A 227,416-nucleotide genomic window follows, 5' to 3' on the forward strand; every position below is an offset into this window, starting at 1 on the left:
GTCTCCCAGTCCTCGGTCGGAGCGCAGCAGCTGACGGCGCCGTTCCAGTTCTCTGCCGATCCGCGCACGCTCGTGCCGACGGATACTCTGCGCTCCGACCGGGGGCTTCTCCTGAACAGCTATCAGGGCGGTCTGCTCGTCCCGTCGACGACCATCCATCAGCTCCCCGCCGACACGTACGGCATCACTCTGCAGTTCGCGCTCCAGGTGTGGGTCGAGGGGACCGCCGACACCGACTCGAGCTTCGCCCAGCAGACCGTCTACCAGGTTCTCCCCGTCGCGATCTTCACTCCCGACGCGCCGACTGGCTAGTCTGACTGCACCCCCTGTCACCCCCACCCCAAGGACCCAGCGTGAACACCCCCTTCGACTCCGGACGGCCCGCGGCCGACCCGCTGCACCCCGCCGCACCCGCGGCCGGGCCGGCGGCAGCGGGCATGCCCCCCGGCGCGGCGGGCATCGGCGGCACCGGCGGTGGGGCGAGACCCTACGCATCCGAGGCCCACGACGCAGCGCTGCAGCCCGTCGAGTTCGGCATCCCCGACTACGACGACTTCTCCTCGGTGCTCGAGCACACGACGGTCCACCGCTCGACCATCGGGTGCGTCGTGCCCGCGTACAACGAGGAGGAGTCGATCGCCGATGTGCTGCGTTCGCTCCTCGGACAGAGCCGCGTGCCCGACGTGATCCACGTCGTCGTCAACAACACGTCGGACGCCACCGTCAAGATCGCCTCGGAGTTCAGCGGTCCGCACGAGATCACGACCGAGCTCGGCGAGCAGTTCACCGAGGTGTTCGTCCACGACATCGGGAAGAACCCCGACAAGAAGGTCGGCGCCCTGAACTACGGCTACGCCCTCGTGGAGGGCTACGACTACCTCCTCGGCGTCGACGGGGACACGATCGCCGAGCGCCGCGCGGTCGAGTTCCTGGAGAGCGAGGCGGTGTCGGACTCGCGCATCGGCGGCATCTCGGCGATCTACTCGATCGACGACAAGCCGATCCAGGGCGTCATCGCCAAGTTCCTCATCGCGGGCCAGCGCACGCAGTTCGCGGCCTTCAACCTGCAGAACCTCCTGCGCGGGCGCAACATGGCCGTCCTCGGCGGGCAGTTCTCCATCTTCTCCACGACGGCGCTGCGAGACGTGATGAAGGCGAACCACCAGAACTCGCCGTGGGTCAAGGACAGCGAGGTCGAGGACTCCCTCTTGTCGCTCCAGATCAAGAGCGCCGGATACCTCACGAAGATCAGCCCGTTCGCCCGTGCCGACGTCGGCGGGATGACGACGCTGAAGGGCTACGACGCCCAGCAGGTGAAGTGGACCTACGGGGCGATCGAGCTCATGTGGCCCGGCCAGCGCGGAGACACGAAGGGTCAGCCCTTCCACCCGAACCTGCGGCTGCGCTGGTTCGAGAACCTGTCGATGCTGACGAACCTGTTCGTGCGCGTCGCATTCCTGACCCTGCTCATCGCCTCGCTGTCGATCGGCGCCTTCGTGTTCTCGGCGTGGTGGCTCATCCCGCCGGCCGTCGCGGTGCTGCTGAACATCCGCGTGGCGCGGGCGATGGAGGCGTGCGACACGCGCGATCTCCTCTTCGCCTGCCTGATGTTCCCCGCGGAGATCTTCATGTGGATCCGGATCAGTCACTTCCTGCGGTCGTGGACGAGATTCCTCTCCCGCAAGAAGGTCGACAACTGGGCCATGCAGGCGAAGGCCGAACGAGGTGGCGGCAGCATCGGGCACTGGGTCCCGTTCATCATGCTCGTCGTGGTCGCCGCCGCGCTCGCTGCGATCTGGACTCTGCTCAGTCCGGTGACGCAGTCGGCAATCCTCTGGGTCGGATGGCCGGTCGTGGGCGTGGTCACCGTGCTGCAGACGGTGTTCATGTCGTTCAAGCTGTTCCAGCGTCACCAGGGGTTCAAGGTCTGACGGCTGGAAAAGGATGGGTCGGGCGGTCGGGGGGCCGTCCGGCCCGCGGGGAGTGGGCGTTGGGGGGACGCTCCACCCGCGGCGGGGCACTGGGGAGCCCCGGCGGGGGGATGGGCACTGGGGGGTGCCCGTTCCGCGAGGGTGGGTGGTCGGGGGGCCACCCACCCCGCAGCGGAGCTGCGGTGGTGGATCCACCCCGCGAAGGCGCGAGCCGTCTCAGGCGGCGTGCTCCGAGGTCAGTCGGTATCTGACGCCGCGGACGGTCTCGATGTAGCGCGGGTTGGTCGGGTTGTCGCCGAGCTTGCGACGCAGGTTCGTCATGTGGGCCTCGATGGCCCGCTTGTCCGCGTCGCCGACGAAGTAGCTCGTCACGTACGACTCGCCGCGGAGGACCAGCGTCAGGTCCGCCTTGCTGCGCACGCGTCGCTTGGACTCCATGAGGGTCGCGAGCAGATCGAACTCCGTGCGGGTGAGCTCGAGCTCGTGGCCCCCGATGACGGCGCTGCGCTGATCGGAGTTCACCGACAGATCCCGGTGGGTCACCCATCCGGGGCCGCCGGCGACCACACCGCCGCCCGTCGCCGGCGCCACGTCGGTCCCGGGGACCTGCGGCCCTGCGCTGGAGGGCACGACGATCGGCACGGCCGCCGGCGCGGGCGCGGCGAAGGCGCGACCGTCGTCGAAGCTGTACGCCAGATCGCTCAGGGGGACCTCGGCTGCCGGCTGCGCGTACGTCGCCGGTGCAGGTTCGGGATAGCCCGGATACGCGGGGTAGCCCGGCATGCCGTACCCGGGCTGTCCCGGCGCGACGGCGGGCGCCATCGCGGGCGCACCCGGCCGCGCACCGGGGAACGAGGGGCCGGCTATGTCCTGGCGGGGAGCCGCCGCGGGTGCCGGGCTCGCCGCTCGAGGGCGACGAAGCAGCGTGTCGATCCTCGCGCGCAGCTCACGCGGGCGGAACGGCTTGACGATGTAGTCGTCCGCGCCGGCGCCCAGGCCCACGACGACGTCGGCCTCCTCCTCGAGGCCGGTGATCATGATGATGAAGGTGTCGCTCTGCGCACGGATCCTGCGTGCGGCCTCGAACCCGTCGATCCCCGGCATGTTCACGTCCAGCGTGGTCACGAGCGGCTGGTACGACGCGACCGCCCGTACGCCGTCGATTCCGTTGCCGACCGACACGGTGGAGAAGCCGGCGGCCTCGAGGACTTCGACGATCAGGTGACGGATGTCGGGATCGTCCTCGATGATGACAGCCGTCTTCAGGGGCAACGCGGAATCGGTCATGGCCCGGTCATCTCCATAGGGGGGTGGGGAGCGAGGTGAGCCACAGTCTAGCCACCGCCGGCCGGGCCCGTCAGCGCACGTCGCGGGTCAGCTCTGCCGCCGCCTCCGGCCACCACAGCCCCGCGGCCGGGCCGCCGTTGCAGGCGCCGTCGCTCTCGCCGGGCGGCTTGATCCACAGATTGGTGTCGACGACGTCGTCCCCGTACGTGCCTCCGGCCGGTCCGACGCGCTGACCCGGGGGATTGCACCACTGCGCTCCCGCCGTGGCCGTGCCGTTGCGCGAGGTGTCGATGAGCGCATGGGTCCCGCCGAGCCGTGACGACAGGGCGTGGGCGTACTCGAACTCCGCGTGCGTGGACTGGTAGTTCGAGACGTTGGTCGCGACGCCGCGCACGCGGTCGATGATGCCCATCTGGCCGATGAGCTGCGCCATCTCGTCCGGGCTGTGCCACGAGCTGTGCCCCCCGTCGACGTAGATCCACGTGCCGGTCGACGACAGGGCGTCCACCGCGGCCGACAGGTAGCCCGCCCGCGAGGCGATGTCACCGCACTCGGAGGCGAGGGCGATGCTGTCGGGCTCCAGCACGACGATCTTCTGCACGTCGGGCGCGGCCCGCAGCGCGTCTCCGATCTCACGCACCCAGACCGGGTAGTCGGCGCCGTCGAGGCCGCCGGCCGAATGGTTCCCGCAGTCCCGGTCGGGAAGCCCGTAGACGACCATCGCGGCGGCGCGGCCCTGATCGCGCGCCTGCGCGACCAGGCTGACGACGGTGCGCCCGGCGGTCCCGATCGGATCCTGCTCCGGGGTCAGCCAGTACGCGGTCGGCTGCGTCGCGAGGTACTCGGTCGCGGCGGTGGCATCCGCATCCATCGTGAGGGTCGCCAGCGCGACGCGCGCCTTCGACTGGTCGGGGGCGACCGTGACGGTCCCGACAGCGGGGGCATCGGCGGTCAGCACGTGGAACCCGCGCACGATCGCGAAGCCGAGCGCCCCCAGGAGGACGAGTACGAGGACGAGCAGGACGGCGCCGCCGACGATGAGGGTGCGCGGCGACAGGCGCCGCAGCAGAGGGGTTGCCACCTGTGCACTGTACCCCGCTGCACCGGGGGACGCGTTCGACGCACGGGGACCGACCGCGCGCTCAGAAGGCGGCGACCGCGTGCTGCCACCGATCCCCGCCGGCCAGCTGTGCATCGTCGGCCGCACCCGACGCGGTGCGGGTGAGCACGTCGAGGTCGTACCCACAGGTCGACACGCTCGCCCATCCGATGCTGGCCGACAGCCGCACGGCGATCGACTGGTGCGCCTCGACCGTCGACACGCGGTCGAGGATGTCCCGAACGACCGGACGCACCGCCGGATCGTGGCGGGGCAGGAGCACGACGAACCGCGTCGCATCGACCTGGTGGATGTCGGCCTCGGCGGGCAGTGCCAGCACGACGTCGTCGGCGAACCGCTCGACGACGCGGCCGAAGGCGAGGGTGTTGGACGCCTCGCGGAGCGCGACGGGGTCGTCGAGCCGGATGTCGAGCAGCGCCCACCACGTGTCTCCGCGTCGTTCGGCGCGGACGAGGCGCTCCTGCGCGACGCGCGCGAAGTCCGTCGTCCCGGCGGATTCGGCGCGCACGGCGGACTCGCGGCCGAGCTGAAGGACCGACACGAGCGCCGAGACGAGGTAGATGACGCTCATCGCGGCCGCGTCCGTCACGACCGTGTCCGGCGCGACGCACGCGAGGGCGGCGGCGCCCACCGGCTGGAGGAGACCGGTGACGATCCACACCCCGGCGAAACCGGCGCACAGCACGCTCGCGAGGGCGAACGGCGCCGTCGCCATGAGCGGCGCGGAGCGCAGGGCGATCGCCTCGATCGCGGTCGTGACGAGGAGCACCACCGCGACGGCGAGCGCCGAGCGCTCGAAGGCCTCCGGCCCGGCCAGCCCGTCGACGACGGCGAGACCCGCGGTGGCGAGGAGGGCGCCGACGACGGAAGGGACCAGGAACACCCTCCGGCGTCCGGCGCGCACCCGGAGGCCGACCCAGAACATGGCGAGCGCTCCGAGCACGAACCCCGCCGCCAGGGCTCTGAGCAGCGGCAGACCGCTCTGGGTCCCCGCCGCGGCGACATAGCTCGCGACCATGGCGCAGGTGAAGGCGATCGACCAGATCGCCGCCTCCCGGCACGGGCGGGGCAGGAAGCCGACACCGATCATGATGACGGTGCACAGCGTCGTGAGGGTGATCAGGATCGGCTGCGTGACGGCCTCGGTCACCGCGCACCCCCTTCGGTGGGATCGTGGTCGTCGGATTCCGGCTGCGCTCGCGCGGTCGCCGTGGATCCCGGTGCGAGCGGGAGCGTGACGGTCGCCGTCGTCCCCTCGCCCAGGGTGCTCGAGAGGGAGATCGAGCCGTGGTTCTGCTCGATGATGGTGCGCACGATCGACATGCCGAGGCCCGTGCCCGGGATGCCGCCCGCGGTCGCGCTGTGTGCGCGGAAGTAAGGGCGGAACACGTTCTCGAGATCGCTCTCGCCGATCCCGATGCCGGTGTCGGCGACGGTGAGCACCGCTCGCCCCGCCTCCGGCGCGGAGCTCACCCGCACGGTGCCTCCGCGCGGCGTGTACTTGATCGCGTTGCTCACGAGGTTGTCGACCACCTGCCGCATCCGGAACGCATCGCCGGGGACGAGGAGCCCGCTGGGGGTGTCGCGGACCAGCCGGATGTCGGCGGCCGCGGCGGCAGGCGCGAAGGCCTCGGTCGCCGCGGTCGTGATCGCGGTCAGGTCGAACCCGTCTCCCGCCTCGACGGGGCGGTTCGCGTCGAGCAGGGAAGCTGTCAGCGCGAGCATCCGCTCCGCCGCGCCCTCGATCAGGTTGACGTGCTCGCGCTGCGACGCGGTCAGGGTCTGGTCGTCGAGCAGGAGGTCGGCATGACCGAGGATCACCGTGAGCGGGTTGCGCAGTTCGTGCGAGACGGCGCTCGTCGCCGCGCGCTGCGCGCGGCGACCGAGTTCGGTCGCCGTGACGTCGTCGAGTTCGATGATCGTCCGGTTCCCGTCGCCGGGCGCGGTCCGCGGCCGGATCGACAGGGAGAGGGCCCGCCACTCGCCGTCCGCGTCGTAGATCCACAGCGGCTCGTGCCGCGCGCGCTCGCCGCGCGCCGCCCGGGCGAGGGTCGTCTCCTCGCGCGGCAGGGCGACGCCGCGGTACGCGGAGTACTCGACGGCGCGCGCCGGATGGCGGTCGTCTCCGTCCGCGTACCCGTAGAGCGAGCGGTAGGCGCTGTTGGTGCGCTCGATGCGCCCCTCCGCGTCGACGATCGCGAGCGCGGTGCCGATCGCGTCGAACAGCCGGGTGGACTGGCGCTCCTGCGTCTTGGCGCGCGTCAGTGCACGGTCGAGCTGGCGCGAGTTGCGCCGCAGCAGGTGGCGATAGGCGCGCGCACGCCGCGACCCCTGGATCGTCGCCACACCGAGGAAGCCGAGCGCGAGCAGCACGATGACGACGTCGAGCGGTGCGGCGCTGTCGGCGCCCGGAACCCACCAGCGGGCGACCTGGAGGGCGAGCACGAGCGCGAGCGCGGCGCCCACGGACGCCGCGGAGTAATAGGTCGCGATCCACGCGATGGGGATGATCCACAAGAAGCCGAGGGCGTGCTGCGTCGTGGACAGCAGCCCGATCGCCACGGTGTTGACGAAGGGGAGCACCAGGGCCCAGCGAGGGGCCCGCGCCCACGGTGTCACCAGCGCGACGGCGGTCGTCGCGGCGGTGAGCACGAGGCCGGCGGTGAGCCATCCTCCGGCGAGGTCGGCGGGCGAGAGCATGGCGACCACGACGCCCACGGTGACGACGCTGAAGGCGACGACCAGCTGCCACTGCCAGACCGAGCGCACGATGGTGCCGAGGAGCTGGGAGTCGTCCCAGCGGCTCCACTCGCCGCCGTCCTCCCGCCCGCTCATCGCCCGCTCTCCCCGTCGTCGCTGCGTCGCAGGAGCAGGGTCGCCTTCGTGCCCTGGCCGGGGCGGGAGACCAGGGTGACCTCTCCGTCGTTGCGGCGTGCCAGCATCCGGGCGATGGCGAGTCCGAGCCCGGTGCCCGGCATGGCGCGCACCTCGGCCTGCTCACCCCGATAGAACGGTTCGAACGCCTGCGCGAGCGTGTCGGGCGCCATCCCCGTGCCGGTGTCGGAGACCGTGATCATGACGTCGCCCCCGACGGCGACGGCGTCGATCCCGATGCGGCCGCTCGGCGGTGTGAACTTCACCGCGTTCGAGAGCAGGCTGCTCAGCGCGCGCTGCGCGTGGGTCAGGTCGGCGCGCACGGTGAGGTCGCGGGTGCGGGCGATGGTCACCGTGATCCCCTTGCGGGCGGCGGCTCCGGCGTGCACGTCCACGGCGCAGGAGACGAGGTGTGCGACGTCGACGTCGACCAGGACGGGCCGTGTCGATCCCGAGCGGGTGAATGCGAGGAGGTCGTCGAGCATGCCCGCCAGTCGGCCGGTGTTCCGGTGGATCGCATCGACCCACGCCCGCGTCTCGTCCGGCAGCTCGGCGTGGTCGCCGAGCAGGTCGGCGTACCCGGCGATGACCGTGACCGGAGTGCGCAGCTCGTGGCTCGTCGTGGACAGGAAGTCCTCCCGCTGGCGGTCGAGGTCGTAGCGGACACGCAGGGTGGCGGCCGTCGCCCGCGCGGCCTCGGCGCGGGACTCCGCGGCATCCAGGGCACGCTGGGCGTTCTCGAGGGACTCGCCGCGTCCGGCGACGATCGCCACCGTGAGGATCGAGATCGCGCACAGGAACGCGACGACGCTGATCGCCATCGCCGAGACGTCGATGTCGGGGACGACGTACTCCGGCCAGTTCGCCGCGACCAGCCCCAGCGCGCCCGCCGCGATAAGCAGCGCCTCGATGTGGGCGATGACGGGGGGAAAGCGCAGCGCCGCCCAGACGAGCGGGAGGAAGACCAGGAAGCCCAGCCGGAAGTCGGCGAGCGGCCCGAATCCGATGATCAGAGCGAGGGCCGCGACGACGATCTGGACGACGAGCTCGCGCCGGTCGACCGTCTGCCGGGGCCGGGGAGCGAGCAGCACGAGCGGCGTCGTGAGCAGGATCGCCGACAGGTGCGACGCCGCCGTGAGCACGGCGGTGCTGATGAAATCCGCCGTTCCGGCCGCCGCCGTGATCCCGCCCGCGGCGAGGCCCAGCGTCACCGACGACACGGTCGCGGCGACGGCGAGGCGGAGGGAGTCGGCCGTCGTGCGCAGCCGCGCGTCGGTCCGTCCGTGCAGCAGCACCCAGAGGAAGAGGGCGATCTCGAGCGCGTTCACCGCACCGAAGGCGAGCGCGAGCACCGGCGGACGCCCCGCGACGAGGTTGCCGAGGGTCGTCGCCGCGAACACGACGAGCAGCACGGCGGGCCGGCTCCGCCGCGGCACGACCAGCGCCAGACACGCCGCGGCCCCCGAGGCGGGCCACCACAGGGCGACCGCCAGAGTGGGCGTCGTGATCGCGATGCTCGCCGCGGCGAGCGCGAAGATGAGAGCGGTCCCGGGCGCCCAGACGGCGAGCCCGCGCCACCGACGCGGTGCTGCGCGGGCGACGCGATCCGGCGCGGAACCCCTCATACGCCTTACGCTAGTGGTTCTGAGGCGGAGGTATCTTCCGACGAAAGCCGCCTCTGTGGAGCGGGATCATGGCGCACGTGCTGGTAGTCGAGGACGACGGTGACGTCGCCGAACTCGTGCGCACGATCCTCGCCAACGCGGGCCACTCCGTGGATATCGCCGTCGACGGCCGCTCCGGCATCGTCGCGGCGGGCGCCGTCCACCCGGACCTCGTCGTCCTCGACTGGATGATGCCGGGCATGACGGGCGTCGAGGTGTGTCGTGTCCTCCGACAGGACGGGGACTTCGCCGACACGCGGATCATGATGCTGACGGCCAAGTCCGCACCGGACGATGTGGCGACCGCGATGGCCGCCGGGGCGGACGACTACGTGGTCAAGCCGTTCTCTCCCCGGGATCTCCGGACGCGGATCGCCGCGCTCCTGTCCTGACGGACTCGACGAGCGCGGCGACGGCCATGCCGGCGCACGCCCCCGCGGTGTTCGCGATGATGTCGAGCGTGCTGGGGGTGCGTGCGTGCAGCGCCACGGCCTGAACCGTCTCGATCGTGACGGTGGCGAGGATGGCGAGCGGCAGCACCAGCCACCGTCGATCGCGCAGCACGAGCGTCGCCAGCAGACCCACGGGCACGAAGAGCAGCACGTTGGCGGCGAACTCGATGCGTGAGTAGGTGAGCAGGGGCACCAGCGCGTGGATGGCGCGCAGCAGCGGACGCGCACCGGCGTCCACCGGGGTCGGCCAGAACGCGATCGCGGCCAGCGCGACCCCGTACGCGAGCAGCCAGGCGCCGGGGCGGCGCAGGACTCCCGTCCGCCGTCGGTCCGTCTCCGGCGACGGCAGGGGAGGCCGCGGGGGGATGTCTGGCTCGTCGGGGTGCATGGCGGCTCCTGCCGGGTGGAGTGGGGTGCGGATGCCGCGCCGCTGCGACGGGGGAGGAGGAGACCTGTCTTCCGGCCCTGCCGCGCGGTGGGGAGGAATGGATAGGCTTGCGACGACTATAGGGGCGTAGGGATGTCGCAGATGCGTCGGCTGGGCCGCGTCGGACAGCGCGCGGGAGACGCGGTGGCCGCCTTCGCGGACGCGGCGGGCAGCGGTCGCTTCTTCACGCTCTGGAGCGCGCTCGCCTCGTTCGCGGTCGCCGTCGTGCTCCTCGTGCCGGTGCTTCCCCGTGGTCTGGACGGGTACGCGCACGGCATGGCGGCCTCCGCCGTGGGGTGGTCCGTGCTGGCGATACCGGTGCTCGCGGTCGCCGCGGCGGAACGCCGCATCCCTCGACGACTCGCGCGCATCGTGATGGTGAGCGCCGCACTCGTCGGCGTCGCGGTCGCGCGCCCCTTCGTCAACGACGCGGTCGTGCTGTCGATGTTCGACATCGAATCCGACGGGCAGCTGGTGTCGCGGGTCGGGACGAACCTGCTGGTGGTCGTGCTCCTCTTCTCGTTCGTCGCGGTGATCACGACGCAGGATCGCACGGCTCGGACGATCTCCGCGCACCTCGCCCTCGCGCTGGCTCGCTCCCATGCCGCGCGGCGCGAGCTCGACGACGAGGAACAGGAGAACGTCCGCCTGGTGCAGGCGACCGTCGACGAGCTGCGCGCCGCTCGCGACCGGCTGCTGGAGGGGCGGATCGACTTCGAGGCGGTCCGGGACTACTCGGCCCTCGTGCGGGCGGCGAGCCATCGGCTCGACCATCTCTCGGAGAAGCCTGCCCCCGTGCCGGTCCTCGACGAGGGCGTCGTCGCCCCGGATCCCCCCAGACCACGCCTGGTCGACGCGCTCGTTCCGACGCCGTTCCTGCTCGTCGGCCTCGTCTTCGCCTTCGTCTGCGCCCCGTTCGCCCTCGCACGGGGCGGCGTCCTCGTCCTGGCCGCCGCACTGGGGTGCATCGTCGTCATCGACCTGCTCGCCGGTTGGCTTCTCCGGGTGCGGCCGGATCGACGCGGCCGACCCGCCGCCCGAGCCTTCGTCCTCGCCTGGACGGGCGGTGGCGCGATCTCCGCGACGGTCGCGGCGGCGCTCCTTCCCGGTTCGGGTCTGCTCCTCGTCGTGCCGATGTGCGCGCTCCCCCTGACCGCCGTCGTGATCGCGGTCGCTCTCGACGCGCGCCGACGGGTGCGGGCGGAGGAGCGCGCGTCGACGGACCGGCTCGCCGGCGCCGCGCGCGATCTGGCGGACCGCATGCGCGCCGCGCGCGAGCCGCTCCGGCACGCCGCGGGCACCCTGCACGGCCGCGTCCAGGGCCGCTGCGTGATCTTCGCCGCCATGGTCGATGAGGCGCCTCCCGCCGAGGCGGCGGTCGACCGATTCCGTGCCGAGACGGACGCCGCACTCGACGAGGTGCTCCGTCCGGCCGCGGACCCGGCCGTCGGCGTGGTCGACGAACTGGGTCGCACCCTCGCGGGGTGGCAGCCGCTCCTGCAGCTCGACACCCGTGTGTCGCCGGAGGCCGTGGGCCTCCTGAGCGAGCACGGGGCGGTGTCCGTCGTCGCCGAACTCGTCAACGAAGGCCTGGTCAACGCGGTGAAGCACTCGGATGCCCGCGCGGCGCGCATCGATGTCACGGTCGAGCCCGGCGGCGTCCGGGTTCGCGTGGCGTCTCCCGGGGAGCTCCCGCGCCCGGTGATGTCGACGCGCCGCTTCGGCGGTCGAGCACTCCTCTACCAGGACGCGGAGGGCGTCGTGCTGGAATCGACCGTCTCGCCGGCCGGAATCCTGACGCCCTCCGCCTGATCGGCCACGGCGGGACGGCGCAACGCCGCCGTCCCGTCCCGGACATGCGCCGGGGGTGCCGCTATGCTCGCCTTGAGTCGGGCCCCCTCGCAGCGAAGAACCTTCCCCCACGCCCCGTCTCGGAGTTAGGAGCACGATGTCTGCGCCGTACAAGGCCGTCATCCCCGCCGCCGGACTCGGCACGCGATTCCTTCCCGCCACCAAGGCGATGCCCAAGGAGATGCTGCCGGTCGTGGACAAGCCGGCGATCCAGTACGTCGTCGAGGAGGCGGTCGAGGCGGGCATCCGCGACGTCCTCATCATCGTCGGACGCAACAAGAACAACATCGCGAACCACTTCGACTCCGTGCCCGAGCTGGAGTCGGCTCTCACCACGAAGGGCGACACCGCCAAGCTCGGCAAGGTCTCGCACTCCTCGCGGCTCGCCGACATCCACCTCACGCGCCAGGGCGACCCCCGGGGTCTCGGGCACGCCGTCTTCCGGGCGAAGTCCTACGTCGGCTCGTCCTCCTTCGTCGTGATGCTCGGCGACGACCTCATCGACGAGCGCGACCCGCTGCTGTCCACGATGCTCGCGGTGCACGAGCGCACCGGGGGAGCGGTCGTGGCGCTGATGGAGGTGGACCCGGCGCAGGTCCACCTCTACGGCGTCGCGACCATCGGGGACACGCATTCCGACGGCTCCGTGCGGATCCTCGATCTCGTGGAGAAGCCGGCCGTCGGGACGGCGCCGTCGAATCTCGCCGTCATCGGGCGCTACGTCCTCCCGCCGACGGTCTTCGACGTCCTCGAGCGGACCGAACCCGGCAAGGGCGGCGAGATCCAGCTCACGGACGCCCTGCGCGAGCTCGCCACCGACCCCGACGGTCCGGGGGTCTACGGCGTCGTCTTCGGCGGTCGCCGCTACGACACCGGCGACCGCGTCGACTACATCAAGGCCATCCTCCAGCTCGCCGTGGACCGCGACGATCTGGGCCCCGAGCTGCGCCCCTGGCTCAAGCAGTTCGCGGCGGGGATCGACCTCTCCGAGGATTCCTCCGGCGCCTCTGCGGTGCAGAACGGCTCCGGCCAGTAGTCTGTATGTAAGAACCACCGTGGGCTCATCGCCCTCATCCCCCCGAACCCCCGGTAGTGTCCCCACACGACCGGTTGACAGTCGCCGACCCCCCGCGTGCGGCTGTCAGGCCGAGGGGCTGGAGCATCCTCCGGCCCCTCGGCGTCTCTCTTCCTGCGGCTTTCCTGTGCTGACGTCGCCGTCCGTTTCGCGTCGGCGTCGTCATGGCGTAGACTCGACCTTTGGTGTCCGGCTCTGCTGAACCGTCCACCGCGAACGTGAGCCCTCCACTGGCGTCTTTCCCGGCCTCGTCCGACGAAAGCACCCCGGAGCGGGATTCACGAACCTCTCCGTTCGATCCAAGAAAGCAGCACTACTGTGACGCGCACCTACACCCCCAAGGCCGGTGAAGTGACCCGTGAGTGGGTCGTCATCGATGCGACCGACGTCGTCCTCGGACGCCTCGCCTCGCACGCCGCGGCGATCCTCCGCGGCAAGCACAAGCCCACCTTCGCGAACCACATCGACACCGGTGACTTCGTGATCGTCATCAACGCCGACAAGGTCGCGCTGACGGGCCAGAAGCTCCAGAAGAAGATGGCGTACCGCCACTCCGGCTACCCGGGCGGCCTCACGGCGACCTCGTACGCCGAGCTCCTCGAGAAGAACCCGATCCGCGCCGTCGAGAAGGCGATCCGCGGCATGCTCCCGAAGAACAGCCTGGGCCGCCAGCAGCTGTCGAAGCTGAAGGTCTACGTGGGCGCCGAGCACCCGCACGCGGCCCAGCAGCCCACCCCGTACACCTTCGGCCAGGTCGCCCAGTAAGCGCGCCGAGAGACATAAGGACAACTCATGGCGAAGATCGCTGACTCCATCGAAGAGAACACCCTCGACAACGCGGAGAGCTACACCACCGAGAGCGTGGCCGTCGAGGCCGCCGCTGCTCCCCGCCCCGTGCTGTCGGTGCCCGGTGCCGCCGTCGGCCGCCGCAAGCAGGCCATCGCCCGCGTGCGCCTGGTCCCCGGCTCGGGCACCATCACGGTGAACGGCCGCACGATCGAGGACTACTTCCCGAACAAGCTGCACCAGCAGCTGATCAACGACCCGTTCACGGTGCTCGACCTCGCGGGTGCGTACGACGTGATCGCCCGCATCTCCGGCGGTGGCCCCTCGGGCCAGGCCGGCGCGCTGCGCCTCGGCATCGCCCGTGCGCTCAACGAGATCGACGCGGAGAACAACCGTCCCACCCTGAAGAAGGCGGGCTTCCTCTCGCGCGACGCGCGCGTCAAGGAGCGCAAGAAGGCCGGTCTCAAGAAGGCCCGTAAGGCTCCGCAGTACTCGAAGCGCTGAGTCTTCATGGCGCTGTTCGGAACGGACGGTGTGCGGGGCCTCGCGAACGGCTCCCTCACCGCCGATCTGGCGCTCACCCTGGCCCAGGCGACCGCTGTCGTCCTGGGCCAGGGCCGTATCGCCACGGCGCGGAAGGCCGCGGGTAAGCGGCTGACCGCCGTGGTCGCGCGCGATCCGCGGATCTCGGGCCAGTTCCTGTCGGCCGCGGTCGAGGCCGGGCTCGCATCCTCCGGCGTCGACGTGCTCGAGGCGGGGACGCTGCCCACGCCGGCCGCAGCCTTCCTCATCGACGACATCGACGCCGACTTCGGCGTGATGATCTCGGCCTCGCACAACCCCGCCCCCGACAACGGCATCAAGATCTTCGCCCGCGGGGGAGTGAAGCTCCCCGACATCGTCGAGGAGCGCATCGAGCAGGCCATGTCCGGCCCGAAGCTGCAGCCCACGGGCGGCGACGTCGGTCGCGTCACGCGGTTCTCTGACGCCGAGGACCGATACGTCCTGCATCTGCTGGCGTCGCTGCCGCATCGCCTGGACGGCCTCCACGTGGTCGTCGACTGCGCGCACGGAGCGGCGTCGGGGGTCTCGCCCGAGACGTTCCGCAACGCCGGCGCGAAGGTCACCGTCATCGGTGCCGATCCCGACGGGCTGAACATCAACGACGGCGTCGGATCCACCCACCTCGACAAGCTCGCGGCCGAGGTCATCCGCGTCGGCGCCGACGTCGGCATCGCCCACGACGGCGACGCGGACCGATGCCTCGCCGTCGACGCCGACGGCACCGTCGTCGACGGCGACCAGATCATGGCGATCCTCGCGGTCTCGATGAAGCAGCGCCGCGTCCTGCGCGCCGACACGCTCGTCGCCACGGTGATGAGCAACCTCGGCCTGCACCGCGCGATGGCCGCCCACGGCATCACCGTCGAGACGACCGCGGTCGGCGACCGGTACGTGCTCGAGCGCATGAACGAGGGTGGCTTCTCCCTCGGCGGCGAGCAGAGCGGCCACGTCATCATGAGCCGGTTCGCGACGACCGGCGACGGGGTGCTGACCGGGCTCCATCTGTGCGCCGAGATGGCCCGCACCGGCAAGACCCTCGCGGAACTGGCATCCGTCATGACGGTGTTCCCTCAGGTGCTCGTCAACGTCCGGGGCGTCGAGCGCACCCGTGCGACGGCACCGGACGTCATGGACGCGGTCCGCGAGGCCGAGGCCGAGCTCGGCGACAGCGGCCGGGTGCTGCTGCGCCCCTCCGGCACCGAGCCGATGGTGCGCGTCATGGTCGAGGCGGCGTCGCAGCCCGACGCCCAGCGCATCGCCGACGGTCTCGCCGACGTCGTCCGCGGCTGAGCCCGCGGATTCATGTCACGATCGGTCGCTTGCCGCGTGCCATGGCGACAGATTGCGCCACGAATCCGCGCGGATGCCGGTCAGGCGCCCGGTTCGGACCAGCTGAGCGACTCGATGTAGCGCAGCAGCACACCCTCGCGCAGCGCCCAGGGGCTGACCTCGAGCTCGTCGACGCCCATCACCGACATCGCGGTGTGCAGCACGACGGCCCCGGCGACGATCTGGAAGGTGCGGTCCGCCGTGATGCCGGGCAGCTCCTGCCGGGCGCTCGCCGGGAGGCGCGACAGTCGCGGGATCCAGGATCCGAGGGATGCCAGGGGCAGACGCCACCGCTCCTGCCCCGACCACCCGGGCGCCGGGTAGCCGGCGAGCTTCGCGAGCGAGCGGATCGCCTTCGAGGATCCGACGACGTGATCGGGACGGGGCTGACCCGCCATGAGCTCGGCCACGGGCGCCAGGGTCTCACGCGCGTGCGCGCGCAGACGGTCGACGGCCTCCTCCCCGGGAGGATCGTGCGGCAGGAACTCGATCGTCATCCGCCCGGCGCCGAGCGGGACGGATGCCGCGACGTCGGGCAGCTCGTCGCTGCCGGCGGCGAGCTCGAGCGAGCCTCCGCCGATGTCGAAGAGCATGATCTGCCCGGCCGACCACCCGAACCAGCGGCGGACGGCGAGGAACGTGAACCGCGCCTCCGACTCGCCGCCGAGCACCTGCAGGTCCTGACCGAGGGCCGCCTCGATCCGCTCGATGACCGCGGGACCGTTGGCGGCCTCGCGGACGGCGCTGGTCGCGGTGGCGAGCAGTTCCGAGACGTTCTCGCGCTCGGCGACGGCCCGCGCCTCGGCGACCGCCGAGACCAGCGCGTCCACGCCCTCGTCGCTGATCGAGCCGTCCTCCTGCAGGTAGCGCATGAGACGCAGGACCGTGCGCTTGCTGGTCGCCGCGAGCGGACGCCCGCCCGGACGCACGTCCGCGACGAGCAGATGGACGGTGTTCGAGCCGATGTCGAGGACTCCGAGGCGCACGGTCCGAATCTAGTGGGTCCCGGAGCAGTCACCGACCGCACCGGACGCGTCGGCCGGGACCGGGGCGGGCGCTAGAGTAAGCCCGATGTCCACCGAAGACGCGACGACCGACGTCGCCTCGCTGTACCGCGAGGTCGACCGGGCCGAGTGGGCGGCGCTCGCCCCCGGCATCCCGAACCCGCTCACCGAGACCGAGGTCGTCCAGCTGCGCGGCATCGGCGACCGCCTCGACCTCACCGAGGTGCGCGAGGTGTACCTGCCGCTCAGCCGGCTGCTGTCGACGTACGCGGAGAACACGAAGCGTCTCGGCGCCGAGACCTCCGCGTTCCTGCGCGAGCCCGACACGACGACGCCGTTCGTCGTCGGCGTCGCCGGATCGGTGGCCGTCGGCAAGTCGACCATCGCCCGCCTGCTGCGGGAGCTCATGAGCCGATGGCCGGGAACGCCCCGCGTCGAGCTGGTGACCACCGACGGCTTCCTGTACTCGAACGACGAGCTCGAGCGCCGCGGCATCATGCACCGCAAGGGCTTCCCCGAGTCCTACGACCGGCGCGCGCTCGTGCGCTTCCTCACGGAGGTGAAGTCGGGGGCCCCCGAGGTGCGCGCGCCGTTCTACTCGCACATGCGGTACGACATCATCCCCGACGCCCTCGTCACCGTGCGCCGCCCCGACGTCGTCATCGTCGAGGGGCTGAACGTGCTCTCCCCGCCCCCGACGCCCAACGACGTGGCGGTCAGCGACCTGTTCGACTTCTCCATCTACGTGGATGCGGACGAGGCCGACATCGCGCAGTGGTACGTCGACCGCTTCCTGGCGCTGCGCCAGGGCGCGTTCTCGAACCCGAGCTCGTTCTTCAGGGTGTTCGCCGAGCTGTCGGATGCCGAGGCCGTCGACACCGCGATGGGGTACTGGAACGACATCAACCTCCCGAACCTGCGCGAGAACGTCGCGCCCACGCGGCACCGCGCCACACTCGTGCTCGAGAAGGCCGCCAACCACACGGTGGAGACCGTCCTGCTGCGCAAGCTCTGACGGCGGCCGGGCGGACGCGCACCGGTCCGTACCGACGGCCCGGGCGGCGATATCGACGGCCCGGGCGTCCATTTGTGAGGAGTCCGCGCAAACCGCGACGCCTACCATGGGGCGCATGTGTGGAATCGTCGGATACGTGGGCCCGAGGGACAGCCAGGCCATCCTCATCTCGGGATTGGCGCGGCTGGAGTACCGGGGATACGACTCCGCCGGAATCGCCGTGATCGACGCCGACGGCGACCTCGACATGCGCAAGCGCGCGGGAAAGCTCCAGGTTCTGCGCGACGATCTCGCGGCCCACCCCATGCCCGACGGGACGACGGGGATCGGTCACACCCGGTGGGCGACGCACGGGGGGCCGACGGATGCCAACGCGCACCCGCACCTCGCCGACGACGACCGGCTCGCGGTCATCCACAACGGGATCATCGAGAACTTCGCCGAGCTCAAGGCGGACCTCGTCAGCCTGGGCTACACGTTCCGCTCCGAGACCGACACCGAGGTGGCCGCCGTGCTGCTCGGGCACGAGTACCGGGCATCCGGCGACCTCGTCGCCGCCTTCCGGTCCGTCGTCGCGCGCCTGGACGGCGCCTTCACCCTGCTCGCGATGCACCAGGACCAGCCCGGCCTCGTCGTCGGCGCCCGGCGCAACTCGCCGCTCGTGATCGGCCTCGGCGAGGGGGAGAACTTCCTCGGATCCGACGTCGCGGCCTTCGTCGAGCACACCCGCAACGCCCTGGCGATCGGCCAGGACGAGATCGTCGCGATCACCCCCGGAGGCGTCGAGGTCACCGACTTCGCGGGGAACGCCGTCGAGACCTCGCCCTTCGAGGTCGTCTGGGACGCCTCTGCCGCGGAGAAGGGCGGATGGTCGTCCTTCATGGCGAAGGAGGTCTCCGAGGAGCCGGAGGCGGTCGCAAACACGATCCGCGGACGCCTGCGCGTCGGCGAGGAGGGCGGCGAGGTCGTGATCCCCGAGCTCGACGGGCTCGACGACCTGTTCACGGACATCCGCCGCATCGTCGTCATCGCCTGCGGGACGGCGGCCTACGCCGGACAGACCGGCAAGTACGCCCTCGAGCTGTGGACGCGCATCCCGGTCGACGTCGAACTCGCCCACGAGTTCCGCTACCGCGATCCGGTCATCGGGCCGGACACGCTGGTCGTCTCGATCAGCCAGTCCGGCGAGACGATGGACACCCTCATGGCGGTCAAGTACGCGCGCGAGCAGGGGGCCAAGACGCTGTCGATCTGCAACACGCAGGGCGCGACCATCCCGCGCGAGTCGGATGCCGTGATCTACACCCACGCCGGGCCGGAGGTCGCCGTGGCGTCCACCAAGGCCTTCGTCGCGCAGATCACCGCCCTGTACCTCCTCGCCCTGCACGTCGGCCGGCTGCGCGGGGTGCTGACGCCCGCCGAGTCGGCCGATCACGTCCGTGAGCTGGAGGCGGTCCCCGCGAAGATCCAGCGCGTGCTCGACGAGGAACAGGCCCACATCGAGCAGTTCTCCCGCTGGATGGCGGACACCCAGTCGGTGCTGTTCCTCGGGCGCCACGTCGGCTACCCGATCGCGCTCGAGGGCGCGCTCAAGCTCAAGGAGATCAGCTACATCCACGCGGAGGGCTTCGCCGCCGGCGAGCTCAAGCACGGACCGATCGCGCTCATCGAGCCGGGCCAGCCCGTGTTCGTCCTGGTGCCCTCGCCGCGGGCATCCGCCGAGCTGCACAAGAAGGTCGTCTCCAACATCCAGGAGATCCGTGCCCGGGGCGCCCGGGTCATCGTGGTCGCCGAGGAGGGGGATGCCGCCGTGCTGCCCTTCGCCGACGAGGTGCTGCGCATCCCGCTCGCCGGACCGCTGTTCGAGCCGCTGCTGGCCGTTGTGCCGCTGCACGTGTTCGCGATGGGCCTGGCGACGGCGAAGGGCCTGGACGTCGACCAGCCGCGCAACCTCGCCAAGTCCGTCACCGTCGAGTAGGCCGCCGCGGCGGACGGCTGCCGCTGCCGCTGCCGTTGCCCTTGCCGTTGCCGGAGGGGAGCGGCCGATAGGCTGAGGCCATGATCGTCGGAATCGGTGTCGACCTCGTCGACATCCCGCGGTTCGAGCGCTCCCTGGCGCGCACGCCACGGCTCGTCGAGCGGCTGTTCGCGCCGCCGGAGCGCACGCTCAAACCGCACTCGCTCGCCGCGCGCTACGCGGCGAAGGAGGCTCTCATCAAGGCGCTCGGCGGGTCCGAGGGCGTCCACTGGACCGACATCGAGATCGCCTCCGAGCCCAGCGGCCGCCCCGTCTTCGCGCTGAGCGGGGAGACCTCCGCGACGGTGGATGCCCGGGGCATCACGGCGCTGCACCTCTCGCTCAGCCACGACGCGGGACTCGCGACCGCCTACGTCATCGCGGAGGCGACGGACGAGGCGGCCGCCGCGCCCGTGTCCGCCGCGCGCGGTCCGATCGAGGAGGGGACGCGATGAGCCGTCTGCCCGCCGGAGTGATGCGCGAGGCCCTCGTGGACACCGCGGCGATCACCGAGAACGTGCGCCACCTGCGCCGCCTGACCGATGCGGAGCTGATCGCCGTGGTCAAGGCCGAGGGCTATGGCCACGGTGCGGTGCGCTCCGCCGTCGCGGCCCTCGCCGGCGGTGCCTCCCGCATCGGCGTCTCCGACATCCCCGAGGCGCTGGCCCTGCGCCGTGCCGGGATCGACGCGCCCGTGATGGCCTGGTTGCACGCCCCGGGAATGTCCTTCGCGGAGGCGGCCGCCGCCGGGATCGAGCTGGGGATCTCGAGTTTCGACCAGCTCCAGGCCGCCGCGGCCGCGGCGTCCGCCGAGCGCGCCGTCGCCGTCCACCTGAAGGTCGAGACCGGGCTCGGGCGCAACGGCATCGCCCCCGCCGACGCGCCGATCGTGTTCGCCGAGGCGGCCCGGCTCGAGCGGATCGGCAAGCTGCGGATCGCCGGCGTCTTCAGCCACCTGTCGAACACCAGCGTCGAGGACGACCGCGCCGCCGTCGCCCGGTTCCGCGACGCCCTCGCGCTCGCCGCGACGTACGGCCTCACCCCGCGCCTGCGGCATCTCGCCGCCTCCCACGCCGCCATCGCCCTCCCGGAGGCGAGGTTCGACGCCGTCCGCGTCGGGGTGGCGATGTACGGGCTTTCACCGTTCGCGGATCGGACGTCGAGCGATCTGGGCCTTCGCCCCGCCATGACCCTCCGTGCCGCCGTGGCCGCCGTGCGTCGCGTGCCCGCCGGGCAGGGGGTGTCCTACGGCTACGCGCACCGCACGCAGGCCGAGACGACGCTCGCGCTCGTGCCCGTCGGATACGCCGACGGGGCCCCTCGCGCCGCGTCCGGCGGGGCGGCGGTCCGCATCGGCGGGCAGGTCTTCCCCGTCGCGGGCCGCATCGCGATGGACCAGTTCGTCGTCGACGTCGGGGACCACCCGGTGGCGGTCGGCGACGAGGCGGTCCTCTTCGGCGACCCGACTCTCGGCGCGCCCCCGGTGGAGGCGTGGGCGGACGCCGCCGCGACCATCAACTACGAGATCGTCACGCGCATCGGGCCGCGCGTTCCGCGGCGCGAGGTCACGCGGTGACACGCGCCCGCCGGTGCGCTGCCCGCGCGGGTGCGGTCACAACTCCGGAGAATCCGTGCGCCTCCGGGCCGGCGGCGGCGTGACCGCGCGGAATGCCGGAGCCGCCCCGACGGTTGTTCCGGAGTCGTGCACGCGGACGCGGAGAGGTGGTGCCTGATGGCCGGACTGGATGCCTTCGTGGGGGAGCGCGAGGTCGACTCGGTCGCCGCGATGGACGAGCTCGGCCGCGCCTTCGGGGCGGCCCTGGCCGCCGGCGACCTGGTGGTGCTCACCGGTCCGCTGGGTGCGGGCAAGACGACCCTCACCCGCGGGATCGCCGCGGCCCTGAACGTGCGCGGGCCGGTGCAGAGCCCCACGTTCGTGATCGCCCGTACGCACCCCTCGCTCGCCGCCGGCCCCGCGCTGGTGCACGTCGACGCGTATCGCCTCGGGACCGACGGAGAGCTCGACGACCTCGACATCGACTTCGACCGCTCGGTGGTGGTCGCCGAATGGGCGGCGCCCTACGCCGCCGCGGTCGCCGACGTCTGGTGGGAGGTCGAGATCGACCGCGGCTGGTCCGGAACAGGGGTCGACACCGCGTGCGGCACCGCGGGCCACCACATCGCCGACATGGAGGACGCCGCTCCGCGCCGCGTCCGCATCTCGCGCCGCTCCCGCGGCTGAGCGGCCCCGGGGGCGCGCCGTGATCCGCGCCGACTACCCTGGAAGCGTGATCCTCGGCATCGACACCTCCCTCGCGACGACGGTCGCCGTCGTCGAGGACGACGGGGTGGTTCGCGCCGAGGCCTCCCACGACGACCCGCTCGGTCACGCCGAGATCATCGGCACGCTCCTGCAGACGGCGCTCGCGGACGCCTCCCACGGTCCGGTCGGAACGACCTCGCCCGCCCGCCCGGTCGAGATCACCGCGGTCGCCGCGGGGATGGGCCCGGGACCCTTCACCGGACTGCGGGTCGGGATCGCCGCCGCCCGGGCCTTCGCCCTCGGCCGCGGCGTGCCGGTGATCCCCGTGCCGAGTCACGACGCCGCCGCTCTCGCCATCCTCGTGGGCGCGGCGCTGGCGGACCCGTTCGCCGACCCCGCCCGTTTCGCCGTGGTCACCGACGCCCGGCGCCGCGAGTTCGCCTACTCCGTCTACGAGGGGCTCGACGACGACGGCATCCCGGTGCGCATCGCCGGCCCCGCGCTGACGCCGCGCGACGACATCGACTCCGCCCTCGCGGCGGCGGGTGCGCGCCGGTACGACGTGACGGCGATCTCCGCGGCGATGCTCGCGACCCTCGCGGGGCGGGCGCGCCTCGCGGGGCGCGAGCTCTCCGGCACCGAGCCGCTGTACCTGCGTGCGCCCGATGTCACCCTCCCCGCCGCGCGGAAGCGGGTGGGCACGTGAGCCTGCGCCCCGCGACCGTCGCCGACGTGCCCGCCATCATGGAGCTCGAGCGGGCGTCCTTCCCGTCGGACGCCTGGAGCGAGGCGATGATGCACGCGGAGGTCGCGTCGGCGCACGGCGGCTACCTCGTCGACGTCGAGACGGGACGCGTGGTCGGGTACGGGGGTGTCCGCGCGGTGCGCGGCAGCTCCGACGCCGACATCCAGACCATCGCGATGGCCGAGGCGTGGCGTGGCCGCGGGCGGGGGCGGGCGCTGCTGCGCGCGCTCGCCGACCTCGCGCGGGAGCGCGGGGCGCGGGAGCTCTTCCTCGAGGTGCGCGCCGACAACCCCGCCGCCGAGGCGCTGTACGCCTCGGAGGGTTTCGTCGAGATCGGTCGCCGCCCCCGGTACTACCAGCCCGACGACGTCGACGCGATCGTGATGACGCTCGACCTCGTGGCGTGGGCCGCCGCCCGGGACGACGGGCTCGATGCGGGGGTCTGCGCATGATCGTGTTCCGACAGCAGGCCGGATCGGCCGCCTGGCCCGCCGCCGGGGCCGACACCCGCGGTCCGGCCTGCCGATGTGACGGAGGACGCCGATGACGGTCGCCCAGACGCCGCGCGAACCCCTCGTGCTCGGCATCGAGACGAGCTGCGACGAGACCGGCATCGGGATCGTCCGCGGTCGGACCCTGCTCAGCAACACGATCGCCAGCTCGATGGACGAGCACGCCCGGTTCGGCGGCGTGGTCCCCGAGGTCGCGGCGCGCGCGCACCTCGAAGCGCTGCAGCCGGCGATCGAGGCGGCCGTCGTCGAGGCCGGCATCGAGCTGGCCGACCTCGACGCCGTCGCCGTGACCAGCGGGCCCGGTCTCGCCGGTGCGCTGATGGTCGGCGTCGGCGCCGCGAAGGCCCTCGCCGTCAGCCTCGGCACGCCCCTGTACGCGGTGAACCACCTCGTCGGCCACATCGCCGCCGATCTGCTCGCCGGCGACGAGGTGGACTACCCGACGGTCGCTCTCCTGGTGAGCGGCGGGCACACCTCGCTGCTGCTCGTGCGCGACCTGGTGTCGGACGTGCAGCTCCTGGGCGAGACGATGGACGATGCCGCCGGGGAGGCGTTCGACAAGATCGCCCGCATCCTCGGGCTTCCCTACCCGGGCGGGCCCGAGATCGACCGTGCCGCGGCGACGGGAGATCCGGACGCGATCCGCTTCCCCCGGGGTCTGTCGCGGGCGTCCGACATGGCGCAGCACCGCTTCGACTTCTCGTTCTCGGGGCTCAAGACCGCGGTCGCGCGCTGGGTCGAGCAGGCCGAGGCGGAGGGCCGCGATGTCTCCGTCCCCGACGTGGCGGCCTCGTTCCGCGAGGCCGTGGTCGACGTGCTCGTGACCAAGGCGCTGGATGCCTGCGCTCGCCATGACGTGCCGCGTCTCCTCCTCGGCGGCGGCGTGATCGCCAACCGGCGCCTGCGCGAGGTCGCCCTCGCCCGTGCCGAGGAGGCCGGCGTCGCCGTGCGGATCCCGCCGCTCAGCCTGTGCACCGACAACGGTGCGATGATCGCGGCTCTCGCCGCACAGCTGATCGTCAACGGGCACAGGCCCTCGACCCTCGCCTTCGGGGCGGACTCGACCCTGCCCGTCACCGAGATCCAGATCGCCGAACGATCCGCCGCCGACGTCGAGGAGGCATCGAGATGACGCCTCCGGACGCGCTGACCCCGTCCGACGCGCCCGGGCAGCCCGCGGCGTCGGCGCCCGCAGCCCCGCCCGCCCCGACATCCCCGGCCGGCCCGCGCGTCGACGTCCCGTCCGAGGACATCGCCGCCGCCGAGACGTCCGCCCTGCCGGGGGAGCACCGCGGCGGCTTCCGGCGCGAGATGACCGAGCCCGTGCCGATCACCGCGTCGGTGCGCACCGACGCCGAGTGGGCGGCGCCCCCTCCGGCCACGGCGGCACTGCCGCGCAGCGCGCCGTGGGCGCTGTTCTTCGGGCTCAGCGCGCTGGCGGTGTCGTTCGTCGTCGGCTGGGGCTTCCCGATCGGCCTCGTCGGCATCGGCTTCGCGATCGTCGCCCTGCGCCGCCCCTGGGAGTCGCGCCAGATGGCGGTCTGGGCGCTGTGCCTGTGCCTCGCCTCGCTCGTCTACAGCGCCGGCTGGCTGTGGTGGGCCTCGACCCAGGGGCCGCTGTTCGGCTGAGTCCGCGCGCCCCCGTCGCCGAGGACTCCGTCGGGTTCAGACCCGATCGGCGAGAAGGGTCAGGCGCCGGTCGCCGACGCGGGTGAGCAGGAGCGTCGCGGATGCCGATCCGCGCAGCTTCAGCGTCGCGCGGAGCTTCGCGGGATCGACGTCGACGCCGCGCTTCTTGATCTCCAGGGTGCCGATGCCGCGTTCGCGGAGCGCCCGCCCGAGCGCCTTCGGATCGTTGGGCAGTCGTTCGCGCACCCGGAAGCTCTGGACGAACGGGTGGGGCGACCCGTCCGGCAGCAGCGCGGGCGCGTCCGAGGTCAGGTAGGCGATCCGCGGGTCCAGCATCCCCGCGTCGATCGAGCGGGCGACCTCGCCGATCAGTCGCGCCCGGATGACCGCTCCCTCGGGCTCGTGGACGTACGGGCCGAGGTCGCGGATGTCCGCGTCGTCCGCATCCGCTGATCCGGTGAGCTCCGCGGCCGCCCCGCCGCGGATCACGAGCGCCGCGCGGCGGACCCCGGGCCGCGCGAGCCGCCCCGTCCAGACGACGAGCTCGATCGTCGACCCGTCGACGCTGATCCATTGGGCCTCGGCGTCGTCCGGGACGAGCGTCCGGTCGAAGGCCGGCCCCAGCTTGACGCCCGCGGGGTGCTGCGCGGCGCGCTCCCACACCCACTCGAGCGGCGGCGACCAGTCGCCGGCGCCCACGCGGGTCGTCTCGGTGTGCCCCGCGGTGCGACGGGCGGGATCGAGCCACACGCCCTCCACGTCGCCGAGGTCGACGTCCTGCGCGCGGGCGTGCAGGACGCGCGCCGTGTCACCGAAGGGCGCCAGGTTGTAGGCGGCGAGAGCGGCGGTCACCTCGTCGGCGTCGACGGCGAGGACGTCCAGGCCGATTCCGGCGAAGGCGAGGGCGTCTCCGCCGATGCCGCAGCCGAGATCGGCGAGCCGGGCGATGCCGGCGTCTCGGAAGCGCCCGGCGTGACGCGCCCCGACCTCGAGGCGGGTCGCCTGTTCGAGACCCGCCCGCGTGAAGAGCATCCGATCGGCGAAGACGCCGAACTTCTGCCGCGCGCGCGTGCGCAGCCGCGCCTGCCCGACGGCCGCGGACACGAGGTCGGGGGAGAGCCCGGCCGCGCGCAGGCGCGAGACGGCGGCGGCGACCTGGTCGGTGCCGTCGATCGTGCCGAGCTCGTCGACGAGTCGGAGTCCCTCCGGCGTGAGCAGGGCGGTGAGCTCAGCGAGGTCCATCCGTCCAGCCTAGGCACGTCGTGACCGGAGCGCGCGTCACGGAGTTGGCACTCGCGTTGCACGAGTGCCAACCGCGCTCTAGACTTGCGTTAGCACTCCACCCCGGTGGGTGCTAATCAGTCTTTACGTGTCAACGGCAGTACGCCCCACGCCAGAAAGAGGTACACCGTGTCGGTTTCCATCAAGCCGCTCGAGGACCGGATCGTCATTCAGCAGGTCGAGGCCGAGCAGGTCACGTCCAGCGGTCTGGTCATCCCGGACACCGCGAAGGAGAAGCCCCAGGAGGGCGAGGTCGTCGCGGTCGGCCCCGGCCGCATCGATGACAACGGCAACCGCGTTCCGCTCGACGTCGCCGTCGGCGACCGCGTGATCTACAGCAAGTACGGCGGCACCGAGGTCAAGTTCGGCGCCGACGAGTACCTCGTGCTCTCGGCCCGCGACGTGCTCGCGGTCGTCGTGCGCTGAGACGCCTCACGATCGAAGGGCCCGGATGCCACGGCATCCGGGCCCTTCGTCGTCTCTCCGGGCTTCGGGATGTTCTCCCGCCGCGCGCGGTCCGACCCGCCCGGCGACGCGCCCTAACATCGGATCATGCCTCGTTTCGACCTGCCCCTGTCCGAACTCGTCGACTTCCGTCCCCCGCTGTCGATCCCGGACGACTTCGACGATTTCTGGCAGCGCACGCTGCGTGACGCGCGCGCCGTCGGGGGCGAGCCGATCGTCACGCGGGTCGACGCGCCGCTCACGTCGGTCGAGGTCTACGACGTCACCTTCCCCGGGTTCGCGGGCGATCCGATCAAGGCCTGGTTCCTCGTCCCGGCGGGCACGTCAGGACGCCTGCCGACGGTGGTCGAGTTCAACGGGTACGGCGGCGGGCGCGGATTCCCCGAGGAGCGTCTCGGCTTCGCCTCGTGCGGGTACGCCTATCTGGTCATGGACACGCGCGGCCAGGGGTCGCACTGGGGCGGCGGTGGCGAGACGGCCGACCCGCACGGCACCGGTGCGTCGGTGTCGGGCTTCATGACGCGCGGAATCGACAGTCCCGACGACTACTACTACCGGCGCGTGTTCACCGATGCGGTGCGGGCCGTCGACGCGGTGCGACGGATGGACCGGGTCGACCCCGAGCGCGTCGCCGTGTGCGGCGGCAGCCAGGGCGGCGGCATCGCGCTCGCGGCCGCGGGGCTGTCGGATGGCCTGGTCGCCGCCATGCCGGACGTCCCGTTCCTGTGCTCCTTCGAGCGGGCGGTCGGGATGACCGACGCCGACCCCTACCAGGAGATCGTGCGCTACCTCGCCGTCCACCGCGGCCGCGAGGAGAGCGTCTTCCGCACGCTCTCGTACTTCGACGGCACCGCGATGGCGACGCGGGCGAGCGCCCCGGCGCTGTTCTCGGTCGCGCTGCTCGATCCCATCTGCTCTCCCTCGACGGTGTTCACGGCGTACAACCACTACGCCGTGGACGACAAGCAGATCGAGGTGTACCCCTTCAACCAGCACGAGGGCGGCCAGGGGTACCAGTGGCGCGCGCAGGTCGCGTTCCTCTCCGAGCGCGTCTGACACCCGGCTCCACGCGGTTGACCGGATTTCGCGCGGGATCGGCAGGATCGCATCCCCCGGACGTGTCCCGCAGTGTCAGGACCGTCCTAGGGTAGGACTCATGACAGGTGACACCGCGCGCAGGGAGGAGACCCTGGGCGGCGTGTACGCCTTCGTCGCCTACTTCCTGTGGGGCTTCATGCCCCTCTACTTCCTGACGCTCGCGCCGACCGGGCCGTGGGAGGTCGTGGCGTGGCGGATCCTGTTTTCGCTGGTGTTCTGCGCGCTGCTGCTGACCGTCACGCGCTCCTGGCCGAAGCTGTTCGCGATCCTCCGTAACCGCCGACTGGTCCTGTGGACCATCGCGGCCGGGGCGCTCATCTACGTCAACTGGCAGGTGTTCCTCATCTCCACGCTGACCGGGCACGTGATCGAGGGGAGCCTCGGCTACTTCATCAACCCGATCGTGACGGTGCTGCTGGGCGTGCTGGTGCTCGGGGAGAGACTGCGCCGGGCGCAGTGGGTCGCGATCGGGATCTCGGCGCTCGCCGTGGGCGTCATCATCGTGGGATACGGAGCCTTCCCCTGGATCGCCCTCACGCTGGCCGCCTCCTTCGGCACGTACGGTCTCGTCAAGAAGCAGATCGGTCCGAGCGTCGATGCCATCAGCGGTCTCACGCTCGAGTCGCTGTGGCTCGCCCCGATCGCCGTCGTCCAGCTCGTCGTCGTCGGGGCCACCACCGGCATCACCCTCGGGAACGCGGGGGCGGGGCACGCCGTCCTGCTGACCCTCGCCGGTGCGGTCACCGCCACTCCGCTCCTCTTCTTCGCCGCCGGTGCGCGGCGCGCGCCGTTGACGGTGATCGGGATGCTGCAGTTCGTCGCTCCGATCATGCAGTTCCTCACCGGCTGGTGGATCATGGGCGAGCCGATGCCGGTCGAGCGCTGGATCGGGTTCGGTCTCGTCTGGCTCGCGCTCGTGGTGCTGACAGTGGACTCCCTCGCCGCGGCCCGGCGCTCGCGCGGGGCATCCGACGTCACCGACCTCGTCTGACGGGACGCCCGGGCGCCGCGATCCGCGGTCCCGCACCGTTATCGCACCGTGACTTTTCTGTTTCACACCGTTAACGCATTGCAACATTCGCGAGACGCCCCGCCGACTAGGTTTGACGCACTGGGTGGGCCTCCCGAGGTCTCCCGTGTTCATTCACAGCAAGGAGCAACATGAGCGTCTTCACACGTTCGCGCGCGGGCAAGGTGATCGGCGCCATCGCCGTGACCGCCGCCAGCGCCGTCATCCTCGCCGGCTGCGCCGGAGGCGGAACCTCGGCCGAGCCCAGCGGTAGCAAGGCTCCTGCCGAGGACCTCACCCTCAAGATCGGCAGCGTGCTGCCCCAGACCGGCAGCCTGGCCTTCCTCGGCCCGCCCGAGGAGGCGGGAGTCCTGCTCGCCGTCAACGAGGTCAACGAGGCCAAGAAGGGCCTGACGATCGACTTCACCCCCGGGGACTCCGGCGACGCCGACAACAAGGCGTTCGAGACGACCGTTCCCAAGCTCCAGAGCGCGGGCGTCTCCGCGATGATCGGCGCCGCGGCGTCCGGCGTCACGAAGCTCTTCCTCGACAGCAACGTCTCGGCGGGCATCATCACCTTCTCGCCGGCCAACACGTCTCCCGACTTCACGACCTGGGACGACAAGGGGCTGTACTTCCGCACCGCTCCCAGCGACCTGCTGCAGGGCGAGGTCCTGGGCAACCTGATCGCGGAGGACGGCCACAAGAACATCGGCATCATCTACCAGAACGACGCCTACGGCACCGGTCTCGAGGGCGTCATCAAGAAGGTGTTCGAATCCACCGGCGGCAAGGTCGTGGCCGAGGCGTCGTACAACGACGGCGACAGCTCCTTCGACGCGCAGGTCGCCACGATCGCGGCGGCCAAGCCCGACGCGGTCGTGCTCGTCACGTTCGACCAGTTCGCGACGATCGCGCCGCTGCTGGTGAACGCGGGGCTCCCGGCCAAGGACTTCTACCTCGTCGACGGAAACCTCAAGCAGTGGGGCACGGATGTGTCGGTCTCGCTCGAGGGTGCGAAGGGCACCACGCCCGGACCGGTGCTCGAGGATGACTTCAAGGAGCGCCTGAACACGGCGTGGACCGCGGCGGGCAACACCGCGCTCGAGGACTACTCCTACGCGGCCGAGTCGTACGATGCCGTCGTCCTGCTCGCCCTCGCCTCGATGGCTGCCGGCTCCACCACGGGTGCCGACATCGCCGCGAAGCTCCAGGAGGTCTCCGGCGGTTCGGGAGACGGCGAGAAGTGCACCTCCTTCTCGGCCTGCGCCGACATCATCCTCGCGGGTGGTGTGCCGGACTACGACGGATACTCCGGCCCCGTCACGTTCGACGAGAACGGCGACCCGACCGAGGCGTCGATCGGGATCTTCCAGTACGGTCCCGACAACATGCACACCCGCATCGAGACTCGCTGAGTCCCGACGCACCCGACGGGCCCCGGAGCGATCCGGGGCCCGTCCGCGTTCCCGCCCCCCGCGCCCGCCCGCCCGCCCCCCCGCCCGCGGCCGCCCGCCACATCCGCCGAGTGTCCACGACGCGCGGGAGGGGGAGCTCCCCAGGCGGCGCGTCGTGGACACTCGCCAGGGCTCGTCCTCCTGCGTGCGGCCGTCGGGGCCGTCCCGCCCCCCGTACGCGAGCGCGTTCCGCGCCGCGCCGCTCCGCGCGGCCCACGGCCGCCGAGTGTCCACGACGCGCGGGGCGCGGCTCTATGCCCGCAGCGTGTCGTGGACACTCGCCGTGATGGGAAACCCACGCGCGGACGCGTGGGAGCGGGCGCGGACGCGCGGGAGGGGGGCGCGGACGCGCGGAGACGGGCGCGGGCGGGCGGGAGCGGGCGGGCCCGCGCGTCAGGCGGCCTCGTCGGTTCCCAGCGTGCCGAGGTAGAGGCCGATCACCTGCGGGTCGTTGAGCAGCTCACGGCCCGTGCCCTGATGGGCGTCGCGCCCCTGGTCGAGGACGTAGCCGCGGTCGCAGATCTGCAGGCAGCGGCGGGCGTTCTGCTCGACCATGATCGTCGTGACGCCGGCCTTGTTGATGTCGGAGACGCGGATGAACGCGTCGTCCTGACGGACCGGCGACAGGCCCGCGGAAGGCTCGTCGAGCAGGAGCACCGAGGGGTCCATCATGAGCGCGCGGCTCATGGCGACCATCTGGCGCTCGCCGCCGGAGAGCGATCCCGCGCGCTGCTTCAGCCGCTTGCCGAGCTCGGCGAAGATGCCGGTCACGAACTCGAGGCGCTCCGCGTAGATCCGGGGGTTCTGATACAGCCCCATCTGCAGGTTCTCCTCGATCGACAGCGAGGGGAAGACATTGTTCGTCTGCGGCACGAAAGCGACGCCGCGCTGGACGAGCTTGTCGGCCTTGAGGCCGACGATCGACTCGCCGTTGACCGTGATGTCGCCGCCGCGCACCTTGACCAGGCCGAAGATCGACTTCAGCAGGGTCGACTTGCCGGCGCCGTTCGGTCCGATGATGCCGATCAGCTCGCCCTTGCGTGCGACGAGGTTGGCGCCGTTGATGATGTTGATGCCCGGAAGGTATCCCGCGGTGAGGTCGGCGACCTCGACGACGATCTCGTCGCTCACTTGTTCTCCTCCTCGGCCTCGGCGACCGCTGCCGCCTCGTCTTCCTTGATCTCCTCGAGCAGCTCCTGCGCCGAGGCGTCGAGCTCACCGGCCACGCGTCCGGTCACGACGCCCAGGTCGACGTCCTGGTGGCTGCCCAGGTAGGCGTCGATGACGGCCTTGTCCTCCATGACGGTGTCGGGCGGGCCCTCCGCGACGACTTTGCCCTCCGCCATCACGACGACCCAGTCGGCGATGTGGCGCACCATGTGCATGTCGTGCTCGACGAAGAGCACGGTGACGCCGAGGTCCTTGAGATCCAGGATGTGATCGAGCAGCGACTGGGTCAGCGCTGGGTTGACGCCAGCCATCGGCTCGTCGAGCATGACGAGACTCGGATCGCTCATGAGCGCGCGCGCCATCTCGAGGAGCTTGCGCTGACCGCCCGACAGCGACGCGGCGAAGTCCTTCTCCTTGGCGTCGAGCTTGAACCGCGCGAGCAGCCCGCGCGCCTTCTCCTCGTTGGCGCTCTCCTGCCCCTTCCACAGCTTCGGCACGAAGGCCTTCCAGAAGTGCTCGCCCTTCTGGTTCGGGGCGCCGAGCTTCATGTTCTCGAGCACGGTGAGCAGCGACAGCGCCTTGGTGAGCTGGAACGTGCGCACCTGGCCCATGCGGGCGACCTTGAACGCCGGGATGCCCGCGAGGTTCGTGCCGTCGTACGACCACGTGCCCGAGTTGGGCTTGTCGAAGCCGCACAGCAGGTTGAACAGGGTCGTCTTGCCGGCGCCGTTGGGGCCGATGAGGGCCGTGATCGCGTTCCGCGGGATCTCCAGATGCTCGACGTCGACGGCGGTCAGGCCGCCGAAGCGCCGCGTGACGCCGTCGACGATCATGATCGGGTCGGTCTTGGCGACGCCCGGCACGGCGGGACCGGTGGCCAGGCCGGTGGCCTTCGGCCGCGGCACGCTGCCGGTCGCGGGGGCACTGCCGGTCGCGGGGGCGCCGGGGGCGCCCGGGGCACCCGTGGGTGACGTCTCGTTACTTGACAAAGGTCATCTCCCTCTTGTCGCCGAGGATGCCCTGCGGCCTGAAGATCACGAGGAGCATGAGCGAGACGCCCACGAGGATGTAGCGCAGCGTGCCCGCCTGGATGTCGGTCATCGGCAGCCACCCCGCCTTGGCCATCTCCGGCAGGAGGTTGCCCAGCAGCGCCATGACCATCCAGAACAGGACGGCGCCCAAGCTCGGCCCGAAGATGGTCGACGCCCCGCCGAGGAGGAGGATCGTCCAGAGGAAGAAGGTGAGCGCCGTCGTGTAGCTCGAGGGGATGACCGCGGACGGCAGCACGTAGACGATGCCGCCCAGCGCTCCGATCACGCCACCGACGACGAGCGCCTGCATCTTGTAGGCGAAGACGTTCTTGCCGAGCGAGCGCACGGCATCCTCGTCCTCACGGATGCCCTTGAGCACCCGGCCCCACGGGCTGCGCATGAGCGCCCACACCACGAAGAGCGACACGGCCAGCAGGATGAGGCCGAACACGACCACCCACAGCTGCTCGGGCGTGAACTGCCACGGGCCGAATCCGTAGCGTCCGCCGCCGGGCAGTGCCGGGAACGGGTTCGCCGACTGGAAGCTCCCGTTGTAGTTGCCCAGGCCGTCGGCCGAGTTGGTCCACTCGTCGAACACCTGCGTCGTGAACAGGAGGCGGACGATCTCGGCCGCCGCGATCGTCACGATCGCGAGGTAGTCCGCGCGCAGCCGCAGGGTCGGGATGCCGAGGATGAATGCGAAGATCGCTGCGAGGACGAGCCCCATCATCATCGCGAGCCACCACGGGAACCCGAAGGTCAGGATCGAGATCGCGTAGCCGTAGGCGCCGAGGGCCATGAAGCCGGCCATGCCGAAGTTGAGCAGGCCCGCGTAGCCGAAGTGCACGGCGAGACCCGTGGCCGCGAGTGCATACGCGATCGTGACCGGGCTCAGCAGGTAGCTGAGCGTGTTGGAGAGGATCGAGCCCCAATCCATGGCCGTCACCCGAGCCTTTCTCTACGACCGAGGAGGCCTTGCGGTCTCACCAGCAGGATGAGGATCAGCACGACGAGCGCGCCGGCGTACTTGAGGTCGGACGGGATCCACAGCGTCGAGGTCTCGACGACGAGTCCGACGATGATCGATCCGAGCAGGGCGCCGAACGCGGTGCCGAGTCCGCCGAGGGTGATGGCCGCGAAGATGAGCAGCAGCATCTGGCTGCCCATGTCCCAGCGCACGCCGGGGCGGAAGTACGCCCAGAGGATGCCCGAGATCGCCGCGAGCGTCCCGGCGAGCACCCACACGATCCGCACCACGCGGTCGACGTTGATGCCGGATGCCGAGGCGAGCTGCGGATTGTCCGAGATGGCGCGGGTCGCCTTGCCGATGCGGGTGCGCAGCAGGAAGAAGGCGACGGCGAGGATGACGACGACGCTGACCCCCATGCTGACCAGGTCGATGTACGACAGCTGGATCGGTCCGAAGTCGATCGGCGTCGGGCTCGCTCCCGGCAGCTGGTAGGTCTTGCCGCCGATGAAGAACTGGTAGGTGTACCGCAGCGCCAGCGAGAGGCCGATGCTGACGATCATGAGCTGGACGACGCCGAGCCCTCGCCTGCGCAGCGGCCGCCACAGCACGACATCCATCGCGAAGCCCAGGACCGCGCCGGCCCCGATCGCGATGATGAGCGCACCCCACAGCGGCAGCGCGAGGGCGGACGAGGCCACCAGCGCCACGAGGGCTCCGAAGGTCACCATCTCGCCGTGGGCGAAGTTCGACAGCCCGGTCGTGCCGTAGATCAGCGCCGCGCCCATCGCCGCCAAGGCCAGGAGGAGACCGAAGTTCAGGCCGTTGACGAGCCGGACGGCCAACTGATCGACGAAGGACTGCGTCGTGCGTTCGCCCGCGCCGAGGAACAGGTTCACGATCTTGGTGTTGGTGAGCCCGAACTCGACCTCGAACTCTCCGGTCGAGCCCTGTTTGGGCTGAAGGCCCTCGGGCAGCTGCGAGGGATCGACGATGACGCCGTCGGGCAGCGTCGTCTCGTCGACGGTGAGCGTGTACGTCGCCTTCTCGGGCACGTACAGGCGCCACTTCCCCTCGGCGTCGGTGATCGTCTCGGCCTCGAAGCCGTTGCCGGAGACCTTCATCGTCACCCCCGCGACGGGCTGCTCGGCATTGGTGATGACGCCTCCGAAGTAGAAGTTCGTCTTCTCCTGATCGCCGCCCGGGGTGTCCGGTGCGGCGGCGAACGCGACGCCGGCACTGCTGAGCAGAAGCGCTGCGGCGGCGAGGAACGCCCCCAGCACGAGGATGAACCACCGCAGCGGATTTCGCGCAGTGACGGTCGTGGGACTCAAAAGATCCTCCAGTCCGGCGCACCAGTCGGGGTGATGCGGTCGCATCGACATTGATCAACGACGGTACGAGCGTAATGTGTCCACTTTGTTTCCGCCTCCCTCTTGCGTGTTTCCGGTTTTCTCCTCTCCGTTCCGGCGACCCGAGAAGGGCGCCGTCCGGAATGAACGCACGCGCGCGCGACTTACACTGGGTGGACGGGTCGGGGCGGCCCGCGAGCGACAGGGCAGGGAGAGTACGTGGAGCACAACGATCCGTTCGGATTCGTCGGATTGACCTATGACGACGTGCTGCTCCTGCCCGGGCACACCGACGTCATCCCCTCCGAGGCGGACACCTCGTCGCGCGTCACCCGTCGCATCACGGTGGCCACGCCTCTGCTCTCCGCCGCCATGGACACCGTCAGCGAATCGCGCATGGCGATCGCGATGGCCCGCGAGGGCGGCCTCGGGATCGTCCACCGGAACCTGTCGATCGCCGACCAGGCGGCCATGGTCGACCGCGTCAAGCGCAGCGAGTCGGGCATGATCACCGACCCCATCACGACCAGCCCCGACGCGACCATCGACGAGGTCGACAAGCTGTGCGGTCAGTACCGCATCTCGGGACTGCCGGTCGTGGACGACGACGGACGCCTGCTCGGCATCATCACCAACCGCGACATGCGGTTCGTGTCGGGCTTCGAGCGCCAGACGACGAAGGTCCGCGACGTGATGACCCGCGAGGGCCTGGTCACGGGCCGGGTCGGCATCGGCGCGAACGAGGTCATCGCGCTGTTTGCGCAGCACCGCGTCGAGAAGCTGCCGCTCATCGACGACGACGGGCGCCTCGCCGGCCTCATCACGATCAAGGACTTCGACAAGAGCGAGAAGTATCCGCTGGCGACCAAGGACGAGCACGGACGGCTGCGCGTCGGTGCGGCGATCGGCTTCTTCGGCGACGCGTGGGAGCGCGCCGAGGCGCTGCGCGACGCCGGCGTGGACGTCATCGTCGTCGACACCGCCAACGGGCAGTCGCAGGGGGTCATCGACATGGTCCGTCGCCTCAAGGCGGACGAGTCCTTCGCCCACATCGACGTCGTCGGCGGCAACGTCGCGACCCGCGAGGGCGCGCAGGCCCTGATCGATGCCGGCGTCGACGCCGTCAAGGTCGGCGTCGGGCCCGGGTCGATCTGCACGACGCGCATCGTCGCCGGCGTCGGCGTCCCCCAGGTGACCGCCATCTGGGAGGCCTATCAGGCCGCGCGCGACGCGGGCATCCCCGTCATCGCCGACGGCGGCCTGCAGTACTCGGGCGACATCGCCAAGGCCCTCGTCGCGGGGGCTGACACGGTCATGCTCGGCTCGCTCCTCGCCGGCACCGACGAGTCGCCGGGCGAGATCGTCTTCCAGGGCGGCAAGCAGTTCAAGCTCTACCGGGGGATGGGATCGCTCGGCGCGATGCAGACCCGCGGAAAGAAGACCTCCTACTCCAAGGACCGGTACTTCCAGGCCGACATCCCCTCGGACGACAAGCTCATCCCCGAGGGCATCGAGGGCCAGGTCGCGTACCGCGGCCCGGTCTCGGCGGTCGCGTACCAGCTGGTCGGCGGCCTGCGGCAGTCGATGTTCTACGTCGGCGCGCGCACGATCGAGGAGCTCAAGGCGCGCGGCAAGTTCGTGCGCATCACGGCCGCCGGACTCAAGGAGAGCCACCCCCACGACGTCCAGATCGTGGTCGAGGCGCCCAACTACAAGAAGTAACCCCCCGCGGCTCGCGCGGGCGGCCCGTCTCGCGGCGTCCGGCCCTGGCGGCTTCCCGCCCTCGCGAACGCCGCAGGATGTGACGAACTCCGCACCCGTCTCCACGATCGGGTGCGGAGTTCGTTGCATCGTGCGGAGTTCATCGGCTCCTCCCCAGGCGACGGATGCCGCGGACTGTCCACGGATGCGGGTGACGCGGCATCCGCGCGGCCGCCGTGCCGTCAGGATGCCGGTATGCACCTCGCCCCCGTCTCGGAACGCCTGCGCGGAACGGCCGCGCACCGCGAACAGCTGCGCGGAGAGGGGTACCGAGACACCCAGATCCGGGCGGCGGTGCGGGCGGGGGAGATCGAGGTGCATCGTCGGGCGTGGTTCGTGTCGCCGGATGCCCCCGAGCATCTGCGCGCCGCGGCGCGGTGGGGAGGGCGGCTGACGTGTACGACGTACGCGCGGTCCCGCGGATAGTGGATGCCGGACGGCGTCGGCGACGAGGTGCACCTGCACTTCCCGCCGGGGTCGACGGGGCCCCGTGCCCCGTGGGACGGGGTGGCCCACTGGACGCGCCCGGTCGGGCCGCTCGGGCGGTCGTTGGTCGCGACCATCGAGGATGCCCTCGCGCACGTCGCGGTCTGCCAGCCGCCCGCCGTCGCGCTCGTGCTGTGGGAGGCGGCCGCCCGCGCGGAGCATCTCGCCCCCGGGGCGCTGCGCGCGATCCGATGGCCCTCGCGCGCCGCGGCCGACCTCGCCGCCGAGGTCACCGGGCTCGCCGATTCGGGGCTCGAGGTGCTCGTGTGCCGTCCGCTGCGGCGGCTGTGCGTGCGGGTGCGGCAGCAGGCGGTCGTCGCGGGCAAAAGGGTCGATGTGCTCGTGGGTGAGTGGCTCGTCGTCCAGATCGACGGGTGGGCGCATCATTCCTCGTCGGCGCAACGCTCGAAGGACATCGCGCACGATGCGGAGCTGCGCCTGCGCGGCTACACGGTGCTGCGGTTCTCCTATGCGCAGGTGGTGCACGACGCGGTGGGCGTCGAACGCACCATCCGCCGTGCGCTGGCGGCGGGCCTCCACGCCGCGCCCACCCGCTGACCCGGGCTCGCCCCGCGGCATCCGCCTCGCCGCATCCGCCTCGCCGCATCCGCCTCGCCCCGCGGCATCCGCCTCGCCCCGAAGTCCGCAGAATGCGACGAACTCCGTACTCCGTGGCCCGGTCGGGTGCGGAGATCGCGCCAATCTGCGGAGTTCGTGCCGGAGCCGGGCGCCCGAGGCCGGAGCGGGCTGCCCCGGGGCGCCCCAGTCCGCCCGGCGCGCGGCGGGGGCCCAAGTTCGATCGGATGCGCGCGAGCGGATAAGCTGGTCGGCTCTGCGCCGCTGTGGCCCGGGGCGGAAGGACCTGCCGTGGGCTACATCGACATCGCCGCCGTCTCGTTCGTCCTGCCGGACGGGCGTCCCCTCCTCGACGAGGTGACGTTCCGCGTCGCGGACGGGAAGACCACCGCGCTGATCGGCCAGAACGGCGCGGGCAAGACCACCCTCCTGCGGATCATCCGCGGCGAGCTCGCCCCGCGGTCGGGAGCGGTCACGATCGACGGCGGGCTCGGCGTCATGGACCAGTTCATCGGTCACGGCGAGGCCGGTCAGACGGTGCACGACCTCCTGATCGCCGTGGCGCCGAATCGCATCGGCGCCGCCGCACGCGAGCTCGAGGATGCCGAGGCCGCGATCATCGAGCGCGACGACCTCGACACGCAGATGCGCTACGCCGCCGCGCTCGCCGACTACGCCGAAGCCGGGGGATACGAGTACGAGACCGTCTGGGACACGTGCACGGTCGCCGCCCTCGGCGTCCCGTTCGCGCGGGCGCGCTTCCGCGATCTCGGCACCCTTTCCGGCGGAGAGCAGAAGCGGCTCGCCCTCGAGGCCCTCCTGCGCGGACCCGACCAGGTGCTGCTCCTCGACGAGCCCGACAACTATCTCGACGTGCCCGGCAAGCGCTGGCTCGAGGAACGGCTGCGCGAGACATCCAAGACCGTTCTCCTCGTCTCGCACGACCGCGAGCTGCTCGCACGGGCCGCCGATCGCATCGTCACGCTCGAGGCGGGCGCCGCCGGAAGCACCGCCTGGGTGCACGGCGGAGGATTCGGCACCTATCACGCCGCGCGCGACGACCGGATGGCGCGCCTCGACGAGCTGCGCCGGAGGTGGGACGAGGAGCACACGGCGCTCCTCCGCTTCGTCGCCGACATGAAGGTGAAGGCCGCCGCGAGCGATGACTTCGCCTCTCGGTATCGTGCGGCCCAGACGCGGCTGCGCCGCTTCGAGGAGGCCGGACCGCCCGAGGAGCGTCCCCCCGTGCAGAACCTCGACGTGCGCCTGCGCGGCGCGCGCACCGGCAAGCGCGCCGTCGTCGCCGAGCGGCTCGAGCTCACCGGGCTCATGCAGTCCTTCGACCTCGAGGTGTGGTTCGGCGACCGCGTCGCGGTGCTCGGATCGAACGGATCGGGCAAGTCGCACTTCCTCCGCCTCCTCGCACGCGGCGGCACCGATCCCGACGGCCTCCTCGGCCACATCACCGAGGTCGGCGCCGCCCTCGACCCGGTGGCGCACACGGGTCGGGCGGTGCTCGGCGCGCGGGTGACGCCCGGCTGGTTCGCGCAGACCCACCGGCATCCGGAGTACGCGGGCCGCTCGCTCCTGGACATCCTGCACCGCGGCGACGATCGCAGGACGGGGATGCCGCGCGATGCGGCGAGCTCCGCCCTCGACCGCTACGGTCTCGTCCGACAGGCCGAGCAGGACTTCGACAGTCTGTCCGGCGGGCAGCAGGCGCGGTTCCAGGTGCTCCTTCTCGAACTCTCCGGGGCGACGCTGCTGCTGCTCGACGAGCCGACCGACAACCTCGACCTCGTCTCGGCCGAGGCGCTGGAGGATGCGCTGCAGCGGTTCGAGGGGACCGTCCTCGCGGTGACCCACGACCGGTGGTTCGCGCGCTCGTTCGACCGCTTCGTCGTGTTCGGGTCCGACGGACGCGTCGTCGAGACCGGCGAGCCCGTGTGGGACGAGAAGCGGGTCGCCCGGGCCCGGTGAGGCCGGGGCGGGCGCGGAACGTCGCAGGACGCGCCACGAACTCCGCAGGATGTGACGAACTCCGCACGAGAGGCGGCCGATGGGTGCGGAGGACGTGAGATTCTGCGGAGTTCGTGACGGGTGACGGGATGCCGGGCCGGGCCCGGGACGGGGCGGTGGCGGGGCTCAGGCGACGGGCAGCCGGAAGGGCGCGGCGGCCCGCGCCGACGGGTCGAGCGCGAGCGCGGCGAGGGTGGCGCCCACGCCCGGGGCGAACTTGAAGCCCTGGCCGGAGAACCCGGCGCCGACCACGATCCGGTCCACGCGGTCGAGGACGAACGCCTCGGTGGGCGTCGACGTGTACGTGCACGAGATCGGCACCGCCGTGTCGGGATCGAGCCCCGGCATCCATTCGCGCACGTAGTCGCGCAGCTCGCGCTGCCGCACGGGGCGGTGCGGGCGTCGGTCGGGGTCGACCTCGTCGCCGATGCCGTGGAAGCCGACCTTGACCCCTTCGCCGGGCGTCGGCATGCCGTACACGTTCGCGGGCTGCGACCCGGGCGCGACGAAGTGGTTGAACGACGGCCAGGTCTCGTCGCCGACGGGGGAGAAGTGCGCCGGCGTCTCCTCCGTGACGCGCAGGGGCGGCAGCGCGATGCCGGGGCCCCCGTCCTCTGCACGGATGCCCGCGAGCAGCCCCGCCGTCCACGCCCCCGCGGTCACGACGGCGACGTCGGCGCGGATCGCCGCGGCATCCGTCACGACGTCGACCCCGCTCGCATCGGGGGAGACGGCGCGCACGCGGGTGTTCCACCGCACCTCGCCGCCGCCCGCGACGATGCGCCGCTCGAGCTCGCGCAGAGCCGCCGCCGCGCGCGCGACTCCCGCGTCGGGGGAGAAGAGCACCGTGTCCTCGAAGCGCATGCCCGGCCAGCGCCGCGCCGCCTCGGAGCCCGAGAGCAGGTCGGCGGGGATCCCGCGCCGCGTCAGCTCTCCGGCGATCGTGGCGAGGGTGACCCTCTCGCCCTCCGCCCCGCTGCCGAGCGCCGCGCCCGCCCCGTGCGAGACCAGCCCGTGCCGCCGCAGCAGCGGCTCGCCGTCGACCTCGCCCAGGGCATCCCACCCCTCCCGGGCGAGCGCGAGGAGGTCGAGGTAGTGCGCCTCGCCGTAGGCGTTGTTGTAGTTGCGCGTCTCGCCGTGCGAGGCCCCCTCGTGGTGGCCCCGCGCGAAACGCTCCAGCACGACCGGGCGTACGCCTCGGCGCACGAGCTGCCACGCCGTCGCGAGCCCCATGACTCCGCCGCCGACGACCACGATGCGTTCCGTCACGCGCCCTCCCTCGTCCGCCTCCATCCTGCCGCCACGCACCGGCCTCGGCGAGAAACATGACCGCGCGTGAGAAACACGGGCGGGGAGGGTTTCTCGTGTCGGGGATGGCTTCTCGCGGGCGCAGGACGGGAGGCGGGGAGGGGGCGGCGGGTAGGCTGGGGGCGTGAGCATGGAGATCGAGCTCGGCCGCGCCAAGCGCGCCCGCCGCGCCTACGCGTTCGACGACATCGCGGTGGTGCCCTCTCGCCGCACCCGCAACCCCGAGGACGTGTCGACGGCCTGGTCGATCGACGCCTTCGGGTTCGAGATCCCGGTGCTCGGAGCGCCCATGGACTCGGTCATGAGCCCCACCACGGCGATCATGCTCGGCCAGCTCGGCGGACTCGGCGTCCTCGACCTCGAGGGCGTGTGGACCCGCTACGACGAGCCCGAGCCGCTCCTGGCCGAGATCGCCTCGCTTCCCGCGGCCGAGGCGACCCGCCGCATGCAGGAGCTCTACGCCGAGCCCATCAAGCCCGAGCTCGTCCGCGACCGTCTCGCGGAGATCCGCTCGGGCGGCGTCACCGTGGCGGGCTCGCTCACGCCGCAGCGCACCCAGGAGCTCTACGAGACCGTCGTCGCCGCGGGCGTCGACCTGTTCGTCATCCGCGGGACCACTGTCTCCGCCGAGCACGTGTCGTCGGATGCCGCGCCGCTGAACCTCAAGAAGTTCATCTACGACCTCGACGTGCCCGTCATCGTCGGCGGGGCGTCCACGTACACCGCGGCCCTGCACCTCATGCGCACGGGCGCCGCGGGCGTCCTCGTCGGCTTCGGCGGGGGCGCGGCGTCGACGACGCGCGCGACCCTCGGCATCCACGCCCCGATGGCGACGGCCGTCGCCGACGTCGCGGGAGCCCGTCGTGACTACCTCGACGAGTCGGGCGGCCGCTACGTGCACGTCATCGCCGACGGGGGCGTGGGCACGTCCGGTGACATCGTCAAGGCGCTCGCGATGGGAGCCGACGCCGTCATGCTCGGCGTCGCCCTCGCCCGCGCGACGGATGCCCCCGGCCGGGGCTTCCACTGGGGGCCGGAGGCGCACCACGCCCGTCTCCCGCGCGGCAAGCGGGTCGAGGTCGGCCAGGTCGGTCCCCTCGAGCAGATCCTGTACGGTCCCGCGCCGGTGGCCGACGGCACGGCGAACCTCATCGGCGCGCTGAAGAAGTCGATGGCCACGACCGGGTATTCCGACCTCAAGGAGTTCCAGCGCGTCGAGGTCGTCGTCGCGCCGTACAACGTCTGATGACGTCCTCGGATCGGACCCCCGCGGAGGTCTTCCCGCCCACCCTGCGCGAGGTCATGCTGCGCCCGTGGTGGATCGGGATGCTCGCGTTCGCCCTGCTGGTGGCCGCCGTCTTCGCCTGGCTCGGCCAGTGGCAACTGGGCCGCGCGATCGACACCGACCCGCCGCCCCCGGGCATCACCGAGCAGGTGACCCCGATCGCCGAGGTCATCCAGCCGGGACGCTACTTGCCCGAGCCCCTCGTCGGGCAGCGGGTCGAGGTCGACGGATCCTTCGTGCCCGGCGACTTCCTCGTGGTGTCGTCGCGCTACAACGACGGCGAGGCGGGCTACTGGGTGACCGGTCAGCTCCGCCTGTCGCCGGATGCCTCCCTGCCCGCCCCCACCTCCCTCGCCGTGGCGATCGGGTGGACGGCGGACCGCGCCGCGGCCGACGCCGCGGCATCCGCCCTCGACGCCGACCCGGGGTCGGCGGTCCGCCTCACCGGGCGCCTCATCTCGGACGAGGGCCCCGCCCTCCCGGGACGCGGCGCCGCCGCGACCGAGATGACCCGGATGTCCCCCGCCGCTCTGCTCGGGTGGTGGCACGACGTCGAGGAGCTCAACGTCTTCCGCCCGTACCTCGTCGCGGACGCCGGGGAGGCCCTGCCCGCCGGTCTCGTCGCCATCGACTCGCCGGCGCCGACCGAGGGCTCGAACGTCAACTGGCTGAACATCTTCTACGCGGTCGAATGGGCCATCTTCGCCGGCTTCGCCTTCTACATGTGGTACCGGCTCGCGCGCGACGCGTGGGAGAAGGAGGTCGAGGCCCTCGACGAGGCGCGCCAGGCCGACGGCTAGACTGGAGCCCATGCCCCAGCCCAAGCTCGCCACCTTCCCGGCGATCCGCGGAGCGCTGCGTTTCTACCAGATCGCGTCGGTGATCACGGGCGTCATGCTCCTGCTCCTGTGCGCCGAGATGCTGATCAAGTACGCCTTCGGGTACGAGCTGTTCCTCGGCGGCACGGGAGGGTTCCTCCACTTCGCGCCCGTCGTCGAGACGGCGACCGGTCACGAGTCGACCGGCGACGGGGTCAACCTGTCCCTCGGCATCCTCATCGCCCACGGCTGGTTCTACGTCGTCTACCTCTTCGCGTGCTTCCGCGTCTGGAGCCTCATGCGCTGGGGCTTCATCCGCTTCGTCACGCTCGCCCTCGGCGGCATCGTGCCGCTCCTGTCGTTCTTCATGGAGGCGCGCGTCGGCCGCGAGGTGAAGGCCTACCTCGCCCAGCGCGAGGCCGCCGAGGCATCCGTTTCCCCTCTCCCCGCCACGGAAGGCACCCGGTGACCACCCAGACCGAGACCGCCCAGCGTCCCGTCCTCGTCGTCGACTTCGGCGCGCAGTACGCCCAGCTGATCGCCCGCCGCGTCCGGGAGGCCGGCGTCTACAGCGAGATCGTCCCGCACACCGCGACCGCCGACGAGGTGGCCGCGAAGAACCCCGTCGCCCTCGTGCTGTCTGGCGGGCCCTCCTCGGTGTACGAGCCGGGCGCGCCGACCCTCGACCCGGGCATCCTGCAGCTCGGGGTGCCGACCCTCGGCATCTGCTACGGCTTCCAGGTGATGGCCCAGCAGCTCGGCGGCACGGTCGCGAACACCGGCCTGCGCGAGTACGGCGCGACGGATGCCACGCTCGCCGGCGACGGCGGCGTGCTGCTGGGCGGCCAGCCCGCCGAGCAGAACGTGTGGATGAGCCACGGCGACCAGGTCTCGCAGGCGCCCGAGGGCTTCGAGGTGCTCGCCTCGACCGCGGCGACGCCGGTCGCCGCCTTCGGCAGCGCCGAGAAGTGCTTCTACGGGGTGCAGTGGCATCCCGAGGTCAAGCACTCCGACTACGGCCAGGACGTGCTCGTGAACTTCCTGCACAAGGCGGCCGGCCTTCCCGCCGACTGGAACAGCGGCAACGTCATCGCCGAGCAGGTCGCCCGCATCCGCGAGCAGGTCGGGACGGGGCGGGTCCTCTCGGCCCTGTCCGGCGGCGTCGACTCCGCCGTCTCGACGGCGCTCGTCCACGAGGCCGTGGGCGACCAGCTCGTCGCGGTCTTCATCGACCACGGGCTCCTCCGCAAGGGCGAGCGCGAGCAGGTCGAGAACGACTACGTGGCATCCACCGGCGTCCGCCTCATCACGGTCGACGCGCGCGAGACGTTCCTGACCGCTCTGGCCGGGGTCAGCGACCCCGAGCAGAAGCGCAAGATCATCGGGCGGGAGTTCATCCGCGCGTTCGAAAAGGTCCAGCAGGACCTCCTCGCCGAGGCGGCGGCCGAGGGCGATCCGATCCGCTTCCTCGTGCAGGGCACGCTCTACCCCGACGTCGTCGAGTCCGGCGGCGGCACGGGGACGGCGAACATCAAGAGCCACCACAACGTGGGGGGTCTGCCGGAGGACCTGCAGTTCGAGCTCGTCGAGCCGCTGCGGACGCTCTTCAAGGACGAGGTGCGCGCGATCGGGCGCGACCTCGGCCTTCCCGAGGCGATCGTGGGGCGCCAGCCCTTTCCGGGCCCCGGCCTCGGCATCCGGATCGTGGGTGAGGTCACCGCTGACCGCCTCGAGATCCTGCGTGACGCCGACGCCATCGCCCGCGAGGAGCTGACGAAGGCCGGCCTCGACGGCGAGATCTGGCAGTGCCCCGTCGTGCTGCTGGCGGATGTGCGTTCGGTCGGCGTGCAGGGAGATGGCCGCACCTACGGGCATCCGATCGTGCTGCGTCCCGTCTCGTCGGAGGACGCCATGACGGCCGACTGGACGCGCCTGCCCTACGACGTGCTGTCGAAGATCTCCAACCGCATCACGAACGAGGTCCGCGAGGTCAACCGGGTCGTGCTCGACGTCACGTCGAAGCCCCCGGGGACCATCGAGTGGGAGTGAGCGCCGGCTGACGGCCGCGCCGAACTCCGCAGAAAGCGACGAACTCCGCATCCCTTCGCGAGGAAGGATGCGGAGTTCGCGTCATTCTGCGGAGTTCGCGGCCCGGACGGCGGCCGCTGCGGACGCGGGCGAGCCGTGCCAGGGCGTGCCGTGGCCGGGCAGCACCCAGGATGCCTCGAGTGCGGCGAGACGGTCGAGCGAGGCGAGGGCCTGCGCCGGGTCGTCGGTGAACGGGGCCGGCTGCGGGCCGCGACGGCCGGTCGTCACGTGTCGCGTGGTGAGGGCGTCGCCGACGAAGACGGCGTCGGCGAGGGCGGAGTGGACGGTGATGCTCCCGGGGGAGTGGCCGGGCATCCCGACGATGAGCGGTGCGCCGGGGAGGTCGAGCCGGTCCCCGTCCCGCACCTCGACGACCTCGTGTACGGGAGGGGTGCGCAGCGCGCCCTTCCGCAGTCCGTAGGCGAAGAACCCCAGCGTCGGTCCGGGGCGCAGGTGCGGCATCGCGACCTTCGGCGGCTTCTGGCCCCGGGCGCGGGCGGCGTCGGACTCGTGGACGTAGACGGGGACGCCGGCCTCCCGGCGCAGACGCTCGGCGAAGCCGATGTGGTCGCTGTCGCCGTGGGTGAGGATGAGACCGCGGACGTCGGAGAGGGGGCGGCCGAGCGCGGCGAGCTCGCGCATGAGATCGCGCCACTGCCCGGGCATCCCCGCGTCGACGACCGTGATCCCGTCGTCCGCAACGATCAGGTACGCGGCGACGATGTCGTTGCCGATGCGGTGCAGGTGCGGCGCGAGTCGCATGAGAGCCCTCCGGATGATTGACTGTGGCTATCGTACGTAGCCATGATGGCTTACGTCAATAGCCATGAAGGAGGGGTCACATGCCCGCACCGGATCGCACCTCGCTCGCCGAGATCGTCGCGGCGGCGCGGGACCTGCTCGAAGCGGCGGGTCCGGCCGGCGTCACGATGCAGGCCGTCGCGGCGCGCGTCGGCGTCCGCGCACCGTCCCTGTACAAGCGGGTGAAGGACCGCGAGGCGCTGCTCGTCCTCGTGGCCGAGGCGAACGCGGACGAACTGACCCGCGCGCTCGCCGCATCCGATCGTTCTCTCGCCGCGCTCGCGGAGGCCTACCGTCGCTTCGCGCACGCGCGACCCGAGGGGTTCCGTCAGCTGATCACGATCGACGCCGACCTCGCGGCGCTCGGGGAGGTGGCTCGACCGGTCCTTGACGCGATGGGCGAGCTCGTCGGGGAAGAGGACGCGCTGGATGCCGCGCGGCTGCTCGTCGCGTGGGCGACGGGCTTCCTCACGATGGAGCTCGGCGGCGCGTTCCGGCTCGGCGGCGACGTCGAGCGCGCCTTCGCGTACGGCGTCACCCGCATCCTCGACGGACTCGCCGCCCCGCGGGGCTGACGCCCACCCACCGCGGGGCTGGCGCACGCCGCTCCGCCTGGCTGACGCCCGCCCCACCGCCTCTCGACGGGACGCCCCCGGGCCACACCGCCTCCGCAGAATGTGACGAACTCCGCATCCGATCGGGGGGACGGATGCGGAGTTCGCGCCATACTGCGGAGTTCGTGAGCCGGACCGGGCGGCGCGGACCGGGCGGACGGGCGTGCCGGGGACGGCGAAGGCCCGCCCGGCGCGAGCCGGACGGGCCTTCAGTGACGCGGGTGCGTCAGTTGTTGCCGCGGAGGATCGCGATGAGGCGCAGGATCTCGACGTACAGCCAGACGACGGTGACCATGATGCCGAAGGCGCCGAGCCACGCGTACGCGCGGGGCGCGCCGTTGCGCACGCCCTGCTGGATCGAGTCGAAGTCGAGCACGAGTGAGTACGCGGCCATGATGACGACGAGCACGCCGATGATGACACCCAGGGGGATGCCCATGATCGAGTAGTGCGACAGCATGCCGAACGGGCCGCCGCTGCCGGCGGGGAAGGCGCCGAACATCATCATGACGACGTTGACGAGCGAGAAGACGAGGTAGCCGATCATCGCGATCATGAAGACCTTCGTCGCCTTCTTGGAGGCGCGCACCTTGCCGCTGGCGAACAGGGCGAGGGTCACACCGACGACCGAGAGGGTGGCGAGGGTGGCCTGGACGACGATGCCCGGCCACATGAACTCGAAGAACGCGGAGATGCCGCCGATGAACAGGCCCTGGAAGGCCGCGTAGGTGAGGATCAGGGCGGGGCGGATCTTCTTGCGCGAGGTGAAGGTGACGACCATCGCCAGGACGAAGCCGCCGAGCGCGCCGATGATCCAGGGGAGGATCGTCGGGGTCGGGTTGGCCGCGGTGACCGGCGACATGGTCCAGATCCAGCCGACGACGGCGGTGACCAGGAGCACGCCGAACAGGGCGACGGTCTTGACGACCGTGTCCTCGACGGTCATCCGGCCCGTCTCGACGGCGCCGGCGGAAGGAGCGGCGAACGCGCCCTCCATCTGCGCCTGCGCGGCGAGGTCGACGGACTGCGCGCTCGATGCGGCGAACTCGGTCTGGGCAGCCGGCGGGGTCAGCCCGGGCCGCCGTGCCGAGGAGTTGTCCTGGAACGCGGGGTTGCTGAATGCGGGATTGCTGCTCGAGGCCATGGTGGTCTCTCTCCAATGCGAACGGTGCCGCGGTGTCTGCCCGCGGGATTCCAGCGTATCGGACGCCCGCCGCACAGGGTGGGGCAGCGCCTGTGAGCAGGCCGAGAACGTGCAGCCCCGGCGGTCGCTAGCCTGGTCCCATGTCGCGTCGCCGTCCCCTCGTGATCGGTCATCGGGGCGCACCCGGCTACCTCCCCGAGCACACGCGCTCGTCGTACGAGCTCGCGCTCCGTCAGGGCGTGGACGCGGTGGAGCCGGACGTCGTGTTCACCGCCGACGGCGTTGCGGTCATCCGCCACGAGAACGAGATCGGCTCGACGACGGATGTCGCGACGCGCCCCGAGTTCGCCGCGCGCCGGACCACGAAGACGATCGACGGGGTCGAGCTCACGGGGTGGTTCACGGAGGACTTCACGTGGGCCGAGCTGGCCACGCTCCGGTGCCGCGAGCGGCTCCCGCGGCTCCGGCCGGGCAGCGCGGCCCACGACGACACCGAGCCGCCGATGCGGCTGCGCGAGCTGCTGGACCTCGTCCGCGACGCGGGGCGGACCCGGGGGCTCGACATCGGTGTCGTCCTGGAGATCAAGCACGCGACCTCGTTCGCCGCCATGGGCATCGACGTCGCGGGGACGGTCGCCGCCGAGCTGCGCGCCGCCGGCTGGGGCGACGGGGGGCTGCCCCTGTACGTCGAGTCGTTCGAGGAGACGGTGCTCGGCGAGCTGCGAGCCCTCGGCATCCGCGCCACCTACGTCTACCTGCTCGAGGCCGAGGGGCGCGCCTACGACCTCGTCGCGCGCGACGGCCGGACGGCCCCCACGTACGCGGACCAGCTCGGGCCGAGCGGGCTCGACCGGCTGGCGGCCTCGGTCGACGGCATCAGCCTCGACAAGAGCATCATCCTCGCCTCGGTGCGGCGGCCGGAGGAGCGCCGCGGGTGGTTCGGGCGGGGGAGTGAGGCCGCGCCCGTGGTCGCGCGGGCGCACGCGAGAGGGCTGCGGGTGTTCACCTGGACATGCCGCCCCGAGAACGCCTTCCTCTCGCCGGAGTTCCGCCGCGGCCGCGACAAGGGGGCCTTCGGGGACTACGAGGGGGAGTGGCGGGCGATCGCCGCCGCGGGCGTCGACGGCGTGTTCGTCGATCATCCCGACCTCGGGGTCGCGGTCTTCGGCTGAAGCCGCGCCTCGGGATGGGCGCCCTCGGGCGAACCCGGGGACGCCACGTAGGCTGGGGTCATGAGCTCCCCCGGCATCGTCGCCGATCGCGTGCGCCGCTCCTTCGGAAGCGTTCACGCCGTCCGCGACGTCACTCTGGAAGCGCGCGCAGGCGCGGTCACGGGTCTGGTGGGCCCCAACGGATCCGGCAAGACGACCCTGCTGCTGATGCTGGCTTCGCTGCTCGCCCCCGATTCCGGCACGCTGCGCATCGCGGGCATCGACCCCGTCGTCGACCCGGCGGCCGTCCGCGCGGCGGTCGGCTGGATGCCCGACACGCTCGGCGCCTGGCCGTCGCTGACGGCGCGCGAGACCCTCGTCATGACCGGTCGTCTGTACGGCATCGACCCGGACGACGCCCGCGCCCGCGCGGCGCGGCTGCTCGTCGAGGTGGGGCTGGAGGAGCTCGCCGATCGACCCGCCCGCGTCTTCTCGCGCGGCCAGAAGCAGCGCCTGGGGCTCGCGCGCGCCCTCGTGCACGACCCGCGCGTCCTGCTGCTGGACGAGCCCGCCTCCGGTCTCGACCCCCAGGCGCGCATCGAGCTGCGCACGCTCCTGCGACGCCTCGCCGCCGAGGGGCGCACCGTGCTCCTGTCCAGCCACGTCCTGTCGGAGCTCGAGGAGGTCGTCGACGACGCGGTGTTCCTCGTCGAGGGGACGACCGTGAGCTCGGAGCGGGTGGCCGCCGCGGCGACCCGCACCCGCACCTGGCGGATCCGCCTCGCCGACCGCGATGCGCGGGCGGCGGCGGCGCCGGTGGCGGAGACGCTCGGGCTCGACGCCGCACTCCTGCCGATCGACCGGAGGGACGTGCTGGTCGCCTTCGACTCGGACGCCTCGGCGGCATCCGCCCTGACCGCGCTCGTGAACGCCGGGCTGCCGGTCGCGGAGTTCGCCGCAGCGACGGGGCTGCTCGAACACACGTTCCTCGACCTGGAAGGGGGGCGCCCGTGAACGCCGTGCGCCTGTGGACGGTCGCCCGCCTCGAACTGCTCCAGCGCGTGCGGACCGCGTCCTGGTACGTGCTGCTGGGCGTGTTCGGACTCGTCCTGCTCGGGGTCACCATCCTCTCCTTCTTCGCCTACGGCGGGTGGGGGACGGGAGGCCCCGGCGTCTACTCCGTCGTCGTCTACGTGACGCTCCTGCTCGTCCTGCTCGTCTCGCCCACCCTGAGCGGGAACAGCATCAACGGCGACCGGGACGCGGCGACGCTCGCGCCCGTGCAGGTGACGCTCGCGACGACCGGCGAGATCCTGTTCGGGAAGTTCCTCGCGGCATGGATCACGGGTCTCGCCTTCGCCGTCGTCGCGGCGCCCTTCCTCGTCGTGGCGACCCTCGGAGGAGGAGTCGACCCGGCGACGGTGATCGTCTCGCTCGCCGTCCTGATCGTAGAGACCGGGGTCATCTCCGGCATCGGCGTGGCCCTGTCGGGCATCCTGGCGCGGCCGCTGTTCTCGGTCGCCGCGACGTACCTCGTCGTGGCCGCACTGACGGTGGGCAGCGTGGTCGGCTTCGGGCTGATCGGCTCCGCCGTCGCGAGCGAGGGCGTCAGCCACTCGCGATCGGCCGCGTACGATCCGGCCACCGGAGACCCGGTGTGCACCGACGGCGCGGGGCCGTGCTACGGCGACGTCGAGCGGATGGTGTGCGGAGAGTGGACCACGACCACGTACTCCGTTCCGCGGTACGACCGCGTGTGGTGGATGCTGCCGGTCAACCCCTTCGTCATCCTCGCCGACGCGCCGCCGACGCGGTTCGACGACCGCGGCAACCCGGATGACATGTTCGGCTGGCTGAAGTACGGCGTCCGCTCCGCGCAGATCGCGCCGCAGCTGGAGTCGAGCTGGGACGAGTGCGATCCGGCGCTGTACAAGAGCGACGGCAGGCAGTCCGACTACCGGACGCCCGAGCAGGTCATCGGTCAGACCGTGCCGAGCTGGTTCGTCGGGCTGGGCCTCCAGATCGTGCTGGCGGGACTGCTGCTGTGGTGGGCGTGGGCGCGCACCCGGACGCCCGCCCGCACCCTGCCGCCCGGGACGCGCATCGCCTGAGCGGCCTGAGCGGCCCGGCGCAGGTCAGTCCCAGTCGAGGTAGTCCTCGATGAACCAGGACGTCTCCCCGGGATGGGTGGCCGGGAACGCATGGCCGGCGCCCTCGACACGCTTCAGGCTCGCGAGGGCCGGCGCCGCGGCCTGGAGGCGCTCGCTCTCCTCGATCGGGGTGACGGCGTCGTCGGTGCCGTGGATGATCAGCACGGGGATGTCCGCGGCGAAGGGGAGGTCGGCCGGTTCGGGAGCGAGCAGAAGCACGCCGTCGACGCGGTCGTGGTGATCGAGCGAGATCGCCCGCGCGATCGTTCCGGCGGCACCGTGCCCGCCGATCCAGGCGTGGTCGATGCCCACCGCGTCCAAGAGCCCGACCAGTGCGGACGCGGCCGCGCGGGCGTCGGCGGACCCGGCGAATCCGGCGGTGCGCACGACGCGGAAGTCCTCCTCGACGAGGATGCTCGCCAGCGTGCCGAGCGACTCGACGCCCTGGTCCGACTCCGGCAGGAGGATGACGGCGGGTCCGGTGCCCTCGTCGATGTAGGCGATGGCCCGGCCATCGTGCTCGAAGGTCGGGAGGGGCGCGGTCGTCATGGCATCCAGTCTTCCAGGGGGCTCCGCGCCGCGCCAATCCGCGCGTCCGCGAGGCGGGCTCACACCGGGTGCTCGGAGCGTTCCGCCGTCGGCCCGTCGACCCCGGGGAGGTCCTTGCGCAGGAAGACCTGCGCCGTGCCGTCTCCCTGCGCCACCCGCTCGCTCTCGCGGTAGCCGAGGCGCTCGTACAGGTCGATGTTCTGCCGGCTCAGGGAACCGGTGAACAGCTCCGCCTGACGGCATCCGCGCGCCGCGCCGCGGGCCTCCAGCGCCTCGAGGAGGCGGGGTCCGACCCCCTCGCCCTGCTCGTCGGGCGCGATCGCGATCCGTCCGACCAGCAGCAGATCGCCGGAAGCGACGGCGCGCGCGGCGCCGACGATGCGCTCGCCGCGCACCGCGACGCAGCCCAGGTTGTCCCGCAGCTCGAAGGCCACCTCGTCCAGGGTCTGGGTGAGCGGCGCCATGTCCGGGTCGCCGTAGATCAGCGCCTCCGCGACGAACGCGGCTCGCTGGATCGTGAGCACCTGCCCCGCGTCGTCCGGCACGATCGGGCGGATCGTCACCTCGGTGTCGTCGGTCATGCGTCAGATCGTCGCGACGGAGCCGGAGTCGACGCGGTAGGTCGACCCGTTGACGAACGAGGCGCGGTCCGAGCACAGGAACGCGATGACAGCGGCCACCTCGGCGGGCTCCCCGCGACGACCGAGTTCCATGTACGGCCGTTCCTCCTCGAGGAACGACGCGATCGCCTCATCGACGCTCTCGCCGCGCTCCTCGGCGCGCTTGTCCATCATCGCGTCCGTCATCGGCGTGCGGATGAACGCGGGCGAGACGGCGTTGACGAGCAGTCCCTCCGCGGCGTAGCTGCGCGACAGGCCCTTCATCAGGGCGAGGATGCCGGCCTTCGCCGCGCAGTAGGGGAGCTCGTCGTCGTAGGGCTGCACGGCGTCCTCCGATGCGAGGAAGACGAGCCGCCCCCAGCCGCCGCTGCGGAGGTCCGCGAGGAACTCGCGCACGACCCGCACGGGGCCGAGCAGATCGGTCTCGATCGTCGAGGTCCATCCCTCGTCGTCGATCTCGTGGAAGAGCCCCTGCGCGCCGGTGATGCCGGCGGACTGGACGAGGATGTCGATCCCCCCGACGGCGGCGCGCACGCGCCGGCCGAGCTCCGCGACCGCGGCGACGTCGGTGATGTCCGCCGCGAACCGGTGGAGCCGGTCGGCCGGTGCCCCCAGCCGGTCGGCCGCCTCGGCGAGGGCCTCCTCGTCGCGATCGGTGAGGAAGACGGTCGCCCCCTCCTCGAGCAGGAGGCGCGCGGTCTCCCAGCCGATGCCCGAGTCTCCGCCGGTGATGAGGGCGGTGCGCCCCGAGAGTCCGAGATCCATGTGCTGTCCTTTCGTTGGACGTCGTGTGCCGACGAGTCGGATGGTCGGGGCTCACCGCCCCGCGAGGTCGCCCGCGGGCACGACGTCGACGATCGTCAGGGCCGCGCTGACGACGGCGAGGTGGCTGAGCGCCTGCGGGAGGTTCCCCCAGAACGCCCCGTCCTCCGCGATCATCTCGCTGTAGAGGCCCACGTCGTTGGCCTGTCCGATCAGCTCGTCGATCGCCGCGACCGCCTCGTCGTGCCGTCCGACGCAGGCGAGCGCGTTCGCGCGCCAGAACGCGGAGGCGACGAAGGTGTGCTCCTCGCCCGGCATACCGCTGTAGCGGTAGAGCAGCGCTCCGCGCCCGAGCTCCGCCGTCAGCGCATCGACCGTGCGCGACATCCGTTCGCCCCGGTCGAACCCGCTCTCGGCGTGCAGCAGCACGGAGCTGTCGAGCGCCCGAGACCCCGGGAACATCGTGTAGGCCCCGGCATCCTCCGACCAGCACTCGCGCTCGATCCACGCGGCGATGCGTTCGCGCTCGGCCGCCCACCGGTCGGCGGGGCTCGGGATCGCCCCGGCCTCGGCGAGGTGGACGGCGTCGCGGAGGGCCTGCCAGCAGCCCATCTTCGACGAGGTGTAGTGCTCGAGGGCCGGCAGCTCCCACATTCCCGAGTCGCGGCTGCGCCACAGGTCGCACACCCGATCGGCGAGGCGGGCGAGCAGGACGCCGGTCTCGACGTCCAGGACGTTCCCGGCGTCGACGTAGGTGCGGCAGATGGCGAAGATGTCGCCGTAGACGCCGAGCTGCAGCTGCCCGTGCGCGGGGTTCCCGGTGACGACGGGGCCGATCCCCGACCAGCCCGGGGCCTCGAACTCGTCGGCCCCCTCGACGAGGTCGCCGCGCAGCGTGTACATCACGTGCGGATCGCCGCCGTGCCGACGGATCGTCTTCAGCAGCCACGACAGGGCGGCGTGGGTCTCTTCGCGCAGCCCGAAGCGCACGAGCGCATGGGCGGTGTAGGCGAGGTCGCGCACCCAGGCGAAGCGATAGTCCCAGTTCTTGCCGCCGGCGGGGTTCTCGGGGAGCGAGGTCGTCGCGGCGGCGGCGATCGCGCCGGTGGGTGCGTAGACGAGGAGCTTCAGCGCGAGCGCGCTGCGCTGGACGGCGTCCGCCCACGGGCCGTCGTAGGAGAATTCGCGCGACCACGCGCGCCACCCCGCGATCGAGCGGTCGACGCTCGCGTCGAGGTGTTCGGGAGCGGGCAGATGCAGCGGCTCGTCGTCGGTCGCGACGACGGCGAGGAGGTGCCGCGACTCCGCCGTGGCGGTCACGACGCCGGTGACGGCGGGGAGCCCGGCGGCGTCCTCCGTCGCGCGGGCGCGGCCGAGGCCGTCGGTCAGGACGGCGAGGGTCGTCCGTCCCACGCGCAGCAGGTGGTGGCCGTCGGTGCGGACGATCCAGGGCGACGCCGTGTGCAGCCGGGTCCCGGGCCGGACGGCCCACCGCAGCCGGACCTCGCCGTCGACGCCCTCCACGCGACGCACGAGCTGTGCCCAGGGGAGGCGTCCCGCGACGCCGGTGACCAGGGCGTCGGTGACGCGCACCGAGCCGGATGCCGTCCGGAACGTCGTCTGGAGCACGTTCGTCCCCGCCAGGTAGCGACGCCGCACCGTGTACTCCGCGTCCGGTGCCAGCTCGATGCATCCGCCGTCGTCGTCGTCGAGCAGGCGGGCGAACACGGGCGTCGAGTCGAGCTGGGGCAACGGCAGCCAGTCGATCCCGCCGTCGCCGGCGACGAGCGCGACCGTGCGCCCGTCGCCGATCGCGGCGTACGTGCGCAGGTCGGGGCGGCCGACGACGGTCACCGGCTGCCTGCCCGCGGCATCCGGTGACCGATCGGCGCGGCGCGTCTCACGTGACGGGCATCCCGCCGGTGACCGCGATCGTCTCGCCCACGACATAGCTCGACTCCTGCGACGCGAGGAACACGTACGCCGGTGCGAGCTCGACGGGCTGGCCCGCGCGGCCGATCGGGGTCTGCTCGCCGAAGTGCTCGATCTTCTCGTTCGGGACGAACGCGGGCTGCAGCGGCGTCCAGATGGGGCCGGGTGCGACGCCGTTGACGCGGATGCCGCGCTCGATCAGCTGCTGCGCCGTGGCCCGCGTCCAGTTGGCGATGCCCGCCTTGGACACCGCGTACTCCGCCAGCGACGGCGAGGGGTCGAAGCCCTGGATGCTCGACGTCGTGATGATCGCGGAGCCCGGCTTCAGGTGCGCGGAGGCGGCCTTGGTGAGCCAGAACAGCGGATAGATGTTGACCTGGACGACGTGGTCGAGGGTCTTCGTCTCGAAGTCGTCGATGCTGTCGACGGTGGGCATCGTGCCCGCGTTGATGACGAGGATGTCGAGGCCGCCGAGCTCCGCGACGGCCTTCTCGACGACGTCGATGTTCGTCTGCTCGTCCTGCAGGTCGCCGGGGAGGAGCACGGCGGTGCGGCCCTCCGCGCGGATGAGTTCGGCGACCTCTTCGGCCTGCTCCTGCTCGACGGGAAGGTACGACAGGGCGACGTCGGCGCCTTCGCGGGCGTAGGCGATCGCGACGGCGCGTCCGATGCCGGAGTCGGCGCCGGTGACGAGGGCCTTGCGCCCCGGGAGGCGTCCGAACCCGATGTACGTCTTCTCGCCGTGATCGGGCGCCGGGTCCATCTCGTGGATGTCGCCGGGGCCCTTCTGCTGCTGAGGGGGGAACGGAGGCCGGGGGTACTGGGTGGTGGGGTCCTGTGCCGTGTACATGTCGGTCATGAGCGCCACGCTACGGATGTCGCGCGGATCGGGTGGCCCCCTTGCCGCCGCCCGGGTGGAGTGTTACCGCAGGGCGCGGCGGACGCGACGGCGGGAGTCGAAACTGCGGTTGCGCTGATCTCGGTGTTGCCGGAGAAGCGCGGAATCACGCGGGATGGTCCGTCGCGCCCTGGTAAATCAAGGAGCGTGAGCTGTGCTCGAGTCTCGTGTCGTTCGGTTCTGATCAGCGGAACCGGTCTGGATGCGCGCGGGCTGTGTCCACATGGTGTCCACGGGAGAGGAGCATCTAGTCGACGCCGTCGGACCACTCGATCAATTCAGGAACGTTTTGCTCGTAGCGCGGGATCTGGATTGGCGTCGCGCCGGGTGCGATCTGCTCAACAGTCGGAGGGTACGCCGACTTTGTGAGCATCGAGGCAAGGGTGTCAACGAACACGGCATCGGAGTCCAGGATCAGGATCGCGTGCTCCATTCCAGCACGCACCGCAGCAGGGGTCGTGCCACTGATCCTGTGAGTCTGAGGCACCGTGATCTCGGTCATGCACTGATCTCGGGGTGTCAGTTGCACTCGGCGCAGACGCCGGTGAGCGGCAGTTGCAGGCCGCATGTCGGACAAGACTGTGAAGCCCGTTGGTGAGCAGATCGCCTGGCTCCACCATCTCGCATCCGGTTCTCCGGGTGACTCAACCCCCAGAGTCCGTGCCGGCTGCTCTTCCAGCGCTCGACATCGCCAGCCGTCTCGAGTATCTCCTCTTCGCTGAGGAACCCGTTCGTGTATCCGGGTGCGATGTGCATTGCGCGGGGACTGTCGGTCCGCGTCGCCTTGATGTAGCCCGCTCTCGAGTAGTAGCCGTCGATGGGGAGCCTGCTCATGACTGTGCGTATGAGCTCTCGATTTTCGAGCGCGATGCTGTGCCCTTCAAAGGCGGCATCAAGCGAGGCGTACGGAGCTTGGCGCCCTGCCGCACTCACCGCTCTGCTCCACCCGTGGGGCCGACCGAGTCGCTTTGGACTGTCAAAAACCTCATAATCTCAACCTAGACGGGTCCGCCGACGCTCCCGAAAATTGCGGGCGGTAGACTTCCAGGATAGTGACGTACAAGGGGAAAGTGTGATCCGGCTGACCACCACCCGTTGTCACGGCAGATCCGCCACGCCGTCCGCTCCGCCATGGCCTCGCCCGCGGCACGGGCTTCGCCGAGCAGGAACCGGTAACCGAACTCCGGATCGTGGCGGTGCGCGTCGAACAACGTATTCGCGCGATACGCCGCGACGAGTTCAGCATCGGTTATGGGGGCAACCAACCACTGGTAGTTAGGCTGGCGAGCGAGCCCCCGCACCCGTCACGTCACCGCGACAGGAACCCCGTCGACGGCGAGCTCGGTCACGAGCTGGCCGAGCCTTTTCCCGGCAGGTTCGCCTGCGACAGATACGTCGCAGCACCTCGACCTCCTGCTCCAGGGGCCGGATCCGCTTCCGAGCCTCCCGCAGCTCCGCGCCCTGTGACCAGGTCACGCCCGGCTTCGCACCCTCCTCGACTGCGGCGCGCCGCCCCACTCCGTGAGGGTCATCGGGTGCACGCCGAAGTCGGTCGCGATCTGCTCAATGGTCGCTCCGGGTTCGCGACCACGCGCGACGCGCACGACGTCGTCACGGAACTCGCTCAGATAAGGCTTGGGCACAATGACATCCGTCCAGGGCGCCCTCCCGGGCAATCCACCTCAGATGTCACCTACCGGTGCGGCAGACCCGCAGAGCGTTGCGCTCGCATGGATTGAGCTCGTGCTCTCCAGCGCCGTACCGGCGGATCGTATCGACACCGACATCATCCCTGGCGAGCGGCGACCTCGGGCGCTCCGATGGGTGCCTCGATCCAGAGTCACCGCGCAGCGGCCCGCCCTCGTTCGATGATGCCGTTGAAATGTGCTGAGCGCGTTCGGATGTCTCGGTCGCGCCGCGAGTGCGAACGCCCCGTCGACAACGGTCGGATGCGTAGCGCGGTTGAGAACACGGCGAGTCTTGCACAGCCTGACTTCGACGGGCGCCTGCTCGTTCTGCCGCTTCGCGCCCGGTGGGTCATGGCCTGCAACCGTCCTAGCCCACGAACGTTGCGGAAGGCAACGTAACCGCTGGTCGAACGACGTATAGCGCCTTCAGGTCCGATCGAGTTGCGACCGTTCGCTGATACCACGCTGGTGGCCTTCCGGTAATTCTGGAGCGCTGCCAACTGACCAGCGATCCCACAAGCGCGCCTGCGACGACTGCGGCAGGAATCACCGCGAGCCCAGCCAGTGCCGATACCTTGCCGCTCGTTCCGACGAACTTCGGGTCCCACGCCCGCGCTACCGCCGTCGCTGTCGTCATGCCCGCAGTCATGCCGGTCGCCGTGAGATTCCTCGCGAACGCGGCTTGAGCTTCCTCCCGCACTGATGAGTCGATTACCTCTTCACAGATGGCCGCTCCGTTGGTATCGCGCGCCGTCGTCAACCAGCGTTGGAAGTTGCTCTCAGCTTGGCCCCCTCCCCACAGAGACTCGTAGACAGCCCGCACCTGCGATGCGGGAAAGTACTTCGGCAAGAGGTCGAGCGCCGCTGTTGTCTTCGTGAGTTGCTCGCGCCAATATCCTGCGATCGCGAGCCTGACGGGATCGAGCGGCGCTCGCTGCTCGCTCCTTCGGGCGTTGGCAGGCCAAGGGACCAACTCCGTCCAAGCATCACTTCGCAGTTCTGTGACCGCGATGGGGAGGGTCGCCGTCAGAAGCAGATTCGGAGAGCCAGACGAGTACTCGACCCCCGCGTTCTCTAGACGAAGGGTGTAGATCGCATCGAACTCCTCGGTCAGAAGCTCGTCCGGTACAGCGCGCGAAAGAAGTTGCCGAGCAAGGCCGACCACATCTGAAGGCTCGGAGACAGCCTCGGATAGCCATCCCGAGTCCAGGCTGAAGTAGGAGAGTGACAGCGCGGGTCGCGTCGGGTCGTCATTGGCGCGCAGTGCCACTGGAACCACCGTCACTCGAAGGGTAGGCATGGGAAGATCTTACCTTGTATCCGGCCCGTCACTCATAATCGAACTAGTTTTACTCATCTGAGTGAAACTATGGTACCTTCGCTACGTCGCCGACCTGCGGTGCACTTCTCACACGAACGGACGGACTGGAACATGTCGAGCCTCGAAATCACACCCATGCTTGATCTTCGACGGGTTGCGGAAACTGCAGTTGTCTGCGGTGTCCTCGGTGCGGCTGGCGCTGTACTGTGGCAGATCCCCGCGTTCAAGAAGTTCGCCACCTCGGTGGACGGGAAGAAGGTAGTTGTGGATGCCTTCAACTGTTTCGTAGACGGACAGGCGGGAGACTGGGGACGGATCTCGCCGGCGTAGTCGACATTGGCGACGTGGCGCGGGTTCCGCTTAGGAGTCGCGAGTGCCATTCGCGAACTCCAGGAGCTCGCATCGCTCGATGGTGACAGGCGCCGCGGCCACGCGACGGGATGTGTGTTGTGGTCGACGTTACCCAAGAAGGAAAGCAGGATCCTCAAGGTGGCTAACATCAGCACTAAGGCCTTTGGTGCCGACATGATCTTTCGCGTCCCGGACGATGCGGACACGAGCGGCTTCGCGTTGAACGGGTTCGGCAGCCGCGCCGCGCCGCAAGCTCAGCTCGACGCCCACCTTGAAGGTCTTGGCTACGACCCCGCCGAGACCTATCTCTGGTGATGTTGCCGGAGGACAGATGGTTCCCACTACCGGCCGCTTGGGTGTTTCGCGAGCCCAGGGTGATCACGCGTCGCGCGTACGACGACGCTTTGGATTGGTTCCCAGTCCCAGATCCGAGCGGCTACGCGGGGATCGGCATGGCGCTGATGGAGAAGCTCGACGGGGCGCGCGAGTTTTGGATGTGGACAGACGAGTCTGAGGACCGGACGGTGCGCATCATCCGACTCGGCCATCGACGAGACGTCGTGGAACTTCATAGCGTGAATGGTTGTGCCGTCATTGAGGACCCAACGCGCTTCGGGGACGAGCGCTTGGTGGCCGACGAGGAACGCGACGTGCTGGGCCATCCCACGATCAGCCCAGCCAGAACGCTTTCCTCTTGGGTCATGACAGAGAGCTGCGCGCGCATGTGGTTGAACCATCGGCGTGTGCACGATCGCTACGTTCTCGGCATGTGGGCGTGCGACGGCGGGTGAGGGACGCGAGCGGACGCGGCGCGGCTACCGCGTACGCCCCAACTTGCCGGTGCCGCCGGGCCCGCGCACGCGACCATCGTCTACGCAGCGGCATACACGGGACTCCGCGGGGGTGAGCTCTCCGCGCTCCGCGTCAGAGACCTCGATCTCGACCGGCGCCGACTCTCCGTCAACCAGAACGCCGTGCGGGTCGGTTCCGAGCTGGATGTCGGAACTCCGAAGACCCACGAGCTTCGCTCCGTTGGCTACCCCAACTTCCTCGCAGAGACGCTTGGCGCGCTCGCCGAAGGCAAGGAACCGGGCGCACTCCTGTTCGGTGAAGGCTACGAGTACATACAGCGGCCACGGTCTTCCGGCACGTTGCGTTGATGGTTCATGCGCGCGCTCGCCGATGCTGGCTGCCCCGGATAACGGTGCACGATCTGAGACACACTGCGGCGTCGCTCGCGATCGCGTCGGGAGCGAACGTGAAGGCGGTCCAGCGGATGCTCGGCCACGCTTCCGCAGCCATGACGGTGGACGTCTACGCAGACCTCTTCGATGACGATGTCGATGCCGTTTCGGCCGCGCTCGACCAGGCTCGTACGACCGCGATTGTGTCCAAACCGCGTCCAGTAGCGCATTCCGGCGCCGACTGAGTGGCCACGATCCCTTGCTATGACTGGGATCGCGGGCTCTCGAGAGTGGACGCGACGGCGGGAGTCGAACCCGCAACGCGACCGGGTATGAGCCGGTGCCCGGGACCACCCGGATCGCCGCGATGTCCGGAGCCGTGGGGCGATCCCGCCCCTCGGACATCCGGAACGCCTCCACGCTAACCCGGTCGACCCCGCGAAGCCAGGCCCGTGTCGCCCCGTGACCGCCCGTGACGCCCCGTGTCGCGCGGCCTCGCGCGGTCTCGCGGGTGCGCGGGGCGGGGCAGGGGGTCAGAAGGGGCTGTCGCGCGTGGAGACGATGTCCTTGCCGAGGGGCATGAGGGAGATCGGGATCAGCTTGAAGTCCGCGATCGCCATCGGGATGCCGATGATCGTGATGCACAGGGCGATCCCGCTCACCAGGTGTCCGAGCGCGAGCCACCAGCCGGCGAGGACGACCCAGACGACGTTGCCGAGGAACGAGCCGATGCCCGCGGTCGGCTTCGCCACGATCGTCCGCCCGAACGGCCAGATGACGTAGCCGGCGGTGCGGAACGACGCGATCGCCCACGGGATCGTGATGATCGGGATGCACAGCAGCACCCCCGCGAGGAGGTAGCCGAGGAACAGCCAGAATCCCGCGAAGACGATCCAGATGATGTTCAGCAGGGTGCGCACGGCACCCATTCTGTCTCAGTCGGTCGTGGAGGCGGTGGCGCGGCGGCGGGCCGCGCGGCGCTGCGCGCCTCGGAGCAGTCCCGCGACCCCCGTGACGAGCGCGAGCGCACCGAGGGTGAGCGGGATCACCGACAGCAGTCCGGTGGGCGTGAGCGTGGGCGCGGCGGCGACGAGCTCGTCGACGCCGCCCGGAGCGCCCGTGAGCCAAAATCCGAACGCCGCCACCGCGGCGAGCGCGAGGCCCCAGACGATGCCGGCCCAGCGCACGCGAGGCCCGGCCGGACCAGGGAGGTCGCCGGTCTCGGTGGTCGCGGATCCGACCGCCGGATCGGCGTCCGGCTCGGCGAGCGGCAGGAGTTCCGCGGTCGGTGCGTCGTCGTCGGTGCTCATCGGTCGCCCTCACTCGTCTGTGTGTCGTCTCGGGGAGCGTCGTCTCCGGGATCGTCGTCCCCGCGCTGGAAGACGACGGATCCGCCGTCCTGCTCGAGGAAGAGGCTCACGCGGGTGCGGGCGTCCTCGTCGCCGAGCGTCCCGGTGTATCGGGTGCGTCCGTCGGGGAGCGTCGTCGCGGTGAGTCCGGCGTCGTCGAGGCGGACGAACTCCTTGGCCCCCGGCCCGGTCCTCCAGTGCTCGACCAGCGCGCCCCGCGTCGTCAGGTCGATCTCGATCGCCACGCCCCGCGCGTAGGCGATCTGGGTGATGTTGCTCGAGCCGGGGATCGCGTTCCGCCTGTCCACGTGCAGGTCGCCGTCGTGCCCGGTGTCCTCGAGTGAGATCCAGAGGTCGCCCCAGGGCTGCACGAACGGATCGGCGGCCGATGCGCGCCCCTGCGGGTGGATGTTGGACAGGCTCTGAGAGCCCACGTGCAGGGCGGTCGCCGTCGGTACGGCGACCGCGATGGCACCGGCTCCGAGGGCGACGGCGGTGACGAAGGCGAGGAAGCCGCTGCGACGACGCAGGGTGCCTGCGACCGCCATCGCGACCGCCAGCACCAGCGCGACGACGAAGAGTCCGCGCGCGAGGGCGAGCGGCCCGTCCTGCTGCACGGCAGCCACCGTGCCCGCGACGAGCGCGACGCCGACCGCCGTCGCGACGAAGGCGAACGGCGTGCGCGGAGAGGTCGCCCGGCGCAGGCGCCGTCGTTCCTCGGCCGCCGCCGTGAAGGCCGCCGCCCGCTCCTGGCGCTCGCGGCGCGCCTGATCGCGCGCGGCGCGGTCGGCGTCCTGCTGTTCGCGCCGCCAGGCGTCCTCCTGCGCCCGCCACGAGGCGTGCTGCTCCCGCCAGGCGGCGTAGGCGGCGTCGTCGGACGCGGGCGGTGCGTCGCCGGGAGGCAGCGGGGCGGGGGGCGACTCCGAGGAGAGGGAGGGGGAGAGGGAGAGGGTGGACGCCGCGAAGCCGGCGGCATCCACCCCCTCCGCGTCCGCGTCCCGGCCCGGTCCCGAACCGGGCCCGACGGCGGACGGAGCCGGCTCCCCGGAGGCAGCGGAAGCCGTGCGCTGCGTGGACGGGGCCGCCGGGTCTACGGCGTACGCGGTGCGGCGAGCCGCGCGCACGATGACGAAGAGGAGCCCGGCGACCAGCACCGCACCGACGAGGGCGGCGACGGCTGACAGCGGCGACCAGCCGCCGAGGCCGGGCGCGGACATCCAGGACGGGATGCCGCCGACGAACAGGAGCGCGGGCATCACCGGGACGAGTCCGAACAGTGCGACCACGAGGATGCCGACCTGCGCCGTCTCGAACCGGCCGTGCAGGGCGTCGCGCAGCGGGATGCGACCGTCGAGGTCGGGGAGGAGCCCCCACGCGAACGCGTAGAGCAACGGCACGGGAAGACCGAACAGCCCGGCGACGACGAGGATGCCCCGCACGATGAGGGGATCGATGCGCAGCCTCGCGCCGATGCCGGCGGCCACCCCGCCGATCCAGCCGTCGCCCCGCACGAGCCCGAGCCCGGCCGTCCAGGCGAAGAAGCGATCGCTCGCGCGGCGGGACGGCGTCGGCGACGCGGAGGGGGGCGACGTCTCCTGGTGGGGCGTGGTCATGACTCGATCCTCGCCCGGCGACGCGCGCCTCGACCATGAGGGGAACCCCTGAGTGGCCCCTGATTCCCGGCACCGGGGGCGGTGCGGGAGCGGGTCCGGGTGGTTGGATGAGCGGCATGACACCCTCCGCCGCGACGCCCGCAGAACGGCTCTTGCACGCGGCCGTCCCCGGGAGGACGGCGCCCGTTGCGTGCCCCGTGCCGCCGCCGCGACCGGCGCTCGCCCGCCCGCGGGAGCGCCTGGTCGCGGGGGTGGCCGAGGGGCTCGCGCGACACCTCGGTGCGCCCGTCGTCGCCGTGCGCGCGCTGTTCGTGGTGCTCGCGTTCTTCGGCGGAGCGGGTGTCCTCCTGTACGCCTGGTGCTGGGCGTTCGCGCCGCGCGACGCCGGCGAGGCCCCGGTCAGTCGCGCCGCGCCGGTCGCATGGCTGCTGATCGCCGCCGCCGTGCTCGCCGGCCTGGGCGCTGCGGGCGCTGCGGTGCGCGCCTTCGGGTCGGTGGGGCCGGTGGGGCAGGCGGTTCCCCTCCTGCTCGCTCCGGCCATCGTGCTCGGCACCGCGGCGGCGACCGCCGCGGGCGTGTGGGCCGCCCTCGTCGATCGACGCGACCCCGCGCGCGGGCCTCGCCACGCGGGCATCGTCCGGATCGTCGCGGCGGTCGTCCTCCTCGCCGTCTTCGCGCTCGTGGTCGTGGCGGCGAGCGGGTCCGGCGTGGGGGTCGCGCTCCTCGCGCTCCTGCCCCTCGCGGGCCTCGCGGTGCTCGCCTCGTCGAACCTCGTCGAACGGTGGCGGGAGCTCTCCGGTGAGCGGATCCGGCGCATCCGCGAGGAGCAGCGCGCGGAGATGGCGGCGCACCTCCACGACTCCGTGCTCCAGACCCTCGCGCTCATCCAGAACCGGGGTGGGGCCTCGAGCGAGGTCGCCCGACTGGCGCGTGCGCAGGAGCGCGAGCTGCGCGCCTGGCTGTACGACGGCGATCAGCCGGCCGACAGCGACCTGCCCACGGATCTGCGCGACTACGCCGCCGCCCTCGAGCTCGACTTCCCGGTGCGCATCGACGTGGTGGCGGCGGGCGCGTCGACCGAGCGGGCCAGCGGTGAGGTGGCCGCCGCGGCGCGCGAGGCGATGCTCAACGCCGCGCGGCATGCCGGCGGCGAGGTCTCGGTGTACCTCGAGGGCCGCGCCGGCGGCGTGGACGTGTACGTCCGCGACCGCGGGGCGGGATTCGACCCCGACGCGGTCCCCGCCGACCGCCTGGGCATCCGGCAGTCGATCGTCGGCCGGATGCGGCGTGCCGGCGGCACGGCGACGGTGTCCTCGGGGCACGCCGGCACGGAGATCCATCTCCGCTACGACGGTGACGGGGGCGAGAGCCGTGGCTGAGGGCGTCCGCGTCGTCATCGTCGACGACCACTCGATCTTCCGATCGGGGCTGCGCAGCGACCTCGACGAGACCGTCCGCGTCGTCGGCGAGGCCTCCGACGTCCCGGGGGCCATCGCCGTCGTCGCCGAGACACGGCCCGACGTCGTACTCCTCGACGTGCACCTCCCCGGCGGAGCGGGACGCGAGGCGACCGGCGGCGAAGAGGTCATCCGCGCGTCGACCGCCGTGCCGACGCGATTCCTCGCGCTGAGCGTCTCGGACGCCGCCGAGGACGTCGTCCGGGTCATCCGTGCCGGAGCCCGGGGCTACATCACGAAGGGCTCCTCCGGCGTCGAAGTGAGCCGGGCCGTGCACGCCGTCGCCGACGGCGACGCCGTGTTCTCGCCGCGCCTGGCCGGATTCGTCCTGGACGCCTTCGGGGCGGTGTCGGGAGAGACCGCGGCCACGGGCGACGAGCTCGACCGTCTGTCGGCACGCGAACAGGAGGTCATGCGCCTCATCGCGCGCGGCTATGCCTACAAAGAGGTGGCGTCGACGCTGTTCATCTCGATCAAGACCGTCGAGACCCATGTCTCGGCGGTGCTGCGCAAGCTCCAGCTCTCCTCGCGCCACGAACTGACGGCGTGGGCGAGCGAGCGTCGCCTGCTCTGACGCGCCGGGACGGTGCGTCGCCGACGGGAGGCGTGTCGCCGGGGCGACCTAGACTTGACGCGTTATGAGCGACCCGATCGAACCCGTCATCGTCCGCCGTCCCGCGGAGCGGAGCGGAGCCGACGACGAGCTGCTGGCCGGACTCAACGAGCCGCAGCGTGAGGCGGTCACCTACCGGGGCCCCGCGCTCCTGATCGTCGCCGGTGCGGGGTCGGGCAAGACCAGCGTCCTCACGCGACGAATCGCCTCGCTGCTGCGCGGTCGTGAGGCGTGGCCCAGCCAGATCCTCGCCATCACCTTCACCAACAAGGCCGCCGGCGAGATGCGCGAGCGCGTGCAGGGTCTCATCGGAGACGTCGCCCAGGGCATGTGGATCTCGACCTTCCACTCCGCGTGCGTGCGGATCCTCCGGCGTGAGGCGGAGCAGTTCGGCTTCACCAAGAACTTCACCATCTACGACTCCGGCGACTCGCGCGCCCTCATCAAGAGACTCGTCAAGGAGCACGAGGCCGATGCCTTCGGACTCACGCCGGCGTCGGTGCAGGGTCGGATCTCCAAGCTCAAGAACGAGCTCGCGGATGCCGAGTCGTTCGCCCGCACCGCGAACCTGAGCGACCCGGCCGAGCGCGTCTTCGCGGAGCTGTTCGCCGACTACCAGCGTTCGCTGCAGCGGGCGAACGCGTTCGACTTCGACGATCTCATCGGCCAGACGGTCTACCTGTTCCGGGCGTTCCCGCACGTGGCGGACGTGTACCGCAAGAGGTTCCGGCACATCCTCGTCGACGAGTACCAGGACACCAACCACGCCCAGTACGCGCTCATCCACGAGCTCACGCGCCCGCCGGGCGCGGACGGGCACGCGCACGACAGCGGGATGATGATCTTCGACGCCCCGACCGAGGAGGCCGCCTCGCTCACCGTCGTCGGCGACTCGGACCAGTCGATCTACGCGTTCCGCGGCGCGGACATCCGCAATATCACCGAGTTCGAGCGCGACTACCCGGGGGCGAAGGTGGTCCTGCTCGAGCAGAACTACCGCTCGACGCAGACCATCCTCAGCGCGGCGAACGCCGTCATCAGCAACAACTTCGACCGCAAGGACAAGAAGCTGTGGACGGATGTCGGGGCCGGCGAACCGATCGTCGGCTACACGGGGTACTCGCAGCACGACGAGGCCCAGTTCGTGGCCGACGAGGTCGAGGCCCTGCGCCGCGCGGGCGTCCCGTACAGCGAGATGGCGGTGTTCTACCGCACGAACTCCCAGTCCCGTGCGCTGGAGGAGATCCTCATCCGCGCCGCCGTGCCGTACAAGATCATGGGCGGCACGAAGTTCTACGACCGCGCCGAGATCAAGGACGCCCTGGCCTACCTCGTCGCCGTCGCGAACCCCGCCGACGAGCTGAGCGTGCGCCGCATCCTGAACCGGCCCCGGCGGGGGATCGGAGACGTCACCGAGACGACGATCGCCCGGTACGCGCAGGAGGAGGGCATCACGTTCCGCGACGCGCTGGCCAACGCGTCGGCGCTGGGGGTGGGTCCCAAGCTCCAACAGGCCATCGCGCAGCTGGACGCCGTGCTGGCCGAGGCGTCCGCCATCCTTCTGCCCGCCTCGGGCGAGGTCGCACCGCCGACCGCGGTCACCGAGGGCCTCACCGTCCTGCTCAACAAGAGCGGGTACCTCGATGCGCTGCGCCGTTCGAAGGACCCTCAGGACGAGGCGCGCGTGGAGAACCTCGACGAACTGGTGGCGGTGACGCGGGAGTTCGCCCGCAACAACCCGGAGGGGACGGTCCTGGACTTCCTCACCGAGGTCGCCCTCGTCTCGGACGCGGACGATCTGGACGACGCGACCGGCACGGTCTCGCTCATGACGATGCACACCGCCAAGGGTCTCGAGTACGACGCGGTGTTCGTCACCGGCGTCGAGGAGGACCTGATCCCGCACCGGATCTCGGCGGGAGAGCCCGGCGGTCCGCAGGAGGAGCGACGCCTCTTCTACGTCGCGCTCACCCGGGCGCGCAAGAGACTGCACCTCTCGCTCGCCATGACCCGCGCCCAGTTCGGGGAGGTGTCGGCGGCGATGCCGAGCCGCTTCCTGCAGGAGATCCCGCACGACCTCATCGACTGGCGTCAATCGCCGGGGGACGTCAACTCCCGTGGCGGGATGCAGTCGCGCGCTCTGAACGCGCGGCGCCCGGGGGGAGGCTTCGGCGGCGCGGGAGGGTCGCGTTACGGCGACGACCTCGTCCCGCTGCCACGCCGGGAGAAGCCGGCGGGCGACCTCTCCAAGTTCGCCAACCGCATCCCCGCCAAGGTCCGGGACAACGGAGACCTCGAGATCGCGCCCGGTGATCGCATCCGCCACGACGACTTCGGCGAGGGCCGCGTCGACCTCGTGACCGGTGAGGGGGCCAAGCGCGTCGCCCACGTGCGGTTCGACGGCGCAGGCGCCAAGAAGCTCCTGATCAAGATCGCTCCGATCGTCAAGCTCTAGCGTCGCCCGCCGAGGGGACGAGGGCGTCGCGCAGCACCGGGTCCGCGGCGACCGCGCGCACGATCCGGCGCGCGCTCTCGAGCGTGACCTCCGCGTGGAGGCCTGCCCCGTCCTCGATCACCAGCCAGACCTCGGGGTCGGTGCGCCGCTGCAGGAGACCGACCTCGGCGATCGTGCGGTGGCCGCGCCCGGCGCGCGAGCGGGTGTGCACCGCGACGCCGAGCCCGGCACTGCGGTGGTCCTCGTCGTCGGGGTGCGAGGTCTCACCGTGCGCCGTCACGCACCACGGTCGGGTGCACGTCGCCGACCCCTTCCGATCCCGGTCCGGGTCGCTCCGCCCCTCGCTCACCGTCATGCCCTTCTCCCCGCTCATCGGACGTTCGACGCCGCGGCGATGAGCTCGCCGCGGGGGAGGCGGGCACGACCTCCGACTCCAGTGAACCGGGGGCGTCCGACATCACCGGCCCGGTGCGATGCCGGAGTCGGCGTCGGGCGGGGGCAGCAGGTCGGCGGGATCGATGCCGAGCACCTGCCCGAGGGCCACCAGCGTGCGCAGGCGCGGGTTGGCCGGCGTGCCGGGGTTCGACTCGCCCTTCTCGAGCTTGCGATAGGTGAACGTCGAGATGCCTGCGGCGTGGGCGACACGCTCCTGCGAGAGCCCGCGCGCGGAGCGCGCCCGCGCGAGGGCGTGGCCGAGGGCGGTCGCGTAGCGCCGCCACTCCTCTTCGGGATCGTGCATACCTCCAGCATGCCTACATGCCTCTCTCCCCATGTATATGTATACATGCGATCCTGACCTGCGGAGCCCGATGCGCAGGACGAGAGGGCCGCGGCGCCGTGTCGGGTCGTCGCCGCCTCGCATAGGCTCGTCCCATGGCCCTGTTCTCACGACGCGACAAGAGCGGATCGGTCCCCGAGCCCGTTCCCGACCAGCCGACCGAGCCCGCGCCCGTCGTCGAGCCGGAGGTCGTGCCGCACGTCGGGATCTCGGTGAGCACGTTCGGTCAGGGAGCCGAATCGGCGCGTTCCCTCCCCGACGCCGAGGCGGCGGACCCGCCGCCCGTCGTGCCGGCCGCCCGCGCGGCCGCAGCCGCACCGGCGGCCACGCAGACGGTGCCGGGCATGATCGACAACACCCTGCTGCAGGCCGCCCTCGCCGCCCTGCCCGAGCAGCCGCAGAGCGGCGACGTCATGAATGTCATGCGCCAGGCCCTGCAGGGACCGCTGTACGTCCGCGCGCAGGGGGACGCGCAGGCGCTTCTCGCCGCCGGGCAGGGGCTGAGCCTCGCGGTGACGACGCACGAGGACAAGCGCTTCCTCCTGGCGTTCACCGGAGGCGCCTCGATGCAGCTGAGCGTCGCGGACGAGCCGGCCGCCGCGACATCCGTCGTGGGTCAGTCCGCCGCGAACATCCTGCGGATGGCGGTCGACTCCGGATACGACGGGATCTACCTGGACCACTCCGTCGTCGGAGCGCGTCTCGTGCTGCCGGTCACCCTCGTGCAGAAGGCGATCGACGAGGGGGCTCCGCCGCCGTTCGAGCTGAAGGCGGCGCTGTCGGGCGAGCGGACGGATGCCACGGCGACGCAGGTGGCGGAGATCCTCGGTCGCGTCCCCGTCTGGGCGGCGGGCGGAACGGACGCGGAGGGGCGGATCGGCCTCGCCGAGGCGCGTACGGCCGACGGAGTCCGGCGTCTGGAGATCTTCTCGCACCCCCTCGAAGTGCTCGCCATGGGCCGCGGTGATCGCCCGCTGTCTCTCGCGCCCGAGCAGCTCGCGGCAGCCCTCGCCTCCGATCCCGCGCTCACCGGCGTCGTCGTCGACGCGGCGGGGCCGTGGATCGAGCTCGACCGGGACGCCCTCGCCCCGCTTCTGGCGCTCGCCGGCTGAGTCGGGCCCTGTCGCACGCCGCGACCCGGCCGTAGGGTCGAGCCATGGCATCCGAGCGCATCCGTCTCACCGTTCCCGGGCCGGACGGCGACCGGGAGGTCTCCCTGTCCAGCCCTAATCGCGTGATCTGGCCCGCGGTCGGCATCACCAAGCACGAGCTGGCCGAGTACGTCGTCTCCGTCGCCGGTCCCTTCCTCCGGGCGAACGGGCACCGCCCCGTGTCGCTCGAACGGTTCCCCGACTCGGTGGCCGGTGAGGCGTTCTTCTCGAAGAATCCGCCGAAGGGTGCACCCGACTTCGTGCACGAGGTCATGTGCACCTACAACAGCGGGAGGCGCCACCCCCAAGTGGTCCTCGACGAGGCCGCGGCGGCCGTCTGGGCCGTGCAGATGAACACCGTCGTCTTCCACCCGTGGGCCTCGCTCGCCGCCGACACCGACGACCCGGTCGAGCTGCGCATCGATCTCGACCCCCAGCCCGGGACGACCTTCGCCGACGCCGCGGCCGTCGCCCCCGCGCTGCGCGAGGTGCTGCGGGAGGCGGGGCTGGAGGCCTGGATCAAGACGAGCGGGAACCGGGGCATCCACGTGTTCTGCCCCATCGAGCCGACGCTCGAGTTCCTCGATGTGCGCCACGCGGTGATCGCCGCCGGCCGCGAGCTCGAGCGGCGCATGCCGGACCGGGTCACGATGAACTGGTGGAAGGAGGAGCGCGGAGAGCGCGTCTTCATCGACTTCAACCAGGCGAACCGCGACCGGACGATGGCGGGCGCGTACAGCCCCCGGGCGCTGCCGGGGGCGACGGTGGCGACGCCGATCGGCTGGGACGAATTGGAAGCGGGCGTCGACCCCGCCTCCTTCACGGTGCGGACGGTACCCGGGCGTCTCGCCGAGGTCGGCGATCCCTGGGCGGACCTGCAGGAGCGCCCCGGTCGGATCGACGTCCTCCTGCAGTGGTGGCAGCGCGACCTCGACGCGGGCCTGGGCGAGCTGCCGTTCCCGCCCGAGTTCCCCAAGATGCCGGGAGAGCCTCCCCGCGTGCAGCCCAGCAGGGCGCGCTCGCCGGAGGAGTGAGCGCCGTCGTCAGCCCGGCAGTGCCCCACCCGTCCGCGCACGCGACGCGGAGACCGGCCGCCGCTTCGGACGCGCCCATCGCGCCGGTGTGTCCGGCCCGTCCCAGACCTGGACGATGCCCCAGGCGACGGCGGTGATCGGCACGGCGAGGACCGCGCCGACGATGCCGCTCAGGACCGTGCCGATCGTCAGCGCCACCAGGACGACGAAGGCGTGGAGCTTCATCGACCGGCCCATCAGCACGGGCTGCAGCAGGTTGCCCTCCAGCTGGTTGACCAGCACCACGACGCCGACGACGAGGAGCGCCACGACCCAGCCGTTCGCGACGAGGGCGACGAGCGCGGCGAGGATCCCCGCGAGCGTCGCGCCCACGATCGGGATGAACGCGAGCAGGAAGACGAGAACCGCGAGGGGGACCGCGAGCGGCACCTGCAGGATGAGCAGCCCGATGAGGATGCCCACGGCGTCCACCGCAGCGACGGTCGCCGTCCCGCGCACGTACGAGCCGAGGGTGGAGACCGTCTTGTCGCCGATGCGCACGGCCCGCTCGTACTTCTCGCCGCGGAACGGTCGCAGCAGGAACGCCCACATCTGCGGGCCGTCCTTGAGGAAGAAGAAGAGCATGACGATCATCAGCACGAAGCCGGTCACGAAGTTCGCCACCGCGCTCACCCCGGCCAGGGCGCCGGAGCCGAACTGGGCGCTCGTGAGGTAGCCGCTGAGCTGGCTCAGCCACTGGTCGATCCGGTCGTGGTCGATGTCGAACGGCAGCGTCCGCGCCCAGGCGAGCAGGTCCTGGAAGCCCTGCGCGGCCTGGGTGGCGAGTTCGTCCCACTGGTCGCGCACCGCCCAGACGATCAGCCAGCCCACCGCGCCGAGGATCACGACGATCGCGAGGAGGGCCAGCAGCGTCGCGGCGAGCGAGGGGACGCCGCGCCCCCGCAGCCACGTCATGACCGGCGCGAAGGCGGACGCGAAGATGAGCGCCAGCACCAGCGGGATCGTGACGACGGTGATCTGCTGGATGCCGAGGATCGCCACGGCCGCGATGGCCGCGACGATCATGATCTGCAGGGCGCGGATGGACAGGACGCCGAGGCCGTCCGCCCAGAGCCGCCACGGGGCCCGGTCGGTGACCGGGTCGATCGTCACATGGCCGGAGACGGGCTGCGCCGGGGGCGGCGTGCGGAGGCTGCGGAAGAGTCCCATCCTCCGACGCTAACCGACCGGTCGCACCGTCGCGACGGCTTGACAGCGGAGGGGTCGTGCCTCGACGGGCCGGCTCAGCGTCGCGGCACCGACCACTCGCGCTCGGTGAGCACGCGGGCGACGGTGAGCCCGATCGCGAGCGCGACGACCACGAACACCGCCGTGAAGCCGTTCTGGATCGCGAGCAGCGTGTCGCCCGCGATGACGCCCGTGATCGCCCGGTAGGCCGCGGCGCCGGGGACCATGATGAGAACGGCCGGGACGGTCAGGGTGACCCGTGCCGCCCGGAGGCGGTCGCCGACGAGGTAGGCGCCCAGCCCCACGAGCAGTGCGGCCCCCGCCGCCGCGATCGGCGGGGTCGAGCCACCGTCGACGAGCGCGAGGCGGCCGGCGTTCGCGACGGCGCCCAGGGCGGCCGCGGTCAGCGCGATGGCCGGGGGCGTGTCGAACAGGACGGCGAAGCCGAGGACGCCGACGAAACCGGCGAGCAGGCGCACGACCGACAGGAGCGGTTCGTCGAACAGCGGCGTCGCGGTCTGCGTGACGACGGCGTGCGAGAGGGTCGCGACACCCCAGACGGCCGTGCCCGTCGCGAGCAGGACGAGAGTCGCGTAGACGACGCGCGCGATCCCCGCGTTGAGGTCGAGCCGCGCGAGGTCGAGCGCGCCCGTCACGAGGGGGAATCCCGGCACGAGGTAGAGCACCGCGCTCGTGATCGCCGCGTCGTGCTGTCCGCCCGGCACGCCGGCGACGGCCAGCAGCTCCGCCACGCCGAGGTAGACGAGCAGTGCGGTCATCGCGGACAGGAAGACCACCAGGAACTCGTTCGTGTGCAGGCGGCCGATCCGCATCCGGACGAACTGCCCGAGGCCCGCCGCGACCCCGACGGCGACGAACTCCTGCCAGCCGCCGTTGTTGAGCAGCGCGAAGGCTGCGCACGCGAGGGCTGCGCCCAGCACGCGGACGATCTCGGGATACCGGCGAGGGCGCGCCTCGACGACGTCGAGGTGGCGCTGCAGCTCGACCGCGGTCGTGCCCGGGGAGAGCTGGTTCGTGAGCCGCTTCAGGGCGGTGAGTCGTTCCGCGTCGACGGCGGGGCGCCGTACCTCGGCCACCCGGGTGCGGAACATCGCGCCCCGGCTCGTCGTCGCGACGATGTCGGTCATCCCGACCCGCATGTGCAGGTCGTCGATGCCCAGGGCACGAGCGGCGCGCGCCATGCTGTCGCGCACGCGGGCGGAGGACGCGCCGGCGCCGAGCATGAGCGATCCGAGCCGCACGACGGCGTCGGTCCGGGCGATGAACTGCACCGGCTCGAGGCGCAGCTCCTCGGTGTAGGTGGGTTCCTGGGTGTACGTGGGCCCGTCGTCGTCGGCCGTGCCGTCCGTACGATCCGTGCCGGGCGGGCGCGGCTCGAGAGAGTCGGACATGCCTCGATCCTGGCATCACGGCGCCCCCGTCCGCACGGTTCGAATAAACCCGGCCGGCTCGCGCGTGTCGCGCGAGCGGGCCCCGGTACGGTCGGTGTCACGAGGGAGCGGCCAGCGGCCCCCTTCGCACCTCGGGCCCGTATGGCCGGCCGCCGGAGTCCGGCGCCGATACGGGCCCGATCTGCGTCGGCGCGTCAGTCGATCACGTCGGCCAGGTCGTACGCGGGGACGCGTTCGAGCTGGGAGAACGTGCAGGAGGCGGCATCGCGATCGGGCCGCCATCGCTCGAACTGGACCGTGTGGCGGAAGCGCTCCCCCTCCAGCTGGTCGTAGCGCACCTCGAGGACGCGTTCGGGCCGCAGACGCACGAAGCTGACGTCGCGGCCCGCCGCGGTGAACCGCGAGCGCTCGCCTTCGCCGTGGACCGCGGAGCCCGAGGCGTCCGTCTCCACCAGTGGCGCCAGCTCATCGACGAGCTGGCGCCGCCGCGCATCGCTGAACGCCGCGACGCCGCCGACCTGCCGCAGCTCGCCCTGAGCGTCGTAGAGGCCGACGAGGAGGGAGCCCACTCCGGTGCCGCTCTTGTGCACGCGGTAGCCCAGGGCGACGACGTCGGCGGTGCGGGCGTGCTTGATCTTGAGCATCGTCCGCCTGCCCGGGGCGTACGGCTGGGCGAGCGGCTTCGCGACGACGCCGTCGAGCCCGGCGCCCTCGAACAGATCCAGCCATCGCTGCGCGCGAGCCGGGTCGGTCGTCGTGCGGGTGAGGTGGATCGGGTGCGGGGCCCCGGCCAGGAGGTCTTCGAGCTGGGCGCGACGGGCGGAGAACGGTTGCGGCTGCAGGTCGCGGTCGCCTCGCGCGAGGAGGTCGAACGCCACGAACTGGGCCGGATCGCTCCGGCTCAGCAGCCTGACCCGCGACTCGGCGGGGTGGATGCGCTGCGACAGCGCCTCCCACGACAGGCGGGCCGGCTCGCCGTGGGCGACCACGATCTCGCCGTCCAGCAGGCACGGCTCCGGCAGCACCTGGCGGCACGCGGAGACCAGCTCGGGGAAGTAGCGGGTGAGCGGTTTCGCACCCCGCGAGCCGATGACGACGTCCTCGCCGTCCCAGGAGATCAGGGCTCGGAAGCCGTCCCACTTCGGCTCGAACGAGAGTCCGCCCGGCGTCGCGGCGGGGTCGGGGATCGCCGCGACCGCTCTGGCGAGCATCGGCGCGGGGATGTCGTAGGCCATGGGGCCCATCCTGTCCTCCCGCCGCCACGCGGTCGAGGGGGTCGCCCGTGTCCGTCCACCGAGGGTCGGCGGTGGCACGTGAGACTACGTGTCACGTATCATGAACCTAAGTCTCAAGCCGGGAGGATGCCCGGTCGTCGCGAGGAGGAGCCCGCATGGCCACCGAGTACCAGCCGCCCGTCGCCGATTACGCCTTCCTGTACGGCGAGGCGTTCGGCCTCGACATCGTCGCGCGCGCCACCGGCGGGGCGCTGACCGCGGAGGACGCGAGCGACGTCATCGCCGGCGCCGGCGAGTTCGCGGCATCGGTGCTCGCGCCGCTCCAGTCGATCGGCGACCGGGAGGGCGCCGCCCTGGTGGACGGCCAGGTGCGCCTCCCCGACGGCTTCGCGGCCGCGTACCGGGCGTTCGTCGACGCCGGGTGGCTCACCGCCGAGGCGCCCGTCTCCGCGGGCGGCGACGGCCTCCCAGGGTCCATCCGAGCGGGTCTCGGCGAGATCTGGAACGCCTCGAACGCGGCGTTCGCCCTGTGCTGGCTGCTGACGGCGAGCCAGATCCACGCCCTCGACGCCGTGGCCTCCGACGAGCTGCGGGCGACCTACCTCTCGAAGCTCGTCTCGGGCGAGTGGACGGGGACGATGAACCTCACCGAGCCGGCTGCGGGCACCGACCTCGGTGCGATCCGCACGCTCGCCACCCCGCGCGGCGACGGCACGTGGTCGGTGCGCGGTCAGAAGATCTTCATCACGTGGGGCGACCACGACATCGCCGAGAACATCGTCCACCTCGTCCTCGCGCGGACGCCCGACGCGCCCGCCGGCGCCGCGGGCCTGTCCCTGTTCGTCGTGCCCAAGCGAGCGGTGCGCGCGGACGGGACCCTCGGCGAGCGCAACGCCGTCGAGGTGACCGCGATCGAGCACAAGCTCGGCATCCACGGGTCGCCCACGTGCGTCCTGTCCTATGAGGACGCGACCGGCTACCTGGTGGGCGAGGTCGGCGGCGGCCTGGCCGGGATGTTCGTCATGATGAACTCCGCCCGCATCGGCATGGGGTTCCAGGCGACCGGCATCGCCGACCGTGCGCTGCAGCGGGCGACCGCATATGCCTCCGACCGCATACAGGGCCGCGTCCTCGGACGCGACGCGGGGGCGCCCATCGCCGAGCATCCCGACGTCCGTCGTCTGCTGATGTCCATGGCGAGCGACGTCTTCGCGATGCGCGCGCTCGGCGTCTACGTGGGCGACCTATTCGACCGCGCCGAAGCCGGGGAGGCGGGAGACGTCGGCGCGCTGGCGGAGTTCTTCGTGCCGATCCTGAAGGGCTGGGCGACGGAGGACGCCGTCCACCTCGCGAGCGACGCGATCCAGGTGCACGGGGGCATGGGCTTCATCGAGGAGACGGGCGTCGCGCAGCACTACCGCGACGCGCGGATCATGACGATCTACGAGGGCACCACGGCCATCCAGTCGAACGATCTCATCGGGCGCAAGGTCATCCGCGACGCGGGCGCGACCGCGGAGACCCTGTTCGCGCGGATGGACGAGACGGCCGCGACGCTGCGCGAGCGCGGCGCGCAGGACGCCCTCGCCGTGCGCCTCGCCGGGCGGCTCGAGCGCGCGGTCGCCGCCGCGCGTCGCGCGACGGCGGACGTCGTCGCGTTCGGCCCCTCGTCGCGCGACGCGCACGCCGTCGGAGTGCCGTATCTGATGCTGCTGGGCGTACTGTCCGGCGGATGGATGCACGCGCTCGCGGTGGCCGCGGTGCTCGCGCACGAGACGCCGACCGAGGCGGACGCGGAGCGTCTCCGTCTCGCGGACGCCTACGGAGCGCATCACCTGTCGCGCGTGCACGCGCTCGCCGAGACCGTGGCCTCCGGCGAGACCGCCTGAGCGGGTCGCCGCGACGCCCGAACGTCAGAGGGAGTCGCGGAGGCGACGGGCGACCTCGGCGGCGGGCATCCGCCGCGGGAAGGTCGCCACGACCACGTCGTCCTCGCGGGCGTCCTCGCCGTCGGGATGGACCCCGAAGCGATGCAGGAGCCGGTCGTAGGCATCCCACAGGACCTGCTCCGAGACGTCCTCCGTCCCGCGCAGCAGCCGGCGCAGGACGTGGTTGTGCACGGCCGTGACCGCCGCGGCGAAGGCGACCGCGTCGATCGGGTCGATGCCCGGCAGCGCGGCGCGCAGGTAGTCGTCGAACAGACGCTCGTACTGGAAGACGGTGACGATCTCGCGCTCGCGCAGCGCCGGCACCTGGCGCACGACGGCGTAGCGGCGCCGGGCGAGCTCGGGCTCGGCGGCGAAGTGACGGAACACCTCGACGGACGCCGCGCACGCCGCGGCCCACGGGTTCTCCAGCCGCTCGCCGCGCGGCGAGCGTCGCGCCTCCGCGAGGAACTCGCGCAGCTGCGCGAGCAGCACGTCGTGGTCGCTGAAGACGACGTCGTCCTTGCCGCCGAACTGCCGGAAGAAGGTCGAGCGCGACACCCCGGCGGCCTGGGCGATCTGCTCGACCGAGGTCGCCTCGAAGCCCTGCGCGACGAAGAGGTCGAGCGCGGCGGCGACGACGGTGTTGCGTGCGGAGGCGGGTGCGGCATCGGACATGCGCCCGAGCCTAGTGCGCGGCGTGGGGCGATTCCGGGGGGTCGGGGGCACCCAGCCGTACGTATTAGGCTGGGGGATCGGTCGATATCTCTCGACATCGAGATTTCTTCGGCACGCACGACCCCCGGGACACCCCTGAAAAACCACAGTCGCCCAGCGAAGGATTGCACGTGGATCTCTACGAGTACCAGGCACGAGACCTGTTCGAGAAGTACGAGGTGCCGGTGCTCCCCGGCATCATCGCCGACACCCCTGAGGAGGCGAAGGCGGCGGCCGAGAAGCTCGGCGGCGTCGTCGTCGTGAAGGCTCAGGTCAAGACCGGAGGCCGCGGCAAGGCCGGCGGCGTGAAGGTCGCCAAGACCCCCGACGAGGCGTACGAGGCGGCCCAGGCCATCCTCGGTCTCGACATCAAGGGGCACGTCGTGAAGCGCGTCATGATCGCCGGCGGCGCGCAGATCGACAAGGAGTACTACTTCTCGGTCCTGCTCGACCGCGCCAACCGCTCCTACCTGAGCCTGTGCTCGGTCGAGGGCGGCATGGAGATCGAGCAGCTCGCCGTCGAGAAGCCCGAGGCGCTCGCCAAGATCGAGGTCGACCCGCTGACCGGGATCGACGAGGCGACCGCGCTGGAGATCGCCAAGGCCGGCGGCTTCGACGACGAGACGGCCGCGAAGGTGGCGCCCGTCTTCGTCAAGCTCTACAACGTCTACACCGGCGAGGGCGCGACCCTCGTCGAGGTGAACCCCCTCATCCAGGACGCCTCGGGCAACATCATCGCCCTCGACGGCAAGGTCTCGCTCGACGACAACGCGAGCGAGGTCCGCCACCCCGAGCACGAGGAGCTCGAGGACAAGGATGCCGCCGACCCGCTCGAGGCGAAGGCGAAGGCGTCCGGCCTCAACTACGTCAAGCTCGACGGCCAGGTCGGCATCATCGGCAACGGCGCGGGCCTGGTCATGTCGACCCTCGACGTCGTCGCCTACGCGGGCGAGAACCACGGCGGCGTGAAGCCCGCCAACTTCCTCGACATCGGCGGCGGCGCCTCGGCGACCGTCATGGCCGCGGGCCTCGACGTCATCCTCGGCGACCCCCAGGTGAAGTCGGTCTTCGTCAACGTCTTCGGCGGGATCACGTCGTGCGTCGCCGTCGCGGAGGGCATCGTCAAGGCGCTCGAGATCCTCGGCGACACCGCGACCAAGCCGCTCGTCGTCCGCCTCGACGGCAACCAGGTCGAGGAGGGCCGTGCGATCCTCGCGGCCGCGAACAACCCGCTCGTCACCCTTGCCGCAGGCATGGACGAGGGCGCCGACAAGGCCGCCGAGCTGGCCGCCGCCTGAACGCCTCCGAGATCAAGGACGAGAGAAATGTCTATCTACCTCAACAAGGACTCCAAGGTCATCGTGCAGGGCATCACCGGCGGTGAGGGAACGAAGCACACCGCCCTGATGCTCAAGGCCGGGACGAACGTCGTCGGCGGCGTGAACGCGCGCAAGGCCGGGACCACGGTCTCGCACGTCGACAAGGACGGCAACCCGGTCGAGCTCCCCGTCTTCGCGTCGGTCGCCGAGGCGATCGCCGCCACGGGCGCCGACGTGTCGATCGCCTTCGTGCCGCCCGCGTTCACGAAGGACGCGATGGTCGAGGCCATCGACACCGAGATCCCGCTGCTGGTCGTCATCACCGAGGGCGTCCCCGTCGGCGACACCGCCGAGGCGTGGGCCTACGCCAAGAGCAAGGGCAACAAGACCCGCATCATCGGGCCGAACTGCCCCGGCGTCATCACCCCCGGCGAGGCGCTCGTCGGAATCACGCCCGCGAATATCACGGGCAAGGGCCCGATCGGTCTCGTCTCGAAGTCGGGCACGCTGACCTACCAGATGATGTTCGAGCTGCGCGACCTCGGCTTCTCGACCGCCATCGGCATCGGCGGCGACCCGATCATCGGCACGACCCACATCGACGCGCTCGAGGCGTTCGAGGCCGACCCCGAGACGAAGGCGATCGTCATGATCGGCGAGATCGGCGGCGACGCCGAGGAGCGTGCGGCCGAGTACATCAAGGCGCACGTGACGAAGCCGGTCGTCGGCTACGTCGCCGGGTTCACGGCGCCCGAGGGCAAGACGATGGGCCACGCCGGCGCCATCGTCTCGGGCTCGGCGGGCACCGCGCAGGCCAAGAAGGAGGCCCTCGAGGCCGCCGGCGTCAAGGTCGGGAAGACCCCGTCCGAGACCGCGGCGCTCATGCGGGAGATCATCGAGACGCTCTGACGCTCACGCAGAAGGGGGTGGATGCCGCGGCATCCACCCCCTTCTGCGTGCCCCCGGGCGCCCGTCCCGTGCGACGAACTCCGCAGAATGTGACGAACTCCGCACCCGATCGTGAGATCGGATGCGGAGTTCGCGACATCCTGCGGAGATGATGCGGCGCTGGCCGCGCGACCGCGGGCGCTCAGCCGCCCAGGAGGGTCTCGATAGGGCCGCGCGCGAAGTAGATCAGGAAGCCGGCGGCGACGACCCACAGCAGCGGGCTCACCTGCCGCGCCTTGCCCGAGAGCGAGCGGACGACCACCCAGCTGACGAACCCGGCGCCGATGCCGTTGGCGATCGAGTAGGTCATCGGCATGACCGACACGGTGAGGAACACCGGCAGCAGCACGCTGAAGTCGGTGAGGTCGATGTGCTTGACCTGCGCCATCATCATCGCGCCCACGATCACGAGCGCGGCGGCGGCGACCTCGGTCGGCACGATCGAGGTCAGCGGGGTGAAGAACATCGCCAGCAGGAACACGACGCCGGTCACGACGTTCGCGAGGCCCGTGCGGGCCCCCTCGCCGATGCCCGCACCGGACTCGATGAAGACGGTCGACGAGGACGACGAGGTCGCCCCTCCGACGATCGCCCCCACGCCCTCGACGACGAGCGCGGACTTGATGCGGGGGAAGTCGCCCTTCGCATCCGCGAGCTCGGCCTCCTTCGCAAGACCGGTCATCGTGCCCATCGCATCGAAGAAGTTCGAGAAGACGAGGGTGAACACCAGCATCACGAGGGCGACGACGCCGACCTTGCCGACGTCGAAGCCGAAGTCGACGGCGCCCAGGAGGCTGAGGTCGGGGATGCCGACGGGAGAGCCGCTCAGCGCCGGGACCGTCAGTCCCCAGCCGCCCGGGTGGTCGACCGCCGAGCCCAGGTGCCAGATCGCCTCGACGATCACGGAGAGGACGGTGCCGCCGACCAGACCGATCAGCATCCCGCCCTTGACCTTGCGCGCCACGAGGACGCCCGTCGCGAGCAGCGTCAGCACGAACATGAGCGTCGGGACGGAGGCGACCGATCCGCCGATGCCGAGCCCGACGGGCGGCGAGTTGGAGCCCGTCGCGGTGACGAAACCGGAGTTCACGAACCCGATGAAGGCGATGAACAGGCCGATCGCCACGGTGATCGCGAGCTTCAGCTGCACGGGGACGGCGTCGAAGATCATCTTCCGGAGCCCGGTCGCGGCCAGCAGCACGATGACGACGCCGTTGATCATCACGAGCGCCATCGCCTCGGGCCAGGTCACCTCCTGGACGACGCTGAAGGCGAGGAACGCGTTGATGCCGAGTCCCGCCGCGAACGCGAAGGGCAGCCGCGTGACGAGCCCGAACAGGATCGTCATCACCCCCGCCGTGAGGGCGGTGGCCGCGCCGACGGCGGAGAAGGCCAGCTCGTTGCCGGCGATGTCCGGTTTGCCGGAGAGGATGATCGGATTCAGGATGACGATGTAGGCCATCGTCACGAAGGTCACGAGCCCGCCGCGGACCTCGGTGCCGATCGTCGAGCCGCGCTTCGAGATGTCGAAGAAGCGGTCGAGGGTCCCGGCGAGTCCCGGCGGAGCGGTCGGGGTGGCGGCGGTCGAGGTGGACGGGCGTGACGGTGACATGGATCCTCCCTGGAGAACGGTAGTGGATGCCGCGCGCCCGATCGGTCGCAGGCCCGACGATGGGTAGGGTCGAACCCGCATGAATCGCCTTCTCGTCGCTCTCCTAGCCGCCGTCGACGCCCTCGTCGCGGCGGCCGTCGGTGTCGCCGTGCTCCTCGCACCCCTCACCGTCCTCTGGGTCGTGAGCCTCGGCGGCAGCGCGGACTGGGGCGCGCTGTGGCCCGCGGCGGCGCGGATGTGGCAGCTCGGTCAGCTCGTGCCGGTGGAGATCTCGCTGCCCGCCGAGTACCTCGCCGCCGTCGGCATCCCGGCCGACGCGGCATCGTTCTGGATCTCGCTCGCGCCGCTCGCGCTCGCCGGCTCCACGGCGGTGTTCGCCGCCCGCTCGGGGGCGCGCTCCGCGCGGGCCGGCGCCTGGCCCGTGGGGGTCGCGGCGGGCGCCGTGGTGACCTTCGCGGTGGCGTGGTTCCTGTGGCGCACCTCGGCCAACCCCGTCGCCGCGGTGTTCGGCTGGCAGGCGCTGCTGCTGCCGACCGCCGTGTTCGCGCTGCCTGCGCTCGCGGGGGCCCTCGTGACCGCCTGGCGGCACGGTGACGACGGGATCGTCGACGTCCTCCGCGATCGACTCGAGCGGGACCCCCGGTGGCGCACCGTGCCCGAGGCCGCGGCGCGCGGGGTCGGGGTCGCTCTGGCCGGCTTCGTCGGCGTGGGCGCGCTCCTCGTCGCGCTCGCGACGATCGTCCGCGGCGGCCAGGTCATCGCGCTCTTCGAAGCGGCGCACGTGGATGCCGTGGGGGCGAGCGTCATCGCCCTCGGTCAGCTGGCCTACCTGCCGACCCTCGTCGTCTGGGGCGGCGCGTTCGCCGCCGGGCCCGGGTTCGCGATCGGCACGGGCACCGCTGTGTCGCCCGCCGGGACGAACCTGGGCGTGCTCCCGGGCATCCCCGCCCTCGGCATCGTCCCCGAGACGACGTCGTCGTGGCTGCTGCTGACGGCGCTGCTGATCGTCGCCACGGGATTAACGGCGGGCGCGGCGGCTCGGGCGCGCATGATCGGGGCGTCCGCGACGGACGGCACCGCCCCCCGCGCGGTCGTGCTCGCCGTCGTCGTCGGGGGAGGTGCCGCGGGCGCCGCCCTCCTGTGCGCCCTCGCGTCCGGATCTCTCGGGCCGGGGCGCCTCGCCGCGGTCGGCCCCGACGCCGGGCCGGTCGCCTTCGCCGTCGGGCTGGAGCTGCTCGTCGGTGCGGCCATCGCGATGTTCGGGCCCGCCCGCGACGCCGGACGATCGCACGCCGTCCCGCAACCGGCGCCGCACTCCTCGGCACCGGCGACACTCGGCGCGCCCGAGCTCGCGGTCGGCGGCCGCTCGACGGCCGTGCCCGCGGACGCCGACACCGAACCGTTCGCGGCATCCGACCTCGATCCCCTCGCGGGGTGGGGCGGGTCCGACGGCGGCAGCCGCACGTAAGCGGCCCCGGCGACCCGCCGATAGACTGGGCCCGTGCTCACGGTCGCCGTCCTCATCTCGGGCACGGGATCCAACCTGCGCGCCCTCCTCGAAGCGGCCGCCGAGCCCGGATTCCCTGCGCGCGTCGTCGTCGTCGGCGCCGACCGCGAGGCCGACGGCTTCGCGCACGCCGAGGCCTTCGGGATCCCGACCGTCCTCGTCCCGTTCCGCGAGTACGACACGCGGGAGCAGTGGGGGGCCGAGCTGCGCACCCAGATCGACGTCTGGACGCCGGACCTCGTCGTCCTGAGCGGACTCATGCGCCTGCTGCCCGCGGACCTCGTGGCCGCGTGGGCGCCCGCCCTCATCAACACCCACCCCGCCTACCTGCCCGAGTTCCCCGGCGCGCACGGCGTGCGCGACGCGCTCGCCGCCGGGGTCACCGAGACGGGGGCGAGCGTCATCGTCGTCGACGGCGGCGTCGACACCGGCCCCGTCCTCGCGCAGGAGCGGGTGCCCGTCCTCGCCGGCGACACCGAGCACACCCTGCACGAACGCATCAAACCGGTCGAGCGGCGGCTGCTGATCGATGTCGTCCGCGGCATCGCCACGGGCGAGATCGACCTCGCCCGCTGGGCGACCCCCGACGTCCGCTGACCACTCCGAATCCCCACCACCCGAACTGGAGCACCGCATGGCCGGCCCGACCATCGATCCCGCCCTCTACCGCGACCGCGACCTCGTGCCCATCCGGCGCGCGCTCGTCTCGGTGAGCGACAAGACCGACCTGCTGCCGCTCGGCCAGGCCCTCGCCGCCGCCGGTGTCGAGATCGTCTCGACGGGTGGCTCGGCCGCGCTGCTGCGCGAGGCCGGACTCGAGGTGAAGGACGTCGCCGAGATCACCGGCTTCCCGGAGTCGCTGGGCGGTCGGGTCAAGACGCTGCACCCGAGCGTCCACGCGGGCCTGCTCGCCGACCTGCGCCTGGAGGACCACGAGAACCAGCTCGGCGAACTGGGCATCCTGCCCTTCGAGCTGGTCGTCGTGAACCTCTACCCGTTCGTCGAGACTGTGGCGTCGGGCGCCGAGGGCGACGCCGTCGTCGAGCAGATCGACATCGGCGGCCCGGCGATGGTGCGGGCCTCCGCGAAGAACTTCGCCAATGTCGCGATCGTGGTCTCGCCCGAGTCCTACGCGGCCGTCATCGAGGCTCTCGGGCAGGGCGGCACGTCGCTCGCGCAGCGCCGCGAGCTCGCTGCCCGTGCGTTCGCGCACACCGCCGCGTACGACCGTGCGGTCGCGACGTGGTTCGCCGAGGAGACGCTCGAGGGCGAGGGCGACCTGCCCCAGCACCTCACCATCAAGGCGGAGCGTCTGGAGACCCTCCGCTACGGCGAGAACTCGCACCAGCGCGCCGCCATCTACTCGCGCGTCGGCGGCCACGGCATCGCGCAGGCGACCCAGCTCCAGGGCAAGGAGATGAGCTACAACAACTACGTGGATGCCGACGCGGCCCTGCGTGCGGCGTTCGACATGGTCAAGCCCGCGGTGGCGATCATCAAGCACGCGAACCCGTGCGGCATCGCCATCGCCGCACCGCAGGCGCTCGACCCGATCGCGTCCGCGCATCTGCGTGCGCACGAGTGCGACCCCGTGTCGGCGTTCGGCGGCGTGATCGCGGCCAACCGCACCGTGACCCTCAAGATGGCCGAGAACCTGCGCGACATCTTCACCGAGGTGATCGTCGCTCCGGACTTCGAGCCCGAGGCGCTCGAGGTGTTCCGCCTCAAGAAGAACCTCCGCGTCCTGCAGCTGCCGAACGACTGGCGGCAGGAGCCGATGGATGTCCGGCTGGTGTCCGGGGGGCTCCTGCTGCAGGACGCCGACCGCTTCCCGCCGGAGGTCGAATCGCTCGTCGAGGGATGGGAGCTCGTGACCGGCGAGATGCCCGCCGACACCGAGAAGAGCAACCTCGCGTTCGCCTGGAAGGCGTGCCGCGCCGTGAAGTCCAACGCCATCGTCCTCGCGCAGGGGTCGGCGACGGTCGGCATCGGCATGGGGCAGGTCAACCGGGTCGACTCGTGCCGTCTGGCCGTCGAGCGGGCGGGCGACCGCGCCGCGGGCTCGGTCGCGGCATCCGACGCGTTCTTCCCGTTCGCGGACGGACCGCAGGTGCTGATCGACGCGGGCATCCGCACGATCGTCCAGCCCGGCGGCTCGGTGCGCGACCAGGAGGTCATCGACGCCGCCCGCGCCGCGGGCGTCACGATGTTCTTCACGGGCGAGCGGCACTTCTTCCACTGAGGTGGCTCGCTCGCGTCGGACCGTCGTGTCCGATTTCCGCGAGCCGAGGCGACGCGAGCGTGTCAGGCTGGGAGCATGACCCCGGCCTCCGCGATGACCTTCGACGAGCGGTATCGCGCCATCGACGCGCGCGACACGCGGTTCGACGGGCAGTTCGTGACGGCCGTCCGCTCCACCGGGATCTACTGCCGGCCCAGCTGCCCCGCCCGCACGCCGAAGCCGGTGAACGTCACGTTCTATCCGACCTCGGCGGCCGCGCACGAGGCGGGGTACCGGGCGTGCAAGCGCTGCCTCCCCGAGGCCGCGCCGGGATCGCCGGAGTGGAACCTGCGCGGTGACGTCGCCGGCCGCGCGATGCGGCTGATCGCCGACGGCGTCGTGGAGCGCGAGGGCGTGACAGGTCTCGCCGCGCGGCTCGGCTACTCGTCGCGCCACCTGACGCGCCTGCTCGCGGCCGAGCTCGGGGCAGGTCCGCTCGCACTCGCGCGGGCGCAGCGCGCCCACACGGCGCGCATGCTGCTCGTGTCCACCGAGATGCCGGCCGCCGACGTCGCCTTCTCGGCCGGCTTCGCGAGCGTGCGCCAGTTCAACGAGACCGTCCGCGAGGTCTTCGGCATGACGCCCCTGGCGCTGCGCGCCCGGCGACCGGTTCCACCCACTCCGCGAGACCGCCCAGATGTCACGCTCCGCGCTCCAAAGGCGGACACTCGAGAGGGCTCGCGAGGCGAGGGGAGCGTGCCGGGGGTGATCGACCTGGCGCTGCCGTACCGGGCGCCGTGGGATGCGCAGGGGCTCTTCACCTGGATGGCCGCCCGCGCGGTCTCCGGCGTCGAGACGGTCACCGCGGACACCTTCGCGCGGACGCTGCGGCTGCCCGGCGGTCCGGCCTGGTTCTCCCTCCGTCTCGACGGAGAGCGGCTCCGCCTGCGGGCCCGGCTCACCCACCTGCGCGACCTTCCGGTGCTCGTCGCCCGCGCGCGCCGTCTGTTCGACCTCGACGCCGATCCCCTCGCGGTCGATGCGGCGCTCGCCGAGCATCCCGCGCTCGCTCCGCTCGTCGCCCGCACCCCCGGCATCCGCGTTCCCGGAGCCGCCGATCCGCACGAGATGCTGATCCGCGCCATGGTCGGCCAGCAGATCACGGTCGCGGCGGCGACGACGGCGCTCAGCGCGCTGACGGAAGAGCTGGGCGAGCGGGTGCCCGACATCGACGGGCTCGACCGGCTGTTCCCGACGATGGCGGCGATCGCCGAGCACGGCGCCGACGTCCTGCGCGGTCCCGGAGCGCGCATCCGCGCGATCACGGGTGCCGCGGCCGCCCTCGCCGACGGGACGCTCACGCTCACGAGCGGCGACGACGGGGCGGAACAGCGCGCCGCCCTGCTCGCTCTGCCCGGCGTCGGGCCGTGGACGGCCGACTACGTGCGGATGCGCGTTCTGGGCGACCCCGACATCACGCTCCCCGGCGATGTCGCCGTGCGGGCCGGCGCGGCGGCGACGGGGCTTCCCCACGACCCCCGCGGCTACGCCGAGTGGGCCGCCCGGACCGCGCCGTGGCGCAGCTACCTCACCGCGCACCTCTGGCGGGCGCCATCCCTTCTCGGCGGGGCCCCTTCCCCGACGAGCACAGGTGCCGGTCGTCGGACCGGTGAGGCGAGTGCGGCCTCCCGTGGCGCCGCAGCACACTCCCGCCCCACTCGTCCGACGACGGGTCCGACGACCGGACCCGCCCACCCCGCCCGCCCGACGCAGGAGCCCCGATGACCGCCCTGATCCAGACCATCGACACCCCCGACGGCCCGTTCACCCTCCTCGTCGAGGAGGGCAGGGTCCTCGCGAGCGGCTGGACGTCCGACGAGGCCGCGATCCTCGGGCGTCTGCGCACGCCCCCGGCCTCGGTGCGAGCGGGGGAGACCGATGCCGCCGACGCCGTGGTGCGCTACTACGAGGGCGAGCTCGGGGCCATCGACGCCGTCGAGGTCTCCCAGCGGGGGACGCCGCTGCAGCTCGCCGGCTGGAGCGCCCTACGGCGCATTCAGCCCGGCGCGCCGCTCACCTACGCGCAGTTCGCCGTCGAGCTGGGCAGCCCCTCGGCCGTGCGCGCAGCCGCCTCCATCTGCGCCCGCAACGCGCCCGCCCTGTTCGTCCCGTGCCACCGCGTGCTGCGGACCGGGGGAGCGCTGGGCGGGTTCGCCTGGGGGCTCGACGTGAAGCGTGCGCTCCTCGAGCGCGAATCGGTCTGATCCGATCACATCTGCGTCCTTGCACACAGCTGACGCTCAGGTCTAGGCTGGAGGGCTGTCGCGTGGTGATCCGACGCGGCGGTCCCCGTTCACCGACACCTGGAGGAAGCCATGTCCACGGCCATCGTCTCAACGAAGCCCGCTGCCCTCCCGCGCCGTCTGCGCCCGTCGGTCGCCGGGGCGCCCCGGGCGTAGTACGCCGGCACTCCCGCGGCGACGCCGCGCTCTCTCCTCGACGGCGACCGCGCCGACATCCGATTCCGCCGACCCTGTCGCGTCGGCATCCGCACCACACCCCTCACAAGGATCATGACCTCTTCCACCGAGAGACACTCCACCGAGGCGGGTTCGAGCCTTTCCACGATGAAGGCCCTCGCCCGTCTGTACCCGTTCGCCAGACCCGTCGTCGGGCGGCTCGTCCTGGGCGCCGTCAGCGCGCTCGTGGCGAGCCTGCTCGCCCTGTCCATCCCGCTCGTGCTCGAGGTCCTCGTCCAGGGACCCATCCAGGGCGGCGACCCCGCCGCACTCGTCTGGGGCGCCGGCCTCATCCTCGTCCTGGGGCTGCTCGAGGCCCTGATGGTGTGGCTGCGCCGCTGGTTCGTGCTGAGCCCCTCCACCCGCGTCGAGTACGACATGCGCACGTCGTTCTACGAGCGGCTGCAGCGCCTGCCCGTCTCGTTCCACGACCGCTGGCAGTCGGGGCAGCTGCTCAGCCGCATGATGCAGGACATCAGCATGCTGCGGCGCTGGCTCGCGTTCGGCGTCGTCCTGCTCGTCGTCAACATCCTCACGATCCTCGTCGGCATGGTGCTGCTGTTCCGGTGGCACTGGGCCCTCGGGATCACCTTCCTCGTCGTGTGCGCCCCGCTGTGGTACGCCGGGTACCGCTTCGAGAAGACGTACGGCACCCTCGCCCGGCAGAGCCAGGACCAGGCGGGAGACCTCGCCACGAGCGTCGAGGAATCCGTGCACGGCATCCGCGTCCTCAAGGCGTTCGGTCGCGGCAAGCACGCCCTGGTCAAGTTCGCCCGCCAGGCCGAGGGGCTGCGCGAGACCGAGCTCAGCAAGGCGCGCGCGGTCGGATGGATCTGGTTCTGGCTCGTCCTCCTGCCCGACATCGCCTTCGCGCTGTGCCTGGGTGTCGGCATCGTGCTGACCCAGACCGGGCAGCTGCAGGTCGCCGAGCTCGTCGCGTTCTTCGCGATGGCGACGGTGCTGCGCTGGCCGATGGAGTCGATCGGGTTCCTGTTCTCGTTCCTGCTCGATGCGCGCACGGCGACCGACCGCGTCTACGAGGTGTTCGACGAGCAGAACCCCATCACCGACCCGGCCGAGCCGCGGACGATCCGCGCCCCGCGCGGCGCGCTCGCCTTCGAGGGCGTCCACTTCCGGTATCAGGACGCCCCGGCGTCCGAGCGCGACCTCATCGACGGCATCGACCTCGTGCTCGAGCCGGGGGAGACAATGGCTCTCGTCGGGCTCACCGGATCGGGCAAGACGACCCTCACGACCCTGCCCGCGCGCCTGTACGACGTGACCGCCGGACGGGTCACGATCGACGGCGTCGACGTGCGCGACCTGACGCTGCACGAGCTGCGCACCCACGTGGGCATGGCCTTCGAGGACGCGACCCTGTTCTCGCAGACGGTGCGGGAGAACGTCCTGCTCGGCCGGGAGGACCTCGAGCCGGGGAGCGCCGAGGCGGAGCGGGTCATGCGCGAAGCGCTCGGCGTCGCGCAGGCGGGCTTCGTCGAGAGCCTTCCCGACGGCGTCGACACCGTCATCGGCGAGGAGGGGCTGTCGCTCTCGGGCGGTCAGCGCCAGCGGCTCGCCCTCGCCCGCGCCGTGGCGGCGCGGCCCGCCGTCCTCGTGCTCGACGACCCGCTGTCGGCGCTCGACGTCGACACGGAGGCGCTCGTGGAGGATGCCCTGCGCGAGGTCATGGCCGACACGACGACCCTCGTCATCGCCCACCGTCCCTCGACGGTCATGCTCGCCGACCGCGTCGCGCTCCTCGAGGACGGCCGCGTCACGGCGGTCGGCCGGCACCGCGACCTGCTGCGTGACAGCGCCCACTACCGGCACGTGATCTCCAGCCTGGAGGACGCCGAACGCGAGGGCGCCGACCGGCGCTCGCCGCGCCCCCATACCGATCTCACCGCAGAGGAGGTGGCCCCGTGAGCTCGACCACCGTCGCCGGCACCGCCGGCGAAGACCGCTCCGACTACACGCGCGACGAGTCCCGCGCGATCCGGAGGCGTTCGCTGCGCCTGCTCGGCTCGCTCGTCGCGCCGCTGCGCTGGCAGCTGGTGCTGGCCGGCGTCGTCCTCGTCATCTCCACGGCGCTGCGCGTCGCGGGTCCCGCGCTGATCGCGTTCGGGATCAACGAGGCGCTGCCGGTCGTGATCGACCAGGGCGACTGGATGCCCACCATCGTGGTCGTGGCCGTCTACCTCGCCGCGGGCGTGGGCGGCGCCGCACTCATCGGCTGGTACGCCGTCGTCGCCGCCCGCCTCACCCAGGCGGTGATGCTCGATCTGCGCAAGCGCATCTTCGTGCACACCCAGCGGCTCAGCCTCGAGTTCCACGAGTCGTACACGTCGGGCCGCATCATCTCGCGCCAGACGAGCGACCTCGACTCGATCCGCGAGCTGCTGGACGGCGGCCTGAACGAGCTCGTCTCCGGCCTGCTGTACGGCGGGTTCACGCTCGCCGCCCTCCTGCTGCTGGACTGGCAGTCGGGCCTGGTGCTGGTGGTCGCGAGCATCCCGCTGTACGCCCTGATGCGCTGGTTCTACCGCCACTCGCAGCGGGCGTACCGCGATTCGCGCATCGTGAGCGCCAAGGTGATCGTCAAGTTCGTGGAGACGATGACGGGCATCCGTGCGGTCAAGGCGTTCCGCAAGGAGGAGCGCAACGATGCCGAGTTCGGCGACCTGTCGGGACAGTACCGCGACGTGAACATGCGCTCGCTGCGCCTGTTCGGCACGTTCGAGCCCGGGATGATGGTCGTGTCGGCGTTCGCGGTCGCGGCGGTGCTCCTGTGGGGCGGCATCCGCGTCGCCGACGGCGCGCTGCTGGTGGGAACCCTGCTGGCCGCAGTCCTGTACGTGCGGAACTTCTTCGCGCCGCTGCAGGAGGTCGCGATGTTCCTCAACTCGTACCAGTCGGCCACGGCGGCGCTGGAGAAGGTGTCGGGCGTCCTCGACGAGGAGCCCACGGTCCCCGACCCCGTCCACCCGGTCGACCTGTGGGAGGCGCACGGGCACGTGGAGTTCCGGGACGTGGTGTTCGGCTACTCCGCGGAGCGCACCATCCTGCCGCACTTCTCCCTCGACATCCCGGCCGGGCAGACGATCGCCCTGGTCGGCACGACGGGGGCGGGCAAGTCGACGCTCGCCAAGCTCGTGTCGCGCTTCTACGATCCGTCGGCGGGCGAGGTCTCGCTCGACGGCGTCGACCTGCGGTCGCTGCATCCGAAGGATCTGCGCCGCGCCATCGTCATGGTGACCCAGGAGGCGTACCTGTTCAGCGGCACGGTCGCGGAGAACATCGCCCTCGGCAAGCCCGACGCCACTCTCGACGAGATCACCGCCGCGGCGCGGGCCGTGGGGGCGGATGACTTCATCCGGCGCCTCCCCGACGGGTACTCCACCGACGTGAACAAGCGCGGCGGGCGGGTGTCGGCGGGGCAGCGTCAGCTGATCTCGTTCGCGCGGGCGTTCCTCGCCAACCCCGCGGTGCTGATCCTCGACGAGGCGACGGCATCGCTCGACATCCCGAGTGAACGGCAGATCCAGGAGGCGCTGCAGACGCTGCTCGGCGGGCGCACGGCGATCATCATCGCGCACCGGCTGTCGACGGTGGCGATCGCCGACCGCGTGCTCGTGATGGAGCACGGCGAGATCATCGAGGACGACACCCCCGAGAACCTGATCGCCGGCACGGGCAAGTTCGCCCAGCTGCACAGCGCCTGGCGGGCCTCGCTCGTCTGACCTCGCCGAGACCGCCGTTGCGCGTCGAGACCCCGCCCGTGGGCGTGGGTCTCGACGCGCGGCGCGGGTCTCGACGGGGAGAGGCGGTCCGACGCGGGGCGCGCGACGCGAGGCGCGCGGGGGTGACCGCTAGAGGCGGATCTCGGCGATGACCTCGCCGAACTCGGTCTCGTCGACCGGGACGAAGCCCACGCGGGTGAAGAACTGCTCGGGGCCGCCCTGGCCGGCCTCGTAGATCACGGCGACGCGGTCGACGCCTCGGTCGCGCGCCTCCTCGAGGAGCTTCTCGACGGCGAACCTGCCGACGCCACGGCCCTGGTCGTCGGCGTCCACATTGATGCGCCACAGCACCGAGCGGAAGTGCTCGTCGGGGGCGTCCGCGTCGAAGTTGGCGCTCACGAATCCGACGACCTCGTCCTCGTCGAGGACGACACGCTGCCACGCGGTGGCGGGATTGACGACGGCGCCGGCGACTGCGTAGCTCGTCGGGGCGAGGAACGCCTCCTGCCCCGGCTTGAGGGAGAGGGCGTTCACCGCGACGATCGTCGCGGCCGACAGTTCCACGAGACGCAGGTCGGTCATGATCCACAGGGTACCCTGCCCGCATCCGTGGTCGGCACCCTCGAAAGGGTGATTAACCCGCCGGTCATCTGCGCCGCGGTGGTCGCGCCCCCGCGCAGATATCTTGACGTCAAGATACTTTCCGTGGGTGCGATAGGCTGGGGACCGACCCGGCGCCGCCCTCGCTGTGCGCCGTCGTGACGCTCGAAGAGTCGCTCGAAGAGGAAGATCAGACGTGCCTGAGTCCACCATCATCTACACCCACACCGATGAGGCGCCGGCTCTGGCCACCGCCTCGTTCCTGCCGATCGTCCAGGCCTTCGCCGGGCAGGCGGGCGTCGAGATCGACACCCGTGACATCTCCCTCGCCGGCCGCATCCTGGCGGCGTTCCCCCAGCGCCTGACGCCCGACCAGCAGGTCGGCGACGCCCTCGCCGAGCTCGGCGGCCTTGCGACGCTCCCCGAGGCGAACATCATCAAGCTGCCCAACATCTCGGCATCCATCCCCCAGCTGAAGGCCGCGATCGCCGAGCTCCAGGGGCAGGGCTACGACATCCCCGACTACCCGGACGACGCGGCGACGGTCGAGGAGAAGGACATCCGGGCGCGGTACGACCGCATCAAGGGATCCGCCGTGAACCCCGTGCTGCGCGAGGGCAACAGCGACCGCCGCGCGCCCCTCGCGGTGAAGAACTACGCGAAGAAGCACCCGCACCGCAACAAGGCGTTCGCCGCAGGCTCGAAGACCCGCGTCGCGACGATGGGTCACGACGACTTCAAGAGCAACGAGAAGAGCTGGATCGCCGCCCACGACGATGTCCTGACGATCCGTCACACGGCATCCGACGGCACCGTGACGGTGCTCAAGGACGGCCTCAAGGTCCTGCCGCGCGAGGTGGTCGACGCCACCTTCCTCTCGGCGAAGGCGCTCGACGCGTTCCTGGCCGACACGATCGCCCAGGCCAAGGCGGAGAACCTCCTGTACTCCGTGCACCTCAAGGCGACCATGATGAAGGTCAGCGACCCGATCATCTTCGGTCACGTCGTGCGCGCCTTCTTCGCGGACGTCTTCGACGCCTACGGTGCTCAGCTCCAGGGCGCGGGCCTCACCGGCAACAACGGCCTCGGCTCGATCCTCTCCGGTCTCGGCGACCTCGCCGACGGCGAGGCGATCTCGGCCCGCATCGCCCAGGACCTCGAGAACGGCCCGCGCCTCAGCTACGTCAACAGCGACAAGGGCATCACGAACCTGCACGTGCCCAGCGACGTGATCGTGGATGCCTCGATGCCGGCCCTGATCCGCAACGGCGGCAAGCTCTGGGGCAAGGACGGCGGCGAGGACGAGACGATCGCCGTCATCCCGGACTCGTCGTACGCCGGCGTCTACCAGGCGGTCATCGAGGACGTCATCGCGAACGGCCCGCTCGACCCCGCGACGATCGGCACCGTGCCCAACGTCGGACTCATGGCGCAGGCGGCCGAGGAGTACGGCAGCCACGACAAGACGTTCGAGATCCCCGCCGACGGAGTCGTCGAGGTTCTCGACTCGGACGGCGTCGTGCTGATCGAGCACCACGTGGAGACGGGCGACATCTGGCGCGCCACGCAGGCCAAGCACATCGCGATCATGGACTGGGTGCGCCTGGCGGTCACCCGTGCCCGCGCGACGGGCGTTCCCGCCGTGTTCTGGCTCGACGTCAACCGCGCCCACGACGCGCAGCTGATCGGCAAGGTGCACCAGGCCCTGGCCACCCTCGAGACCCACGACGTGACGATCGTGATCCTCTCGCCCGAGGAGGCCACGAAGTACACGCTGGCGCGTCTGCGCAAGGGCGAGGACACCATCTCGGTCACGGGCAACGTGCTGCGCGACTACCTCACCGACCTGTTCCCGATCCTCGAGGTCGGCACGTCCGCCAAGATGCTCTCGATCGTGCCCCTGCTCGCGGGCGGTGGTCTGTTCGAGACGGGCGCCGGCGGCTCCGCCCCGAAGCACGTGCAGCAGCTCCTCGAAGAGGACTACCTGCGCTGGGATTCGCTCGGCGAGTTCTTCGCCCTCGCGGCATCCTTCGAGCACCTCGCGGAGTTCACCGGCAACGCGAAGGCGAAGGTGCTCGCCGACACGCTGGATGCGGCGACCGGCACCTTCCTCGAGGAGGACCGCTCGCCCGGCCGTGCGCTCGGCACGATCGACAACCGCGGCAGCCACTTCTACCTCGGCCTCTACTGGGCGCAGGAGCTCGCGCGCCAGACGGCGGACGCCGAACTGGCCGCCGCGTTCGCCCCGATCGCAGCCGCCCTGACGGACGCCGAGGAGACGATCGTCGGCGAGCTGAACGCCGTGCAGGGTCACCCGGTCGACATCGGCGGCTACTACCACCCCGACGCGGCCAAGGTCGTCGAGGTCATGCGTCCCTCGGCCACCCTCAACGCGGTGATCGACGCGCTCTGATCGACCCCGAGAACGGGAAGGGCCCGGATGCCATGGCATCCGGGCCCTTCCCGTTCGTGCGGCGGCTGCTCAGTCGTGCACCCAGACGTCGCCGCCGTCGGGCAGCCAGTTGTAGATGATCTCGGCGCGCCAGTTCGGCATGCCGATGCAGCCGTGGCTGCGCGGGTTGCCGAAGTCGTTGTGCCAGTACACGCCGTGGAGGGCCTCGCCGCCGTCGTAGTACATGATCCACTCGACGTTCGGCACCTCGTAGTTCCAGTAGCTGTCCGTCGCCGAGGTCGAGGACATCGTCTGCACGCGGTGGTGGGACTGCACGGAGTGATGGCCGACGGTGGAGGGCGACTCGGCGATGCCGCTGGAGATCGGCCAGGAGTCGACGACGGCGCCGTTCTCCTTCATGTACAGCATCTGCTCGCTGAGATCGACCTCGACCATGCGCGCCGAAGCCGCCATGACCGCCGGGGTCACCTCCACCGGCAGGGCGTATGCGGCGTTGCCAGAGTCGAGCTGGCGGGCGAAGTCCGCGGCGACGTTGCTGACGTCGCCGAGGACGCGCCCGTCGGCGCCGGGGGTGATCGTCTCGAGCACCGTTCCGGCGGAGTCGGTGACGACGGCGCCGTTGGCCGGAGCGCGGTTCACCGCGGCGGCGAGGCCGTCCACCATGGGCTGGATCTTGGTCGCATCCGCGGTGACGGTGAACGCGCCGGTGGCATCCGGAGCGACGGTCAGCCAGCTCGCGGCGGTTGCGGCGTCCACCGGCACGGTCCGCTCGGTGTCGACGTAGAACCCGATGCCGGCCAGCATGGCGTTCACGCCGTCGGCTGCTGCCTGGGCCTTCTCCGTGGTGGCGGGGGAGTCGACCGTGGTCTCGGCGAGGGTCACGGTGGCCCCCGACTCGCCGGCCGCGAAGGCGTCGTGGAGCTGTGCGGCGACCGCGTCCACGTCGACACCGGTGCCCGACACCTCGGGCGTGACCACGTAGGAGGCGCCGTCGAAGGAGACCTTCGCGGGGATCGGGTCGGTGTATGCGGAGGGCAGGGCCGCGCGCAGCGCCGCGTCCGCCTTGGCCGCATCGAGGGTGATCGGCGCGTCGAGCGGTGCGCCGAACCACTGCGACACGTTCCACATCGGACGCTCGCCGAAGGCCGTGTCGGCCAGGGCCTTCGCGTCGACGGTGGCGCCGAGGTCGGCGCCGGTGACCGTGGGGCCGCCCTCACCGAGGGTGAGGGTCGTCTCGGACAGGCGGGCGTTGATCGCGTCGGACGCGGCGCCGGCCGTCTGGAGCCCGACGGGCACGCCGGCCACCGAGGTGCCGGGGGCGATGAGGACCAGAGACGCGGCCACGGCGCCGGCGGCGACCAGGGCGGCGGGCACGCCGATCCAGAGCCAGAGGCGGCGCGGGCGAGGCTTCGGTTCCGCGGGCGCCCACTGCACGGGCGCGTCGCCCGACGGCGGCACGGCGGAGGCGTCGAGGACGGCGGTCGCGGTCGTGGTCGACCCATCGACGGGGCGTGCGGACGGGTCCGTCGGCCCATCGGCCTCGGACTTTGTGGCCAGGTCGGTCACGGCAATACCCCCGGTCTGCGAGAAGTCGCGCGATTCTATGGTACGCGATCACCCGGTCGGCACGCCGTGTCGTGTCCGGGTCGTGATCTCAGCGGTCTGCGCACAGCGCCGAGAAACGCCCGAAGGCGGACTGGATGTCGCCGGTCGCGCGCTGCAGCGCGGGCAGCTGCGCGAGGTCGCCGGCGGCGAGGCCCCGGACGGCGTCGGCGGCGGCGCCGAATCCGTGCTGCAGGTCGGGGAGGACCGCGCCCAGGTCGGTGTCCTCGACCGCGGAGGCAGCCGCGCCCAGCCGGTCGGCCATGTCGGCGAGGGCGTCCACGGATGCGGCGGGATCGCCCACGTCGACCGCTCCGAGGCGATCGACGGCCCCCGTCACCGTGTCCCGGACCGTGGCGCAGGCCTCGGTGATGCTCTGCGCATCCGGCGAGGTCGACGGCGTCGCGGCGCCGTCGGGCGCGCATCCGACGAGGGCGGCGGCCCCGAGAGCGAGCGCGAGGATCGGGCCGACGGCGCGGATGGGATGGGGGAGGGTCATGGGGGCTCCGGAGGGCGACGGGATGTAACAGTTTTGTAAACACGCCTACCAAATGCGGGGACGCGCTTGCGGATCGTCAGTTCGTAAGGTCTACTAACAAACATGCCAGCCTCGGACACGAGCAGTGACGCCGTCGAGAACCACGCCCCCGCGGGGGCCCGTTCATTCGGTTCCGGCCGCGCCCTGCGTCACGCCGCCAAGGTCCTCCCGGAGCACGCGCGGGCGCACAACCGGTCGCTGGTGCTGCAGACCCTGTTCCACCAGGGTGCCATGAGCCGGGCCGACCTCTCGCGCGAGACGGGCCTGACGCGCGTCACGATCTCCGACCTCGTGGCGGAGCTGATCGACGACGGCTACGTCGCCGAGCGCGGCCTGCGCGAGGTCACCGGTCCGGGCAAGCCCGCCATCCTCGTGGACCTCGACCGCTCCGGGCACCGCATCGTCGGTCTCGACCTGTCCCGCAGCGACCGGTTCCTCGGCGCGGTGCTCACCCTCGACGGGGAGATCGTCGCCCGCCACGACGTCCCGGTGCCGACCGATCCGGCCGACATCCTCGAGACCGTCGTCCGGCTCACCCGCGACCTCGTCGCCGATGCGCACGCCCCCGTCCTCGGCGTCGGCGTCGGCACGCCCGGCATCGTGGACGACCACGGCACGGTGCTCGCCGCCCCCAACTTCGGCTGGACCGGGGTCGACCTCGAGGGCATCCTGCGCGCCGCCGTCTCCCTCCCGGTCCTCGTCGCCAACGACGCCAACGCCGCGGTGCTCGCCGAGTACACCTTCGGTGGGGCGGGGGAGGACGTCATGCTCGTCCGCGTCGGCCGAGGCGTCGGATCCGGTCTGCTGTCGGGTGGCCAGCCGATGCGGGGCAGCCGCTTCGCCGCCGGAGAGATCGGGCACGTGACCGTCGGCACCGACGGGGGGCCGGTCTGCGTCTGCGGGAAGATCGGGTGCCTCGAGGCGTGGCTCTCCGCGCCCTCCCTCGAGCGCGCCCTCGCCGAGGACGACGCCGACGAGGCGAGCGTGCTCCGCGACGCCGGCGAACGGCTCGGCATCGCCCTCGCCCCCATCGTCGGCGCGCTCGACCTGTCGGAGATCGTCCTCTCCGGCCCGCCACGTCTGCTCGACGGGCCCCTCGCCGCCGCGACGGTCGAGACGCTGCGCGCGCGCACGCTCGCCGAGTTCCACGACGGCGTGCAGGTGCGCATGACGGAGCAGGGCGAGGACATCGTCCTCCGCGGTGCCGCCGTCATGGTCCTGTCCGGGCAGCTCGGGGTGTCCTGACACCCGTCCCACCCCCGGTCCGGTCGCCCGACCCCCGGGGTCACACCAAGAAACACCGACAAAAGGAAGACACCATGAACAAGAAGCTCGGAGCACTCGCGCTCCTCGGCGCTTCGGCCGTCGTTCTCGCCGGGTGCTCCGGCGGAACCACCGGCGGATCCGACGGCACGCCCGCCCCCGCAGAGCTGCGGGTCTGGCTCAACGGCACCGACACGCCGCAGGACGCCCGCGACTACCTCGTCACCACCTTCGAGGCGCAGAACCCGGGCAGCACCCTCGTCATCGAGGAGCAGCAGTGGACCGGTCTCGTCGACAAGCTGACGACGAGCCTGTCGTCCAACGACACCCCGGACATCGTGGAGATGGGCAACACGCAGGCCGCCGCCTTCACCTCGAGCGGCGCGCTGCTGGACCTCTCGGACATCAAGGACGCCCTCGGCGGATCCGACCTGCTCCCCGGCTTCGTCGACGCCGGCACGTGGGACGGCAAGCTGTTCGCGGCGCCGTACTACTCGGGGGCGCGCATCGTGTTCTACAACACGGCGCAGTACCAGACGGCCGGGGTCTCGGTCCCGACCACGCTCGACGAGTACGTCTCGAACGGGGAGAAGCTCGCCGCGGCCCTTCCCGGCGTCTCGGGCGTCTACTTCCCCGGCAAGGACTGGTACAACGCGCTTCCCTTCATCTGGGAGAACGGCGGAGAGATCGCCGTCCAGAAGGACGGGAAGTGGGACGCGCAGCTGTCCAGCGACGCGTCGGTGGCGGGCATCGAGCAGGTCCAGACCCTCATGACCAAGGCGTCGCTCGCCGCGAAGGACGGCGACGAGACCGAGGCGTGGGTGCCGTTCCGCACCGAGAAGGCGGCGACCCTGTCGGCGCCGAGCTGGGCGTACTGGTCGATCGTCGCCGATGAGAACAAGGCCGACACCGCGCTGACGAACTCGCTCGGCTACTTCGCGCTGCCGGGCAAGGACGGCGGGGCGGCGAAGGTGTTCGCCGGCGGGTCGAACATCGGCATCGCGGCGAAGTCGGCGCACCCCGACCTCGCCAAGAGCGCGCTGGAGATCATGCTCAGCGACGACTACCAGACGATCCTCGCGAAGGGCGGCCTCGTGCCGGCCAAGAAGTCGCTGGGCAGCCAGGTCGCCGCGGCGACGCCGGAGCTGGCGACGGTCATCGCGGACGCCGCGGCGAACGCGAAGCTGACGCCCACGTCGCCGAAGTGGGCCGACGTGGAGGCGAAGGGCCTGCTGCAGGACTTCTTCGTGCAGGTCGCGAACGGCGGCGACGTCAAGGCCCTCGCCACCGACCTCGACACGCAGATCGAGTCCATCCTCAACGGCTGATCCCCGATCGGCTCCCGGTTCCCCCGGGGCACCCGAAGCCCCGGGGGGACCGCCATCCCCTCATCCCGAAGGAGACGTGGCGATGACCACCGCGACACTCCCGCCCGACCTCGCCGCCGCACCGGCGCCGGCGCCCGCGCGTCGCCGCCGCCGGGACCGGACGCCGCTGATCCTGCTGCTGCCCGCACTCGTGATGCTCGCCGTCTTCATCGGCTGGCCGCTGCTGCAGCTGATCATCATGTCGTTCCAGAAGTACGGCCGCGCCCAGATCTTCGGTGCGCCGCCCGAGTTCGTCGGGTTCGACAACTACCTCCGCGTCCTCACCGACGTCGAGTTCTGGGTGGTCCTCGGGCGCAGCTTCGGCCTCATGGTCGTCTGCGCGAGCGCCACGATGGTGCTCGGTGTGGCGATCGCCCTCATGATGCGCTCCCTCGGCGCCGTCATGCGCACCGTCGTCTCGATCGGCCTCCTGCTCGCGTGGGCGATGCCCGCCCTCACCGGCACCATCGTGTGGGGCTGGATCTTCGACACGTCCTACGGGATCGTCAACTACGTTCTGACCCGCGTCACCGGGCAGGACTGGATCGGGCACAGCTGGCTGTCCGACCCCCTCAGCTTCTTCGGTGTGGCCGCCATCATCATCACGTGGGGAGCGATCCCCTTCGTCGCCTTCTCGACGTACGCGGGTCTCTCCCAGGTCCCGGGCGAGGTCCTGGAGGCCTCCGCGCTCGACGGGGCGGGCGCCTGGCAGCGGTTCCGACTGATCGTGGTCCCCTACATCCGCTCGATCCTCGTGGTGCTGCTGATCCTGCAGGTCATCTGGGACCTCCGTGTGTTCGCGCAGATCTACGCCCTGCAGACGGTGGGCGGCATCCGGGCCGACACGAACACGATCGGCGTCTACATCTACAGCGTCTCGATGGCGACCGGCGACGTCGGCTCGGGCGGCGCGATCTCCGTCATCCTCGTGTTCATCCTGCTGGCCATCTCCGCCTACTACATCCGCACCATGCTGAAGGAGGACGAGTCGTGAGCGCCCGCACCCGGCGGCGCGCGGGTCGTGTCGCCCTCAACGTCGCCGCGGTCGTCGTGTTCGTCTGCTCGGTCTTCCCGGTCTACTGGATGGTCAACACGGCGTTCCTGCCCGGATCGGCCGTCAAGAGCGAGACGCCGCACTTCTGGCCCGACCAGTTCACGCTGCAGAGCTTCCAGTCCGCGTGGAACGGCGGCTTCCTGCCCTCGCTCGGCATCTCGCTGTCGGTGACCGTCCTCACCGTCGTCACGGCCCTGCTGTTCGCCTTCCTCGCCTCCATCGCGGTCTCGCGCTACCGCTTCCGCTCCCGCAAGACGTTCATCGTCGCGATCCTCGTCATCCAGATGATCCCGGCCGAGGCGATGATCATCTCCACGTTCCGGGTGCTCGACGGATGGCACCTGCTCAACACGATCATCGGCCTTTCGGCGGTCTACATCGCGATGGTGCTGCCGTTCACGATCTGGACGCTGCGCGGCTTCGTCAACGGCGTGCCCGCAGACCTCGAGGAGGCGGCGATGATCGACGGATGCAGCCGGAACCAGGCGTTCTGGCGCGTGACCTTCCCGCTGCTCGCGCCGGGGCTCGTCTCCACGGGCATCTTCGCGTTCATCCAGGCGTGGAACGAGTTCGTCTTCGCCCTCGTGATCATGACGCGGCCCGAGTCGCAGACCCTCCCCATCTGGCTGCGCAGCTTCGTGCAGGCGACGAAGGCGACGGACTGGGCCGTCGTCATGGCAGGCTCGACCCTCATGGCCATCCCCGTCATCGTCTTCTTCCTCATCGTGCAGGGCAAGATGACCGGCGGACTCGTCTCGGGAGCGGTGAAGGGCTGATGCGCCTCGGATTCGACGTCGGCGGAACCAAGACCGACGGGGTGGTCGTCGCGCCGGACGGCGAGGTGATCGCGCGGATACGGCGTCCGACGGGATGGGGTGCGCCGGCCGTCGTACGGACGATCACCGACCTCGTGGGCGAGCTCGCCGAGAGCGTCGGCCTGCCCGTGCCCGCCTTCCGCTCCCTCGGCATCGGCATGCCGGGCCAGGTCGCGCCGGAGAGCACCGTGGTCACCCACGCCGTGAACCTCGGCATCGAGGCGCTGGACCTCGCCCCCGCGATCGGTGCCGCCGTCGGCGTCCCGGTCGCGGTGGAGAACGACGTGAAGGCCGCCGCGGTCGGCGCCTACGCTCTGCACGGGGCGGGGCGCGGGACATCCGGCACGATGGCCTACCTCAACCTCGGCACCGGGATCGCCGCGGGCTTCGTGCGCGGCGGCGCCCTGTGGCGGGGTGCGCACGGCACCGCCGGCGAGGTCGGGCACATCTCCGTCGACCCGCGCGGCCCGCTGTGCCGGTGCGGTCAGCGCGGATGCATCGAGGCCTTCAGCGGCGGCGGCGCGATCGCCGAGCGGTGGGGCGGGCCCGGGCCGCTGCCCGTCGTCGACGTCTTCGACGCCGCGGATGCCGGCGACCGTGCCGCGATCGCGCTGCGCGACGGGCTGGCCTACGGCGTCGCCTCGGCGATCCGCATCATCGTCCTCACCGACGACGTCGAGACGGTCGTGATCGGGGGAGGAGTCAGCGCCCTCGGCGATCGTATGCTGAGCCGTGTGGTCGACCGACTCGACGCCGATGCGGCCGCCTCGGCGTTCCTGGGCTCGCTCCGCCTCGCGGAGCGGGTCGTCCTGCTGCCGCCCGGATCTCCCGCGGCGGCCCTCGGTGCCGCCCTCGTCGGCGCCGCCGCACTCGAGCCCCGAACCCCCGAAGGGAAGGCCGTCGTCCATGGCTGAGATCGTCATCGTCCCCACCCCCGCCGATGCGGGAGCCCTCGTCGCCGACGAGATCATCGCCCTCGTCTCCGCGAGACCCGATGCCGTCCTCGGGCTCGCGACCGGCTCGACGCCGCTGCCCGTGTACGAGGCGCTGCGCTCGCGCGTCGGCGGCCTCGACCTCTCCCGTGTGCGCGGCTTCGCCCTCGACGAGTACGTCGGCATCGATCCGACCCATCCGGAGAGCTACCGCTCGGTCATCACCCGCGAGGTGGTCGAACCGCTCGGCCTCGACCCGGCCCTCATCCACACTCCGAACGGCGCGGTGGACACGATCGCCCACGCGGGCGAGGACTACGAGCGCGCGATCTCCGAGGCGGGAGGCATCGATCTGCAGATCCTCGGCATCGGCACGTCGGGGCACATCGGCTTCAACGAGCCGGGGTCCTCGTTCGCCTCCCGCACGCGCGTCAAGACGCTCATCGAACAGACGCGGGCCGACAACGCCCGCTTCTTCGACTCGATCGACGACGTGCCGATGCACTGCATCACGCAGGGACTCGGCACCATCCTGGGCGCCAAGCACCTCTTCCTCCTGGCGTTCGGCGAAGGCAAGGCGGCGGCGGTGGCGGGAGCCGTCGAGGGTCCGCTCACGTCCTCGCTGCCGGGGTCGGCGATCCAGCTGCATCCGCACGTCACGGTCGTGGTCGACGAGGCCGCGGCATCCGTCCTCGCGCACGCGGACTACTACCGCTACGCGTACGCCCACAAGCCGGCCTGGCAGGGGCTCTGATCCCTCGCGTGCGGTGGCTGGGCCCGATGGTCGCGGATGTGGCGGCCGCCTAGGATCGGCGGTATGAGCGATGCCGATGTCCGCCGCCCGGTCGCGGCCTGGGTGTGGGGCGGGGGCCTGCTCGTGCTGGCTGCCGTCCTGCCGGCGATCGGGTCGGGTGGTGGCATGTCCGGCGCCCCGCACACGATCCTGGCGTGGGTGCAGAAGCTGGCGTTCGCCGCGTCGATGGCGGTGTTCGCGTTCGGTCTACGCGGTCGGGGGTCGGTCGTGGCCCGCCGCCCCTCCGGCGTCATCGCGCTCCTGCTCGTCGGGGTCATCCTGCCTCTGCTGGACGCCCTCACCTCCTGGGTGTTCGTCGTGGACCCCGACGCCCCCGGCGCGATTCCGGACTGGATCGGCACCGCCCAGATCGTCACCTACGCGGGTCTCGCACTCTGGGGAGCGGCCGCCCTCGTCGCCACCGCGCAGATCGCCCGGGTCGACGCCGTGGCGTATCCCTGGCGGTGGGCGCCGCTGGCGGGGCTCGGAGTCCTCGCGGTCGTCTTCCTCGGGCTCCAGGTGATCGGCACGACGACCGCGGGCGACGGCGACTCCGGTGCCGCGGCGGTTCTGGTCGGGACGTGGGGCGCGGTGACCGTGCTCGTCCCCCTCGCCCTCGGCGTCCTCGCCCTCGCGCTCGGCGCGCGGGGCGTCTCCGTCCCCGCGCGCCAGGTCTACCCGCCCGTCGCCTGACCCGCCCCGCGGCCGCCGCTCCCGGCCGCGTTCTCCGCACGATCGCACGAACTCCGCACCGGATCGCGGGATTCGTGCGGAGTCCGTGTGATTCTGCGGATTCCGTGACGCGGCGGAGGGCGCGCGGTGCGGGGGAGGGGTGTCAGGGCGCGAAGACCTTGCCGGGGTTCATGATGCCGGTCGGATCGAAGGCGCGGGCCACCGCGCGCTGCAGCTGCCACTGGTCGTCGCCGAGCTCGTCGGCGAGCCAGCGCCGCTTGAGGACTCCGACGCCGTGCTCGCCGGTGAGGGTTCCGCCCAGACGCAGCGCCGCCCGGAACAGGTCGTCGGCGGCGCGCCAGACCACCTCGGGCACCGTGTCGCCGGAGAACACGAAGTTCGGGTGCAGGTTGCCGTCCCCCGCGTGGCAGACGGTGGGGATGGAGAGCCCGTGCTCCCGCTCGATCCGGGCGATCTCGTCGAACATCTCCGGCAGGGCGCTGCGCGGCACGGAGACATCCTCGATGAGCGTGGTGCCCAGGGTCTCCATCGCGGGATGCATCGACCGCCGGATGCGCCAGAGGAGGGCGGCCTCGGCGTCGTCGGCGGCGAGACGCACCGCACCGCCGAGGCCGGTCAGGGTCGCCGTGATCGACTCCGCCTCCGCGGTCGCCGCGGGACCGTCGGTCTGGATGGTCAGCTGCGCGACTCCCGCGGGTGGCTCCGCCAGCCCGAGCAGACGGTGCACGGCGGCGAGGGAGGCGGCATCCATCAGCTCCATGATCGCGGGCTGGACCCCCGACGCGGTGACCGCGGCGGCGGCCGAGGCCGCGGAGCGGACGTCGGGGAACGACGCCGTGAGCGTGCGCGCCCGACCCGCGACGAGGCGCCGGAGCTTGAGCGTCGCGCCCACGACGACGCCGAGCGTGCCCTCCGAGCCGATGACGAGCGACGTCAGGTCGAGTCCCGTCACGCCCTTGACGCTCCGATGGCCGAGGTGCAGCAGTCGTCCGTCGGCGAGGACGAGGTCGACGCCCAGCACCGCGTCGCGCACGACCCCGTACTTGGCGCAGAGCAGACCGCCGGCCCCCGTCGCGATGTTGCCGCCGACGGTGGAGATCTCGCGGCTCGCGGGATCGGGGGCCCACCACAGGCCGTGCGCGGCCAGCGCGCGGTTGAGGTCGGCGTTGAGGATGCCGGGCTCGACGACCGCGAGTAGATCGTCGGCGCGCACCTCCAGGATCCGATCCATGCCCCGCACCGAGAGGGCGATGTCGCCCGGTCCGGCGTTCGCGCCGCCCGCGAGCCCCGTACCGGCGCCCCGCGTGACGACCGGGGTCCCGGTGGCGTGGGCGACGCGCAGCGTCGCCTGGACATCGGCGACGCACGTCGCGTGCACGAGGGCCAGGGGGATGCCGGAGGACGCATGCCCCGACTTGTCGGCCCGGGTCGCCTCGAGGCGACCCGGATCGGTGTCCACGCGGTCGCCCAACTGCTCCCGCAGGAGCGCGACGACGTCGGGGGCGCTCACGCGAGTCGGCGCCGGCCCGACACGAGTCCGACGGTGATGGCCACGACCGCGAACGCGAGTCCGATCCACGGGCTGCCGCTGGACCACCACACGATGGTCGCCGCGGCATACACCAGCAGCTCGACGAGGGCGCGCACGAACGGATGCACGAGGAACACCGCGCGCGGAGAGACGAACAGCGCCCAGAGCGCGAGGGCGACCACGGGCGCCGCGATGCCGATCACGATGTTCCAGGGGAACGGCCACGCGGTGAAGCCCCACACCGCGAGCGTCCCGAACGCGAACAGCTCGCACAGGAAGGCGAGGATGTCGACCGCGTCGAGCGCGGGGCGCGTACCGGCCACTCGCGCGCCGGACGCCGCGGGTGCCTCGGGTGCGGCGGGACGGACGTGCGGCAGTTCGGGCATGCGCCCAGTTTACGCGGGGGCGTCCGCCGCCGCGGCGGCGCCGAAGAGCATCGGGACGGTCGCCGAGGGCCCGCGTTCCTCTCCGCGTACGTAGGTGAACGTCGCGGACCGGAACAGGTCGCCGAAGCGGGGGGCGAAGGCCGCTGTCGCGGTGCCGGTCTCATCGAGCACGACCCGTGTCCGCTCGAACCCGTCGACGGTCACCACGACCGTCGCTCCCGGCGATCCGGTCACGGGGAACTCCGCCACCAGGCCGGCGTGGCCGTCGACGATCACGAGCGACAGCACGCCGGCGCCGACCGTCGGCGGGTCGGTCGGGAACACCGGGGTCGGTGTGGCCGTGGGTGTCGGGGTCGGTGTGGGGGTCGCGGTCGGTGTGGGTGTCGGGGTCGGTGTGGGGGTCGCGGTCGGTGTGGGTGTCGGGGTCGGTGTGGGGGTCGGGGTCGCGGTCGGCGTGGGTGTCGGCGTCGCCGTGGGTGCCGGAGTCGCTGTGGGGGTCGGTGTCGGAGTCGCCGTGGGTGTGGGCGTGGCGGTGGGTGTCGGTGTCGGCGTCGCCGTGGGTGTGGGTGTGGGCGTGGGTGTCGGCGTCGCCGTGGGCGTGGGTGTCGCCGTGGGCGTGGGCGTGGGCGTGGGCGTGGGCGTGGGTGTGGGTGTGGGTGTGGGTGTGGGTGTCGGCGTCGCGGTGGATGTGGTGAACGGCGTGGGCGTCGCGGACGGCGTCGGCGTCGAGAGGGATGACGGCGTCGCCGCCGGCAGCGGCGGTGCGACGCGGGGCGGCCGCGGAGGTCCGGGGGTGGGGGCCCAGGTCGCCCCGGACGGCAGCGCGCTCGGCGACGGGGCGACGAGCGGCACGATCGGCGGGCCGCCGGGCAGGGTGCCCGCCGTCCCCACGCCGCCGTCGCCGCCTGCCGTGTCCGATCTGTTCGCCGCGTCCGCGCCGGTGTTCAGCTGCGGGAGGACGATGCTCGCCGTCACCGCGGCCACGGCGACGACCACCCCCGCCGCGACGAGGGACACCACGGCGCCCGCGGAACCCAGGATGCCGCCGGATGCCGCGGCGCCGGCCGTCCCGATGCCTCCGCCGCCCGCACCGCCGCCCGCGCCCGAACCCGCCGTCCCGCCTGCCCCGGAGCCCGCTCCCGAGCCTGCGCCGGTCACGGCGCCCGGAACGGTTCCGCCCGCGCCGGCGGCCAGAGCGACGATCGGCGCCGATCCGCCCTGCAGCGTGGCGAGGTACGAGGCGGCGGCGCCCGTGCCCAGCGTGAGCGGCAGCAGCACGAGCGCGAGGCGGTGCGACACATCCTTGGCCTCGGCGGCGACGATCGTGCACCGCGCGCAGTCGCCGAGGTGCGTCTCGAGCTTCGTCGTGTCGCGGCGGCCCAGGTTGCCGCGCGCGTACGCCCCCAGGCGCTCGATCGTCCACCGGCAGTCCGAGCCGCTCGGCGCGTCGCGCAGGTGGGCCTGGATCCACGCTTCGCGCAGGCCCTCGCGGGCACGGAAGGCCAGCTGCGCGACGGCGGCGGGGGTGACCCCGAGAAGCGGCGCGACCTCGGCGGGCTTCATCTGCTCGATCTCGGTGTACCAGAGCACCTCCTGCCACCGTGTCGGCAGACTCCGGAACGCCTGGGCGGTGAGGCTGCGATCGAGCGCCTCGTCGGTCGCGTGCGCCTCGGCATCCGGGTCGGGAACGCTCTCCAGCTCGTCGATCGTCGTCTCGCGCCGTGCGCGTCTCCACGCGGCGGCCGTGTTGCGGATGCTGGTGAACAGGTACGCGCGGAACGACCCGGTCGGGCCGCCGCCCTTCGCGATCGCCTGGTAGATGCGCGCGTACGCCTCCTGGACGAGGTCGTCGGCGTCGAACGTCGAGGTGACCGCCCCCGCCACCACGATGCCCGAACGGTAGTGCCTCCGCCACAGCTCGCCGAACGCGTCGGCGTCCCCGGAGCGGGTGCGCGACACGAGGTCGGAGTCGCCGGTCTCGGCGAGGTCTGTGCGCATCGGCGGTGTGTCGTCCACGGGGCATCCTGGTGGCTGGGGGATCACGGTCGATCATGAGACGCCGCCGGAACGCGATCATGACGCGATGTCACCATTCTCCCAGGTTCGCTTCGTCGAGGCGCGGACCGCGGGCGGACAAAACGGCGGAAGAAGATCCGGAAAAACATCGGCGACCCGCGTAATGAACCCGCACCTCGCTCATCTCATGGGTGGACGGGAAAGTGCTCGCACGGGGGGTGCGATGCGCCGTGTCCCTCCCGGGGGGAGAGGGCGCGACCCGGAGCGGAGACATCCGGACCGTCCACCGGTGGCGCCGGTCCGGCCGGGCCGGCGCCACCGGCTGGGGGGGGAGAGCGCGGTGGGGAGCGCAACGGGGTGAGGCGTGGGGACGCCTCACCCCGCTCTCGTCGTCACCGGACGCGCGCGCCGCCGGCCCACACGCCCCGCACGTGGAGCGTGTCGTCGAGGAGGACGGCGTCCGCGGCGGCGCCGGGCACGAGTGCACCGAACCGTCCGGCGAGACCGATGGCCCGGGCGGGCACACCGGTGAGCGCTTCGACCGCCGCGGGGAGCGGCACCCCCGCGGCGACGGCCGTGCGCAGCGCCGCATCCTGCGTGAGGGTCGATCCGGCGATCGCGCCGTTCGCATCGAGGCGCGCCGTGCCGTCCGTCACGGTGACGGCGAGACCACCGAGCTCGTAACGGCCGTCCGCGGCACCCGCGGCGGCCATCGCGTCCGTGATCAGGGCGATCCGCCCCGGGGCGCCCGCGAAGGCGAGGACGATGACATCCGGATGGACGTGGACGCCGTCGGCGATGAGCTCGAGCGTCACCCTGTCGTCGCGCATCGCCGCGACGATCGGCCCCGGGGCGCGGTGGTGGATGCCCGGCATCGCGTTGAACGCATGCGTGAGCAGCGTCGCGCCGGCGTCGAAGGCAGCCCGTGCCTCGTCCGCCGTCGCGTCGGTGTGACCGACCGCGACGGCGACACCCGCCGCCACGAAGCGTGCGGTCGCGTCGAGTCCTCCGGGGAGCTCGGGTGCGAGGGTCACCTGGCGGATCGTCCCCCGCCCCGCGGCGACCAGACGATCGACCGACGCCGGGTCCGGAGCGCGGAGCAGGCCCTCCGTGTGCGCGCCCTTGTGTGCGACATCGAGGAAGGGGCCCTCGAGGTGCGATCCGAGGATCGTGTCGTCTCGTCCGGCCAGGTCCGCGACGACCGCCGCCCGTCGAGCGAGGTCGTCGAGGGAGGCCGTCACGAGCGAGAGCACCGCCCGCGTCGTCCCGTGCGCGAGATGCACGGCCCGGGCGGTGCGGATCGCGTCGACGCCGTCGTCGAAGGATGCCCCGCCGCCGCCGTGCCCGTGGATGTCGACGAAGCCGGGGGTGAGGAATCCGCCCTCCGCGTCGATCGCGTCGCCCGAGGCTCCCGGTCGCAGGGCGCGCCAGGCGTCGCCCGTGCCGGTGCGCAGCACGGCGCCGTCGGCGAAGGCGACCCAGGCGTCCTCCGTCACGGCGCCGGCGTCGACGAGTCGAGCGGAATGGATGACCGTCGTCACGAGTCGGCTCCTTCCGGGCGTGCACCCTCGTGCACCCAGGGGATCTCGGGGAGAGGGGTGAAGCGGATGCCCTGCCGGGTCCAGAGGGGCCCCAGCGCCCCCACCCGGGCGGCGAAATCCTCCCACGTCCGCGCCCGGCTCGCCGCGGGGTGCGGAGACCAGGCGATCTCCGCCGCCGCGGCGATGCGCGGGAAGGCGAGGGCGTCCAGATCGGCCGGCGTCCGCGCCGTCTCGGTCCACAGCGGCGCCTCGACGCCGAGGATCTCGGCGTCGCCGACGCCCTCGATGATCGCTGCGGGGTCCCAGTCGTAGGACCGTCGGGCGCTGGTCACTCCGTGTGCCCAGGTCAGTCCGAGCGGCGAGGCCGCGTCGAACTTCATGTCGAGGTAGACGGCGTCGGCGGGTGACATCACGAGCCGCGATCCCGTCGCGGTGAAGCCGCGCGCCTTGTCGTCCATCCCGTCGGTGGGCGCCACGAACCCCCAGTACTGGCCGACCGTCGTCGGGGCGAGGCCCGTTCCGGTACCCGCCTCGTGCCACGCCATCGGGGTCTTGCCGAGTCCGGCCACGATCCGGCTGACGTGCCCGACGAACGCGTCGTAGTCGGCGCGCGGCGTGCCGAGCGCCTCGTCGCCGCCGATGTGGAGGAAGGGCCCCGGGGTGAGGTCCGCGACCTCGCCCAGCACGTCCCGCACGAACGCCTCGGTCTCCGCCTCTCCGATGCGCAGCGAGGAGAAGCCGACCGCCATCCCCTCGTACGCGGTGCCGGGGGTCGGGACGCCGCCGCCGAAGGTGCGGACGGTGTCGAGCACGTGGTCGCTGAGCACGGGGTCGGCGCACACCTCCGGGTAGGCCAGGGTGACCGCGTGCGTGTGGCCGGGCAGGTCGATCTCGGGGACCACGGTCATGTGGCGACCCGCCGCGTACGCGACGATCTCGCGGTAGTCGTCCTGCGTGTAGAAGCCGCCCGGGGCGCCGCCGATCGCGGTGGACGAGGCCCTCTCGGTGAGGAGCGGGCGCGACCGCAGGTGGAGTCGCCACCCCTGGTCGTCGGTGAGGTGCAGGTGCAGGTGGTTGAACTTCAGGGCCGAGGCGCGGTCGATGTACGCGCAGACGGCCGCGACGTCGAAGAAGTGGCGCGCGACGTCGAGCATCACGCCGCGGTACTCGAACCGTGGGGCGTCGGCGATCCGCACGGCGGGGACGATCCAGCCGTGCCCGTCGCCGTCGGGCGCGATGAGCTGGCCGAGGGTCTGGACGGCGTAGAAGAGCCCGGCCGCGTCGCCGCCCGTGAGGGCGATCCGGTCGTCGGAGGAATCGAGCGTGTAGGACTCGGGTCGCCCGGGGGCGATGCGCAGCTCGATCCCGCCGGACGCGGGCGAGCCGGCCTCGTCGAGGCGGAGGCCGGTGCGTGTCGCGATCAGGTCGCGCGCGACGGCGACGGCATCCGGGCCTCCGGAGAGCGTCGTCGCCGGGCTCAGGACGAACGGGGCCCCACCGGACGACTCGACGGCGGCCGGGACGGGGACAAGCGGCGGCAGGGACACGATCTCTCCATTCTGCGCCGTCGGCGACGGCGCGGCCAGGCCCGTCGGGCGGCGCTCTCCTCGCGCGGCGGAGCGCCCTCGCGGCGGAACCGCCCCGAACCCGCCGTACAGTTCTCGGCGCTATGTAAGGAATCCTTACAAATACCTCTCCTCCCACTCTATCCCCGACGGCGGGTGCAGTGGCGGGGCGGGGGAGGCGTGGCGGGAGGGATGCGGGAGAGCCGGCATCCGATATGCTCGCTGTGTCGCGACTGGCGTTGAGGTGGGTCACCATCGGGGAGCGACGAACACGGCAATCGACCGCACGCCTGGGCCGCCGTGGTTTCGACTCGCCGGCGCGCCGGCACTCAACCACGGATGGCAGGAGCCCGACATGACCGACCCCTACTTCAACGCCCCCCTCTCCGAGGTCGACCCCGAGATCGCCCAGGTCCTCGAGCGCGAGCTCGAGCGTCAGCGCGGCTTCCTCGAGATGATCGCCTCGGAGAACTTCGTCCCGGTCTCGGTGCTGCAGTCCCAGGGCTCGGTGCTCACCAACAAGTACGCCGAGGGCTACCCGGGCCGTCGCTACTACGGCGGCTGCGAAGAGGTCGACGTCGCCGAAGAGCTCGCCATCGAGCGCGCGAAGGCCCTCTTCGGTTCCGAGTTCGCGAACGTCCAGCCGCACTCCGGGGCATCCGCCAACGCCGCGGTCCTCCACGCGATCGCGCGCCCCGGCGACACCCTGCTCGGCCTCTCGCTCGACCAGGGCGGCCACCTGACGCACGGCATGAAGATCAACTTCTCCGGCCGGCTCTACAACATCGTCGCGTACGGCGTCGACCCCGAGACCTCGGTCATCGACATGGACGAGGTCGAGCGCCTCGCCGTCGAGCACTCGCCGAAGGTCATCATCGCCGGCTGGTCGGCCTACCCGCGCCAGCTCGACTTCGCGCGCTTCCGCGAGATCGCCGACAAGGTCGGCGCGCTCCTCTGGGTCGACATGGCGCACTTCGCCGGTCTCGTCGCGGCGGGCCTGCACCCGTCGCCCGTGCCGCACGCCCACGTCGTCTCGTCGACCGTGCACAAGACGATCGGCGGCCCCCGCTCGGGCTTCATCCTCACGAACGACGCCGACCTCGCCAAGAAGATCAACACCGCGGTCTTCCCGGGGCAGCAGGGCGGCCCGCTCATGCACGTGATCGCCGCGAAGGCGACCGCGTTCAAGCTCGCGGCGACCCCCGAGTTCCGCGAGCGCCAGGAGCGCGTCGTCCGCGGCGCCGCGATCCTCGCCGAGCGTCTCTCCCAGCAGGACGTGCAGGACGCCGGGATCGCCGTCCGCTCCGGCGGCACCGACGTCCACCTCGTGCTCGTCGACCTCCGCGATGCCGCGATCGACGGCAAGCAGGCCGAAGACCTGCTGCACGAGATCCACATCACCGTGAACCGCAACGCCGTCCCGAACGACCCGCGCCCGCCGATGGTCACGTCGGGTCTGCGCATCGGCACGCCCGCGCTCGCGACGCGCGGGTTCGGCGACGCCGAGTTCACCGAGGTCGCCGACGTCATCGCACTCGCCCTGCTCCCCGGCGCCGACCTCGAGGCGCTGCGCACGCGCGTGGCCGCCCTGACCGCCGCGTTCCCGCTCTACCCGGGGCTCACGCAGTGACCGCGACCGTCCTGGACGGGCGCGCCACCGCCGCCGCGATCAAGGCGGAGCTCGCCGAGCGCGTCGCGAAGCTGAAGGCCCTCGGCATCACCCCGGGCATCGCGACGGTGCTCGTGGGCGCCGATCCGGCATCCCAGCTCTACGTCGGGATGAAGCACCGCGAGTCCGAGGCGATCGGGATGAACTCGATCCAGGTCGAGCTGCCGGCGGATGCCACGCAGCAGGACGTCGAGGACGAGATCGACAGGCTCAACGCCGATCCGACCTGCCACGGCTACATCGTGCAGCTGCCGCTGCCGCGCCACCTCGACACCGACCGCATCCTCGAGCGGATCGACCCGGCGAAGGATGCCGACGGCCTGCATCCGACGAACCTCGGCAAGCTCGTGCTCAACGTCAACGACGAGATCGCCTCGCCCCTGCCGTGCACGCCGCGGGCCGTCATCGAGCTGCTGGAGCGCAACGGCTTCGCCCTCGCCGGCACGCACGTCGTCGTCGTCGGCCGCGGCGTGACGATCGGGCGCTCGATCGGGCTGCTGCTCACGCGGCGCGCGGTGAACGCGACCGTGACCCTCACGCACACGGGCACGCGCGACCTGCCCTCGTACCTGCGGCAGGCCGACGTCATCGTGGGCGCCGCCGGGGTGAGGCACCTCGTCCGCCCCGAGGACGTCAAGCCCGGCGCCGCCGTGCTCGACGTCGGCGTCACGCGCGAGACCGATCCCGAGACCGGGAAGTCCAAGGTCTACGGCGACATCGCGCCGGGCGTCGACGAGGTGGCCGGATGGCTGTCGCCGAACCCGGGCGGCGTCGGCCCCATGACCGTCGCCCTCCTGATGACGAACGTGGTGGAGGCCGCCGAGCGCGCCGTCACCGCTTGACCTGCGCCGCCGTCGCCTCTTCCTCGGCCGCTGCCGCACGAGCTCCGCATCCTGACACGAACTCCGCACCGGATCGCGTCATCCGGTGCGGAGTTCGTGTGTTTCTGCGGAGTTCGCGGGGCGCGAGGCGGGCGCACGCGAAGGTGAGCGCGCGAGGGCGGCCGCGGGCGGCTGAGCCTACGCCTGGGCGGCGGGCCCGCGGAGGTGCGCACGCACGAGGGCGTCGTGCTCGTCGTCGGTGAGGGCGTCGAAGTCGGCCGCCTCCGCGCGATCTCGCCGGCCCCACCGCACGAGCAGCAGGATCAGGATCGGGACGTCCGCGATCTCCGCGATGAACCAGAGCAGATCGCCCGCGAGGTGCTGATCGTGCAGCGGATTGGGCCACCAGCCGGCGCCGGTCGCGGCGGCGACGCCGTCCACGACCGTGTCGTTCAAACGCAGCAGGATGCCCGGGACCGAATCGATCACCAGCTCGACGAATGCGAGCAGGAACTCCACGGCGAGGAACGTGCTCGTGTGGATGCCCGTGAGTGCCATCATCGGCACGACGAGCAGCAGTCCGACCGTGAGCGTGACGGGGCCGATCCCCTCGTCGAGGACGGGTGTCGTGCGCAGCACGCCGGCGAGCGGGGTGAGGAAGAGGCAGAACACCGCGGCGGCGAAGAGGGTCGCGAACATGGCGTTGCCGAGGATGCGGAACACCCGCCCGTCGAGGACCTCGTCGAGGCGGCGCCGACGATCGGGGCCGAGGTTCGCGCGCAGCAGGTCGAGGGGGCGCCCGAGGGCGATGAGCCCGGGCACCGCGAGCAGGAGCAGCGCGATCCGGGCGACGAAGGCCCAGCGCAGCTCCGCCGACCACGTGCCGAGGAAGCCGAGCTCGACGACCGCGTACGAGCCGAGTCCGAGCCCGAAGAAGGCCGCCGCGCGGGCCGGCGGCCACGGGGTGCCGCGGCGGGACAGGCGGCGCATCCCGAAGACGTAGGCCATCGCCGCGCCGACGATGACCGCGATCGTCACGGGGTCGGCGCGCCAGGTCGTCAGGATGTCGGTGAGCGGAGGCGTGGGGACGACGGTACGCCCGCGACGAATGAGTCCGCTGAGAACGGGCGGACGGTCGCCGGCGTCCGCCCCGGGCCCGCTCAGGCGGTGAAGCGGGACAGGAACGCGCGCGTGCGCGCCTCGCGGGGAGCGGTGAAGAGCTCGGCGGAGGCGCCCTCCTCGACGATGACGCCCTCGTCGAGGAACACGACGCGGTCGGCGACGTCGCGGGCGAAGGCCATCTCGTGCGTCGCCATGAGGATCGTCGCGCCGTCGGCGGCGAGCGAGCGGACGAGCTCGAGCACCTCGCCGACGAGCTCGGGATCGAGCGCCGAGGTGATCTCGTCGAGGAGGAGCACCTCGGGGTCCGTCGCGATGGCGCGGACGATCGCCGCGCGCTGCTGCTGCCCGCCCGACAGCCGGTCCGGGTGCGCCGTGGCGAACTCGGCGAGCCCGACGCGCTCGAGCAGGTCCATCGCGCGGGCCTCCGCCTCGCGTCGCGGCATGCGGTGCACGACGCGGGACGCCAGGGTCACGTTGTCGCGCACCGACAGGTGCGGGAAGAGGTTGTAGCTCTGGAACACGGCCCCGAGCCGTGCACGCACACGGTTCGCGTCGACGCGGGGGTCGGAGATGTCCTCCTCTCCGAGGAAGATCCGACCGTCGTCGATGGGCTCGAGCAGCCCCAGGCAGCGCAGCAGGGTCGACTTCCCCGAGCCCGAGGCGCCGATGAGCGCGACCACCTCGTGTCGGGCGAGCGACACCGAGACGCCGCGCAGCACGTCGCGCTCGCCGAAGGACTTCCACAGGCCGTCGGCGCGGAGGACGGGGGCGGGCGTCTCGGTCACAGGATCGCTCCCGTCTGCTCGCGCTCGCGCAGTCGCGCGGTGTACCAGTCGGTGAGGCGGATCGTCGGGATCGCGAGGATCACGAACAGGAGGCCGGCGACGACGTACGGGGTGAAGTTGTAGGTCAGGGACGCGACCGAGCGGGCGGCGGCGATCGCGTCGACGGCGCCCAGGATGGAGATCAGCCCCACGTCCTTCTGCATCGAGATGAAGTCGTTCATGAGCGGCGGCGTCATCTTGCGCAGCGCCTGCGGCAGCACGACCCGGCGCATCGTCTGGGCGTGGCTGAGCCCCAGGGCCCGCGCGGCGAGGCGCTGGGAGGGATGCACGGCCTCGATCCCGGCGCGGATGACCTCGGCCACGTACGCCGAATAGGTCAGGGTGACCGCGAGCACCCCGAGCAGGACGATCGGGATGCGCGTGTTCGTGATCGTCGGGAGGCCGTACCCGACGAGGTACAGCACGATGATGAACGGGAAGCCGCGGAACAGGTCGGTGTAGCCGGCGGCGAGGACCCGCAGCGGGAAGAACACCGGCCCGCGCAGGGTCCGCAGCACCGCCAGCGCGAGCGCGACGGCCGCGACCGTGACGAGGGAGTAGGCGAGCACCTGCAGGTTGATCAGGAACCCGTCCCACACCTTCGGGAGTGCCTGCACCGCCACGGCGGGGTCGAAGAACGCCGCCTGCACGCCCGCCCATCCGGGGGTGTTCACGACGCTCACCCACACGATCGCGGCGAAGACCAGCGTCGAGGCCGCGGCGACCAGGACGGAGCGACGCTCGCGACCGCGGCGATAGGCGCGACGATCGAGTTCGAGGGCGCTGGGGGCGTGCAGGGTCACGGAACGACGTTACCGGAGGCGGTCAGTGCAGCTGCGGGATGCCCTCGCTGAGCACCGCCAGCCAGGTCTCCTGCAGCTGGTCGAGCGTCCCGTCCGCGCGCAGGGCGTCCACGGCGTCGCTGACGCGGGCCGTCAGGGGCGAGTCCTTGCTGAGGATCATGCCCCACTGGTCGGGGATGCCCGCTGCGGGCAGCTGGCCCACGACGAAGGAGTTCTCGATGTAGGGCACCGAGGTGGCCACGTAGGCGGTGGGCGTGTCGAGGACGAGCGCGTCGATCTGCCCGGCCTTGAGGGCGGCGACCGCGTCCTCGTTCGAGCCGTACAGCTGGGCGGCGGCGGTCGGGGCGATCGCCTTCTCGAGGGTCGCCGCGCTCGTCGAGCCGGTCATCGCGCCCAGGACGAGGGTCTTGAGCCCGGCGATGTCGGTGACGCCGTCGGCCTTGCCGCCCTTGACCGCGACGACCGACTGGCTGGCCTCGTAGTAGGGCGACGAGAAGTCGACCGCCTTCTTGCGCTCGTCGGTGATGGTGTACTGCTGGATGTTGACGTCGAAGCTCTTCGGTCCGGGCGCGATCGCCGACTCGAACGAGGTGCGCACCCAGACGACGTCCTCCTTCGCGAAGCCGAGCTTCGCGGCGACGGCGTAGGCGACGGCGGCCTCGAAGCCCTCGCCCGAGGCGGGGTCGTCGTTCACGACATAGGGCTCGTAGGCGGTCTCGCCCGTCGCGACGGTGAACTTCCCGGGCGTCAGGTACCCGCCCTCGGCATCCGCCGAGCCCGAGGACGCCGGAGCGGCACCCGCCGAGCAGCCGGAGACGAGCAGGGCGATGGCCGCCGCGGTGGCGACGACGGCGGTGCGCAGGACGGGACGCGACATGGAGGACCTCCGGGTACGGGGTGGGGTGCGGGCGGATCGCGCCGTGTGCTGTGCGCGGATGCCGCCGCATCCATCATCCCGGCATCGGCGGGGGACGAGGGCCTCGCGCGTCCCTTTGTTACGCGCTCGTCATCGCCGTCGCGCGCGGGTGGAGCGGTCAGCTCGTCCCGAGGTCGTCGAGCATCTTGCGCTGCTCCGGGGTGAGCCCGTCGTCGGGCTGCGTCCGCGGAGGCGCCGCGGGCGCTCCCGCGACCGACGAGGGTGCCGACGGGGCGTCCGTCCGCCGGCCCGTCGCGGAGTCGTACAGCCGCCCCGCGGTCGCTTCGACCCGATCGTCGATCCGGTCGTAGACGAACCACCCGATCGCGATGAACACCGGCGGGAGCACGTACGCCCAGAACCAGCTCCCGCGCGCGTTCACCCCCGACAGCAGGAGGGTGATCACCCAGACGATCGCGGCCACGGCGAGCACGATCGCGCCCTGCACGAGGGCTTCTCCCGCCGCGGTCCGCTCGCTCGACGACTTCGCGGCGGCCGACTGGAAGGCCTTCTGCGCGAGCGGCTTCACGATCAGCTCCGCGAGCGTCAGCACGACGCCCGCCCAGATCACGGCGAACCCGACGCGCGCCGGGGTGAACAGTCCGATCGCGATCAGCACCACGACGTTGAACACGTACAGCGACGCGAAGCGCACGATCCAGGTCTTCATGCCTCCAGCGTGCCACGACCTCCGGTGCGCGGGAAGGATCCCGCCCCGACGGGCGACTCCTCCTGCCGCGGCGCGCGCCTCGGAGAGGCCGCGTCCGTGCGCCCGTTCCGTGCGGCCCCCGCGATCCACCCGGACCTCGTGGCCTCGTCGCTGAAGCGGATCGGCGTGTGCCGGGTGATGCCGATCGTGCGGATGCCGCAGTACGCGAACGTCGCCCGGGCGAGCGACGCTTCGGCCGCACCCCGGTAGGCGAGCCGGTTCCACAGCCGCGGCGAGTCCATGGTCATGACGATCCGCGCCGTCCGGCCGCGCAGCAGCCGCTCGGAGACGACCGACCGCTCGCGGTAGCGGAACGCCGCGCCGGAGAGGAAGACGCGGTCGATGAACGCCTTGAGCGCGGCGGGAACGGTTCCCCACCACTGCGGGTGGAAGACGGTCAGGTGGTCGGCCCAGCGCACGTCGTCGATGTAGCGCGCGACCTCGGGGTCGAGGGGGAGGTCGTCGTCGCGCCCGGGGCGCGGCATCCGCAGCTGGTCGTGCGAGCGGGGATGCGCGGGCACCGGGTCGCGGGCGAGGTCGATCACCCGCACCTCCGCACCCGCCGCGCGGGCGGAGGCGACGTAGCCGTCCGCCAGCGCGTGGGCGAGGCTGTCGGGGATGGGGGTGCCGATGATGACGAGGAGGCGTCGGTTCACGGGGTGCGGCCTTTCGCGATGACGATGTCGGTGAGTCGGGTGAGGTGCGCGTTGAGGGCCTCGGCGTCGATCGGATCGTCCGCGGATGCCGGCGCCTCGCGCAGCTCGGTGAGCATGCCGGCGAACTCGGCCTCCAGCTCGCCGCCGGCACGGCGCACCAGCTCGGCGCCCCGAGGCGTCAGCGCCAGCACGATGCGCCGACCCTCGCCGCCGTCGGCGGTGATCCATCCGTCCGCGACGAGGGCGGGCACGCGCTTGCTGACCGCGGCCTTCGTGACGCGCAGGCACCGGGCGAGCCCCGTGATGTCGATGGGGGCGGTCTCGGCGAGCGTGGCGAGCAGCTCGAAGAGGTTGAACGAGACGCCGTGGCGCTCGCGCAGGCGGGCGTCGGCGTAGATGTCGAGCTCGGCCACGAGCTCGTGGAGGGTGACGGTGATGCGCTCGGCCATACCCCGAGTCAACCAGTTGACACGCGCTATGTCAACCCGTTGACATCGGGGATGTCAGGAGATCGAGACCAGGCGGTCGAGATCGTCGCCGGGGAGGACGTCGGCCGTCGCGGTGACCACGACCTCGACGAGACCGGCGCGTCCGTCGAGGACGTTCAAGAAGGCCGTGTCCGAGGCATCCCGTCCCGTCGCGATGCGCACGAGGGTGCCCCGCGGCGCGAGGGTGGTCGCGTCGACGACGCGCCAGCCGCCGTCGACCCAGGCCTCGGCGACCGCGTGGAAGTCCATCGGATCCAGACCCGGAGCGTAGACGGCGACCAGGCGAGCCGGGATGCCCCGGGCGCGCAGCAGCGCGACGCACAGGTGGCTGTAGTCGCGGCACACCCCCTGGCGAGCGAGCAGCGTGCGGACCGCGCCGTCGGTGGGCAGGCTCGATCCGCTCACGTACGAGAGCTGGGTGCCGACCCAGGACGACACCGCGAGGAGGGTGGATCGCTCGTCGTCCACGTCGCCGAACTCCGCCGCCGCGGTCGGGGCCAGCGCGTCGGACTCGGCATAGCGGCTCGGACGGCCGTACACGAGCAGCTCCGTCTCGTCGGCGGCGAGCAGCTCGGCCTCGCCGTCGATCGTCGCCGAGTAGTCCACGACGAGACGGCCCGGGCTCGCGGTCAGCCGGTGCAGCCGGCCCCCGTGCGCGTCGGCGAGCTCGCGGAGCGTCACCGGCGCGCCGTCGAGGGTCGCGGTGAGGGACTCGGACGCGGGTGCGTAGGCATCCGCGACGGCGATCGCGAACACGAGATCCGCCGTCTGGGTGACGTCGAGGACGATGTGGCTGGTCACGGTGCGCTGCATGCGCCCAGCGTGCCACGCTCCTGTTTCCGTCTCGTGACCCTTGACACGGGCGCGGTCCCGGTCAGTAGGAGGGGCGCGCGGCATCTCCCTCTGCGGACGTCCAGCGCGCCGCCAGGGCCTCGGACCCCCGGGCCAGCAGGGCGACGTCGGCGCCGACCAGGAGGAAGTCCGCGCCCGCCTCGACGTACGACTGCGCGGCGGCGGGGTCGAAGGCGTTGACGCCCACCGGGACGCCCGCCCCCGTCACGGCCTCGAACGTGCGCACGACGGCGGCGACGACGTCCGGATGCGTCTGCTCGCCGAGGAGCCCCATCGAGGCGGCGAGATCGGACGGCCCCACGAAGACCCCGTCGACGCCGTCGACCGCGGCGATCTCCGCGGCGGCGTCCACACCCTGCACGGTCTCGATCTGGACGAAGACCGAGACGTGGTCGTCCGCGCGCCGCAGGTAGTCCTCGATGCGGTTCCACCGCGCGGAGCGGGCCAGGGCCGACCCGACGCCGCGACGACCCCGCGGCGGGTAGCGCACGGCGGCGACGACGTCGCGAGCCTCCTCCGCGGAGGACACCATCGGCACGAGGATGTTCTGCGCACCGAGGTCGAGGACCTGCTTGATCGTCACGACGTCGCCGATCGGCACGCGGACGACCGGCGTCGCGTCCGTGGCCGCGACGGCCTGGAGCTGGGCGAGCACGCTGTCCAGCGTGTTCGGGCTGTGCTCCATGTCGATGAGCACCCAGTCGAGGCCCGATCCGGCCATGATCTCCGCGACGAGCGGGGAGCCCGAGCAGATCCACCCCCCGGCGAGGGGGCGGGGCGCGGCGGCGAGCCGGTCGCGGAAGGTCTCGCTCAGTCGAATCGGCACGTGATGACCCCCATCGGTCCGTAGTCGCAGCTCACCTCGTCGCCCGCGGCGACCCACATCGGACGGGTGAAGGAGCCGGCGAGGATGATCTCTCCGGCCTCGAGTCTCGCACCGTGCCGGGCGAACGTGTTGGCGAGCCACGCGACGCCGGTGGCCGGATGACCGAGGACGCCCGCGGCGACCCCCGTCTCCTCGATCTCGCCGTTGCGGCTGAGGACCCCCGGCACCCAGCGCAGGTCGATCTCGTCGGGGCGGCGGTGCACGTCGCCGAGCACCATCGCGCCATAGGCGGCGTTGTCGCTGATCGTGTCCACGATCGTGCGACCCTCGAGCTCGATGTGGGAGTTGAGGATCTCCAGCGCGGGCACCGCGTAGTCGATCGCGGCGAGGGCGTCCTCGAGCGTGCAGTCCGGGCCCTCGAGCGGCTCCTTCAGGACGAAGGCGAGCTCGACCTCGATGCGCACGTTCGAGAAGTGGGCCGTCGGGATCGTCGCGCCGCTGTCGTACACGGTGTCGTCGAACATGACGCCGTAGTCGGGCTCGGTGATGCCGGTGGCCTGCTGCATCGCCTTCGAGGTGAGGCCGATCTTGCGCCCCACGAGGCGCCGCCCCGACGCGATCATGCGGTCGCGCCAGACGCCCTGGATCGCGTAGGAGTCCTCGACGGTCGCCTCGGGGTAGCGCGCCGTGATCCGGGGGATGACCCCGTGCGTGCGGTCGGCCTCGGCGAGTTCGTCCGCGATCGCGGCGATCCGGTCGGGTGTGAGCATGGCGTCCTCCTGGAGCCGTGGACGATCAGGGTCGGTGGGCGATCAGAGCTGGTGGCCGAGCTTGTACTCGCCCTGCTTCCATTCGGGCATCGACTGCTCGCCCTCGTCGCGGCGCGTGTACGAGAAGCCGTCGGCGCCGATCGTGACCGCCATCTCCGACGAGTCGGTGCGGGCGACCACGGGCTGCGGGTTGCCGTCGAGGTCGAGCACGAGCGAGGCATCCGTGTACCAGGAGGGCACGACGGGGTTGCCCCACCAGTCGCGGCGCTGGTTGTCGTGCACGTCCCACGTCACGACCGGGTTGTCGGGGTCTCCGGTGTAGTAGTCCTGCGTGTAGATCTCGACGCGGTGGCCGTCGGGGTCGCGCAGGTACAGGTAGAACGCGTTGGAGACGCCGTGGCGCCCCGGGCCGCGTTCGATGGCATCCGACCGGCGGAGCGCGCCGAGCTTGTCGCAGATCGCGAGGATGTTGTGCTTCTCGTGGGTCGCGAAGGCGACGTGATGCATCCGCGGGCCGTCGCCGCCGGTGGCGGCGGTGTCGTGCACGGTGGGCTTGCGGCGCATCCAGGCGGCGTAGACCGTGCCGTCCTCGTCCTGGATGTCCTCGGTCACGCGGAAGCCGAGGTCCTGGTAGTGGCGCACGGCGCGCGGCACGTCGGGGGTGACCTGGTTGAAGTGGTCGAGGCGCACGAGCTCGCCCGGGGTGTGCAGGTCGTAGCGCCACGACAGACGCTCGACGTGGGTCGTCTCGAAGAAGAACTCGTAGGGGAAGCCGAGGGGGTCCTCGACGCGCACCGAGTCGCCGATGCCCTGGACGAAGCCCTCCGGGCGGCGCTCGACGCGGCATCCGAGCTCGGTGTAGAACGCGACGGCGCGGTCGAGGTCCTCGGCGGAGCGCACCCGGTAGCTGAAGGCGGCGACCGCGGCGATCGGTCCCTTCCGCAGCACGAGGTTGTGGTGGATGAACTCCTCGGTCGAGCGGAGGTAGATCGCCTCGTCGTCCTCGGCGGTGACGTAGAGGCCGAGCACGTCGACGTAGAACCGGCGGGAGGCGGCGAGGTCGGTGACGACCAGCTCCATGTACGCGCAGCGGAGGATGTCGGGGGGCGTGGCGGTCGGCGTCGCGACCGGGTTCTCGGAGTGGATCGGGGCCTCCTGGCTCACGTAGTAGCCCGAGGAGGTCAGCGTCATCTCGTCGCGGTGGGTCATGTCAGCGTCCTTGCTTTCGTGGAGTGGTGCGGTGGCCGAGTGTCCACGACACGCCGCGCGTGAGGGGTGCGGGGCGGCGTGTCGTGGACACTCGGCGGGCGGGCGGGCGGGCGGGCGGGTGGGCTGGGCGGGGCGGGTCAGAGCTTGCCGAAGGTGGGGTTGTGCACCGTGCCGAGGGTGATGTGCACGGCCTGCTGATCGGTGTAGAAGTCGATCGAGCGGTAGCCCCCCTCGTGACCGAGGCCGGATGCCTTGACGCCCCCGAACGGGGTGCGGAGGTCCCGCACGTTGTTGGAGTTCAGCCACACCATCCCCGCCTCGACGGCCTGCGCGACGTTGTGGGCGCGCTTGAGATCATTGGTCCAGACGTACGCGGCGAGGCCGTACTTCGTGTCGTTCGCGAGGGCGAGCGCCTCCTCGTCGGTGTCGAACGGGGTGATCGCCACGACGGGACCGAAGATCTCCTCCTGGAAGATGCGTGCGTCGGGCGCCACGTCGGCGAAGACGGTCGGGGCGACGAAGTTGCCGAACTCGAATCCCTCGGGCTGCCCGCCGCCGGCGACGAGACGTCCCTCGCTCTTGCCGATCTCGACGTAGCCCATGACCTTCGCGAAGTGCTCGGGGTGGACGAGCGCGCCGACCTCGGTCGCGGGGTCGTGCGGGTATCCGACCTTCACACGGCTCGCCTGGGCGGCATAGCGCTCGACGAACTCGTCGTAGACATCCCGCTGCACGAGGATGCGGCTGCCCGCCGTGCAGCGCTCGCCATTGAGCGAGAACACGCCGAAGATCGTGGCGTCGATCGCGGCGTCGAGGTCGGCGTCGGCGAAGACGATGGCGGGGCTCTTGCCCCCGAGCTCCATCGACAGGCCCTTCAGGTAGGGCGCGGCGTTCCCGAAGATGATCTGGCCGGTCCGGCTCTCGCCCGTGAAGGAGATGAGCGGCACGTCCGGGTGCTTCACGAGCGCGTCGCCGGCATCCTCGCCGAGACCGTTGACGAGGTTGAAAACGCCCTGGGGGAGCCCCGCCTCCTCGAAGATCCCCGCCCACAGCGACGCCGACAGGGGGGTGAACTCCGCGGGCTTGAGGACGACCGTGTTGCCGGTCGCGAGGGCGGGACCGAGCTTCCAGGACTCGAGCATGAAGGGGGTGTTCCACGGCGTGATGAGTCCGGCCACGCCGATCGGCTTGCGGTTGACGTAGTTGATCTGACGCCCCGGGACCTTGAAGGTGTCGTCGGACTGCGCGACGATCAGGTCCGCGAAGAACCGGAAGTTCTCGGCGGCGCGACGGGCCTGGCCGAGTGCCTGGGTGATCGGAAGGCCCGAGTCGAAGGACTCGAGCTCGGCGAGCCGGGCGTCGCGCGACTCGACGATGTCGGCGATGCGGTGGAGGATGCGGGACCGCTCGCGCGGCAGCATCCGCGGCCACGGCCCCTCCTCGAACGCGCGCCGGGCGGCGGCGACGGCGAGCTCGATGTCGGCCTTCTTGCCGGCGGCGGCCTGCACATACACCTCGTTCGAGACCGGCTCGAGCACCTCGAAGGTGTCACCGTCGACCGAGTCGACGAACGCTCCGTCGATGTAGTGGCGGATGCGGTCGGGCAGGTCCGCCGGGACGTGGCGGGCATCGAGGGCGGGAGTCGTGTCGCTCATGGTGTCTCCGTGATCGGGTTCAGTGGGTGTCGGGCCTGCAGGAACGCGTCGAGCGTGCGCAGGCGGTGGTTCCGGGTGAACATCTCGAGCTCGTCCGGGTCGGCGCCGATGCGGATCAGCTCGAGGATGCGGTCGTGCTCCTCCACCGAGTGGCGCGGCCGGCTCGGGATCAGCGAGAACGACGTGTCGCGCAGTCCGGCCAGCCGCGACCAGCCCCGGCCGACGAGGTCGAGGATGTGCGGGTTCGGGCACCGGTCGAACAGCACGGCGTGGAAGCGCTGGTTGAGCTGCGTGTACAGGTGCGCGTCGAAGTCGTCGACCAGCCGGTGCATCCGCTCGTTGATCTCCGCGGCGGCGGCGAGGTCGTCCTCGGTGACGAACGGGGCGGCCAGCCGCGTCGCGTAGCCCTCGACGAGACTGAGCGTCTGCATCGTGTGCACGTACGCCTCCTCGTCGACGACCGAGACGCGGGCACCGACGTTCTTCTCGAACGTGACGAGGTGCTCGGCCTCCAGGCGGCGGATGGCCTCGCGCACCGGCACGACGCTCATGCCAAGATCGGCGGCGATCGCGCCCAGCACGAGCCGGTAGCCCGGACCGTACTCGTGTCGCGTGATCCGTGCCCGGATCCAGTCGTAGGCGACCTCCGACTTGCTGCCGGTCTCGACGGTGGTCATCGGTCCTCCTCGTAGCGTGCGCGCCAGGCCGCGTTCATCGGGAACAGTCCGTCGACGGGGTGCCCTTCCGCGACGCGGGCCGCGATCCAGGCATCCTCCACCTCCTGGGCGAGGGCGGCGTCGGCGACCTCCTCGGCGAGCGCCGGGGGGATCACGATCACCCCGTCGGCGTCGCCGACGATGACATCGCCCGGCTGGACCGTCGCCCCGCCGCACGCGATCGTCACGTCGTGGTCCCACGGGACGTGCTTGCGGCCGAGGACCGCGGGGTGCGCGCCGACCGTGTAGACCGGCAGGCCCACGGCGCGGACCGCGTCCAGGTCGCGCACGCCGCCGTCCGTGACGACCCCGGCGGCGCCGCGCGCCTGCGCGCGGATCGCGAGGATGTCGCCCAGCGTTCCCGAGCCCGCCTCGCCGCGGGCCTCGATGACGATGACCTCGCCCTCGCCGACGGCGTCGAAGGTGCGCTTCTGCGCGTTGTACCCGCCGCCGTGGCTCGCGAACAGGTCCTCGCGGCCCGGCACGAACCGCAGGGTCCTCGCGACGCCGACGAGCTTCCGGTCTGGGTGGAGCGGGCGGACGCCGTCGATCGTGACGTCGTTCAGGCCGCGCTTGCGCAGCTGCTGCGACAGGCCCGCGACCGGGACGCGCTCGAGCTTCTCGCGCAGGGACGGGGCGAGAGCGGGTGCGGCGCTCCCGGACTCCGCGGGCGCGAGCCCGGCGGCCTCGCGGGACCCCCACGCCTCCTCGCGCTGGAGGTCGTCGACGGCGGGCAGCGATCCGATCGCGCCGTCGAAGGCGAGGGCGGGACCGTCGACCACCGTCGTGACCAGGCGGCCGCTGGTGACTCCCGTCGCCGGCTCGTCGACCTCGACCTCGACGACGTCGCCCGGGACGATGACGGAGGAGCCCGCCGGCGTCCCGGTCAGGATGACGTCTCCGGTCTCGAGCGTGACGTGCTGGGAGAGATCCGCGACGAACTGCGCGAGGGGGAAGAGGAGCCCCGCCGTCGTGTCGTCCTGGCGGAGTTCGCCGTTCACCCACGTACGCACGCGCAGTGCGGCCGGGTCGATCGCGCGTGCGTCCATGAGCCCGGGGCCGATCGGGGTGAATCCGTCGCCGCTCTTCGAACGGACGTTGGAGCCCTTGTCGTTCGCCCGCAGGTCGTACAGGCCGAGGTCGTTGGACGCCGTCACCCAGGCCACGTGGTCCCACGCGTCCTCGAGGGACACACGGCGTGCGGGTGCGCCGATCACGAGGGCGATCTCGCCCTCGAAGGCGAGCAGCTCGGTGCCGGCGGGGCGCTCGACGGTGCCTCCGCTCGCGGCGACCGAGCTGGACGCCTTGACGAAGTAGGAGGGGAAGGCGGGCCGACGACCGCGCTGGTCCGCGCGCGAGGAGTAGCTCAGGTGGACGGCGACGATCTTGCCGGGCCGACCGGGGAGGCCGCGGAAACGCGGGTCCGGGTCGGGTGCCGCCGCGGCGGTGTCGATGGTCATGAGCCTCCTCGCTCTTGCGTCGTATCTGAAATCGTATATCATCGGGACCACGGCGGACAAGAGGCGACCCGGAGACGGTGACCTCTCCGCCGTCCGACGATGACGTCACCGGAGCGTCGACATCCGAACACTGGAGTTCACGACATGAGCACATCCGCATCAGCGTCCGACGGGTTCACCCCCACGGGCACCATCGCCACCCACGCCGACCGACGCCGCGTGGTGTTCGCCACGATCGTCGGCACGACCGTCGAGTGGTACGACTTCTTCATCTACGCCTCCGCGGCCGGTCTCGTCTTCGGTCAGCTGTTCTTCGCCCCTGCGGGGGAGGGCATCGCCCAGGTGCTGTCGTTCCTCACGGTCGGCATCAGCTTCCTCTTCCGCCCCCTCGGCGCGTTCCTCGCGGGGCACTTCGGCGACAAGTACGGACGCCGCGTCGTCCTCATGGCGACCCTCATCCTCATGGGCGTCGCGACCACCCTCGTCGGCCTCCTGCCGACATATGCCGTGATCGGCATCGCCGCGCCGATCCTTCTGATCGTGCTGCGCATCGTGCAGGGCATCTCGGCCGGCGGCGAGTGGGGCGGCGCGGTGCTGCTCGCGGTGGAGCACGCCCCCAAGCGCAAGCGCGGCGTGTTCGGCGCGTCCCCGCAGATGGGTGTGCCGCTCGGACTGCTGCTCGCCTCGGGCATGCTCGCCGTCATGGCGCTCATCGCCCCCGGTGAGGCCTTCATCGAGTGGGGCTGGCGCGTGCCCTTCGTGCTGTCGTTCGTGCTGATCCTCATCGGCTACTACATCCGCCGCCGCGTCGAGGAGAGCCCGGTGTTCACCGAGCTCGCCGAGCGCAAGGAGGAGTCGCGGATGCCGATCGTGCAGCTGTTCCGCAAGCACGCGCTCCTCGTGGTCATCGCGGCGCTCGTCTTCGCGGGGAACAACGCCGTCGGGTACATGACCACGGGCGGCTACATCCAGCGCTACGCCACCGACCCCAAGGGGCCGATCGGGCTCGCGACGGCCGACGTCCTGGGGGCCGTGACGCTCTCCGCCGTCACCTGGCTGCTGTTCACCTTCGTCTCGGGCTGGATCTCCGACCGCATCGGCCGCCGCGCGACCTACATCATCGGATGGATCCTGCAGCTGGCGGGTGTCTTCGTTCTCTTCCCGCTCGTGAACACCGGGTCTGCGGTCAACCTCGCCCTCGGCCTCGTGATCCTCACGGTCGGCCTCGGCTTCACCTACGGCCCGCAGGCGGCGCTGTACTCGGAGCTGTTCCCGGCATCCATCCGCTTCTCGGGCGTCTCGATCTCGTATGCGATCGGAGCCATCCTCGGCGGCGCGTTCGCGCCGACCATCGCCCAGGCGATCGTGCAGGCGACCGGATCGACGGTCGGGGTGACGTGGTACCTGGCCGGGATGACGGTGCTCGGGCTCGCCGCCACGCTGCTGCTGCGCGACCGCAGCGGCATCCCGCTCGGCCCCGACCACGAGGCGGAGCAGTCGGTGAGCCCGATCTACGGGCTGTCGAAGGCCTGAGCCGGGCCCCGCGCGAGCCATTCGACATCGCCGTCCGAGGAAGGGATCGAAGACGATGCAGTTCCACCATCACGGATACGTGTCCGCAGACCCGCGCGTGCTGCCGGCCGCCGGTGTCGGGATCGATCGCCCCGTCGATCTGCCGGACGAGATCGACGTCCTCGTCGTCGGCTCGGGACCGGCGGGCATGCTCCTGTCGGCGCAGCTCTCGCAGTATCCGGGGATCGTCACGCGGATCATCGAGCGGCGGGAGGGACGCCTGCCCCTCGGCCAGGCCGACGGCATCCAGCCGCGCAGCGTCGAGACGTTCCAGGCCTTCGGGTTCGCGGAGCGGATCGTCGCCGAGGCGTACAACATCGGGTGGATGAACTTCTGGGGCCCGGACCCGGAGAACCCCGAGAACATCGTGCGTCGGTCTCGGACCGCCGACTACGCGTACGACATCAGCGAGTTCCCGCACCTCATCGTGAACCAGGCGCGTGTGCTGGACTACTTCGCCGAGGCCGCCGCGCACGGCCCGGGCAGGATCTCGCCGGACTACGGGGTGGAGTTCACCGGGCTCACGGTGCACGAGACCGGTGAGTATCCGGTCGAGGTCGGCATCCGCTACGTCGCGGGGGAGCGTGCCGGAGAGCAGCGCACGGTGCGCGCGCGGTACGTCGTCGGATGCGACGGGGCGCGCAGCCGCGTGCGCGACGCGATCGGGCGCGTGCACGTCGGCGACATCTCGCAGCACGCGTGGGGTGTCATGGACGTCCTCGTGGACACCGACTTCCCGGACTGGCGCATCAAGTGCGCGATCAACTCGGAGGCGGGGAACATCCTGCACATCCCCCGCGAGGGCGGGTACCTGTGCCGCATCTACGTCGACCTCGGCGCCGTCGCGGACGACGACGACCATCGGGTGCGCCAGACGCCCATCGAGGCCATCGTCGACAAGGCGAACGCGATCCTGCATCCGTACACACTCGACGTGAAGAGCGTGGCCTGGCACAGCGTGTACGAGGTGGGGCACCGGGTGACGGACGGATTCGACGACGCCCCGGACAGCGGCGACCCGCGCGTGTTCCTCACCGGCGACGCGTGCCACACGCACAGCGCCAAGGCGGGCCAGGGGATGAACGTCTCGATGCAGGACGGCTTCAACCTGGGCTGGAAGCTCGGCTCTGTGCTCACCGGGCTGAGCTCTCCGTCGCTCCTGTCGACCTACAGTGCCGAGCGGCGCCCCGTCGCGCAGCAGCTGATCGACTTCGACAAGGAGTGGTCGACGCTCATGGCGCGCAAGCCCGAGGAGATCTCCGATCCCGAAGACCTCGCGACGTACTATCTCGCCACGGCGGAGTTCCCCTCCGGGTTCATGACGCAGTACCAGCCGGGAACCGGCGTGGTCGCCGCGACCTCGCGGCCGGAGCTCGCCACCGGCTTCCCGCTCGGCAAGAGGTTCAAGAGCGCGCCGGTCACGCTCGTCGCCGACGGGAACGTCGTGCACCTGGGGCACCACGCGCGCGCCGACGGGCGGTGGCGGATCTACGTCTTCGCGGATGCCGACGGCCTGGCCGACGACTCGGCGACGGCGCGGTTCGCGCAGTGGCTCGCCGAGGCATCCGACTCGCCCGTGCGACGGTGCACACCGGCCGGTGTCGACATCGACGCGGTGTTCGACGTCAAGGTCGTCTACCCGCACGGCTTCGACGAGGTGGACATCACGCGGGTGCCGGCGATCTTCCGCCCGCACACCGGGCCGCTCGGCCTGATGGACTGGGAGAAGGTGTTCGCGGCCGGCCCCGCCCGCTGGAACGAGGTCGACGTCTTCGCCGAGCGCGGACTGTCGCGCGACGGCGTCGTCGTGGTGGTCCGTCCCGATCAGTACGTCGCGCAGGTGCTGCCGCTCGACGCGACGGCCGAGCTGAGCGCGTTCTTCGCGGAGTGGATGCTCCCGCAGGCGTGAGCGCGCCGGCGCCGCCGCGCGTGCGTGTGCGCGTGCGCGGCGCGGCGAGACCCGCGGCGGGCGTCGAGACCGCGGTCGTGGGCGTGGGTCTCGCCGCGGGGAGGCGGTCTCGACGGCGGTACGGATGCGGGGTGCGACCGCAGACGCCGGGCTACTCGAATTGGTCGATGCCGCGCAGGCGCAGCTCCTCCAGGTCGAGCCGGCCCTGGATGTGCCGCACGATCAGGTCGTCGACCGTCCCGTCGCGTCGCAGCCGGTGCAGCACCTCGCGCTTGCGGTCGAGGAGCGCGAGCCGCAGCCGTGTCAGCTCCTCGTGCCGCACGAGGGGTGAGCGCTGGGTGAGGTCGATCCCGTCGCTCGTCGCCAGCATCTGCAGCGTCGAGGTCGCACGGGGAACGGATGCCTCGCCGGGCGCGCCGTCCACGGTCGCATTCGTCGCATCCGAGGCATCCACCGTCACCGCGCCGCGATCACCGGGCGGGACCGGTCCGGCCTCCGTCGGCACGGGGCCCGTGTCGGGCGCCGCCGCGTCGGCGAGCATCGTCTCGAGCTCGACGATCCGTGCATCGTCGAGCCGGCTCTGGCGCGCGTAGGCCCGGGCGTTGGCGAGCTCGAGCTGCTCGTACCCCTCGCGCCGAGCACGGTCGCGCACCTCGTCGCTGATGCCGTGCTCGGCGGCCAGGTCGTCGATCGCCGCGAGCGCGGCCCCCGAGATCGTCCGCTGCGCGAGCTCGTACTCGTCGTCGGCGACCCCGTCGTCGGGGAGGTTCGCCCAGCGGACGATGAGCGGCAGGAGCGGCCCCTGCACGAGCAGGCTCAGCAGGATGACCCCGGCCGTGACGAACACGACCGCGTCGCGCCCCGACAGGTCGCCGGCGCCGGTCACGGTGTCGGGCACCGAGAGCGCGATCGCGAGGGACACGGCGCCCCGGAAGCCCGCGAACGTGCTCACGATGCGGCCGCGGTTGCCGAGCCGCAGCGGAACGCGGGCGGGCGCGGCGACGTCCTCGACGTCGGGGGCGCCGACACCGGCGGGGCCCCGGGTCGCCCGCCGACGCGGTCTCGGCCCGGGGCGTGAGAACGGCGCGGTCAGCAGCTGGAAGACATACCGGACGACGAGCAGCATGACCCAGGCGGCGACGGTCACCAGCAGCAGGACGGCGATCAGGCGGCCCGGGATGTCGTGCACGACGAACTGCACCTCGAGGCCGATGAGCACGAACAGGGCGCCGTTGAGCAGGTACACGCCGAAGGGCCAGGCGGCCACGGCCTGGCGGCGCGAGGTCGCGGTGGTGATCCGGGGGAGGGACCAGGCGACGATGAGCCCTGCGAAGACCACCGCGAGGACGCCCGAGGCGTGGACGAACTCGGCCGTCAGGAACGCGGTGAAGGGGATGAGCACGAGCGCCGTGTTGATGACGATGGGCGAGCGCGCGCGGCGCAGGCCGGCGTAGGCGAGCGCCGCCGTCGCGATGCCCGCGGCGGCCCCGCCCAGGTACGACACCAGCACGGTGCCCGTCACCGTCCAGGGCGTCACGTCGTCGCCGAGGACGAGCGCGAGCGCGATGGCGTACACGACCAGAGCCGTCCCGTCGTTGGTGAGGCTCTCCGCCTTGAGCTTCATGAACATCCGCTGCGGCAGCAGCCTGCCGAGCGCCGCGACGGCCGTCGCGTCGGGCGGGGCGACGGCGGCACCGAGCAGCAGACCGGTCTGCCAGGGCATCCCGAACAGCGTCGCGATCCAGGCCACCCCGAACGCCGATGCGACCACGAGCAGCGTGCTCATCGGGACGATGTACCGCAGCGACCGGCGGATCGCCCGCAGCGATGTCGTGAGGCTCTCCCAGAAGAGCATCACCGGCAGGAACAGCAGCAGGACCGTCTCGGGCGGCAGCTGGATCTCGCGCAGCTCGGGCACGAACCCGAGCAGCAGGCCGATGACCACCAGCAGCAGGGGCGTCGCGATGCGGAGCCGAGGCGCCAGCGCCGTCCCCGTCAGGATCGCGAGGCCGAGCAGGACCGTCACTTCGAGACCTTGCATGGCATCCCCCTCCATCGCCCACACACAGTGTGCGCGCTGTGTCCAGCGCAGGAGAAGCCCCGCGCATTCCCCGCGGGCAGGATCGGGCGCGCCCGCGGGCAGGATCGGACGTTCACAACTCCGGAGATCCAGTCGCCGCGCCGCGGCCCGGCCTGTCGTTCCGGGGTGTGGGGCCGGGGCGGGGGCGGCTTCTCCGGAGTTGTGAACGCCCGGGATGCCCGTCAGGAGTTCACGCGCACGATCTCCTGCTGGTAGGGCGCGATGACGTCGCCCGAGATGCGGCAGTCGAGCAGCAGGAACGGGCGGTCAGCAACCGGAGTGCGCGCCCACCGCTGCAGCGCGTCGAGGTCGTCGAGGGTCCGGACGACGACGCCCTCTGCGCCTACGGCTCGCGCGAGGCCAGCGAAGTCGACCTCGGGGATCAGCATGGGCTCGCGGGCGAGGCCCTGCAGCCCGTAGAGGTTCACCTCGGCGCCGTAGGCGGCATCGTTCCAGACGACGGCGAGCCCCCGACCTCCCGCGACGCGCACGGCGGATTCGAGGTCGGCGAGGGCCATCAGGCCGCCCCCGTCGCCGGTCGAGAGCACGATCGTCGCCGTCGGACGGGCCAGGGCCGCCCCGGGGACGGACGGGAAGCCGAGGCCGATCGACTGGTACGCGGTGCCGACCATCATCATCCGATCGGGCGACGCGACCGGCCAGTACATGTTCGCCCACCCGATGAAGTGGCCTCCGTCGGAGACGACGACCCGGTCGCGGGTGGAGGCATGGCCGTCGAGGAGCTCGCCGATCCGCGCCGCGACGGCCCGCGGGTCGAGACGTCCGTCCGGCGCGAGGATCGCGCCCGCGTCGCGCATTCGGGCCGCCGCAACGGACGCCGCATCCCGCCACCGCTCGCGAGAAACCACATCCGCCGCGAGAAACGCCTCGTGCTGTGGTTTCTCGTGCGCGGAGGTGTTTCTCGAGGAGAAGGGGGAGGGCGAGGAGGGCGACGGCGAGGAGGGCGACGGCGAGGAGGAGGACGGCGCGAGGCGGGAGAGGAGCAGCTCGGCGACCAGGCGGGCATCGCCGCGCACGAAGCCGCCGACATGCGGATGCGTCGCCGCGGGAGCGATGTCGACCTGGAACAGCCGGGTCCGGGGCGAGACGAGCGCTCCGAAGCGCATCGTGAACTGGTTGAGCCCCGCTCCGAAGACGACGACGACGTCGGCCTCGGCGGCGATCTCCATCGCCCCCTCGGCGCCGAACCCGCCCGCGACCCCGAGGTCGTAACGGTCGTCCGTGAACAGCCCGCGCCCGAGTGCCGTCGACGCCGTCAGCGCCCCGGTCCGAGCCGCCAGGGCGTCGAGGGCCGGGCCGGCGCCGGCCTCCCATGCCCCGCGTCCGGCGAGCAGCAGCGGACGTTGCGCGCGCTCGAGCGCCGCCGCGATCTCGTCGATCACCCCGAGTGCGAAGGGCGTGGTGGGGGCGACGGGCCCCGGCAAGGCGGGCCGCGGCGCGTCCGACAGGGGACCGGCGTCGAGCTTCGCGACGTCGTAAGGGATGGCGAGCACCGTGGGGACGCGGTACGACAGGGCGTGCTCGATCGCGATGACGGTGGTCGCCGCGGCATCCGCCCGGCCGACCGTGTAGGTGCGCGCCCCGACAGCCGAGGCGAGGGCGATCTGATCGACGTCCCAGGGACGCGGCCCGGAGGTGGGCTCGTCTCCCACGACGAGGATGAGCGGCACATGCGCCTGCACCGCCTCGGCGAGCGCCGTGAGGGTGTTGGTGAAACCTGCGCCGTAGGTGGCGGTCGCGGCGGCGAGTCCGCCGCCCGCGCGGAAGTGGGCATCGGCGGCGACGACACCGCCGGCCTCGTGCCGGAGGGCGGTGTAGTGGACGTCGGTGGAGCGCTCGAGCGCGTCGAGGAAGTGGGCGTTGCCGTTGCCCATCACCCCGAAGACATGGTCGATGTGCTGGGCGAGGGCATGGGCGACGTGCGCGGACACGGTGGGCATGGGCGGCCTCCGAGAGGACAGACGGTGAACGGGTTGCCGTATGTGTCTCGCGTGCCCCTTTTTCGAGCACCGGCCGCCTCGTCGCCGCCGGACGAGTCGAGTATAGACGCGCCGGCGGCGGCCACCCCGGGGTGCGCCAGGCGGGGATCAGGCGAACAGGCCCGCGCCGACGTAGGAGCCGGCGTCCGCACCGGGCGGAACGGCCCACAGCCCCGAGCCGACGTGGCGCAGGTACTCGGCCATGAGGTCGGTCGAGAGCGCCTTCTGCAGCGTGATGAACTGCGCGGGCGAACGCTGGTAGGACAGGAAGAACAGTCCGGCGTCGAGGCGGCCGAGGTCGGTGTTCCCGTCGACGTAGTTGTAGCCGCGGCGGAGGATGCGGATGCCGTCGTTGAAGTCCGGGTGCGCGAGGCGCACATGGCTGCGCTTGTCGATCGCGGGGCCGCCCGAGGCGCTCGCCGCGGCGAAGTCGGGCGCGGTCTGCTCGGAGCCTCCCGAGAGGGGCGCGCCCTCGCCCTTGTCGCGACCGGTGATCCGCTCCTGCTCGCTCAGGCGTACGCGGTCCCACGTCTCGATGAGCATCGCGATCTTGCGGGCCACCAGGTACGAGCCCCCCGCCATCCACGCCGGCTCGTCCGATGCGCCCACCCAGACGTGGTCGTCGAGGGCGGCCGCATCGTCGGCGAGGATGTTCGCGGTCCCGTCCTTGAAGCCGAACAGATTCCGCGGGGTCGCCTGCGCCGACGTCGTCTTGGAGGTCTTCCCGAAGCCCAGCTGAGACCAGCGCAGGCGCGCGCGCCCGAAGGCGATGCGGCTGAGGTTGCGGATCGCGTGCACGGCCACCTGCGGGTCGTCCGCGCAGGCCTGGATCGCCAGGTCGCCGCCCGTGTGCCCCGGGTCGAGGTCCTCGCCCAGGAAGGCGGGGAGCTTCTCGAGCGCGGCGGGTCGCCGGTCGGCGATCCCGTACCGGTCGGTGCCGCCGTCCGCCGTGAACAGCGTCGGGCCGAACCCGAAGGTGATGGTGAGGCCGTTCGCGGGCAGGCCGACCGCCTCGCCGGTGTCGTCGGGCGGTGCGGCGGGCGATCCGCCGGTCGCGCCGGTGGCGCTGACGTCGAGTCCCTGGGTCATGCGCGCCGCGGCATACGTCCAGTCCTGCAGCAGCTCGATGAGGTCCTCCCGCGACGTGCGGGGCATCATGTCGAAGGCGGCGAAGTGCAGGTGATCCTGCACGGGGGTCGTGATCCCCGCCTGGTGCGCGCCGAAGAACGGGTGGACGGATGCCGGGGCGTCCGCCGCCCGTGCCCGCCCCACGGCCACGCCCGCGGCGGATCCCGCGCCCGCGCCGAGCGCGAGTCCCGCCGCTCCCACGCCCGCCGCGAGCCCGAGCAGTCCGCGCCTGCTCAGCCCCTGCCGAGTGTCCACGACGCGCGGCGCGTCGGGGGTGCCAGACGGCGCGTCGTGGACACTCGGCGAGGTGGCGCCCGCGCCCGCGCCGGCGCCCGCGCCCGCGCCGGGGCCCGGCGCGGGGGTGGGGGCGGCGGGGGCGGTCATTCGAGGATCGTCGAGGTCAGCTGCGACAGCGGCTCGGCGAGGGCGTTGATGAGGTCGGTGAACTGGCGCTTGTCGGCCTCGGTGAGCGTGCTGTAGGCGACGAATCCGCTCGTGAGCGAGCCGTGCGCCGCGAGGGCGGCGTCCAGGTCGTCGTACCCCTGCTGGATCTTCTGCGCGAGGGCCGCTCCCTTGTCACCGCTCGAGGTCGCGAACTCCTCGACGAGCGAGAACGCCATCTTCGAGCCCTCGACGTTCGCGGCGAAGTCCCAGAGGTCGGTTCCCGACCACCAGTCCTCCTCGCCCGAGATCTTGCCCGTCGCGACCTCGTCGAGCAGCGCGATCGCGCCGTTCGAGATGCCGCCGACGCCCTGCGCCTCGAGGGCGTCGGTGAACTCGGTCGAGTGCACGTAGTCGTTGAGCTGAGCGACATCCGCGACCAGCTGAGCCCCGTAACCGGCGCGCTCGGCCGGAGTCGACGGCGCCCAGTCCTTCCACGCGGGCGTCGACTCGTCGGAGTTCAGCGCGTCCTGCGCGGGGACCCACAGGTCCTTCTCGATGCGGTGGAAGCCGGTCCAGTCGAGTCCCTCCGCGACGGCGTCCACCTCGCGGTAGTCGATGCGCGGATCGAGGTCGCCCAGCGACTCCGCGATCGGCTCGATGCGCTCGTAGAACGCGCGGGTGGTCGGGAAGAGGGCGCGGGCCTTGTCGTCGTCGCCCGCCTCGTAGGCGGCGACGAACGCGTCGACCGCGGGGACGAGCTGCTCGACCTGGTCCTTGACGAACGCGGCGTACAGATCGACGGCCTGCTGCTTCTGCGCGGCGTCGTCTCCGGTCGCGGCGACCTTCTCGCCCGTGACCGCGAACGCGGTCCGGCCGATACCCTCGCCGACCATGCCGGGCTTGCAGAGCGTGAAGTAGTCGCCGGGCTGCGCGACCACGGTCAGCGTGCGGGATGCCCCGGGGGCGATGTTCTCGACCTCGCCGACGATGCGCAGGCCGTCCCCGGCGAGCAGGTAGAACTCGCTCACGTCGGAGCTCGAGTTGGACACATCGAAGGTCAGCGTGCCGCTGGATGCCGTCGCTGCGGACACGTCGCACGAGGTGTCGGTCGAGGTGACGCGGAGGGTGCCGCCGGCGGCGACGTCGGACTTGGCGACGCATCCCGACAGGGCGAGCGAGGCGAGGCCGACGGCCGCGGTGGCCACGAGCAGGCGGGACGGGGACATCATGATGCTCCTTGCGGGGTCGAGGCGGGGGACGACGGGGTGGATTCGGGCGACGACGGCGTCGAGACCTCGGTCGGGGCGGCGGCCTCGGTCGGGGTGGCCGGCCCGGACGAGCCGGCGGACGGCGCCGCCGAGCGCGGCCGGCGCAGGCCCCGGACGAAGATCGTGCCGACGACGGCGAGGTAGACGGTCCAGGCGACGACCTGCAGCCAGGTCATCTGCGGCATGAAGCCGACGGTCGCCTGCAGGAGGGCGGCCGGGGTGGAGCCGGGCGCGATGACGCCGCTCACGTCGAACGCCCACCCGAACGGGAAGGCCGCCCAGCCCGTCGCGACGGCGCCGGTGGCATCCAGCGGAGCGGCGGCGGTGAAGGGGCCGGGCAGCGCCCCGGCCTCCTGCAGGTCGTGGATCGCGTAGGCGAGGACCCCCGCCGCCACGATCACGAGGAACGCGCCCGTCCAGGCGAAGAAGCGGCGCAGGTCGATCCGCACCATCCCGCGCGCGAGCAGCCAGCCCAGCGCGACCGCGGCGAGCAGGCCCAGGACCGCGCCGAGGAGGGCGGAGGGGGCGTCGCCGAAGGACTGGACCATCGACCACAGCAGCAGCGTCGTCTCGATCCCCTCGCGCGCGACGGAGACGAACCCGATCGCGACGATCGCCCACGCGCCGCCCGTGGAGAGCGCGCGGTCGACGCCGCCCTCGAGCGTGCGCTTCATCGTGCGCGCGGTCTTCTGCATCCAGAAGATCATCCAGGTGACCATCGCGACCGTGAGCAGCGACAGCAGTCCGCCGATGAGCTCCTGGGCCTCGAACGTCAGCGCGTACGCGCCGAAGGTGAGGATCGCGCCGATCCCGAGGGCGAGCGCGATCGCGAGCCCGACGCCGGCCCAGAGCCGCGGCAGCACATCGCGGCGTCCCATCCGGCTGAGGTAGGCGACGAGGATGCCGACGACGAGCGCGGCTTCGAGGCCTTCACGGAGGCCGATGAGGAAAGTGGCGAGCACAGGCGTGGTTTTTCGGAGGAGAGGGGGAGGTCCCCTCCGTCACATCGATGCGAGACTTAGGTAAGGGGAACCTCACTAGCTCATCGAGAGTACACCTCGCCGCCGTCCGGCCCCAAATGGCGCGACGCGCGGCGACCCCGCCCTCACCCCTGGGCGTGCCGGTCCAGGAAGGCGTACACCTCGCCGTCGTCCACCCCGGGGAACTCGCCGCGCGGCAGGGGCGAGAACATCTGCATGTGCACGCGGGCGCTCGGCCAGGCCTTGCCGTCCCAGCGCTGCGCCGCCGCGGCGTCGGGGCGGCGGCAGCACGACTCGTCGGGGCAGGCCGACACCGCGCGCTTCGGCGTCTCGCGACCGCGGAACCAGCGGGCGTCGTCGAAGGGCACGCCGACCGTGATCGAGAACTCCCCGTCGCTCGTCTTGCCCGTCTGACTCGAACACCAGAACGTGCCCGCCGGGGTGTCGGTGTACTGGTAGTGCTCGACCGTGCGGTTCTGCTGCGCGAACGCGGAGCGTGCGGCGAACTCGCGACACACGATCTGTCCCTCGACCGAGCCGGTGACATCCATCGGCACCGGAAGGTCGTCGTTCTCGAACACGCGCGTGATCGCTCCCGCGCCGTCGACGCGCAGGAAGTGGAGGCGGATGCCGATGTGCTGCGTGAGGAGGTTGGTCAGGCGCATGCCGGCCGCTTCGTGCGTCACGCCGAACGCGTCGCGGAAGTCCTCCACGGCGAGGTTGCGGTCCTTCTTGGCCTGGGCGAGGAAGGCGACCGAGGCCGTCTCGGGCATCAGGCAGCACGCGGCGTAGTAGTTGATCTCCAGGCGCTGCTGGAGGAAGTCGGCGTAGTCCGTGGGCGGCGTGTGGCCGAGCAGGCGGTGCGCCATCGCCTGCAGCGCCATCGACCGCAGACCGTGGCCCCCCGGGATGGATGCCGGGGGGAGGTAGATCCGTCCGTGCTCGAGGTCGGTCACCGATCGTGCCGAGTGCGGGAGGTCGTCGACGTACAACAGCTCGAAGCCGAGCTGGGACGCCATGACACTGACGGTGCGGTGGGTGAGCGCGCCGCCCCCGTGGCCCGCGGCGCGCAGCTGCTTCTCGGCCAGCTGCTCGATCTCGGGCAGGTAGTTGTTGCGCTCCCGCATCCGCAGGCGCAGCTCGGTGTTCGCGCGGCGCGCCTCCTCCGGCGTCGCGATCGCCTCGCGCTCCCGGCGCTCCAGCTCGCGATGCAGGCCCAGCACGGCCTCGATGGTCTCGTCGGGCATCGTCTTGGTGACGCGCACCGCCGGCACGCCCAGGCGCCGGAACACGGGGGAGGACTGCGCGCGCTCCAGCTCCAGCTCGAGCGCGGCGCGCCGGTTCGGCGGTTCGGGCGAGAGGAGGTCGGTGACATCCGTCCCGGTGGCGTGGGCGATCGCCTGCAGGAGCGACAGCTTGGGCTCCCGCTTCCCGTTCTCGATGAGGCTGAGCTGGCTGCCCGCCACGCCGACGATGGCGCCCAGGTCGTCGAGCGTGTAGCCGCGCGCGACCCGGTGGTGGCGGATGCGATGACCGAGCGTGGACAGTTCGAGCGCTGAAGCGGGCATTCCTTGATGGTAGCGAAAGAATCCCGCTTCTTGACGGCTTCTTGTTCGGTAAGGCGTGCGGCAGGCCCCGCACAGTGGAAACACCGCATCGTAAGGAGCTGACATGGCCATCGCCGACCTGTTCACCCGTCCCACCCCTCTGCGCACCGGGAGCGACCGGCGCTCCTTCGGCGCACGACCCGTCGTTACCGGCGACGGTCTCGCCGAGCTGTTCGCGTGGGTCGACGAGGTCGCCGCGCTCACCCGGCCCGATCGGATCCACTGGGTCGACGGCTCGCGCGCCGAGAACGAGGCGCTGCTGCGCGAGCAGGTCGAGGAGGGCAAGCTCATCAAGCTCAACCCGGAGTGGCGCCCGGGCTCGTACCTCGCGCGGTCGCACCCGAGCGATGTCGCCCGCACCGAGGCGCGCACCTTCATCGCCTCGGAGCGCGAGGAGGATGCCGGGCCGACGAACAACTGGGCTCAGCCGGCCGAGATCCGCGCGACGATCACCCCCCTGTTCGAGGGATCGATGCGGGGCCGCACGATGTACGTCGTGCCCTTCTCGATGGGAGCGGTCGGCGGTCCCCTCTCGCACATCGGCGTGCAGATCACCGACAGCGCGTACGCGGTCACCTCGATCGGCATCATGACGCGCGTCGGCGCGGACGTGCTCGCGCAGATCGCCGGCGGCAAGCCGTGGGTGAAGACCGTCCACTCCGTGGGCGCGCCCCTCGCCCCCGGCGAGGAGGACGCGGCCTGGCCGTGCAACGACGAGAAGTACATCGTGCACTTCCCCGAGACGCTGGAGGTCTGGTCGTTCGGGTCGGGCTACGGCGGGAACGCGATCCTCGCCAAGAAGTGCTTCGCGCTGCGGATCGCCTCGGTGATCGGCCGCGACGAGGGATGGCTCGCCGAGCACATGCTGCTCATCCGCGTGATCAGCCCCGAGAACAAGGCCTACCACCTCGCGGCGGCGTTCCCCTCGGCGTGCGGCAAGACGAACCTCGCGATGCTGCGGCCGACCATCCCCGGATGGCGCGTCGAGACCCTCGGCGACGACATCGCGTGGCTGCGGCCGGGCGAGGACGGGCGCCTCTGGGCGATCAACCCCGAGGCCGGCTTCTTCGGCGTCGCGCCGGGGACCGGGGAGTCGACCAACGTCACCGCGGTCGAGACCCTCTGGGGCAACACGATCTTCACGAACGTGGCCCTCCGCCCCGACGGCGACGTGTGGTGGGAGGGCCTCACCGACGAGGCGCCCGCCGAACTCACCGACTGGGAGGGGAACGCGTGGACCCCGGCGTCCGGGCGTCCCGCCGCGCACCCGAACTCGCGGTTCACCGTGAGCGCGGGCCAGTGCCCGCAGATCGCGCCCGACTGGGAGACACCGGAGGGCGTGCCCCTCGACGGCATCCTCTTCGGCGGGCGTCGCGCGACGAACGTGCCGCTCGTCGTCGAGGCGACCGACTGGACGCACGGCGTCTTCCTCGGCTCGAACATCTCCTCGGAGCGCACCGCCGCCGCGGAGGGCACCGTGGGGGAGCTGCGCCGCGATCCGTTCGCGATGCTGCCGTTCTGCGGATACAACATGGCCGACTACTTCGGGCACTGGCTGGCGGTCGGCCAGAAGCTGCGGTTCGACCGTGCGCCGCGCGTGTTCCAGGTGAACTGGTTCCGCAAGGGCGACGGGGGCAGGTTCCTCTGGCCCGGCTTCGGCGACAACGCGCGGGTCATCGACTGGATCATCCGCCGCATCGAGAACGAGGTGCCCGCGATCGAGAGCCCCGTCGGCCGGCTGCCCCGCACGCAGGACCTCAACCTCGAGGGCATCCACGTGCCGCAGGGGGACCTGGACGCACTCTTCGAGGTCGATCCGTCCCTCTGGCTGCAGGAGGCCGACCTCACCGAGGAGTTCTACCGGACGTTCGACGGTCGCGTGCCGGCGGCGCTGTACGCCGAGCTCGCCGCGCTGCGCTACCGCCTCAAGCTCGCGCAGGCCTGAGCGCGCGGCTCAGACCAGGAGCTGATGACGGGCGAGGTCGCGGTACAGCGGCACCGTCTCGATGAGCTCGGCGTGCGTGCCCTGCCCGACCACGCGGCCGCGGTCGAGCACGACGATGAGGTCGCTGTCGACGACGGTCGACAGCCGATGGGCGATCACCACGAGCGTCCGCCCCGCCGCGACGGCGTCGATGGCCTCGCGCATGCGCTGCTCGTTGAGCCCGTCGAGCGAGGAGGTCGATTCGTCCAGCAGGAGGATCGGGGGAGCCGCGAGCAGCGCCCGGGCGATCGCGAGGCGCTGGCGCTCGCCGCCCGAGAGCATCACGCCCGCCTCGCCGACGGGCGCGTCGAGGCCCAGCGGGGAGCGGTCGAGCACCTCTCCGAGGTTGACCGCGCGCAGCACCTGCTCGCACGCCGCGTCGGATGCCTCGGGGGAGGCGAGCCGGAGGTTGTCCCCGATCGTGCCGGCGAGGGTGGGGGCGTCCTGCTCGACGTAGCCGAGCTGCGCGCGCAGCCGGGAGCGGTCGATGCGGCGCACGTCGGTGCCGTCGAGGAGCACGGCGCCGGAGTCCGGGTCGTAGAACCGCTCGATGAGGGCGAGGGTCGTCGACTTGCCGGCGCCGGACGGGCCGACCAGCGCGACGCGCGCGCCGCGCGGCACCGAGAAGGACACGTCCCGCAGGACGTCGCCGTCGCTCTCGGGGATCTCCACCGCGTCGGCGTGGACGTCCGCGAGGGCGCGCTGGGCTTCCCTCTCCGCGGTGCGCCGAGTGCGCACGACGGCGGCCGGGTACGCGAAGCGCACGCCGTGGAACTCGATCGCCGGCGCGTCGCGCGTCGCCAGCAGGTCGTCGACCGTCCGGATGGGGCCGGTCAGGTCGGCGGAGGGGTCTGCGCGGTGGGCGGCCTCGGCGGAGGCGGCGATCTCGGAGTCGCGCGCGGTCTCGGTGGGCAGATCGAGCACTTCCTGGATGCGGCCGAGCGCGCCGAGCGCCTGGTTGACGGAGGTGATGGCTCCGAAGAACGAGCCGAGCGGCTGGACGAGGAAGAAGAGGAACATCACGAACGTCACGAGCTGGGCGATCGAGATGGCGCCGGACGCCATGCGGAATCCGCCGACGCCGAGGACCACCAGCAGCGACAGCTGCAGGGCGATGCCCGCGACGGGGACGACGAAGGCGGATGCCTTGGCGACCTGGACGCCCGCGTCGTACGCCTCTCGCGCCGTGCCGTCGATCGCCGACTGCTCCCGCCCGGAGGCGCCGGACGCGCGGATCGTGCGGATCGACCCGACCGCGCGCTCGACACCCGAGGCGAGCTCTCCCACCTTCTCCTGCTGCGCGGCGGTCGCGCGCCGGATGCGGGTGCTGAGAGCGCCCACCACGGCGACGGACACCCCGATCACGACGAGGATCAGCAGCAGCAGCACGGGATCGATCACGAGCATCGCGACGACGGCGCCGACGAAGATGAGCGCGCCGCCCAGCGAGTCGGCCAGCCCCTGGGTGAGGACCGCGTAGAGCAGTGTCGTGTCGGTGCCGACGCGCGAGACGAGGTCCCCGGTGCGGCGCGCGTCGTACTCCTGCACCGGGAGGTGCAGCAGCTGTGCGATCAGCCGCCGCCGACTGGAGTAGACCACCGCGGTGCCGGTGCGCTGCAGCAGGAAGTGCTGGATGCCGCTGATCACGGAACCGACGACGACGAGGGCGACGAGGATCCAGACGAGGGCGCCCAGAGGGTCGCTCGCCTGGACCCGTGCGATGACCTGGCCGACCACGACGGGCTGGGCGAGCGTCGCGGCCGCGGCGAGGACGCTCAGGACGGCGACCGCCACGAGGACACCGCGCTGCTCGAAGACGAAGGGGAGGAGCTGTCGCAGGCTCGCGCGCGGGCCGTCCTCCTTCGTGCGGCGTGAGGCGCGGGCGCGCGACGGGCGGGAGGCGGGGGTGGTGCGAGGGGAGGACATGGCGGCTTCCTGCGGGGATCGGATCGTTCTATCTTCGTCCGTCTTTCTTGTGCGCGGCCTGACGGGTCACGCACAAGACGGCGGATGCCCCGGAGCGCAGGTGCTCCGGGGCATCCGATCCTCCGTCGGGATCAGAGCGAGGCGGTCTCGCCCAGACCGATGTCGGTGTCGTAGTCGACGTCCTTCGTCTCTCGGGAGAGCAGGAGCGCGATGAGCGTCAGCACGGCGGAGCCGGTCAGGTAGAGACCGACGAGCCAGGGCTCGCCGCCCGCGGCGGCCCACAGTCCGAGGGCGATCGAGGGAGCGACGGCGGCGCCGAGGATCGACGACAGGTTGTAGGCGATCGCGGAGCCCGTGTATCGCACGTTCGTCGGGAAGAGCTCGGGGAGCACGGCACCCATCGGACCGAACGTCGCGCCCATCAGCATGAAGCCGAAGACGAGGAAGGCCTGCACCAGAGCGCCGGTGAACTTCGGGTCGACGTGGGGGAGCAGGAACACGTTGAACGTCAGGCCGAGCACGCCGATCAGCACGGTCACCCAGATCAGGAGCTTCCGGCGCCCGATCGCGTCCGCGAGCGGGCCGGACAGCAGCGTGAAGACACCGAAGAACACGACGCCGATGATCTGCATGATCACGAAGTCGGTGTAGCCGAAGCCGAGGCCCGGCACCGGGGCATCCGTGGGCTTCGTGCCGTAGGCGAGGGTGAAGCTCGTCATCAGGTAGAAGAGCACGTAGGTCGCCAGCATGATGAACGTGCCGAGGATCAGGTTCTTCCAGTGCCGTCGCACGACCTCCCCGAGCGGGAACTTCCGGATCGCGCCGTTCTGCTCGGCGCGAGTGAACGTCTGGGACTCGACGAGCTTGAGGCGCACCCACAGGCCGATGATCACCATCACCGCCGAGAAGAGGAACGGGATGCGCCAGCCCCATGCGAGGAACGCCTCGGAGCGCTGTGCCGGGCCGTCCGGGTGGGGCAGGGCGAAGTTGATCAGCAGGAAGATCGTGTTCGCGATGATGAAGCCGATCGGCGCGCCCAGCTGCGGGAAGGTCCCATACCACGCACGCTTGCCCTTCGGCGCGTTCTCCGTCGCGACGAGTGCCGCCCCCGACCACTCGCCGCCGAGCGCGAAGCCCTGGAACAGGCGCAGCACGAGCAGCAGGAGGGCCGCCCACCAGCCGATGTCGACGAAGGTCGGCAGGCACCCGATGAGGAACGTCGCGATGCCCATCGTGAGGAGGGAGGCGACGAGGGTCGCCTTGCGCCCGAAGCGGTCGCCGAAATGGCCGAAGACGACCGCGCCGATCGGGCGGGCGATCATGGCGGCGCCGAAGACGCCGAAGGACGCCAGGAGCGCGGTCGTGTCGTTGCCGGTCGGGAAGAAGAGGATCGGGAACACGAGGACCGCCGCCGTCGCGTAGACGTAGAAGTCGTAGAACTCGATCGTGGTGCCGACGAGGCTCGCGGTGATGACGCGCGAGCGGGGATTGGCGGGGGCGGATACTGCCGTGGAGGACATGCGGAACTACTGCCTATCGATGGGGTATCGAAGGTCCTCGTGGGACGAACCGGCGCGTGGCGTGCCGTGCAGGGGTGCGTGCAGCGGACGCCGCAGCTGTGAGGTCACCGGGGCGCCGGCAGGTTTCCGGCGCAAGGGATCAGTCTACGCCCCGCCCGCGGGGTCGTCCCGATCAGCGCCAGAGGACGGCGATCGCGGCGTTGAGGAAGGTGAGGATGCCCACGAGCCAGAACAGCGCCGCGGGTGCGGTGCCGCTCTTGCGCTGGCGGGCCGTGCCGATGCCCAGGACGGCCCCGATCGCGAGCAGCACGACGAGCTTCGTGCCGAGCTTGGCGTAGTTCAGGGAGTACTCGATCCCCCACGGGGCGGCGAGGGCGAGGCCGGCGACGGCGGCGATGACCATGCCCCACGTCATCAGGCGGGTGATGCGGCGCCGGCCGATCGCTTCGACGACCCAGGCGCCGAAGAGGACCGCGAAGCCCGTGAGGTGGACGAGGACGACGGCGTGACGCAGGATCTCCATTCCCTCAGTCTAGCTGAAGGTGAGGTCAGCCCGGTCCGCATCCTCCTCTCGCGAGGGAACGGCGACCGTCAGGAGCGGAGAGAGCGGAGGACCAGCGCGGTGCGCAGGGCCGCGTCGGCGGCCTCGGCGCCCTTGTCCTCACGCGAGCCGGGAAGGCCCGCGCGGTCGATGCCCTGCTGCTCGTCGTCGAGGGTCAGCACGCCGAAGCCGACCGGCTTGCCCGTGTCGAGGGCGACGCGCGTGAGGCCGTCGGTCGCGGCCGACGAGACGAACTCGAAGTGCGGCGTGCCTCCCCGGATGATGACCCCGAGCGCGACGGCGGCGTCCGCGCCGGACTCGAGCGCCGCCTTCGCCGCGACCGGCAGCTCGAACGAGCCGGGCACGCGCACGAGACGCCAGTCGGCGCCGGATGCCTCGAGCACCCGCTCCGCGCCGGCGATCAGGCCGTCGGTGATCGTGTCGTGCCACTGCCCGGCGATCACGACGACGCGCAGTCCGGTCGCGTCGATCTCCTGGGTCTGGGGTGCGCCGTGGCCGCTCATGCGTGCTCCTCCGTGGTGTGGGCGTGCGGGGCCGCGCCGTGGGCGAGGGCCGCGCTCAGGTCGTCCGCGCCGATGATGTGACCCATCCGGTCGCGCTTGGTCTCGAGGTACTGGTGGTTGTTGGGACCGACCCCGACGAGGAGGGGCACCTGCTCGACGATGTCGAGTCCGAGGGCGCGCAGCTGGTTCACCTTGTCGGAGTTGTTCGTCAGCAGCCGGACCTTCTCGACGCCGAGGTCCTCCAGGATGCCGGCGGCCGCGGCGTAGTCCCGGGCATCGGCAGGCAGCCCGAGCGCCAGGTTCGCGTCGACCGTGTCCAGACCGCGCTCCTGCAGGCTGTAGGCGCGCAGCTTGTTGATCAGGCCGATCCCGCGCCCCTCGTGGCCGCGCATGTACACGACCACGCCGCCGTCGCGTTCGATCGCGTCGAGTGCGGCGTCCAGCTGCGGGCCGCACTCGCACTTGAGCGAGCCGAACGCCTCACCGGTGAGGCACTCCGAGTGCACGCGCACGAGCGGGGCATCGGCGGACAGATCGCCGGAGACGACCGCGATGTGGTCGGTGCCCGTCACCCGGTCCTTGTACGCCAGGAAGCGGAACGACCCGTGCGAGGTGGGCACCTGCGCCTCCGCGCGCAGGCTCACCCGGCGGCGCGGGGCGTGCGCCTGCGGCGCGGTCGGTTCGTTCTCGTCGAGGTACGCGATCAGCTGCTCGATCGTGATGACCGGGATGCCCTCGCGCGCACCGAGTTCGAGGAGGCCCGGCAGGCGCATCATCGACCCGTCCTCGGCGACGACCTCGCCGATCGCGGCGACCGGCTGAAGACCGGCCAGACGCATGAGCTCCACACCCGCCTCGGTGTGGCCGGCGCGCTCGCGGACACCGCCGTCGACGGCGCGCAGCGGCAGGACGTGACCGGGCCGGATGACGGAGCTAGGGGTGGATGCCGGATCGGCCAGCACGTTCAGGGTGTGGGACCGATCGGCGGCGCTGATCCCGGTGGAGACCTTGTCCGCGGCGTCCACGCTGACGGTGTAGGCGGTGCCCCGGGCATCCTCGTTGACCGGCACCATCGGCGGCAGGTCGAGACGGTCGGCCCATTCGGCCGGCATCGGCGCGCACAGGAAGCCGCTGGACCACCGGATCGTCCAGGCGAGCCACTCGGGCGTGGCGAGCTCGGCCGACAGGATGACGTCGCCCTCGTTCTCGCGGTTCTCATCGTCGGCGACGATGACGGGGCGTCCGGCGCGCAGCGCGTCGAGGGCTTCGGGGATGGTCGACAGGCTCATCGTGAGCCTCCTTCGGTGGTGGGGCGGGTGAAGGCGAGCAGTCGCTGGACGTGCCGCGCGAGGATGTCGGTCTCGAGGTTGACGGGGTCGCCGGGTCGACGCAGCCCCAGAGTCGTGACCTCGAGGGTCTCGGGGATCAGGGACACCTCGAACCAGTGACCCTCCGCGGCGTCCGGCTCCGCGGCGGAGACGGCCGACACGGTCAGCGAGACGCCGTCGACGGTGATCGAGCCCTTGTCCACGACGAGGGGGGCGAGCTCGGCGGGGAGGGAGATGCGCACGACCTGCCACTGTGAGCCGGGGCGCACCTCGAGGACCGTGCCGGTGCCGTCCACGTGGCCCTGGACGATGTGGCCGCCGAGGCGGGTGTGGGCGGCGAGGGCGCGCTCGAGGTTGACGGACGCTCCCGCGGCGATGCCCGCGAGGCTCGTCATGTCGAGGGTCTGCCGCATGACGTCGGCGGTGAACCAGTCGGGACCCTGCTCGACCACGGTGAGGCAGACGCCGCTGACGGCGATCGAGTCGCCGTGGGCCGCGTCCGACACGGCGCGCGGGCCGCGGACGGTCACCCGCACGCCGTCGCCGGAGGGCTCGACGGCGAGGACCTCACCGCGCTCTTCGATGATTCCGGTGAACATCAGTCTCCTTCCGAGACCGGGTGGGCGATGACGAGGAGGTCGTCGCCGAGTGTGTCGATCGATGCGATGGCGAGGCGGCGCTGCTGCGCGATCGTCTCGACCCCGAGCATCCGCAGCGCCGGATGGTCTGACCCGTCGGGACCGTACCCGAGGAGCGTCGGGGCGATGTAGACGAGGAGCTCGTCGGCGAGGCCGTCGCGGAGGAACGCGCTCGCGATCGTCGGGCCGCCCTCCACGAACACGCGGTGTACGCCGAGGTCCCGCAGCTCGTCCATCAGAGAGGGCCCGTCCGGGCTCTCGCCGGCGAGGTTCTCGCCGGCACGGTGCAGGACCGGGCACGGGTGCGAGCGCACGGCGGCGTCGTCGGGGATCGATCGGGCCCCGAGGACCACCGGGCGCGGCTGCGTCTCGTACAGCGTGCCGTCGGGGCGCCGAGCCGTGAGTGCCGGGTCGTCGGTCAGGAGCGTCCCGGTGCCGACGACGATCGCGTCGGCCGCAGCGCGCCGTCGGTGCACGTCGGCGCGGGCGGCCGGGCCGGTGATCCACTGGCTGGTGCCGTCGGATGCCGCCGCGCGGCCGTCGAGGGACTGCGCCCACTTGACGGTGACGTGGGGGCGCCCGAGACGCTGGACGGTGAGCCAGGAGTCGAGGAGGGCGCCGCCCTCGTCCGCGAGGACGCCGCCGCGCACGTCGACGCCCCCGGCGCGGAGGCGCTCGGCGCCGCCGCCGGAGAGCGCGCCCGGGTCGTCCACCGCGTACACGACACGGGCCACCCCGGCGTCGAGGAGGGCCTGCGCGCACGGGCCGGTGCGTCCGGTGTGGTTGCACGGCTCGAGGGTGACGACGGCGGTCGTCCCCCGGGCGGCGCCCGGGCCGTGCGTCTCGGCGAGACGCGCCAGGGCGTCGACCTCGGCGTGCGCGGTTCCCGCGCCGCGGTGCCAGCCCTCGGCCAGGGTCTCGCCGGTGGGGGAGAGGATGACGGCGCCGACCTGGGGGTTGACGCCGCGCGGCCCGTCGAGGGCGAGCGTCAGGGCGCGACGCATCGCGCGGTCGACGCCCTCCGGGTCGTTCCCCGGGGCCCCGCTCCGGTCGCTCTCGGCGTCCTGCATCCCTCGTCCTTCGTCGAAGGCTCCGGGGTGCGCGGGTTCGCGCGACGGACGCCGTGACGGCGTCGCCTGTGCTTCCTCCCATCCGGACTAGCGACGCGGTTCTCACCGAACCTCATCGCATCACCGTCGGTTCCGGAATTCCACCGGATCAACCCGCCCGGTCTGACGATCGGACGGGCTCGCGGACTGTCACCGCCGGTTCGGATTCCCACCGACCCCGGAGCACGTTGTTCTGCTCTCGATCCTACTCAACGCGCGCGCCGTCGTTTCATTCCGTGTCGGCTGCTGCCGCTGCGGCGCGGCGCTACTTCAGGAGCCGGCTCAGCCGTCGATCGGCGAGGAGCTTCCCGCCGGTCTGACAGGTCGGGCAGTATTCGAGCGAGTTGTCCGCGAAGAAGACGCTGCGCACCTCGTCGCCGCAGACCGGACACCGCTCGCCGCGTCGGCCGTGCACGGCCATGCCGCGCCGCTTGGCGTCCTTGAGATCGGCCGGAGGACGGCCGGACGCCGCGGCGACGGCGTCGGCCAGCGTCGCGCGCAGCGCGTCGAACAGGCGCGTCACCTCCTCGTCGCCGAGGGTCGCGGCGAGGGCGTACGGCGACATCCGTGCGGCGTGCAGGATCTCGTCCGAGTACGCGTTGCCGATGCCGGCGACGATGGACTGGTCGCGCAGGACGCCTTTGATCTGGGTGCGTCGGCCCGCGAGCAGGTCGGCGAGGGTGTCGCGCGTGAAGTCCGGGCCGAGCGGGTCGGGCCCGAGCCGCGCGATGCCCGGCACATCCGCGGGTGCCCGCACGGCGTACACGGCGAGCGACTTCTTCGTCCCCGCCTCGGTGAGGTCGAACCCCGAGCCGTCGTCGAAGCCGACGCGCAGCGCGATCGGGGTATTCCCCGGCCGGATGACGGTCGACGGCAGCTGGTCGTACCAGCGCAGCCATCCCGCCTTGGCCAGATGGAAGACGAGGTGCAGTGCGTCCTCGGCGTGGGCATCGTCGTCGCTGCCGCCACCGTTGCCGCCGTCCGGCGCCGTCGTCTCCAGGTCGATGAACTTCCCGTGTCGTCGTGCGCCGGTCACGACCCGCCCGACGAGGGCGTCGAGGGGTGGGTCATAGGTCTTCAGGGCGGCGATGTTCGCGACCGTCGCCCGCGCGATGGTGAGACCGGTCGCGCGCGCCCCGAGGAACTCGACGAGCCCCTGGACCTCCGGCATCTCCGGCATGCGCCCATCCTGTCACGGTGCCCGGACACGGCGACAGGCGGGCGGCTCACCGGTCGAGGATCGGCCAGGGCTGCGGAGCACGATCGTCGTCGGCCAGGAGCCCCGCGATCCAGGCGTCGTCGCGCGTCGGCGTGCCGGCGATCCCCTCTCGCAACAGACCCTCGTAGCGGAACCCGAGGGCGCGCGCGGCGCGGGCCGAACCGACGTTCCCGACCACGGCGCGCCACTCGATGCGACGCAGCGCCGCGCCGTCGGGGGAGAACCCCCAGTCCAGGACCGCTCGTGCGGCCTCGATCAGCAGGCCCTGCCGACGCGACCACGGCGACACCCAGTAGCCGAGCTCCGCTGCGCCGCGGCCGTCGAGCCCGTGCAGTCCGACCATCCCCGCGAGGACGTCGCCGTCGCGCATCGCCCAGGTGAGGCTCGTGCCGTCCTCCCACTCACGGGCGACGCGGGGGACGAACTCCTCCGCGTGGTGGCGCTCGTACGGCGACGGCACGGTCGTGTAGCGCTGCGTCGCCTCGTCCTGGCAGGCCTCGTGGATCGCGTCGACGTCGCCCGCGGCGGGGGCGGAGAGCGTCAGACGGGCTGTCGAGAGGATGACGGGGACCATCCCCGGAGCCTAACGGCCCGGGGACGGCCCCGGGAGATCAGGCGTCTGCGCGCGCCGGGAGCACCCACCCGGCCCGCGGGAAGTGGCAGGTGTAGCCGTTCGGGATGCGCAGGAGGTAGTCCTGGTGCTCGGGCTCGGCCTCCCAGAACGCGCCCAGCGGCTCGATCGTCGTGACGGCCTTGCCCGGCCACAGGCCGGACGCGTCGACGTCCGCGATCGTGTCCCGCGCGACGCTCTCCTGCTCCGGCGTCACCGGGAAGATCGCCGACCGGTAGCTGGTGCCGATGTCGTTGCCCTGCCGGTCGAGGGTCGACGGGTCGTGGATCTGGAAGAAGAACGCGAGGATGTCGCGGTACGTCGTCGCGGCCGGATCGAAGACGATCTCGACGGCCTCGGCGTGCCCCGGGTGGTTGCGGTAGGTGGCGTGGTCGTTGGTGCCGCCGGTGTAGCCGACGCGCGTGTCGAGGACGCCCGGCTGTCGCCGGATGAGATCCTCCATGCCCCAGAAGCAGCCGCCGGCGAGGATCGCCGTCTCGGTGCCGGGGGTGCGGGTGATGCTGCCGTCGTCGGTCATGATCTGCTCCTCGAGTCGTCCGGATGCCGCGTACGCGGCCTCACCGGGACACAACGCTGCCGCTACCGATTCTGGTCCCTCCAGAACCTCCCAGGGCGCTGTGAGCGCGATCGCGGTAAAATGGAGGCCTCCGCTGCGTCCACCGGCGCGGCGAGGTGCATCTACCAGCTCGATCGGAACCGGGAAACGGCGGCACGTCACACCGAGCCGATCCTCCGGAGCACCACGTGGAGCACACCGACACCGCGGTCCACCGCGCCGCGGCCCCCGCCGCACCCCGCCGTCCCGACGCGCCGGATCATCCCGGCGCGCCGCGGGGCACGCTGCGCGAGCACACCGGATGGCTGTACTGGCCCATCGCCTTCGTCGCCCGCCTGCCGTTCGCGATGATGACCGTGGGCGTCCTGATGCTCGTCGTGGCCGCCACCGGGTCGGTCGCGCTCGGCGGCCTCACCTCCGCGGCGGTCGGGATCGGAGTCGTCGTCGCCGGGCCCGTCATCGGAGACCTCGTCGACCGACACGGCCAGCGGCGGGTCCTGGTGCCGGTGGGCCTGCTCAACGGCATCCTGCTCGCCCTGTTCCCCGTGGTCGCCCAGGCGGCGGTTCCCCCGGGGCTGCTCCTGGCCGCCGCGCTCGCGATCGGGCTGAGCGCCCCTCAGGCCGCCGCGATGTCGCGGTCGCGACTGCTGACCATCATCGGAGCGCGGCTCGCCCCCGACACCCGCGAGCGCACGGTCAGCCGGGTCATGTCCTACGAGTCCGCGGCGGACGAGACGGCGTTCGTCATCGGTCCGTTCCTCGTCGGCATCCTCGCGGCCGCGGTCGCACCGTGGGCGCCGATCGCGATCGCCGCGGTGCTGAGCCTCGGCTTCGTGACGGCGTTCGCGCTGCATCCGACGGCTCTGGTGCGCGCGGACGTCGCCGCCGAATCCGGCGACGCCGCCGCGCGCGCCCCGATCGGCGCCGTCTTCTCGCCGCCGGTCCTGGTCCTCATCGGCGGCACCTTCGCGGTGGGCATGTTCTTCGGGGCGACCCTGACCTCGCTGACCGCCTTCGTGCAGGGGGGCGGAGACGAATCCCAGGCGGGGCTCCTCTACGGCCTCATGGGGGTCGGGTCCGCCGCCCTCGCCCTGGCCGTCGCGGCTCTGCCCGACCGCTTCGCGCTGCGGTGGCGGTGGATGGCGTTCGCCGGGGTGCTGGCGGCGTCGGCGGCCGGCTACGCGACGACGACCTCCACGGCGGGGCTCGTGGTGTGGCTGCTTCTGCTCGGTCTCGGTGTCGGTCCGACGCTGGTCACGCTCTTCTCGCTCGCGGGGAGCCGCGCCCCGGTCGGGCGCACCGCGACGACGATGACGGTGCTCGGCGCCGCACTCACGCTCGCGCAGGCCCTCTCGTCGGCGGTCACGGGATGGATCGCCGATCAGGGATCGGTGGGTGCCGCGATGGCGATGCCCGTCCTCGCCGCCGCCCTCGTGCTCGGCTTCGGCGCGGCGAACCTCGGAATCGAGCGGCTGGGACTCGAGCGGGTGTCCCGCACGGCGCGCTGAGGTCAGTCGGCGGGCGGCGCCGGGTAGGGATGCCGGGCGAGCAGATCGGCCAGGTGCGCGGCATTGCGGGCGAGCGTGCGGGTCGTCTCGGCGACCTTCTCGGGGGTCTCGTCCAGATCGTTGTAGTCGACGGTGTTCATCGCCTCGCCGTTCCAGTAGACGCCGCCCTGGCTCGGGATGGTGAGCCCGACATCGCTGAGACCCTGGTAGAGGGCGGCGGTGATGGCGTGCGCGCCGTCCTCGTTGCCGACGACCACGGCGATGCCCACCTTCCCGGCGAGGACGGGGCGACCCTCGTCGTCCGTCTCGGAGATGTCGGCGTCGAGGCGCTCGAGCACGCGCTGGGCGATCGAGGACATGTTGCCCATCCAGGTCGGGGTGGCCACGATGAGGATGTCCGCCGCGAGGACCCGGTCGTGGAGGCGCGGCCACGCGTCCCCCTCGCCCATGTCGAGCTCGACGCCGGGTCGTACGTCGTGGTCGACCACCCGCACGATCTCACCGTCGACGCCGTGCGTGGCGAGAGCGTCGAGAAGCTGCTGCGCGAGCAGCTCGCTGCTGGAGGGGGCGGGCGAGGGCTTGAGGGTGCAGTTGAGCACGAGAGCGCGGGTCATGGCCCCACCCTCGCCCCGCCGGCCCGCGCGCGGCAGGGGATTGACAACGCGCCCGTCAGACGAAGCGCACCCAGTTCGCCCCGCGCCCGGTCTCGGCGCGGTCGAGCAGCGTGAGCGCCGTGCCGTCGACCGCGTACAGCGACACGGTCGTGGACTTCTCGCCCGCCGCGACCAGGAGGCGGCCGTCCGGGCTCGTCGCGAAACCGCGCGGCTGCTGCTCCGTCACGGTGAACGAGTCGGCGTCCGACGGAGCGCCGTCGGCGGCGATCCGCACCGGCGCGAGCGTGCTCTCGGTGCGCTCGGACGCCCACAGCACCGCGCCGTCGGCACCCGGATGCAGGTCGGCGCCCCAGATGTAGTGGTGCGCGAGCGGATCGGCGCCGAACTCGCTGTGGCCGAGGCCCGCGGCGGGGTCGACGGCGCTCGCCGAGCCCTCGAACGTCAGGACGCCCTCGTCGGGGTCGCGCCGGTAGTGCAGGACCTCACCCGAGAACTCGGTCATGACGTACACGGCGGCGCGGTCGTCGTCGATCAGGAGGTGGCGCGGGCCGCTCCCGGCGGGGGCCGACACGGTGGGCTGAGCGAGGGGCACGAGGGCGAGATCGTCGTCGAGCCGGTACTGCGCGACGAGGTCGGCGCCGAGCGAGACGAAGTAGGCGAAGCGGCCGTCGGGGCTCGGGAGGACCGAGTGGAGGTTCGGGTAGGCGATGCGCGCCACCGGCGTGCCCACAGACCCGTCGGCGACGGAGGACACGATGCCGTAGCCGCCGCCGTAGCTCGCGCCGAGGAGCACGGTGCCGCCGCGCGCGAGCGCGAGGTAGTTCATCCCGCCGGAGGGGAGGTCGAGGCGCGACCGCGGTGTGAGCGCGCCGGTCGACCGGTCGAGGGAGAGCGTGACGATGCCGGCGGGCTCGCCCTTGACGGCGGCGTAGACGAGGTCTCGGTCTGCGTCGACGGCGAAGGTGGAGCAGCCGGTCAGGCCGCCCGTCACGGCGATCCGCTCCAGCGCGCCGTCGGAGACGCGGAAGGTCGAGATCGAGCCGTCGCCGGCGTTGGCCACGAGGACGAGGGATGCGGAATCGGTCACCCTCCCAGGGTAGGCGCACGCGAGGCGGTGTCTCCGCCTCGCGGGGGTCGTAGTCTCGGAGGTGACGGAAAGGAGCCGCCCATGGCCCGCATCCTGCTCATCGGCGGACACGGAAAGGTGTCGCTGCTGCTCGAGCCGATCCTCGCCGCTGCCGGCGACCACGTCACCGCGGTCGTGCGCAACCCGGCACACGAGGCCGACGTGACCGCCGCCGGGGCGACGCCGCTCGTCGCCGACGTGGAGGGATTCGATCTCGACCAGCTGACGAACCTGATCAGCGGCAACGACGTGGTCATCTGGTCGGCCGGCGCCGGAGGCGGCGACGCGGCACGCACGCGGGCGGTGGACCGCGACGCGGCGATCCGCTCGATGGATGCGGCGCTCGCCGCCGGGGTCCGCCGCTACGTCATGGTGTCGTACTTCGGTGCGGGGCCCGACCACGGTGTCGACCCGGACGACGCGTTCTTCGCCTACGCCGAGGCGAAGGCGGATGCCGACGAGCACCTGCGGGCGAGCGGTCTGGACTGGACGATCGTCGCCCCCTCGCGTCTGACCCTCGACGAGCCGACCGGGCGCGTCGATCTCGCGGCGACCTCGTCGGGATCGGTCTCGCGCGCCGACGTCGCCGCGGTGATCGCCGCGGTCGTGCACGAGCCGGGCACCATCGGCCGGACGCTCTCGTTCAACGGCGGCGACGTGCCGATCGCGGATGCCGTGGCGCAGGAGGGCGCTCGATGAGCGTGGGCGATCACGCGACGTGGGTCCTCGTCGACGGCGAGAACATCGACGCGACCCTCGGCGGATCGATCCTGGGCCGCCGGCCGCACCCTGACGAGCGGCCGCGCTGGGACCGGGTGCTCGGCTTCCTCGCTGACCGGTGGGATCAGCAGGCCCGGGGACTCTTCTTCCTCAACGCGACGACGAACCTCCCGATGTCGTTCATCCAGGCGCTCCTGGCGCTCGGGTACCAGCCGATCCCGCTGTCCGGGGACGCCGACGAGAAGGTCGTCGACATCGCGATCCAGCGCACCCTCCGTGCGCTGCAGGAGCGGGCGGGCGACGTGGTGCTCGTCAGTCACGACGGCGACTTCGTCGATGACCTCGGCGCCCTCCTCGACGGGCGTCGGGTCGGGGTCGTGGGCTTCACCGAGTTCCGCAACGCCGCGTTCGCGGACCTTCCGGGCGTCGAGTTCTTCGACTTGGAGTACGACGTGGACGCCTTCGACGCGCAGCTCCCGCGCGTGCGGGTGATCGCGATCGACGAGTTCGACCCGCTGCAGTTCCTGCGCTGACGGTCGGGAGTCGCGCGTGTCCGATGCGTCGACGTCGCTCGCGCGGACGTACCGGTATCTGCGGATCGCGATCGCGGGTTCGGTCGCAGCGTTGTTCGTCGCGATCGGTGTCGCGATGCCGGCGGTGGGGGTCTTACCATCGATCAGCCACTACTTCTACAGTCCGGCGCGCCCGGTGTTCGTGGGCGTGCTGATCGCGGTGTCGGTGGCCCTGTTCGCCCTGTCAGGGCGAGGGGCGCAGCGGGTGCTGCTGGATGTCGCGGCGGTGCTCGCGCCGCTCATCGCGATCATCCCGACCCCGCTCGTGCCGGGGGTCGTTCCCGGCCTCGACGCGCCGTGCCCGGGTGGGGACGAGTCGTGCGTGCCCGCCGGGTTCATGGGTGAGGTGGGCAACGGTGTGGTGACGTATCTGATCGTGGGGGCGGGGGTGGCCGTGCTGGCGTCGGTGCTGGTGGTGGCCGGGCGAGTCGAGCGCGGCGGGACACTGCTGTCGGTGACGGTCGCCGCCGTGATCCTGCTCGCCGTGGGGTTCGGATGGGTGTTCGCGCGGGAGGGGCTGCTGCGGTGGGGGCACCTCCTCGCGGCGGTGGCGTTCTTCCTGGTGATCGCGGCGTCGGCGGTGGTGGTGGCGGTGTCGCCGGTGGCCGGTGCCCCGGCGTGGCTGAGCGGCACGTATCTCGCGATCGCGATCGCGCTCGGTGTCGTCGTGCTGACGATCCCGGTGTACGGGGGGCTGCGACTCGGCGCGGTAGATGGGGTGTTCGTCGGCGAGACCGTCGCCCTCGTGCTGTTCGCCGCATTCTGGGTGGTGCAGTCGGTGCAGGCGTGGGATGCCTCCGATCCGGCGATCGTCGGCCCCCGGCGTCCGCCCGCGAGGTAGTCTCGCCGGATGACGCGGACGATCATCATCACCGGGGCGAGCGACGGCATCGGGGCCGCCGCGGCGAGGCAGTTGCACGCCGCGGGGGAGCGTGTCGTGGTGGTGGGGCGAAACACGGAGAAGACGCGGGTCGTCGCGGAGAGCATCGGGGCGCCGTGGCACGTCGCCGACTTCGCGAACCTGGAGGACGTCCGTCGACTGGCGCAGACGCTGCGGGAGGCGTACCCGCGGATCGACGTGCTGGCCAACAACGCCGGCGGCGTGTTCGGGGAGCGCACCCTCACCCGCGACGGGTTCGAGCAGACGTTCCAGGTCGACCATCTCGCGGGCTTCCTGCTGACGAACCTGCTGCGCGATCGGCTCGAGGAGAGCGGCGCGTCGGTCATCCAGACCTCGAGCGTCGCGGCGCGGGCGTTCTCGCGGTTCGACATCGACGATCTCCAAGGTGCCCGCCGCTACTCGCCGAGCAGGGCGTACGGCAACGCGAAGCTCGCGAACATCCTCTTCACGAAGGAGCTCGCCCGCCGCTGGGGCGGGCGCGGTGTGTCGGCGGTCGCCTTCCACCCGGGCGCCATCGCGAGCGGCTTCGCCGGTGGGTCGACCGGTCTGTGGCGGTGGATGTACACCAACCCGCTGGCGAGTCGTCTGCTGACGTCGACCGACGTGGGCGGGTCGCGGCTGGGATGGCTCGCCCTGGGCACGCCCGGGATCGACTGGGTCTCGGGCGGGTTCTACTCCGGGAACGCGCCGGCCCGCACGAGCCCGCGGGCGGCGGACCCGCTTCTCGCCCGCCGGCTGTGGGAGAAGAGCGCGGAGCTCGTCGGCATCGACCCGGAGTGAGGCGCCCGCGTCACTCTGCGGCGGCGTCCGGAACGCGGAGGTACCACTCCACGAATCTGCGGGCGCGCCCGTCGGCGGCGAAGTGCACCTCCCAGAGGTTCACGTAGGAGGCGTGCCCGGGATAGTCGACGGTGCCGCGGATGATGCCGATGTCGTCGCCCTCGATCAGGACGTGGAGGTCGGCGACGGCCTCGGTGGGCTCCGGATCCTGCCAGGCGGTGAGGACCGCATCGATCCCCCGGGCCGGGGAGGTCTCGTAGGGGTGGAAGAGGTATTCGGCGTCGTCGGTGAAGAGGGCGCGGACGTCGGCGTCGTCCTTCGTCCGCCACGCCCTGAGGTAGCCGTCGAGCCAGTTCTGCGTCGTGGATGTCGTCATGCGTCCGGTCTATCGCGGAGTGCCGACACCGGGACAGCGGGATCCCCTCGCCGGCGGCAGGCCGCGCCGCCCGACGGCAGGCAATCTCGCCCGCGCCGCCCGACGGCAGGCCATCTCGCTCGCTCCCGGCCGGCACCGGCGACGTCGCCCGTGTCGCGCGGCGTCAGGCCGTGAGGTCGAATCGTGCTCGCCCTCCGCGTCGCGGTGCGCGAGACGGATCGATCCACGGGGGAGGGATGAACCACACCTGGGCGCGTACTCCCGTCCCATCGACCCGGATCTCCCACCCGTCGTCGTGGATGCGATGGTGGCAGGCCGCGCACAGGAGGATCCCGTTGTCGAGATCGGTCGGCCCGCCGTCGCGCTCCCACCAGCGGATGTGGTGCACATGGGTCCAGGCGGTGGGCGCCCCGCAGGAGGAGCATCCGCCGTCGCGCTCCGCCAGCGCGAGCTTCTGCGCCGGGCTGAACAGGCGACGTGCGCGTCCCCAGTCGAGGATCTCTCCGTCGGAGCCCATCACCCACGGGATCACCTGCAGGTCGCACGCCATCCGTCGCACCACGGAAGCGGGAGCGGCGGTGTCGAAACCGTCGAGCGTCACCGCGCCGACACCGCTCCGGAGATCGTCGAGGCTCATCCGCACGATGACCGTGGCGGTGGGTCCGGTGGGGACCTGCGTGCATCCGATGGCGTGCCGGCAGAGATCGGCGAGGGCGTCGGCGCGCATCTGTCGGATCGTGCGCTGATCGGCGACGGCGTCGTCGCCGCTGCCATCGCTCTCGGCATCGCGGCGACGTCGCAGCGCCTGGGAGACGAGGTCGTCGATCGCGGTCTTGATCGGAGCGGCGGTCTCGACGTCGAGGACTCCCGTGAGGTGGAGCATTCCGTCGCGCTCCTGCAGAGTCAGGGACCGTTCCGCCCGCCGCTCCTCGTGGCGGGGCTCGAGCCCGTCGGGGTCGAGGTGCGCCTCGGCGCGGGCGAGGAGTCGCGACAGCTCGTCGGAGCGCAGGCCCGGCGCCAGCGACACCAGTTCCGCCTCGGCCGCCGCGAGACGCGCCTGCTCGACCCTCGTGGAAAGACGATCGAGCAGGGCCACGATCGCGAAGGCCGACGTCACCCCGAGCGTTCCCGCCGCGACCGCCGCGGCGACCGAGGGGTGTTTCGCCGGCATCCGCTCGCCGGTGATCGACAGCCGCGGCGCGGTCGCTTCGCCGACCTGGACGAGCTTCGCGGCCTCACCCACGCTCGATCCCGTCGTCGCCTGGATGAGCGCGACGGGGGAGCGGAAACCCTGCCGCCGTGCGAGCGAGTCGCGGCCGAGCTCGATCCGCGACTGCCGCGCGATCTCCGCCGCGACGGGCGCGAACGCGGCGTCGACCTGTCGCGTCAACGCGCCGAAGGCGGCGCCGACCGCCAACAGCTGAGCCGGCGTCAGGGCATCCGGAGACGTCCCGCCGCCCGCGGCCTCGAGCGCGGCGAGAGCCTGCGCGATGCCGATGAGCGGCGGAGGCGGTGGGGTGGTCATGGCTCAAGATTAGAACATACGTACGACACTCGACGGAGTTGTCCACAGTTCCAGAGACGCCCCGTGGTCGTCGTCCGCGGTGCCTCCTCCCGTTGGCGCGATCACTGCGGCGAGAGGGCTCGGGCCCACGCCACTTCTCGCTCCAGCTGTCCTGTGCGCTGGAACAGGCGCACCTGGTGCGTGTCGCCGAGCGCCCGGGCGAGCTCGTCGCGGTCGGCCGGCGCTAATCCGAGGCTCTGCCAGAACAGCCCCGACCGTCGGCTGAAGAGCCACGCCGTCGTCGCCCCCGCTTCCGCCGCCCGGGACACGGCGAACGACGCCAGAGCGCTGCCTCGGCCACGGGTGCGCCGATCCAGGTCGACCGCGACACTGCGGATGAGCGCATGTCGACCGTCGCCGCTCATCTCATACCCCGTGCTACCGATGATCCCGCGGTCGCGGTCGCGGTCGATCCAGAGGCGCACCGTCGGGGCATCCAGCCCGCTGAGCGTCAGATCGACACGGCGCAGAAACGACCGGAGCGCGTCGACATCGCTGGTGGTACATAGCTCGAGTCCCACCCGACCATCTCACCACGTGGGCTCCGCCGCCGATCCGGTGGCCGGTACCCTCGACGTCATGGACTGGCGCGAGGACCGCATCGGCTCTGCGGCGCGCGGAGAGAACCCGACCGTGCTCGCGGAGCTCGCCGGCGGGTACGCCGTGATCGGCGATGTCCAGTTCCTCCCCGGATACTGCGTCCTGCTCGGGAAAGACCCGAACGCACGAGCGCTCGCCGAGATGCCCCGGCGTGAGCGCGTCCGCTTCCTCGCCGATGTCGATCTGCTCGCGACTGCGGTCGAACAGGCGTGTCGAGCGGCCGACGCATCTTTTCGCCGCGTGAACATCGACATCCTGGGCAACGCCGACGCCTTCGTGCACGCCCACGTCTGGCCCCGCTACGACTGGGAACCGGAGGACCTCGTCCGACGACCCGTGTGGCTCTATGACCCCGCGTGCTGGCACGATCCGGCCACGGCTCTCGGCGATCGGCACGACGCGCTCCGGGCGAGCATCACCGCCCGTGTGCGGGCTCTGGCCGCCGCCGACACGCTCGCGCTCGGCGCCGCGCCACCGATCGCCGCCCCACCGAGGACGCCCGGACCCTGACGGCACCGGGTCAGGGTGTCGACTCGGACGCGCCGCTGGCCGCCTCGTCGACCGCCGCGAGGATCGCGTCGACGACGGCGTCGATCGCCCGCGGTGCGACGTGCAGGTTCAGGGCCGGCTCGACGAGCTCGACCTCCAGCACGCACAGTCCGAAGCGCTCCGAGTCCACGGTGTCGATGCGCGCGTACACGGGGGTGCCGCTTCCGGTCACCGCTCGCACCGCGGCGAGCACGTCCGCCGCGAAGGCGCGTTCCTCGTCGGAGGTCGGCACCGGCACAGGATTCTCCGCGTAGACGCCGCCCCGCAGCCCGCCGCCCGGCTCGAGCAGCGCCCCCTTCGCGATGGCGTGCGTGAAGGCGCCGTCGATCGCGTACAGCGCCTTCTCCCGCCCCGCCGACAGCTCCGGCACCTCCGGCTGGACCATCGCGACACCGCCGCCGGCGATGATCCGAGCGGCGAGGTCGAGGGCCGCGGGATCGTTCGCGGCGAACAGCCCCGTGTCGCGCGCGCCCGCCGAGACCGTCGGCTTGATCACGACACGTGCCGCCCCGTCGGCGTCCTGCGCGGCGATCGCCGCCCGGGCGGTGTCGAGGGTCGCGGCGAACACGGTCGGCACCGTGCGGATGCCCGCCGCATCGAGCTCGGCCAGGTAGCGCTTGTCGAGGTTCCACCGCACGATCGCGGGATCGTTGACGACCCGCGTCGTCCTCTGGGCGCGCGTGAGCCACGCGTCGAAGTCGGCCGGCCGCTCCGGATAGTCCCAGGGTGAGCGGATCACCAGCAGGCTGAATGCGGCCAGATCGACGTCCTCGTCGTGCCAGACGACCGGGAGAGCCTGCTTTCCACGCGCTCGCAACGCCTCGAGAAGGAGAGGAGTGTCGTGGTCGGGGTCTTCGGGCGCGTAGGCGTCCGTCACGACGATGCCGATCAGGGGCGACGACGGCATGCGGATCAGCGGGGCCCGGCGGCGGGCGGAGTGCCGGTCACAGGATCTGTCCGATGGGCTCGCGCTTCTCCGCCTGGAAGCGGTCCTCGGTGCGTCCGCGCGCCCAGTACCCCGACAGGGACACCCGGGAGCGGTCCAGCCCGCGCTCGTCGAAGAGCACCCGTCGGATGGCCTTCATGGACTCCCGCTCGCCGTGGGCGAAGACCTGGACGTCGCCCTCCGGCCACTCCAGCTGCCGGAGCACCGCGGCGAGGGCCTCCACCTCGTGCGTCGGGTCGATCACCCACTCGACCTCGACGCCGGCCGGGACGTCGGGCAGCGCCAGGACGGCGCTCTCGGCCTCGACCTCGATGACCGCGTGCCCGCGGGCATCCGTCGGCAGCGCCGACAGCGCCGCCGAGATCGCGGGCAGCGCCGAGAGGTCGCCCGCGAACACGTGCGCGGCCGCGGGGTCGGGGGTGTAACCCCCGCCGGGACCCATGAGGCTCAGCCGGTCGCCGACGCGGGCACCCGCGGCCCAGGGGCCTGCGAGCCCGTCGTCGCCGTGGACGACGAAGTCGATCTCGAGTGTTCCGGCGGCGGCGTCCACGCGCCGCACCGTGTACGTCCGGGTGACGGGCAGGGACTCCGGCGCCGGGGTCGTGAACTTCAGCTTCACGTACTTGTCCGTCTCCGCGCGATCCTCGAACTGTGCGAACCCGGGGCCGCCGAGGGTGACGCGCACGAGGTGCGGCGAGAGCCGTTCGGTGCCGACGACCTCGAGCTCGATCGTCGGACGGGGCGGGCGGGCAGCGGTGCGGGAGGAGAGGGCCACCTCTCCACGGTAGTGGGCGGCACCCGCACACGGGCCGCGGCCGGACGGCACGCACGGCCCACACGCCGCGCGTGCGCGCGGGCGGGCGGGCTTAGCCTGTCTGGATGACCGATGCCGCCTCCTCCGCCCGCGCACAGCTGCGGGCCCTCGTCGAGAGCGGTGTCGAGTGGAACGTGCCCCGTGACCCGAATGCGCAGGACGTCCCCGCCCGGCCGGCCGCGGTGCTGATCCTGTTCGGCGTGCTCGACGCCGCGCCGAGCCGGCGGGTGGCCGAGGATGCCGCCGTCTCGCGCGACCTCGACGTGCTGCTCCTGGCACGCGCCGCGACGCTGCGCTCGCACCCCGGCCAGGTCGCGTTCCCGGGCGGCCGGCTCGATCCCGGCGATGCCGGTCCGGTCGACGCCGCGCTGCGCGAAGCGCGCGAGGAGACCGGCCTGGACACGGACGGCGTCGACGTGCTGGGCACGCTCCCCGCGGCGCCGCTGGAGTACTCGGGGCACCTCGTGACGCCCGTGCTCGGATGGTGGCGTCAGCCCTCGCCCGTGCGGGTCGTCGACGTCGCCGAGTCGGCCGCGGTGTTCCGTGCCCCCGTCGCGGATCTTCTCGACCCCCGTCGACGCGGGGTGACGGTCATGCGCCGGGGAGGTCGCGAGTGGCGCGGCCCCGCGTTCGAGATCGACGGGCGGGTCGTCTGGGGCTTCACGGGGATCCTGCTCGACGCCCTGTTCGACCGGCTCGGCTGGAGCGAACCGTGGGACGTCTCCCGAGAGCTCGCCCTCCCCGCCTGACCGCGTCGCCGCGTCTCGTCGGACCCGCTCCGGGCTGCCGCCCGGCCGATGATAGGATCTTCCCTTGGAAGTGTGTCCGAGCGGCCTAAGGAGCATGGCTGGAATCCATGTAGGCGGGGTAACTCGCCTCGCAGGTTCAAATCCTGTCACTTCCGCTCCGAGATGAGCCCCACCCCGCCGGGTGGGGCTCATCTGCGTCGTAGGGGCCCGGGCGTCCTCGTCACATCGCGACGCCCTCCGGCCCCACGCGGGGAATGCCGCCGCGGCATCCGCCGTTGTCATCACGCGTCATGTCGGAGCCGCGTGCGCCCCCGCCGACGTAGCGTCGATGAGCGGCCCTCGCCGCAGATTCCCCGGCATCCGCCGAACCAGGAGAGATACACCCCCATGAGTTCCACCACCGCGCCCCCGCGCGTCCCCCGTTCCGCCAAGCCGAAGAAGCCGTTCTACCGGTCGTTCGGCTTCCAGATCACGGTCGCGCTGATCGCCGGCATCCTCTTGGGCGTGCTCGCGCTCACCCTGGGTCCCGACGGCGCGGGCAACCAGAACGGCCTGACGGCGACCCTGTCGACGATCGGCAGCGCCTACGTGACCCTCCTGAAGGTCGCGGTCGTCCCGCTCATCTTCCTCGCGATCGTGGCGAGCATCACGCAGCTGCGCAACGTCACGAACGCCGCGCGGCTCGCCGGTCAGACCCTCCTCTGGTTCGGGATCACGGCGCTCATCGCCGTGACGATCGGGATCGTGCTGGGCATCACCATCCAGCCCGGCAGCCGTGTCGCCCACGACCAGCTCACGACCGCGCCGCCGTACGCCGTCGGCTCGTGGTGGAACTTCCTCAAGGGGCTGATCCCGCAGAACTTCCTCGGGCTCACGGTGTCGACCTCCGAGAACGCGACGGGCGACCTCGTGTCGACCGTCGGCTTCAACATCCTGCAGGTCATCGTCATCTCGATCGCGGTCGGCATCGCCGCCCTCAAGCTCGGCACGCGGGCGGAGCCCTTCGTGGTGTTCACCCAGTCGACGTTGAAGATCGTCCAGCGCGTGCTGTGGTGGATCATCCGCATCGCGCCGATCGGAACCCTCGGGCTCATCGGCTCGGCCGTCGTGAACTACGGCACCGACAAGCTGCTCACCCTCGTGTGGTTCGTCGTCGCGGTGTACGCCGGTCTCGTGCTGGTCCTCTTCGTCGTGTACCCGATCCTCGTCAAGAGCCACGGGCTGTCGATCCGGCAGTACTTCTCCGGCGTCTGGCCGGCCGTGCAGCTCGGCTTCGTCTCGCGCTCGTCGATCGGCACCCTGCCGCTGACCCAGCGCGTCACCGAGCGCAACCTCGGCGTTCCGCGCGAATACGCCTCGTTCGCGGTGCCGCTCGGAGCCACGACCAAGATGGACGGATGCGCCGCGATCTACCCGGCGATCGCCGCGATCTTCGTGGCGCAGTTCTTCGGCGTCGAGCTGAACATCGTCTCGTACCTGCTGATCGCGCTCGTCTCCGTCGTCGGATCGGCGGCGACGGCCGGGACCACCGGGGCGACGGTCATGCTGACCCTCACCCTGTCGACGCTCGGCCTTCCCCTCGAGGGCGTCGGCCTGCTGCTCGCGATCGACCCCATCCTCGACATGGGCCGCACCGCGGTCAACGTCGCCGGTCAGGCGCTCGTGCCGACGATCGTCGCCGCGCGCGAGGGCATCCTCGACCGCGCGCTGTACGACGCCCCGCGCGACGGCGAGCCGTTCTCCGACGACCTCGACGAGGAGCGCGAGGCGGAGGCGTCGGCGCAGCCGGATGCCGTCGACGACGGCGTCCGCACGGAGCCGGCCCGCGCCTGAGCCTGCGCCTATCGGAGCCCCGGGTCGTGACGGCCCGGGGCTTCGTCGTCCCGCGTACGTGCGTCGTCTCGGGCGACCGACCCGCTCACGCGGGCGCGTCACGGTCGGCGAAGGCCGAGCCGGGTCGGATCACGAGCGAGCGCGGCAGCACGGCCCGACGCCATCGTTCGGACCCGCCCACACCCGCCCACAGGGCCCGACGCACGGCTTCCGCCGCGGAGATCGCGGCGGCTCCGGCGTCGTCCGGGAGGCGGCCGCCGTCGGGGGCGTAACTCGCCCGCTCCATCGCGTCGACCAGCCGGGCGACCTCGGCGCGTGGCGCACCGTGCACCGCGACGAGCCGTGCGCCGAAGGCGCGCGGCGACTCCGACGGTCGCACCGGGATAGCGAGATCGATCGACGCATCCTGCACGATGCGCCAGGCCGCGGCCACGTCGCCGCGCAGGTGCAGCATCCGGCGCCGCACCCACGCGATGCCCGCCGGGGCGCCCGCCACGATCAGGACGGTCAGAAGCGTCGTGAGGAACGGCCACGGATCGATGGCCCGCGCGATCGGGGCACCCGCCTCCGACGGCTGATCCGGGCGGTCGACCGGGGCGGCGGTCGGCGACGCGGTCGGCGTAGGGGCGGCCGTCGGAGCGACGACGTCCTCCCCGCCGCCCTCCACCGGCTCGGCCGCACTCGCGAACTGGGTCGCGGTGCCGAGACCCTTCGTCGGCTCGAACGGAACCCAGCCGATCCCCTCGAAGTACACCTCCGGCCAGGCGTGGAGCTGTCCCGTGGTGACCTCGACGACGCGCTGCCCGTCGACGGCGTCGTTCGTCGGCGTTCCGGGCAGGAATCCCACGACGATGCGCGACGGCATGCCCAGCGTGCGCGCCATGAGCGCGAACGAGCCGGCGAAGTGGATGCAGTACCCCTCCTTGCGGTCGAGGAAGGCCGCGACCGCGTCGACTCCGGCGTCGTCGAACCCGTCCTGGACGGGGGCGGTCAGCGAGTAGGTGAACTCCGGACCGCGGAACCACGACTGGAGCGCGATCAGTCGGTCGTAGTCGTTCGAGGCGCCGGCGGTGACACGCCGCGCGACCTCGCCGACGATCGATGGGGTGCCTGCTGGCACGGCGTACAGGTCGACGGAGGCGTCCGTCGCGCGTGCCGGCGCCGCACGGATCTGCTCGCGGGTCGGACGCGGCACGTGCGAGACGACCTCGTAGTTCTGACCCTGTACGCTGCCGTTCCCGGTCAGCACCGTGCGGTTGTAGGGGACGGCGCGCCAGTCGTCGCCCTGCAGACCGGTGACGCCGACGGCGGGGAAGGGCACCGGCAGGTACGTCGAGGCGAGCTGGGAGACCGCGACGTTCGTGCGGTACTCGGTGATCCGGATGCCCTCGCCGGCGGCGACCTCCTCGAGAGCCCCGTCCGAGAGCGGGACGGAGCGCGTCCGGTCGGGCTGCCACACCTCCCCGTCGAACAGCGACAGGGTCGCCACGCGCAGGTACGGCGGCTGCGGGGCGTCGGTGCGCGCCGTGAGCACCGGGACGTCGTTGGGTCGGCGGAGGTCATCGCCCAGGTCGAGGCTCGGGTCGATGCTGGCGCCGAGACCGGTGCCGCCGGGGGCCGCCGTCGGCGGGGGGAGCGCGGGACCCGCCACGAGCGCCGCGGTGATCGCCACCGCCCCGATCGCGATCGCGACGGCCGTGACGCCGCCCGCGCGCGAGGCCGGAGCGGGTGCTTCCCGCGTGCGGGTCTCGGCGCGCAGCAGCCAGAGGATCGCCGCCGACAGGAGGACGAAGGCGAGCACGTCGACACCGGCGGGGACGGCGATCGCTGGGACGAGCCAGACGATGACGAGCGCGACCGCCGCCAGCAGCGGCAGCCGGGCGGTCAGGACGACGTGGTCGAGTCCGACCGCGAGCAGGCCGACCGACCCGACGATGACGGCCGCGATCGCCGGCGAGGATTCGATCGGAGCGACACCGACGAAGATCTCCGTGCCCGCCGTCCGGACCGTGTCGACGGCCTCCGCGACCACGCCGCCGCTCGGGATGACGCCGAGGAGAGCCTGCGCCGGGAAGAAGACCGCGGTCACGGCCCCCGCCCACACGGCGAGCTCCACGAGCGTGATCGCGACGGCGGGCACGCGTCCGGTGCGGCGCAGCGCGAACCCGCACGCGAGCACGAGCGCGCCGATGAGCGCGGAGCCGGGGACCCAGCCGCCGCTGTGCACGACCCGCAGCAGAGGGACCATCGTCACGGCGATGGCCAGCCACAGGGCGATCGTCAGGCGGACCTCGCCGCGGGGTCGGCGGCGTGCCGCGTCAGACCCCGACATGACGGATCCCTCGGTCGACGGCGTCGTGCCACGCGGCGGCCAGATCGCCGTCCACGGGCGCGACCGCAGTCCGCCAGCCCGACGCCGCCGCCCGCGCGAGTGCGCCCGCCCGCGTGAGCTCGAGGTGCGGAGCGACCGCGATCAGCACCGGCAGCGCGCTGTGGTGGACGACGGGCGCGAGCCCGTCCGCCTCCTCGATGCGGATCGCCCCCGTGATGACCACCAGAGGCCCCGTCGAGCCGCCGCCCAGAGCGGGCAGGAGACCGCCCAGGCTTCCCTCGCGGCGCGCGCGGACCCCCGCGAGGTCGATCGCCAGCCGTTCCACGCCGGCGAGGTCGCCCCCGTCGAGCGGGTCGCACAGGGCGGCGCCGTCCCCGTCGATCACCGACACGAGGTATCCCTCGGCGACCAGCTGTGCGGCGACCGAGAGGCATGCCGAGACCGCGACCTCGAAGCCGGCGTCGGCGCCCGGGGCGCGGACGGCATCCATCGACCAGTGCGCCGCGCTCCGGTCGAGCACGACGATCGCCTCGGGAGTGGTCTCCTGCTCCTCCTGGCGCACCATGAGCTGGTCACGGTGCGCGCTCGCCCGCCAGTGGATGCGTCGCATCGAGTCGCCCGGCGTGTAGTGGCGGGGGATCAGGTTGTCCGCGCCCTGCCCGAGCCTGTCCGCGGCGGCGTGCGTGCCGCCCCCGTCCTCGCCCGGCTGGTCGACGAGCGGGCCGAGCTCGACGGCGGCGGGTGTCACGGTCAGTGAGCTCGGACGCCCGACCAGCCGGCGCCGCCGAGCGAGCCCGAACGGATCGATGGACACGATCGCGAGGGGACCGACCGGGTGTATGCCGCGGCGCTCTGCGACGGCGCGGTAGGCGAGCTCGACCGCCCCGCCGCGCGAGCGGATCCCGGAGGTCGTGGCCGGCACCGTGCCCGTCCCGTCCCCGCGCAGACCCGCGGGGACGGTGTCCGCCCAACGCCCCTGCGCCGACGGCAGGGCGGCGCGGACGTCCACGCGCATCCGCACCGTGACGTCGTCGCCGACGGCGACGACGTCCGGCTCGAACGAGCGCGTCACCTTCTCGGTGCTGCGCGCGAGGTACAGGGTCGCGATGCTCGCCCCGACCAGGGTCACCAGGAGGATCGCGAGGTAGAGCAGCTCCGCCAGGCCGAAGCGCTGCGCCAGCACGACGCACGCGCCCGCGAGCACGAGCGCGCCGGTGCCCCGGATCGTCAGCGGCCAGCGGGCGAACACGACCGGCCTCAGCGAGCCGCGAGCGGAACGCGCACCGAGCCGACGATGCCGCGCAGGATCGCCGAGACGGTGTCGGCGCCCGAACGGCCGCGGGCGTTCGCCACGCCGCGGGCGGGGATCATCCGGTGCGCGAAGACCGGCTCCACGAGTGTGGCGACGTCGTCGGGGATGACGAACTCGCGCCCGTCCAGGGCCGCCCACACCTTCGCGGCGCGCACGAGCTGCAGGGTCGCCCGGGGGCTCGCGCCGAGCCTCACCTCGGGGTGGTCGCGGGTCGCGCGGGCGAGTCCGACCGCGTACTCCTCGACCGCGGGGGAGACGTGCACCGCGCGCGCCCACGCGATGAGGGCGCGCACGTCGGCGGTCCCCAGGACCGGGACGAGCCCGTCGAGCGGGTTCGCCGTGTCACGCTGCCGCAGCATGAGCGCCTCGCTCGCGGCATCGGGGTATCCCATCGAGATCCGCATCATGAAGCGGTCGCGCTGCGCCTCGGGGAGGGCGTAGGTGCCCTCCATCTCCAGCGGGTTCTGCGTCGCCACGACGAGGAACGGATCCTCGAGGGTGCGCGAGGTGCCGTCGACGGTCACCTGCCGTTCCTCCATCGCCTCGAGGAGGGCCGACTGGGTCTTCGGTGAGGCGCGGTTGATCTCGTCGGCGATGACGATGTGCGCGAAGATCGCGCCGGGCTTGAACTCGAACTCGCGGTCGACCGGGTTGAACACGCTGACGCCGGTCACGTCGCTCGGGAGCAGATCGGGGGTGAACTGGATGCGGCGGACGGTCGCATCCACCGTCGCCGCCAGGGCCCGCGCGAGCATCGTCTTGCCGACGCCGGGCACGTCCTCGATCAGGAGGTGCCCCTCGGCGAGGAGGCACACGAGCGCGGCGCGCACGGCGGCCGGCTTGCCGTCGATCACCCGCGAGACCGCGGTCACGACGGCTTCGGTCGAGCGGGAGAAGTCATCGGCGGTGGTCGGAGCGTGGGACATTCTGAGCCTGTCTCGCGGCGGCGGTCTCGCCGCGTCGTCGCGGTCGTTCTCGCTCGATGCTAACCCGGGGCGGCGCGGGCGGGGCCCGACGTCGGGTAAACTCCAAGAAGCTCTCCGCGAGGCGGCATCCAGGCCAAATCCCCCAGGACGGAAACGTAGCAAGGGTAACCAGGCTCTGCCGGGTTCGCGGAGAGTCTTACTTTTTCCCGGGATCGCGCGGGTGTGGGCGGCGGGTGTGGCGCTCGGCGGGCGGGCGCGGGGTCGCGTGCCCGCTGGCGCCGCTCGCGGGCACAGGTTCGGGGTCGCGTGTGGCCGGTGGCATCCGTGTTCGGGGTCGCGTGTGGCCCAAGCCCTGGTGCGTTCGCGGGTTCGGGGTCGCGTGTGGCCGGTGGCATCCGTGTTCGGGGTCGCGTGTGGTCGCTGAATCCGTCGCGTGGCGGCCGGAGGGGACCCCGAACCCGCCTGCAGCGGCCGGGTCTGACCAGAGGGCACCCCGAACTTGTATGTGGATGCCGGGCCTTGCGCGCCGGGGTGCGTGCGGGCGCGACCACGCCCTGCAGGGCGGCGCGCGCGATGCAGGTTCGGGGTCGCATGTGGCTCGAGTCCTGGTGCGTTCGCGGGTTCGGGGTCGCGTGTGGTCGGTGGCATTCGTGTTCGGGGTCGCGTGTGGTCGCTGAATCCGTCACGACCCGACCAATCGAGACCCCGAACCTGGCTGCCCGCCCGGGGCCCGACCACAGGCGACCCCGAACCTGCGTGCCCGGGCCGGGGACCGACCAGAAGAGACCCCGAACCTGCGTGCCCGGGGGTGCGACCCGCCCCACAACCCCGCGACCCGACCACAGGAGACCCCGAACCTGCGTGCCCGGGGGTGCGACCCGCCCCACAACCCCGCGACCCGACCACAGGAGACCCCGAACCTGCCAACCCCGCCCCGCCCCACCCCCCGAACCCGCCTTCCGGCGGGGGAGGCAGGTTTTGTCCGGGGGACGAGGGGTCGCGGCGAGTCCCCCCGGCTTAGGCTGATCGGGTGGCGCAGAGCATCTACATCACCTCCACCGAGGGCCTCTCGGGCAAATCCACCATCGTCCTCGGAGCGATCGATGCGCTGAGCCGGTCCATCCCGCGCGTCGGGGTGTTCCGCTCGATCGCGCGCTCGACGTCCGAGCGCGACTACGTGCTCGAGATGCTCCTCGACCACGTGGGCGTCGACCTCGACTACGACGAGTGCGTCGGCGTGACCTACGACGAGGTCCGCCACGACGCGGATGCCGCGCTGTCGAAGATCGTCGAGAGGTTCAAGGCCGTCGAGGCCAAGTGCGACGCCGTCGTGATCGTCGGCAGCGACTTCACCGACGTCGGCTCCACGAGCGAGCTCGGGTACAACGCGCGGATCGCGGCCAACCTCGGTGCGCCGGTCCTCGTCGTGCTCAACGGGCGCGCCGACCAGGGCGACCGCCTCGGGGTGAGCGCGGCGCGCACACCCGAGCAGCTGGGTCAGCTCGTCTCGCTCGCCCTCAACGACATCACCTATCAGCGCGCCGAGCTGTTCGCCGTCATCACGAACCGGGCCGACCCCGCGAAGCTCGGCGCGATCGACGACGCCATCCGCGCCGTTGTCGCCGACGCCCCCGCGGCCGACGGAACCCGCGAGGCGCCCGTCGGCGTCTGGTCGATCCCGGAGGACGTCGTGCTGGTCGCGCCGGCCGTCCGCGACATCATGCTGAAGCTCGACGGCACGCTCCTGCGCGGCGACGACGACCTGCTCACGCGCGAGGTGCTCGACGTCGTCATCGCCGGCATGTCGCTCGACAACGTCCTGCCGCGCCTGACCGAGGGGGCGATTGTGATCGTCCCCGCCGACCGCACCGAGGTGCTGCTCGGCCTCCTGCTCGCCAACTCCTCGGGGACCTTCCCGTCGATCGCCGGCATCATCCTCAACGGACCGTTCCCCCTGCCCGACACGGTGCAGACCCTCATGGCGGGGCTCGACTCGTCGCTGCCGATCGTGCTGACCGACCTCGACACGTACGACACGGCGGTGCGCGTCATGGGCACCCGGGGGCGCTTGGCCGCCGGATCGCAGCGCCGCTTCGACACCGCCATCGCCCTCTTCGAGCAGAACGTCGACACGGAGGAGTTCGCCCGCGCCCTGGGCCTGGCCCACTCGGCCGTCGTCACCCCGCTGATGTTCGAGTACCAGCTGCTCGAGAAGGCGCGCACCGGGCGCAAGCGCATCGTGCTGCCCGAGGGCGGCGACGACCGCGTCCTGCGGGCGGCGGCGACGGTGCTCGCCCGCGGCATCGCCGACCTCACCATCCTCGGCGAGGAGGCGGAGGTGCGCGGCCGCGCCGTCGAGCTCGGGCTCGACCTGTCCGCCGCGCACGTGCTCAGCCCCTTCGACCCCGAGACCGTGGACCGCTTCGCCCGAGAGTACGCGGAGCTGCGCAAGCACAAGGGCGTCACGTACGAGAAGGCCGCCGACACGATCACGGATGTCTCGTACTTCGGCACGATGATGGTGCACCTCGGCCTCGCGGACGGCATGGTCTCGGGCGCGGCGCACACGACGGCGCACACCATCCGGCCCGCCTTCGAGATCATCAAGACGCGCCCCGGGGTCTCCGTGGTCTCGAGCGTGTTCCTGATGGCCCTCGCCGACCGGGTGCTCGTGTACGGCGACTGCGCCGTGATCCCCGATCCCACGTCCGAGCAGCTCGCCGACATCGCCGTCTCGTCCGCCGCGACGGCGCGCGAGTTCGGCATCGACCCGCGCGTCGCGATGCTCTCGTACTCGACCGGTGAGTCGGGCTCCGGCGAGGACGTCGACAAGGTGCGGGCGGCGACGGCGTTCGTGCGCGAGCGCGCACCCCACCTGCTCGTCGAGGGGCCGATCCAGTACGACGCCGCGGCCGACGCCGCCGTCGCGAAGGCCAAGATGCCCGGATCGGCGGTCGCGGGCCGGGCGACGGTGTTCGTCTTCCCCGACCTCAACACCGGCAACAACACCTACAAGGCGGTGCAGCGCTCCGCCGGCGCGGTGGCGATGGGCCCCGTCCTGCAGGGGCTGAACAAGCCGATCAACGACCTCTCGCGCGGAGCGCTGGTCGACGACATCGTCAACACCATCGCGATCACCGCGATCCAGGCACAGGGAGCATCCGCATGACCGTCGTCCTCGTCATCAACAGCGGCTCGTCGTCGTTCAAGTACCAGCTCGTCGACGTCGAGTCGCAGACGGCGCTCGCGTCGGGGCTCGTCGAGCGCATCGGCCAGCCGACGGGCTCGGCCCGGCACAAGGTGGACGGCGCCGAGTACGACCGCGAGCTGCCGATCCCCGACCACACGGCGGGCTTCCAGGTGATGCTCGACGCGTTCGCCGAGCACGGACCGTCCCTCGAGGAGCACGCGCCGAGCGCCGTCGGCCACCGCGTCGTGCAGGGCGGCGCGCGCTTCTTCCACCCGACCCTCATCGACGATCTCGTCGAGATCAACATCGACGAGCTGTCGGTGCTCGCACCGCTGCACAACCCCGGCGCGCTGCAGGGGATCCGCGCAGCCCGGGAGGCCTTCGCCGACCTGCCGCACGTCGCGGTCTTCGACACGGCCTTCCACCAGACCCTGCCGCCCGCGGCGTACACCTACGCGATCGACCAGACCGTCGCGCGTCGCCACCGCATCCGCCGGTACGGATTCCACGGCACGAGCCACAAGTTCGTGAGCGAGGCCGCCGCCGCGCACCTCGGCCGCCCGCTGCGCGAGCTGCGTCAGATCGTCCTGCACCTGGGCAACGGGGCGTCGATCACCGCGATCGACGGCGGTCACTCCGTCGAGACCTCGATGGGGCTCACCCCGCTCGAAGGCCTCGTGATGGGCACCCGGTCGGGCGACATCGATCCGTCCGTGCTGCTCGTGCTGGCGCGCCGCGAGGAGATGACGCCGGGCGCTCTCGACGACTTCCTCAACAAGCACAGCGGGCTGTACGGGATCGCGGGCGTGTCCGACATGCGCGACATCGAAGAGCGCCGCGCCGAGGGATCCGGCTCGGCCATGCTGGCGTTCGACGTGTACATCCACCGCCTGCGCGCGTACATCGGCGCCTACATCGCCCAGCTCGGCGGCGTCGACGTCATCTCCTTCACCGCGGGCGTCGGCGAGAACTCCGACCTCGTCCGGGCCGCGGCGCTCGAGACCCTGGGCTTCGCCGGCGTCCACCTGGATGCCGAGCGCAACGCCGCGCGCGAGCGCGGGATCCGCGTGATCTCGACCGACGACTCGCCCGTCACGGTCCTGGTGGTGCCGACCAACGAAGAGCTCGAGATCGCCCGCCAGACCCTCACCGTGGCGCTCGGGCACTGACCGGCCCGCGCCGATCCGAGCACGACACACGCCGTTCACGCCCCGCCACTACGCTGTCACCGTGGCAGACGCACTTCCCGACCTGACGACCTTCGACGGCGTCCTGTTCGACCTCGACGGCGTGCTCACGCCGACCGCCGAGGTTCACATGCACGCCTGGCGCACGATGTTCGCCGAGCTGTTCACCGCCTGGTCGATCGAGCCGCCCTACAGCGACGACGACTACTTCCGCTTCCTGGACGGGAAGCAGCGGTACGACGGGGTCGCGGGCCTGCTGCGCTCGCGCGACGTCGAGGTGCCGTGGGGCGCCCCCGACGACCCGCCGAGCGCCGACACGGTGTGCGGCATCGGCAACCGGAAGAACGCCGTGTTCGCCGCCGTGCTGCGCGCCGACGGCATCGCCCCGTACCCGGGATCGCTCGCGCTCCTCGTGCAGCTGCGCGACGCCGGCACGCCCATCGGCGTCGTCTCCAGCTCGAAGAACGCCGAAGAGGTGCTCACCGCGGCGGGCATCCGCGACTTCTTCCCCGTCGTGATGGACGGCGTCGTCGCCTCGCGCGTGGGCCTGCGGTCCAAGCCCGAACCCGACATGTTCGCCGAAGGGGCGCGGATGCTGGGCGTCGACCCGGCGCGCAGCGCGGCCGTCGAGGACGCCCACTCCGGAGTGCAGTCCGCCTCCGCGGCGGGCTTCGGGCTCGTCGTCGGCGTCGATCGGGGCGCCGGCGCGCAGGCGCTGCGCGACCTCGGCGCCGATGTGGTCGTGGACGACCTCGCAGAGCTCGTCCGCTGATGGGCCCGCGCAGGGAAGGAAGGACCAGCATGGACCGCACCCGGTTCCCCGTCGACCCGTGGCGCCTGGTCGAGACGGACTTCTCGCTCGACGACGTGGGCGTCACCGAGACCCTCTTCGCCCTCGGCAACGGCTACCTGGGGCTGCGCGGCAACCAGCCCGAGGGGCGCCAGGCGCACGAGCACGGGACGTTCATCAACGGCTTCCACGAGACGTTCCCGATCCGTCACGCGGAGCAGGCGTACGGCTTCGCCGAGGTCGGCCAGACGATCATCAACGCGCCCGACGCGAAGGTGATGCGGGTCTACGTCGACGACGAGCCGCTCGCGTTCGACATGGCCGACATCCGCGAGTACGAGCGCGTCCTCGACATGCGCACCGGCGTGCTCACCCGCCACGTCCGCTGGATGACGCCGAGCGGCAAGGACGTCCTCATCGAGACCGACCGGATGGTCTCCTTCTAGGAGAAGCACCTCGTGGCGATGCGCCTCACGGTCACGGTGCTGAACGCCGACGCTCCCGTCACCGTGAGCTGCCAGCTCATCAACCGGCAGGACGGCGAGGACGTGTACGGCGGCGCCGCCCCGGGGCGGCCCGGGAAGACGAAGGCCGGGTTCGATCCGCGCAAGGCGGAGAAGATCCACCAGCGGGTGCTGCAGCCGCAGGAGTACTGGCAGTCCGGTGGCCGGTCGGCGCTGTCCTACGAGGCGACCGAGTCCGGGATGACGATGGCGGTCGTCGCCGATCACCTCATCGAGACCGACAACGAGTACTCCGCGCGCACGCTCGTCGAGCCGGACATCGCCAAGAACGTGTTCCGCGTGCAGGCCAAGGCCGGGGTCCCGGTCACGATCACCAAGCTCGTGAGCTATCACACCTCGCGCGGCGTCCCCGCCCGCGAGCTCGTCGATCGGGGCCGGCGCACGCTCGACCGGGTGGAGGCGGAGGGCGTCGAGCGCCAGTACGACCGCCAGGCCGCGTGGATGGCGGGCTTCTGGGAGCGCTCCGACATCCTCATCGGCGGCCACGACGACCTCCAGCAGGCGGCGCGCTGGTGCCTGTTCCAGCTCGCCCAGGCCGCGGCGCGCGCCGACGGCCACGGCGTCCCCGCGAAGGGCGTCACCGGGTCGGGCTACAGCGGCCACTACTTCTGGGACACCGAGATCTACGTCCTGCCGTTCCTGATCTACACGACCCCGCAGTGGGCGCGCAACGCCCTGCGGATGCGGTACCTGATGCTCCCCGCGGCCCGCAGGCGCGCGGGTCAGCTCAACGAGGCGGGGGCTCTCTTCCCCTGGCGCACGATCAGCGGCGAGGAGGCGTCCGCCTACTACGCCGCGGGCACCGCGCAGTACCACATCAATGCCGACGTGAGCTTCGCGCTCGGCAAGTACGTGCGCGCGACCGGCGACGAGGAATTCCTCTACCGCGAGGGCATCGACATCGCGGTCGAGACCGCCCGGCTGTGGTCGACCCTCGGCTTCTGGCGGTTCAACGAGGACGGCGAGCCCGAGGTGTTCCACATCCACGGCGTCACCGGTCCGGACGAGTACACGACCGTCGTCAACGACAACCTCTTCACCAACGTCATGGCCCGGTACAACCTGCGCTTCGCGGCACGGGTCGTCCGCGAGATGGCCGAAGAGGCCCCGCGGGAGTACGAGACGATGGTCGCCCGGCTCGGCCTCGGCGAGGGCGAGCCGGATGCCTGGGAGGCCGCCGCCGAGGCGATGCACATCCCGTACAGCGAGGCTCTCGGCATCCATCCGCAGGACGCCGTGTTCCTCGAACGCGAGGTGTGGGACCTGGAGAGCACGCCGCCCGAGCAGCGACCGCTGCTGCTGCACTTCCACCCGCTCGTGATCTACCGCTACCAGGTGCTCAAGCAGGCCGACGTGGTGCTCGCCCTCTACCTTCAGGGCAACCATTTCACCGACGACGAGAAGCTCGCCGACTTCGAGTACTACGACCCGCTGACCACGGGGGATTCGACGCTGTCCGCCGTCGTCCAGGCGATCCTCGCCGCGGAGGTCGGGTACCAGGACCTCGCGCTGGAGTACTTCGCCCAGTCGATCTTCGTCGACCTCGGCGACCTGCACCACAACGCGGCCGACGGCGTCCACGTCGCCTCCGCCGGCGGCGTGTGGACCGCGCTCGTCGCCGGGTTCGGCGGCATGCGCGACCACTACGGCGAGCTGTCCTTCGATCCGCGACTGCCCGCCGACTGGCCGTCGCTGTCGTTCACGCTGCACTGGCACGGCACCGCCCTGCAGGTCACCGTCACACGCCGTGAGCTGACGGTGACCGCCGGCGAGGGGGAGGCCGTCCACTTCTCGGTGCGGGGGCGCGAGCACGTCGTGCGCGGAGGCGAGACGGTCGTCGTCGCGCTCGCCGGCCAGGGTCCCGTCATCCCGGGGCGCCCGACGCTGAGCGACATCGGCGACTCCCTGCGCGAGGACGGCACGCTCCTGTCGGCGTCCGTCCCGAGCGCCGTGATGACGACGAGCATCCCCGTGATCACGGGCGCCACGCCGGTGTCCGAGCTGGGTGCGGTGCGCGAGGAGCACGCGAACCTCGGCATCGACTCCTGAGGGGGCCGCGCGGACGGGCCCCGGGCGTCGGGGCTCGGGCGTGGGGCGTCAGACGAGGTAGGGCGCGACCTCGGCGGCCACGCGGTCGAGCCGGGGGACCAGCTCGTCGGCCTGCCGCACCCGGTGGCCGGGTCCCGAGAAGGCGAGGGCTCCGGCGATCGCGCCGTCGGGCCCGCGCAGCGGCACCGCGAGGCATCCGTAGCCGGGCGTCGTCACGTCGATCCGGCGCACGCCGCCGATGCGCGCGAGCTCGTCGGCGCCGTCGGTCGCGGCGTCGCCCTCGTCCCCGTTCGCGATGAGCAGGAGCACCCCCAGGGCGTAGCGCTCCGGCTCGCGGTTCAGACGCACGACGTCGCTCAGCGGGAAGTCGGGGTCCTCGTCGACGACGTGAAGCCGGCCCGCGACGTAGGTCGCGACGTGGACGCCGCCGCGCACCGCGCCGCGCGCCTCGGCCAGCACGTGCCGCGCCGCCGTCGGCAGCCGCGCGGGATGCGCGGCGGCCGCCAGTTGCGCGACCTTCGCGCCGAGCGCGAACCCCGACAGGTCGGGCGTGCGCACGAGGTACTCGTCCTCGACGAGCAGATTGAGCAGCCGGTACGTCGTCGCGCGGGGCAGCCCGAGTCTCGTCGAGAGCTCCCGCGCCGTCGCCCCGGCCCCGAGCTCGGCGACCGCCTCGAGCACGGTGAGCGCGCTGTGGATGGCGCGCGGCTGCCGCGCCGACAGCGCGGGGGCGGTGTCGCCCGGATCAGTCATCCGTGTCATCGCGGGCCACTCCGCCGAGGACGGCGTCGGCGACGGGCACGTCGTAGGACCCCAGCGGACCCAGCGGGCGTCGCAGACGCCAGGCGATCAGTCCGGCGCACACCGCCGCGACCGCCAGAGCGATGCCGGGGGCCGGGCTCCCCGCTGCCACGTCGGCGGCGCTGAAGGCGACGACCGCGGCGACGAGCGCGATCGCGGAGACGAGGGACACCAGGACGGCCCCCGCGGTCAGCTCGCCGATGCGGCGCAGGAACACGGGCGCCGCGAGGCAGACGAGGGTGTAGGAGACGATGTAGCCGATACCGCCCACGGCGATCGTGAGGTGCATCGCCGCGCGCAGGTCGACCCCGCAGAGGACGAGTCCGAGCGGCACGCCGATGACGATCGGGAGGGTCACGGCGATCGCGCCCACGGGAGTGCCGAAGCGGGGATGGGTGCGCCCCGTCCTGGGCCCGAGCACGCCGTCCCGGGCCATCGCGAACAGGACCCGCGCGAGTGCGGTGGTCGATCCGATCGCGCAGGCCAGGAACGACGCGGCGATCCCGAGGTCGGCGACGACCCCCCATCCGCCGAGGCCGTACGCGTCCGCGAGTGTGTTCACCGGAGAGCTCGCGTGGGCGAAGTCGCGCCCGAGCGCGGCGAAGCCGGCGACCTGTGCCACCGCCGCGAGCAGGTACAGGAGCAGCGAGATCACGACGGTCGCCCGCATCGCCCGCGGGATCGCGCGCAGCGGCGTCCGGGCTTCGACGCCGAGCGTCGCCGCGCTCTCGAACCCTACGTAGGCCGTGAGGGCGATGAGCGCTCCCGCCCCCACGCTCAGCGGCGTGTCCGACCCGGACGGGAGGAACACCGCCGGGTCGACGGGGCCGATCCGGGTCAGCAGCACGAGGAGCAGCGCGACGATGAGCAGCACGGACGCGGATTCCACCACGAGCGCCACACGCGCCGACAGTCGGATGCCGCGCACCAGCACGAGGGTGAGCAGCCCCGCCTCGACGAGCAGCACCGCGCCGATCCCGACGGGGCTCGCGATGCCCGGGAGGATCGGGCGCAGGAGGATCGTCGTGTAGTACGCGCCGCCGAGGAGCGCGAACATCGCCACGGCGCCGTAGCCGACCAGCGCCGCCGCCCCCGTGGCGAGCCCGCCGCGGGTGCCGAACCCGCGGGCCGCGTAGGTGTAGACGGCGCCGGACGCGGCGAGCCGGCGGGCGAACTGTCCGACCGTGCCGGCCACCAGCAGGCTCAGCACCCCCGCGGCGAGCACCGAGAGCACCACCGCGCCCGGGGACACGCCCGCGACGAGCCCCGTCACGGTCGTCGCCGCGGCGGCGGGCGCGACCGCCGACACGGACTGCGCCATGACGTCGACGAACCCGACGCTCCGGCGGTCCAGACCGTGCAGGGGCGACCGGCGCCCGAAGGCGCGCACGGGGGCGGGGCTGCGGATCGCTCGCTCCAGTGCGGTCATCATCCCTCCTCGCCGCCCGATGCTAGGTCGGCGGCGTTGCCGCCGAAGGTCCCCCGTGTTTCCGCGCCGTTTCCCCGAATGGGACGGGTCGCGTCGGTGCTCCCGTTCGGGGTGCCGGAGGTTTTACCCGGCCGAGACGACCGCGTGACGCCGGGGCGCGACGATCGGCGCATCGACACCTCCGACTCGACCCCAGAGAGGTCACCATGACGAAACTCGACTCGCCCGGAGCCGCCGCTCCGGCCGGCGCAGGCCGCCGGACCCTGACCGGCTCGCTCGGAGCCACCGCGATCGTCTTCATGGTCGTGGCGGCCGCCTCGCCGCTCACCGTGATCGGCGGAGCCGCGCCGCTGGGCATCCTGCTCGGCAACGGCGTCGGCTTCCCCGCGCTGTACGCGGTGAGCGCGGTCATCCTGTTGCTGTTCGCGGTCGGCCTGTCCGCGATGTCGCGCCACATCCCGCGGCCGGGGGCGTTCTTCACCTACGTCGGCTACGGCCTCGGACGTTCGACGGGCCTCGCCGCGGCGTGGGCGGCGATGCTCACGTACACGGCCATCCAGGTCTCGGTGTACGGCTACATCGGCTACATCCTCGCCTACACGCTGCAGAGCTACACCGGAGCCGTCGTCCCCTGGTGGCTGTTCGCGCTCGGGATCATCGGACTCGTCGGCATCCTCGGCTACCGGCACATCGACCTGTCGAGCAAGGTGCTGGGCGTCCTGCTGATCGCCGAGGTCGGCATCGTCGCGGTCCTCGTCGCGGTCGTGCTCTTCCGCGCCCCCGAGGGTCTCAGCCTCGCCCCGTTCGCGCCGTCCGAGGTGGTCAGCGGGTCCCCGGGCGTCGGCCTGATGTTCGCGATCGCCGCGTTCATCGGCTTCGAGGCGACCGCCATCTTCCGCGACGAGGCCCGCGACCCCGATCGCACGATCCCGCGCGCGACGTATCTCGCGGTCATCGGGATCGGCGTGTTCTACACGGTCGCCTCGTGGGGCCTCGTCATGGCCTGGGGGCCGAGCGGGGTCGTCGACGCCGCCGCCGAAGACCCCGGCAGCCTCATCCTGCGCACGATGGCGACCTACCTGGGAGCGGCGGGCGAGGCGATCACGAACGTCCTGCTCATCACGTCGATGTTCGCCTGCGTGCTCTCGTTCCACAACGTCGTCACGCGGTACCAGCATTCGATGGCGACCGCGGGCGTACTGCCCGAACGCCTCGCCGGCGTCCACCACCGCCACCTGTCGCCGCACTTCTCCTCGATCGTCCAGACCGCCACCGCGGCGATCCTGGTCGCCGTGTTCGCGGCGTTCGGCCTCGACCCCGTCCTGCAGGTGTTCACCTGGTTCGCCGGCGTGGCGACGCTCGCGATCGCCCTGCTGATGGCGCTGACGTCCGTCGCGGTGATCGTCTACTTCGCCCGCACGCGCGCCGACCGCCGCCCCTGGAACACCGTGATCGCCCCTGCCCTCGGGTTCATCGGGCTCGTGCTGTCCTCGGCGCTCATCGTCGCCTACTTCCCGATCATGGTCGGCGACCTCGACGCGGACGGCGCCCCGGTGTTCGGCGGGCTCAGCTGGTTCCTCATCGGCCTCGTCGCCCTGTTCCCGCTGCTCGGAGCGCTGCAGGCCGCCTGGATCCGCACCCGTCGGCCCCTCGCATACGCGAAGCTCACCGACGCCATCGCCGCCTGACCCGCCCGTCCCACCCCGAAGGAGACCACTCATGACCCTCACCGAGCCCACGACCACGACCGCGACCGTCGCCGCCCCCGCCGCCGCGCCGCACCCCCTCGCCTCGCTGACGGCGGCGGAGATCGACGCGGTGCGCGCCGCCGTGCTCGCCCTCCCCACGACGACCGACCGGGTCCGCTTCGCCTACGTCGGCCTCGAAGAACCGCCCAAGAGCGCCGTGCTCGCGTGGGAGGCCGGGGGAGAGCGCCCCGAACGGCGCGCGCGGGTGCAGCTGCTGGACATGGCCACGACGCGCTCGAGCGACCTCGTGGTCTCGGTGGAGACAGGCGAGGTGTTGCGCGAGAGCGTCCTCGACGGCACCGGGGGGCAGCTGCCGATCCTCGACGCGGAGTTCGAGGAGGTCGGGGTGATCGCCAACGCGGACGCCGGATGGGTCGCCGCTCTCGCCGGCCGCGGGCTGACGGTCGACGACGTCGTGCTCGTGCCGCTGTCGGCGGGGCACTACGGCTACCCGGCCGAGGAGGGGCGGCGCATCCTGCGCACGTTCGCCTTCCGGCAGGACCACCCGAAGGACCACCCCTGGGCGCACCCCGTCGACGGGTTGACCGCCTACATCGACGTGACCGCGCGCCGGGTGATCGAGATCGTGGACACGCCGGGGTTCGCCGTCCCCGAGACGAGCGGCAACTTCGACGACCCCGAGCTGCAGGGCGAGCCCCTCGAGGGCCTGCGGCCCATCGTCATCACCCAGCCCGAGGGAGCGAGCTTCACGGTGCAGGACGAGCACGTCACGTGGGGCGAGTGGGACCTCCGCATCGGCTTCGACACCCGCGAAGGCCTGATCCTGCGTCAGCTGAGCTTCCAGGGGCGCCCGGTGATGTACCGCGGCTCGATCAGCGAGATGGTCGTCCCGTACGCCGATCCCGCGCCGAACCGCTTCTGGCAGAACTACTTCGACACGGGGGAGTACCTCTTCGGCCGGTACACCAACGAGCTCGAGCTCGGGTGCGACTGCGTCGGAGACATCACCTACGTCGACGTCGTCCTCGCGGACGAGCTGGGGTCGCCCCGCACCGTGCGCAACGGCGTGTGCATGCACGAGGAGGACTTCGGCTCGCTGTGGAAGCACACCGACATCTTCACGGGCTCCAGCGAGGTGCGCCGCCAGCGACGGCTCGTGATCTCCTTCTTCACCACGGTCGGCAACTACGACTACGGGTTCTTCTGGTACCTGTACCTCGACGGCACGATCGAGTGCGAGGCGAAGCTCACCGGCATCCTCTTCACGTCCTCCTATCCCGGCGAGGGCTACCCGTTCGCCTCCGAGGTGGCGCCGGGCCTCGGCGCGCCCTACCACCAGCACCTGTTCTCGGCGCGACTCGACATGACCGTCGACGGGCTCGCGAACGTCGTGAACGAGATCGACGCGGTGCGTCTGCCCATCTCAGAGACCAATCCCGCGGGCAACGCGTTCACGAAGAAGGTCACGCCGCTCCTCTCGGAGGCCGTGTCCGGCCGCGTCGCCGACGGCGCGGTGAACCGGGTGTGGCAGATCGCGTCGACGGAGCACACGACCTCGCTCGGTCAGCCGACTTCGTACGTGCTCTTCCCGACCGAGACGCCGGTGCTGCTCGCCGACGACGACTCGTCGATCGCCGCGCGCGCGGCCTTCGCCACGAAGAACCTGTTCGTGACCAGGTACGACCCGGACGAGCGCTACGCGGCGGGCGACTTCGTCAACCAGCATCCGGGCGGTGCCGGGATCCCGGCGTTCATCGCGGGCGACGAGCCGATCGTCGGGGAGGACATCGTGCTGTGGCACACCTTCGGGCTCACGCACTTCCCCCGCAACGAGGACTGGCCCGTCATGCCGATGGACTACGCGAAGTTCACGCTCAAGCCGTACAACTTCTTCGAGCGCAACCCCACGCTGCACGTCCCCGCGCCGCGCGCAGCACACTGCGCGCCCGGTCACGGGCACGGTGCGGAGGGTCATGCGCACGGCGGTCACGAGCACCACTGCTGAGATCGTGACGTTCCACCTGATGGCGCTCGCGCCCGCCGCGATCGGTCTGTGCTGCCTCGCAGCCGATCGACGGCGGGCGCGGATCGGCGAGCTCGCCGCGAGCGTCCTGATGATGCTCGCGATGGTCGACGCGGCCGTCGGGCGCGTCGTGCCGGTCGTGTGGTGGGTCGTCGTGCTCCTGGCCGGCGCCATGGCGCTCGCCGCCGCGCACGGCCGTCCCCGATCCGGGCCCCGGGCCGGATCGGCGGGCGCCGGCGGGACGACGATGGCGGTGCATGCCGCCGGAGGCATGATCGTGATGGCCGTGCTGCTGCTCGCGATGGCGGGCGGGATCGTCTCCGGGGCCGACGCCGGGGCCGGGGGCGGTCACGTGCACGGAGGCGCCGGTGGCGGGGGCGCCGGGATGGGCGTCGCCGCGTTCGGCGCGATCCTGGCCGGTGTGTACGTCGTGGCATCCCTCATCGTCATCGCGCGCGCCCGCTCGCGTCTGGACCGCGGCCAGTACGCAGCGATGGCCGCCTCGGCGGGGCTGATGGCGTGGAGCCTCGTCGCCTGACGGACCCTCCGGCCCCGGCCCCTGCCGCCGCGGCCCGTGCCGCCGCGGGTCCCGCCGGCCCCGGCCCCTGTCACCGCGGCCGGTCACAACTCCGGAGTTCTCGACGCCGACCGGGGGATCAGGGGGCTCCGACGGCTGCCGCGGTCGTTTCTTCCGGAGTCATGGACGCGACGATGGCGCGCACCGCGTCGCGACCCGCGCGGTTGGCGCCCACCGTCGACTGCGAGGGGCCGTAGCCGATCAGGAAGAGCCGCGGCTCATCGAGCGCGCGGCCGTTCGCGACCCGGATCCCGCCGGCGGAGGTGCGCAGCCGGAGCGGGGCGAGATGCCCGATGTCCGCGCGGAACCCGGTCGCCCACAGGATGACGTCGGCCCGCTCGAGGGAACCGTCGGGCATCCGGACGCCGTCCTCCTCGATCGAGGCGAACATCGGATGACGAACCAGGACTCCCCGGGCGCGGGCGGATTCGGACCACGCCGTCCGGTGCTGGCCGGTCACCGAGATGACGCTCCCCGGCGGCTCGCCGCGCCGCACCCGCGCCTCGACGCCGGCGATGGCCGCGATCCGGGCGGCCGTGTCGAACTCTGCCGCATCCCACCGCACCTCGTGCCGGGTCACCCAGAACGTGTCGGCGACGTACGAGATCTCGTCGAGGAGCTGCACCGCCGAGATCCCCGCGCCGACGATCACGACGCGGCGGCCCGTGAACTCGTCGGCGTCGACGTAGTCGTGCACGTGCAGCTGTCGCCCGCGGAAGCGCTCCGCCCCCGCGACGCGCGGCCAGAAGGGTCGGCGCCAGGTCCCCGTCGCGTTGACGACGAAGCGGGCGGCCCAGCTCTCCTCCGCGGTCTCGACGAGGAGTCTGCCCCGTGGGTCGTCGTCGACCCGCCGCACGGCGCGCACGTCCACGGGACGGCGCACCTCGAGGTCGAAGCGGCGCTCGTAGGCGGCGAAGTAGGCCGGCAGCACGTCGCGCGCCGCCTCGGCCGGGTCGGCCGGCGGCACCGCGAACCCCGGAAGCTCGTGGATGCCGTTCACGGTCGCCATCCGGAGCGACTCCCACCGGTGCTGCCACGCGCCCCCGGGCGCGGCGTCCGCGTCGAGCACGATCATGTCGCCCGCGGCGGATCGCGCGGCGTCGCCGGAGCCGAGCGGGACGAACCCGCGGCGACGCAGATGATACGCGGCGGACAGGCCCGCCTGCCCCGCGCCGATCACGGCGACGTCGACGGGTCGGGGCTGCACACCGCGTGCAACCGTGGGCGGCCCCCGGGTGTTCCCTCGCCGGGACCGATGTCGGGCGTACGCCGTAGTCTGTTCTGGTGACCACCGCCCTGTACCGCCGCTACCGGCCCGAGAGTTTCGGGGAGATGATCGGCCAGGCGCAGGTGACCGATCCGCTCATGACGGCGCTGCGCGGCGACCGCGTCGGCCACGCCTACCTCTTCAGCGGTCCCCGGGGCTGCGGCAAGACGACCTCCGCCCGCATCCTCGCACGCTGCCTCAACTGCGCCGAAGGACCGACCGACACGCCCTGCGGCACGTGCGACAGCTGTGTCGAGCTCGGGCGCGGCGGCGGGGGGTCCCTCGACGTCGTGGAGATCGACGCCGCCTCCCACAACGGCGTCGACGATGCGCGCGATCTGCGCGAGCGGGCGATCTTCGCCCCCGCCCGCGACCGGTTCAAGATCTTCATCCTGGACGAGGCGCACATGGTCACGCCGCAGGGGTTCAACGCGCTCCTCAAGCTCGTCGAGGAGCCGCCCGACCACGTCAAGTTCATCTTCGCCACGACGGAGCCCGAGAAGGTCATCGGCACGATCCGCTCGCGCACTCACCACTATCCGTTCCGGCTGGTGGCGCCGGCCGCGATGCTCGCCTACGTCGAGCAGCTGTGCGCCCAGGAGGGCGTGCAGGTCGAGGCCGGCGTCCTGCCGCTCGTCGTGCGGGCGGGGGGCGGGTCTCCCCGAGACACCCTGTCGCTGCTCGACCAGCTGATCGCCGGCTCGGAGGACGGGGGCGTCCGCTACGAGCGTGCCGTCGCTCTGCTCGGCTACACGCACTCCGAACTGCTCGATGAGGTCGTCTCCGCCTTCGGCGCGCACGACGCCGCCGCGGCCTTCGCCGCCGTCGACCGGGTCGTGCAGACGGGGCAGGATCCCCGCCGGTTCGTGGACGACCTCCTCGAGCGGCTGCGCGACCTCATCATCGTCGCCGCGACGGGGGAGGGCGCCTCCGCCGTGCTGCGAGGCATCCCCGTGGACGAACTCGAGCGGATGTCCCGTCAGGCGAGCGCGTTCGGCACCGACCGCCTCTCCCGCATCGCCGATCTGGTCGTGGGCGCGCTCGACGACATGACCGGCGCGACCTCGCCCAAGCTGCAGCTCGAGCTTCTGGTCGCGCGGGTGCTGGCCTTCGCCGCCGCCGGCGCTGCCGCGGCCACTCCCGCTGCCGCAGCTGCCGCGGCCACTCCCGCTGCTGCATCTCCCGCGTCGACGCCCGCAGTCGCGCCGCCTGTTCGCGATGCGACGGCGGTGTCGCCGCCCGCAGCATCACCGGCAATGCAGTCCGTCGCACCCACCCCGACGGCGCCCGCCGCGCCAGCGGCAGCGCAGCCCGTCGCACCCACCTCCGCCGCGCCCGAGCCGGCCGCGTCCCCCGCTGCTGCCCCGGAGTCGGCCGCACCGCAGTCATCCGCTCCCGCTCCGGTGGAGCCGACAGCCCCCACGGCGGCGGAGCCCACCGCCCCCGCCCCTCTCGTCGAGCCCTCCGGCCCGATCACGCTCGCCCGCGTCCGCGAGGCGTGGCCCGAGATCCTCGCCCGCCTCGAGGACGTCAGCCGTACGTCGTGGATGCTCGCGACCTCCGCCACCGCGCTCGCCTACGGCGACGAGGTGCTCACGCTCGGCTTCCCCCACCCGTCGGACGTCGCCGCATTCAAGAAGCTGGCCGCAGGCAAGGGCCCGAGCGAAGACCTGCGCGGCGCGATCGCGGCCGTACTGGGGGTCCGCGTGAAGTACGTCGCTCGCCTCGACACGCCGCCCGGCGGCCACACCGGCCACGGGGATGCCGGTCCCGGTCCGTCCGGCCCCGGTCCGTCCGAGCCCGGCCCGTCCGGTCCCGGACCGTCCTCCGCACCCGCGACCCACCGCCCGTCGAGCGCGGGAGGCCCCGCGGGCGGGGGCGCACCATCCGGACACGGCACCACGCCTGCCCCACCGTCGCGCCCCGCGGGTGCGGCCGCCGCGCCGGTCACCGAATGGGCCGTCGCACCCATCCCGTCCGGCGACGCATCGGCACCCGCCCCGCAGTTCGCGGTCGACGAGGAGCCGGAGGAGGCGGTCGCCGTTCCCGCGCGCACGCTCACCATCCAGCGCGACGGCGACGTCATCCCCGACTCCGACATCCCGCCGGACGAGGACGACGCACCGCCGCCCCCGGACGACGAGGCTCCCGTGCCGCCGCGCGCGCCCGTCGCCGTCGAGCGCCCCGCCGACGCGCGTCCGGACGCGCCGCGCTCCGCGTCCTCCCGCGCGGCGGCCGCACGGACGAACCACATCGAGCGCGTCGGCGAGGCGGTGGTCCGGCAGGTGCTGGGGGCGACGTTCGTCCGCGAGGAGCCGCACATCGCCCCGACGAGGTTCAGCTGACCCATGTACGACGGCATCGTCCAAGACCTCATCGACGAGTTCGGGCGGCTCCCGGGCATCGGCCCGAAGTCCGCCCAGCGCATCGCGTTCCACATCCTGCAGACGCCGACGTTCGACGTCGCCCGGCTCTCGCACCTCCTCGGGGAGCTGCGCGAGCGCGTGCGCTTCTGCGAGATCTGCGGCAACGTCAGCGAGCAGGAGCGGTGCGCGATCTGCCGCGACCCCCGACGCGACGGCACCCTGATCTGCGTTGTCGAGGACGCCAAGGACGTCTCCGCGATCGAGCGCACCCGGGAGTTCCGCGGCCTGTACCACGTGCTCGGGGGCGCGATCAGCCCCATCGCGGGCATCGGCCCCGATGAGCTGCGCATCTCGCAGCTCATGCAGCGGTTGGCCGACGGCACCGTGCAGGAGGTCATCCTCGCCACGAACCCCAACCTCGAGGGGGAGGCGACGGCCACCTACCTCAGCCGTCTGCTCCACACGCTCGAGATCCGCGTCACCCGCCTCGCCTCCGGCCTCCCGGTGGGCGGAGACCTCGAGTACGCCGACGAGGTGACGCTCGGTCGCGCGTTCGAGGGGCGCCGGAGCGTCTGATGGCCGCGGCCGTCTCGGGGCGGGCGTGGGCGCTGTACGCGCTCATGGCGGTCCTGTGGGGCATCCCCTACCTCTTCATCAAGGAAGCGGTGGACTCGATCTCGCCCGCCGCGATCGTCGCCGGCCGGACGCTCCTGGGCGCCGCGATCCTCTTGCCGATCGCGCTGCGCCGCCGCGCGCTGCGGCCCGCGCTGACGGTCTGGCCGTGGGTGCTCGCCTTCGGGGCCATCGAGATGGCGGGGCCGTTCCTGCTCCTCGGTCACGCCGAGCAGACCCTGCCGTCCGGGCTCACGGGCCTGCTCGTGGCCACCGTCCCGCTGTTCGCGGCGGGGATCGCGCTCGTGCGGGGGGATCGGACCGTTCTCTCGCCGGCGCGTGCGACCGGGCTCCTCATCGGCTTCGCGGGCGTCGTCGTCATCGTCGCCGGCCCCGGTCTCGCGGTCGCCGACCCGGGAGCCGCGCTCGTCGCGATCGCGCAGGTGCTCCTCGTCGCCCTGCTGTACGCGACGGCGCCGTTCATCGTCGCGACCAAGCTCGCGCGCGTGCCCGCGCTCGGGACGATCACGCTGTCACTGCTCGCCGTCGGGCTGGCCTACCTCCCCGTCGCGCTGCTGACCCAGCACGAGGTCCCGACGGTGCGCAGCGGCGTATCGCTGCTCGCCCTGGGCGTGCTCTCGACGGCCCTGGCCTTCCTCGGGTTCTTCGCCCTCATCGGCGAGGTCGGCCCCGTGCGGGCGCCGCTGTTCACCTACGTCAACCCGATCGTCGCGATCCTGCTCGGGGTCCTGATCCTCGGCGAGGACCTCTCGGTGGGCCTGCTGGTCGGCTTCCCGCTCGTGATCCTGGGCTGTTGGATGGCCGCGACGGGTGGACGGCTCCGACCGCGTCGGCCGGATGCCGGCGCACTGCCCGCGATGCCCGAGCCGTCTCCTCGGGCGTGAGGCGTCGCCCGTCGACGGCCCCGACGGCGTCCCCGGGCGCGCGCCCCGAGTCGTCCGCGGGGCATCCCTCAGCGGAGCACCTCGACCAGCACGACCCACGACACGAGGAGCGACGCGACGATCGCCACGACCGCCCCCGCCGCGAACAGCGCGTATCCGCCCGGGGCGCCGATCATGAGCAGCACGCCGCCGACCAGATAGGCGACGGGGGCCAGAAGGGCGACGAGGACCTTCGCGGGGCGGGCGCGGTTCGCGGGGTCGTGGTTCTCGTAGACGCGGCGGGCCGCCGAGATCGGGAACGCGAGCGCCCCGAGGGCCGCCACGGCGACGAGAGCGCCGTGCGCTACCGCGTCGATCTGGGGGATGAGCCCCGTCGACGAGACGACCAGGGCGAGCACGAGCCCGCTGATCGCGGCGCCGAGTCGCGACGTGAGAGAGGGGGCCTTCACGATGTAGCCGATGTTGACGCTCGCGGCGACGATCACGAGACCGGCGAGGGCGGCGGTCGCGCCGACCACGGCGACGTTGAAGTCGTGCCAGCTCTCCAGGGCATCCATGTGGGGAGCGTAGCGCGTCGCTTCCCGACGACGCATGACGGGCGCGGCATCCGCCGGTCCCTAAGATGGTGCGGTGGGTCCCGCGGCCCGCACACCCCCTCCACGCCTACACACGCCGGGAGTTCGACACGTGGCGCTGATCGTCCAGAAGTACGGCGGCTCGTCCGTCGCCGATGCCGAGAGCATCAAGCGCGTCGCGAAGCGCATCGTCGATTCGCGCCGCGCCGGTCACGACGTGGTGGTCGCGGTGAGCGCCATGGGCGACACGACCGACGAGCTGCTCGACCTCGCCCACGAGGTCGCCCCCATTGCGAACCCGCGCGAGCTCGACATGCTGCTCAGCTCGGGCGAGCGGATCTCGATGGCGCTGCTGGCGATGGCCATCCACTCCATGGGGTTCGAGGCGCGCTCCTTCACGGGCAGCCAGGCCGGCATGATCACCACCGCCGACCACGGCTCCGCGCGCATCGTGGACGTGACCCCCGTCCGTCTGCGCGAAGCCCTCGATGAGGGGGCGATCGTGATCGTCGCCGGTTTCCAGGGCTTCAACCGCGACACCCGCGACATCACGACCCTCGGCCGCGGCGGGTCGGATACGACCGCGGTCGCCCTGGCCGCGGCCCTCCGCGCCGATGTCTGCGAGATCTACAGCGACGTGGATGGCATCTTCACCGCTGACCCGCGCGTCGTGCCGAAGGCGCGCAAGCTCGACGTCGTCACCTCCGAGGAGATGCTGGAGCTCGCCGCCAACGGCGCCAAGGTCCTCTACATCCGCGCCGTCGAGTACGCGCGCCGCCACGGCGTCATGATCAACGCCCGATCAAGTTTCAGTTCCGGCCAGGGCACGTTCGTCCTCGGTCCCGGGATGACCGCACCCGCCAGCCTCGCTTCCGACAGCGCAGAGGAGTCCGCCATGGAAGAGCCCATCGTCGCCGGAGTCGCCACCGACCTCGGCCAGGCCAAGGTCACCGTCATCGGTGTGCCCGACGTGCCCGGCAAGGCCGCCGAGATCTTCACCGTCGTCGCCAAGAGCGGCGCCAACGTCGACATGATCGTGCAGAACGTGTCCGCGGCGGCCACGGGCCGCACCGACATCTCGTTCACGGTGCCGAAGTCGGACGCCGCGACGGCGCTGCGCGCGCTCGCCGCCGAGCAGCCCGGCATCGGCTTCGAGAGCCTCGTCCACGACGACCAGATCGGCAAGCTCTCGGTCGTGGGCGCCGGCATGCGCACGCATTCGGGCGTCTCCGCGACGCTGTTCGAGGCCCTGTCGACGGCGGGCGTCAACATCGAGATGATCTCGACGTCCGAGATCCGCATCTCGGTGGTCGTGCGCGGCGACGACCTGGCCGAGGCCGCGCGCGTCGTCCACACGGCGTACGGCCTCGACGGCGACGCCGAGGCGGTCGTCCACGCCGGCACCGGCCGCTGAGCCGCATCCACTCTCGCGCGGACATCCGCACTTCTGCGGACATCCGCACTTCTGCGGACATCCTGGCCGGAAGCCTCCGCAGGAGTGCAGATCTCCGCGGATGGACCGCCCGCGACCCCCGATAGAATCGCGGGAACCCCGCACTTACGCAAGGATCCACCATGACCCGTATCTCTGACTCAGGACTGAACGTCGCCGTCGTCGGCGCCACCGGACAGGTGGGGACGGTCATGCGCGAGATCCTCGCGGAGCGCGCCTTCCCGATCCGTGACCTGCGCCTGTTCGCCACGGCCCGCTCGGCCGGCACGGCCGTGGAGTTCGGCGGCCAGACGGTGGTCATCGAGGACGTGGCGACGGCTGATCCGTCGGGCATCGACATCGCCCTCTTCAGCGCCGGTGCGACGGGATCGCGCGCGCACGCGCCGCGCTTCGCCGAGGCGGGTGCCGTGGTCATCGACAACTCCAGCGCCTGGCGCATGGACCCCGACGTGCCGCTCGTCGTCAGCGAGGTCAACCCGCACGCCACGCTGAAGCCGCCCAAGGGTATCATCGCGAACCCGAACTGCACCACGATGGCCGCGATGCCCGTGCTGAAGCCGCTCGATGCGGCCGCGGGTCTCGAGCGCCTCATCGTGAGCACCTACCAGGCCGTCTCCGGCTCGGGGCTCGCCGGCGCGCAGGAGCTCCTCGGCCAGGTGGAGGGCGTCCTCGCGCAGGGGCACACGCTCGACCTCGTCCACGACGGTGGCTCCGTCGACTTCCCGCAGCCGGAGAAGTACGTCGCCCCCATCGCGTTCGACGTGATCCCCTTCGCCGGGAACCTCGTCGACGACGGCGACAACGAGACGGACGAGGAGAAGAAGCTCCGCAACGAGAGTCGCAAGATCCTCGAGCTGCCGGACCTCCGCGTCGCCGGCACGTGCGTGCGGGTCCCCGTCTTCACCGGGCACTCGCTGTCGATCCACGCCGAGTTCCGCGAGGACATCACGCCCGATCAGGCGCGCGAGATCCTGTCGTCCGCGCCGGGTGTCGTCCTCGAGGAGGTCCCGACGCCGCTGCAGGCAGCCGGCAACGACCCGAGCTACGTCGGTCGCATCCGGGCCGACCAGTCCGCTCCCGAGGGCAAGGGCCTGGTGCTGTTCATCAGCAACGACAACCTGCGCAAGGGCGCCGCGCTCAACGCCGTGCAGATCGCGGAAGTGGTCGCCTCGCGTCTGCAGACGGCCGCCGCCGCCCTCTGACCTCCGCCGCCTGCGTGTTGACGCAGGCGCAAGAACAGCGAGAGTTCACGCGCGCGGGATGCCGCGGGGCGCGGGACCGGGGAAAACGCGGCCTAGACTGGGCTATCGTGAGCGAACCCGTCGACGTCGTCCTGATCGGCGGTGGCATCATGAGTGCCACCCTCGGAACCCTGCTGAAGCAGCTGCAGCCGGACTGGAAGATCGTCGTGCTCGAGCGGCTGAGCGAGGTCGCCCAGGAGTCCTCGAACGCCTGGAACAACGCGGGCACCGGCCACGCGGCCCTGTGTGAGCTCAACTACATGCCGGAGGCGGCGAACGGCTCGGTCGACCCGGCGAAGGCGATCTCGATCAACGAGCAGTTCCAGCAGAGCCGACAGCTGTGGGCGAGCTTCGTCGAGCGCGGCATCCTGGACGCTCCGTCGACCTTCATCAACGCGACGCCGCACATGACCTTCGTCCGCGGGGAGAAGGACGTCGCGTACCTCAAGAAGCGCTACGAGGCGCTGCGGACGCAGCCACTGTTCGCGGGGATCGAATACTCCGAGGACTCCCGTGTCATCAACCAGTGGGCGCCGCTGCTCATGCAGCAGCGCCGCCGCACGGACGAGCCGTTCGCGGCGACCCGTGTGCCCGCCGGCACCGACGTCGACTTCGGCGCGCTCACCCGGCAGCTCTTCGCCCACCTCGAGGAGCAGGGGGTCGAGGTGCGCACCAACATCGAGGCGCGCAAGCTCCGGCGGCAGAAGGACGGCACCTGGAAGATCTCCTACCGCCACTCGCTGGGCCGGACTCCGGGATCGATGACCGCGCGCTTCGTGTTCGTGGGCGCCGGTGGCTGGGCGATCAAGCTCCTGCAGTCCTCCGGCATCCCCGAGATCTCCGGCTACGGCGTCTTCCCGATCGGCGGGCAGTGGCTGAAGACCTCGAACCCGGCGATCGTGTCGCAGCACAAGGCGAAGGTCTACTCGCAGGCCTCCGTCGGCGCGCCGCCCATGTCGGTTCCCCACCTCGACACCCGTGTCGTCGACGGCGAGGCGTCGCTGCTGTTCGGGCCGTTCGCCACCTTCAGCCCGAAGTTCCTCAAGCAGGGCCGGGTCACCGACATCGTCGCCCAGGTGCGCCCTGGCAACATCGGGCCGATGCTGAAGGTCGCCGTCGACAACCCCGGCCTCATCAAGTACCTCGTCGGAGAGCTGCTGAAGAACCACAAGCGCAAGGTCGACTCGCTCCGCGACTTCATGCCGGCAGCGAAGGACGAGGACTGGGAGCTGCTGCAGGCGGGTCAGCGCGCGCAGGTCATGAAGAAGGACCCCCAGAAGGGCGGCGTCCTGCAGTTCGGCACCGAGGTCGTGACCTCCGCGGACGGCTCGATCGCGGGACTGCTGGGCGCGTCGCCGGGCGCCTCGACGGCCGCGTCGATCATGCTGGGCCTGCTCAAGACCTGCTTCCCGGATCGCATCGCGGGCTGGGAGCCGGAGCTGACGGACCTCATCCCCAGCTACGGCCAGACCCTCAACGGCCGTCCCGAGGTCGCTGCCGAGTCGCTCGACGAGACGGCCGCGGTGCTCGGCATCAACCGCTGAGTCCACCGGGACCCCCATGGCGAAGCTGTACTTCCGATACGGAGCGATGAACTCCGGCAAGTCGACGGCGCTCCTGCAGGCCGCTTTCAACTACGAGGAGCGCGGACAGCACGTCCTGCTCGCCAAGCCCGAGATCGACACCAAGGGCGCCGACCGCATCTCCAGCAGGCTCGGCGTGGATCGGCCCGTCGACTTCCTCATCGGACCGGACGACGACGTGGCGGCCCTCGTCGCCGCGCACCGGACCTCGCTCGGCGGGGACCTCGCGTGCCTGCTCATCGACGAGGCGCAGTTTCTGACCCCCGCCCAGGTCGACGATCTGCTGCGCCTCGTCGTCGCCGACCGCATCCCGGTGCTCGCCTACGGCATCCGCACCGACTTCCAGACGCGGGCGTTCCCCGGGTCGGCCCGACTGCTCGAGCTCGCGCACAGCCTGGAGGAGCTGAAGACGATCTGCCGGTGCGGACGCAAGGCGCTCTACAACGCGCGCCTGGTGGGCGGACGGTTCGTCTTCGACGGCGACCAGGTCGCGATCGACGAGCTCTCGCACCAGAAGGTCACCTACGAGTCCATGTGCGCCGAGTGCTACCTGCGCGAATCCGGCGGGCGGCTGAGCTGACCGTCACGGGTGTTGGCGCTCGCACGGGCGTGCGTTAACGTGGTCTGACCAACCGGAAGGCGACGATGACCGACACTCCGCCCGCGCGCGCCTGGCGCGTCGTGCTCGACAAGATCGAAGGCGACCTCCTAGAGGGGCGGTTGGGACCCGGGGAACGGCTGCCCCCCGAGCGCGAGCTGGCCTCGACGCTCGGCGTCGGCCGCTCGAGCGTCCGCGAGGCGCTGCGCGTCCTCGAGGTGATGGGCCTCATTCGCACCGGGACCGGGTCGGGACCCACGGCGGGCGCCATCGTGACGGCGACCCCGCACGGGGGTCTGTCGCAGCTGCTGCGGCTGCAGGTGGCGGCGCACGGGTTCCCCATCCCGGACGTGTACGAGACGCGTCTGCTGCTGGAGGAGTGGGCCGTCGCGCACCTGGCCGAGCGGCCCGACGCGGATCTTGCGGACGCGCGCTCCACGCTCGACGCGATGGCCGCCGACGCCCTCTCGATCGACGACTTCCTCGCGCTCGACGCCCAGTTCCACGTGCGGCTCGCGGAGGCGTCGGGGAACGTCGTGGTCTCGGCGACGATGGCGGGCCTGCGCGAGACGATCGAGAGCTACATCCGCGGGGGAGCGGCACGGATCGCCGACTGGGACGCCACAGCGGCCCGCCTGCGCCACGAGCACGCCGAGGTGCTGGCCGCGATCGACGCGGGCGATGCGGAGGCCGCACGCCGAGCCGTGCGGGCGCACATCACCGGGTACTACTCCGACGCGGGCCTTCCGACGCCGGCCTGACCGGCGCTCAGCGCGTGGGGAGCGTCGGGATCAGGTCGTCGAGGAACGCGGCGGTCTCCGGCCATCCCTCGACCGCGTGACAGGCGACGCCCATCGCCAGGACGGGATAGTCGTTGCCGTGCTCGTCGAGCCGGTCGCCGACGAAGAGCATGTCGTCGAGGGGGATCCCCGTCATCTCGGCGAGCCGCGTCATGCCGTACGCCTTGTCGATGCCGCGGTGGGTGATGTCCACCGAGGTCGACCCGCCCGAGCGGACCTCGAGGTCCGGGATGCGCGCGGCCACCGCGTTGCGGAGGGCGTTCTTCTTCTCGCCGGTGGGGTCCCAGGCGACCTTGGCCTCCAGCGGTGCGGACTGCCCGAGCGCGGAGAAGGTGATCTGCGATCCGCGGTCCTCGAGGATCGCGCCCCACGTCTCCGCCTCCCAGAGGCCGAGCCGGCGCGCCTCCTCCTCGACCGCGGCGAGGGCGCGCGACTTCTCGTCGTCGGTCAGCGCGTGGGCGTAGACGGTGCGCACGCCGTCGCCGTCGAGGCGGTAGTACTGGGTGCCGCAGGTCGGCATGAGGTGGAAGTGGTCGAGCACGGATGCGTCGGCGGCGGGGAGGCGGTCGACGACCTGGGACTGGAACTGCTGGAGCTGACCGCCCGAGATGATCGCGACCTCCACGCGCTCGGCGAGGGCGAGCAGGAGTTCGCCGATCCGCGGGTCGATCGCGCTCTTGGACGGAGCGAGGGTGTCATCCAGGTCGAACGCGACGAGGCGGGGAGTGGCGGTCATCGGAGCGTTCCTTGTGGCGGGAGAGGCGGGCGGTACGGCGAGAGGGTCCGCTCGTGGTCTCTCACGAGCGGACCCTCTCCGCTGTCGGGGTGACAGGATTTGAACCTGCGGCCTCGTCGTCCCGAACGACGCGCGCTACCAAGCTGCGCCACACCCCGTGGCAACCCTCCGAGTCTACAGGGTTTGGCCGTTCCTGCCGAATCGAGAGCACGCCGTGTCGATCACGGTCGTGCCTGCAGGGTCAGGACCGAGGCCTCGGGTCTGCATCCGAAGCGCACCGGCGCGTAGATCGAGTGACCGAGGCCCGCGGAGACGTTGAGCGGGACCACCGTGTCGCCGCGCCGCCACGCGCTCAGCCCGCGGGCCTGATCGAGCGGGATGTCGCAGTTGGCGACCAGGGCGGAGCGTGAGAAGGGGACGCGGACCTGTCCGCCGTGGGTGTGGCCGGCCAGGATCGCGTCCGCGCCCAGCTCGACGAAGCGGTCGAGGACGCGCCGGTAGGGAGCATGCGTGACGCCGAGCGTGAGCGCGACCGGCTCTGCGCGCGAGAAGAAGGGGCGGCGGGTCATCCGCGCGATCGCGGCGGGCAGGGCATCCAGGTCGTCCCAGTCCCGATGCGCGTCGCTGACGCCGAACGCGTCCAGACGCAGACCGCCGGCCGTCACGGAGGCGGCGCGATTGTTGAGGTCGGTCCAGCCGAGCTCGTCGGTGAAGTAGGCGTCCATCGCCGGGGTGTCGATCCGCTCGGCGTCCGCGGTGACGGGGGAGGGGCCCGAGAAGTACCGCAGGGGATTGCGTCCGCCGGGGCCGAAGACGTCGTTCGAGCCGTGCACGAACAGGCCCGGGACGCCGCGCAGCGGCGCGAACGCCGCCCGGATGCCGTCGAGACCGTCGGCATGGCCCAGGTTGTCGCCCGTGTTGACGACGAGGTCGGGCTGGACGTCCTCGGCGAGCCGGGCAATCCACGCCTGCTTGCGATGCTGCCAGGGCGCCATGTGCGCGTCGGAGAGGTGGAGCACCGTCACGGACGGTGATCCGGCCGGGAGGACGGCCAGCCGGTGGTGGCGCACGGTGAACAGGAACCGCTCGATGCACGTCCCCCACACCGCGGCGCCGACGGCGGTCGCCCCCACCGCCGCCGCGGCGGTGAGGGCGACCCTGCCTGCGGAGGTCACGGGCGGGCGCCGCAGCTCTTCGCCTGGTACTGCACGCTGATCTGGCTGCCGCGGTCGACGATCGTCCCGGATGCCGGGTCGGTGCCGGTCACGACGCCGTCGGCGGGCGCGCTGTCGGAGACCGTGCACTGCGTGTCGACCTGCCCGAACCCGGCGCTGCGCAGCGTGCTGACGGCGTCGTTGGGCTTGCCGCTGACGGCGGGGACCGAGATTCCCTGTCCGTTGCTCTCGCGAATCGTGACGGTGACGCCGCCCGCGACGCGGCCCGCGCCCGGATCCTGCTGGATGACCGTTCCGCCCGACTCGACACCCGCGACCGGGTCGCCGACGCTGACCGAGAAGCCGGCGTTCTGCAGAGTCTGCGTCGCCTCCGCGACCGACATGCCGATCACCGAGGGCAGATCCGTGAGGATGTTGCGCGTCAGCGCGGAGTCGGGGCTCGGGAAGTCGTCGCCGCCGAACTTGTTGTTCGCGGCCCCCTGCATGGCGGGCCACACCGAGTTGCGGATCCGGGCGAGCTGGTATCCGTTCTCGTAGTACTCGTTCAGGAGCGCGTGGCCCTGGACGTTGCCGACCCAGACGACGGTCGTCGCCTTGGTCGACGAGCCGTCCATCCAGGTGTGCTCGTACTCATGGATACCGGTCTTGCCGAACACCGGGATGCCGTCGCCCACACGGGCGCCCGAACCGGTGCCGGACATGACGCCCTGCAGAGTGTAGGCGGCGGTGGCCGCGACCGCTTCGCTCATCGCCGGCTGGCAGGTGAGCTGGGGAGTGATGTCCGCGCCGTCGTAGTTGAGCGCCTTGTCGATCGCCTTCGGCGGGCACAGCATGCCGCGCGCGGCGATGGCGGCGTACGCCTCCGCCATGTCCAGCGGCGCGACGTTCTTCGATCCGAGGACGTCGTACGGCACGTTGGTGCTGTCCAGCGGCGACCCGTCGCCGAAGGTCACGCCCATCTTGCCGGCGAGCTGGTTCGTCGAGCACACGCTGATCTTCTCCGCCATCGCCATGAACCCGGAGTTCAGCGAGTCGCGGGTGAAGTTGTAGACCGTGCCGTTGTAGCCGCTGTTGGCCTCGAAGTTGCCGATGCCGTCGCCGTTGTTGGACAGGCGCACGTTCTGGACGTCGCCGTCGCACACGAGGACACGCTTCGTGCCGATGCGACCGTTGAGCGTCTCGTTGACCGAGTGACCCTGCTCGAGCCAGTTCAGCAGGCTGAAGACCTTGTATGTCGATCCGGCGGGATGCCCGATGCCGCCGCCGTTGAGCTGGCGGACGTTGTAGTTGACCGAGGTCGTGCCGGGATCCTCGCCCGTGGGGCTGTACGGCCGGTTCTGGACCATCGAGAGGATGCGGCCGGTGCCGGGCTCGACCTGGACGCCGGAGGCACCGAGGTCCATGTAGTCCACCGTGGCGGGCACGACCGAGATGGCCTGCTGCGCGGCCGCCTGCAGGTCGGCGTCGAGGGTCGTGTAGATCTTCATGCCGCCGCGGCGCAGGTTGGCCGCGCGCTGATCGTCGCTGTCGCCGAACGCGGGGTCGGTGAGCAGGACGGAGCGGACGTACTCGCAGAAGAACTCCGCACCGGCGGCCGTCTGGCAGCCCTGCGCACGCATCGTGATGTTCGGCTCGATCGGCGACGCCTTGGCGGTGTCGTACTCCTCCTGGGAGATCTTGCCGTCGTCGAGCATGCGTCCCAGCACGTAGTTGCGCCGCTCCAGCGTCTTCGCATAGCCGTCCGCCGCGCTGTTGACGGGGTTGCCGTCGCGGTCGGTGGTCGACCCCTCCGGCATGTCGATGCGGTAGGTGTTGGGTGCCTGCACCATGCCGGCGATGGTGGCGGCCTGCGCGATGCTGAGGTCGGAGGCGGGAATGCCGAAGTAGTGCTCGGCGGCGGCGCCGACGCCGTAGACCAGGCCGCCGAAGTTGGTGATGTTCAGGTAGCCGAGGAGGATCTCCTCCTTGGAGTTGTGCTTCTCGAGCTGGATCGCGTAGCGCATCTCCTGCAGCTTGCGCTGGTAGCCCTCCGCGCCTTCGTTCACGGTCGTGACCGCGAAGCACGCCTGGACCTCGTCGTCGGACTTCGCCTTGGACTCGCAGTTCTGCTGCAGGACGTTCTTGACGTACTGCTGGGTGATCGAGGAGCCACCGCGGTTGCCGCCGCTGGAGGCGTTGCCGACGAGGGCGCTCAGCGTGCCCACGAGGTCGACGCCGCCGTGGGTGAAGAAGTTCTTGTCCTCGCTGGAGGTGATCGCGTCGAACATGACGGGGTTCACCTGGTCGAAGGTCACCGGGATGCGGTTCTGGTCGTAGAACTCCGCCATCAGCACGTCGTTTCCGGCGCTGTCCTTGCGGAAGATCTCGGTCGGCAGCATGAGCGGGTCGATCTGCAGGAAGCTCGGCATGTTCTCGAACGAGTCGAGCGCACTGGTGGCCGCGTAGCCGGAGACCGCGATCGCGGGGGTCACGGTGGCGGTGACGAGCACGCCCGCGACGGCGCTCAGACCGACCAGTCCGGCGATGCCGCCGAGCACGCCGGTGGCCGTCCTTTTGAGATGAGGCATAGGCTTGATGCTAGGGGAGAACCCTGGGCGAAGCCTTTATGGGCGCGGACGCGCGCGTGGCCGCCACCCGCTCTCCGCCCCGTCCTCGACGTCGACACAGGAGCCTCCATGACCACGTGGGAATACCTCACCACGCCGCTTCTCATCCACAACACCGCCGCCATCCTCAACAACTGGGGCAAGCAGGGCTGGGAGCTCGTCCAGGTGGTGCCCGGCCCCGAAGGCGGGCTCGTCGCGTACTTCAAGCGTCCCGCCGGCGGCGGCGCAGCCAACGCGGGCCTGGGTGCGGCCGCCGTCGCGGCGCAGCAGTTCGACGCCGAGGGGGCCGGCGCGTGAGCGCGGGCGTCGCCGGCCGTCTCGCCGAGCTCGGGATCGAGCTGCCCCCCGTCGTCGCTCCCGTGGCCTCCTACATCCCGGCGACGGTCCACGGCGACCTCGTCTACACGTCGGGCCAGCTGCCGATGGTCGCCGGCGCGCTGCCGGCGACCGGCAAAGTGGGTGCGGCGGTGGATGCCGAGGACGCGCGCTCCTACGCTCGGCAGTGCGCCCTCAACGCGCTCGCCGCGGCCGCAGACGCCGTCGGCGGGGTCGACCGGCTCGTCCGCGTCGTCAAGGTCGTCGGCTTCGTCGCATCCGCGCCCGAGTTCACCGGCCAGCCGGGCGTCATCAACGGCGCCAGCGAGGTGCTCGGGGAGATCTTCGGCGACGCGGGGCGTCACGCCCGATCGGCGGTCGGCGTGGCCGTGCTGCCTCTCGACTCGCCCGTCGAGGTCGAGGTCGTCTTCGCGTTCGCCTGAACGCACGCGAGAGGGGCCCGGGTCGATCGACCCGGGCCCCTCTCGCATGCCCCTACTTGACCTGCGCCGAGATCACGCTCATGACGGCGGTGTCGGCGAGCGTGGTGGTGTCGCCGACCTCGCGCCCCTCGGCGACGTCGCGCAGGAGGCGTCGCATGATCTTGCCCGAGCGGGTCTTGGGCAGCTCCCCGACGATGTACACGTCGCGGGGGCGGGCGATCGGCCCGATCTGCTCGCCGACCCAGCGGCGAAGACCGTCCGCGAGGCCCTCGGGGGAGTGCGCGTCGAGGTAGCTCTGCTTCACGATGACGAACGCGACGACCGCCTGACCCGTGGTCTCGTCGGAGGCGCCGACCACCGCCGCCTCGGCGACGGCCTCGTTGCCGACGAGGGCCGACTCGATCTCGGTGGTGGACAGTCGATGCCCCGACACGTTCATGACGTCGTCGACCCGGCCGAGGAACCAGACGTCGCCGTCCTCGTCGAGACGCGCGCCGTCGCCGGCGAAGTAGTAGCCCTTGTCCTGGAACTTCTCCCAGTAGGTCTCCACGAACCGCTCCGGGTCGCCCCAGATGCCGCGCAGCATCGACGGCCACGGCTTCGTCAGCACGAGCAGGCCGCCGTTCCCGTTGCCGACGTGCTCGCCGCTCTCGTCCACGACGTCCACCCCGATGCCGGGGAAGGGCACCTGGGCGCTGCCCGGCTTGGTCTCGGTGACCCCCGGAAGGGCGGAGATCATGATCGACCCGGTCTCCGTCTGCCACCACGTGTCGACGATCGGAGCGGCGTCCGCGCCGATGATCTCGCGGTACCACATCCACGCCTCGGGGTTGATCGGCTCGCCCACGGAGCCGAGCAGACGGATCGAGGACAGGTCGAACTTCTGCGGGATCTGGCGTCCGAGCTTCATGAAGGAGCGGATCGCCGTCGGTGCCGTGTACAGGATCGTGACGCCGTACTTCTCGACGAGCTCCCACCAGCGGCCGGGGTGGGGCGAATCGGGCGTGCCCTCGTAGAGCACCTGGGTCGCACCGTTGGACAGCGGGCCATAGGTCACGTAGGAGTGCCCCGTGATCCACCCGATGTCGGCGGTGCACCAGAAGACATCCGTCTCGGGATGCAGGTCGTGCACGACCTTGTTCGTGAACGTGGCCTGCGTGAGGTAGCCGCCCGAGGTGTGCAGGATGCCCTTGGGCTTGCCGGTCGTCCCCGACGTGTACAGGATGAACAGCGGGTTCTCCGCGGGGAAGGGCTGTGCGGTGTGATCGGCGGATGCCGCGGGGACGGCATCGTGCCACCAGATGTCGCGGCCCTCGGTCCAGCCGACCTCGTTCTCCGTGCGGCGCACGACGAGCACGTGCTCCACGGTGGACTGCGGGCCGGCGCCGCGGTCGGCCAGAGCCTGGTCGACCGCCGGCTTCAAGGGAGAGACGCGCCCCTTCCGGTAGCCGCCGTCGGACGTGATGACGACCTTCGCGCCGGCGTCGTCGATGCGGGTGCGCAGGCTGTCGGCGGAGAACCCGCCGAAGATGACCGAGTGGATCGCGCCCAGGCGTGCCACGGCGAGCATCGCGGCGATCGCCTCGGGGATCATCGGCATGTAGATCGCGACACGATCGCCCGCCTCGACGCCGAGCCCCGTCAGCACGTTCGCGGCCCGCTTCACCTCGTCGGTGAGTTCGGCGTACGTCACCCGCCGCTCGTCGCCGGGCTCGCCCTCCCACAGGAGCGCGACCCGGTCGCCGTGGCCGGCCTCGACGTGCCGGTCGAGGCAGTTGTACGCGACGTTCAGCTCGCCGTCGGCGAACCACTGCGCGAACGGCGGGTTCGACCAGTCGAGCACCTGGGTGAAGGGCGTGTGCCAGTGCAGGTCGCGCGCCTGCTCGGCCCAGAAGGCCTCGCGGTCGGCATCGGCCTGGGCGTACAGCTCCGCGGTGGCCACCGCATCGGCGACGAACTCGGGTGACGGGGCGAAACGACGCGTTTCGGTCAGCAGGTGATCGATCTGGCTGCTCATCAGGCGCGCTCCTTTGCGGCGATGGGACGAATGAGGACATCTAGCCACACGGTTCGGAGCCATCACCACCGCTGAAAGGGGGTAGGCGGATTCGCCCGTCGGCGCGAAGGTCGACGAGGTCGGCGCCGGAGCGCGGAGGAGATATATCGCTGTGATAGGCGCTCTCCGGCTTGGGTCGTCCGTTCACGGTGCGTATGCTCGTACACGGCCGAACGTCTGATTCTGGCATCGCGGCACCCAACCCCCCCACCGGGTGCCGCGCGGCGGCATCCCATCCCCCAGTGGGATGCCGCCCTCTCTTCTTCCGGGCGACGGCGCTGGCGCCCTCCCCGGCGCGGATGCTCTTCTTCTTCCTCGGAGGCCGCCCTCCTCGGAGCCGTCGGCTCCTCCACAGCGGCAGATGCGCGCGGCCTGTCCCCGAACGCGGGGAACGGCGACCCGTGCGCGCCGACGGCGTCCTACCGTCGGGGCATGTCCGCTCCGTTCGTCGTCCGTCCTCGCACGCGCGGCGGCCTGCCCTCGGGCGCCGCGGGGCCTCTCGCGGGCGGCGGGGACGCCGTGACCGAGGAGCGCGGCGCGACCGGAGGGCCGCCCGAGCCGACGGTCCCGCGGCGGCGGCTCCCCGAGCATCCCGCACTCGACCCGTTGCGCGACGTGCTGTCCGATCCCCGGGTCACCGACGTCTTCGTGAACGGGGCGCATGGCCTGTTCGTCGACCGCGGCCTCGGGGCGGAGCGTGTGCCGGGCTGGTCGGCGAGCGCCGACGAGGTGCGGGCGCTCGCCGTGGCGCTCGTCGGGATCGGCGGACGCCACCTCGACGACGGCGCACCGCTCGTGGACGTGCGGTGGGAGCACGGCGCGCGGGTCCACGCGGTCCTGCCGCCCGTCGCCCCCGCCGGGGCGACGATCTCCATCCGCCTGCCCTCGACGGATCTGCCCGATCTCGACGATCTCGGTCGGCGGGGGATGTTCGACGCCGGCGTCTCGGCGCGGCTGGAGAAGCTCGTCTCCGCCCGGGTCAACCTTCTCGTCACCGGTGCGACCGGGGCGGGCAAGACCACGCTGCTCGCCGCTCTGCTCGGCCGGGTGCCGGTGTCGGAGCGCATCGTGAGCATCGAGGACGTCGCCGAGCTGCGCATCGCCCACCCGCACCACGTGGGGCTGGAGGCGCGCCAGGCCAACCTGGAGGGAGCGGGCGAGGTGTCCCTCGCCCGCCTCGTCCGCGAAGCGCTGCGGATGAGGCCGGACCGGCTCGTGGTGGGGGAGTGTCGGGGCCCCGAGGTGCGCGAGCTGCTCACGGCCCTCAACACGGGCCATGCGGGCGGAGCAGGCACGGTGCACGCCGGCGGCGTCCGGGATCTGCCCGCCCGGCTCGAGGCACTGGGAGCTCTGGCCGGTCTGGACCCGGCAGCCACGGCGCGCCAGGTGGTGAGCGCGATCGGTGTCGTCGTGCACGTCGAGCGGGGCAAGGACGGACGGCGACGCGTCGCCGGGTTCGCCCGCCCGGTCCTCGACGCCGACCGGCTCGGCGTGGAGGCGATCGTATGAGGATCCGCGCGTTCGGACTGCGCCGTGAGCGGTCGGCGCGCGGGGGTGATGCGGATCCCCGCGCCGTGGCCGCCGCGGTCCAGCGGCTGGCCGTGCTGCTCGAGGCGGGGCTGGCACCCCTGCAGGCGTGGCCTCTGTTGGCCGAGACGGGCGAGGCGACCGCGCGTGCGGTCGTCGCCGCGCCGCCCGGCACCGGCACCGGCGAGGTCCTCGCCGCGCAGGGCGGGGCGTGGCGCGACCTGGCCGTCGCCTGGCTCGTCGCCGAGACGGCGGGAGCGCCGACCGCCCCCAGCCTGCGACGGTTCGCCGAGGTGCTGCGCGACGCCCAGGACACGCGCGACGACGTCGCGGTCGCGCTCGCCGATCCCGCGGCGACGGCACAGCTCGTGGGCTGGCTGCCGCTCGTGGCCGTCGTGCTCGGCGTGGCGCTCGGGTTCGACGTGGTCGCCACCCTCGCCGATCCCATCGGCGTCGCCTGCCTCGTCGCCGGCGGGGCTCTCATGCTGGCGGCCCGCGGCTGGAGTGCGAGGCTCGTCTCGGCCGCGCAGCCGGGCGCCGCTCTTCCGGGCGTGCAGGCCGACACGATGGCGCTGGCCCTCTCGGGCGGTGTCTCGGTCGACCGCGCGATCGCGGTGGTGCACGAGTCCGGCGGCGGCGAGCCGGAGGCCGCCGTCCGCGACGTGCTGGAGTTCTCCCGCCGCTCGGGCGCTCCGGCGGTCGAGTTGCTGCGGGCGACCGCCGCCGAGCTGCGTCGGAGCGCCCGCACCGACGGCCGGCTCCGTGCGGCGCGCCTCTCGTCGCGGCTGCTGCTGCCGATGGGCCTGTGCACGCTTCCCGCGTTCCTGCTCCTCGGCGTCGCCCCGATGCTGCTGTCCGTGCTGTCCGGCCCCTCCGTCGTGTTCGCCGCGCCCTGACGCCCGCATCCCCTCCGTCTTCCGATCGTGCCCGCTCACCATCCGCACCCACCGAAGGAGTCCCCATGATCGCCACCACCGGCATCCGTCTCGATGCACGTCCCGCTGCCGCCCTGACGCGCCCGACGCGTCCGCGGAGCGTCGCGCTCCCGGCGCTGACGCGGCACCGAGCCGCCGCTCTGTTCGCCGACGACACCGGCGCCGCCACGGCCGAGTACGCCGTCGCCACGATGGCCGCCGTCGCTTTCGCAGGGCTGCTGGTCCTCATCATGCGCAGCGACGAGGTGCGCGGCATCCTGACCGACCTCGTGCGCCGCGCGCTCACCGTGGCATGATCGGCGCGCCGGATGATCGAGGCTCGGTCACCGCCGAGTTCGCCGTCGTCGTGCCCGCCGTCGTGCTGCTCGTGGCGCTCACGGCGGGCTCGCTCGCGGTGGTCGGCCGGCAGATCCGACTCGAGCACGCGGTGGCACAGGCCGCTCGGCTCGCCGCCCGCGGCGACGCGGAGCGCGCGGGTCGGATCGTCGCCGACATCGCCGGCGGACAGGTCGTGGGCGTCGGCCCCGACGGCGACCTGATCTGCGTCGCCGCCACCGCCTCGCCCGGCCTCGTCCTCCCCCTTCCCGATCTGAGTGCGCGGTCGTGCGCCCTGGACGGCGGGCGCTGACGTGGCCGGTCGGATCGTGCCGCGCGGGGGAGGACGCCGATGGCCGGCGCGGCGGCGGTGATCGGCGTCCTCGCGGTGGCATCCGCGGCCGCGCTCGGCGGGGTCGCCGTGGGGACGGCGTCGATCCACGCCGCGCGAGCCGCGGGGGCCGCGGACGCGGCGGCGCTCGCGGCGGCCGACGCCGCATCGGGCGCGGTCTCCGGAGATCCGTGCGACCGCGCCGCACAGGTCGCGGCCGCGGTCGCGGCGGCGCTCGCGGAGTGCATCGTCGAGGGGGCGGTGGCCACCGTGCACGTGCGGGCGGGCTCCGGCCCGCTCGCCGCCACGGCGCGGGCTCGCGCGGGTCCGCCTCCGGGGGAGGGATGAGGGTCGGCCGAGCGTTCGCCGAGCGTCCGCGGCGCGGCGGGCTCCCAGCGTCTTCCACGTCGGGCGGTGTGTATGGTGTGCATCGGAGAAAGGACGCCACGTGGCAGCTGTCAAGAGTGCTGGGGGCAAGAAGCTCGTCATCGTCGAGTCGCCGACGAAGATGAAGTCGATCCAGGGATACCTGGGCGATGGATACGAGGTGCTCAGCTCGGTCGGTCACATCCGTGACCTCGCGGACAAGAAGGACATCCCCGCCGAGCTCAAGAAGACCTCGGTCGGAAAGTACTCGATCGACATCGAGAACGGCTTCACTCCTCTATATGTGGAGAGCGAGCGGGGCAGGAAGACCGTCGCCGAGCTCAAGCGCGCCCTGAAGAACGCCGACGAACTCCTCCTCGCCACCGATGAGGACCGCGAGGGCGAGGCCATCGCGTGGCATCTGCTGGAGGCGCTGAAGCCGAAGGTCCCCGTCAAGCGCATGGTGTTCCACGAGATCACGAAGGACGCGATCCGTGCCGCCGTGGACAACACGCGCGAGCTCGACCTGGCGCTCGTCGACGCGCAGGAGACCCGCCGCATCCTCGACCGCCTGTACGGCTGGGACGTCTCGGACGTCACGCGCCGCAAGGTCGGCCAGGGCACGTCCGCCGGGCGCGTGCAGTCCGCCGCCACCCGTCTCGTCGTCGATCGCGAACGCGAGCGGATCGCCTTCGTCTCCGCCGACTACTGGGACGTCGAGGCGCTCGCCTCACCCACGGGTCGGGCCTCGGACGACGCCTTCACGACCCGTCTGGCGCGCCTCGACGGCGCTCCGCTGGCCCGCGGCACCGACTTCGACGACGCGGCGCAGCTGAAGAAGGCCGTCGTCGTGCTCACGGAGGTCCAGGCGCGCGAGCTCGTCGCGGCGCTGGAGGCGTCCGGCCGGGCATCCGTCGTCTCGGTCGAGGCGAAGCCCGGCACCCGCAGCCCCAAGCCCCCCTTCACGACCTCGACCCTCCAGCAGGAGGCGGGGCGCAAGCTCTCGATGAGCGCGAAGCACGCCATGGGCGTCGCCCAGCGCCTCTACGAGAAGGGCTTCATCACCTATATGCGCACCGACTCGACGGCGCTGTCGACGCAGGCGGTGTCGGCCGCCCGTACGCAGGCCGTCGCGTTGTACGGCGACCGCGCCGTTCCGCCGAACCCGCGCAGCTACCGCAACAACAGCAAGAACGCCCAGGAGGCGCACGAGGCGATCCGCCCGTCGGGGGACACGTTCCGCACGCCCGCCTCGGTCGCGTCCGAGCTCGACCGCGACGAGCAGCGTCTGTACGACCTCATCTGGAAGCGCACGGTCGCCTCGCAGATGTCGGACGCCAAGTACGAGACGACGACCGTCACCCTGGAGGCCGATGCCGCGGGCCGCGTCGCCGCCTTCACCGCCTCGGGCACCGTGTACACCTTCAAGGGCTTCCTCGAGGCGTACGAGGAGGGCCGGGACGAGAAGCGCGGCGACGAGCACAAGGCCGACGACCAGTCGCTGCCCGCGCTCGCCGTCGGCGACGTCCTGAACCTGCGGGACATCGAGCCCAAGGGACACTCCACGAGTCCGAAGCCGCGGTACACCGAGGCATCCCTCGTCAAGGCGCTCGAAGAGAAGGGGATCGGCCGCCCGTCGACCTTCGCGAGCATCATCGACGTGATCATCAACCGCGAGTACGTCACGAAGCGCGGACAGGCCCTGGTCCCCAGCTGGCTCGCCTTCAGCGTCGTGCGTCTGCTCGAGCAGCACTTCGCCGATCTCGTCGACTACGACTTCACGGCCGCTCTCGAAGACGACCTCGATGCGATCGCGCGCGGAGAGCAGCAGCGCGTCGAGTGGTTGAAGGAGTTCTACTTCGGCTCCGACGACCACGTCGGGCTGCGCAACATCCTCGACAACCTCGGCGAGATCGACGCACGCGAGATCAACGCGACCCGCATCGGCGACGTCGCGACGCTGCGATTCGGGCGGTACGGTCCGTACCTCGACGTCCCGAACGAGGACGGCACGTCGCGCATCGTGAACGTGCCGGGCGACCTCGCCCCCGACGAGCTGACGCCGGAGAAGGCGCGCGAGCTCATCGACGCGCCCATCGCCGGTGACCGCGTGCTCGGGCAGAACCCCGAGACCGGGCGCGACATCGTCGTCAAGGACGGCCGGTTCGGCCCGTACCTCGAAGAGGTGCTGCCCGCCGAGCCCGAGCCGGAGCCCGCCCCCGAGCCGGTCGAGGGCGCGCCGAAGAAGCGCGTCGCCAAGAAGAAGGTCGAAGCCCCCAAGCCGCGTCGCGCGTCGCTGTTCAAGAGCATGTCCCCGGAGACGATCGATCTCGACACCGCGCTGAAGCTCTTCTCGCTGCCGCGCACGGTCGGCATCGAGCCCGAGACGCAGACCCCGATCACGGCGCAGAACGGCCCCTACGGCCCGTACCTGAAGAAGGGCACCGACTCCCGCTCCCTGTCGGGCGAGGAGCAGATCTTCGACATCACGCTCGAGCAGGCCCTCGAGATCTACGCGCAGCCGAAGTACGCCAACCGTGCGGCGAGCTTCCTGAAGGAGTTCGAACCGGACCCCGTCAGCGGCAAGCCGATCCGCATCAAGGACGGACGATTCGGCGCGTACGTGACCGACGGCACGACGAACGTCACGATCCCGCGCGGCCAGACCGCGGACGACATCACGTTCGAGATCGCCGTGCAGATGCTGGCGGACAAGCGTGCGAAGGGCCCGGCGCCCAAGCGCACCACCCGCCGCACGACGACCCGCAAGCCGGCCGCGTCGAAGAAGTGACCCGCGGACTGTGGGTCACCTTCGAGGGTGGCGACGGCACGGGTAAGACGACGCAGGCGAGCCTCCTCGAGCAGTCGCTGCGCGAGGAGGGGCGCGCCGTCGTCCGTACGCGCGAGCCGGGCGGCACGGAGGTCGGCGTGCTCATCCGTGACATCGTCCTCCACCATCGGGGCGAGGTCTCGCCGCGGAGCGAGGCGCTCCTGTACGCCGCGGATCGCGCCCAGCACGTCGAGACGCTCGTCCGTCCCGCGCTCGAACGGGGCGAGGTCGTCATTCAGGACCGCTACCTCGACTCCTCGGTCGCCTACCAGGGCGCGGGTCGCGTGCTCGATCCGGACGAGATCCGGCGGCTGTCGCTCTGGGCCGCCGCCGGTGCGCTTCCCGACGTGACGGTGCTGCTGGATCTCGATCCGGCCGCCGCGCGTGAACGGCTGGACGCCGCCGACAAGCCCTTCGACCGGCTCGAAGCGGAGAAGGACGTGTTCCACGAGCGCGTCCGCGCCGCCTTCCTCGAGCTCGCGGCCGCCGATCCCGCCCGATTCCTCGTGCTGGACGCCTCCCGGCCCCCCGCCGAGCTCGCCGCCGCGATCCGCGCGCGCGTCCTCCCCCTGCTGCCGTGAGCCCGACCGGCACGGCCCGCGACGGTGGGGGAGGTGTCGGTGCGGGCACGTAGGCTGGGGGCATGATGGCGGAAGCGGGGGTCACCGCGGGCGACGGCGCCCGGAACGCCAGGACGCCGCGTGATGACGAGGCCGACCTCGAGCTCCCCTGGGGCGAGGTCTGGGGTCAGGACGATGCCCTCCGCCAGCTACGCGCCGCCGCCGCCGATCCCGGTCAGCTGGCGCACGCGTGGCTCATCACCGGCCCGGCCGGCTCCGGCCGCTCGACGCTGGCCGCCGCGTTCGCCGCGGCCCTCATCGCCGAACCCGGCGACCACGCCGCGATGCGGCAGGTCCTCGCCGGAACACATCCCGACCTCACGGCGCTGCGCACCGAGGGCGTCATCATCACGATCAAGGATGCCCGAGCCCTCGTCGAGCGCTCGTACTTCTCGCCGTCGCTGGGGCGGTACCGCGTGATCGTGATGGAAGACGCCGACCGCATGGTCGAGCGCACCTCGAACGTGCTCCTGAAGGCGCTCGAGGAGCCGCCGGAGCGGACGGTGTGGATCCTCTGCGCGCCCAGCGAGGCCGACCTCCTGCCGACGATCCGGTCGCGCGTGCGGTCGCTCCGGCTGCGCGAGCCCGACGTCGCCGACGTCGCCCGCCTCATCACCCGCCGCACCGGTGTCGACGAGGCGACTGCGGAGCAGTCGGCGAGGCTCGCCCAGCGCCACATCGGCATGGCGGTCCGCCTCGCGACCGACGCCGATGCCCGCGCGCGGAGGGAGGAGACACTCCGAGGCGTCCTGGCCGTGCGGGGGGTCGCCACCGCCGTGGAGACGGCCGCGCGGATCGTGCAGCTGGCCACGGACGACGCCAAGGCGCTCACCGCCGAACGGGACGAGCAGGAACGCGAGGCGCTGCTGCGCACACTCGGCATCGCGCCCGGAACCGCCGTGCCCCCGGCGGTGCGCGGCCAGCTCAGCGCCCTCGAGGACGATCAGAAGCGACGCGCCACCCGGAGCCTGCGCGACGGCATCGATCGGGTCCTCACCGATCTCGAATCCCTGTTCCGCGACACCCTCATGCTGCAGTTCGGCCAGGGCGACGACCTCATCAATCGTGAGCTCTCGTCCGAGATCGCGGCGCTCGCCGCGGCCTGGACGCCGGACCGAACCCTCACCGTGCTCGACCAGATCTCCGCGACCCGCACGAACCTCCACGGCAACGCCGCCCCGGCGCTCGCCCTGGAGAGCATGCTCGTGACGGTCGCGAGTGGAAGGACCCCGTGAACCGTCTTCGCCGCACCCTGCTCGCCGTGGCCACGCTCGCCGTCGCCGCGACGGCTCTCTCCGGATGCCTCTACACCGCCATCCCGCCCGAGTCGGCGTCGTCGCCGGCACCGAGCCGTGCGCCCGAGACCGACGGTGCACCGGCGGGCTTCGAGGAGTTCTACGCCCAGACCCTGGACTGGTCGACCTGTTCGGGAGCGGACTCCGGGAGCTACGACTGCACCACCGTGACCGCTCCGCTGGACTGGACCGACCCGGACACGGGGGCGATCGACCTCGCCGTCATCCGGCGAGCGGCCGGTGACGGCGACGCCATCGGATCCCTGCTGACCAATCCCGGCGGCCCCGGCGCCAGCGGCTACGACCTCATCGCCGATTCGGCCTCGTTCGCCGTCGGCTCCGCACTTCTCGATAGCTACGACGTGATCGGCTTCGACCCGCGGGGTGTCGGCCGCTCCACGGCGGTCCGGTGCCTCGACGGCGACCAGATGGACGCCTATCTCTTCGACATCCCCGCCGACCCCCGGGGCACCGACGGCTGGCGCGCCGAGCTGACCGAGCGCAACGAGGACTTCGCCGCGGCGTGCGAGGACAACTCCGACGGGATCCTCTCCTACATCACGACCGACAACGCCGCACGCGACATGGATCTGCTGCGGGCCGTGCTGGGCGATCGCACCCTCACCTACCTCGGCTACTCGTACGGCACGTTCCTGGGGGCCACCTACGCGAAGCTGTTCCCCGAGCGCGTCGGCCGTCTCGTGCTGGACGGCGCGATCGACCCGTCGGTGTCCGGGCTGGACGTGAGCACCACCCAGGCGATCGGCTTCGAGTCGGCCCTGCGCGCGTACATGACCGCCTGCCTCACGGGCCGGAACTGCCCCTTCACAGGAACGACGGATCAGGGGATGGCAGACCTCGCCACGTTGCTCGCGAGCGTGGACGCGAAGCCGCTCACGGCCTCCGACGGGCGCAAGCTCGGCGCCGACTCGCTCATGACGGCGATCATCGCCGCCCTCTACTCACAGGACAGCTGGACATACCTCTCGCGCGCACTGTCGGATGCGCTGTCCGGCAACGCCGACACCGCCTTCGCGCTCGCGGACTTCTACTACGCACGCGAGGGGGCGGGGGTGTACCGCGACAACTCGACCGAGGCGTTCCGGGCCTACAACTGCATGGACTACCCCGTCGACTCGTCGCAGGCGGACCAGGATGCCTCGAAGGCCCTCATCGCCCAGAAGGCGCCCACCGTCGCGCCGTACTGGGACGGGGCCGACGTGTGCGAGAGTTGGCCGTACCCGCCGACCGGTGTGCGTGAGCGCATCACGGCCGACGGCGCCGCCCCCATCGTCGTGGTCGGCACGACGAACGATCCGGCGACTCCGTACGAGTGGTCCGTGTCGCTTGCCGATCAGCTGTCGTCGGGCGTGCTGGTGACGCGCGAGGGCGAGGGGCACACCGGGTACAACAAGGGCAACGCGTGCGTCGACGACGCCGTCGAGGCCTACTTCCTGGACGGCACGGTGCCGCAGGACGGGCTCACCTGCGCGCAGTGAGAGCCGCGGTCCGCGGGCTCCGTGCTCCTCCGTGGGCCGTGCTCAGCGGCGAAGGATGCGGCGCGCGAGACCGTTGCCGAGGAACTGCACCAGCTGCACGATCACGATGATCACCAGCACCGCCGCCCATGTCACCGTCGGGTTGAACTGCTTGAACCCGTAGTTGATCGCGAACTCGCCCAGGCCGCCGGCGGCGACCGCGCCCGCCATCGCGGTCATGTCGACCAGCGCCACGACGACGAAGGTGTAGCCGAGGACGAGCGGGCCGAGGGATTCGCGCGGGATCAGCCGGAAGAGGATCCGCGATCTGCTGGCTCCCGCGGCGCGGGCGGCCTCGATGACGCCGGGGCGGACGGTGAGGAGGTTCTGCTCCACGATCCGGCTGATCGCGAACAGCGACGCGATCGTGATCGCGAACACGGCGAACGGCAGTCCGATCCCGGGGATGCCGATGCCGCGGGCGAGGGGCTGCACCGCGGCGAGAAGGATGATGAACGGGATCGGCCGGAACGTGTTGACGATGACGTTCAGGACGCCGAAGACGATGCGGTTCGGGAAGAGGCTCCCCGGTCGCGTGGCGTAGAGCGCCATGCCGAGGACGAGACCGCCGAGACCGCCGAGGACGAGGGCCGCCGTGGCGACGTAGAGGGTCTCGAGCGTCGCCTCCCACAGCTGCGGGAGCAGGGTGATGAGCCTATCCACGGGGGTCCTCCTCCGTCAGCGGTGCGAATGCGGACGCGGCGGCGACGGCACGTTCCACGGCATCCGGCTCACCGGTCAGCGCGAGCGTCAGGTGCCCGAAGACGCGCCCGCGGATGTCGTTGATGCCGCCGTGCACGACCTCGAAGCGCACGCCGTGCGCGCTGAGCGCCGCGAAGACGTCGGACTGCGCGGCGCCTTCGCGCACGTCCAGGGTCACGATCCGCCCGGGATGCCGGGCGCGGAGGGTCGCCAGGTCGTCGCCGGTGGGGACGTCTTCGATGATGCTCGCGACGAAGCGCGCCGTGGCGGCGTGACGCGGCGACGAGAGGATGTCGAAGACGGGCCCGCTCTCGATGACGCGGCCGTGCTCCATGACGACGACGCGATCGGCGAGGGTGCGGATGACGTCCATCTCGTGGGTGATGACGAGGATCGTGATGCCGAGCTCGGCGTTGACGCGTCGGAGCAGGGCCAGCACCTCCTGCGTCGTGTCGGGGTCGAGAGCGCTCGTCGCCTCGTCGGCGAGGAGGATGCGCGGGCTCGTGGCGAGCGCCCGGGCGATGCCGACGCGCTGCTTCTGGCCGCCGGAGAGCTGCTCCGGGTAGTTCTTCGCCTTGCCGGTGAGGCCGACGAAGTCCAGCAGTTCGTCGACGCGGGCGCGGATCTCGTCGCGCGAGCGCCCTGCGACCTCGAGCGGGTACGCCACGTTGCCCGCGACGGTGCGGGAGTCGAACAGGTTGAACTGCTGGAAGATCATGCCGATGTCGCCGCGCAGGCGCCGAAGGTCTCGCTCGCCGAACCGGGTGATGTCGGCGCCGTCGATCTCCACCGATCCAGAGGTCGGCGTCTCGAGCGCATTGACCAGCCGCAGCACGGTGGACTTGCCGGCGCCGGAGTATCCGATGATGCCGCAGATCTCGCCCGCGGCGATCTCGAGCGAGACACGGTCGACGGCGACGACGGGCTCGGCGCCCTTGGCGGCGGGCGGGAAGGTCTTGGTCACCTCGGACAGGCGGATGAAGCTCATGCGGCGTGCTCCTTCGTGGACGTGCGGATGCGGCCCGCTCGCGAGAACGGGCCGCATCCGCCGGTGGTCACTGCTGGGCGCGGATCTGGTCCTCGGTCTTCTTCAGCGAGGCGAGCAGGTCGTCGACCGGCGTCGTGACGAGGACGGCGGTGCCGCCGGAGGCCTTCAGGACGCCGTCCTGGACGTCCTTCGTCTCCTGGTAGATCTTGACGAGCTTCTGGTAGGTGGGGTTGTCCGCATCCTCGGCCTTCGCGGCGAAGATGTTGATGTACGGGAACGACGCCGCGTCCGACGGGTCGTCCTGTGCGAGCAGCTGGTCCTTGCCGAGACCGGACTTCTCGACGAAGTCGTTGTTGACGACCGCGCCGGCGAAGTCGGGGAGCGAGGAGGCGGTGAAGTCGGCGGCGACCGCCTCGACCTTCACCTTGGAGCCGGACTCGATGTCGGCGACGGTGGAGAAGATCGACCCGCCGTCCTTGAGCGAGATGAGTCCCGCCGACTGGAGGACGAGCAGCGCGCGCGCCTGGTTGGACTCGTCGTTCGGCACGGCGATCGTCTCGCCGGAGGGGATGTCGGCGACGGCCTTGTACTTGGTGGAGTACAGGCCCAGCGGGTAGATCGCGGTCGCGCCGATCGGCACGAGGTCGTCACCGGCCTTCACGTTGTAGGTGGCGAGGTAGATGATGTGCTGGAACTGGTTGAGGTCCAGCTCGCCGGCCGAGAGGGCGGGGTTGGGCTGGTCGTACGAGTCGAAGTTGACGATCTCGACCGGGATGCCCTCGGCGGCCGCCGCATCCGTGTAGGTCTGCCAGTAGGGGTCGCCCGCGCCGACGACGCCGATGCGGACGGGGCTGTCGGTCGCCGCATCCGTCGAGCCGGGCTGGGTGGAGCCGGATGCGCATGCGCTGACCAGCAGAGCGATGGGGAGGGCGAGCGCGAGTGCTGCCAGGGACTTCTTCACGGACATGGTGGTGCTCCTTGTGGGTCGGGGCGCCGCGCAGCGCGGGAAGGGGTCAGGCGACCCGCGCTCGCCTCATCGCGGTGCCTTCTCGAGGCTAAGCGGCCCGTGCGTCGGTGTCCGAATCGGTGCGTAACACGAGGACGCGCGCCGTCGGACCTCGCGCGGTTCGCGGCGGGCCCGCGGACGATGTAGGATCGTTGATCGTGCATGACGTCCGCGTCGCACGCCGCCCTAGCTCAGTCGGCAGAGCATTTCACTCGTAATGAAAAGGTCAAGGGTTCGATTCCCTTGGGCGGCTCCACAGGCCCCGTCCGTCCGGACGGGGCCTTTCCCGTTCCCGCGGGGTCCGACGGACTCGTCAGCTCCGGGAGCCGGTGTCGTTCACCGTCCCCACGGTCCACGACTCTCCGTCGTAGACCAGAGTCGTGACCGAGCCGTTCTGGATGTCCTCCTCGGTCGAGCCGCCCAGGGCGTCGAGCACGCACAGGATCGTCAGTCCGCTCGAGACGACGAGCACGTCCCTGGGCTCCGTCTCTCTCTTCTCGGCACGCGCGATCCTCGTCAGAGCGTCGACGGCGCGAGTCGCGACCTGCTCGGGCGTCTCCGCCGTGGTCTCCGGCCTCGGGTTCGCCGCCGAGATCTCCGCGGAGAGGGTGAGCTTGTCGATCCGCCCGTCGGGGAAGAGCTGGTCGATGGTGTCGTAACCCCGGTTCCGCAGCACGGCGGAGACCATGTCACCGTTCGGGCCGCCCTCGAACCCGCCGAAGGACATCTCCCGCAGACTGTCGTCCGGCGAGGCGACGAGTGACGAGCCCATGGCGTCGAGGATCAGGCTCGCCGTGTCGCGGTGCCGCGTCATGTCCCCCGCGTACGCGGCATCGAAGACGATCCCCGAGGCCTGGAGACGCTGCCCCAGGGTCGTGGCGCTCTCCCGCCCGGCATCGGTGAGGGGAGAGTCCGACCAGCCCTGCACGCGGTCGAGCAGATTGAACCACGTCTGTCCGTGACGCGTGAGATGGATGGTGACCGCGGTGTCCGCAGCGTCGGCGGAGGCGGGGGCGGCGATCGACGAGCACCCGGCCAGGACGGCCACCATCAGCGTGGTGAGCGTGGCGGCGATGGCCTTCCGATAGGCGCGTGATTCGTTCATGTGCGGGTCTCCCTTTCCGGAGCGTCGGCTGGAAAGGCTCGCGACCGTCGCTGCCGAGAGGCAGAGACAGACTCCGAGCCGAGGAGCTGACGCCCGGGGCCGGGTCTTCTCACGGGGATGAGACGCCGTCGCCGGTGACGCGCAGGCCGACCGTAGCACAGCCGGCACCGAGGTCGACGAGGAGCCCCCACCGCGGGCCGCCTTGCGCCCGTGGCGCGAAGGTGTATGGTGATCACACGACCCACAGGGCGTTACCGATTCATTTCGGGCGGAACCTGAGTTCGTCGTCATGCTTCATCGAAGCGGACGTCGACCTCAGGTTTTTTTGTTGCCCAAAACCGACCAGGAGGTCAACGATGACCGGCTCACCGAGCCCCTCAGCAGCCGCCCGCCGCGACGCCGCGTCGCGGGAGATCCTCGACGCCGTCGGGGGAGCGCAGAACGTGACGCGCGCGTGGCACTGCATCACCCGCCTGCGCTTCGACGTCGTCGATCGCGACAAGGTCGATCTCGACGCCCTCCGTCGCGCCCCGGTCGCGGGTGCGCAGTTCAGCGGCGACCAGCTGCAGGTGATCATCGGCACCGACGTCGCCGCCCAGTTCGCCTCTCTCGAGCCGCTGCTCGGATCCGCCGCAGGCGACGGCAGCGCGACGGGCACCGGCGAGAAGCAGCGCGGCCGGTTCTCGCCGCGTCGCCTGATCAACCTCCTGTTCGAGACGCTCTCGGGCATCTTCACCCCGATCCTTCCGGCGATCGTCGGTGCGGGCCTGCTGAAGGGACTCATCGCCCTCGCGGCGCAGCTCGGCTGGGTCACCGCCGGCTCGGATCTGGATCAGGTGCTCGGGCTGATCGCCGACGCGCCGTTCTACTTCCTGCCCTTCCTCGTCGCAGCCTCGAGTGCGCGGCGCTTCTCGGTGGACATGTCGCTGGCGCTCGCCGTCCCCGCGGCGCTGCTGTACCCGACGATCGTGGCGGGCGCGGCGGCCGTCGCCGACGGCGGCCCGTCCGCCCTGACGTTCCTGGGTCTGCCGATCCCGCTCGTCAGCTACACGAGCTCCGTCGTCCCGGCCATCCTCGGCGTCTACCTCCTCGGGAAGATCGCGGCGCTGCTCGGCCGCGTGATCCCGGCGGCGATCAAGATCGTGGTCGTCCCGGTGCTGACGCTCCTGATCGCCCTCCCCGTCACGCTCATCGCCCTCGCCCCGCTGGGCAGCTACCTCGGCGTCTATCTCAGCGAGGGGGCGAACTGGCTGATGGACAACGGCGGACTGTTCGCCGGCATCGCCCTGGGCGGACTCATGCCGCTCATCGTGATCACGGGCATGCACTACGCGTTCTTCCCGACGACGCTGCAGTCGCTGTCCACCCGCGGCTACGACCTCATCCTGCTGCCCTTCAACCTCGTCGCCAACCTCGCTACGGTCGGTGCGACCCTCGCCGTCGCGATCCGGGTGCGTTCGCTGCGTGCCCTGGCGCTGTCGACCGCCTTCCCCGCGTCCCTCGGGATCACCGAGCCCGCCATCTTCGGCGTGAACCTCCGGCTGAAGCGCCCCTTCTTCTTCACCCTGATCGGAGGGGCCGTCGGGGGCGCGTACGCCGGACTGTTCGCGCTGAAGTCCTACGGGTTCGCGGTGCCGGGCCTCGCCTCGCTCCCGCTCTACGTGCAGGCGGACGATCCCATGAACATCACCCACGCCTTCGTCTCGATCGGCATCTCGTTCACCGTCGCGTTCGTGCTGACCCTGCTCTTCGTCCGCGAGCCCGTCGCGACCGCCGCGGCATCCACGGCGCACGCCGTCCCCGCGACCGGGCGAGACCTCGCGCAGATCGCGAACCCGATCGACGGTGTCGTGGTGCCCCTCGAGAGCGTGCCCGACGACACCTTCGCCAGTGGGCTCCTCGGGCCCGGTATCGCGATCTCCCCGTCCGGGGGGACCGTCTTCGCCCCCGCCTCCGGGGTCGTCGAGGCGCTCACCCCGACGGCGCACGCCGTGGCGATCACCACAGACGGCGGGGTCGAGGTGCTGGTGCACGTCGGCATCGACACCGTGAGGCTGCCGATCGGCACGTTCACCGCCCACGTCTCCCAGGGGGATCGTGTCGACGCGGGCCAGCCGCTCATCAGCTTCGACCGCGACGCGGTCGCGGCGACCGGGGTCAGCATGCTCACCCCGATCGTCATCACCAACGCGGCGCTCGCCGGGGGCGCGGAACCGCTCGCGGCGTTCGACGACGGCATCCTCCCGGCCGGCGCGCCGCTCCTGGCCGTCGGCGCACCCACCCTCACCACCCAGAAGGAGAACTGACATGACCACCACACCGACGTCCTTCCCCGACCACTTCCTGTTCGGCGGCGCGACCGCCGCCAACCAGATCGAAGGCGCGGCGGAAGAGGGAGGCAAGGGACTCTCGACGTCCGACTTCGCCCGCTTCGTCGCCCCGGGCCCCGACGGTGCGATCGCCGACTTCACGTTCGACGCGACCTCGACCCAGGTGGAGGAGTCGCTCGCCGGCCGCGACCCGGAGGGCACCGATTACCCGAAGCGGCGCGGCATCGACTTCTACCACCGCTACCGCGAGGACATCGCCCTGTTCGCCGAGATGGGCTTCCAGCTGTTCCGGATGTCGATCTCGTGGGCGCGCATCTTCCCGACCGGCTTCGAGACGGAGCCCAACGAGGAGGGTCTGGCCTTCTACGACGCCGTCTTCGACGAGCTGCTCGCCCGCGGCATCCAGCCGCTCGTGACGCTCTCGCACTACGAGATGCCGATCGAGATCAGCCGGCGCCTGGACGGATGGCTCAGCCGCGAGACGATCGACCTGTTCGAGCGTTTCGCCCGCACCGTGTTCGAGCGCTACGCGTCGAAGGTGAAGCTGTGGATCACCTTCAACGAGATGAACATGAACCTGACGAGCATCTACACGGGCGCGGGGGTCTTCCCCGACCGCGTCGCCGGCCACGAACTGCAGGCCGCCTACCAGGCGACCCACCACCAGTTCGTCGCCGCCGCGAAGGTCGTGGCGCTCGGGCACGAGCTGATGCCCGACGCGCAGATCGGCTGCATGATCTGCCGCCTGGAGACCTATGCGGCCTCCAGCAAGCCCGAGGACGTCCTGCGCGCCACGCACGAGGACAACCTCAATCTCTTCTACCCCGACGTCCAGGTGCGCGGGGAGTACCCGACCTACATGACGCGCTACCTGCGGGAGAAGGGCGTCCACATCGAGACGGCCCCCGAGGACGCCGAGATCCTCCGCGCCGGCACGGCCGACTTCATCTCGATCAGCTACTACATGACGTACCTCGCCGAGGACCGTCCCGACGCGGACGAGATCTCGGGCAGCCTCGTCAGCAAGCTGAAGAACCCGCACCTCGAGCTCTCCGCGTGGGGATGGCCGGTCGACCCGGTCGGCCTGCGGATCGCGCTGCTCAAGCTGTGGGGGCGCTACGGCAAGCCGCTGTACGTCGTCGAGAACGGCCTCGGCGCGCGCGACGAGGTGGATGCCGACGGCCGCATCCGCGACGACTACCGCATCGACTACCTCCGCAAGCACCTCGAGCAGGTGCGCGAGGCGATCGAGGACGGTGCGGATGTGCGCGGATACACGTGGTGGGGCCCGATCGACCTGGTCAGCTGCTCCACGTCGCAGATGACCAAGCGCTACGGCTTCATCCACGTCGACCAGGACGACGAGGGTCACGGCACGCTCGCGCGGACGAGGAAGGACTCGTTCGAGTGGTACCGTCGCGTCATCGCGTCGCGAGGTGCTTTCCTGAGCGCCATCGACTAGAAGGCCGTCATGCTCTCCGTCCACAAGGTGCTCAACAACAACGTCGTGCTCTGCACCGACGAGGCGGGGGAGGAGTATGTCGCGATCGGCCGCGGCATCGCCTTCCTCGTCCCCGTGGGAGGGGTGGTGGACCCCGAGAAGGTCCACCGCCTCTTCGTCAGCACGGACAGCGAGCGCGCCGACCGCCTCGCCCGGCGGATCGCGGAGCTCCCCCTCGCGCACGTGGACCTCGCGATCACGATCGCGGAGGAGGCCGGCGAGCGGTTCGGCGCGCCGATCGTCGATCGGCTCATCGTCCCGCTCGCCGACCACCTGGACGGGGCGATCGACCGGGTGCGCGCCGGGATCGCGATCGACTACCCGCTGCGGTGGGAGGCTGCGGCCTTCTACCCGGCGGAGGTCGCCTTCGGCCGCGAAGCGGTGGCCACGATCGAGCGGATCGCGGGCGTGCGCCTGCCCGAGGTCGAAGCCGTCCCGATCGGTCTGCACGTCGTGAATGCGGAGCTCGGCACCGAGTCGGTCGCGGCCGCGATGGACATCACGGATGTCATCGGTCGCGCCGTCGCAGTGGTCGAGGACGAGCTCGGCGTGCGCGTCGACGGGGAGGCGCACGCGCACGCCGTGGCGCGGTTCGCGAGCCATCTGCTGCACCTGCTCGCCCGGCGGACGGCCACCGACACCGGGTCCCAGGGGCTCGGCGCCTTCCTCGCGCCGCTTGCGGTCGAGCATGCCGCGGAGCATCGGGCTGCGCAGCGCATGGCGCGGCTCGTGACCGATCGCTTCGGCGGTCCGCTGAGCGAGGAGGAGGTGCTGCTGCTGACGCTCCACATCGTGCGGCTGACGACCCCGGCGCGCGGCGCTTCCGCAACGCCCGGCCCCGCCGGAACACCCGACGCGCCCGAGCCTCGCGATGGCTGAGGCGCGCGCCCGGATCGGGTCGCACCGGGGTCTGCACACGCGGCCCGCGGCGCTCGCGGCCGCCTACGCGGCGTCGCTCGGCGCGCCCGTCCGTCTCGCTCGCGCGGGAGAGGGCGCGCCGGAATGGTGCGACGCGGCCAGCACGATGGAGCTCCTCCTGCTCGACCTCGCGCGGGGCGACGAGGTGCGACTGCGCTGCGACGCCCCGGGAGGCGAGCGGATCGTCGCACGCATGGCGGACTTCCTGTCGCGCGACCACGACGCAGCGTGAGGGGCGCCCCCGGCATCGTGGGATAGCGTGGCGGTGCGCGGCGGAGCATCCGTCGTCGCCCCGTCCTGACCGACCGACCGGAGGCCTCGTCGCGGTGGAGCACGTGATCGACACCCTGCTCGAGGTGTTCGTGTGGGTCGGGTTCGGCGGCGCGGCGGTCCTGGGAGTGGTCGCCGTGATCGTCTGGGCGGCGGACGGCACGTGGCTTCCCGCCGATGCCGTCGTCGACCGCGACGCGGGGGAGACCGTCGTGCGCTGGTTCGACGGCGACGGCGATGCGAACAGTGCGGTGGCGTCCGTCGCCGACGCGGCCGCGCTCGACGGACGCGACACGAGCACGATCTGGTACCGCCACGGCTGGACCGGGCGGATGCGACTCACGCCGCGGTCGCCCGGCCTGCGCATGATCATGCTGTCCGGTGCCGGCCTCCTCGCTCTCGGCGTCCTCTGCGCCGTCGCGGGCTGGGTGCGTTACTTCGCGGGCGGATGAACCGTCCTCAACATATTGCGCGCTTCTCTAGTTGCTAGATAAGCTAGCTATATGTCTTCCCGAGTCGACACCCCCACCCGCTGGCTGCGCATCGGCATCCCGATCGTCCTCGTCCTGATCTGGCTGGTCGGCGGATCGATCGGCGGCCCGTACTTCGGGAAGATCGACGAGGTCGCGACGAACGACCAGTCGAGCTTCCTCCCGTCGTCCGCCGAGGCGACCCAGGTGCAGGAGCGCCTGTCGGAGTTCACCGGCGGTGACACCATCCCCGCCGTCGTCGTGGTCTCCGGCGACGGGGCGCTGAGCGACACGCAGCTCGCCGCCGTGGGTGATCTCTCGGCGGCCATCGGGCGCGTCGACGGCGTCGGGGAGGTGTCGCCGCCGATCCCCTCCGACGACGGCGAGGCCGTTCAGCTGTTCGTGCCGATCGAGACCTCCGGCGATGTCGGCGACACCGTCGCGGAGGTGCGCTCCGTGATCGCCGACGACCTCCCCTCCGGCCTCAGAGGGTGGGTCACGGGGCCGGCCGGCTTCACCGCCGACCTGGTCGCGGGGTTCCTCGGGATCGACGGCCTGCTCCTCGGCGTCGCACTGGGGGCGGTGTTCATCATCCTCGTGATCGTCTATCGCTCACCTCTTCTGCCCGTTCTGGTGCTGCTCACCTCCACCTTCGCGCTGTGCGTCGCCCTGCTCACCGTGTGGTGGCTCGCCAAGGCGGGCGTGTTCGTGCTCAACGGGCAGGTCCAGGGCATCCTGTTCATCCTCGTGATCGGCGCCGCGACCGACTATGCGCTGCTCTACGTCGCGCGCTTCCGTGAGGCGATCGGGCAGGGGCGCCCACGATGGGATGCCACCACGACGGCGTGGCGCGGAGCGTTCGAGCCGATCCTCGCCTCCGGCGGCACCGTCATCGCGGGTCTGCTGTGCCTTCTGCTGAGCGACCTCGCGACCAACCGCGCCCTCGGGCCCATCGCCTCGATCGGCATCGCGTTCGCCGTGCTGTCGGCCCTCAGCTTCCTGCCCGCGCTCCTCGCCCTCTTCGGTCGCGCCGCGTTCTGGCCGTTCATCCCGAAGCCCGGCGCCGCGGGAGACCCCGGGGACGCTGCGGAGAAGCTCGTCGCCGACCCGCACGCGCCGGTGCGCGGGTTCTGGGCCCGTCAGGCGCGCCTCATCGCCCGTCACGCCCGACCCGTGTGGATCGTCACGACGGTCGTCCTCCTCGCCGCGTCCGTCGGTGTGCTCCAGCTGAAGGCGGACGGCGTGCCGCAGAGCGACCTCGTGCTCGGTGCATCCGAGGCGCGCGACGGCCAGGACGTGCTCGCCGCACACTTCGCCGCGGGGTCCGGGAGTCCTGCGTACGTGATCACGCCCGAGGCGGACCTCGTCGCCACCGTCGGGGTGCTCGAGCAGGCATCCGGTGTCGACACCGTCGCCGCCGTCGCGCGGGACTCCGCGTCGGGTCAGGTCGGAGTCGCGCTGCAGGACGGTGCACCCGTGTTCACCGCCGCCGGACCTCCCGGCTCCTCGACGCCGCAGCCGACCGTCGTCGACGGCGATGTCCTGCTCGTCGCGACCCTGAGCGACGAGGCGGACTCCCTCGCCGCCGAGGACACCGTCCGCGACCTGCGCGCCTCCTTCGCGGCGACGCCGGGGGAGGGGAGCGTTCTCGTGGGAGGCCCGACCGCGATCGATCTGGACACCAACGAGACCTCCATCCGCGACCGGTCGGTGATCATCCCGGTGATCCTCGCCGTCATCCTCGTGATCCTCATGCTGCTGCTGCGCGCCGTGGTGGCGCCCGTGCTGCTGATCCTGAGCGTCATCCTCTCGTTCGGCGCCGCGCTGGGCGTCAGCGCGCTGGTGTTCGACAACCTGCTGGACTTCCCCGGGGCCGACCCCGCCGTGCCCCTGTACGGCTTCGTCTTCCTCGTCGCACTCGGGGTCGACTACAACATCTTCCTGATGTCACGCGTGCGCGAGGAGTCGCTCCGGCACGGGACGCGCGCCGGCATCCTGCGCGGACTCGTCGCCACCGGGGGAGTGATCACCTCGGCCGGGCTCGTGCTCGCGGCGACCTTCGCCGCGCTGGGCGTCATCCCGATCCTGTTTCTCGCCCAGCTCGCCTTCATCGTCGCCTTCGGCGTGCTGCTGGACACCTTCGTCGTCCGCTCGCTCCTGGTCCCGGCCCTCGCCTACGACATCGGGCGCGCGATCTGGTGGCCGTCCCGACTCTCCCGCTCGCCGGAGGCCGTCGCTGCGCCGCGGGATCGTCCCCGGCAGCGCGTCCGGAGCTGACCCGGGCCTGGGCGCGCGAGGGACGGCGGCGTACGCTCGAGGTATGAGTAGGGCACTGTTCATCGTCGACGTTCAGAACGATTTCACCGAGGGCGGCGCGCTCGGGGTGGCGGGAGGTGATGCGGTCGCGGCCGGTATCACCGCGCATCTCGCCGCCCATGCGGACGACTACGCGGTCATCGTCGCCTCGCGCGACTGGCACCACGCCGAGTCCGACAACGACGGACACATCGCCCTCGACGGCGCCCCGGACTTCGTCGAGACCTGGCCCGTGCACTGCGTCGCCGAAACGACCGGCGCCGAGTACGACCCCGCCTTCGAGACGGATGCGGTCACCCACCACGTCAAGAAGGGACAGGGCGTCGCGGCGTACTCCCTCTTCGAGGGCACGACCGAGGACGGCGAGCGGGTGTCCGACATCCTCGTCGCGCACGGCGTCACCGAGGTGGATGTCGTCGGCCTCGCCACCGATCACTGCGTGCGTGCCTCCGCATGGGATGCCGTCGAGCACGGCGTCCACGTCCGGATCCTGACGGAACTCGTCGCCGGTGTCGCGCCGGAGACGTCCGAACGCGCGCTCGCCGAGCTGGCCCACGCCGGCGCCGAGCTGGTGGGTGCCGCGTGAGCGCGCCGGCGGGGTGGTACCCCGATCCGCAGAACCCGGCGACTCAGCGCTGGTGGGACGGCACGCAGTGGGCGGCGCCCGCCGCGCCGACCCCCTCCGCGTGGGTTCCGCCGCCCGCGCCCGTCCGCGCCGACACCAACACTGTGTGGGTGTGGCTAGCGGTCGTCGCGTCGGCGCTGCCGTTCGCCGTCGTGTTCCTCATCGACTGGAACGGCTACATGGACTCGATGGTCCGGATGCAGACCGAGCCCGGCTCCGCGGTCGCGGGCATCGTCCAGTGGCAGATGCACATCCTCGGGATCTCGCTGATCAGCTGGGCGGCGATGGGCGCGTACATCGTCATGGCGTGGCTCGATTGGCGCGAACTGCGCAGGCGTGGCGTGCCGACGCCGTTCTCATGGGCGTGGTCGTTCTTCGCGCTCCTGGGCGCCGGTGCTGCCGTCTACATGATCGGTCGCGCCGTCGTGCTGAAGCGCCGGACGGAATCCGGAGGGTGGCCGCCCCTCTGGGCGTGGATCGGTGTCACCGTGGCCGGCTACATCCTCACGTTCGCGTGGACGTTCTCCATGATCGGGACGATGATGACGCGGATGGCCGGTCTCTACTCCTGAGGGGGGAACTCCGCCTCGTGGGGGAGGTGCCGAGCCGCCGTGGCGCCTAGCGTCGAGGCATGGACATCTCCTCGATGATCATGGGTGCCTCGATCGCCTCCGTGGCGTGGATAGCCTTCGTCCCCTGGAAGAAGCTCGCGCGGCTGAAAGAGCTCGACGACCGAGCATCCCGCGGCGAATCGGAGTAGGAGCGGGAGCGTTGCCGGTGCGCCCGAGCGTGCAGACCAGGGATACCGCCGTCCGGTGCACGGTGCGCGCGTCGACCACGGGGGCCCTGTTCGTGTCCCGCTCTGGAGGTTAGTCTCGCTGGATGGGCACGCACAGGATTCGATCAGAACTCGTCGCGTGGGTCTCCGGTGCGGGGCTCGGGGCGATCATCGGCATTCCGCTCGGGATGTGGAGCACGCCGGTGCTGGGTATCGTCGTCGGCGTCATCGTCGGCCTTCTCGTGGCGTTGTCGATCCGTCGGGGACGCGGCACGCGAGGATGGTCGGACACCGATGGCGCGTCGACCCTCGGAGAGGGTGGGTCCTCCGACACGATCCCGCGTCCATTCGTCAAGGGTTCCCCGTCATCCGCGGACCTGCCGGTGACGCCGGGGCTCGGTGGGGGCGGCGGCACGTCGGGCGGCGGTTCCTGATCCATCGGCTCGCCGGGGCATGCCCTCGCTGAGTGCGCTATCCTGGTGGGGATAGGCGGACTTCTCATTCGTCTCGCCCCGGCCGTGTGGTAACGGTCGGGGCTTTCTCTTTGTCGGATGAGGTCGCTCGCCGAAGGGGATACTCAGTCCGCGCGATGCGCGCGCTCCCAGTAGTGGAACGTGACCTCGTCATCGGGCAGGGCTCGACGCACCGCGTCGTAGAGTCGCCCGCCCCACGCTTCGTGCTCGGCCGCGATCCGCGCCGTCGGCCACCCGTGTTCGACGTCGAAATCTTGGTTGAACTGCGCGGCCCAGCGGCGGCACTCGGCGGCGAGCTCCGCCGGAAGGATCGGATCGTCATCCGCACAGAGCCCGATGTCGCGCCCGCCCCAGAACGGCCAACCGGCGGAGTAGTCGTTCATGAGCTTGTAGATCATGCGCCCAGTCTGCCTCGTCCTGTCGGCAGCTCGCGGGGCATGCGCACCGTTGAAACGACGCCCGCGGGATGCGAGCCTGGAGTCATGGCGACCAGATGCGACCAGTGTCGGCAGCGGGTCCGAGGAGACGGACACCGGACCTCCACCCGAACGCTCTGCGACACGTGCTACGCCGGATTCTCCGGTCTCGCGGCCGGCTACCTGGCCGGTGGCACCGTCGAGAACGCGATCAGTACCGCCGGGTGGGCCAAGCGGATCTTCCGGCGCCGCTCGTAGCCGGCGTCCGTTCGATCACGGCGCGGCCGAATAGCGCGATGGTGAAACTCGTGAGGTTCGGACTCAGCCGGGGATTCAGCCTTCGAGTCGCAAGCGCTCCGGCGGCAGACTCTATCTGACTCTTTCCGTCTTCGATGAGGTTTTCGATGTCGTCGTGTACCCGGTATTCGCGCCCGTCACCTTCACAGAGATCCTCTTGCCGGCGTGGCTGGACGTGAGCTTCAGTGTAGAGCCGGTCGCTTTTCGAATCTTCATTGCGTCCGCGTACCACTGGTAAGTGAACTTGGAGCCCGACGTCCACGTACCCGTCTTGGCGATCAGCGTTGCCCCGACTTTCGCCGTTCCTGAAATCGATGGTGAGCCCGCGGACAGCACGCCGGGCGCGACGGTGCTGCTTGGAGCAGATGTTTCGAGGCGGGACGCATACCCCGACTTGGTTCCGGTCACGCGCACGGTGACCGTCGCTCCCACGTCACTCGGCGCGAGCACGTAGGTCGCTTTCGTCGCTCCGACGATCGCCTTCTGCCTGGAGAACCACTGATAGGACAGAGTCGTTCCCGACATCCATGTGCCGGGAACTGCTCTCAGCGTCGCACCGAGCCGTGCGGTGCCGGTGATGGCCGGCCGCGATCCGGAGACTCGCTCGGTGACTGCGAATGTGAGTTTCTTCAGCGGTGGCCCGCCGTTGTAGCGGGTGTCGGTGCTGTTGCCGGCGTCATCTTGAAGAGCTATGAAGTCGACGCGGTAGTCTCCGGCCGGCCACGTCTTCGCATCCACCGTGATCGAAGAGGTTCCCGACAGGGTGGAGCCCGAACGGGTGATCGACGAGCTGTCTTCGCGAGCTCTGAAGATCCGGTCCTGGGGTCCGTACACCCAGAACTCCACGACCGTGAGTGCGCTCGCTTCCTCGACCGTCCATCTGAACTTCACCGTGTCGCCACTGCTCACCGTCGCTGCGCTGGCTCGCGACGCCGCCGTCACAACCGGACGATCCAGATCAACCTTGGTGCCGGTGACTGCGAATGTGAGTTTCTTCAGCGGTGGCCCGCCGTTGTAGCGGGTGTCGGTGCTGTTGCCGGCGTCATCTTGAAGAGCTATGAAGTCGACGCGGTAGTCTCCGGCCGGCCACGTCTTCGCATCCACCGTGATCGAAGAGGTTCCCGACAGGGTGGAGCCCGAACGGGTGATCGACGAGCTGTCTTCGCGAGCTCTGAAGATCCGGTCCTGGGGTCCGTACACCCAGAACTCCACGACCGTGAGTGCGCTCGCTTCCTCGACCGTCCATCTGAACTTCACCGTGTCGCCACTGCTCACCGTCGCTGCGCTGGCTCGCGACGCCGCCGTCACAACCGGACGATCCAGATCCACTCCTGCGTACGCGGGCGAAGCGTAAGCCGTGGCGATGAGGACGCCCCAGACAACCATGCCGGTCAGGGCGGCCAATGCCTTATGCGTGCGCATGTACTCTCCTCGGGTCATCGCACGCGAGATGATGGTGCTGAGACGAATATATCTACATCGGCACACCGCTCCGCGGGGGACCACTGCGGGGACTGAGCAGGGCTGCTGGCCCTGCGCTGACTGGGTGCGACGTCGGAACACCGTCGACTACTGCATCCGGTGATGGAGGCGCGTCCACGATCGCTATCCCCCGTGCGACTCTGCCGGCGCTGACTTCTTCACAACACGGGACGAGAGATCTCGCCCCGTGAAAGCCATCCGTTCGAGCGCACCCTCTCCATTGCGGGGTGCGGTCACTCCACAGGTATGAAAGCAGGTGTTCGGCGATGATCAGCAGGGTGTCGGGAGAGCGCCGTTGCTGGGGGCGGATCGCGACTGGAGATCAACCTCGAACGAGAGCTTGGGGAGGGTGGCGACAGGGGTGGACGCAAGCCCGCCGAGTAGAGAGAGAGCCGGTGGCTTTGGTCCAAGTCCGTCTGGGCTGACCCCGTTCGGTAGGTCCGGTGGTTGTGTGAGTCGTCCTGTTGCCCGGGGGTCCGGGCAGGGAGACTGGTCAGATCATGACGAACAGCAGGAAGCGTCACACTC

General features: G+C 71.7%; 202 protein-coding genes, 4 tRNA genes, 1 other RNA gene, 1 pseudogene and 2 riboswitches (1 of these 210 only partly in view). Of the genes and pseudogenes, 111 read left to right on the forward strand and 97 right to left on the reverse strand.

Annotated elements, in window-relative coordinates; all coding sequences use genetic code 11:
* On the forward strand, positions 1-312 hold the end of the coding sequence (locus tag WFI00_RS02240) for a fructose 1,6-bisphosphatase (protein ID WP_336630934.1). It extends 408 nt beyond the left edge of the window; 312 of the gene's 720 nt are visible here — the last part of the coding sequence; its start codon lies off the left edge, out of view; it ends in the stop codon at positions 310-312.
* A gap of 125 nt (positions 313-437) precedes the next feature.
* Complete coding sequence (locus WFI00_RS02245; RefSeq protein WP_442928285.1) at positions 438-1,931, forward strand: glycosyltransferase family 2 protein; 1,494 nt, start codon at positions 438-440, stop codon at positions 1,929-1,931.
* Between the two features lie 216 nt (positions 1,932-2,147).
* On the opposite strand, the gene WFI00_RS02250 is transcribed toward WFI00_RS02245, so the two are convergent.
* The 5 genes from WFI00_RS02250 to WFI00_RS02270 all read right to left on the reverse strand — a co-directional run bounded on the left by WFI00_RS02250 (position 2,148) and on the right by WFI00_RS02270 (position 8,837).
* On the reverse strand, positions 2,148-3,218 hold the full coding sequence (locus tag WFI00_RS02250; protein WP_336630936.1) for a response regulator transcription factor: 1,071 nt from the start codon (positions 3,216-3,218) through the stop codon (positions 2,148-2,150).
* A 70-nt stretch (positions 3,219-3,288) separates the two neighbouring features.
* Positions 3,289-4,299 (reverse strand): glycoside hydrolase family 6 protein, encoded by a 1,011-nt coding sequence (locus WFI00_RS02255; RefSeq protein ID WP_336630937.1) that lies wholly within the window; start codon positions 4,297-4,299, stop codon positions 3,289-3,291.
* Between the two features lie 61 nt (positions 4,300-4,360).
* Positions 4,361-5,488, reverse strand: coding sequence for a hypothetical protein (locus WFI00_RS02260; protein ID WP_336630938.1), 1,128 nt, complete (start codon positions 5,486-5,488; stop codon positions 4,361-4,363).
* Positions 5,485-7,173 (reverse strand): sensor histidine kinase, encoded by a 1,689-nt coding sequence (locus tag WFI00_RS02265; protein WP_336630939.1) that lies wholly within the window; start codon positions 7,171-7,173, stop codon positions 5,485-5,487. Before WFI00_RS02265 ends, WFI00_RS02260 begins: the two co-directional genes overlap by 4 nt.
* A complete protein-coding gene (locus WFI00_RS02270) occupies positions 7,170-8,837 on the reverse strand; it encodes a sensor histidine kinase (RefSeq protein WP_336630940.1) in 1,668 nt (555 codons plus the stop codon). Before WFI00_RS02270 ends, WFI00_RS02265 begins: the two co-directional genes overlap by 4 nt.
* A 68-nt stretch (positions 8,838-8,905) precedes the next feature.
* On the opposite strand from WFI00_RS02270, the gene WFI00_RS02275 reads away from it, so the two are divergent.
* Complete coding sequence (locus WFI00_RS02275; protein WP_336630941.1) at positions 8,906-9,268, forward strand: response regulator transcription factor; 363 nt, start codon at positions 8,906-8,908, stop codon at positions 9,266-9,268.
* Here the strand turns inward: WFI00_RS02275 and WFI00_RS02280 are convergent.
* Entirely contained in the window at positions 9,213-9,716 is a 504-nt protein-coding gene (locus tag WFI00_RS02280; RefSeq protein WP_336630942.1) for a VanZ family protein, read from the reverse strand. The two genes, WFI00_RS02275 and WFI00_RS02280, sit on opposite strands and share 56 nt — an antisense overlap.
* A 132-nt stretch (positions 9,717-9,848) precedes the next feature.
* Between WFI00_RS02280 and WFI00_RS02285 the strand changes: the two genes are divergently transcribed.
* The 5 genes from WFI00_RS02285 to glmM all read left to right on the forward strand — a co-directional run bounded on the left by WFI00_RS02285 (position 9,849) and on the right by glmM (position 15,321).
* Complete coding sequence (locus WFI00_RS02285; RefSeq protein ID WP_336630943.1) at positions 9,849-11,567, forward strand: ATPase; 1,719 nt, start codon at positions 9,849-9,851, stop codon at positions 11,565-11,567.
* 136 nt (positions 11,568-11,703) lie between these two features.
* Entirely contained in the window at positions 11,704-12,642 is a 939-nt protein-coding gene (locus tag WFI00_RS02290; RefSeq protein WP_336630944.1) for a UTP--glucose-1-phosphate uridylyltransferase, read from the forward strand.
* 357 nt (positions 12,643-12,999) lie between these two features.
* Complete coding sequence (gene rplM, locus WFI00_RS02295) at positions 13,000-13,446, forward strand: 50S ribosomal protein L13 (RefSeq protein ID WP_336630945.1); 447 nt, start codon at positions 13,000-13,002, stop codon at positions 13,444-13,446.
* Between the two features lie 27 nt (positions 13,447-13,473).
* On the forward strand, positions 13,474-13,971 hold the full coding sequence (rpsI, locus tag WFI00_RS02300) for a 30S ribosomal protein S9 (RefSeq protein ID WP_336630946.1): 498 nt from the start codon (positions 13,474-13,476) through the stop codon (positions 13,969-13,971).
* Positions 13,972-13,977: 6 nt separating this feature from the next.
* Positions 13,978-15,321 (forward strand): phosphoglucosamine mutase, encoded by a 1,344-nt coding sequence (gene glmM, locus WFI00_RS02305; protein WP_336630947.1) that lies wholly within the window; start codon positions 13,978-13,980, stop codon positions 15,319-15,321.
* A gap of 80 nt (positions 15,322-15,401) precedes the next feature.
* Here glmM and WFI00_RS02310 read toward each other — a convergent pair whose 3' ends face one another.
* Complete coding sequence (locus WFI00_RS02310) at positions 15,402-16,346, reverse strand: Ppx/GppA phosphatase family protein (RefSeq protein WP_336630948.1); 945 nt, start codon at positions 16,344-16,346, stop codon at positions 15,402-15,404.
* 85 nt (positions 16,347-16,431) lie between these two features.
* Between WFI00_RS02310 and coaA the strand changes: the two genes are divergently transcribed.
* The 9 genes from coaA to WFI00_RS02355 all read left to right on the forward strand — a co-directional run bounded on the left by coaA (position 16,432) and on the right by WFI00_RS02355 (position 24,545).
* The gene (gene coaA / locus WFI00_RS02315) at positions 16,432-17,379 is read left to right on the forward strand and encodes a type I pantothenate kinase (RefSeq protein ID WP_336630949.1); all 948 of its coding nucleotides are present in this window, start codon (positions 16,432-16,434) and stop codon (positions 17,377-17,379) included.
* A 115-nt stretch (positions 17,380-17,494) separates the two neighbouring features.
* Positions 17,495-19,357 (forward strand): glutamine--fructose-6-phosphate transaminase (isomerizing), encoded by a 1,863-nt coding sequence (gene glmS / locus WFI00_RS02320; protein WP_336630950.1) that lies wholly within the window; start codon positions 17,495-17,497, stop codon positions 19,355-19,357.
* Positions 19,358-19,437: 80 nt separating this feature from the next.
* Positions 19,438-19,851, forward strand: a complete 414-nt coding sequence (locus WFI00_RS02325) for a holo-ACP synthase (protein ID WP_336630951.1) — start codon at positions 19,438-19,440, stop codon at positions 19,849-19,851.
* Positions 19,848-20,972 (forward strand): alanine racemase, encoded by a 1,125-nt coding sequence (gene alr, locus WFI00_RS02330; RefSeq protein WP_336630952.1) that lies wholly within the window; start codon positions 19,848-19,850, stop codon positions 20,970-20,972. Before WFI00_RS02325 ends, alr begins: the two co-directional genes overlap by 4 nt.
* 156 nt (positions 20,973-21,128) lie before the next feature.
* On the forward strand, positions 21,129-21,638 hold the full coding sequence (tsaE, locus tag WFI00_RS02335) for a tRNA (adenosine(37)-N6)-threonylcarbamoyltransferase complex ATPase subunit type 1 TsaE (protein ID WP_336630953.1): 510 nt from the start codon (positions 21,129-21,131) through the stop codon (positions 21,636-21,638).
* Between the two features lie 46 nt (positions 21,639-21,684).
* Positions 21,685-22,365 (forward strand): tRNA (adenosine(37)-N6)-threonylcarbamoyltransferase complex dimerization subunit type 1 TsaB, encoded by a 681-nt coding sequence (gene tsaB / locus WFI00_RS02340; protein WP_336630954.1) that lies wholly within the window; start codon positions 21,685-21,687, stop codon positions 22,363-22,365.
* Positions 22,362-22,856: a ribosomal protein S18-alanine N-acetyltransferase gene (gene rimI / locus WFI00_RS02345; protein ID WP_336630955.1), complete on the forward strand. Its 495-nt coding sequence runs from the start codon at positions 22,362-22,364 to the stop codon at positions 22,854-22,856. Before tsaB ends, rimI begins: the two co-directional genes overlap by 4 nt.
* A gap of 91 nt (positions 22,857-22,947) precedes the next feature.
* A complete protein-coding gene (tsaD, locus tag WFI00_RS02350; RefSeq protein ID WP_336630956.1) occupies positions 22,948-24,048 on the forward strand; it encodes a tRNA (adenosine(37)-N6)-threonylcarbamoyltransferase complex transferase subunit TsaD in 1,101 nt (366 codons plus the stop codon).
* Positions 24,045-24,545, forward strand: coding sequence for a hypothetical protein (locus tag WFI00_RS02355; protein WP_336630957.1), 501 nt, complete (start codon positions 24,045-24,047; stop codon positions 24,543-24,545). The genes tsaD and WFI00_RS02355 overlap by 4 nt, the downstream gene beginning before the upstream one ends.
* A gap of 36 nt (positions 24,546-24,581) precedes the next feature.
* Here WFI00_RS02355 and WFI00_RS02360 read toward each other — a convergent pair whose 3' ends face one another.
* Complete coding sequence (locus WFI00_RS02360; RefSeq protein WP_336630958.1) at positions 24,582-25,787, reverse strand: class I SAM-dependent methyltransferase; 1,206 nt, start codon at positions 25,785-25,787, stop codon at positions 24,582-24,584.
* Positions 25,788-25,955: 168 nt separating this feature from the next.
* On the opposite strand from WFI00_RS02360, the gene groES reads away from it, so the two are divergent.
* The 4 genes from groES (at position 25,956) to WFI00_RS02380 (ending at position 29,816) form a co-directional block, all read left to right on the forward strand.
* Positions 25,956-26,252: a co-chaperone GroES gene (gene groES / locus WFI00_RS02365; protein WP_204962866.1), complete on the forward strand. Its 297-nt coding sequence runs from the start codon at positions 25,956-25,958 to the stop codon at positions 26,250-26,252.
* Positions 26,253-26,378: 126 nt separating this feature from the next.
* Positions 26,379-27,347: an acetylxylan esterase gene (locus tag WFI00_RS02370; protein WP_336630959.1), complete on the forward strand. Its 969-nt coding sequence runs from the start codon at positions 26,379-26,381 to the stop codon at positions 27,345-27,347.
* 100 nt (positions 27,348-27,447) lie between these two features.
* Positions 27,448-28,380, forward strand: coding sequence for an EamA family transporter RarD (gene rarD, locus WFI00_RS02375; protein ID WP_336630960.1), 933 nt, complete (start codon positions 27,448-27,450; stop codon positions 28,378-28,380).
* Between the two features lie 170 nt (positions 28,381-28,550).
* A complete protein-coding gene (locus tag WFI00_RS02380; RefSeq protein WP_336630961.1) occupies positions 28,551-29,816 on the forward strand; it encodes an ABC transporter substrate-binding protein in 1,266 nt (421 codons plus the stop codon).
* A gap of 432 nt (positions 29,817-30,248) precedes the next feature.
* On the opposite strand, the gene WFI00_RS02385 is transcribed toward WFI00_RS02380, so the two are convergent.
* The 4 genes from WFI00_RS02385 to WFI00_RS02400 are packed head-to-tail and all read right to left on the reverse strand — an operon-like array spanning position 30,249 to position 34,402.
* Positions 30,249-30,986: an ABC transporter ATP-binding protein gene (locus tag WFI00_RS02385; RefSeq protein WP_336630962.1), complete on the reverse strand. Its 738-nt coding sequence runs from the start codon at positions 30,984-30,986 to the stop codon at positions 30,249-30,251.
* Positions 30,983-32,014 carry an ABC transporter ATP-binding protein gene (locus tag WFI00_RS02390; protein ID WP_442928281.1) on the reverse strand — a complete coding sequence of 344 codons (1,032 nt, stop codon included), beginning with the start codon at positions 32,012-32,014 and terminating at the stop codon, positions 30,983-30,985. The genes WFI00_RS02385 and WFI00_RS02390 overlap by 4 nt, the downstream gene beginning before the upstream one ends.
* The gene (locus WFI00_RS02395) at positions 32,004-32,993 is read right to left on the reverse strand and encodes a branched-chain amino acid ABC transporter permease (protein ID WP_336631145.1); all 990 of its coding nucleotides are present in this window, start codon (positions 32,991-32,993) and stop codon (positions 32,004-32,006) included. Before WFI00_RS02395 ends, WFI00_RS02390 begins: the two co-directional genes overlap by 11 nt.
* A 5-nt stretch (positions 32,994-32,998) precedes the next feature.
* Entirely contained in the window at positions 32,999-34,402 is a 1,404-nt protein-coding gene (locus WFI00_RS02400) for an ABC transporter permease subunit (RefSeq protein ID WP_442928286.1), read from the reverse strand.
* A 192-nt stretch (positions 34,403-34,594) separates the two neighbouring features.
* On the opposite strand from WFI00_RS02400, the gene guaB reads away from it, so the two are divergent.
* The 4 genes from guaB (at position 34,595) to WFI00_RS02420 (ending at position 39,178) form a co-directional block, all read left to right on the forward strand.
* Positions 34,595-36,097, forward strand: a complete 1,503-nt coding sequence (gene guaB / locus WFI00_RS02405) for an IMP dehydrogenase (RefSeq protein ID WP_336630964.1) — start codon at positions 34,595-34,597, stop codon at positions 36,095-36,097.
* Between the two features lie 234 nt (positions 36,098-36,331).
* Positions 36,332-36,562, forward strand: a complete 231-nt coding sequence (locus tag WFI00_RS02410) for a hypothetical protein (RefSeq protein WP_336630965.1) — start codon at positions 36,332-36,334, stop codon at positions 36,560-36,562.
* Between the two features lie 3 nt (positions 36,563-36,565).
* A complete protein-coding gene (locus WFI00_RS02415; RefSeq protein ID WP_336630966.1) occupies positions 36,566-37,180 on the forward strand; it encodes an endonuclease domain-containing protein in 615 nt (204 codons plus the stop codon).
* A 309-nt stretch (positions 37,181-37,489) separates the two neighbouring features.
* On the forward strand, positions 37,490-39,178 hold the full coding sequence (locus tag WFI00_RS02420; RefSeq protein ID WP_336630967.1) for an ABC-F family ATP-binding cassette domain-containing protein: 1,689 nt from the start codon (positions 37,490-37,492) through the stop codon (positions 39,176-39,178).
* Between the two features lie 165 nt (positions 39,179-39,343).
* Here the strand turns inward: WFI00_RS02420 and WFI00_RS02425 are convergent, their stop codons facing one another.
* Positions 39,344-40,486 carry an FAD-dependent oxidoreductase gene (locus WFI00_RS02425; protein ID WP_336630968.1) on the reverse strand — a complete coding sequence of 381 codons (1,143 nt, stop codon included), beginning with the start codon at positions 40,484-40,486 and terminating at the stop codon, positions 39,344-39,346.
* A gap of 169 nt (positions 40,487-40,655) precedes the next feature.
* Between WFI00_RS02425 and WFI00_RS02430 the strand changes: the two genes are divergently transcribed.
* Genes WFI00_RS02430 through guaA form a run of 4 tightly spaced genes read left to right on the forward strand, consistent with a single transcriptional unit; the run spans position 40,656 to position 44,677 of the window.
* Positions 40,656-41,771: a GuaB3 family IMP dehydrogenase-related protein gene (locus tag WFI00_RS02430; RefSeq protein ID WP_336631146.1), complete on the forward strand. Its 1,116-nt coding sequence runs from the start codon at positions 40,656-40,658 to the stop codon at positions 41,769-41,771.
* Entirely contained in the window at positions 41,771-42,610 is an 840-nt protein-coding gene (locus WFI00_RS02435; RefSeq protein WP_336630969.1) for an SURF1 family protein, read from the forward strand. Before WFI00_RS02430 ends, WFI00_RS02435 begins: the two co-directional genes overlap by 1 nt.
* Before the next feature lie 10 nt (positions 42,611-42,620).
* Positions 42,621-43,097, forward strand: a complete 477-nt coding sequence (locus WFI00_RS02440; protein WP_336630970.1) for a DUF3817 domain-containing protein — start codon at positions 42,621-42,623, stop codon at positions 43,095-43,097.
* Complete coding sequence (gene guaA, locus WFI00_RS02445) at positions 43,094-44,677, forward strand: glutamine-hydrolyzing GMP synthase (protein WP_336630971.1); 1,584 nt, start codon at positions 43,094-43,096, stop codon at positions 44,675-44,677. The genes WFI00_RS02440 and guaA overlap by 4 nt, the downstream gene beginning before the upstream one ends.
* Before the next feature lie 81 nt (positions 44,678-44,758).
* Here the strand turns inward: guaA and WFI00_RS02450 are convergent, their stop codons facing one another.
* Positions 44,759-45,478, reverse strand: a complete 720-nt coding sequence (locus WFI00_RS02450; protein ID WP_336630972.1) for an MBL fold metallo-hydrolase — start codon at positions 45,476-45,478, stop codon at positions 44,759-44,761.
* A gap of 80 nt (positions 45,479-45,558) precedes the next feature.
* Here WFI00_RS02450 and WFI00_RS02455 point away from each other — a divergent pair, with 80 nt between their 5' ends.
* Positions 45,559-46,092, forward strand: coding sequence for a TetR/AcrR family transcriptional regulator (locus WFI00_RS02455; protein WP_336630973.1), 534 nt, complete (start codon positions 45,559-45,561; stop codon positions 46,090-46,092).
* A 265-nt stretch (positions 46,093-46,357) separates the two neighbouring features.
* Here WFI00_RS02455 and WFI00_RS02460 read toward each other — a convergent pair whose 3' ends face one another.
* Complete coding sequence (locus WFI00_RS02460) at positions 46,358-47,275, reverse strand: Bax inhibitor-1/YccA family protein (RefSeq protein WP_336630974.1); 918 nt, start codon at positions 47,273-47,275, stop codon at positions 46,358-46,360.
* A 140-nt stretch (positions 47,276-47,415) separates the two neighbouring features.
* Here WFI00_RS02460 and WFI00_RS02465 point away from each other — a divergent pair, with 140 nt between their 5' ends.
* The 3 genes from WFI00_RS02465 to WFI00_RS02475 are packed head-to-tail and all read left to right on the forward strand — an operon-like array spanning position 47,416 to position 50,537.
* The gene (locus tag WFI00_RS02465) at positions 47,416-48,447 is read left to right on the forward strand and encodes a glycerophosphodiester phosphodiesterase family protein (protein ID WP_336630975.1); all 1,032 of its coding nucleotides are present in this window, start codon (positions 47,416-47,418) and stop codon (positions 48,445-48,447) included.
* Between the two features lie 60 nt (positions 48,448-48,507).
* A complete protein-coding gene (locus WFI00_RS02470; protein ID WP_336630976.1) occupies positions 48,508-49,440 on the forward strand; it encodes an ABC transporter ATP-binding protein in 933 nt (310 codons plus the stop codon).
* Positions 49,437-50,537 (forward strand): ABC transporter permease, encoded by a 1,101-nt coding sequence (locus WFI00_RS02475; RefSeq protein ID WP_336630977.1) that lies wholly within the window; start codon positions 49,437-49,439, stop codon positions 50,535-50,537. Before WFI00_RS02470 ends, WFI00_RS02475 begins: the two co-directional genes overlap by 4 nt.
* 24 nt (positions 50,538-50,561) lie before the next feature.
* Here the strand turns inward: WFI00_RS02475 and WFI00_RS02480 are convergent, their stop codons facing one another.
* The 8 genes from WFI00_RS02480 to WFI00_RS02515 form a co-directional block, all read right to left on the reverse strand.
* Complete coding sequence (locus tag WFI00_RS02480; protein ID WP_336630978.1) at positions 50,562-51,125, reverse strand: alpha/beta fold hydrolase; 564 nt, start codon at positions 51,123-51,125, stop codon at positions 50,562-50,564.
* A 59-nt stretch (positions 51,126-51,184) separates the two neighbouring features.
* The gene (locus WFI00_RS02485; protein WP_336630979.1) at positions 51,185-51,706 is read right to left on the reverse strand and encodes a GNAT family N-acetyltransferase; all 522 of its coding nucleotides are present in this window, start codon (positions 51,704-51,706) and stop codon (positions 51,185-51,187) included.
* Positions 51,707-51,709: 3 nt separating this feature from the next.
* The gene (locus WFI00_RS02490; RefSeq protein WP_336630980.1) at positions 51,710-52,510 is read right to left on the reverse strand and encodes an SDR family NAD(P)-dependent oxidoreductase; all 801 of its coding nucleotides are present in this window, start codon (positions 52,508-52,510) and stop codon (positions 51,710-51,712) included.
* Positions 52,511-52,561: 51 nt separating this feature from the next.
* Positions 52,562-54,361 carry a glycoside hydrolase family 15 protein gene (locus tag WFI00_RS02495; RefSeq protein WP_336630981.1) on the reverse strand — a complete coding sequence of 600 codons (1,800 nt, stop codon included), beginning with the start codon at positions 54,359-54,361 and terminating at the stop codon, positions 52,562-52,564.
* A 46-nt stretch (positions 54,362-54,407) separates the two neighbouring features.
* Positions 54,408-55,298: an SDR family oxidoreductase gene (locus WFI00_RS02500; RefSeq protein ID WP_336630982.1), complete on the reverse strand. Its 891-nt coding sequence runs from the start codon at positions 55,296-55,298 to the stop codon at positions 54,408-54,410.
* Positions 55,299-55,584: 286 nt separating this feature from the next.
* On the reverse strand, positions 55,585-55,839 hold the full coding sequence (locus WFI00_RS02505; RefSeq protein WP_336630983.1) for a hypothetical protein: 255 nt from the start codon (positions 55,837-55,839) through the stop codon (positions 55,585-55,587).
* Between the two features lie 970 nt (positions 55,840-56,809).
* A complete protein-coding gene (locus tag WFI00_RS02510; protein WP_336630984.1) occupies positions 56,810-56,980 on the reverse strand; it encodes a hypothetical protein in 171 nt (56 codons plus the stop codon).
* Positions 56,981-57,392: 412 nt separating this feature from the next.
* Positions 57,393-58,325, reverse strand: a complete 933-nt coding sequence (locus tag WFI00_RS02515) for a hypothetical protein (RefSeq protein ID WP_336630985.1) — start codon at positions 58,323-58,325, stop codon at positions 57,393-57,395.
* A 510-nt stretch (positions 58,326-58,835) separates the two neighbouring features.
* Here WFI00_RS02515 and WFI00_RS02520 point away from each other — a divergent pair.
* The 3 genes from WFI00_RS02520 (at position 58,836) to WFI00_RS02530 (ending at position 60,126) form a co-directional block, all read left to right on the forward strand.
* Positions 58,836-59,012 (forward strand): hypothetical protein, encoded by a 177-nt coding sequence (locus WFI00_RS02520; RefSeq protein WP_336630986.1) that lies wholly within the window; start codon positions 58,836-58,838, stop codon positions 59,010-59,012.
* A 137-nt stretch (positions 59,013-59,149) separates the two neighbouring features.
* Positions 59,150-59,488 (forward strand): hypothetical protein, encoded by a 339-nt coding sequence (locus WFI00_RS02525; protein ID WP_336630987.1) that lies wholly within the window; start codon positions 59,150-59,152, stop codon positions 59,486-59,488.
* A 413-nt stretch (positions 59,489-59,901) separates the two neighbouring features.
* Positions 59,902-60,126, forward strand: a complete 225-nt coding sequence (locus WFI00_RS02530; protein ID WP_442928282.1) for a tyrosine-type recombinase/integrase — start codon at positions 59,902-59,904, stop codon at positions 60,124-60,126.
* Positions 60,127-60,172: 46 nt separating this feature from the next.
* Here the strand turns inward: WFI00_RS02530 and WFI00_RS02535 are convergent.
* The 4 genes from WFI00_RS02535 to WFI00_RS02550 all read right to left on the reverse strand — a co-directional run bounded on the left by WFI00_RS02535 (position 60,173) and on the right by WFI00_RS02550 (position 62,843).
* Positions 60,173-60,248: transfer RNA gene (locus WFI00_RS02535), tRNA-Met, on the reverse strand.
* 166 nt (positions 60,249-60,414) lie between these two features.
* On the reverse strand, positions 60,415-60,801 hold the full coding sequence (locus WFI00_RS02540) for a YccF domain-containing protein (RefSeq protein ID WP_336630989.1): 387 nt from the start codon (positions 60,799-60,801) through the stop codon (positions 60,415-60,417).
* A 15-nt stretch (positions 60,802-60,816) separates the two neighbouring features.
* Positions 60,817-61,191, reverse strand: coding sequence for a hypothetical protein (locus WFI00_RS02545; RefSeq protein WP_336630990.1), 375 nt, complete (start codon positions 61,189-61,191; stop codon positions 60,817-60,819).
* Positions 61,188-62,843 (reverse strand): PspC domain-containing protein, encoded by a 1,656-nt coding sequence (locus tag WFI00_RS02550; RefSeq protein ID WP_336630991.1) that lies wholly within the window; start codon positions 62,841-62,843, stop codon positions 61,188-61,190. Before WFI00_RS02550 ends, WFI00_RS02545 begins: the two co-directional genes overlap by 4 nt.
* 116 nt (positions 62,844-62,959) lie before the next feature.
* On the opposite strand from WFI00_RS02550, the gene WFI00_RS02555 reads away from it, so the two are divergent.
* The 3 genes from WFI00_RS02555 to WFI00_RS02565 all read left to right on the forward strand — a co-directional run bounded on the left by WFI00_RS02555 (position 62,960) and on the right by WFI00_RS02565 (position 67,368).
* Complete coding sequence (locus tag WFI00_RS02555; RefSeq protein WP_336630992.1) at positions 62,960-64,222, forward strand: ATP-binding protein; 1,263 nt, start codon at positions 62,960-62,962, stop codon at positions 64,220-64,222.
* Positions 64,215-64,874 carry a response regulator transcription factor gene (locus WFI00_RS02560; protein WP_336630993.1) on the forward strand — a complete coding sequence of 220 codons (660 nt, stop codon included), beginning with the start codon at positions 64,215-64,217 and terminating at the stop codon, positions 64,872-64,874. Before WFI00_RS02555 ends, WFI00_RS02560 begins: the two co-directional genes overlap by 8 nt.
* Positions 64,875-64,938: 64 nt before the next feature.
* On the forward strand, positions 64,939-67,368 hold the full coding sequence (locus WFI00_RS02565) for an ATP-dependent helicase (RefSeq protein ID WP_336630994.1): 2,430 nt from the start codon (positions 64,939-64,941) through the stop codon (positions 67,366-67,368).
* Here WFI00_RS02565 and WFI00_RS02570 read toward each other — a convergent pair.
* Together WFI00_RS02570 and WFI00_RS02575 are read right to left on the reverse strand one after the other, a co-directional pair.
* On the reverse strand, positions 67,358-67,723 hold the full coding sequence (locus tag WFI00_RS02570) for a hypothetical protein (protein WP_336630995.1): 366 nt from the start codon (positions 67,721-67,723) through the stop codon (positions 67,358-67,360). The genes WFI00_RS02565 and WFI00_RS02570 overlap by 11 nt on opposite strands.
* 102 nt (positions 67,724-67,825) lie before the next feature.
* The gene (locus tag WFI00_RS02575; protein WP_336630996.1) at positions 67,826-68,107 is read right to left on the reverse strand and encodes a helix-turn-helix domain-containing protein; all 282 of its coding nucleotides are present in this window, start codon (positions 68,105-68,107) and stop codon (positions 67,826-67,828) included.
* A gap of 134 nt (positions 68,108-68,241) precedes the next feature.
* Here WFI00_RS02575 and WFI00_RS02580 point away from each other — a divergent pair, with 134 nt between their 5' ends.
* Positions 68,242-69,258 (forward strand): SseB family protein, encoded by a 1,017-nt coding sequence (locus WFI00_RS02580; protein WP_336630997.1) that lies wholly within the window; start codon positions 68,242-68,244, stop codon positions 69,256-69,258.
* Positions 69,259-69,302: 44 nt separating this feature from the next.
* The gene (gene ligD, locus WFI00_RS02585; protein ID WP_336630998.1) at positions 69,303-70,331 is read left to right on the forward strand and encodes a non-homologous end-joining DNA ligase; all 1,029 of its coding nucleotides are present in this window, start codon (positions 69,303-69,305) and stop codon (positions 70,329-70,331) included.
* 9 nt (positions 70,332-70,340) lie between these two features.
* On the opposite strand, the gene WFI00_RS02590 is transcribed toward ligD, so the two are convergent.
* The 3 genes from WFI00_RS02590 to WFI00_RS02600 form a co-directional block, all read right to left on the reverse strand.
* Positions 70,341-71,540 (reverse strand): AI-2E family transporter, encoded by a 1,200-nt coding sequence (locus WFI00_RS02590; RefSeq protein WP_336630999.1) that lies wholly within the window; start codon positions 71,538-71,540, stop codon positions 70,341-70,343.
* A gap of 74 nt (positions 71,541-71,614) precedes the next feature.
* Positions 71,615-72,970, reverse strand: a complete 1,356-nt coding sequence (locus tag WFI00_RS02595; protein ID WP_336631000.1) for a threonine/serine ThrE exporter family protein — start codon at positions 72,968-72,970, stop codon at positions 71,615-71,617.
* A 194-nt stretch (positions 72,971-73,164) separates the two neighbouring features.
* Positions 73,165-74,205, reverse strand: coding sequence for an ATP-dependent DNA ligase (locus WFI00_RS02600; protein ID WP_336631001.1), 1,041 nt, complete (start codon positions 74,203-74,205; stop codon positions 73,165-73,167).
* Positions 74,206-74,360: 155 nt separating this feature from the next.
* Here WFI00_RS02600 and WFI00_RS02605 point away from each other — a divergent pair, with 155 nt between their 5' ends.
* On the forward strand, positions 74,361-76,094 hold the full coding sequence (locus WFI00_RS02605; RefSeq protein WP_336631002.1) for an acyl-CoA dehydrogenase family protein: 1,734 nt from the start codon (positions 74,361-74,363) through the stop codon (positions 76,092-76,094).
* Positions 76,095-76,118: 24 nt separating this feature from the next.
* On the opposite strand, the gene WFI00_RS02610 is transcribed toward WFI00_RS02605, so the two are convergent.
* Positions 76,119-76,808 carry a TetR/AcrR family transcriptional regulator gene (locus WFI00_RS02610; RefSeq protein ID WP_336631003.1) on the reverse strand — a complete coding sequence of 230 codons (690 nt, stop codon included), beginning with the start codon at positions 76,806-76,808 and terminating at the stop codon, positions 76,119-76,121.
* A 170-nt stretch (positions 76,809-76,978) separates the two neighbouring features.
* Between WFI00_RS02610 and sucC the strand changes: the two genes are divergently transcribed.
* Positions 76,979-78,145, forward strand: a complete 1,167-nt coding sequence (sucC, locus tag WFI00_RS02615) for an ADP-forming succinate--CoA ligase subunit beta (RefSeq protein ID WP_336631004.1) — start codon at positions 76,979-76,981, stop codon at positions 78,143-78,145.
* A 27-nt stretch (positions 78,146-78,172) separates the two neighbouring features.
* Entirely contained in the window at positions 78,173-79,075 is a 903-nt protein-coding gene (gene sucD / locus WFI00_RS02620) for a succinate--CoA ligase subunit alpha (RefSeq protein WP_336631005.1), read from the forward strand.
* Positions 79,076-79,256: 181 nt separating this feature from the next.
* On the opposite strand, the gene WFI00_RS02625 is transcribed toward sucD, so the two are convergent.
* Positions 79,257-80,726 (reverse strand): NCS2 family permease, encoded by a 1,470-nt coding sequence (locus WFI00_RS02625; protein ID WP_336631006.1) that lies wholly within the window; start codon positions 80,724-80,726, stop codon positions 79,257-79,259.
* Between the two features lie 79 nt (positions 80,727-80,805).
* Between WFI00_RS02625 and WFI00_RS02630 the strand changes: the two genes are divergently transcribed.
* From WFI00_RS02630 to WFI00_RS02660, 7 genes are all read left to right on the forward strand, one after another.
* Complete coding sequence (locus WFI00_RS02630) at positions 80,806-82,194, forward strand: cell division protein PerM (protein WP_336631007.1); 1,389 nt, start codon at positions 80,806-80,808, stop codon at positions 82,192-82,194.
* Positions 82,195-82,227: 33 nt separating this feature from the next.
* Complete coding sequence (purN, locus tag WFI00_RS02635) at positions 82,228-82,830, forward strand: phosphoribosylglycinamide formyltransferase (RefSeq protein WP_336631008.1); 603 nt, start codon at positions 82,228-82,230, stop codon at positions 82,828-82,830.
* 37 nt (positions 82,831-82,867) lie between these two features.
* The gene (purH, locus tag WFI00_RS02640; protein WP_336631009.1) at positions 82,868-84,475 is read left to right on the forward strand and encodes a bifunctional phosphoribosylaminoimidazolecarboxamide formyltransferase/IMP cyclohydrolase; all 1,608 of its coding nucleotides are present in this window, start codon (positions 82,868-82,870) and stop codon (positions 84,473-84,475) included.
* A 75-nt stretch (positions 84,476-84,550) separates the two neighbouring features.
* Positions 84,551-86,239, forward strand: coding sequence for a DNA-3-methyladenine glycosylase 2 family protein (locus WFI00_RS02645; protein ID WP_336631010.1), 1,689 nt, complete (start codon positions 84,551-84,553; stop codon positions 86,237-86,239).
* Positions 86,236-86,718, forward strand: a complete 483-nt coding sequence (locus tag WFI00_RS02650) for a methylated-DNA--[protein]-cysteine S-methyltransferase (RefSeq protein ID WP_336631011.1) — start codon at positions 86,236-86,238, stop codon at positions 86,716-86,718. Before WFI00_RS02645 ends, WFI00_RS02650 begins: the two co-directional genes overlap by 4 nt.
* Before the next feature lie 309 nt (positions 86,719-87,027).
* On the forward strand, positions 87,028-88,899 hold the full coding sequence (locus tag WFI00_RS02655; protein ID WP_336631012.1) for an ABC transporter ATP-binding protein: 1,872 nt from the start codon (positions 87,028-87,030) through the stop codon (positions 88,897-88,899).
* Positions 88,896-90,713, forward strand: a complete 1,818-nt coding sequence (locus tag WFI00_RS02660; protein ID WP_336631013.1) for an ABC transporter ATP-binding protein — start codon at positions 88,896-88,898, stop codon at positions 90,711-90,713. Before WFI00_RS02655 ends, WFI00_RS02660 begins: the two co-directional genes overlap by 4 nt.
* Before the next feature lie 129 nt (positions 90,714-90,842).
* Here WFI00_RS02660 and WFI00_RS02665 read toward each other — a convergent pair whose 3' ends face one another.
* The gene (locus tag WFI00_RS02665; protein ID WP_336631014.1) at positions 90,843-91,295 is read right to left on the reverse strand and encodes a GNAT family N-acetyltransferase; all 453 of its coding nucleotides are present in this window, start codon (positions 91,293-91,295) and stop codon (positions 90,843-90,845) included.
* Between the two features lie 214 nt (positions 91,296-91,509).
* Here WFI00_RS02665 and WFI00_RS02670 point away from each other — a divergent pair, with 214 nt between their 5' ends.
* Positions 91,510-93,726 (forward strand): NADP-dependent isocitrate dehydrogenase, encoded by a 2,217-nt coding sequence (locus WFI00_RS02670; protein WP_336631015.1) that lies wholly within the window; start codon positions 91,510-91,512, stop codon positions 93,724-93,726.
* 69 nt (positions 93,727-93,795) lie between these two features.
* Here WFI00_RS02670 and WFI00_RS02675 read toward each other — a convergent pair whose 3' ends face one another.
* Positions 93,796-95,292 (reverse strand): L,D-transpeptidase family protein, encoded by a 1,497-nt coding sequence (locus WFI00_RS02675; RefSeq protein WP_336631016.1) that lies wholly within the window; start codon positions 95,290-95,292, stop codon positions 93,796-93,798.
* 88 nt (positions 95,293-95,380) lie between these two features.
* Positions 95,381-95,827 carry a hypothetical protein gene (locus tag WFI00_RS02680; protein WP_336631017.1) on the reverse strand — a complete coding sequence of 149 codons (447 nt, stop codon included), beginning with the start codon at positions 95,825-95,827 and terminating at the stop codon, positions 95,381-95,383.
* Positions 95,828-95,929: 102 nt separating this feature from the next.
* On the opposite strand from WFI00_RS02680, the gene WFI00_RS02685 reads away from it, so the two are divergent.
* The 7 genes from WFI00_RS02685 to WFI00_RS02715 all read left to right on the forward strand — a co-directional run bounded on the left by WFI00_RS02685 (position 95,930) and on the right by WFI00_RS02715 (position 102,783).
* Positions 95,930-97,111 (forward strand): ROK family transcriptional regulator, encoded by a 1,182-nt coding sequence (locus WFI00_RS02685; protein ID WP_336631018.1) that lies wholly within the window; start codon positions 95,930-95,932, stop codon positions 97,109-97,111.
* A 74-nt stretch (positions 97,112-97,185) separates the two neighbouring features.
* Complete coding sequence (locus WFI00_RS02690) at positions 97,186-98,457, forward strand: extracellular solute-binding protein (protein WP_336631019.1); 1,272 nt, start codon at positions 97,186-97,188, stop codon at positions 98,455-98,457.
* A gap of 82 nt (positions 98,458-98,539) precedes the next feature.
* On the forward strand, positions 98,540-99,490 hold the full coding sequence (locus tag WFI00_RS02695) for a carbohydrate ABC transporter permease (protein WP_336631020.1): 951 nt from the start codon (positions 98,540-98,542) through the stop codon (positions 99,488-99,490).
* Positions 99,487-100,326 carry a carbohydrate ABC transporter permease gene (locus tag WFI00_RS02700; protein WP_336631021.1) on the forward strand — a complete coding sequence of 280 codons (840 nt, stop codon included), beginning with the start codon at positions 99,487-99,489 and terminating at the stop codon, positions 100,324-100,326. The genes WFI00_RS02695 and WFI00_RS02700 overlap by 4 nt, the downstream gene beginning before the upstream one ends.
* Positions 100,326-101,279, forward strand: coding sequence for an ROK family protein (locus WFI00_RS02705; protein WP_336631022.1), 954 nt, complete (start codon positions 100,326-100,328; stop codon positions 101,277-101,279). Before WFI00_RS02700 ends, WFI00_RS02705 begins: the two co-directional genes overlap by 1 nt.
* A complete protein-coding gene (locus tag WFI00_RS02710; protein WP_336631023.1) occupies positions 101,272-102,051 on the forward strand; it encodes a glucosamine-6-phosphate deaminase in 780 nt (259 codons plus the stop codon). Before WFI00_RS02705 ends, WFI00_RS02710 begins: the two co-directional genes overlap by 8 nt.
* Positions 102,052-102,114: 63 nt before the next feature.
* The gene (locus tag WFI00_RS02715; RefSeq protein ID WP_336631024.1) at positions 102,115-102,783 is read left to right on the forward strand and encodes a hypothetical protein; all 669 of its coding nucleotides are present in this window, start codon (positions 102,115-102,117) and stop codon (positions 102,781-102,783) included.
* Between the two features lie 142 nt (positions 102,784-102,925).
* On the opposite strand, the gene WFI00_RS02720 is transcribed toward WFI00_RS02715, so the two are convergent.
* From WFI00_RS02720 to WFI00_RS02740, 5 genes are all read right to left on the reverse strand, one after another.
* Positions 102,926-104,293, reverse strand: a complete 1,368-nt coding sequence (locus WFI00_RS02720) for an FAD-binding oxidoreductase (protein ID WP_336631025.1) — start codon at positions 104,291-104,293, stop codon at positions 102,926-102,928.
* A complete protein-coding gene (locus WFI00_RS02725; protein WP_336631026.1) occupies positions 104,290-104,700 on the reverse strand; it encodes a YrdB family protein in 411 nt (136 codons plus the stop codon). The genes WFI00_RS02720 and WFI00_RS02725 overlap by 4 nt, the downstream gene beginning before the upstream one ends.
* Before the next feature lie 9 nt (positions 104,701-104,709).
* Positions 104,710-106,716 (reverse strand): sigma-70 family RNA polymerase sigma factor, encoded by a 2,007-nt coding sequence (locus tag WFI00_RS02730; protein WP_336631027.1) that lies wholly within the window; start codon positions 106,714-106,716, stop codon positions 104,710-104,712.
* Positions 106,717-107,108: 392 nt separating this feature from the next.
* A complete protein-coding gene (nagA, locus tag WFI00_RS02735) occupies positions 107,109-108,257 on the reverse strand; it encodes an N-acetylglucosamine-6-phosphate deacetylase (RefSeq protein ID WP_336631028.1) in 1,149 nt (382 codons plus the stop codon).
* Complete coding sequence (locus WFI00_RS02740) at positions 108,254-109,804, reverse strand: beta-N-acetylhexosaminidase (protein WP_336631029.1); 1,551 nt, start codon at positions 109,802-109,804, stop codon at positions 108,254-108,256. Before WFI00_RS02740 ends, nagA begins: the two co-directional genes overlap by 4 nt.
* Positions 109,805-110,041: 237 nt before the next feature.
* Positions 110,042-110,125, forward strand: a riboswitch (ZMP/ZTP riboswitch).
* Between the two features lie 52 nt (positions 110,126-110,177).
* On the opposite strand from WFI00_RS02740, the gene glyA reads away from it, so the two are divergent.
* Positions 110,178-111,452, forward strand: coding sequence for a serine hydroxymethyltransferase (gene glyA / locus WFI00_RS02745; protein WP_336631030.1), 1,275 nt, complete (start codon positions 110,178-110,180; stop codon positions 111,450-111,452).
* Positions 111,449-112,333 carry a bifunctional methylenetetrahydrofolate dehydrogenase/methenyltetrahydrofolate cyclohydrolase gene (locus tag WFI00_RS02750; RefSeq protein WP_336631031.1) on the forward strand — a complete coding sequence of 295 codons (885 nt, stop codon included), beginning with the start codon at positions 111,449-111,451 and terminating at the stop codon, positions 112,331-112,333. The genes glyA and WFI00_RS02750 overlap by 4 nt, the downstream gene beginning before the upstream one ends.
* Before the next feature lie 177 nt (positions 112,334-112,510).
* On the opposite strand, the gene WFI00_RS02755 is transcribed toward WFI00_RS02750, so the two are convergent.
* The 14 genes from WFI00_RS02755 to WFI00_RS02820 form a co-directional block, all read right to left on the reverse strand.
* Entirely contained in the window at positions 112,511-113,350 is an 840-nt protein-coding gene (locus tag WFI00_RS02755; RefSeq protein WP_336631032.1) for a cytochrome c oxidase assembly protein, read from the reverse strand.
* A gap of 122 nt (positions 113,351-113,472) precedes the next feature.
* A complete protein-coding gene (locus tag WFI00_RS02760) occupies positions 113,473-114,219 on the reverse strand; it encodes an amino acid ABC transporter ATP-binding protein (protein WP_336631033.1) in 747 nt (248 codons plus the stop codon).
* The gene (locus tag WFI00_RS02765; protein WP_336631034.1) at positions 114,216-115,061 is read right to left on the reverse strand and encodes an amino acid ABC transporter permease; all 846 of its coding nucleotides are present in this window, start codon (positions 115,059-115,061) and stop codon (positions 114,216-114,218) included. The genes WFI00_RS02760 and WFI00_RS02765 overlap by 4 nt, the downstream gene beginning before the upstream one ends.
* A 22-nt stretch (positions 115,062-115,083) precedes the next feature.
* Positions 115,084-115,938 (reverse strand): ABC transporter substrate-binding protein, encoded by an 855-nt coding sequence (locus WFI00_RS02770; protein ID WP_336631035.1) that lies wholly within the window; start codon positions 115,936-115,938, stop codon positions 115,084-115,086.
* A gap of 157 nt (positions 115,939-116,095) precedes the next feature.
* On the reverse strand, positions 116,096-116,647 hold the full coding sequence (locus WFI00_RS02775; protein WP_336631036.1) for a hypothetical protein: 552 nt from the start codon (positions 116,645-116,647) through the stop codon (positions 116,096-116,098).
* Positions 116,644-117,342, reverse strand: a complete 699-nt coding sequence (locus WFI00_RS02780; protein WP_336631037.1) for an NAD(P)H-dependent oxidoreductase — start codon at positions 117,340-117,342, stop codon at positions 116,644-116,646. Before WFI00_RS02780 ends, WFI00_RS02775 begins: the two co-directional genes overlap by 4 nt.
* Positions 117,339-117,791 (reverse strand): MarR family winged helix-turn-helix transcriptional regulator, encoded by a 453-nt coding sequence (locus WFI00_RS02785; RefSeq protein WP_336631038.1) that lies wholly within the window; start codon positions 117,789-117,791, stop codon positions 117,339-117,341. The genes WFI00_RS02780 and WFI00_RS02785 overlap by 4 nt, the downstream gene beginning before the upstream one ends.
* Positions 117,792-117,845: 54 nt before the next feature.
* Positions 117,846-118,643: a transglutaminase-like domain-containing protein gene (locus WFI00_RS02790; protein ID WP_336631039.1), complete on the reverse strand. Its 798-nt coding sequence runs from the start codon at positions 118,641-118,643 to the stop codon at positions 117,846-117,848.
* A gap of 61 nt (positions 118,644-118,704) precedes the next feature.
* Positions 118,705-119,508 carry an HpcH/HpaI aldolase family protein gene (locus WFI00_RS02795; protein WP_336631040.1) on the reverse strand — a complete coding sequence of 268 codons (804 nt, stop codon included), beginning with the start codon at positions 119,506-119,508 and terminating at the stop codon, positions 118,705-118,707.
* Complete coding sequence (locus WFI00_RS02800; protein ID WP_336631041.1) at positions 119,493-120,278, reverse strand: 2-keto-4-pentenoate hydratase; 786 nt, start codon at positions 120,276-120,278, stop codon at positions 119,493-119,495. The genes WFI00_RS02795 and WFI00_RS02800 overlap by 16 nt, the downstream gene beginning before the upstream one ends.
* 42 nt (positions 120,279-120,320) lie before the next feature.
* Positions 120,321-121,487, reverse strand: a complete 1,167-nt coding sequence (gene hpaD, locus WFI00_RS02805; protein WP_336631042.1) for a 3,4-dihydroxyphenylacetate 2,3-dioxygenase — start codon at positions 121,485-121,487, stop codon at positions 120,321-120,323.
* Positions 121,488-121,624: 137 nt separating this feature from the next.
* On the reverse strand, positions 121,625-123,142 hold the full coding sequence (hpaE, locus tag WFI00_RS02810; protein WP_336631043.1) for a 5-carboxymethyl-2-hydroxymuconate semialdehyde dehydrogenase: 1,518 nt from the start codon (positions 123,140-123,142) through the stop codon (positions 121,625-121,627).
* The gene (locus tag WFI00_RS02815; protein ID WP_336631044.1) at positions 123,139-123,819 is read right to left on the reverse strand and encodes a GntR family transcriptional regulator; all 681 of its coding nucleotides are present in this window, start codon (positions 123,817-123,819) and stop codon (positions 123,139-123,141) included. The genes hpaE and WFI00_RS02815 overlap by 4 nt, the downstream gene beginning before the upstream one ends.
* Positions 123,816-125,318 carry a fumarylacetoacetate hydrolase family protein gene (locus WFI00_RS02820; protein ID WP_336631045.1) on the reverse strand — a complete coding sequence of 501 codons (1,503 nt, stop codon included), beginning with the start codon at positions 125,316-125,318 and terminating at the stop codon, positions 123,816-123,818. Before WFI00_RS02820 ends, WFI00_RS02815 begins: the two co-directional genes overlap by 4 nt.
* A gap of 144 nt (positions 125,319-125,462) precedes the next feature.
* Here WFI00_RS02820 and WFI00_RS02825 point away from each other — a divergent pair, with 144 nt between their 5' ends.
* On the forward strand, positions 125,463-126,851 hold the full coding sequence (locus WFI00_RS02825; protein ID WP_336631046.1) for an MFS transporter: 1,389 nt from the start codon (positions 125,463-125,465) through the stop codon (positions 126,849-126,851).
* Between the two features lie 55 nt (positions 126,852-126,906).
* Entirely contained in the window at positions 126,907-128,799 is a 1,893-nt protein-coding gene (locus WFI00_RS02830) for an FAD-dependent monooxygenase (RefSeq protein ID WP_336631047.1), read from the forward strand.
* Positions 128,800-128,950: 151 nt separating this feature from the next.
* Here the strand turns inward: WFI00_RS02830 and WFI00_RS02835 are convergent, their stop codons facing one another.
* The 6 genes from WFI00_RS02835 to WFI00_RS02860 form a co-directional block, all read right to left on the reverse strand.
* Positions 128,951-130,840, reverse strand: coding sequence for a cation:proton antiporter (locus WFI00_RS02835; RefSeq protein WP_336631048.1), 1,890 nt, complete (start codon positions 130,838-130,840; stop codon positions 128,951-128,953).
* A gap of 221 nt (positions 130,841-131,061) precedes the next feature.
* Positions 131,062-132,840, reverse strand: a complete 1,779-nt coding sequence (locus tag WFI00_RS02840; protein WP_336631049.1) for a thiamine pyrophosphate-binding protein — start codon at positions 132,838-132,840, stop codon at positions 131,062-131,064.
* 147 nt (positions 132,841-132,987) lie between these two features.
* Positions 132,988-134,391 carry an iron uptake transporter deferrochelatase/peroxidase subunit gene (gene efeB / locus WFI00_RS02845; RefSeq protein WP_336631050.1) on the reverse strand — a complete coding sequence of 468 codons (1,404 nt, stop codon included), beginning with the start codon at positions 134,389-134,391 and terminating at the stop codon, positions 132,988-132,990.
* Positions 134,388-135,617, reverse strand: a complete 1,230-nt coding sequence (efeO, locus tag WFI00_RS02850) for an iron uptake system protein EfeO (protein WP_336631147.1) — start codon at positions 135,615-135,617, stop codon at positions 134,388-134,390. The genes efeB and efeO overlap by 4 nt, the downstream gene beginning before the upstream one ends.
* Positions 135,617-136,621, reverse strand: a complete 1,005-nt coding sequence (efeU, locus tag WFI00_RS02855) for an iron uptake transporter permease EfeU (RefSeq protein ID WP_336631051.1) — start codon at positions 136,619-136,621, stop codon at positions 135,617-135,619. Before efeU ends, efeO begins: the two co-directional genes overlap by 1 nt.
* Positions 136,622-136,764: 143 nt before the next feature.
* A complete protein-coding gene (locus WFI00_RS02860; RefSeq protein ID WP_336631052.1) occupies positions 136,765-138,207 on the reverse strand; it encodes a helix-turn-helix domain-containing protein in 1,443 nt (480 codons plus the stop codon).
* A 103-nt stretch (positions 138,208-138,310) separates the two neighbouring features.
* On the opposite strand from WFI00_RS02860, the gene WFI00_RS02865 reads away from it, so the two are divergent.
* Complete coding sequence (locus tag WFI00_RS02865; protein WP_336631053.1) at positions 138,311-140,191, forward strand: phosphoenolpyruvate carboxykinase (GTP); 1,881 nt, start codon at positions 138,311-138,313, stop codon at positions 140,189-140,191.
* Positions 140,192-140,200: 9 nt separating this feature from the next.
* Here the strand turns inward: WFI00_RS02865 and WFI00_RS02870 are convergent, their stop codons facing one another.
* The 10 genes from WFI00_RS02870 to msrA form a co-directional block, all read right to left on the reverse strand.
* Positions 140,201-142,156: an ABC transporter ATP-binding protein gene (locus WFI00_RS02870; protein ID WP_336631054.1), complete on the reverse strand. Its 1,956-nt coding sequence runs from the start codon at positions 142,154-142,156 to the stop codon at positions 140,201-140,203.
* A gap of 131 nt (positions 142,157-142,287) precedes the next feature.
* Positions 142,288-143,676, reverse strand: a complete 1,389-nt coding sequence (locus WFI00_RS02875; protein ID WP_336631055.1) for an MFS transporter — start codon at positions 143,674-143,676, stop codon at positions 142,288-142,290.
* Between the two features lie 172 nt (positions 143,677-143,848).
* Positions 143,849-144,199, reverse strand: coding sequence for a Fe-S protein (locus tag WFI00_RS02880; protein WP_336642271.1), 351 nt, complete (start codon positions 144,197-144,199; stop codon positions 143,849-143,851).
* A gap of 68 nt (positions 144,200-144,267) precedes the next feature.
* Positions 144,268-144,741, reverse strand: a complete 474-nt coding sequence (ribH, locus tag WFI00_RS02885; protein WP_336631057.1) for a 6,7-dimethyl-8-ribityllumazine synthase — start codon at positions 144,739-144,741, stop codon at positions 144,268-144,270.
* Positions 144,738-146,030 carry a GTP cyclohydrolase II gene (ribA, locus tag WFI00_RS02890; protein ID WP_336631058.1) on the reverse strand — a complete coding sequence of 431 codons (1,293 nt, stop codon included), beginning with the start codon at positions 146,028-146,030 and terminating at the stop codon, positions 144,738-144,740. Before ribA ends, ribH begins: the two co-directional genes overlap by 4 nt.
* Positions 146,027-146,668 carry a riboflavin synthase gene (locus WFI00_RS02895; RefSeq protein WP_336631059.1) on the reverse strand — a complete coding sequence of 214 codons (642 nt, stop codon included), beginning with the start codon at positions 146,666-146,668 and terminating at the stop codon, positions 146,027-146,029. The genes ribA and WFI00_RS02895 overlap by 4 nt, the downstream gene beginning before the upstream one ends.
* Positions 146,668-147,711: a bifunctional diaminohydroxyphosphoribosylaminopyrimidine deaminase/5-amino-6-(5-phosphoribosylamino)uracil reductase RibD gene (gene ribD, locus WFI00_RS02900; RefSeq protein ID WP_442928287.1), complete on the reverse strand. Its 1,044-nt coding sequence runs from the start codon at positions 147,709-147,711 to the stop codon at positions 146,668-146,670. The genes WFI00_RS02895 and ribD overlap by 1 nt, the downstream gene beginning before the upstream one ends.
* A gap of 132 nt (positions 147,712-147,843) precedes the next feature.
* A riboswitch (FMN riboswitch) is annotated at positions 147,844-148,005 on the reverse strand.
* Positions 148,006-148,081: 76 nt separating this feature from the next.
* Entirely contained in the window at positions 148,082-148,996 is a 915-nt protein-coding gene (locus tag WFI00_RS02905) for a DNA-formamidopyrimidine glycosylase family protein (protein ID WP_336631061.1), read from the reverse strand.
* 46 nt (positions 148,997-149,042) lie between these two features.
* On the reverse strand, positions 149,043-149,609 hold the full coding sequence (locus WFI00_RS02910; protein ID WP_336631062.1) for a GNAT family N-acetyltransferase: 567 nt from the start codon (positions 149,607-149,609) through the stop codon (positions 149,043-149,045).
* Between the two features lie 37 nt (positions 149,610-149,646).
* Complete coding sequence (gene msrA / locus WFI00_RS02915) at positions 149,647-150,183, reverse strand: peptide-methionine (S)-S-oxide reductase MsrA (protein ID WP_336631063.1); 537 nt, start codon at positions 150,181-150,183, stop codon at positions 149,647-149,649.
* Positions 150,184-150,410: 227 nt separating this feature from the next.
* Here msrA and WFI00_RS02920 point away from each other — a divergent pair, with 227 nt between their 5' ends.
* Entirely contained in the window at positions 150,411-151,730 is a 1,320-nt protein-coding gene (locus WFI00_RS02920) for an MFS transporter (RefSeq protein ID WP_336631064.1), read from the forward strand.
* Between the two features lie 2 nt (positions 151,731-151,732).
* Here the strand turns inward: WFI00_RS02920 and WFI00_RS02925 are convergent, their stop codons facing one another.
* Both WFI00_RS02925 and WFI00_RS02930 read right to left on the reverse strand, forming a co-directional pair.
* Complete coding sequence (locus tag WFI00_RS02925) at positions 151,733-152,344, reverse strand: flavodoxin family protein (protein ID WP_336631065.1); 612 nt, start codon at positions 152,342-152,344, stop codon at positions 151,733-151,735.
* 55 nt (positions 152,345-152,399) lie between these two features.
* Positions 152,400-153,431: a lactonase family protein gene (locus WFI00_RS02930; protein WP_336631066.1), complete on the reverse strand. Its 1,032-nt coding sequence runs from the start codon at positions 153,429-153,431 to the stop codon at positions 152,400-152,402.
* A gap of 81 nt (positions 153,432-153,512) precedes the next feature.
* On the opposite strand from WFI00_RS02930, the gene WFI00_RS02935 reads away from it, so the two are divergent.
* Genes WFI00_RS02935 through WFI00_RS02950 form a run of 4 tightly spaced genes read left to right on the forward strand, consistent with a single transcriptional unit; the run spans position 153,513 to position 156,443 of the window.
* On the forward strand, positions 153,513-154,169 hold the full coding sequence (locus WFI00_RS02935; RefSeq protein ID WP_336631067.1) for an SDR family oxidoreductase: 657 nt from the start codon (positions 153,513-153,515) through the stop codon (positions 154,167-154,169).
* Positions 154,166-154,723, forward strand: coding sequence for an NYN domain-containing protein (locus tag WFI00_RS02940; RefSeq protein WP_336631068.1), 558 nt, complete (start codon positions 154,166-154,168; stop codon positions 154,721-154,723). The genes WFI00_RS02935 and WFI00_RS02940 overlap by 4 nt, the downstream gene beginning before the upstream one ends.
* Positions 154,724-154,739: 16 nt before the next feature.
* Positions 154,740-155,603, forward strand: a complete 864-nt coding sequence (locus tag WFI00_RS02945) for a hypothetical protein (RefSeq protein WP_336631069.1) — start codon at positions 154,740-154,742, stop codon at positions 155,601-155,603.
* Between the two features lie 9 nt (positions 155,604-155,612).
* The gene (locus WFI00_RS02950; RefSeq protein WP_336631070.1) at positions 155,613-156,443 is read left to right on the forward strand and encodes an SDR family NAD(P)-dependent oxidoreductase; all 831 of its coding nucleotides are present in this window, start codon (positions 155,613-155,615) and stop codon (positions 156,441-156,443) included.
* Positions 156,444-156,453: 10 nt separating this feature from the next.
* Here WFI00_RS02950 and WFI00_RS02955 read toward each other — a convergent pair whose 3' ends face one another.
* From WFI00_RS02955 to WFI00_RS02965, 3 genes are all read right to left on the reverse strand, one after another.
* The gene (locus WFI00_RS02955; RefSeq protein ID WP_336631071.1) at positions 156,454-156,819 is read right to left on the reverse strand and encodes a nuclear transport factor 2 family protein; all 366 of its coding nucleotides are present in this window, start codon (positions 156,817-156,819) and stop codon (positions 156,454-156,456) included.
* A 163-nt stretch (positions 156,820-156,982) separates the two neighbouring features.
* Positions 156,983-158,344, reverse strand: coding sequence for an HNH endonuclease signature motif containing protein (locus tag WFI00_RS02960; protein WP_336631072.1), 1,362 nt, complete (start codon positions 158,342-158,344; stop codon positions 156,983-156,985).
* Positions 158,345-158,445: 101 nt separating this feature from the next.
* Positions 158,446-158,904 (reverse strand): GNAT family N-acetyltransferase, encoded by a 459-nt coding sequence (locus WFI00_RS02965; protein ID WP_336631073.1) that lies wholly within the window; start codon positions 158,902-158,904, stop codon positions 158,446-158,448.
* Between the two features lie 16 nt (positions 158,905-158,920).
* Between WFI00_RS02965 and WFI00_RS02970 the strand changes: the two genes are divergently transcribed.
* A complete protein-coding gene (locus WFI00_RS02970) occupies positions 158,921-159,493 on the forward strand; it encodes an HIT family protein (RefSeq protein ID WP_336631074.1) in 573 nt (190 codons plus the stop codon).
* 10 nt (positions 159,494-159,503) lie between these two features.
* Here WFI00_RS02970 and WFI00_RS02975 read toward each other — a convergent pair whose 3' ends face one another.
* Together WFI00_RS02975 and WFI00_RS02980 are read right to left on the reverse strand one after the other, a co-directional pair.
* Entirely contained in the window at positions 159,504-160,439 is a 936-nt protein-coding gene (locus WFI00_RS02975) for an ATP-grasp domain-containing protein (RefSeq protein ID WP_336631075.1), read from the reverse strand.
* Positions 160,440-160,476: 37 nt separating this feature from the next.
* Positions 160,477-161,253, reverse strand: coding sequence for a siderophore-interacting protein (locus WFI00_RS02980; RefSeq protein WP_336631076.1), 777 nt, complete (start codon positions 161,251-161,253; stop codon positions 160,477-160,479).
* 104 nt (positions 161,254-161,357) lie between these two features.
* Between WFI00_RS02980 and WFI00_RS02985 the strand changes: the two genes are divergently transcribed.
* The 3 genes from WFI00_RS02985 to WFI00_RS02995 all read left to right on the forward strand — a co-directional run bounded on the left by WFI00_RS02985 (position 161,358) and on the right by WFI00_RS02995 (position 163,874).
* Entirely contained in the window at positions 161,358-162,041 is a 684-nt protein-coding gene (locus WFI00_RS02985) for an NUDIX hydrolase (RefSeq protein WP_336631077.1), read from the forward strand.
* Positions 162,042-162,107: 66 nt separating this feature from the next.
* Positions 162,108-162,196 (forward strand) — tRNA-Ser (locus WFI00_RS02990).
* 232 nt (positions 162,197-162,428) lie between these two features.
* The gene (locus WFI00_RS02995) at positions 162,429-163,874 is read left to right on the forward strand and encodes a dicarboxylate/amino acid:cation symporter (RefSeq protein WP_336631078.1); all 1,446 of its coding nucleotides are present in this window, start codon (positions 162,429-162,431) and stop codon (positions 163,872-163,874) included.
* A gap of 85 nt (positions 163,875-163,959) precedes the next feature.
* Here the strand turns inward: WFI00_RS02995 and WFI00_RS03000 are convergent, their stop codons facing one another.
* Genes WFI00_RS03000 through WFI00_RS03010 form a run of 3 tightly spaced genes read right to left on the reverse strand, consistent with a single transcriptional unit; the run spans position 163,960 to position 168,444 of the window.
* Positions 163,960-166,206, reverse strand: a complete 2,247-nt coding sequence (locus WFI00_RS03000; protein ID WP_336631079.1) for a transglutaminase TgpA family protein — start codon at positions 166,204-166,206, stop codon at positions 163,960-163,962.
* Positions 166,193-167,455 (reverse strand): DUF58 domain-containing protein, encoded by a 1,263-nt coding sequence (locus tag WFI00_RS03005; protein WP_336631080.1) that lies wholly within the window; start codon positions 167,453-167,455, stop codon positions 166,193-166,195. Before WFI00_RS03005 ends, WFI00_RS03000 begins: the two co-directional genes overlap by 14 nt.
* A gap of 8 nt (positions 167,456-167,463) precedes the next feature.
* The gene (locus tag WFI00_RS03010; RefSeq protein ID WP_336631081.1) at positions 167,464-168,444 is read right to left on the reverse strand and encodes an AAA family ATPase; all 981 of its coding nucleotides are present in this window, start codon (positions 168,442-168,444) and stop codon (positions 167,464-167,466) included.
* Positions 168,445-168,549: 105 nt separating this feature from the next.
* Here WFI00_RS03010 and ffs point away from each other — a divergent pair.
* The 5 genes and pseudogenes from ffs to WFI00_RS03035 all read left to right on the forward strand — a co-directional run bounded on the left by ffs (position 168,550) and on the right by WFI00_RS03035 (position 176,184).
* Positions 168,550-168,646: signal recognition particle sRNA small type (ffs, locus tag WFI00_RS03015), an RNA gene on the forward strand.
* Between the two features lie 828 nt (positions 168,647-169,474).
* The gene (gene pta / locus WFI00_RS03020) at positions 169,475-171,613 is read left to right on the forward strand and encodes a phosphate acetyltransferase (RefSeq protein ID WP_336631082.1); all 2,139 of its coding nucleotides are present in this window, start codon (positions 169,475-169,477) and stop codon (positions 171,611-171,613) included.
* Positions 171,610-172,803 (forward strand): acetate/propionate family kinase, encoded by a 1,194-nt coding sequence (locus WFI00_RS03025; protein WP_336631083.1) that lies wholly within the window; start codon positions 171,610-171,612, stop codon positions 172,801-172,803. The genes pta and WFI00_RS03025 overlap by 4 nt, the downstream gene beginning before the upstream one ends.
* 61 nt (positions 172,804-172,864) lie before the next feature.
* Entirely contained in the window at positions 172,865-173,593 is a 729-nt protein-coding gene (locus WFI00_RS03030) for an HAD family hydrolase (RefSeq protein ID WP_336631084.1), read from the forward strand.
* A 29-nt stretch (positions 173,594-173,622) separates the two neighbouring features.
* Positions 173,623-176,184: pseudogene (locus tag WFI00_RS03035) on the forward strand (glycoside hydrolase family 65 protein).
* Positions 176,185-176,232: 48 nt separating this feature from the next.
* Here WFI00_RS03035 and WFI00_RS03040 read toward each other — a convergent pair.
* On the reverse strand, positions 176,233-176,937 hold the full coding sequence (locus WFI00_RS03040) for a helix-turn-helix domain-containing protein (protein ID WP_336631085.1): 705 nt from the start codon (positions 176,935-176,937) through the stop codon (positions 176,233-176,235).
* Positions 176,930-178,414: an APC family permease gene (locus WFI00_RS03045; protein WP_336631086.1), complete on the reverse strand. Its 1,485-nt coding sequence runs from the start codon at positions 178,412-178,414 to the stop codon at positions 176,930-176,932. Before WFI00_RS03045 ends, WFI00_RS03040 begins: the two co-directional genes overlap by 8 nt.
* Before the next feature lie 206 nt (positions 178,415-178,620).
* Here WFI00_RS03045 and WFI00_RS03050 point away from each other — a divergent pair, with 206 nt between their 5' ends.
* Genes WFI00_RS03050 through WFI00_RS03060 form a run of 3 tightly spaced genes read left to right on the forward strand, consistent with a single transcriptional unit; the run spans position 178,621 to position 182,684 of the window.
* On the forward strand, positions 178,621-180,102 hold the full coding sequence (locus WFI00_RS03050; protein WP_336631087.1) for an APC family permease: 1,482 nt from the start codon (positions 178,621-178,623) through the stop codon (positions 180,100-180,102).
* A 31-nt stretch (positions 180,103-180,133) separates the two neighbouring features.
* Positions 180,134-182,128, forward strand: coding sequence for a primary-amine oxidase (locus tag WFI00_RS03055; protein ID WP_336631088.1), 1,995 nt, complete (start codon positions 180,134-180,136; stop codon positions 182,126-182,128).
* Positions 182,097-182,684: a hypothetical protein gene (locus WFI00_RS03060; protein ID WP_336631089.1), complete on the forward strand. Its 588-nt coding sequence runs from the start codon at positions 182,097-182,099 to the stop codon at positions 182,682-182,684. Before WFI00_RS03055 ends, WFI00_RS03060 begins: the two co-directional genes overlap by 32 nt.
* Positions 182,685-182,802: 118 nt before the next feature.
* Here the strand turns inward: WFI00_RS03060 and WFI00_RS03065 are convergent, their stop codons facing one another.
* Complete coding sequence (locus WFI00_RS03065; protein WP_336631090.1) at positions 182,803-183,930, reverse strand: NAD(P)-binding domain-containing protein; 1,128 nt, start codon at positions 183,928-183,930, stop codon at positions 182,803-182,805.
* Positions 183,931-184,007: 77 nt separating this feature from the next.
* Here WFI00_RS03065 and WFI00_RS03070 point away from each other — a divergent pair, with 77 nt between their 5' ends.
* From WFI00_RS03070 to WFI00_RS03080, 3 genes are read left to right on the forward strand one after another with little or no spacing between them, the layout of a single operon-like run.
* Positions 184,008-186,335 carry a DNA polymerase III subunit gamma and tau gene (locus WFI00_RS03070; protein WP_336631091.1) on the forward strand — a complete coding sequence of 776 codons (2,328 nt, stop codon included), beginning with the start codon at positions 184,008-184,010 and terminating at the stop codon, positions 186,333-186,335.
* A 3-nt stretch (positions 186,336-186,338) separates the two neighbouring features.
* Complete coding sequence (gene recR, locus WFI00_RS03075) at positions 186,339-186,932, forward strand: recombination mediator RecR (RefSeq protein WP_336631092.1); 594 nt, start codon at positions 186,339-186,341, stop codon at positions 186,930-186,932.
* Complete coding sequence (locus WFI00_RS03080) at positions 186,932-187,873, forward strand: DMT family transporter (protein WP_336631093.1); 942 nt, start codon at positions 186,932-186,934, stop codon at positions 187,871-187,873. Before recR ends, WFI00_RS03080 begins: the two co-directional genes overlap by 1 nt.
* A 68-nt stretch (positions 187,874-187,941) precedes the next feature.
* Here WFI00_RS03080 and WFI00_RS03085 read toward each other — a convergent pair whose 3' ends face one another.
* Complete coding sequence (locus tag WFI00_RS03085; protein WP_336631094.1) at positions 187,942-188,430, reverse strand: hypothetical protein; 489 nt, start codon at positions 188,428-188,430, stop codon at positions 187,942-187,944.
* Between the two features lie 130 nt (positions 188,431-188,560).
* On the opposite strand from WFI00_RS03085, the gene WFI00_RS03090 reads away from it, so the two are divergent.
* The 5 genes from WFI00_RS03090 (at position 188,561) to WFI00_RS03110 (ending at position 194,084) form a co-directional block, all read left to right on the forward strand.
* Positions 188,561-189,862 carry an aspartate kinase gene (locus WFI00_RS03090; protein WP_336631095.1) on the forward strand — a complete coding sequence of 434 codons (1,302 nt, stop codon included), beginning with the start codon at positions 188,561-188,563 and terminating at the stop codon, positions 189,860-189,862.
* A gap of 161 nt (positions 189,863-190,023) precedes the next feature.
* Positions 190,024-191,103 carry an aspartate-semialdehyde dehydrogenase gene (locus WFI00_RS03095; protein ID WP_336631096.1) on the forward strand — a complete coding sequence of 360 codons (1,080 nt, stop codon included), beginning with the start codon at positions 190,024-190,026 and terminating at the stop codon, positions 191,101-191,103.
* Positions 191,104-191,210: 107 nt separating this feature from the next.
* Positions 191,211-192,686, forward strand: coding sequence for a malate:quinone oxidoreductase (locus tag WFI00_RS03100; protein WP_336631097.1), 1,476 nt, complete (start codon positions 191,211-191,213; stop codon positions 192,684-192,686).
* Positions 192,687-192,702: 16 nt separating this feature from the next.
* The gene (locus WFI00_RS03105) at positions 192,703-193,305 is read left to right on the forward strand and encodes a thymidine kinase (protein ID WP_336631098.1); all 603 of its coding nucleotides are present in this window, start codon (positions 192,703-192,705) and stop codon (positions 193,303-193,305) included.
* A gap of 65 nt (positions 193,306-193,370) precedes the next feature.
* A complete protein-coding gene (locus WFI00_RS03110) occupies positions 193,371-194,084 on the forward strand; it encodes a FadR/GntR family transcriptional regulator (protein WP_336631099.1) in 714 nt (237 codons plus the stop codon).
* A gap of 7 nt (positions 194,085-194,091) precedes the next feature.
* Here the strand turns inward: WFI00_RS03110 and WFI00_RS03115 are convergent, their stop codons facing one another.
* From WFI00_RS03115 to WFI00_RS03130, 4 genes are all read right to left on the reverse strand, one after another.
* Positions 194,092-194,859 (reverse strand): HAD-IIB family hydrolase, encoded by a 768-nt coding sequence (locus WFI00_RS03115; RefSeq protein WP_336631100.1) that lies wholly within the window; start codon positions 194,857-194,859, stop codon positions 194,092-194,094.
* An 84-nt stretch (positions 194,860-194,943) separates the two neighbouring features.
* Positions 194,944-195,017 (reverse strand) — tRNA-Pro (locus WFI00_RS03120).
* A 63-nt stretch (positions 195,018-195,080) separates the two neighbouring features.
* Complete coding sequence (locus WFI00_RS03125; protein WP_336638476.1) at positions 195,081-196,034, reverse strand: metallophosphoesterase; 954 nt, start codon at positions 196,032-196,034, stop codon at positions 195,081-195,083.
* A complete protein-coding gene (locus tag WFI00_RS03130) occupies positions 196,031-198,601 on the reverse strand; it encodes a transglycosylase domain-containing protein (RefSeq protein WP_336631102.1) in 2,571 nt (856 codons plus the stop codon). Before WFI00_RS03130 ends, WFI00_RS03125 begins: the two co-directional genes overlap by 4 nt.
* 108 nt (positions 198,602-198,709) lie before the next feature.
* Here WFI00_RS03130 and WFI00_RS03135 point away from each other — a divergent pair, with 108 nt between their 5' ends.
* Together WFI00_RS03135 and WFI00_RS03140 are read left to right on the forward strand one after the other, a co-directional pair.
* Positions 198,710-198,937: a hypothetical protein gene (locus WFI00_RS03135; RefSeq protein ID WP_336631103.1), complete on the forward strand. Its 228-nt coding sequence runs from the start codon at positions 198,710-198,712 to the stop codon at positions 198,935-198,937.
* On the forward strand, positions 198,934-199,398 hold the full coding sequence (locus tag WFI00_RS03140; RefSeq protein WP_336631104.1) for a RidA family protein: 465 nt from the start codon (positions 198,934-198,936) through the stop codon (positions 199,396-199,398). The genes WFI00_RS03135 and WFI00_RS03140 overlap by 4 nt, the downstream gene beginning before the upstream one ends.
* Positions 199,399-199,450: 52 nt before the next feature.
* Here the strand turns inward: WFI00_RS03140 and acs are convergent, their stop codons facing one another.
* Entirely contained in the window at positions 199,451-201,415 is a 1,965-nt protein-coding gene (gene acs / locus WFI00_RS03145; RefSeq protein WP_336631105.1) for an acetate--CoA ligase, read from the reverse strand.
* A gap of 471 nt (positions 201,416-201,886) precedes the next feature.
* Here acs and WFI00_RS03150 point away from each other — a divergent pair, with 471 nt between their 5' ends.
* The 9 genes from WFI00_RS03150 to WFI00_RS03190 all read left to right on the forward strand — a co-directional run bounded on the left by WFI00_RS03150 (position 201,887) and on the right by WFI00_RS03190 (position 211,172).
* On the forward strand, positions 201,887-202,963 hold the full coding sequence (locus tag WFI00_RS03150; protein WP_336631106.1) for a TadA family conjugal transfer-associated ATPase: 1,077 nt from the start codon (positions 201,887-201,889) through the stop codon (positions 202,961-202,963).
* Complete coding sequence (locus tag WFI00_RS03155; RefSeq protein ID WP_336631107.1) at positions 202,960-203,877, forward strand: type II secretion system F family protein; 918 nt, start codon at positions 202,960-202,962, stop codon at positions 203,875-203,877. Before WFI00_RS03150 ends, WFI00_RS03155 begins: the two co-directional genes overlap by 4 nt.
* Before the next feature lie 65 nt (positions 203,878-203,942).
* Positions 203,943-204,212, forward strand: a complete 270-nt coding sequence (locus tag WFI00_RS03160; RefSeq protein ID WP_442928283.1) for a DUF4244 domain-containing protein — start codon at positions 203,943-203,945, stop codon at positions 204,210-204,212.
* Entirely contained in the window at positions 204,209-204,544 is a 336-nt protein-coding gene (locus tag WFI00_RS03165) for a TadE family type IV pilus minor pilin (RefSeq protein WP_336631115.1), read from the forward strand. The genes WFI00_RS03160 and WFI00_RS03165 overlap by 4 nt, the downstream gene beginning before the upstream one ends.
* 39 nt (positions 204,545-204,583) lie before the next feature.
* Positions 204,584-204,910: a helicase gene (locus WFI00_RS03170; protein ID WP_336631116.1), complete on the forward strand. Its 327-nt coding sequence runs from the start codon at positions 204,584-204,586 to the stop codon at positions 204,908-204,910.
* Between the two features lie 160 nt (positions 204,911-205,070).
* On the forward strand, positions 205,071-207,719 hold the full coding sequence (gene topA / locus WFI00_RS03175; protein WP_442928288.1) for a type I DNA topoisomerase: 2,649 nt from the start codon (positions 205,071-205,073) through the stop codon (positions 207,717-207,719).
* Entirely contained in the window at positions 207,716-208,339 is a 624-nt protein-coding gene (gene tmk / locus WFI00_RS03180; RefSeq protein ID WP_336631118.1) for a dTMP kinase, read from the forward strand. Before topA ends, tmk begins: the two co-directional genes overlap by 4 nt.
* Before the next feature lie 62 nt (positions 208,340-208,401).
* The gene (locus WFI00_RS03185) at positions 208,402-209,613 is read left to right on the forward strand and encodes a DNA polymerase III subunit delta' (RefSeq protein ID WP_336631119.1); all 1,212 of its coding nucleotides are present in this window, start codon (positions 208,402-208,404) and stop codon (positions 209,611-209,613) included.
* Entirely contained in the window at positions 209,610-211,172 is a 1,563-nt protein-coding gene (locus WFI00_RS03190) for an alpha/beta hydrolase (protein ID WP_336631120.1), read from the forward strand. The genes WFI00_RS03185 and WFI00_RS03190 overlap by 4 nt, the downstream gene beginning before the upstream one ends.
* Positions 211,173-211,214: 42 nt before the next feature.
* On the opposite strand, the gene WFI00_RS03195 is transcribed toward WFI00_RS03190, so the two are convergent.
* From WFI00_RS03195 to WFI00_RS03205, 3 genes are all read right to left on the reverse strand, one after another.
* Positions 211,215-211,874: a methionine ABC transporter permease gene (locus tag WFI00_RS03195; protein WP_336631121.1), complete on the reverse strand. Its 660-nt coding sequence runs from the start codon at positions 211,872-211,874 to the stop codon at positions 211,215-211,217.
* The gene (locus tag WFI00_RS03200) at positions 211,867-212,901 is read right to left on the reverse strand and encodes a methionine ABC transporter ATP-binding protein (RefSeq protein ID WP_336631122.1); all 1,035 of its coding nucleotides are present in this window, start codon (positions 212,899-212,901) and stop codon (positions 211,867-211,869) included. The genes WFI00_RS03195 and WFI00_RS03200 overlap by 8 nt, the downstream gene beginning before the upstream one ends.
* Before the next feature lie 67 nt (positions 212,902-212,968).
* A complete protein-coding gene (locus WFI00_RS03205; protein ID WP_336631123.1) occupies positions 212,969-213,868 on the reverse strand; it encodes a MetQ/NlpA family ABC transporter substrate-binding protein in 900 nt (299 codons plus the stop codon).
* A gap of 219 nt (positions 213,869-214,087) precedes the next feature.
* Here WFI00_RS03205 and WFI00_RS03210 point away from each other — a divergent pair.
* Positions 214,088-214,163, forward strand: a tRNA-Thr gene (locus WFI00_RS03210).
* Between the two features lie 57 nt (positions 214,164-214,220).
* On the opposite strand, the gene WFI00_RS03215 is transcribed toward WFI00_RS03210, so the two are convergent.
* Complete coding sequence (locus WFI00_RS03215) at positions 214,221-215,012, reverse strand: histidine phosphatase family protein (protein ID WP_336631124.1); 792 nt, start codon at positions 215,010-215,012, stop codon at positions 214,221-214,223.
* A 356-nt stretch (positions 215,013-215,368) separates the two neighbouring features.
* Here WFI00_RS03215 and WFI00_RS03220 point away from each other — a divergent pair, with 356 nt between their 5' ends.
* From WFI00_RS03220 to WFI00_RS03265, 10 genes are all read left to right on the forward strand, one after another.
* Positions 215,369-217,318, forward strand: a complete 1,950-nt coding sequence (locus WFI00_RS03220) for a glucose PTS transporter subunit IIA (RefSeq protein WP_336631125.1) — start codon at positions 215,369-215,371, stop codon at positions 217,316-217,318.
* Position 217,319: 1 nt separating this feature from the next.
* Complete coding sequence (locus WFI00_RS03225; protein WP_336631126.1) at positions 217,320-218,804, forward strand: glycoside hydrolase family 1 protein; 1,485 nt, start codon at positions 217,320-217,322, stop codon at positions 218,802-218,804.
* 9 nt (positions 218,805-218,813) lie between these two features.
* On the forward strand, positions 218,814-219,722 hold the full coding sequence (locus WFI00_RS03230) for a PRD domain-containing protein (protein ID WP_336631127.1): 909 nt from the start codon (positions 218,814-218,816) through the stop codon (positions 219,720-219,722).
* Positions 219,715-219,993: an HPr family phosphocarrier protein gene (locus WFI00_RS03235; RefSeq protein WP_336631128.1), complete on the forward strand. Its 279-nt coding sequence runs from the start codon at positions 219,715-219,717 to the stop codon at positions 219,991-219,993. Before WFI00_RS03230 ends, WFI00_RS03235 begins: the two co-directional genes overlap by 8 nt.
* Before the next feature lie 94 nt (positions 219,994-220,087).
* Complete coding sequence (locus WFI00_RS03240; protein ID WP_336631129.1) at positions 220,088-220,483, forward strand: hypothetical protein; 396 nt, start codon at positions 220,088-220,090, stop codon at positions 220,481-220,483.
* 51 nt (positions 220,484-220,534) lie between these two features.
* Positions 220,535-222,778 (forward strand): MMPL family transporter, encoded by a 2,244-nt coding sequence (locus tag WFI00_RS03245; protein WP_336631130.1) that lies wholly within the window; start codon positions 220,535-220,537, stop codon positions 222,776-222,778.
* Between the two features lie 43 nt (positions 222,779-222,821).
* The gene (locus WFI00_RS03250) at positions 222,822-223,403 is read left to right on the forward strand and encodes an isochorismatase family protein (RefSeq protein ID WP_336631131.1); all 582 of its coding nucleotides are present in this window, start codon (positions 222,822-222,824) and stop codon (positions 223,401-223,403) included.
* Complete coding sequence (locus WFI00_RS03255; RefSeq protein ID WP_336631132.1) at positions 223,400-224,014, forward strand: DUF2510 domain-containing protein; 615 nt, start codon at positions 223,400-223,402, stop codon at positions 224,012-224,014. Before WFI00_RS03250 ends, WFI00_RS03255 begins: the two co-directional genes overlap by 4 nt.
* Positions 224,015-224,073: 59 nt before the next feature.
* Positions 224,074-224,202, forward strand: coding sequence for a hypothetical protein (locus WFI00_RS03260; protein WP_336631133.1), 129 nt, complete (start codon positions 224,074-224,076; stop codon positions 224,200-224,202).
* 122 nt (positions 224,203-224,324) lie between these two features.
* Positions 224,325-224,654: a hypothetical protein gene (locus WFI00_RS03265; RefSeq protein ID WP_336631134.1), complete on the forward strand. Its 330-nt coding sequence runs from the start codon at positions 224,325-224,327 to the stop codon at positions 224,652-224,654.
* 143 nt (positions 224,655-224,797) lie between these two features.
* Here WFI00_RS03265 and WFI00_RS03270 read toward each other — a convergent pair whose 3' ends face one another.
* Together WFI00_RS03270 and WFI00_RS03275 are read right to left on the reverse strand one after the other, a co-directional pair.
* On the reverse strand, positions 224,798-225,091 hold the full coding sequence (locus tag WFI00_RS03270; protein ID WP_336631135.1) for a hypothetical protein: 294 nt from the start codon (positions 225,089-225,091) through the stop codon (positions 224,798-224,800).
* 387 nt (positions 225,092-225,478) lie between these two features.
* Complete coding sequence (locus tag WFI00_RS03275; protein WP_336631136.1) at positions 225,479-226,828, reverse strand: hypothetical protein; 1,350 nt, start codon at positions 226,826-226,828, stop codon at positions 225,479-225,481.
* Between the last annotated feature and the right edge of the window lie 588 nt (positions 226,829-227,416).

Origin of the sequence: Microbacterium sp. MMO-56 (assembly GCF_037146215.1) — a bacterium.
Lineage (GTDB): Bacteria > Actinomycetota > Actinomycetes > Actinomycetales > Microbacteriaceae > Microbacterium.

What these genes read in the sequence shown, in the direction of transcription:
- WFI00_RS02245 (WP_442928285.1), top strand. Translation starts at nt 438, where the DNA reads ATGCCCCCCGGCGCGGCGGGCATCGGCGGCACCGGCGGTGGGGCGAGA.
- WFI00_RS02250 (WP_336630936.1), bottom strand. Translation starts at nt 3,218, where the DNA reads ATGACCGATTCCGCGTTGCCCCTGAAGACGGCTGTCATCATCGAGGAC.
- WFI00_RS02265 (WP_336630939.1), bottom strand. Translation starts at nt 7,173, where the DNA reads ATGAGCGGGCGGGAGGACGGCGGCGAGTGGAGCCGCTGGGACGACTCC.
- WFI00_RS02270 (WP_336630940.1), bottom strand. Translation starts at nt 8,837, where the DNA reads ATGAGGGGTTCCGCGCCGGATCGCGTCGCCCGCGCAGCACCGCGTCGG.
- WFI00_RS02275 (WP_336630941.1), top strand. Translation starts at nt 8,906, where the DNA reads ATGGCGCACGTGCTGGTAGTCGAGGACGACGGTGACGTCGCCGAACTC.
- WFI00_RS02280 (WP_336630942.1), bottom strand. Translation starts at nt 9,716, where the DNA reads ATGCACCCCGACGAGCCAGACATCCCCCCGCGGCCTCCCCTGCCGTCG.
- WFI00_RS02285 (WP_336630943.1), top strand. Translation starts at nt 9,849, where the DNA reads ATGTCGCAGATGCGTCGGCTGGGCCGCGTCGGACAGCGCGCGGGAGAC.
- WFI00_RS02290 (WP_336630944.1), top strand. Translation starts at nt 11,704, where the DNA reads ATGTCTGCGCCGTACAAGGCCGTCATCCCCGCCGCCGGACTCGGCACG.
- rpsI (WP_336630946.1), top strand. Translation starts at nt 13,474, where the DNA reads ATGGCGAAGATCGCTGACTCCATCGAAGAGAACACCCTCGACAACGCG.
- glmM (WP_336630947.1), top strand. Translation starts at nt 13,978, where the DNA reads ATGGCGCTGTTCGGAACGGACGGTGTGCGGGGCCTCGCGAACGGCTCC.
- coaA (WP_336630949.1), top strand. Translation starts at nt 16,432, where the DNA reads ATGTCCACCGAAGACGCGACGACCGACGTCGCCTCGCTGTACCGCGAG.
- glmS (WP_336630950.1), top strand. Translation starts at nt 17,495, where the DNA reads ATGTGTGGAATCGTCGGATACGTGGGCCCGAGGGACAGCCAGGCCATC.
- WFI00_RS02325 (WP_336630951.1), top strand. Translation starts at nt 19,438, where the DNA reads ATGATCGTCGGAATCGGTGTCGACCTCGTCGACATCCCGCGGTTCGAG.
- alr (WP_336630952.1), top strand. Translation starts at nt 19,848, where the DNA reads ATGAGCCGTCTGCCCGCCGGAGTGATGCGCGAGGCCCTCGTGGACACC.
- tsaE (WP_336630953.1), top strand. Translation starts at nt 21,129, where the DNA reads ATGGCCGGACTGGATGCCTTCGTGGGGGAGCGCGAGGTCGACTCGGTC.
- tsaD (WP_336630956.1), top strand. Translation starts at nt 22,948, where the DNA reads ATGACGGTCGCCCAGACGCCGCGCGAACCCCTCGTGCTCGGCATCGAG.
- WFI00_RS02355 (WP_336630957.1), top strand. Translation starts at nt 24,045, where the DNA reads ATGACGCCTCCGGACGCGCTGACCCCGTCCGACGCGCCCGGGCAGCCC.
- WFI00_RS02360 (WP_336630958.1), bottom strand. Translation starts at nt 25,787, where the DNA reads ATGGACCTCGCTGAGCTCACCGCCCTGCTCACGCCGGAGGGACTCCGA.
- WFI00_RS02370 (WP_336630959.1), top strand. Translation starts at nt 26,379, where the DNA reads ATGCCTCGTTTCGACCTGCCCCTGTCCGAACTCGTCGACTTCCGTCCC.
- rarD (WP_336630960.1), top strand. Translation starts at nt 27,448, where the DNA reads ATGACAGGTGACACCGCGCGCAGGGAGGAGACCCTGGGCGGCGTGTAC.
- WFI00_RS02380 (WP_336630961.1), top strand. Translation starts at nt 28,551, where the DNA reads ATGAGCGTCTTCACACGTTCGCGCGCGGGCAAGGTGATCGGCGCCATC.
- WFI00_RS02395 (WP_336631145.1), bottom strand. Translation starts at nt 32,993, where the DNA reads ATGGATTGGGGCTCGATCCTCTCCAACACGCTCAGCTACCTGCTGAGC.
- WFI00_RS02400 (WP_442928286.1), bottom strand. Translation starts at nt 34,402, where the DNA reads ATGCGACCGCATCACCCCGACTGGTGCGCCGGACTGGAGGATCTTTTG.
- WFI00_RS02410 (WP_336630965.1), top strand. Translation starts at nt 36,332, where the DNA reads ATGCACCTCGCCCCCGTCTCGGAACGCCTGCGCGGAACGGCCGCGCAC.
- WFI00_RS02415 (WP_336630966.1), top strand. Translation starts at nt 36,566, where the DNA reads ATGCCGGACGGCGTCGGCGACGAGGTGCACCTGCACTTCCCGCCGGGG.
- WFI00_RS02430 (WP_336631146.1), top strand. Translation starts at nt 40,656, where the DNA reads ATGGAGATCGAGCTCGGCCGCGCCAAGCGCGCCCGCCGCGCCTACGCG.
- WFI00_RS02435 (WP_336630969.1), top strand. Translation starts at nt 41,771, where the DNA reads ATGACGTCCTCGGATCGGACCCCCGCGGAGGTCTTCCCGCCCACCCTG.
- WFI00_RS02440 (WP_336630970.1), top strand. Translation starts at nt 42,621, where the DNA reads ATGCCCCAGCCCAAGCTCGCCACCTTCCCGGCGATCCGCGGAGCGCTG.
- WFI00_RS02450 (WP_336630972.1), bottom strand. Translation starts at nt 45,478, where the DNA reads ATGCGACTCGCGCCGCACCTGCACCGCATCGGCAACGACATCGTCGCC.
- WFI00_RS02455 (WP_336630973.1), top strand. Translation starts at nt 45,559, where the DNA reads ATGCCCGCACCGGATCGCACCTCGCTCGCCGAGATCGTCGCGGCGGCG.
- WFI00_RS02460 (WP_336630974.1), bottom strand. Translation starts at nt 47,275, where the DNA reads ATGGCCTCGAGCAGCAATCCCGCATTCAGCAACCCCGCGTTCCAGGAC.
- WFI00_RS02465 (WP_336630975.1), top strand. Translation starts at nt 47,416, where the DNA reads ATGTCGCGTCGCCGTCCCCTCGTGATCGGTCATCGGGGCGCACCCGGC.
- WFI00_RS02470 (WP_336630976.1), top strand. Translation starts at nt 48,508, where the DNA reads ATGAGCTCCCCCGGCATCGTCGCCGATCGCGTGCGCCGCTCCTTCGGA.
- WFI00_RS02480 (WP_336630978.1), bottom strand. Translation starts at nt 51,125, where the DNA reads ATGACGACCGCGCCCCTCCCGACCTTCGAGCACGATGGCCGGGCCATC.
- WFI00_RS02485 (WP_336630979.1), bottom strand. Translation starts at nt 51,706, where the DNA reads ATGACCGACGACACCGAGGTGACGATCCGCCCGATCGTGCCGGACGAC.
- WFI00_RS02490 (WP_336630980.1), bottom strand. Translation starts at nt 52,510, where the DNA reads ATGGATCTCGGACTCTCGGGGCGCACCGCCCTCATCACCGGCGGAGAC.
- WFI00_RS02500 (WP_336630982.1), bottom strand. Translation starts at nt 55,298, where the DNA reads ATGACCGACATGTACACGGCACAGGACCCCACCACCCAGTACCCCCGG.
- WFI00_RS02505 (WP_336630983.1), bottom strand. Translation starts at nt 55,839, where the DNA reads ATGACCGAGATCACGGTGCCTCAGACTCACAGGATCAGTGGCACGACC.
- WFI00_RS02515 (WP_336630985.1), bottom strand. Translation starts at nt 58,325, where the DNA reads ATGCCTACCCTTCGAGTGACGGTGGTTCCAGTGGCACTGCGCGCCAAT.
- WFI00_RS02525 (WP_336630987.1), top strand. Translation starts at nt 59,150, where the DNA reads ATGGCGCTGATGGAGAAGCTCGACGGGGCGCGCGAGTTTTGGATGTGG.
- WFI00_RS02545 (WP_336630990.1), bottom strand. Translation starts at nt 61,191, where the DNA reads ATGAGCACCGACGACGACGCACCGACCGCGGAACTCCTGCCGCTCGCC.
- WFI00_RS02550 (WP_336630991.1), bottom strand. Translation starts at nt 62,843, where the DNA reads ATGACCACGCCCCACCAGGAGACGTCGCCCCCCTCCGCGTCGCCGACG.
- WFI00_RS02555 (WP_336630992.1), top strand. Translation starts at nt 62,960, where the DNA reads ATGACACCCTCCGCCGCGACGCCCGCAGAACGGCTCTTGCACGCGGCC.
- WFI00_RS02565 (WP_336630994.1), top strand. Translation starts at nt 64,939, where the DNA reads ATGAGCGACCCGATCGAACCCGTCATCGTCCGCCGTCCCGCGGAGCGG.
- WFI00_RS02570 (WP_336630995.1), bottom strand. Translation starts at nt 67,723, where the DNA reads ATGACGGTGAGCGAGGGGCGGAGCGACCCGGACCGGGATCGGAAGGGG.
- WFI00_RS02575 (WP_336630996.1), bottom strand. Translation starts at nt 68,107, where the DNA reads ATGCACGATCCCGAAGAGGAGTGGCGGCGCTACGCGACCGCCCTCGGC.
- WFI00_RS02580 (WP_336630997.1), top strand. Translation starts at nt 68,242, where the DNA reads ATGGCCCTGTTCTCACGACGCGACAAGAGCGGATCGGTCCCCGAGCCC.
- ligD (WP_336630998.1), top strand. Translation starts at nt 69,303, where the DNA reads ATGGCATCCGAGCGCATCCGTCTCACCGTTCCCGGGCCGGACGGCGAC.
- WFI00_RS02590 (WP_336630999.1), bottom strand. Translation starts at nt 71,540, where the DNA reads ATGGGACTCTTCCGCAGCCTCCGCACGCCGCCCCCGGCGCAGCCCGTC.
- WFI00_RS02595 (WP_336631000.1), bottom strand. Translation starts at nt 72,970, where the DNA reads ATGTCCGACTCTCTCGAGCCGCGCCCGCCCGGCACGGATCGTACGGAC.
- WFI00_RS02600 (WP_336631001.1), bottom strand. Translation starts at nt 74,205, where the DNA reads ATGGCCTACGACATCCCCGCGCCGATGCTCGCCAGAGCGGTCGCGGCG.
- WFI00_RS02605 (WP_336631002.1), top strand. Translation starts at nt 74,361, where the DNA reads ATGGCCACCGAGTACCAGCCGCCCGTCGCCGATTACGCCTTCCTGTAC.
- WFI00_RS02610 (WP_336631003.1), bottom strand. Translation starts at nt 76,808, where the DNA reads ATGTCCGATGCCGCACCCGCCTCCGCACGCAACACCGTCGTCGCCGCC.
- sucD (WP_336631005.1), top strand. Translation starts at nt 78,173, where the DNA reads ATGTCTATCTACCTCAACAAGGACTCCAAGGTCATCGTGCAGGGCATC.
- WFI00_RS02625 (WP_336631006.1), bottom strand. Translation starts at nt 80,726, where the DNA reads ATGTCACCGTCACGCCCGTCCACCTCGACCGCCGCCACCCCGACCGCT.
- WFI00_RS02630 (WP_336631007.1), top strand. Translation starts at nt 80,806, where the DNA reads ATGAATCGCCTTCTCGTCGCTCTCCTAGCCGCCGTCGACGCCCTCGTC.
- purH (WP_336631009.1), top strand. Translation starts at nt 82,868, where the DNA reads ATGGCCGGCCCGACCATCGATCCCGCCCTCTACCGCGACCGCGACCTC.
- WFI00_RS02645 (WP_336631010.1), top strand. Translation starts at nt 84,551, where the DNA reads ATGACCCCGGCCTCCGCGATGACCTTCGACGAGCGGTATCGCGCCATC.
- WFI00_RS02650 (WP_336631011.1), top strand. Translation starts at nt 86,236, where the DNA reads ATGACCGCCCTGATCCAGACCATCGACACCCCCGACGGCCCGTTCACC.
- WFI00_RS02655 (WP_336631012.1), top strand. Translation starts at nt 87,028, where the DNA reads ATGACCTCTTCCACCGAGAGACACTCCACCGAGGCGGGTTCGAGCCTT.
- WFI00_RS02665 (WP_336631014.1), bottom strand. Translation starts at nt 91,295, where the DNA reads ATGACCGACCTGCGTCTCGTGGAACTGTCGGCCGCGACGATCGTCGCG.
- WFI00_RS02680 (WP_336631017.1), bottom strand. Translation starts at nt 95,827, where the DNA reads ATGACCCTCCCCCATCCCATCCGCGCCGTCGGCCCGATCCTCGCGCTC.
- WFI00_RS02685 (WP_336631018.1), top strand. Translation starts at nt 95,930, where the DNA reads ATGCCAGCCTCGGACACGAGCAGTGACGCCGTCGAGAACCACGCCCCC.
- WFI00_RS02690 (WP_336631019.1), top strand. Translation starts at nt 97,186, where the DNA reads ATGAACAAGAAGCTCGGAGCACTCGCGCTCCTCGGCGCTTCGGCCGTC.
- WFI00_RS02695 (WP_336631020.1), top strand. Translation starts at nt 98,540, where the DNA reads ATGACCACCGCGACACTCCCGCCCGACCTCGCCGCCGCACCGGCGCCG.
- WFI00_RS02705 (WP_336631022.1), top strand. Translation starts at nt 100,326, where the DNA reads ATGCGCCTCGGATTCGACGTCGGCGGAACCAAGACCGACGGGGTGGTC.
- WFI00_RS02710 (WP_336631023.1), top strand. Translation starts at nt 101,272, where the DNA reads ATGGCTGAGATCGTCATCGTCCCCACCCCCGCCGATGCGGGAGCCCTC.
- WFI00_RS02715 (WP_336631024.1), top strand. Translation starts at nt 102,115, where the DNA reads ATGAGCGATGCCGATGTCCGCCGCCCGGTCGCGGCCTGGGTGTGGGGC.
- WFI00_RS02725 (WP_336631026.1), bottom strand. Translation starts at nt 104,700, where the DNA reads ATGCCCGAACTGCCGCACGTCCGTCCCGCCGCACCCGAGGCACCCGCG.
- glyA (WP_336631030.1), top strand. Translation starts at nt 110,178, where the DNA reads ATGACCGACCCCTACTTCAACGCCCCCCTCTCCGAGGTCGACCCCGAG.
- WFI00_RS02770 (WP_336631035.1), bottom strand. Translation starts at nt 115,938, where the DNA reads ATGTCGCGTCCCGTCCTGCGCACCGCCGTCGTCGCCACCGCGGCGGCC.
- WFI00_RS02775 (WP_336631036.1), bottom strand. Translation starts at nt 116,647, where the DNA reads ATGAAGACCTGGATCGTGCGCTTCGCGTCGCTGTACGTGTTCAACGTC.
- WFI00_RS02785 (WP_336631038.1), bottom strand. Translation starts at nt 117,791, where the DNA reads ATGGCCGAGCGCATCACCGTCACCCTCCACGAGCTCGTGGCCGAGCTC.
- WFI00_RS02790 (WP_336631039.1), bottom strand. Translation starts at nt 118,643, where the DNA reads ATGCAGCGCACCGTGACCAGCCACATCGTCCTCGACGTCACCCAGACG.
- WFI00_RS02800 (WP_336631041.1), bottom strand. Translation starts at nt 120,278, where the DNA reads ATGCTCACACCCGACCGGATCGCCGCGATCGCGGACGAACTCGCCGAG.
- hpaD (WP_336631042.1), bottom strand. Translation starts at nt 121,487, where the DNA reads ATGACCCACCGCGACGAGATGACGCTGACCTCCTCGGGCTACTACGTG.
- hpaE (WP_336631043.1), bottom strand. Translation starts at nt 123,142, where the DNA reads ATGAGCGACACGACTCCCGCCCTCGATGCCCGCCACGTCCCGGCGGAC.
- WFI00_RS02815 (WP_336631044.1), bottom strand. Translation starts at nt 123,819, where the DNA reads ATGACCACCGTCGAGACCGGCAGCAAGTCGGAGGTCGCCTACGACTGG.
- WFI00_RS02820 (WP_336631045.1), bottom strand. Translation starts at nt 125,318, where the DNA reads ATGACCATCGACACCGCCGCGGCGGCACCCGACCCGGACCCGCGTTTC.
- WFI00_RS02825 (WP_336631046.1), top strand. Translation starts at nt 125,463, where the DNA reads ATGAGCACATCCGCATCAGCGTCCGACGGGTTCACCCCCACGGGCACC.
- WFI00_RS02830 (WP_336631047.1), top strand. Translation starts at nt 126,907, where the DNA reads ATGCAGTTCCACCATCACGGATACGTGTCCGCAGACCCGCGCGTGCTG.
- WFI00_RS02835 (WP_336631048.1), bottom strand. Translation starts at nt 130,840, where the DNA reads ATGCAAGGTCTCGAAGTGACGGTCCTGCTCGGCCTCGCGATCCTGACG.
- WFI00_RS02840 (WP_336631049.1), bottom strand. Translation starts at nt 132,840, where the DNA reads ATGCCCACCGTGTCCGCGCACGTCGCCCATGCCCTCGCCCAGCACATC.
- efeB (WP_336631050.1), bottom strand. Translation starts at nt 134,391, where the DNA reads ATGACCGCCCCCGCCGCCCCCACCCCCGCGCCGGGCCCCGGCGCGGGC.
- efeO (WP_336631147.1), bottom strand. Translation starts at nt 135,617, where the DNA reads ATGTCCCCGTCCCGCCTGCTCGTGGCCACCGCGGCCGTCGGCCTCGCC.
- WFI00_RS02860 (WP_336631052.1), bottom strand. Translation starts at nt 138,207, where the DNA reads ATGCCCGCTTCAGCGCTCGAACTGTCCACGCTCGGTCATCGCATCCGC.
- WFI00_RS02865 (WP_336631053.1), top strand. Translation starts at nt 138,311, where the DNA reads ATGGCCATCGCCGACCTGTTCACCCGTCCCACCCCTCTGCGCACCGGG.
- WFI00_RS02870 (WP_336631054.1), bottom strand. Translation starts at nt 142,156, where the DNA reads ATGTCCTCCCCTCGCACCACCCCCGCCTCCCGCCCGTCGCGCGCCCGC.
- WFI00_RS02875 (WP_336631055.1), bottom strand. Translation starts at nt 143,676, where the DNA reads ATGTCCTCCACGGCAGTATCCGCCCCCGCCAATCCCCGCTCGCGCGTC.
- WFI00_RS02880 (WP_336642271.1), bottom strand. Translation starts at nt 144,199, where the DNA reads ATGGAGATCCTGCGTCACGCCGTCGTCCTCGTCCACCTCACGGGCTTC.
- ribH (WP_336631057.1), bottom strand. Translation starts at nt 144,741, where the DNA reads ATGAGCGGCCACGGCGCACCCCAGACCCAGGAGATCGACGCGACCGGA.
- ribA (WP_336631058.1), bottom strand. Translation starts at nt 146,030, where the DNA reads ATGAGCCTGTCGACCATCCCCGAAGCCCTCGACGCGCTGCGCGCCGGA.
- WFI00_RS02895 (WP_336631059.1), bottom strand. Translation starts at nt 146,668, where the DNA reads ATGTTCACCGGAATCATCGAAGAGCGCGGTGAGGTCCTCGCCGTCGAG.
- ribD (WP_442928287.1), bottom strand. Translation starts at nt 147,711, where the DNA reads ATGCGTCGCGCCCTGACGCTCGCCCTCGACGGGCCGCGCGGCGTCAAC.
- WFI00_RS02905 (WP_336631061.1), bottom strand. Translation starts at nt 148,996, where the DNA reads ATGCCGGAGATGCCGGAGGTCCAGGGGCTCGTCGAGTTCCTCGGGGCG.
- WFI00_RS02910 (WP_336631062.1), bottom strand. Translation starts at nt 149,609, where the DNA reads ATGGTCCCCGTCATCCTCTCGACAGCCCGTCTGACGCTCTCCGCCCCC.
- msrA (WP_336631063.1), bottom strand. Translation starts at nt 150,183, where the DNA reads ATGACCGACGACGGCAGCATCACCCGCACCCCCGGCACCGAGACGGCG.
- WFI00_RS02925 (WP_336631065.1), bottom strand. Translation starts at nt 152,344, where the DNA reads ATGACCCGCGCTCTCGTGCTCAACTGCACCCTCAAGCCCTCGCCCGCC.
- WFI00_RS02935 (WP_336631067.1), top strand. Translation starts at nt 153,513, where the DNA reads ATGGCCCGCATCCTGCTCATCGGCGGACACGGAAAGGTGTCGCTGCTG.
- WFI00_RS02940 (WP_336631068.1), top strand. Translation starts at nt 154,166, where the DNA reads ATGAGCGTGGGCGATCACGCGACGTGGGTCCTCGTCGACGGCGAGAAC.
- WFI00_RS02950 (WP_336631070.1), top strand. Translation starts at nt 155,613, where the DNA reads ATGACGCGGACGATCATCATCACCGGGGCGAGCGACGGCATCGGGGCC.
- WFI00_RS02955 (WP_336631071.1), bottom strand. Translation starts at nt 156,819, where the DNA reads ATGACGACATCCACGACGCAGAACTGGCTCGACGGCTACCTCAGGGCG.
- WFI00_RS02960 (WP_336631072.1), bottom strand. Translation starts at nt 158,344, where the DNA reads ATGACCACCCCACCGCCTCCGCCGCTCATCGGCATCGCGCAGGCTCTC.
- WFI00_RS02975 (WP_336631075.1), bottom strand. Translation starts at nt 160,439, where the DNA reads ATGCCGTCGTCGCCCCTGATCGGCATCGTCGTGACGGACGCCTACGCG.
- WFI00_RS02985 (WP_336631077.1), top strand. Translation starts at nt 161,358, where the DNA reads ATGACCGATGCCGCCTCCTCCGCCCGCGCACAGCTGCGGGCCCTCGTC.
- WFI00_RS02995 (WP_336631078.1), top strand. Translation starts at nt 162,429, where the DNA reads ATGAGTTCCACCACCGCGCCCCCGCGCGTCCCCCGTTCCGCCAAGCCG.
- WFI00_RS03000 (WP_336631079.1), bottom strand. Translation starts at nt 166,206, where the DNA reads ATGTCGGGGTCTGACGCGGCACGCCGCCGACCCCGCGGCGAGGTCCGC.
- WFI00_RS03010 (WP_336631081.1), bottom strand. Translation starts at nt 168,444, where the DNA reads ATGTCCCACGCTCCGACCACCGCCGATGACTTCTCCCGCTCGACCGAA.
- WFI00_RS03025 (WP_336631083.1), top strand. Translation starts at nt 171,610, where the DNA reads ATGACCGTCGTCCTCGTCATCAACAGCGGCTCGTCGTCGTTCAAGTAC.
- WFI00_RS03040 (WP_336631085.1), bottom strand. Translation starts at nt 176,937, where the DNA reads ATGACTGATCCGGGCGACACCGCCCCCGCGCTGTCGGCGCGGCAGCCG.
- WFI00_RS03045 (WP_336631086.1), bottom strand. Translation starts at nt 178,414, where the DNA reads ATGACCGCACTGGAGCGAGCGATCCGCAGCCCCGCCCCCGTGCGCGCC.
- WFI00_RS03050 (WP_336631087.1), top strand. Translation starts at nt 178,621, where the DNA reads ATGACGAAACTCGACTCGCCCGGAGCCGCCGCTCCGGCCGGCGCAGGC.
- WFI00_RS03055 (WP_336631088.1), top strand. Translation starts at nt 180,134, where the DNA reads ATGACCCTCACCGAGCCCACGACCACGACCGCGACCGTCGCCGCCCCC.
- WFI00_RS03060 (WP_336631089.1), top strand. Translation starts at nt 182,097, where the DNA reads ATGCGCACGGCGGTCACGAGCACCACTGCTGAGATCGTGACGTTCCAC.
- recR (WP_336631092.1), top strand. Translation starts at nt 186,339, where the DNA reads ATGTACGACGGCATCGTCCAAGACCTCATCGACGAGTTCGGGCGGCTC.
- WFI00_RS03080 (WP_336631093.1), top strand. Translation starts at nt 186,932, where the DNA reads ATGGCCGCGGCCGTCTCGGGGCGGGCGTGGGCGCTGTACGCGCTCATG.
- WFI00_RS03085 (WP_336631094.1), bottom strand. Translation starts at nt 188,430, where the DNA reads ATGGATGCCCTGGAGAGCTGGCACGACTTCAACGTCGCCGTGGTCGGC.
- WFI00_RS03095 (WP_336631096.1), top strand. Translation starts at nt 190,024, where the DNA reads ATGACCCGTATCTCTGACTCAGGACTGAACGTCGCCGTCGTCGGCGCC.
- WFI00_RS03105 (WP_336631098.1), top strand. Translation starts at nt 192,703, where the DNA reads ATGGCGAAGCTGTACTTCCGATACGGAGCGATGAACTCCGGCAAGTCG.
- WFI00_RS03110 (WP_336631099.1), top strand. Translation starts at nt 193,371, where the DNA reads ATGACCGACACTCCGCCCGCGCGCGCCTGGCGCGTCGTGCTCGACAAG.
- WFI00_RS03115 (WP_336631100.1), bottom strand. Translation starts at nt 194,859, where the DNA reads ATGACCGCCACTCCCCGCCTCGTCGCGTTCGACCTGGATGACACCCTC.
- WFI00_RS03130 (WP_336631102.1), bottom strand. Translation starts at nt 198,601, where the DNA reads ATGCCTCATCTCAAAAGGACGGCCACCGGCGTGCTCGGCGGCATCGCC.
- WFI00_RS03135 (WP_336631103.1), top strand. Translation starts at nt 198,710, where the DNA reads ATGACCACGTGGGAATACCTCACCACGCCGCTTCTCATCCACAACACC.
- acs (WP_336631105.1), bottom strand. Translation starts at nt 201,415, where the DNA reads ATGAGCAGCCAGATCGATCACCTGCTGACCGAAACGCGTCGTTTCGCC.
- WFI00_RS03150 (WP_336631106.1), top strand. Translation starts at nt 201,887, where the DNA reads ATGTCCGCTCCGTTCGTCGTCCGTCCTCGCACGCGCGGCGGCCTGCCC.
- WFI00_RS03155 (WP_336631107.1), top strand. Translation starts at nt 202,960, where the DNA reads ATGAGGATCCGCGCGTTCGGACTGCGCCGTGAGCGGTCGGCGCGCGGG.
- WFI00_RS03160 (WP_442928283.1), top strand. Translation starts at nt 203,943, where the DNA reads ATGATCGCCACCACCGGCATCCGTCTCGATGCACGTCCCGCTGCCGCC.
- WFI00_RS03165 (WP_336631115.1), top strand. Translation starts at nt 204,209, where the DNA reads ATGATCGGCGCGCCGGATGATCGAGGCTCGGTCACCGCCGAGTTCGCC.
- WFI00_RS03170 (WP_336631116.1), top strand. Translation starts at nt 204,584, where the DNA reads ATGGCCGGCGCGGCGGCGGTGATCGGCGTCCTCGCGGTGGCATCCGCG.
- topA (WP_442928288.1), top strand. Translation starts at nt 205,071, where the DNA reads ATGAAGTCGATCCAGGGATACCTGGGCGATGGATACGAGGTGCTCAGC.
- WFI00_RS03185 (WP_336631119.1), top strand. Translation starts at nt 208,402, where the DNA reads ATGATGGCGGAAGCGGGGGTCACCGCGGGCGACGGCGCCCGGAACGCC.
- WFI00_RS03200 (WP_336631122.1), bottom strand. Translation starts at nt 212,901, where the DNA reads ATGAGCTTCATCCGCCTGTCCGAGGTGACCAAGACCTTCCCGCCCGCC.
- WFI00_RS03205 (WP_336631123.1), bottom strand. Translation starts at nt 213,868, where the DNA reads ATGTCCGTGAAGAAGTCCCTGGCAGCACTCGCGCTCGCCCTCCCCATC.
- WFI00_RS03215 (WP_336631124.1), bottom strand. Translation starts at nt 215,012, where the DNA reads ATGAACGAATCACGCGCCTATCGGAAGGCCATCGCCGCCACGCTCACC.
- WFI00_RS03220 (WP_336631125.1), top strand. Translation starts at nt 215,369, where the DNA reads ATGACCGGCTCACCGAGCCCCTCAGCAGCCGCCCGCCGCGACGCCGCG.
- WFI00_RS03225 (WP_336631126.1), top strand. Translation starts at nt 217,320, where the DNA reads ATGACCACCACACCGACGTCCTTCCCCGACCACTTCCTGTTCGGCGGC.
- WFI00_RS03230 (WP_336631127.1), top strand. Translation starts at nt 218,814, where the DNA reads ATGCTCTCCGTCCACAAGGTGCTCAACAACAACGTCGTGCTCTGCACC.
- WFI00_RS03235 (WP_336631128.1), top strand. Translation starts at nt 219,715, where the DNA reads ATGGCTGAGGCGCGCGCCCGGATCGGGTCGCACCGGGGTCTGCACACG.
- WFI00_RS03245 (WP_336631130.1), top strand. Translation starts at nt 220,535, where the DNA reads ATGTCTTCCCGAGTCGACACCCCCACCCGCTGGCTGCGCATCGGCATC.
- WFI00_RS03250 (WP_336631131.1), top strand. Translation starts at nt 222,822, where the DNA reads ATGAGTAGGGCACTGTTCATCGTCGACGTTCAGAACGATTTCACCGAG.
- WFI00_RS03260 (WP_336631133.1), top strand. Translation starts at nt 224,074, where the DNA reads ATGGACATCTCCTCGATGATCATGGGTGCCTCGATCGCCTCCGTGGCG.
- WFI00_RS03265 (WP_336631134.1), top strand. Translation starts at nt 224,325, where the DNA reads ATGGGCACGCACAGGATTCGATCAGAACTCGTCGCGTGGGTCTCCGGT.
- WFI00_RS03270 (WP_336631135.1), bottom strand. Translation starts at nt 225,091, where the DNA reads ATGATCTACAAGCTCATGAACGACTACTCCGCCGGTTGGCCGTTCTGG.
- WFI00_RS03275 (WP_336631136.1), bottom strand. Translation starts at nt 226,828, where the DNA reads ATGCGCACGCATAAGGCATTGGCCGCCCTGACCGGCATGGTTGTCTGG.